Origin of the sequence: Haloarcula vallismortis ATCC 29715 (assembly GCF_000337775.1) — an archaeon.
GTDB lineage: Archaea > Halobacteriota > Halobacteria > Halobacteriales > Haloarculaceae > Haloarcula > Haloarcula vallismortis.
The window spans coordinates 1-222,379 of the sequence record NZ_AOLQ01000004.1; the positions used below are offsets into that span (position 1 = coordinate 1).

A 222,379-nucleotide genomic window follows, 5' to 3' on the forward strand; every position below is an offset into this window, starting at 1 on the left:
CTCCGAGACAAGCCAGCCGCGAACCGAGCAGGCGCTCGCTGTCGTTCAACGAGAAATCGACTGTGTCAAGGCAGAACTGACGGCGTTCAGGCGCTTCCGGACCCAGCTTGTATCTATCGAGCCGACGGCACAATCCACAGGCTCTGTCGACACATCTGCGGGAGGGATGTCGACACTCAGCGCCCGCCAGCCGAAACTCGATACGAGCCTGCGTGCCGTTCGGGAGGCCTACCGAGAGACGGTCATGGCCGTGCCGCATTTCGAAGCCGAGTACGACGACTCGCTGGAAGCGAACATGTCGATGGAGTTCGGCCCGGAACTCGGCACCCAGATCGCCACGGGAACGCGCCTGACTCCACAACTGTACGAGGCTCTGCTAACCGCAAGTAAGGGAGCACGTGACGAGCGCGAGACGCTGCTCCCGGCGCTCGAACGCGAGCAGGAGTCGTTACAGTCAGTGCGAGCAACGCTTGACGACTGTGAACGCCGCGGGGCCGCACTCGGTGCGAACGCACGCCGAACGACTGACCCAGCCCGACTCGACAGTATCGACGAGCGACTCGCAGAGATCGAAGCCGAGTGCGAGGCGGTGGCAGCGACCCGCCAGCAACGGCTTCACAGCCGATCGACCGCTGCTCTTTCCGGTATTGACGGGACTAGCCTTGTCCGGTATCTCTACGACGACTGCCCGGTGACGTGTCCGGCACTCGCTGACACCGTCGCGTGCCTCGATACGATCAGGCGGCATCGTCGTCACTGCATCGTTTCGACAAGCTAAGACTACAGGGTGGCTGCATCTGGTTTATCTCGCCGAGTGGTCAGGACTGTGGCCGCGGCGCGGCCTTCTGGAGGGCGCTCTCGGCGATGTTGCCGCCGTAGTCGGCGGTCCGGGACAGGGAGTCGACGATGAGGCCCAGTACCTGTGCGCTCTGGGGGTCGAACTCGCGGATCTGGCCGTCGACTTCGCGAGCAGTCTCGTCGACGTCAGGGATCTGGCTCCGGGCCTCGTTTGCCAGTTTGACGGCCTCCTCGGAGTCTTCGGTCAGCAGGGCATCCATCGCGGTTTCGGGGACGGCGATAGCCTCGGCTTCCAGCTGGTCGAGGAGGTCGGCGGTTTCGCCAGTTATCCCTCCGATTTCCTGAGAGAGGCTGGCGATCTTGGTCGCGTGGTCGGCGATACGCTCTAGCTGGCGGGCGCTGGACTGGAAATCGAACACTGTCTCACGTGGGAAGCCAATCTCGTTGGCAGCCGTCGGATTGCGGAGGACGGTTCGGAACACGCGTGAAACCATGTACCAGAGCCGGTCCACGTCGTCGTCGCGCTGCATCACGTCTGCCGCGAGGTCGTCGTCGTCCTCGATGAGCGCCTCGACAGCATCGGAGAGCATAGTCAGCGAGACCAACCGCATTCGTGTGATTGCGTTGTGGACCGACAGCTCCGACGAATCAAGCAGGTCCTGCAGCACAACCCGGTCGGTCGTTTCCTCGATCATCTCGAGGCCGACCAGCCCCTGTGTCGCATCGCGGATAATGCGCCGTTGTTCGGCCGTGATCCGGGCCGCTTCGAGTTGGATGATGTCGAAGCCGCTGACGTACATCGTCATTACCGCCCGCGTGAGCTCGTGCCTGTTTTCGAGTCCCTCTACGTCGAGACTCCCCTCTACGCGGCCGTTATCCCGCTGCGGAGCGAGCAACAGCAGGTCCCGTTCAGCGTGGAATTCGACGACGCTGCCAGCGCTCACGTCGTTTTCTGTCGCCCACTCTTTGGGTAGTGAGACAGTGTATGTCGACCCGCCCGTCACCTGGACCTTGCGTGTCTCCATGTGACTGGCACTCGTTCACGGGATGATATAAATCCATTCATATCTATATACTGTATCGGAGGCCACATACTTGAGGATATATTCTCCGGATAGACGCGGATTATTCGACGATATTCGCCGGTATAGGTGATTCAAACGGCTGAAAAAGATATACCCGGATGCTCATTGGAATACGTCGTATTCGGGGTTCTAGAGGAGTGATAGTGGCGTATTCGCTAATACATGTCTTCCAGTTTGTGGGTGCTTGTCATACCATATCTATATAGTAATACCCGCATAGATATAGCTATCTTAGCAGGTTACTTATTACCTGTCCCGCTGGACTCTGATGATGGCGCACGACTCAAACGGGCTGTCAGACCGCGTATCGCGGCGGAAATTCATCGCAACGACAGGTGCGACCGGCATTGCTGCAATCGCCGGGTGTAGCGAGGGCGGTAGCAGTGGCGGCAGTGATGGAGAAAGCGGCGACGGAAGCAGCGGTGACGGCGGCAGCACCGACGGTGGAAGCACCGAGGAAGAATCCACTGAAACAGCGACAGAGCAGAGCCTTTCCGGGGAAATCAACATCACAGGTTCCTCGACGGTATTCCCGCTCGCGACCGCTGTCGCAGAGGAATTCCAGAAGATGCACAGCGGCGTGGATATTAGCGTCCAGTCGACCGGTTCTGGTGGTGGATTCGAGAACTTCTTTTGCCCCGGCGAGTCTGACATCAACAACGCTTCGCGTCCCATCAAGGACAGCGAAACGCAAAACTGCAACAGCAACAATGTCAACCCACATGAAATTAAGGTTGCTACGGACGCCCTAACCGTCATCATCAACAACGAGAACGATTGGGCGACCGAGATGACTGTCGACGAGCTTGCCCAGATTTGGGGTCCCGAAGCAGGCTCCGGCCAGACCTGGGCTGACATCAACTCCGACTGGCCTGACGAGGAAATCGAACGCTTTGGCGCCGCCGAGACGTCCGGTACCTTCGACTACTTCACCGAGGTTATCAACGGTGAGGAAGGCGCCCACACGCAGGACTATGAGCCGACTGAACAGGACCGCACTATCGTTCAGGGCGTGACCGGGAGCCAGTACGCTATCGGATACCTCGGCTTCGCATACTACTCTCAGAACCCCGACCAGGTGACGGCAGTCGCTGTCGATAACGGCAACGGTCCGGTCAAACCGACGCTCGAAACGGCTAAATCTGGCGAGTACGCACCCCTCTCCCGACCGCTGTTCACCTATCCTGCGATGAGTGCGCTTTCGGAGCAACACATTGCCGAATTCTGTCGGTACTTCGTCGAACAGAGTGCCAATACGGAACTCGTCGCCAATCAGGTCGGATATGTTCCGAACAGCCAGGAGGAGATGCAGACGGAACTTGACGAGCTTAACTCCGCCATCGAAGAGGCGAACTCGTAACCTTCCCGGATTCTGTTTTTATACGCCACACAGACAATACATGTCAAATACAATCGATTTGTCCGGGGACCGAGGGTCACAAGACCTCCGTGAAGGGATCTATGGAGTCGTCTTTTTCGTCTGTGCGGCGATCTCGGTCCTCACGACGATAGGTATTATTCTCGCGTTGGTCCTCCCGACGCTCACGTTCCTCGGTGAGGTTCCGATACGGGAGTTCCTGCTCGGGACGCAGTTCAGTCCAGCTATCCAGCCGACCGTTTTCGGCGTTCTTCCACTCGTGTTCGGAACGTTACTCATCACGGTCGGTGCGGCGGCGGTCGCTCTCCCTGTCGGTCTTCTCACCGCGACCTATCTGAGTGAGTACGCGAGCCACCGACGGCGTGCCGTACTCAAGCCGCTGCTGGAAATCCTCGCTGGCGTTCCGACGGTCGTCTACGGGTACTTCGCGCTCGTGTACGTGACACCGCTGTTGGACGCAATCCCGGGACTGGAACTGGGAACGTTCAACGCCCTCTCGGCTTCGCTCGTGATGGGTATCATGATTATCCCGATGGTCTCCTCGATAAGTGAGGATAGTATGAGTGCTGTCCCCGAATCGATACGGAACGCCGCGTACGGGCTTGGTGCGACGAAATACCGGGTGTCGACAAGCGTCGTCATTCCGTCAGCGGTGTCGGGTATCGCGTCGTCGTATATTCTGGCGCTCTCGCGGGCCATCGGCGAGACAATGATTGTGGTGGTTGCAGCGGGCCAGTCGGCCCGGTTCCCCGACAGCATCTCGGGACTGCTGAACAGTTTCTTCCAGTCGACACAGACGATGACCTCGGCTATTGTACAGTTGGGAACTAGCGACCTCGCTGGCGGCACGACTGCCTACCGAGCGCTATTTGCTATCGGACTCACGCTGTTCGTGATGACGTTCGTGCTGAACGTCGTGAGTGACGTGATTACCATGCGATACCAGGAGGACTACGAATAATGGCGACACCAACATCGAGCGAAACCACGTTCGAGTCCGTTAGCCGGACGAAAGGGGCCGTTTTCGAGTACTTGACGCTGGGCGCGTCGCTGTTCGGACTGGTCGCGCTGGGCGTGTTATTGCTGTACGTCTTCTGGGACGCATTCGGACTTGCAACCGCCGAAATCGCGTGGTACGGCGCGCTGGTGATTTGTGTCGTCGCCCCGACGCTTGGCTTCGTCGCGTATGCCCGCCGGAACACCGTCGCCGGCGAAGTGGCGCTGGAACTGGTATCGACGGCTATGGGCGGTCTTCTCGCCGGTTTTGGTGTTATTGCCGTCATTGAGGTTATTGCGGGACCGGCAGTCTGGTTCGCCTACTTCCTGACCGTCGTCGCCCCGCTGGTCGGACTATTCCTTTACAACCGCGCCCGTCCCGAGGTTACCTGGGTTGGTCTGGCCATGCTTGGCGTGTTGATTGCCGGGCCGATCATCGGGACGCTCACCCTCGATACGCTCACACAAATTGAGTCTCTCATCGGCGGGCCGTTCGTCTACCTGCTTTCGCTCGTACTCCCGGCCGCTGTGATAGCGCGGTACGTTATCGATGACTATCTGGAACTCGGGAACGGCAACTTCGCGGCCGGGCTCGTTGTCGCTGTCGCGTTCTTCGCTGTCCCGCTCATCGACACGCTGCCGTTGGTCTCCCGGTCGGTCTGGCTGATATTCCTCTCGACGCTGGTTACCCCACTCGGTATCGTCGCCTGGAAGAACCTCGCGGCCCCCGAGAACCGCGTCGGCTTCGCTGGCCCCGGCATTTTCATCGGAGGTGTGGGTCTGCTCCTGATTGTGACCGATGCGCTCGGGCTGAGTGGCCCGACGCCGTGGTTCGACTGGCAGTACCTCACGTCGAACCCATCCCGGTTCGCCGACCAGGCCGGGTTGTATTCGGCGATTATCGGCTCTGTGTTCATCATCGTGCTGGTGGCACTCATCACGCTGGCGCTGGGCGTCGGTGCGGCGATCTTCCTTGAAGAATACGCCCCCGATAGCGGACCGGGGGCCGCGATTGCACGACTCATCCGTATCAACATCTCGAATCTCGCCGGCGTTCCGTCGGTCGTGTACGGCATCCTCGGCCTGGCCGTCTTCGCGAACCTCGTCGGCCTCGGCTTCGGGACCGTCATCACTGCCGCGCTGACGCTTTCGCTACTTATCCTCCCGATTGTCATCATCTCCGCCCGCGAGGCGATCCGTGCGGTCCCGGATTCGATCCGGAACGCCTCGTACGGTATGGGGGCGACCAAATGGCAGACGACGCGAAACATCGTGTTGCCGCGCGCGATTCCCGGCATTTTGACGGGGACGATTCTGGCGCTCGGCCGGGCTATCGGCGAGACGGCCCCGTTAATCATGATCGGGGTTGCAACGACGAAGTTCAGCCCGCCCTCGGGCCTGTTCAGCAAGACGACGGCGATGCCGATGCAGATCTTCGCGTGGTCGTCGTACCCGTCGGCGGAGTTCCAGCATGGCGTCGTCGCGGCGGGTGTCGTGACGCTGCTCGTCGTTCTACTGACGATGAACTCTATCGCCATTCTACTGCGAAACAAGTTCGAAACGGAGGAGCTATAATGGCAAACGAAAACCAATCCGCGACGGCACAGCAAAGCGACACTGACCAGCTCATCTCGACGGACCCCGGCGGTGGGGGGCTCTCGGAACAATCCGACAACCAAACAGTGGATTCTGAGACTGAGTCGGTAGTTCAATCCCAGAATCTGGATGTATACTACGGCGACACGCAGGCGTTGCAGGATATCACGATAGAGATTCCCTCGAACCGCGTCACCGCGATGATTGGCCCGTCGGGCTGTGGGAAGTCGACGTTCCTCCGGTGTATCAACCGGATGAACGACCTCGTCGACATCGCCCGCGTCGAGGGGGACCTGTACTTCCACGGCCAGAACGTCTACGACGACTACGTCGACCCCGTCGCGCTCCGGCGACGCATCGGGATGGTGTTCCAGCACCCCAACCCCTTCCCGAAGAGCATCTACGACAACGTCGCCTACGGCCTCCGAATCCAGGGTAACACCGAGAACTTGGACGCAAAAGTCGAGCAGTCGCTGAAACGGGCCGCCCTGTGGGACGAAGTCAAGGACCGCCTGGATGACTCCGCGCTGGACCTCTCTGGCGGCCAGCAACAGCGGCTCTGCATTGCTCGCGCTATCGCCGTCGACCCCGAGGTCATCCTAATGGACGAGCCGGCCTCTGCGCTGGACCCCATCGCAACCTCACAGATAGAGGACCTCATCGAGGAGCTGGCCGAGGAGTACACAGTCGTCATCGTCACGCACAACATGCAACAGGCCGCTCGCATCTCGGACCAGACCGCCGTGTTCCTCACCGGCGGCGAGTTGGTCGAGTTCGACGACACGGATAAAATATTCGAGAACCCCGAGAGCCAGCGCGTCGAAGACTACATCACCGGCAAGTTCGGGTAACCCATGTCACGCGAGTCGTACCAGCAACTGCTGGACGAACTCCGGGAGAACGTGGTCGAGATGGGCGACCTCGTCGTCGAGCGACTCGAGGCGGCACTCACTGCCCTCCGGACCGTCGACCCGGAGATGGCGCAGTCCGTCATCGACGGTGACGAGGACATAAACGAGCTGTATCTGGCCCTGGAAGCCGACTGTATCGACCTCTTTGCCCTCCAGCAGCCGGTCGCGACGGACCTCCGCTTTGTCGCCGCCTCGTTCAAGATCATCACCGACCTCGAACGCGTGGGCGACCTCGCGACGAACCTCGCGGCCTACGCACAGTCGGCCGACCGCCGACTGGCCCCCGAAGTCGATGTCGACACCATCGGCCGCGACGCTACCGAGATGGTCGAGCGCAGCATCGACGCGTACCGGCGGGAAGACGTCGAGGAGTGTCGCGCTATCGCGGCTGACGACGACGCGCTCGATGCGCTCTGTCAGCGGGCTAGCGAGACCGTCGCTCGGGACCTCATCGAACGGGAGGCCGACACCGACGACGGCTGGGCGGTCGAGCAACTTCTCGACGACGTGTCCCGGCTCCTGTTGACGGTTCGGGACCTCGAACGGGTCGGTGACCACGCCGTCAACATCGCGGCGCGCACGCTGTATATGGTCGAAACTGATTCGGAACTCATCTACTAAGCATGGAAACCCGAAAGATACAGACCGTCGGCGGCGGGACCTACACCGTTTCACTGCCGAAAGAGTGGGCCGAATCGGAGAACTGTACGGCCGGGACGACGGTGAACCTCCACACGCACATCGACGGGCTTCTGGTGATTCAGACTCCCGAGTCACAGACAACGCCGCGGAACCGCTTCACACTCGAAGTCGGAAACGACGACCCGGCGGAAATCGAGCAGCTGTTGCGGGCGGCCTACGCCGCCGGCGTCGAGTCCGTCGTCCTCGAAGTCCCCGATGGCTACAGCGACGAGCAACACCGAGCCATCGAACGCGTTACCCGGAACCTGACCGGCGTCACCATCGCCGAGGAGACCGACTCAACAGTAACAGTCCAGACGTTGCTCGACGCTGGCGAGGTGTCCGTCAGTCAATCGGTCCGCCAGCTCCAGTTCGTCGCCCTGTCGATGCACCGGGATGCGATGGCCGCGCTGACGACTGAAACGACCAGCGACCGGTGGGCCGACCGGGACGACCAGGCCGACCGGCTGTACGCCATGATCGACCGCTACTTCGAGCGCGGACTGGCCCGACTTGACGAGATAGACGCACTCGGGCTGACCCGCCCCGAACTGTTCACTCTCTGGGGGACTGCGAACGAACTCGAACGCGTGGCCGACCACGCCGAGCGTATCGGCACTGTCGCCGACCGGCTTGACGGCCAACCCGACGAGCGCATTATCACAGCCCTCGACGACATTGCACAGGATGTCCATGCCGTCGTCGAGGACGCCGTCCGAATGATCATTGGCGACGCCTGTGTCGACACCGCTCGACAGGCACTGGCCACGCGCCGGGATGTTCGAGAGCGGATAACCAGTCTCGACCGACAGCTGTTCGAGTCCGGTGACGCCGACTATCGGCTCACGCGCGCCCTCGATAGCCTCGCCAGAACGGCGGAACACGGCGGCAATATCGCCGAATTTGGGCTTCGGATGGCCGTCCGCGACGGCGCGCTCGCCGACGTCAGCACCGGCACCGACGACGCGGATACAGCGGGATCGGCGGCTGAGACGGAGTCATAACGCACAGCATCCAAGACCCGTCGGTTCACAGACCCGCTATGGTCGACTGGGACGTGTACCTCGTCACGCAGGCGTCGCTCTCGGCGGGTCGGACAACCGACGAAATCGTCGCGGACGCGATTGACGGCGGTATCGGCGTCGTCCAACTCCGCGAGAAGGACCAGACAGCGCGCGAACGCTACAAACTCGGGCAGGAACTGCGGGAACTGACCCGTGAGGCCGGCGTCACGTTCGTTGTTAACGACCGTGTCGATATTGCGCAGGCACTCGACGCTGACGGGGTTCACCTCGGCGACGACGACCTTCCAGTTCCCGTTGCGCGAGAGCTTCTGGGTGACGACGCGCTCATCGGGCGCTCGGTTTCGACTGTCGAAGACGCTGAAGCGGCCGCGGCCGCCGGCGCGGACTACCTCGGTGTCGGCGCGGTGTTTGCCACTGGCTCGAAAGACGACATCGACGACGACGAGTACGCCGTCGGCACCGACCGTGTCGCCGCTATCGCCGAGGCAGTGGATATCCCATTCGTCGGTATCGGTGGCATCACGGCCCAAAACGCCACCGAGGTTATCAGCGCCGGGGCCGACGGTGTGGCTGTTATCACCGCTATCACACAGGCTGAGGACCCTGCGGCAGCGGCGGATACGTTACACAGTGCCGTCAAGCAGGGGCGATAGCACTGGCTTGCTCGTGGTAGCCGCCGAGACAGCCTGACTCGCGGCTGATGTCAGGTGCTGAGGAGGTCGGGCGCGATGATGGCTGTCCCGACAAGACAGAGAAAAACGAGAATGGCGACCGAGCGCAAGACGCCGGCCATCTGCCGCCTGTGCTTTGGCAACGCCTCCGCTACGCCCGCTAACCCGGTTCCGACGACCATCGCGAGTAACCAGTTGTGCGGTACGGAACCCTCGGTAACCCAGGCGTACACGTAGAGACTGGAGAAAACAAGCGAGCCAGCGAAGTGGACGAGAGCAATCCGTGGCCCGGACGGTTCGCTGAACACGGCGTTGCTGATACTGGAGGGCATCAGCGGTGAGATCTATCCCAGAATCAATAAATTGCGGTGTTAGCTGCGACGGAGGGGCTATCGAAGCCACAGGCCGCTACGCTAACTGCTGCAGTTTCTCGCGCAACTCCCGCTCGTTGACGTGGTACTTGAACGCCGGCGACTCGTCGACGAAGACGTAGGGAACGCGCTCGCCGTACTCCTCGCGCAGGTCAGTGTCTTCGTCAACGTCGACGAGGTCCAGCGCAATAGCGACTCCCTCGTCGTCGGCGACTTGCTCGATTGTTTCGATGGCCTCCTCGCAGAGATGGCAGTCCTCGCGCGTGTAGACGGTAATCGACACGTCGCTCATGACTGGAACGCGGGGGCGACGGCATAAGACACTCACTCTCTCGTCGTCGATGGGTTTCAGTGCCTCGCGCCCGTAACGATGTCAATGACAGGCTGGACTATCGAAGATATGCCCCCGCTGACGGACCGAACTGTGGTCGTGACCGGCGCAAACAGCGGGCTGGGACTCGAAGGCTCGAAGGCGTTTGCTCGCAGAGGCGCGACAGTGGTGATGGCCTGCCGGAGCGTCGAGCGCGGTGAATCGGCCGCCACGGAGATCCGAGAGGCCGTTCCGAACGCGACGCTCGATGTCCGAGAGTGTGATCTGGCAGACCTATCGAACATCGCGTCGTTCGCCGAGGGGCTCCGGGATGACTACGACGCTATCGACATCCTCTGTAACAACGCCGGGGTTATGGCCATTCCTCGGAGTGAAACGGCTGATGGCTTCGAAACGCAGTTTGGGGTCAACCATCTGGGCCATTTCGCCCTGACAGGACACCTGCTGGACCTGCTCCGGGCCGCCGACGGCGAATCTCGAATCGTCACACAGTCCAGCGGCGCACACGAGATGGGTGAAATCGACTTCGAGGACCTCCAGCGCGAGCGCTCCTACGGGAAGTGGTCCGCCTACGGCCAGAGCAAACTCGCCAACCTCCTCTTCGCCTACGAACTCCAGCGCCGCCTCGGTAACCACGGCTGGAACGACGTGATAAGCGTCGCCTGCCACCCCGGCTACGCCGATACCGACCTCCAGTTCCGCGGCCCCCGAGAGATGGGGTCGACGCTGCGTACCGCGGCCATGGGCGTCGCCAACGCCGTGCTGGCCCAATCTGCCGAACAGGGTGCGCTCCCGATGCTGTACGCCGCCACCGCCGAGGATGTCATCGGCGGCGAGTACGTCGGCCCCGGTGGCCTGCTCGACATGCGCGGCTCGCCCGAGTTCCAGCAGTCGAACGCGGCCTCCCGGGACGAGGCGACCGCCGAACGGCTCTGGGAGGTCTCGACCGACCTCACCGGCGTCGAGTACGACTTCGGGGCTGACTGACAGCACTGTCTCGATACAGACGGGGCTCGTAATCCCCACTTTTTCACCGCCGGAACGTGAACCCCGCCGGCACATGCAACCAGTCGAGATCGCAGCCAGACTGCTTGCAGGGGTCGCCCTGATCCTCGCAAACGGCTTCTTCGTCGCCATCGAGTTCGCGCTGACGAGAGCCAGACAGTACACGGAGTCGGAGTTCGACGAGCCCGGCCTTCGGCGCGCCTGGGAGATGACCGACGACCTCGAGATCTACCTGACGAGCTGTCAGGTCGGCATCACCGCCTCCAGCATCGCAGTCGGTATCATCGCCGAGCCGGCGCTGGCGGCCATCTTCGAGCCGTACTTCCAGTCGTCGGTCCTGGCCGGCGTCGGCCTCGGCGGCGCTATCGCCTTCCTCCTCATCAACCTCGTCCACCTGACCCACGGCGAGCAGACCCCGACGTACCTCGGCGTCGAGCGCGCGAAGTTCGTCTGTCGGTACGGCGCGACACCGCTGTACTACTTCGCGAAGGCCATCTCGCCGATTATCGCCGTCGGCGACGGGGTCGCCAAGTGGACGCTCGGGCTGTTCGGCGTCGAGATGTCCGGCGCGTGGCTCGAAGCAGAGGTCGACAGCATCGAGTCCCGGGCAGAACTCCGCAACGAACTCAGCTCCGTCCTCGACCGCGGCGACGTGCCCGACGAGCGCCGCGAGGAGGTGCTGGCGGCGTTCCGTGTCGGGGACCGCGAGGTCGGCGACGTGATGGTGCCCCGCGAGGACATCGTCGCGCTGTCGCCGACCGCCGACGATGCGACCAACGCCGAGCGAATCGCCGAGACGCCCCACACCCGATACCCGCTCGTCGGCGAGACGCTTGAGGACTTTCACGGCATCGTCTATATCCCTGCGCTCGTCGACGAGCGCGAGGAACAGGCCGGCAGCGGGGGCCTGCTTGACGGTATTGACCTCGAAACCGTCGCCTCGCCGCCGATGACGATATCCCCTGACACGACCGTCAGCGACGCTATCGACCAGTTTCAGGCCGAGCGTCAGGAACTCGCGCTCGTGTTTGAGGACGGCGCAGTCGTCGGGCTGATGACGGTCACGGACCTGCTCGAAGAGGTCGTCGGCGATATCCAGGACCCGATGGACGCTGCGGCCGGCGTCGCCTGACGCTGAAAGCGTCTCATAGTCGCCGACATCGAGGCCTGAGACGGCTAGCGTGGCGGCGTGTAGAAGTTGACTGTCTTCAGGGGCTCGTCCCCGTCGTTCTCGATGCCGTGACGCTCCCCGGCCTCGATGCGGACGAGGTCGCCGGCGTCGACGCGGTGGGTGTCACCATCGACAGTGACGACGCCGGTGCCGCTGACCACGAACAGCCACTGGTCGCTGTCGGCGTGGTAGTTCTCCGGCCCGCCGACGGACCGGCCCGGCTCGACAGTCATTTCGGCGGCCCGTGCCTCCGCAGTCTCCATGACGACCTCGAAGTAGCGGTCGAAACCGAGATGCGTCTGGTCCATACGTATCCATCCGGCCGACTCTCCGAGTCGTTTTCGGGCAGCGCCGCCCACCCCGGACTGCCAGCACTCCGGTTCTCCTACATCGCACTGAGACGCCGTCGCCAATCCCCGTCACGCGACTGACCGACGGTTGTCTGACGAGGATATATTTCTCTGGCCGTTCAACTCCCCGTAATCAATGGACGAAGCGTTTCTTGACCTCGAATCGATTGAGGTCGAACTGGACGAGGAGTTGCTCGACGCGATTGACGACAAGGCGTTCGCCGACCACCGCGACAACCGGGACGCCGCAATCCGCGACTTACTCGACGAGTGGCTGAAACAGCGCGCCGCCGAGGACACGGACGAGAGCGGCTGAAAGTGCCCTCTCGTCGTCTATCAAACCGTAACGGTCGCGCCTAATTCGGGCGCTGCTGCATCGTAGCCGTCCTCGCGGAGCGTGGCTGCAAACGCTTCGCAGCGGTCGCCGTGGTTGACGAGTACCGGCGTATCACGGTAGCTATCGAGGTATTCTAACAGCCCGTCCCGGTCGGCGTGTGCCGAGAAGTCGTACTGTTCGACCCGTGCGCTGACCGGCATAATCCGGCCGTCTATCTCGGCGCGCCCTGTCTCTATGAGGTCTCGTCCCGGCGTTCCCTCGACCTGATACCCGGTCATCGTGATCCTGTTCATCGGATTTCCGCGGATTTCAGGGATATACGTCATCGCCGGGCCGCCTGAGAGCATCCCGCTGGTGGTGACGATAGCCGCCTTTTGATCGGTGATACGCTTGCGCTGGCCGTCCTTGCCCGTAACAAACCGAGCGTGGGATTTCGCCCGCTGAAGCGCGTCCGCGTCGCGGACGAACTCGGGGTACTGCCCGAGCATCTCGGTCACCTGCTTCCCCATTCCGTCGACGTAACACGGGATGTCGTGCGCCTCACAGATGAGGAGCATCTCCTGCGTTCGACCGATGGCGAAGGCGGGCACGACGACGGTGCCGCCCTCCCAGAGCGTCGTTTCGACGCTTTCGACGAACCGTCCCTCGACCGTGTCTCTGGGGTCGTGATCGACATCGGAGTAGGTGCTCTCACAGATGACCGCGTCCGCGTCGGGACGTGCTGTCGTCCCCGAGACGAGACGTTGGTCATCGGTGTGGAAATCACCCGTGTACAGCAGTCGGGTGTCGCCGTCGTCGACGAGAACGTGTGCGCTCCCCGGAATGTGGCCAGCGTTGTAGAACGTAACTTCGTAGCCGGCGGCCTCGAACGACTCGCGGTAGCCATGCGTCTCCGACACCTGCGTCACCCGTCTGACGTTGGTCTCGGTAAACGGACAGTTGACCGTCCCCCCGTGGAGTTTGAGCGTGTCCCGCGCGAGCGTCATTGCCAGTTCGTATGTCGGCGGCGTCCAGTGAATCGGTGGCCGCGCGTCGCCCGACACCAGCGCTGGGATGGTCCCGACGTGATCGAGGTGGCCGTGGGAAACGACGACGGCGTCCGGAGACGGCGTACGAACCGGAAACTGTGGCGGCGAGTCGGTCAGCATCCCGAAATCCAGCAGCAGCGACTCGTCGATGAGGACGGCGCTCCGGCCGATCTCACCCGCCCCGCCGAGAAACTGCACATCCATTATGCAGACAGAGGCGTCGCGTCCGTTTCCGTCCGTCGGTTCTGCGCGAAGCGTGCTGGTGACCGCCGGGCAGGCAGCATATCTACGAACTAGAACAGGACCATATCCGAGTGCTTAGCGGCTATGAACCGTTATGGAACAGCTTTCGAGTATTGTATTGTGTGTGGGTAACACATTTACTGGGCCGTGTTATCACGCTAGCATAAACAATTATTATACTCGGGGCTTATAGTTCACTTGTCATGGCGACACGCCAGCAACCCCCGACGACGTACCACACGTGCAGTTGCGGTGAGGAGTTCGACACGACGGAGGAACTCCTCGAACACGCACGAGAGGCACACGGGCTTAGCGTACACTGACTGGCGTCGCACTGTTTTTCGCGCACAGAAATTTCGACAGCGGCAGGTCAGGATGTTTTGTCGATATCCTGTCGCACGCTGAACCGCGCGTAGCCGCCGTGTGAGAGGTCAAGTGCACCCAGCCACCAGTTCCATCGCTCGGCGAGTTGATAGTCCTCGGGCGCGTCCGCGAGGTTGTCGATGACATCTTCAACGGTCAGTTCAGCCCCGAAGTCGGTCACGAACTGGTCCGACTCCGAGAGGTCCCGCGCCTGTCTGGCGACGACCGTGACGATATCCGGGTCTGCGTCGAAGGCGTCGCGGAGGTCCCGTTCGAGTTCCGTTCGGTCCACACTCGCGTGTAGGATGCGCATCTGACTTGAATGTACGGTTGGGAACATCGCTGTCGTTTCCGGCCGAAAGATAGCCGTCCGGAACGGGCGTCACTGTCTCAGCGACGCTATCACTCTCACATTGCGCCAGAAAAATGTGAATGTAAGCCGTTGTCGCGCCGATTCGAAGCTTCGTGCGCTGCGCTTACTCAGCTTCGCCTGTCCCACGGGTCGCCCTTCAGGCTCCCCGTTCCACTACGAAGCGAACTCCTGCGCTTCGCTTAGTCGTCCGCTTCGCCTTTCTCCGCGGCTCCCATACGGTCGCCGCTTCGATTCGACGCTTCGTGCGCTACGCTTACTCAGCTTCGCCCTTCTCGATAGGCGCACCAACCAGATTGCCCCATTCGGTCCAGGAGCCGTCGTAGTTGATGGTGTCGTCGTAGCCGAGCAGCTCGTGCAGGGCGAACCAGGCGACAGAGGAGCGCTCGCCGATGCGGCAGTAGGCGACTGTCGTGGAGTCGCCGTCGATGCCGTACTCGGCGTAGAGCTCTTCAAGCTCGTCGTAGTCCTTGAACGTCCCGTCGTCGTTGGTGACGGCCGCCCAGGAGATGTTCTGGGCACCGGGCACGTGGCCGCCGCGCTGGGCGGTCTCCTGAAGTCCAGGCGGTGCGAGAATCTCGCCGGAGAACTCTTCGGGCGAGCGAACGTCGACGAGCGGTAGTTCGCGCTCGATAGCGTTCTCGACGTCCTCTCGGTACGCGCGGATGGACTCGCGCGGGCCGGCGGCTTCGTAGTCGACTTCGGAGAACTCGGGCACTTCGTCGGTGAGTTCGTAGTCGTTCTCGACCCAGTACTCGCGGCCGCCGTCGAGCAGCTTCACGTCGTCGTGGCCGTAGTACTTGAACTGCCAATATGTGTAGGCGGCGAACCAGTTGGAGTTGTCACCGTAGAGGACGACTGTCGAGTCCTCGCTGATGCCGTGGGCACCGAGCAGCTCCTCGAAGTCCTCCTTGTCGAGGATGTCACGGGTGGTCTGGTCCTGAAGATCTGTCTCCCAGTTGAACCCGATTGCACCGGGTGCGTGGCTCTCGTCGTACAGTTCCGTGTCGACGTCCACCTCTACCAGTCGGTGGGCAGGGTCGTCGCTCTGGAACTCGTCCAGATGCTCGCTGACCCAGTCGGCCGAAACGAGCACGTCGTTAGCGTATTCAGTCATAATGCATCGAAGCGTAAGTCTACCAGACATATATTACTACGACTTTCGGCATGTTCGGCCACTCGTCCACCGTGTCGGCAGACGTTGCCTCTACTGAGGGGTATCGCTACCCAGTACCTCCGCCGCCCAGTGGACAGGGGCCATGGCGTTCCATGTCCGGCTGTAAGCGCTGCTGTGCGCTCACGAAATGCGGCGGTATTTGCATCCATCTTCGACCGCCCATGATGAGAGTTTTCAAGCGGTCGGAGCGGTTACGCGTGGACGATGACTGATTTCGTTTCTGCGGAGTGGGTATCGAGCCGGGGTGCCGACCTCGGGCTGGTCGACGTGCGGGACGCGTGGGAGTACGACGGCCTCGGACACCTCCCGGGCGCGGTGAACGTCCCCTTCGATTCGTTCCGGGCGGACGAACACGGCGCGGAGTCCGATGCCGGCGAGGGGATGCTACCCGACGAAGACGAGTGGGCGCAGTTGCTTTCGGAGGCCGGCATTTTGCCGGAGAGCGATATCGTCGCGTATGATGACCACCATGGCGTCTTCGCCGCGCGGTTTCTGGTCACCGCGGAACTGTTCGGCCACGACCCCGACCGGCTCCACCTGCTGGACGGCGACTTCTCCAGCTGGCAGCTCGAACGGGAGACGACGAGTGAGACGCCGCCCGTCGAGCCGACCGACTACGAGGTGGCGCGACCTGGTTCGACGCCGCTGGTCGGCCCGGATGCGGTCGCTGACGCCGCGGACGACCCCGATGCGGTGTTGGTCGACACCCGCGAGGACGAGGAGTACGACGCGGGCCACATCCCCGGGGCGGTTCTGCTGGACTGGCGGGACCTCGTTGACGACGAGACTCGGGGCCTGTTGCCCCGGGACGAGGCACTGTCAGTTCTCGAAGACGCGGGCATCGTCCCCGAGAAACGCATCGTGCTCTACTGTAACACCGCTCGGCGAATCAGTCACACGTACGTCGTTCTCCGGCATCTCGGCTTCGAGCGGGTGGACTTCTACGAAGGGAGTCTCACCGAATGGGAGGCACAGGGGCGGCCGCTGGAGACGAACTGAACCGGCGCGATACTCAGGTGAGTTTCTGCTGTTCTCCCTGTCGCTCGCTCGTCAGCAGCGACGACAGTTCGACCAGCAGTGCGATGACGACCGGACCGGCGATAAAGCCGATGACGCCAAGCGTCAACACGCCGCCGGTGAACCCGACGAAGTAGAGACTGGCTGGGAGGCCGGTCGTGTAGCGGGCGAGTTTCGGCCTGATAACCGCATCGGGGAGAAAGCCGACGAAGACGAGGCCGAACACGGTCACCAGTATCGCCCCAGTGATATTGCCGTTGATGATGTCCGCGCCAGCGATGGTAAGGACGACGACGCTGGGGCCGATGACGGGGATGAACTGCAGGATGCCCGCAGCCACCGCCAGTGCGAACGCGCCCTGGTAGCCCAACAGCCAGAACACGACCCACGCCACGACGAAGGTCCCGAACGCCGTCGCCGCCTGAAGAACGTAAATCGCGTATAGTGTTCCACGGAGCCGCTGATGCAGTCGGTTGACGACCTCGTGATACGACGCCGGCACTGTGCGGTAGGCGGCCTTTTTCGGAGCCTGTGGCTGCCAGAGCATCGCGTAGACGAGAATGGTAAACAGCACGGCTTTCAACGCGAGCACGGGCGATTCAGCTGCCAGATCCACCGCAATAGCCGTGAGTGTCTCTCGGGCTGCTGTCAGCGTTGGGTCGATCTCGATTGGGTAGCTGAACCCGCCGACATCGATGGTCACCATCGGTGGGAGTTGCTGGAAGAACGTAAACAGGTCACGGCGACGGAGATACAGCACGGCACCAAGCGGGACGACGATGAGTGTGCCGCTGATAAAGGCGATACCAGTCGTCACCGCCGCTGACAGCCGCTTGGTGAGCCCGTGGCGTCCGAGCCATTCCGAGACGGGAAACAGCACGTATGCAACCGTGATTGCAAAGAAGATAGTCGATAGCACCCGTGCGAGCAGGACTGCGGTCAGGCAGCCGGTGAGAACGAGCAGCCCCGCGAGGACGTAGGTTCGTCGGCGTGTTACCACGCCCGTCCTTTTCCATCGGTCGGTAAAAACGTTATCTGCACACAACAGCGGAGTAACACGTCCGTCAGGACCGGGAGAACAGCGCCGCTAACTGCTCGCGGGAGAACAGCGTCGTCGGCCGGTCCATGTGGACACCGATTTCGCCCTCGAATGCCTTCATGCCCGCTTTCTGTATCGGCTCCGGTGCGGAATAGCCGGCCCGAACCGCATGACCCAGCCGAATTTCCTGCCGGAGGTCATCACGCCACGCTCGCTCGTACTCCCCCAGCGTCGCCGGGTCTACGGGGTCGATCTCTCGGGCCGCGTGGTCGGCCGCGGTCATGCCGTAGCGGATGCCGCCGCCGGTGAAGGGCTTGGTCTGGGCCGCGGCGTCGCCGATGAGGAACGACCGCCGGCCGGTGACCCGCTTCGGCGGGCCAATAGGAATGAGCCCGGAACAACGGTGGTCGGTTTCGACGCCGTAGCCGTCGACGAATGCCTCGAAGCGGCCGCGGGCGTCGTCGCCCGGCGGCACCGCCAGCCCATACTCGACGCCGGCCTCGCCCCGCGGGATGCGCCAGGCGAAAAAGCGCGGGACAGTGAGGTGCACGTCGACGAAATCGCTGTGGTCCACCTCGTCGCTGAACCCGAGCACGCCGTGGAGCAGTTCGTCGGGTTCCGGGAGGTCGAGCTCCCGCCGGACGCGGCTCTTTGGCCCGTCACAGCCCGCGACCATCTTCGCTCGGTGCGTTTCGACGCCGTCGGGGCCGCGAACCTCTACAGTGACGCCGTCTTGGTCCTCGGTGACGCCGACGACGGAGTGCTCCTCGCGAACCTCGGCCCCGGCGTCGCGGGCCAGCCCCGCGAGGTGCTTGTCCAGCCCGACGCGGTCGATGACGTTCGAGATGACCTCGTCCTTGTAGAAGGGGTGGTCCGCGCTTCCGGGACCGCCCGTGTGGAACCGCGCACCGGAAATCTCGTTCTGGAACAGTTCGTCGCGGGCGTCCTCGGTGAACTCCCAGATATCTGTGCTCACATGGCCCGAGCAGGCCAGCGGCTTCCCGATCTCCCCCTGTTCGAACACCACCACGTCGAGTCCCTGACTCGCCGCCTGGCGCGCGTACCGGGACCCAGCCGGACCCGCGCCGACCACCACAACATCGTGCATACACGTTCCCTCGGTGTCACGAACCAAATAGCTTCTCGATTTCGCGCCTGCCGCGACCACTGGGTCAGCTACCCGCCGCGGGGAGTCGCGGGTAGCCCCGTCGCTCGGCCAGCCAGCCGCCGAAGCGACCGGCCAGGGCACCGACAAGTACCGGAAGCGCCAGCAACCACACGCCGACGACCAGTGTCATGATGAGGCCGACAGCTCGGAACCACAGCGGGTTCGGAACCGTCGGCACTGTCATCAACAGCCCTTTCAGCGACCAGAGAGCCGGGAGTCCGCCGATGAGGCCAGCCCTGAGGCCCGCAGCGGTCCCCGTTCCACCGTGGCGCTTGACCAGATACCCCGCGATAGCGCTGCCGAGGAATAGCCCCTGAAACGTGATGTTCGACGACGACTGCAACACCTGCGCGACGGTAAACATCGCGGGGACGAGGCCGCCGATGAGAGCGCATTGCCATGTCTTCGATAGCTCGAACTGGAGGGACATAGCCGGGCTATGGGTCGCCGGTCGCAAATAATGATCCCCTGATGATACAAACAAGCGCCATATCGACGGCCCAATCAGGATTCATATGTCGGTCGCGCCCCTGCCAACGGCTATGGCAGAGTACCAGCCTGGGGTGTGTAACATCGGAGCGAAACAGCGCCGCGCCCGTCGACTGTCGGCCATCGGGTCGTTTGCAGTCGCTGTCGGTATCGCGCTCGCCGTCGCGGTCGGCGCGATACCGACGACATCGCTGTGGGCGACTGTTCCGTTCATCTTCGGCGGGTGGGTCGGCGCGCTGCAGGACTACTTCCGGTTCTGTGTTGCCTTCGGTGCGCTCGCCCGCTACGACCTGTCGGGGTCGGGCGGGGACAGCGGAACCGTTGCTGCAACCGAAGCTGTTCGTGCCGACCGCCGACAGGCTGTGAAAATTCTCCTGCTCGCGGCCGTTGGGACGGCTGCGACGAGCGGCCTCGGATACGCGGCCATCACGGTACTCTGATCAGCTTCTGATAGTCACCGTAACGCGACCGTGAAGGCGACGACAGCGAGCAGCAGGAGGCCGAGTGCCAGCGGCGACGGCGTGCCCGTCACGGAGCGGTAGATGAGATAGCCGACGCCACCGCCCGCCGTCAGAAGCGTGCCGACCGAGATGGTATGGACGAGTTCGACGCGGAGCGTCGGGGCCTCGACACCGATCTGTGTTTCCAGCCGAAGCGCGTGTCTGGCGGTTACCCAGGCCAGTACGACCGGTGCCGTCGCACCGAGGAGCCACTCCGGCGACCCGGCTCCGGTTCCTGCCTGTATGACGGCGATGAAGAGGCCGCTGACACCGGCCGTCAGCGCGAGCTCGGATCGGCGCAACAGACCGGCGACAACTGCCAGCCCGCCGCCGCCGGCGAATGCTAGGGCGACGGGAACAGACGCGACGAGTCCGAGTACAGCGAGGACGGACGCGATGCTGACGCCGGCGCTGAACCGCGGTAGCCCCGCGGGGGATGGCCGCTCACGGTCAGCTATCTGTGGCACGGGCCTGCACCTCCCTGAACGGCGTCTCCGGGTTCCAGTTTCGGACTGGGATATCGTGTTCGCGGAGCGTCGAGAGTCGGTTTTCTCGGTCGAGGTGTGCGCAGGCTCCGGCGACCGTGGACGGGGCCGTACAGTCCGGGCTGACCACCGAAACGCTCTGTCCGGCCTCCGCCAGTCGTCGGATGAGTGTCACACCGTCGTCGTCACAGAGCGGCGAGACGACGATTACCTGTACGTCGGGGCCAAGCCGAGCGGTCAGGTCGTCAGCGGCGTCGGTGGACTCTGTCGACGGTGCCGGCGGCGTCCACGGGACCGCAGCTTCGCCGGCGAGACAGGTTTGAATTGCCACACGGTGGCGCTCACCGGTTGTCGGCAGCACCCATCGGTCACCCCCGCCGACCGTTCCCACGCCGACTGGAACCCCGTCGTCAAGCAACTGGTCGGCAATGGTGTAGGCGGCCGCCGCGCCGTGGCGCGGCGCAGGGATATCTCCGGACGCCGCTGCGACGTACGCCGCCCGTCGGGCATCGACGACCACGGCGACCCGCGGCTGTCGTGGCTCCCGAAACTCGACTGTCGCCAGCTCGCCGATCTTCGCACGGTGGTGCCAGTCGATTCTCGATGCCGGGTCGCCGGGACGGTACGCTCGTATGGAGTCGAACTCGACGCCGCTTCCGGTGACCCCCGCCTCCTGCTGTCCCGGCAGTGGCGTCGCCCGCTGGTGGGGCGCGCTGCCGTCACCGCCGCGCCGTTCGAAGCCACACGTCAGGCTCTCGTGGCCGTCGGTAACCGCGACGGTTCGGACTGTCTCCCGCGCGCCAGCGAAATCACTCAGAACCGCGACAGGCGGCTCGAACGTGTGATTTCCCGGAACCGCTGTCAGCGTGTAGGTGAATGACCGCTCAGTACCGGGCCGCAACGCGGTGGTCGTCCGCGGCGACCCCGAACAGACTGTGAGTCCGGCGGGGACCCCGTCCAGCAGCCGGAGGTCCGGTATCGTCGTCTTGCCGACGTTCCGTACGGTCACGGTGACCTCGACGGTCGTTCCGGGGGTCGGCGTCTGCGGTTCGAGCGTCCGGGTGAGTTCGATGTCGCCCGTGGGTTCCCAGATACGGGCAGCACCGGCCAGTGCGACCCCGAAAGTCGCGGTCAACACCGCGCCGGGAGCCCCCATCACGACGCCGCCAGCGCTGGCGAGCAACACTGCGACAGAGACGCGCTTGGTCCGGCCGGTCGACCGGGTCCGGGGGAGTCCGTCGGTGGGCCAGTACTCTCCGGTAGCATCCTCGGTATCGGTCGTTTCCGCCGGCACGAGCCGGCTGTCCGGGGCGGGCGCGTCAGCACCCCGCTGCTCGGCCAGTTCGACGACGGCGTGACGGGCCCGCGTGACGATGGGAAGCTCGGGCCGAACGAAGGGGAGCGACGCCCGGCGCGGAAGCGGCGGCCGCAGTCCGTCGGCGAAGAAGGCGGCGGCTACCTCGTCGTCGGTCCAGTTGCCGCCCGCGAGCCGGTCGGCGGCCGCGCCCGGCCTGTCACCGTCGGTTCGTCCGAGTACGTCGACGGCAAGCTCATGGAGCGACGCGTGTATACGCTCTCTAGGTGTGCGCTCTCTCGCGCCGTCCCACTCGTCCGTGTCGTCGACAGCGCGGCGGCCGACGATGCTACTCCGGTCCAGTAGCTCGGCGAACGCCGTCCCGGGAACGCGATACCGTGGACGGCGCTCGGGCGTCGGCAGCCGTGTCTCTTGCTCGTCACTGTCGAACAACTGTCCGACCGCGAGCACCACCGCCGCGACCCCGACTCCGACTGTCAGTAGCGTCGCGACCACTCGCGGCAGGAGCCCGCCGCCCAGTTCTGGCAGCGCCAGAAGGAGTCCGCCGGCACTGATAGCCAGGAGACCAACAATCGTCGGGAGGCGTCGCCGGCTCACGACGCTTCACCACCCGCAGGCGCATCTAGCGATAGTGTGGCCGCGGCGGCCCGCGCCTGCCGTTCCCGCTCCGGCGTCGCGGCCGCGTCGCCATACCGAACCACACAGAACAGCTCAGTCAGCGCCGTCACCGGCCGTCGGGGCAGCCCGGATTCGATTGCCTTCTGCCGAACGTCGGCAGGGGTACCCGGCTCGGCGGTGGGCGGTCCGAACGCGCTGTCGGTCGATTCGACGTGGTTCCTGAGTGCTGACCACGCCCGATACACGTCGTTTTCCGGCGGCACGTCCGCTGTGAGCGACACCGAATCGGCCGCGGGTGCTGTCGACGCCGGTGGCGGGTCATCGTCAGTACTGTCGGAGTCGGTCTCCTCGCCGTGAGTCAGTTCGTACAGGAGTACCACCCCGCCCAGCACGACGAGCGTGAGGCCGGCGGCGACCTGCCATCGCGGCGGCCCGCCGTTCGAACTTGCCGCGGCTGTTGTCGTCATCTCTGTATCGGGTGCTCTAGACGCTGACTGGGTCCCCTCCGGAGTCCCGGGTCCGCCGCCGCCGGGTCGGTGTGGCGGCGGCGTGGACTCTTCTGTCGGTACCCCGGTCGTCACGGCCGGTTCTGTCGAGACGGTTTCGACCGACGCAGCAACCATCGCTAGCGCGACGACGGCGAGGACAGCGAGGGCCAGCGAGCCGAGTCGTACCACGATCATACCACCCGGTTGCTGCCGTCGAGACATCGGAGCGACTTCTCGTCGTCCATCCTGCTCACTCCCCGGCCGCCGGTGTCTTGGGGTCAGCCGGCGATACTGTCGGGACCGTGATGCTGTCGAACACGTCCGCAACGACATCCTCAGCTGTCGCCCCGTCAACGGTGGCATCAGTCGTCAGGACCAGTCGGTGGGAGAGGACCGGCGCACCGACAGTCTGGACGTCCACCGGGCGCACGTAGTCCCGGCCCGCGATTACCGCGCGGCTCCGGGCGGCTTCAAGCAGGCGCTGGCTCCCGCGCGGTGAGACGCCGACTTCAGTCCGGGCGTCCCGGCGGGTGCCGCGGACGATGTCGATGAGGTAGCTCAGGATATCGTCGTCAACTGTCACTCCCTCGGGAACGGACTGTAAGCGGCGGACCCCCTCGGGGTCGAGGACGTCGTCGGTCGACGGGGTCTGTGACGCCCGCTCGGTCCGCTGACGGAGCAGTCCCTTCTCGGCACTGGCCGCTGGGTAGCCGATGCTGGTCTTGACGAGGAAGCGGTCGCGCTGGGCCTCCGGCAGGGGGAACACGCCCTCGCTCTCGACTGGGTTCTGGGTTGCGACGACAACGAACGGGTCTGGCAGTGCGTGCGTGTCGCCGTCGACGGTCACCTGCCCCTCGGCCATCGCCTCAAGCAGCGCGGCCTGCGTCTTCGGCGGTGCGCGGTTGATCTCGTCTGCCAGCACGAAGTTTGCGAATATCGGTCCCTCCGAGAACTCGAACTCGCCGTCGCCCTCGCGGTAGAGGTGCGTCCCGGTCACGTCCGCCGGCAACAGGTCGGGCGTGAACTGCACCCGTGCGAAGGTGAGCCCGAGCGCGGTTGCGAAACTCCGGGCGGTCAGGGTCTTGCCCGTCCCCGGCACGTCCTCGATGAGCACGTGGCCACGGGCGAGGACGGCGGTCAGTACCGTTTCGAGGAACTCCCGTTCGGCGACGACGCTCTCGGCGACCGTATCGAGCAGGCGGTCGCACTCGTTACAGGCGTCTGGCACGTCCATTGTACTCCTGGCTGTGACCCGGAATCTGTTAATAATTCGAACTGAGTTTCTGGCCGAGAAAACGGGGTCAGACGATAGCCAGCCCGCTCGGAACCTGCGTGTACTCGGCCGGCCAGCCCTCGTCATCAGGGCCGTTCCAAGTCCACGTTTCCCCACGTTTCGACTGGAACAGGCCGTGGTTCGTCAGCGCGAGAAAGCCGCCGTCCGGGTCGGATGCCAGAATTGGTCGGGCCAGTCCCGCTGGCCCCGGCAGGCTGTCCATCGACCGTGTCCACCGGTCGCTGTCGCACTGATACACGTAGCTCTCGCCGCTGGTGCTGTGCGCAGACCGCGGCCCGCTGGCTGCCGAGACGAGTACACAATCGGGGTCATCGGGATGGACGGCCAGCCCCCACACGTACCGATGCTCCAGGCCCTTCTGCGGATAGGTCCATGTCGCCCCGTGGTCGGTCGACAGCGCGAAGCCGTCGCCGGCAGCGGTGTACACCCGGTCGGGGGCGTCGGGGTGGGTCGCCAGCGTGTGGTTGTCCCGCCGCGCGCCGTCGGGGTGGTCGACCCATGTCTCGCCGCCGTCGGGACTGCGGACGAACGCGCCGGCCTCGATGGCGACGTACACCTGCTCTGGGTCGTCCGGCGCGAGGGCAATCCACCGAACGTGGTTGGTGTGGGGCCGCGGCGGGAACGACCACCGCGACGCCGAGTCGAGCTCGGTCAGTCCGGGACGCTCTGTCCACGTCTCGCCGCCGTCAGCCGAGCGGTAGACCGCGCTCGGCTCCGTCCCGGCCCAGACCACGTCAGCGTCCTGTGGGCTGACCGTGACGCTCGTCACGCGGTCGCCGGCATCGAGGACTTCCGCCCACGTCGCGCCGCTGTCGGTCGTGCGCTGGAGGCCAGTGCCGGCGGTACCCACGAAGGCACGATTCGGTTCGGCGGCCCCCGCGGCGACGCACTCGATATCGTGACCGAGAAGGCAGTTGTCCCAGCCGTTGCCGCCGTCTCCGACGAGGATGCGGTCCCCGAGCGCGGCGTAGACGGTGTCCATAAGCCGACTGTACGACGCCCGAGCGAAGAAAGCTGGTGGTGGTCAGCGACTGACCGAGCGTGTCAGCGCGAAGACGTACAGCGCGACGAAGAACCCGCCGAGGAACGCCTCGGACTGGGCGAGGATGCTCACGGTCGGGTTACTGACCTCTCCGACGCCGCCGAGGAAGAAGGCGATGAACGACCCGAGACTGAGCTGGGCGTACTGACTGACGCTCCCGAACAGCTCTGGCGCGATAGCGAGGTACAGCCCTGCGTAGGCGGCGATGAGCACCGCAGACGCCGCGAGCGTGTACGACGCCCGCTCGCCGTAGCCCGTGGTCACGAACAGAAAGGCGTTCATCCCCCAGCGGGCGAGCGCCCGGCCCCGATCTCGCAGGGACGCGCCGCCGTCGCGGACGCGCTGGGCGTGACAGCGCCGCCGATAGGCCAACTGCGACATGAAGAACTCGGAGGCCGCGGTGTTGTCGGCGATGTCGTTCGCGCCGTTTTTCGCCCGGAGGTACGTCACCTCGCCGGCGGCGGCCTCGATTCGTCCCTCCGTTGCCGTCGAAAGGCGCTCGAAGGTCGCGCTCGCGTCGGGTTCGAGCGTCCGGTCGATGGCCCGTTCGGCTGCAAGCTCGGTCGCTGTCGCCGGGTCGTCAGCTGACGGGTCCGTGCCGTCAGCCCGGGTTTCGACCGCGTCGTCGAGCGCGGCCGGGTACGCCAGTGCGGTCCGCAGTCCGTCCCGTAGCGCGCTATCGAGTTCGTGGAGGCGGTAGTTCGATTCTTCGAGGTCGATATCGTCGTCGTCACGGAAGTCAAAGCCCGCGAACCGCGTCCGGTAGAACGCGACCCTGTCGAGCCCGCTCTCGGTCCCGGTGCCCTCGAACCGGACCGTTCCCAGTGTCGCCCGGTCCAGGTCGTACACGGCGGCGTCCGCGTCCGGCTGCCCGAACACGCCGTCCTCGACTGTCGCCCCCGAGAGCGAGACGACCGCGACCCCGTTCGGTCCGACCGTCTCCGGACGTAGCTCGGCCGTACCGACGGTGCAGTCCTGAAGCCGGACGGTGCCCAGACAAGACACGTCCGCCGCACGTAGCCGGTCGATTGTGCTGTCCTCGAACCGTGGGCTCGCCAGCGTCGCTCCGTCCAGCTGGAGGTCGGTCACGTTTGCGTCGACGAACGACGAGCCGACCAGCGTCGTGTCTGTGGCGTCGAGTCGCTCGATGTCCGCTCCGGCGAAGTCGGCACCCACGAACATCGAGTCGTGGACCACCAGCTTCATCGAGACGGCCGCGTCGGCGAAGGTCGCGTCGGTGAACGTCACCGCCGGAAGGTAGAGCCGCTCGGCCTCGACCCGCTCGAAGACGGCCTCGTCGTAGCTGGTCTCGTTGAAGTAGCCGCCGCTGAACGCCGCGCCGTAGAACCGCGCTGTGCCGAAGTCCGCCCACCGGAAGTCCGCTTCGTCGAAGGTCGCGTGGTAGAAGTCTCCGGTCCCAAACTTCGCCTCGTCGAAGTCGGCCATCTCTAAGGTGGCGTGCTGGAACGACCCGTCCTCGATGGTCGCCCGGTCGAAAGCGGCGTCGGTCACCGACGCCCGGTCGAAGGTTGCGGTCCCGAGAGTCGCGTCACGGGCGTCGATTTCGGCCAGCACCGCGCGCTCGAACCCAGCGGTGTCCAGTCGGGCGTCTCGGAGGTCCACCCGGTCCGCCGACACCCCGTCGAACGCCCCCTCGGCTATCGTTGCCCCTCTCGCGTCGATGTCGTGGTACGTCCCGTCGAACCGCGCGGTCCCGGTGACCGTCGCACCCCGGAGGTCGAGGCGCTGGCCGAACTCGCTGTCGGTACAGTCAAGCCGGCCGATTGTCGCGCCGCGGAGGTCGACCGGATGGTTGTCGGCGGCATCGACAACCGCGTTCGACAGGTCGAGACCGTCGAAGGTGGCTCCGATGAACTGCTTCGACCGCTTGCGGTCCTTACGGCTCTCGTTTGCGTCCCCAGCTATTGCATCCAGAAACGCCTCGGACACGTCCACGCCGTCAGGGACTGCCTCGGGCCGGCAGTGGAATGGACAGCGCTCTCGGTCTTCGAGTGCGCCGTGTGGACAGTGCCACTCCTGTTCGGGCTCACCGTCCCACTCTGCGGGGTCGTACGTGAACCTACAGCGGCTCTCGGCGCGCCCCGACCAGCCCATCGTTATCAGAACTGGTCGACAGGCAGGGTGATAAGCGCTTCTACACCCGTTGCCGTTGTGTTACGTCCTACGGCGTCCACCAGCGCAGCCCGACCATCACGAACACGATGGCCAGTTGCATCAGGCCTTGCAGGCCGCCGAGCTTGGCGTTTCGCATCCCGATGTCGGAAACGAGGTCCACGTCCGGGTTCTCGGAGACGACCTGCCGGTAGATACGGACCTCACCGGGCAAGATGACGCCAAAGCCCTGCACGGACAGCAGCGTCACGATACCGAGCGTGGCGACGATCCACCACGAGGTCATCGCGAAGGCGGGCAGTGCCGTCACGAGATACGCGCCCGAGCCCACGACGGCGACGCCGAGGGCGCCAAGCGTCTTCGGGTCGGTCAGCGCGTCGAACTGGTAGCCGATGAGGAGCATAACTGGGATGAGGGTCGCGGCAGTGAGCAGCGCCAGCCACGGGTCGGCGTTGGGGAACTTTCCGAGCCTCAGCGCCAGCAGGATGCCGCCGGCGATGGTCACCGTCGCCAGTGTCGGCATCAGGAAGGTCATCTTGGGCGTAAACGACGCGAAGAAGTCGGCCCGGACCTCGGGCTCCTGGCCGCCCAGCACCGGTCCCAACACGAGGCCCATGAACAGGTCGATACCGGTCCACAGCACCCCGGCCATCACGTGTACGTAGGTCAGCGCGCGGATGTTTCCGCTGGCGAGTGCCCCCGCGAACGCGATAAGCGGGACAGCAACCGCCCCGACGGCAAAGGCGGGGTTCGCCTGCTTCGCCAACCCACCGATACCCCGTTTTCGTTCGACACGATCCGCTGTCGACTGTGCCATCTCTGCTATATCAGGTTTCGCGACCGTCAAAAGCGTTGGTGGCTCGTATGGGGATTTATACGAAAGTACGGCCCAATCTGGGAGTATGGCCGCACGCTTAATACGATGCAATGCGTTGTATTTCATATGGAGAACGTCACGACTCGAATGAGTGATACGGAACTCGATCTGGTGGCGCGTCTCGCTGAGGCGAAAGGAGAGAGTCGGAGCGATGCCATCCGGCAGGCAATCCGTCAGGGTGCCCGCGAGGAACTCATCCGTGTCGCCCTCCAGCGCTATCAAGAAGGAGACGTGGGAATGCGCGGGGCGGCGGAGTTAGCGGGACTCACCATCGCGGAGATGATGGCCGAAGCGAATGACCGTGGGGTGCTGTCGAACTACGATGAGGCCGACCTCGCAGACGACGTGGATGCGCTACGATGACCTGGAACGGGCGGGTCGTACTTCTTGATGCGAGCGTTATTATTGCATTAGCTGAAACCGGATCGATTGATTTACTCGATTCCGTGCGTGGCGGATTAGTCGTCCCTCGGGCGGTAAAATTCGAGATCTCGAAAGAGCCTGCTAAATCAGCACTCGACACCTGCATAGATGAAGGGAACATCGTTCAAACTAATATTCTCGCCTGGGCCGGAGAGGAAGATCAGGATGAACTCGTGTCCGATTCAGCAACTCGACTCGGGAACGATCCTGGGTCGGTTATCGATACCGAAAGTAAAGTTCCAATGATCGTCAACGGCGATGTTGCACTGCTCACCGGCGCTCAACTTGCGGACGAGTGTGTCGTCATCACCGATGACAAACCGCTCCGGCAGGCTTGTAAGTCGATATCGATACCGGTTTCGGGGACAATCGGTGTACTCGTTCGTGCCGTGGAAACCGGAGATATCGAACCAGACACTGCAAAGGAGACGCTCTATGCGATGGATGAAGTCGGGGCTCGCCTCAGTGCAAGTCTAGTGAAGCGAGCGGAGCGATTGATCGACGACGCGGCCGATTAGTCGTCGTCCGCGGCCGGCTGCTCGGCCGCCGTGTCGCGGTCGGCGCGTGGCCCCTCAAGCTCGACGTTCGGCAGGAGGTCACGGAGATACTGTCCGGTGTAGGACGCTTCGGTTCGGGCCACGCCCTCCGGGGTCCCCTGCGCGACGAGTTCGCCGCCGTTCTCCCCGCCCTCGGGACCGAGGTCGATAATCTGGTCGGCGTTCTTTATCAGGTCGAGTTCGTGCTCGATGACAACCACCGTGTTGCCGTCGTCGGTGAGCCGGTGGAGCACGTCGATGAGCTTGCGCTCGTCTTCGGGGTGGAGTCCGGTCGTCGGTTCGTCCAGCAGGTACAGCGTCTCGCCGGAGTCTTTCTTCCCGAGTTCCTCGGCGAGTTTCACGCGCTGGGCCTCGCCGCCCGACAGCGTCGTCGAGGGCTGGCCCAGTCGCATGTAGCCCAGGCCCACGTCCTTCAGGAGTTCCAGCCGGCGGCGGATGCCGCTGTGGCTCTCGAAGAAGTCGTAGGCCTCCTCGACGGTCATCTCCAGCACGTCGGCGATGGTCGCGCCCTTGTAGGTCACGTCCAGCGTCTCGTCGTTGTAGCGCGCGCCGCCACACTCCTCGCAGGGGACCGTCACGTCCGAGAGGAAGTTCATGTCGATGGTGACCGTCCCCTGGCCGCCACAGCCCTCACAGCGGCCGCCCTTGACGTTGAACGAGAACCGGCCGACCTCGTAACCGCGCTGTTTCGAGAGGCTCGTCTCGGCGAACAGCTCGCGGATGTGGTCGAAGACGTTGGTGTAGGTCGCCGGGTTCGACCGCGGGGTGCGGCCGATGGGTGACTGGTCGATGAGCCGCACCGTCTCGATGTCGTCGAGGCCGTCGATGGCGTCGTGCTCGCCGGGGTTCACGTCGGTGTCGTTCATCCGACGCACCAGCCCCTTGTACAGCACGTCGTGCATCAGCGTCGACTTGCCGGAGCCGGAAACGCCCGTGATGGCGGTGAACGTCCCCAGCGGGATGGATACGTCGAGGTCGGCGAGGTTGTGCTGGCGAGCGCCCCGGATTGTGAGCTCGCCGTCGGCCTCCCGGCGGCTGTCGGGCACCGGAATCGTCCGCTCGCCCGAGAGGTACTCCCCGGTGACCGATTCGTCGGTGTCGATGACCTCGTCCATCGGGCCGTTGACGACGACCTCGCCGCCGCGCTTGCCCGGCCCCGGACCCATGTCGATTATCTGGTCGGCCCGGCGCATCGTCTCGGTGTCGTGTTCGACGACGAGCAGGGTGTTCCCGAGATCCCGGAGCTCTTCGAGCGTGTTGAGCAGGCGGTCGTTGTCCCGCTGGTGGAGGCCGATAGAGGGCTCGTCGAGGACGTACAGGACGCCGACGAGGCCGCTCCCGATTTGCGTTGCGAGTCGAATCCGCTGACTCTCCCCGCCAGAGAGCGTCGAGGCCTCCCGGTCCAGCGTCAGGTAATCCAGACCAACCTCGGTCATGAAGCCGAGGCGGGCTCGGATCTCCTTGAGGATCTCCTCGGCGATCTTCCGGTCCCGGGCCGAGAGGTGCTCTTCCATCCCCTCGAAGAGCTCCAGGGCGTCGCCGATGGACATCTCGTTGACTTCTGTTATTGAGGTCCCGTCCACCAGCACCGCCCGCGATTCGGCTTTCAGCCGTGTCCCCTCACAGGCCGGACACGTCGTCGTCGCCATGAACTCCTCGATGTGCTCGCGGGCGCGGTCGGAGTCCGTCTCCACGTGTCGCCGCTCTAGGTTCGGGATGACGCCCTCGAACCGCTCGGTCTTCTCACGGGTCCCGTTCTTGGTCCGCCACTCGAAGTGAACTCTGCTGTCGGTGCCATAGAGGAACTGCCGCTGGATGGACTCGTCGAGTTCCTCGAACGGCGTCGTGAGGTCGACGCCGAAGTGCTCGGCGACGTTGTCGAGCTGGCGGGAGTAGTACGTCCGGTCGTAGCTCCATGGCTCGAAGACGTGCTTGAGCGGCTTCGTCGGGTCGGTGACGACGAGGTCCTCGCTGACCTCCTTGGTTTCGCCCAGTCCCTCACACTCCGGGCAGGCCCCGTGCGGTGAATTGAACGAGAACGACCGCGTCTCGATTTCGGAGATGTCGATGCCACAGTGCGTGCAGGCGAGATCTTCGGAGAGTTCGACGACGACGCGGTCCGAGGTGGCTCCGTCGTCCGCTTCGTCCCCGTCGGCGAGGTCGCCGGTCGCTCTGGCGTCGGACCCGCCGAGCGTCTCCGCCGCGCCCGCCGCCGGGTCCGGCAGGATGACTTTCAGCGTCCCGTCGGCCTCTTCGAGCGCGGTTTCGACGGAGTCCGTGATACGCGAACGGGCATCCGGCGAGATTTTCACGCGGTCCACGACCACGTCGACGGTGTGGTCGTAGTTCTCGTCCAGTTCGGGCCGGTCCAGCGTGAGGTCGAACTCCTCGCCGTCGACCTCGACGCGGCTGTAGCCGTCGCCCACGAGGTCATCAAACAGGTCCTCGAAGGCCCCCTTCTGGTCGCGGACGACCGGCGCACACAGTTTGGCGCGGGTGCCCTCAGGGAGTTCCAGCAGCCGAGAGACCATGTTCTGTGCGGACTGCTCACCGACCTCGCGGCCACATTCCGGGCAGTGTGGCGTGCCGACGCGAGCGTACAGCAGGCGGAGGTAGTCGTGGAGTTCGGTGACAGTGCCGACCGTCGAGCGGGGGTTGTTGGCGGCGTTCTTCTGGTCGATAGAGATTGCCGGCGACAGCCCTTCGACGTTCTCGACCTGGGGTTTGTCCATCTGCCCCAGGAAGTTCCGTGCGTAGGCCGACAGCGACTCGATGTAGCGCCGCTGGCCTTCGGCGTACACCGTCTCGAATGCGAGCGAGGATTTGCCCGACCCCGACAGCCCCGTCACGACCGTCAGCTCCTCGCGTGGAATCTCCACGTCGACGTCCTTGAGGTTGTGTTCCTCGGCCCCTCGGACCTCGATAATATCCTTGCTCATCTTTGCATCTTTGTTGGCCGGCAGGGGGGAAACCCTGTCGGTTCGGGTGCCGATAGACGACCCATCGAACCTGACTGTTTTTATTTTGAACAGTATAGCAAAAGATTTACCATTGAAATTAAATAGGATATTGGTATGGGAACAAGCGACTACGACATTACGGGGATTGAGCTCTCCGACGACAGCTACACGGTCGAACAGAGCCTGATACGCAACAAGTACAAGGCGATGGACGCCGCCGGGAACGTCGTCCTCCGCGGGAAACAGAAGATGCTGAAGATGAAAGAGCAGTTCCCGTTCGTTGACGCGAACGGCGACGAGGTGTTCGAGGTCAACGCCGGCGGCATCATTGACGTGGCCGGCAACTACGTCCTCACTGACTCCAAGACCGGCGAAGACATCGTTATCCTCGACAACGACTATTCGATTTTTCAGGACACGTGGAAGATTCGCGACGCCAGCACCGAGGCCAAGATCGCTGAAATCAATTCCCAGGGCGCGCTCGTGACCATCGCCCGCAACGTCGTCCCGTTCGGCGGCTGGATACCCCACAAGTACGAAATCACTGACCAGGACGGCAACCACGTCGGCAACATCGACGGGCAGTTCTCGCTGAAGGACCGCTACGAGATCACCATCGACGACGCCAGCACGGTCCCCAAGGAACCGATTATCGCCGCGGCGATGGTCATCGACGCGATTCAGGGGAACTGACTGGCCCGCGGGCACCGGAATCCTTCTTGCCCTGGCTCCCTCAGAGGCGGCTATGCGCCGCCGGACGGTCCTCCGCCGACTCGCCCTCGCAGGAACAGGTGTTGGTCTTGCCACTGGGCCGACCCGCGGTCATCCGACGCCGACGGGCGACGGGACGGCCGAGCCCGCGGCCTCCGACACCCCGACCGGCGGGGACCCGCTGGGCGTGCTGGAGATGGAGACGGTGTACGAGGCCGTCACCAGTCCCGACGGCCACACGGCCTACGTCGCAACGGGTGACGGCATTGCGCTCGTCGACCTCGTCACACCGACCAGTCCGCGGCTGCTCAGCCGACGGACCGACCTGCTGGCCGAGAGCGACAATGGCCCGATACAGCGCGTGCAAGACCTCGCCGTCAGCGACGGCCGACTGCTGACTGCCGGGCCCGCTCACCCCGCTGACGGAGCCCACGGTCTGGTCGTCTTCGACGTGAGCGACCGGCGGGACCCGTCCCAAATCGCGGGCCTCGAACTCGACACGCGTATCCACAACTGTCACTTCGACGGCCGCTATGCCTACTTGACCGCGAACGACCGCGACGGCAACCCACTGATCCTGGTCGACACCGACGCCGAGCAGGAAGTCGGAGAGTGGTCGCTGCTCGACGCTGGAGAGGCCTGGACCAACGTGCCGACGAGCCTCTGGCCGCTACACGACGTGTGGGTCCAGGACGACCGGGCCTACTTAGCCTACTGGGACGGCGGGACGTGGATCGTCGACGTGTCGGACCCGAGTGACATCTCGCTGGTGGCGAAGGTTCGCGGGCGCTCGCCGGAAGACCTGGCCGCCGTCGAAGACCCCGGCACCGAACGGAGCGAACCGCCGGGCAACGACCACTTCGTGACGGTCGACGAGGACGCGTCGCTGCTGGGCGTCGGTGGCGAATCATGGGACCTCGCTGACGACGACAGCGGCGGCCCCAGCGGCATCGAACTGTACGACATAAGCGATCCCACCGATGTCGAACTGCTATCCACGCTTGACCCGCCGCCGACCTCGGACCCGTCGCCGGGGGGCATCCTCACGACGGCGCACAACTTCGAACTGACCGACGACCGCTGTTACTCGGCGTGGTACAACGGTGGAGTCCGGGTCCACGACCTGACCGACCCGACCGCGCCCGACCTCGCCTTCGAGTGGCGCGACACCGAATCGACCTCTTTCTGGACCGCCCAGCGGGCCGCCGGCTGTTTCGTCGCCGGGAGTACGAACGCGAGCCAGGGGACGGAGGTCCAGCCCGGGCTGTACACGTTCCCGGACCCGCAGATACGGACGCCGGCGGCCACAGATAAGGAGGCTGGCAGCGACAACGGCACTGACGGCACCTCTCTGGGCGTCGGCGGCCCCGGCTTCGGTGTCGGGTCGGCGGTCACAGCGGTCGCGCTGGCAGCATGGCGCGCCCGACGCCGACAGGACTGACGCCGAGCAATACGACTATCACCTGCTACTCCAGCGCGCTCTTGACCGCAGCGGCGACGCTCCGGGCGCGCTCGGCCAGCGTCTCGGGGACGTGCCCGCGCTCGACGGCCGCGTCGAGTTCGTCGTCGTCGACCCGCTCGACGGTGCCGTCGGCGTGTTTCACCACGTCGACGTGGAGGTCGACGTAGCGGGCGGTGTCGGGGAATATCTCGACGGGCGTACAGACGTTGACGTAGGTCCCCTTCTTCTCGCCGTCGCTGTCGCGGTACACCGTCGGATACCACCAGCGTCCCTCCTTGACCTTCGTTTCCGCGATATCGCCAGCCTCCTTCGGCACGCCGAGGGCGTCATAGGTACCGCCGGCGGACATCTCCCGTTCGATGGTCACTGTGCCGTCGTCGTCGACTGACTGGACCTCGCCGTCGCCCAGCGTGATGAGGCGGCCGTCGGGCTTGCCGTGGCCCAGCGACACCGACCCGCCGACCTGCGGGCCGAACTGCCGGGCCGTCACGGCGAAGGGAAAGTCCGTCTCGCCAGTCTTGGGGTCGTCACACAGCGCCTCGACGTAGTCGACGGCGGCGCTGGCCGCGCGGTCGCCGGCCTTCACGCGATGGTGGCCCGGCATCGTCGCCGTCACCTCGCGGCGGGCCTCGTCCAGCGCGAACCGGCTCTCGCGGCCAAACCAGAGCCACGTCGTTGCCAGCCCCTCGTCGTAGCGGGTGGGCGCGCAGTCCTCGGGGGTGGCGGCCCCGTCCAGTGACTCATCGATGGCCGCCGCGCGGTCGTTGGCGGCGTCGAGGGCCTCGGCCAGCGCGTCGAAGCTCGCGTCCTCGCTCGCCGACTCCCACGAGACGCCCCAGCCCTCTCGCGGGTCCGCGGCGATGAGGTCCAGCATCGCCGGGCCGCCGGTTCCGGACGAGCTGGCGCTCCTACCACGGACCAGCGTCAGCAGCGATCCGCGGACCGCGACGGTCGTGTCTAGTACGGGCCGGCCGTTCGTCCACGGCGCGCTCGCCTCGACGACCTGCACCCGCAGCGTATCGCCCGTCTCGACGCGCTCGTCCGAGGACGAGTACGGAAGAAACCCTTCGCCGTCGCCGAGGTCGACGACGGCCCCGCTGCCCAGCGTCTCGGTCACAGTGCCGGCGTAGACCGCGCCCTCGGGCGTCGGGTCGTCCCAGCGGAGCGTGTCCCGGCCGAGTTCCGTCAGGCGGTCGCTGATTGGTTCGGCAACATCGCGGTCGCCGACGACGCCGACGCCCTGCTGGTCGTCCGTCGTCGTCACGGTGACCGCCGCCCGCTCGTCGGCGAACTCGCCGCCGAACCGCGATTCGATGGGGCCCGACGCCTGGACGACCTCGTGGCCTGCCTCGCGCAGTAACTGGGTCAGCGCCGTCGCGTAGATGCCCCTGACCCGGACGGTCATAGCGCGTCCTCGTCGGCGGCGAAGCGGACCCGCCCGTGGACCGTCGGCCCCAGCGACAGCTCCACTTTCTCGTCGGTCAGGACCCGCCCGCCCTCAACCGGGGCGCCCCAGGTGTCGAACCGCAGATAGCCGCGGATGTCGTCGGCGTGGGTGAACAGGTCGCAGTACTCGACGGTGTGTTCCTGAATCTCGCTGGAACTGTGGGCGATGTCCATATCCGAGTACACCGTCTCGCGGCCGTCGAAGAAAGATTCGAGCTCTGCGGCTGCATCGTCAGTCGCCGCGACGACCGCCTCGGAGGCCGCTTCGATGGTGTCCTGATCGAGCCCGGCGTCACGGAGCGCCTGCTGTTCGCGTTGCGTGAAGTGCATACCCGCGAGTCAGTGGCGGGGAGAGGAAAACAGTGCGGAATCGCCTACACGATCATCGCGTTCAGCACGAGCATCAACAGCCCGAACATGACGCCGGTCGCGACGATTGTTCGGGGGTCGATACGGATCGTGTTCTGGTCTTCGGCGTCGAAATATCGGACCAGTCCCGCACTGGACATCAGTCCGCCGCCGTCGCTGCCACTCATACTTGAGGGTGGTGTATCACCAACACTAAGCCTTTCGGGTCGACCGCGATTGCATGCGGTGGGTACATATGGATAACCCTTATCAGATACCGCGGGCTAACACGAACAGAGTACTATGACGGTTACACTGAAGGACTTCTACGCGGACTGGTGCGGCCCTTGCAAAACGCAGGACCCAATCCTCGAAGACCTCGAAGAGGAGTGGACAGACGTCGAGTTCGAGAAGGTCAACGTCGACGAGGAGCAGGACGTCGCCAACGAGTATCAGGTACGCTCCCTCCCGACGCTCATCATCGAGAACGACGACGGCATCGTTGAGCGGTTCGTCGGTGTCACGCAGGCGGACGACATCGACGACGCGCTGCAGCAAGCCTCGGCGTAACGCGGCTTTCGCGGTTCGTCACACCGGCCAGTAGGGACCGCTGGCTCACTTGTGTTCGGCCAGCCCCGAATCGTCGATTTCGTCGACGGCGACCACTATTCGTCCGCCTTCGAGCGCCGTCACCATCTTCGACTCGGTGACGGTGGTTTCGTCGGCCCGCAACCCCTTGCTCTGGCCGGTCCATTTCCTACCGCTTCTAACGACCGGACTGACGTGCGTTCTGATGTGCTTGCCCTCGTCGCTCGGGTGGAGTTCCGACCAGTGCGTGCCGACCAACACCTCCGAGTCATAGCCATAATACGAGGCGTAGGTCTCGCCGACTCGCTCGAAGCGGTCGTCCGTGCCAGCGTCCCGTCGCTGGCGTCGGGGAAGGGCAGGGCTGCCGCGGAAGCGGGACCCGTGACAACGGTACTGTCGGCGGTCGGGCGGTCGCAGTATGACTGTCGGCGGTTGGGCGGTCGCGGCAGGCATACCGCTCGCCGTCGGCGAGCGGTTTCACTCCGAGCGCGCTCGCAGAGCGCGACTCGGAGGTCGTTTTTAGCGTAGATTTTTGCGAACCCGCTCCCCACAGCGCGCTCTTCGAGCGCGCGAGGAGAGGGGGTGACGTAAAAAGGTACTATTGGAACCGCACACCGAGGTCGTGCAGGCCGTCGTTGTGGCGGGCGACGTTGATGAGCAGCGGTGTCAACCCCTCGATTTCGGCGGCGTTAGCGAGCGGACCGCCATCAAGGGCGCGAATCCCCTCGATACCTTCGGCGAGTTCACAGACGGTGTCCTTGGCGTCGGTGTCGTCGCCGACGACGATTGTGTCCCAGTCGAGGTCGGCGTCGAGGTTTGCGAGGCGGCCGGCCGCGAGGTTGTGGAACGCACCGACGACGGGCGTATCGTCGGGGGCGGCGTTTGCGGCCAGTTGTGTGACGCTGCCGGCCCCGGGGCGGTTGTAGTGAAAGCCATCTTCGTCGCGTTGCATCCCGACGGCAGGGGCAACAAGCGTGGTGTTGTCGAGTTCGTCGGCGACGGCGTCGATAGTATCGGTAAGGTGGTATGCGGGGACAGCAGCGACGACTACGTCGGCGCGAGCGGCGGCCTCCTCGTTCACTAGGCCGGCGATAGAGGGGTCGTCGTGGCCGCGGCTGGCCAGCTCCGTCTCGTACTCCTCGGCCTTGTTCGCTGCCTTCTGGGCCTTCCGGGAGCCGATGAGAATCGTGTGGTTGGTGTCGTCAGCCCAGCGGAGGGCGAGGCCTTGGCCGATGTCTCCAGTACCGCCAAGCAACGCGATGTCCATACGTACGGCGTAGGCCGACCACTGAATAAACGTTGTGTGACAGGTTCACTCAGGTGTATTCTTCCCACGCCCGGTCGAACCCGCCGGCGAAGGCAACGTACAACGCGCTTCCGAGGCCAACCAGATAGCTGAGCCACTGGGTCGCGACGCCAGCGACTGATGTAGCCCCGAGTGCGAGAGCGAATATCGTCGAGAGCGGGACCATCACAAAAAAGAGGACGATGATGAACATCCCGACGCGACCCGGTCGGTGAACGGAGTCGAGGATATGATCCCGTTCGCGCATCGTCCAGTAGGCCGCAACGAGACCGAATAGCTGGCATATCACGGCATACAGCGGCACCAGATCCACCGACGGCTCGCGGATGACCGCGCCCCCGACGAGCCCGGCCCAGATGCTTACCAGAAACGCCCAGCCGAACGTCGGCAGTCGTCGCATACCCGGGTTCTCTGTTCCGCCGGTGAAACCGTTGCCGTTTGCTGGTCAGTTGGGAGCCAGCGACCGACGCTCGATTACGCCGTGTCGAGAAGCTCGGGGAGGTTGGTGACCGACCCGACGACGGCGCTCGCGCCGTTGTTGGCGAATGTCTGGCGGCCAGTGTCGCCGGTCAGCCCACCGGTCAAGACGCCGATGCCGTAGTACACGCGGTCGTCGTCGGCCGCGTCGGCGTTGACTGCCGTCGCCACGTCGTCGAGGGTGTCCCCGGCGAAGGCGATCCGCTCGGCGTCGAACCGCTCGGCCAGCGTCCGCAGGGCAGCGGGGTGGGGCTTGCCCTCCTCCCAGTCGTCCATGGTGAAGCGGTGTTCCGGCGGCAGGTCGAGGCCGACGCGCTCCAGCGCGATGTCGGCCTCGGCGGCGGGGCGGCCGGTGACGACGCCGACGGCGAAGCGTTCACGCAGGGCCGACAGCGTCTCGTCGTCGACAAGCAGCGGCTCGTCGTGGATATAGCCCGGCGCGTCAAACGGCGGCTCGCCGCCCTCGATATCACGGTAGAGATCAGTACCGAGATACAGCGCCTGGAACACGTCCCGGAGCTGGTCACGGTCCCAGAAATCGAACACCCGTTTTTCCGCCGGGTCATCGAGCAGGTCGCGAACCACTGCTTCGGCCGCGTCGAGGCCGCCGCCACGCTCGGCAATAGCGTCAGTAAACGCCGCTATGTCGGCGACGGCCGACTCGCGGCAGGCGAGAACGAACAGCGCCGCTGCGTATGTCAGCTCCCAGTCGTTGTTGAACCCGCCGGCGTCCTTGAACTGCTGGACCGCTGCCTTCTCGATCGTATCGTCATACACTCGGTCGATGGATTCGATAATCGCCCGGCGATAGGAGTCGGCCACGTCCACCAGCACGCCGTCGATGTCGAGGACGACCGCGTCGACTTGCATAGGCGGGCGAAGGCGGGCCTCACTCAAGCGCTTTGCTATCTTTCACCCGGTACAGCGTCTCCCCGCCCGGGAGCTGTTCCCGGTCGACGCCGACTGTCGGCTGGTCGCCGCCAAGCGTCGTGAACCAGAACGCCGCCTCGACGGCGTTGGCGACGGCCAGTGTTGGCCGGTGCAGTTCAGGCGGGAGATTCCGGGCGAACACGACATCTGCATCCTCATACAGAGACCGGTCAGGGTTGAGGATATCATCCACGACGAACCGGACCTCTTCGGGGACCTCCCGGTCGACGATATCCGTCGCGGTCACATCCACGCCCCGGTCGGCCAAAGCCCCGGCTATGTCAGGGCGGTTTCCGATGCCGACCTCGACGACGGAATCGACGGACGCCAGTCGGTCGACGAGCGGGTCGGTGGTGTCGGTCACGTCGTACAATTTATGAGATGCGGGCGCATATGCGTTCCCATGCACGTCGACATCGTGCCGGTGGGCGAGGTCTCAGCCCAGGTCAAACGCGAGGCCTCGGACGGGCTTCGCTCCGTCTACGACTGTGAGGTCTCGATGCACGAGCCACAGTCTATTCCCGCCGGCGCGTACGATGGGGACCGCGACCAGTACCGCGCAGAGGAGTTTATCGACCTCGCCCGCCGGGTCGGCTCCGGCGGTAAAAACATCGCTATCACGCCGAAAGACCTCTTCTATCGCCGTCGAAACTACGTTTTTGGACTCGCATACCTCGGTGGTTCTGGCAGCGTCATCTCCACGTACCGGCTCCAGACATCCTCCGACGGCGGCTTTTCGAACCGCTCGGCCGGCGAAATCTTCTCACAGCGGGTCCGCAAAGAGGTCGTCCACGAGGTCGGCCACACGCTCGGGCTGGAACACTGTGACAACAAACGCTGTGTGATGAACTTCTCCCCCACCGTTAGACAGGTCGACGTCAAAGAGGTCTCGCTGTGTGGCTCCTGCCAGCGGAACGTTCTGTAGTTTGCGAACAGATACCAAACTGTTTGGGGACGCCGCACATTCTTCTGTGGTACTTGTACACATACGCGATGAGCAAGAGCCAGTCCCCCGAACGCGTCGCGGAACTGCGAGACATCTTCGTGTCGGTCACCGGCGATGAATCGATCACTGAGTCCCAGGCCGACGACCAGACCGACCGCGAACTCGACCCCGACGAGGAGTTCGACCCCGAGGAAGTTGCCGACGGCCTCGACGACGCCGTCGCCGGGTCCGAGACAAGCGGTGGCAGCGACCCTGCGGCCTGACACCGCGGATTGTTCCTACGGCTCGTGATTGCGAGTAGCGGCTGAACCGTCGGGAATAGCGGTTCCACCGGAGTCCCGTTCGCGACTGACCTGTAGGTTTCTCGAAAACGGAACCAGACACAGGCCTGTAGTCGCTACTTCGGCCGATGCGCGGGCTGTCCCAAGCCTCGCTCCCGCTCTGAGCCTACGGCGCGTAGTAGTACTCGCCGGCGTTTTTCTGCTCGCGGTCCAGTTGCGAGTCGGGCTTGTTGATGCGCGGCCGTGAGGTCCGTTCGTCCCGACGGAACGTGATGTCGAGGTTCTGAAGGAACTCGTTCATCCCCTCGCGCATGCCCTGGGGTGGTGCAGCGTGGCCGTTCCGGGCCGGCTCGCCGTCGAAGACGAGCAGGCGGTCGGCCAGCAGGTCGATCATGTAGATGTCGTGGTCGATGACCATCGCCGTCGCGTCGTGATTCTCGGCGTAGCGGCGGATGGCCGACGTCGCCATCACCCGCTGTTCCACGTCTAGGTGGGCCGAGGGCTCGTCCAGCAGGTAGAGGTCGGCGTCTTTCGAGAGGCAGGCCGCGATGGCGACCCGCTGGCGCTCCCCGCCGGAGAGGTCGGTGAGTTGCTGTTCCATCACCGACTCCAGCTGGAGCGGCTGGGCGATTTCGGTGTTCCAGTAGGAGCTGCCAAAGTCGTCCGTGATGGACGCGAGGAAGGCGTCGACCCGCATCGGCTGGTCGATCTCGATGTACTGTGGCTTGTAGGCGATGTCCAGACTGGTGTCGATATCGCCGGCGGTCGGTTCCAGCCGCCCGGCGAGCATCTTGGCGAACGTCGATTTCCCGATACCGTTCGGGCCGACGACGCCCAGCACCTCGCTCTCGCGGATGGTGCCGGCATCGACCGAGAGCGAGAACTCGCCGTCGCCGTAGCTCTTCTGGAGTTCGGGGTACTCGATGACCACGTCGCCGGTGGAGGCGCTCCGTGGTGCGTGTTCCTCGAACTCGATGTCCGTCTGCCGGATACGCATGTTCTCGTTTTCGAGGTAGCCCGAGAGGTATTCGTTGATGCCCTTCTTCGTCGATTTTGGCGGCGTGATGACACCGAACGCGCCGGGGGTCCCGTAGGCGACGTTGATGTTGTCCGCGAGCAGGTCCAGAATGGCGAGGTCGTGCTCGACAACGAGCATCGAGCGGTCCTCCTCCTCGGCGAGTTCGCGGATGAGTCGCGCGGCGGTCATCCGTTGGCCGATGTCGAGATACGGCGTGATCTCGTCGAGGAAATAGAAGTCCGCGTCCCGCGCCAGCGTCGCGACGAGGGCGACCCGCTGGAGTTCCCCACCCGAGAGGTCGTCGATGTGATTGTCCACGACCGGCTCGATACCCGTCTGCTCGATGAGGTAGTCGAGGGCACCGCGTTCGTCGGTCCGGTCAAGCAGTTCGATGGCCTTGCCGTCGAATTGGTTCGGGATCCGGTCGACGTACTGGGGCTTGCGGGCGACATCCACGTCGCCGTCGCGCATCTGTTCGAGGTACTCCTGCAACGCGGTGCCGCGGTACTCGTCTAAGATTTCGTCCCAGCTCGGTTCCTCGCCGTAGCGGCCCAGGTTGGGCTGCATCTCGTCGGCGAGGATGCGAACGGCTGTGGTCTTCCCGATGCCGTTCGGGCCGAGAATCCCGGTGACCTGGCCCTCGGCGGGGCTCGGGAGCCCGTACAGCGCGAAGGCGTTCTCCCCGTAGCGGTGGACCGGCTCGTCGGTCAGCTCCTGTGGGAGATTGATGATCTCGATAGCGTCAAACGGGCACTTGTTCACGCAGATGCCGCAGGACTCGCCCAGACAGATTTCCTCGGAGATGCGGACCTGATCGGGCTGGCCCTCGAAGGGTTCGTCCTCCTCGTACTCGTCTTCCCGCTTGACGATGCACTCTTTCCCGCTGCGGTTGGGCGGGCAGTAGTTCATGCACTCGTAGTTACAGCGGTCGGGCTGACACCGCTCTAGGTCGACGACGGCGATACTATCCTCAGCCATTGTTATGCCCCCGTTGTGAGGAGAATGCCCCACGAGACGAACCACAGCGAGAAAGTCATAAAGCCGACATAGAGCACGTCCTTCGGCGAGAGGTCGTCCGTGTCGATGCCGACCACCCGCAGAATCGGGAACTGTGCTGCGATAGCGACCGCGAGGACAAGCACGCCTTGCGGGTCGTTCGGCGCGGCCGCTAACGCGTTAGAACCGAACGCGGCGGCAATGCCAGCGACGGCCGTCAGCGTCGTGACAGTGAGCCCTCGCATATGGGAGCTCATTCCGTCCGCCGTTTCCGTAGCCATACCACACGTTCCACTACCCGCAACCAAAAGGTGCGCGGTTCAGTACGCCGACGCTCGCGCTGGCGAGACGGACTCCTCAATCTTTATGCGCCCGGCGCTTGTGATTACGGGTAATGACGGACTCTGATGGGGAGGCCATCGCAGACCTTCCGCCGAGCGCAAAGCTCGTGTACAAGGTTCTGGAGTACGACGGCCCGCTGACGCAGAAAGGCATCGTCGAGGAGTCGATGCTTTCCGCCCGGACCGTTCGCTACGCTCTGGAACGACTCGACGAAGTCGGTGTTATCGAAGAAGACGTGTACTTCGCCGACGCGCGGCAGAACCTCTATGAGATTATCGACCAGCCGGCAGAAGCGGACGCCGCGGTTTCGGACTGACTCGCCTTCTTTCGTGGTTGTCTCGCAACGCGGCCGGTAGCCGTCGTCACAGCGATGCCACCACGTCGTCGGTTGTCGCAATCGTCGCGAACTCACCGCTCAGATGCGCCAACGCCGTCCGGTGGACTAGGGAGGCGTCGAACCGCTCGTCGCCGAGCGTTCGGTCGAACGTCGCTGTCGCGTCGCCCGGGACGACGACGTCGAACCCACGGTTTTCGGCCATCCGCGCCGTCGTCGAGACACAGTGGTCGGTTGTCAGGCCACAGACGACGAGCGTTCCGTGGTTCCGTTCGCGGAGCCAGTCTTCTACTCCAGTGTCGACGAACGCGCCGTTGACACACTTTTCGAACGTCGCTTCGCCTGCTTTGGGCTCCAGTTCCGGTTTGAACGCGAAGCCCGGCTTCCCCCGCCGGAGCGGCGAGTCCGGCTCCGTGGAGTCGTGCCTGACATGGACGACCGGGAGCTCGACCTCCCGCCACGCCGCGAGCAGGCGCGCCGCGTTCGCCTCGGCATCGGGGTTGTTACGGGTCCCCCACCGCGACTCGTCGAACCCCTCTTGGAAGTCGACCAGCACGAGTACCGGGTCGGCAGGGAGCGAGAGCGCAGCCATCAGCCGGCCGGCTCCGGCGCGGGCGTCTCGATGAGCCACTCCGATTTCGGGTGCTCGCGCGTCACGGTGATCGGACATTCGTCCGGTGACGCGTCCTCGTCCGACGACAGCATGTACTGGGGCCACTCACGGTCGCCCTCGACGCCCCAGTCGCCCAGATCGGCGTGGGGACAGACGCCGTCGTACTCTTCCAGCCGTCCTTGGATGACATCGCGGGCATGCTGGCCGGCCTCGGTATCGGCCGTGACGTTCAGGTCTTCGAACAGCGCCCGTGGCTGGAAGGTGATCTCCAGCCCGACCGGACAGTAGCGGCTCTTCCGCGTGTCGTAGAACGGCGCGCGACAGGTCGGAAACATCGGCTCGCCGCCGAAACAGAACTCCCAGTGGGGGTCATCCGGGTCTGTCGGGATGTCCTCTGGCCACGGCTCCGGGTCGTGGATGTGGAGGAACTGAAGGATATGCCAGAGTCGGTTGTGGTACTCGGCCTCTGTCAGCGGCCGTTCGGGTGGCCGGAAGAACGTCACCAGCGAGGCCCGGTCACTGTGGTCCTGATAGGTGTCGAGGTATTCCAGTAGCGTCTGGCCGAGACCGAACAGCGCGTCCGCGTCGCTCATCGACGGGACAGCCGTGTACAGCGGCTCGCCGTCCCGAACCGATTCCGCGCCGAAGAAACAGGGGAACGGGGACCCGTCTCGCTCACCGGTCAGCCCCTCGCGGAAGGTCCGCCAGTGGGCCCCGACCCAACCGGGTGCGTCGCCACGCTCCACCCGGTCGGCCAGCGTCTCCTGATCTCGTAGGTTTCCGACGACTGCGTCGGTCATATGCATATAGTGGTACTCCACCGGAATTTAGCTGTCGTTTTCGACGGTTATGCCCGACTCATCGGGCGGTAAGCGTGAGCTGATCCTGCCGTCGAACCCTACGACGGCACGACGGTAATGGTGCTGCCGCGGTCGATGGCCCGCTCCAGTTCCTCGGCAATGCCCGACCCGCGCGAAACCTGAATCTCGCCGCCACGGGAGACGGTCGCGGTAAAGAGGTACTCGCCGTCAGCCTGCAGTTCGACCGTATCACCGGCGTGACCGTCGAGCGGCACGATGACGTGCCGTGAGGTGACCTCCGGCTGGACGATTTCGCCCTGTTTACCGCCGGACTCGGTCTGAGGGCCGCCCGACGGGCCGGCGGGTCGCTCCTCGAAGGTCCGCACGTCGATGTCGATGCCGAGGCGGTTCTCCACGTCGGAGATGCGGCCGCCGCCCTTCCCGATGACCTGCGAGATGTCGTCGTCCTCGACCCAGACGACGGCGGTGTTGGGTCCGCGGAGTTCGACCTCGACGTGGCCCCGAGCGATGGAGCGGATCTCGCGCTCGACCTCCTGCTTGGCGAGGCGGTCGACGCCCGAATCTTCCCCGTCCTCGTCGTCGCCGAGCGGTACCGTGACGACTTGATTGTTGAACGTGTAGATCTCGAACTCCGGCCGCCCGGTCTCGAAGTCTTTGACCATGATGACCGGTCGCGCGAGGTCTTCCTCCATGAGTCCCTGCGGAACCTTGACTTCGGTCGTCACGTCGTAGACCGTGTCGACTTCGCCGGCCTCGATGTAGACGACGGTGTCGACGATCTGGGGGATGAGACCGAGTTCGACGCGGCCGATGAGTCGCTGGAGTGCGTCGATGGCGCGGGTCGCGTGGACGACCCCGACCATCCCGACGCCGGCCAGTCGCATGTCAGCGAACACTTCGAAGTCGTCGGTCTTGCGCACCTCGTCGTAGATGGTGTAGTCCGGCCGGACCATCAGCAGCGAGTCGGCGGTCTTCTCCATCGAACCGCCGAGTTCGGTGTACTGCGTGATGTTCGGGCCGACCTGGAGGTCCCGCGGCTTCTCCATCGTCTTGACCGCGTAGTCGGCGTCGACGAGGAACTCGCCGACGGCCTGAGCGAAGGTGGACTTCCCCGCCCCGGGCGAACCGGAGATGAGGACGCCGCGCTGGTGTTCGGTGAAGCGGTCACGGAGCTGGTCGGCGTACTCGTAGTCGTCCAGTTCGGTCTTGACGATGGGCCGGACGGCCGTGATTTCCAGTGCGTCAGAGAAGGGCGGCCGCGCGATGGCTATCCGGAAGTCCCGGAACTGGGTAATCGTCATCCCGGGCTCGTCGAGTTCGAGGAACCCATCGGGTGAGGCGCGGGCGCTCTCCTCGATGTCGGCGGCATACTCCCGGAGCTCGCTCTCGGTCGCGGGGTCGTCGCGGATCGGTGTGTACTGCATGTCGCCGATAGAACCCTTCTTGGCGTAGGGCTGGACGCCGACCTTGAGGTGGACGCTCATCGTCCCCTCGTCGAAGAAATTCTCTATCTGGAGGCGGTCGACTGTCCGCTTGACTGGCTCGACGAACTCCACTGCGAGCCCTTTCGCACGGGCTACTTCGGCCTGTACGTCGTCGCTGGTCACGAGTGTCGCGTCGCGGTCACCGGCGATGTCCCGGATGAGCGCGTCGATCTGGCCCTCGCCGGCCTCGCGCTTCTCGATAGCGTCGGGTCGCCGCCCGACGTACTCCACGTCGATAGTGCCCTGTTCGGCCAGGTTGACGAGCGTCTGAAGCTCTTCGAGGCCCTCCCAGCCCGTCTCGCGGCCGTCGTTCGCCTGTGCTTCGAGTTCGCCGACGACGGCCTCGGGAACGACGACCGTCGCGCCGGCAAAGCCCATACCGTCGACGTCCGTGTCAGGGTCGGCATCAGCCTTCACTTGGTCGGACACGCGGCCGTCGATGACCACGCTCGTGTCCGGTACGATTTCCATATCTGGCCGTTGGAGACTGCCGTTGATAAGGGTGTGGAGTCTTCGGCTTCAGTACTCGGGCAGCGACAGCATACTCTTGCTCCGCCCCGACGGTGTAGCGACAGAATTGGTGTGTTGTCGGGTAGCATACCACTCACGCCGGGCCTGACGCATGAGTACCGTCAGCTGCTCGCAGGCGAAACAACGACCGTTCCTTGCCGTGGGATTCAATCATAACGTCCGATTGGTCAGTGAGCCAGCCCGGGACAGCGGCAACGTGGTCAGCGTGTGCCTGTGGGCTCGCATCGCTGTCGCGGCGGAGGCGTGCCGGCTCGGAGTAATGCGTGATTGGCCGGACCCCGGCCCACGTGTCTCGTGCTAGGTCGAACCCCTCACGGTACGTGAGCCCGCGGTCGGTGAAGCTGTGATGGTGGTAGTCGAACGTCACAGGGATATCGATTCGACTGGCGATGTCTGTGACGAGTTCCTGTACGCTCCACAGCGATTCGGCATCGTCATTTTCGACAGTCAGCCGGTCGCGAGCACGCGGCGCGAGGTCGCTGACGACGTCACAGAACCGGTCGGCTGTCGCCGCCTTGTCACCGTAATGCGCCCCGATGTGAACGTTGATTGCGTATCGTGGGGACCGGGGGAGCCCCATCATGTCGAGCCAACGGCTGTGATGTTCGACTGATTCGACGGAGCGGGCGACGGTATCGTCGGATTCACTCGCCAGCTTACACCAGTGGCTGGGGTGAAAGGTCAGGCGCATCCCGGCGTCCTGAACGAGCTCGCCACACTCTTGTGCCAGTGACCGAACCCGCTCGTAGTTCGGCAGGGCAGTGATATCGAACTGTGAGTTCCACGGGACGAGTTTGGAGCTACAGCGATAGAAGCCGATGCCGTGTTCGAGGTTCCACGTCAGAATCTCGCGCAGGTCCTCGAAGTTCTGCTCGGCGAGCGTGGCCGCGTACTCGATGCCGTCAGATTCCCATGTCTTCTTCTGCATATCGCGATTGCACCGGCGTGGCGGGTCATGCTCTCGGAGCGTCCGGTTCATCGCGGCGTAGCCCAGCATTACCAGAATGTTACCACTCAAGACGGACAGGTGTTCGGTTCGACAGACGGTGCTGTCCCCGGAAAACTGCTACCGCCACCAGTCTCAGGCCAGACACAGCTTTAGGACCGGGCTGTCGCTCCCCGTTCGGGCTGGGGCCTGCCTGCGCCGGACAGTCGAAGCGGGTGTTCCCCGCCGCGGATTTTTTGCTCTGTCGGCTCCCGACTCACAGATATGGACACGCTGCCGTCATTGACTCGCGACCTCGTTGCGATCCCCAGCCACGACGCCGAAGCGGCTGCCGGAGAGCACATCACAGCGTGGCTCCGGGACCACACCGACGCGCGAGTCACCCGCGACGACCACGGGAACGTCATCGCTCGCAAAGGCGAGGGCGAGGAGTCACTCGCTCTCGTCGGTCACCACGACGTGGTCCCGCCGGACGGGTCGCAACTCGACGCCGACGGCGAGTACGTCGTCGAGGAACGCGACGGCCGCCTCTACGGCCGCGGGACGGCGGACATGAAAGGGTGTGTCGCTGCAGCGATGCTCGCCTTCCGGGACGCCGACCCTGCCGGTGAACTCGTCTTCGCATCCTTCGTCGGCGAGGAACAGGGCGGGGTCGGCTGTCAGGCCGCCATCGAGGACGGCTTTGCGCCCGAGTATGCCGTCGTCGGCGAGGGGTCGACCGGCTACTCCGCGCCCGGAACGACGGACGTGGCCGTCGCTCACAAGGGCCGGCGCGGGTCGACGCTGATTGCTGAGGGCGCGGCGGCCCACGCCAGCGAACCCGGGGCTGGCGCGAACGCCATCTACCGCGCGACCGACGCCGTCGACGTGGTTCGGGAGCTCGATTTCCCCGAGACCACCGTTCTCGGTCACGAACTGAGCGGGAGCGTCGCCGTCACGGAAATCGACGGCGGCTCTGCCTGGAACGTCATCCCAGAGCGATGCGAGGTGACAGTCGATGAGCGGACGGTCCCCGACGAGCGCGCGCCGCTTGACAGGGCCGAAGCCATCGACGGGGTCTCCTGGCGCGTCGACCAGGACCTCCCGCCGATGGCCTGTGGCGACGCCGACTTCGCCGACGCGGTGCTGGACGCGGCGACGGCGGCTCAGGACAGCACTCCGGAGCAGGTCGTCAAGCCCCACGCGACCGACGCCGGCTGGCTCGCTCAGGCTGGCACGGACTGCGTTGTCGTCGGCGCGGCCGAACCCGGCGAGGCACACACCGCCGATGAGAGCGTCTCGCTTGCCGTGCTGGAGCGGTGCCGCGAAGTCTACGAGGGCGTTGCCGAAGCGTGGCCGTCGAGGTGAATGTCCCCGGCGGCATCGGTTCTTTAGGGGTCCCAGCCGTACGGCGGTGTATGGCAACAGCGAGCGAGGACAGCGAGTCCACGTACGAGCAGTTCCTGGATCACGTCCGCCGCCTCCACTACATCGGGGACGCTGGTGGCGTCCTCAACTGGGACCAGCAGGTGATGATGCCCGACGCCGGCACGCCGGCCCGGGCGAAACAGACCTCCGCCATCTCGACGCTTCATCACGAGCTACTGACCGACGACGACCTGGCGGACTGGCTGGACGAACTCGACGACGCCGACCTCGACCCCGAACAGGAAGCCGTCGTTCGCGAGGTCCGGCGGGACCACGAGCGAGCCACCAAGGTTCCCTCGGACCTCGTCGAACGCATTTCCGAGGCCTCTTCGAACGCCCTGCCGGTCTGGAAAGAAGCCAAGGCCGAGGACGACTTCGACGCCTTTGCCGAGACGCTGGAAGAACTGGTCGAACTCCGTCGGGAGTACGCCGAGGCTATCGACCCCGACCGCGACCCCTACGAGGTGCTGTTCGAGGAGTACGAGCCGTATCTCGGCATCGACACCGCTGAGGAAGTGCTTACCGACCTCCGTGATGCGCTCGTGCCGCTCATCGATGCCATCGCCGACAGCGACGTAACGCTTGCCGACCCGTTCGAGGGCACGTACGACGACGACACCCAGCACGCTCTCGTCGAGGACGCGCTCGATGCGCTGGGCTACGACTGGGACCGCGGCCGGCTGGACACCGCCCCGCACCCGTTCTCGATGGGGACGCAGTTCGACGCCCGCGTCACCACCCGCTTCACCCCTGCGGACCCGCTTGACGCCCTCGGGTCGACCATTCACGAGTTCGGCCACGCGACGTACACGCTCGGGCTGCCACAGGCGGAGTACGGCACGCCGCTTGGCGACAACCGCGACCTCTCGGTTCACGAGTCACAGTCCCGTTTCTGGGAGAACCACGTCGGTCGGTCGAAGCCGTTCTGGGACTTCTTCACCGAGACGGCTAACGACCATCTCGGGACCGACGCCACCGCCCGGGAGTTCTACGAAGCGTCCAACGAGGTGTACGACGACAATCTCATTCGGGTCGAAGCGGACGAACTGACCTACCATATGCACATTATCGTTCGCTTCGAAATCGAGCGGGACCTCATCCGCGGGGACCTCGACGTGTCGGAAGTGCCGGCGGTCTGGAACGACAAGATGGAGGAGTATCTCGGTATCCGGCCAGACACCGACGCCGAGGGCTGTCTGCAGGACATCCACTGGACGAACGGAGCCTTCGGCTACTTCCCGACCTACACGCTCGGGTCGGTACTGGCCGCGCAACTGGACCACCACGCTCGCCAGGACATCGACGGCTTCGACGACCACGTCCGGGCCGGCGAGTTCGGCCCGATCCACGACTGGCTCACCGAACACGTCCACCAGCACGGTGCTCGCTACCGAACCGACGACCTCGTCAAAGAAGCGACGGGTGAATCATTCACCGCCGAACACTTCCTCGACTACGCCGACGAGAAGTACCGCGAGCTATACGACTGCTGACACGGCGGTCGACGACCTCCGTTCCAGATATCGACTCTGATACTATCGGGCCATCCGTTTTATATTGCCCATACATTATGACGACTACTATGGCCGAGAGACCGTCGGAAAATGTAACGAACCGAACAGGGTCGGGGATCGACAACGAGATCGACACCGACATCGGGGATGACGTTGCGGCGAATATCGATACGGAGGCCGGCTACAGCCACACCGCAGCGAGCGAGATACAGACGATGGTGTCCGAGCTGGAGGATTCCTCGGTCGGAATCGCGGCGGAAACTGCCGACATCCGCGAACAGGCTGCCGAGCAGTACGAGAGCCTGACAGACATCGCGAACGAGGTGTCGAACCTCTCCGCGTCGGTCGAGCAGATCGCCTCGTCGTCCGAAGAGGTTTCCGCAGCCTCCCGCGAAGCGAAGGAACTCGCCGAGCGCGGGCAGGGGAACGCTGACGATGTCCACGAGGCGATGGAGAACATTCAGCAGGCGGCCGACAGCGTCGCCGAGGACGTCAAGACGATACAGCAGAGCGTTCAGGAGATCGACGAAATCGTCGATGTGATCAACGACATCGCCGACCAGACCAACATGCTGGCACTGAACGCGTCCATCGAGGCTGCTCGCGCCGGCGAGGCGGGCGAAGGGTTCGCCGTCGTCGCAAACGAGGTCAAGAGCCTCGCCGAGGAGTCACAGGAGCAGGCGACGACCATCGAGCAGATGATCGACGGCATTCAGGACGATACCGAGAACGCCGTCGAGAGCCTCGAAGAGAGCAACGACGAGATCGACGAGGGTATCGATACGGTCGAGGAATCGACCGAAATCCTCGAAGAGATCGACGACACCGTCCGTGAGGTCAACAACGGTATCGAAGAGGTCGCCACGGCCACGGACCAGCAGGCCGCTTCGACCGAAGAAGTGGCCAGTATGATCGATCAGTCCACGAGTGCAGCAGAGGACATCGCCGACAGCACGGCCGATATCGCCGAGGAATCCGACGACCAAACAGACCTCCTCAGCGACATCAATCAGGCGATAGACGACCTCGTCGCGGATCTCCAGCGCAACAACTGAGCGGTCTGGCTTTGTCGACCCTACAGCTCGAAACACCTCGAGACGAACCAGTCGCTTATTCGTCCGGGTGGCATACTGCCACTATGCGACCGGATCTGGACCCGGAACAGCTTGACCGCTATTCCCGGCACATCATCATGAACGACGTCGGGCCGGAGGGCCAGGCCGCGCTGCTCGACACCGATGTACTGGTCGTCGGGGCCGGCGGCCTCGGCGCACCGGTCCTCCAGTACCTCGCGGCCGCGGGCATCGGACGACTCGGTATCGTCGACGACGACACCGTCGAACGGTCGAACCTCCAGCGGCAGGTTATCCACGGCGACGACGACGTCGGCCGGCCAAAGGTCGATAGCGCGGCCGAGTTCGTCACCGGCCTCAACCCCGACGTAACCGTTGACCGTCACGACCTCCGGCTGGCACGAGAGAACGCGACCGATCTGGTGGCCGACTACGACATCGTCGTCGACGCCTCTGACAACTTCGCCACGCGGTTCCTCGTCAACGACGCCTGCACCCTCTCGGGCACGCCGTTCTCCCACGGCGCTATCTTCCAGTTCGAAGGGCAAGTAACGACGTTCTCTGGTGACAGCCCGTGTTACCGCTGTCTGTTCCCCGAAGCGCCGCCGGAGGGGACCGTCCCCGATTGCGCGACTGCGGGCGTTCTCGGCGTGTTGCCGGGCACCATCGGCTGCATGCAAGCGACAGAAGTCGTCAAGCTCGCCATGGACTACGGCGAGACGCTGGAGGGACGGCTCATCGCCTACGACGCCGCAGAGATGTCCTTCGAAGAAATCCCCGTCGCTGCCAACCCCGACTGCCCGGTGTGTGGTGACGACCCCGCCATCGCAAGTGTCGCCGACGCCAGCTACGAGGGGCGCTGTTCGCTCGCCGAGGACTGAGCGGGACGCTCAATTTTCACGGCTGATACTGTGGAAGCGAGCTTTATGCACCAACAGCCCCGACTAATGGTATCGCCTCGCATGACCCGCCCTAATACCGCCTTCCATCCCCTCTCAGTTCGCCTCCAGAAGCCCGGCTACGTCGAACTGGTGTTCTCGCTGGTGCTCGTCTGGGGCTTTGGCGACGCGCTGTCGACGCTGTTCGCCGCGCAGTTTGCCGGGCCGGGACTGGAAGCGAACCCCTGGATACGGACCCTTCTTATCCACGAACCCTTGCTCGTGATTGCACTGAAGATGGCGGTCGTTCTCTACGTCGGTATCATCCTGCTTGAGTGTCGTGACGTGGTCGAGCAGGTCCCGCTGTGGCGGGCCTGGCTCCTGTCTATCGTCGCCGCCGGCGCGGCCGTCGTCCTCGGCAACACCTACATCGGCCTGGCCGCGGCCGCCGCCTAGGCCCGGACCGTTCCGAGCTTGACGACGGTGTCGTTTGGCGGTGTCTCGAACAGGTCGGGGTGACACAGCGCCGCCAGAAACTCGAGCGTGTCCACGAGCCGCGGTCCCGACCGGTTCACGTAGTGGTGGCCGTCCATCACGTACGCTCGACCGTCCCGAACCGCAGTCAGGTCTTCGAAACCGTCTCGGTCGGTCAGGTCGGCGAGGTTCTCGCGCGTCTGTGCCACGTCGAAGCCACACGGCGCGGCCACCAGCACCTCGGGGTCGTACTCGCGGACCTCCCCCCACTCGCGCGGCCGGGAGTGTGCGCCCGGCTCTTCCATCCCGTAGGCTCCGCCGGCTGTCCGGACCATTTCCGGGACCCAGTGCCCGGCGACCATCACCGGGTCGAGCCAGTCAAGAACCGCTACGCGGGGCGTCGCCTCGGCCCGCGCCGCCGTCGTCTCCACTGCTGCGACGCGGTCCCGGAGGTCCGCAACGAGTTCGGCGGCGCGCTCGTCGCGCCCGACCGCCGCGCCGACCCGGTGGATGGACTCGAAGAGGTCGTCGAGGCTGTGGACATCGAGCGTCAGTACATCGGCGTCCAGTCCCAGTTCCTCGACGGCCTCGGCGACGATGACGTGGTCGACGGCGCAGACGTCACAGACGCCCTGGGTGACGATGAGGTCGGGGTCTAGTTCCGCGAGTGTCCCGTGGTCGATGGCGTAGACGCCGCCGCTCTCCTCGGCAGCCGCGACTTGCTCGTTAATCTCGCCGCTCGATGCCGTCGGGTCGACGCGCGAGCGATTGACTGACGGCTTCTCGCGGGCCGCTGGCGGATGGTCGCACTCGTGTGAAACACCGACCGGCTCGACGCCGAGCGCGTAAACGATCTCTGTCGCCGAGGGCAGGAGCGTGACGACTCGCATACCCAGACGTTGGCCCGCGCGGACAAAAACCTGCGTCCGCCACCTCGCACGCTTCGTTACGCTTACCCTCTGTCGCCGACGAGACGCGGGTATGGAAGTCAAGTCGCGACACCACCTCCGTTCGGACGAGGTCGACACCATCACGACGGCGCTGGCGGACAACCTCGGTGTCGAACTCGACGCGGACAGCTTCGAAAAGGTCGAGTTCGACGACAGCGACTGGGACGTCGTCCTCGTCGATGGCGACCCGCTCGTGCTCTACCTCGATGGTGAGCCGTTCCTCACAGTACAGGGAGCCAACCAGCACCCGCCGGAGAAACACATCGTCACCGTCGACGCCGGGGCCGTCTCCTTTGTCTCGGATGGCGCGGACATCATGCGGCCGGGCATCACCGAGGCCGACGACGACATCAGCGAGGGCGACCTGATTGTGATCAACGAGGAGTCCCACGGGAAGTTCCTCGCCGTCGGCCGCGCACAGACCGGCGGCGACGACATGGTCGGTGACAGCGGGAAAGTCGTCAAATCACTCCACCACGTCGGCGACGACCTGTTCGAGTTCTCGGTGTAGCGCAGTTCTATACTCGCTCCAGTCACACCAGCGGTCGGAGCCCGAACCGGTCGAAGCCACGGTCTACCGTGATTCTGAGGAGCGCTTCGACCACGCCAGCGCCCACGGCAACGCCGAGCAGCAATGGCCAGACGGTGAGATACGACGACAGCGGGTGGAGATGTGTCCCGTACAGCCACTCGTACACTGTGTCGCCAAGCAGCCAGAGCGTCACAAGCACCGGCGTGACGAGCGAGAAGCGACTACAGAGATACAGTGGGACGGCACCGGTGAGGAACATCCCGACCGCGGCATAGCCGGCCCCGAACGCGAGGGCCGTCGTGCGGTGTGACGAGAAGTGGACGCCGTTCGTGAACAGCCACGACAGCACGCCGATGGCATAGAGGACACCACCGACGGCCGCAACGGTACTGGGCGTCGACCTGATGGCGGGCAGGCGCATCAGTGTCGGTGTTCGTTCCGTCATCTAAATAACGTTTTGTGCAGCCACGCCGTTCTCGGTCGCCACCACGGCCGATCAGGGTGTGCTGTGGCGATACGTTCGATGGACGAAAAGTTGAAACGGGTAGCGCACGCGGTGAGTGACATGGGACTGATGAGCAAGATCCTCGGGGAATCTGGATCCTCTCGGAACACCGAGGATTACGTCGAACTGGACGCGAACGAATTCGAGATGACCGGGACGGAACTCGAACGCCAGGTCCGCATCGCCCGCATCAGCGACAAGCAGGACGTCATCGACATCAAAGACGCCGTCTACGACGGTGACGTGGTCGTCGCGGACATCACGCGCCACTCCACGCAGGACCGCACGATGGAACACATCAGCGATGAACTGAAGCAGGTCGCCAACGAGGTCGGCGGCGATATCGTCCAGAAGGACGACGACCAGCTCATCATCACGCCGGCCGGCGTCGGTATCTCCCGAGAACGGCTCGGTCGGTAGGCTCTCCACACCCCGGTCTGTGGCACCTCGCCGTCTGGTCACTCTTGGTAGCTTGTCTCACTCTAACTGCCGGTTTTCGGGGGCTTCAATGCGTTTTTCGGTGTCGCCGCGCTAAGGGCGGCAATGACTGAACCGGCGATACGCGCCAGTGGGTTAGCGAAGCGTTACGGCGACGTCCAAGCGCTTGACGACCTGGAGTTGACCGTCGAACAGGGCGAGTTCTTCGGGCTGCTCGGGCCAAACGGAGCTGGCAAGACGACATTCATCAACACACTGGTCGGCCTCGTCCACAAGGACCGCGGGACGGCCGAAGTGTTCGGCTTCGATGTCGAAGACGACTACCGGGAGGCTCGTGACCGCATCGGCGTCGCGCCACAGGAGTTCAACGTCGACCGCTTCTTCCCCATCATCGAGGTACTCGAACACAAGGCCGGCTACCACGGTATCGGCCGCAAAGCGGCCCGGGAGCGCGCCGAGGACGCGCTGAAGACGGTTGGCATCTGGGACAAGCGGGACACGCGCTTCGACTGGCTCTCCGGCGGAATGAAACGGCGATTCGTCCTCGCGCGTGCGCTCGTCTCTGACCCCGACCTGCTCATTCTCGACGAGCCGACGGCGGGGGTCGACGTCCAGCTCCGCCACGACCTCTGGGACATCATCAACCGGATGAACGACGCCGGCACGACGATTCTGCTGACCACACACTACATCGAGGAGGCCGAACGCCTCTGTGACCGGGTCGCGATCATGGACGACGGCCAGAAGGTCGAAGTGGCAACCCCCGACGACCTGATGGCCCGCGGGACGGATACTATCGTTCTCGACCTCGCCGAGATGCCGCGGACGGCCCCGCGGCTCGACGTGGAGGGCATCACCGATATCGAACTGACCGACGAGGGACTGGCCGTCACCGCGATGGGCGGCAGCCAGACCGCACCGGCCATCATGCGCGAACTCGAAGCGCAGGGCCACACCGTCACGTCGCTGGATATCCGCCGCGCGTCGCTCGAAGAGGTGTTCGTGGACATGACCCGCGACGACCGAGAGTACGCGGAGGTGTCCGCATGAACCCAAACGCGACGCAGTTCCTGACGCTCGTCCGGCGGGAAATCCTCCGGTTCGTCCGCCGTCCGTACAACACCTTCCTCCCGCCGATTATCACGAACGCGCTGTATTTCTCCGTGTTCGGCGTGATTCTGGGGAGCCGGATTGGTGAAATTGCGGGCGTGAGCTACCTCCAGTTTGTCCTGCCCGGACTGGTCGTGCTCGGAGCTATCTCGGACAGCTTCGAGAACGCCTCCTTCACCATCTTCCACGGGCGCTGGAACGACTACATCCAGGCCGTCCTCACCTCGCCGATGTCGAACCGGAGTATGGTGGCCGCCTACGTCTCTGCAAGCGCACTCCGGGGCATCGTCACGTCGCTGCTTATCGTCGGTGTGGGGCTGATATTCACCTCGGTTCCCGTCGCCAACCCCGTGTATCTCGTCTCGTTCCTGCTGGTAATTACCACACTGTTTGGCGGGCTCGGCGTCATCGGCGGCCTCTGGGCGAGTGACTTCGACTACCTCACGGTGATGAACCAGTTCATCCTCCGGCCGCTGGTGTTTTTCGGCGCGGTGTTCTACTCGCTGGAAGTCCTGCCGGCGTTCTGGCGGAACGTCTCGCTGCTCAATCCTATGGTGTACATGGTTAACGGCGTTCGATACGGCATGATCGGCGTCACTGAAATCGACCCGAACACGTCGCTGGCCGTCCTGACCGGGACGACCGTGGTTGTGCTGTCGGTCGACTACGTGCTGTTCAAACGCGGCTACGGACTCGCGGAGTAGCGCTACGCCGTCTCCCGGGAGCAAACTCTGTGCCGACGCTACGTTAATAAAACAGGGCTGCGGGCTCGAAATCTGACCTGGCCGCGAATGCCGGATTGGGTCCGCTCCGGCAGGCGGACAAACTATGACAGGCTGCCCCGGAATCCGCGTCCGTGGCAACACGAGGGGTATCTCGTTCCCCGGATACTTGTGAGCGCCTCCGGGCGAGGCGTATGTGAATGTATGCCATAACCGTATTTAGATGTGACGCCCGTCTGACGCCGAATGATACTCGCGGTGCTCGACGACGGACTCGAAGAATTTCCGAACGGCTACGCAGACCGTGCTGAACACGATGGCGCAGTACCAGCCTGCCGGCGTTTACGGACTGTGCGCGTCCGATAGCCGTCGTTAGACGTTGTCCGGCGCGTCGGCGTCGTCCTCGACCGAGCGTTTCAGTGAGTCGCGTCGCGCCTTCGCGTCGCGGTCGGTCGCTTCCTCCAGGAAGTCGTTCTTGATGGCGACGGCGTCCTCGGCCGCGTCGACGTTGCCCTCGGCAATGACGTCCTCTGCCGGTCGCTCGTCGATGTGGAGCGCAAGCTTGTCTTTCTTGGAGCCGTACTCGACGCGGCCCGCGACGACCCGGTCGAACACGGGGTTGTCGGGGTCGTCGACGACCAGCAGATCGTTGCCCTCGTAGTCTTCCGTATCCGTTATCTCGCCGAAGTACTCCTCGACGAACGCTTCCATGTCAGGGACGCGGTCTTCGAGATGCTCGCCCCGTCGCATCTTGTACTCTCGCATGGGCGAGTTTTTGCGAGGGGCTGTCTTACCCTTTGCGTTCACTCCTCGTCACGAGTGATAAGTGACCCCTTGTGACACTCCGGACAGAAGTCTCCGGCGCGCAACGACGTCGATTCTACCTCGGTGGTGAATCCACATTCCGGACAGGCGAACTCGCCTTCCGGCACCGTCACGGCGCTGTCGCTGGTCGGCTCGACGCCGGACTCATCGTCCGTTCCGGTATCGACCGGCATCGTCTCCGGCGACCAGTCGTCCCCGTCGTCGCCCGGTTCATCGGGCCACTCGCCGGGCTGGCGGTCGTTGCCGGCCGACTCTGATTCCTCTTCCTCACCGAGAATGAGCCCGTCGTCTTTCTCCGGGTCGGTTTCGTCTTCTGTCACCGGCTCCTCGCTTTCGGCGTCGGGCACATCGACCGTCGTCGTCGGCTCGTCCAGTTCCACGTCGCCGCTTTCTTCTTCGCTCTCGTCGCCGTCGTCGATAATCTCGGCGTCGTCAGCCGACGGATCGACCGGCTCTCCGTCGTCGACACTGTCGTCGCCGATTCCACCGTCCTCCGCTGCTCCGACCGGGTCGTCGACGCTGTCCCAGCCGTCTGACTCCTCCGTGCCCTCGTCAGTGGGCTCGGCTGTGCCAGCAGACGGTTCGTCTTCCGGCGTCGACGCTGTCGCCGCCGTTTCGGACTCGGATTCGGCCTCGTCGTCGACGAGGTCGCTGGCGATGTCCGACGGCGTCTCGATAGCTGTGACCTCCTTGTTCTCCGAGACGATCCGCGTATTTCCACACCGCTCACAGGTCTCCCGTTCCTGGATGGTGATGACGACTTCGCTACCCTGCTCTTCGCGCTCGCGCTCGACGGTGGTCTCACCGTACTTGTGCCCGAGGACGGAACATTTGAGACCCATTGCCAGAACTTCCCACCGTGGCGTACTTAAACCCTGCCCGTTGGCTCGACGATTCGTGACAGAACAGCACCTGTTTCGCAGCGCTTCTGTATTAATTTCAGCATAGCTTGTGAAATTTTATAACTGGGGGCGAGGCTACGTTACGCCAATGCAGCGGATGACGACACTCGTGGTGTCGGTCCTTGCCCTCTCAGCACTTCTCGGTGGCACAGCGATAGCGGCCGAGAACCAGCCACCGCTTGCTGACGCCGGGCTGGATCAGTCCGTCGAGCGGGCGACAACGGTCCAGTTGGACGCCAACGGCTCGCGCGACCCCGATGGCACAGTTGAAGCCTTCGAGTGGACCATCGAAGCGCCGGACGGGACGACACGCACCCCCGACTGCCCGACCTGTGTCCAGACGACGTTTTCACCGGCCGAAACCGGCCAGTACAACGTCACTGTCACCGTCACTGATGACGACGGGGCGTCGCGCTCGGATACCCTCCACGTCGACGTGGTGGCCGCCGGTGGGCCATCCGTCTCGGTGTCGGCCCCGACAGCGCTCCCCACTGACTCCCGACGGAATCTGACTGCCAATGTGACTGCTGGCGATGCCGACCTCCGAACGCTTGCCTGGGTCGTCAACGGCACCCCGCGGAACCAGACGCAACTCACCGGTATAAACGGGACCTCGACTATCACGCACACGTTCAACGAATCCGGTCCTGTATCTGTCCGTGCAATCGCTTACGATGCTGCCGGACGGCGTGGCGTCGCTAACCGGACGATTCAGGTCGCTGGCTCGTCCGGTACCGGTGGCAGGAGCTGCCCCGCCGGTAGCTCCAACTACTACGTCGACGGTTCGCACAAGGGTTGTACGAGTGCCGCTATGGAAATCGGCGATACGCATGTCGATGTGGATGGCAAACCAGGGCTGTGGACACACGTTAACGGCGAGCTCACGCAGATTATCGAACCGGAAGACATGAACCGCATGTCCATAGACGGGAGAGGCGACACGTTCACCCAAGCAACTATCGATGAGGCAATTGAGGAGTACGAAGAATCCCAGGATGACCAGACCGATATCGGCGGCGACGACGACAACGACAGTTACGATAGCGTGGATAGTACTGACAGCAACTCTAATAGTGACGGGAATACCCGCCCCGGCTCCAGCGTTCCAAACAACCTGATGGACCCGGACGATGATACCAGCGATGATGAAGATGGTGGGGGTTATCACTGGGACGATAATGACGACGATGATGACAGTAGTTCCAGTGATAGTAGTAGCGACGACGATGACAGTAGCGACGACAGCAGTAGCGATGACGACAATGGCGACGACGATGACAGTAGCGACGACAGCAGTAGCGATGACGACAATGACGACGACGATGGCGGCTTCCTCGGCGGCCTGATCGGTGGTGACGACGATGACAGTAGCGACGACAGCAGTAGTGATGACGACGATGACGACGACGATGGCGGCGGTTGGTTCGGCGGCGGGGGTGATGATGACGATGATGACAGCAGTAGTGATGACGACGATGACGACGGCGGTGGCGGCGGCTGGAGCTGGTGGTAACGGTTTCTGATTTGATTTTTGAACTCGGAGTTTATAACAGATAGCGGCTAACTTCCTAATAGGATGAACCGCAAGCGCAAGACCGGAAAGGTATTCGCCTACCTGTTTGCGACAGTTGCAGGGACACTCCTGCTTCCAGTCGTTGCTCCGGTTATCATGTGGACGAACGCCCGTGGGTATGCAGACGACTCCTCATGGTTGCCCGGTATCCAGTCCGGCGGCGGGGTCACGAGTGGTCTTGCCGCGTTCGTCTATGTGATCGCCTTCGCCGCCCTTATCGGTGGAATTGCGCTTTTCGCCTCTGGCGGTGGAAGTGTGCTTGATTCACCATCGGCAGGAGCGGACGGTAGTGGGCCGGGTGTCAGTACAACGCCGACCACAACTGAAGCCCCGACGCTTCTGCCTGTTAAAGAAGAAACCAAGGATACAGACCCCAACAACGAAACTCAAGAACCATGATGAAGACTAAGACTCTCTTTAGCACTGTTGCTATCGCCCTCCTGATTATGTCCGCCGGATGTTCGGGCTTCGCGGGAGGGAGTGGACCAACTGAACGGACATCGACGCCAGAGGCCACGCCTACCACAACGGCAACGCCCGAAGCTACGCCCGAGGCCACTGAAACGCCAACGCCCGAACCAGTAGTCACTGAGACTGACAGCGACGAGCTGACCAAGGCAGAGAAGTTTGCGGAGTTCGATGAGAATATCCGAGATTTGTATCGGCTAAGTAATAGAAGCGAGTATCTTAAAGGAACAAGAGCGTTCCCGGAGAACGATACGTATCATCTGACGGTTGAAATGCGGGATACTACGAACCGCACTAAAACCGTTAAGGACCGGAGAGATCCACTCTTCAAGTATACTGCTATCGTAGAGGATTACAATAACAACGATAACCACTTGCCGGAGCGGGACCACACGTACATCCCCGATAGATTCAATATAACGTTTGTTACGGAGGACGGTGAGGTGTTCGAGACGTATTACGTGAAATACACTTGGGCGTGGAACTATTCGACCGGCAGCTGGTCGATGCGAGTCCTACTGGGGAAGTATGGCTCGACCGCCGAGGAAGGGCCGGGCTACCATGACAAGTGGAAGTAGAGAACCGGCTACCTCAGGATTATGAGCCACAGAGCGTTTTCTGGTGACGACCGGGCCGCTCAAGAGTCAGTCAACCCTATTCTCTATCGCTGATAGACCAAAAGGGCGGGTTACAGAATCGAAGAGGAACGGACGAGCGAAACGGCAAACCCTGCCGTCGACACCGTTGTTGTACAATTCGTCGCGCAAGGTGGGCATGTCATAACTCCGAGGGACAAAGATTAGACCCAGCCGGTTCTAGAGGGAGATATGAGAGCGAAGCCGGAGTATCGCGACCGGGACGACACGGAGGTTGCGGTGCTCGATGCGCTCGCTGACCGCCGCGACGAGGGGATGACCGTCTTCGAGCTCCGGTCGCGGACGGAAGAGAATATCGACCGGATTGAGGACGCGCTCGCCGCTCTCAAGGCAGACGGCCTCATTGAGGTTGAGGACAACGGGGAGCGGACCGTCATTCTACCAGGCGAGGGCGTGGTGGGGGAATCGCTGCCGGACGAAGACGAGTCGATTCTCGACCAGATTCGCAAGCGGCTCCCGTTGTAGCTGCTGTCTCGTAGCGGTGTCACACCGCGTCCGACGGCGCGGCCGCGCAGTTATTCGGGCCGAGTTCAAGCTCGAATGCCGTGTCGTCGTCGGCCGCCTCTGTTCCGAGATTGATGGCGATAATCTGCTCGAAGTTGGCGGGCCGCGGCGGCATGTCGTCACAGACGTACTCGACGAAGGCATCGCGGTCCATCTCGAATGCTGGAAGTCGGTCGCGAAGAGTGGCAAGGGTCGCGGTGAACGTGCCATCGGTCGCCGGCGTGGTCGACTCGCTGTAGTGGCCCGGGGCGACGAGTGTCTCGTCGGGGAGTGCAGCCAGTCGGTCGGTCAGCGTGCGGTGGAGGTCCTGCGCGAGATCGCGAGCGCCGTCGGCCCCGGCTTCCAGATCTGGGCGAGCAACGCTGTCGAGAAAGACGCTGTCGCCGGCCAGAAGCACATCGCCGATGGTGAAGCCGGTCATACCGGTGGTGTGGCCGGGCAGCGGGTGGGCTTCCAGTGTGGCCGACCCAACCCGTAGCGTTTCGCCGTCGGCGAGTTCGGTTACGTCGTCGACGCCGCGGGCGACTGCCCGTTCGGAAAGCATCGCTTCGGCGTCGGTCTCGGCGGCGAGGCGGCGAACGCCGCTGACGTGGTCGGCGTGGACGTGCGTATCGATAGCGTACGTGAGCGAGGCGTCGCGGTCGGCGGCATCGGTGACGTACCGGTCGGTAAACGCTCGTAGCGGGTCGACGACGGCGGCCGAACCGTCGCTGACGATCATGTAGCCGAGACAGCCAGACGACCGACGGCGGTACTGGAGGACGGTCGTGGCGTCGCAGGGAACCTCGCGGGCCTCGTAGAGCCGCGCCCACCCCTCCATGCCGTCGCTGAGGTTCTGTGCCTCGAAGCCGTGTTCAGTCAGCAAGCCGGCGACGAAGGCGCTGGCCTCGCCGCGGCCACAGACGACCGTTATCGGGCCGGTGCCGGCGACATCGGCGACAACGTCGTCCACCTCGCCGGTCACCTTTGCCTGGAGGAACTTCGTAAATGGGAGCTGTGTCGTCGTCACCGATTCGCCGCGAATCCGCCACTGCTCGTACTCGTTGCGGTCGCGAACGTCGAGCAACCGGACCGATTCGCCGGTGTCGAGTTTCGACTGCAACGCTGCTGCGGATAGTGACGGCGGGTCCGTCGGTGGGTCAGGGTAGCCATCGGCCATACCGACTGTAGCGCTCCCCGGTGGATAAATCGGGCGGGGATTTCAAGCCACTGCCGCGCCCAGCGGACGTATGGACGCCGAAGCCACCATCGACGCTGTCCGTGACCAGACCGAGACAGAGCGAGACAGACTGGGCTCGGACAAGGTGCTTATTGCAGCAACAGATGCGACACTGGAGACGGAAGCGGTGCTCACAGCAGCCGCGACCCGCGAGTCAGGGCTTGCAGACATACTCAGTCGGTGGGCTGCTGAGACAGACAGTAACGCAGCGACGCAGTTCGAGGGAGCTGCCGAGGCCGCGGCCGAGCGGGCGAACCGAATCGACGTAGATGCCGGTAATCCGGATGGATTTATCGACCATCTCGAAACCGTTAGCGGGACTGCACAGCGCGTCGGGGCCGGTCTCATTGCCGCGCCACTGGTCGCCGACCGGTTCTACCTGCAGGTGGTGAGCTTCTTCATCAACGAGGCGGACGAAGGACGGGCCGACACGTTCCGCGAGATTCGACGGGAGGCATCGGCACTCGACCACGGTGAAACCGCACTCAAACACCTCTCGGAATCCGACCGCGAGACGGCAGCGGCGGCCGCGACCGAAGCCATCGATGCGGCGTACGACGACTACGCGAAAACGCTGGAGGCGATGGGGCTGGACCCGAAGCCTGTCTGCTAATCGAGTCGGTAGGTCGCGACGCGGTTGGCGGCGTACAGGAAGCCGGCGACAGCGCCAGCGACGGCGATCCCGACGGTCGCCACCAGCCCGCCGCCGAGGAGCCACGTTGTGTCGACCGGGAGCGAGAACAGGTCACGGACGGCAAGCAGGTATGTCAGGCTCCCCGGCGCGACGGCCACACCGAAGATGAGGAAGTACAGCCCGAACGCCCAGCCGCTGGGGACCACAACTTCGTGACCCTGCACTGACGAGGACTCGAACTTCGGGAACACGACGCCGGCCCCGACAGCGATAGCCGGTGCGACGAGGGTCGCGACGAGTGTGACCGTGAGTCCGGCAGCGAGCGTAACCGGCGGTGTCCCGGCCGCGACGCCGAGGCCGGCGACCAGTAGCGTCGTGACAACGACGCCGGGGAGCGCGCCCGCGAGGACGAGCCCGGTGACGAACGCCCGGCCGGAGACGTTGGCAGTCAGCGTCAGCGGCAGCACGCCCTCCTCGCCACCGAGCGGATTGAGCGAGAACGCGGCACCGAACGCCGCCGCGCTGGCGAGACCGGCGGTGAGCGGGAGCGTCGGCGGCACCACCCGCTCCAGAATAACGATCTGGAGGTGATACACGAGGAAGAAAAACGGCATGACCGCGAACTGGACGGTGACGGGAGCTCGCTTGGCCCGGAGCCATGATTTCTGTGCGACGACCCGGGTCGCGGTTGGGACCCGTCCCGCCAGCAGACGGTCAGAGAGTGTTCGTTTGTCGGCGTCGAACTCGTGGTCGGGCTGGACCGGGTCGGCATACCAGGTCTGCGCAGCTAGCCACAGACACGCGACTGCGCTGACCGGGAACGCTGCGAGGAGTCCCACCGTGGCGACGGCGGCCGCGACCGGATTGCCGCCATTTCCCAGCACGAGCAGGACCACGTCGGCGGGCCACGAGAGGGGCGACTGCGTCGCCAGCTGGAGCACGCGAAGCTGTATCGTCGGAACGGCCGTCATCGCGACCCAGCCAAGCGGGAGTACGAGCGAGACGGCGGCTCCGACGCTTGCGCGGTGACTCGCAACGAAGGCCGAGCGGTTCGCCACCAGTTTCGTCACCAACCCCAGACCGAAGCCGAGGACCGTCCCGAGCAGGGCAATCGCCACCGACCCGACGAGGGCCACGGCAGCGACGAGTACCCCGGCAGCACCGACTACGAGTCCGCTTACCAGCGCCAGAATCGGGATGGTGAGCACGAACAACACTCGCCCGGCCTCGGCAGCGAGCAGCCCGGCCGCCGCGTCCTCGTAGGGAACCGTCGTCAGCAGTCCGTCGGCGGCGTCCGGCTCGCCGGCCGACTTCACCGTGTGCTGAAGCGTGAAGAAGCCAACAAACCCGAGCAGCCCGACGATTCCCGCCGTCGTCGCAAGCCTGACTGTCTGGGGGTCGCTGTCAGCGATGAAGCCGCCGAAAAAGAACGCCCCTGCGCCGATAGCGAGGCTGTATACGATGATGCCCAGCCCGCTGCCCAGCAGCAGCAGCGTCCCGCGTGTCGTGCCCATGAGCTTGCGCCAAGTGCGCCGCAGTTCCGTCCGGGCTATCAGGCGCGTTCGCCGTCCGTTTGGCCGTCTCATCGTGCGTCCGGCTGCTCGCTGGTCACGTCGAGGAACACGTCTTCGAGCGTGCTGCCCGTCTCGACGCCCTCGGTCAGTTCGGCCGGTGTGCCCTCCGCGACGAGGTCCCCGTCGTACAGGACACCGACGGTATCGGCCAACTCCTCGACGACAGGAAGGATGTGCGTCGAGAGAAAGACCGTCGTCTCTGCGGCCGCAACCTCGCTGATGGTGTCACGCACTGTCCGGGCCGCTCGCGGGTCCAGTCCTGAGGTCGGTTCGTCCAGAAAGAGCACGTCGGGGTCGTGTAACAGCGCCTGGACCAGCCCGAGTTTCTGTTTCATCCCCTTCGAGTACGTCTCGACGCGCCGGTCGGCATCCTCGTCGAGGTCGAACCGGTCGAGCAACGATTCCACGCGGCCCCAGTCCTCGTGCCCGCGCAGGCCGGCGACGTACTCCAACTGCTCGCGCCCGGTAAGTTCGTCGTACAGCGGCGGCTCTTCCGGCAGGAAGCCGATGTGTTCGACCACCGCGGCGCGGTCGGCGACCGACTCGCCCGCGACTCGCGCGGTGCCGCTTGTCGGGGTCGTCAGCGTCGTCAGGATGCGAATCGTCGAGGTCTTTCCTGCGCCGTTGGGGCCGAGAAAGCCGAAGACGCTCCCGCGTGGGACCGTCAGGTCGAGGTCCGCTATCGCTGAGACCCCACTGTAGCGCTTCGTCAACCCCTCGGTGACGATTGCGGGTGCTGGAGGGCACATACTGACACTGCCGTTTCGACTGGGAAAAGGTCTTGCTGTTGTCGAGTGCCGCATCCAAACGCCAGTTTGCCGAGGTTACTCTTCGACGGCTGCGTCGGCGGAATCGGCCTCAGCGTCCTCGTCTTCGTCATCGTCATCGGGATTCTCTACCACCTCAATGCCGCGGTTGTTGACCGCAGACGGGTCCAGACCGACCTCCTGCAGGAAGTTCTTGTACTCCCGTTCGCACTGCTCGGCATCCTTCTGGCGGTCGCTGGCCCGATCACACAGCGCGACGAGGTCCTCGGGCACGTCGTTCGTGTAGACGATCCAGTGGTTGATGAGGTCAGAGAGCCGCCGAATCGGCGAGGTGAAGTGCCCGTAAATCTCGAAGTTCAGGGCGTGGTGGCCGCCGAAGGGGTCGTTCATGTACTTCGCACGGGGCATCACCTTCATCACGGCCCACTGGATTTTATCGAGCTGGCGGCCGGGTGCCTGTTCGAGCGTGGCGTTGACGGCCTTCCGCGGGTCGTCCCAGGCGTCGCCGGGGATGGAGACGCCGTCGAGTTCCTGAATCTCGACCAGCGCCTCGTCCCACTCGTCGGGACTGGGCTGTGGGTGGACCCGATACATCGCCTCGACTCCGCGGTCCCACATCAGCTCGTGCGTGACGGCCTTGTTCGCCTTCAGCATGCACTCCTCGATGATGGTGTGGGCACGGTCACGCGCGGGGTTGAGCACGAGTGACCCCTCCTCCTTGCGTTGTTCGTGCATCGCGTCAGCCAGTTCCCAGACGCGCTCGGTCTTCTCCGCGAGGTCGACGCTCTGGTCTTCTAGCACGTCCTCTGCGGTCTCTGGCTCGTCCAGCAGGCGCTCGGCCTCGGTGTAAGTCAGCCGGGCGTCGCTACGGATGACGGACTTGTAGATGTTGATCTCCTCGTAGCCGAGATTCTCCTTGTCGAGGTGCATCTCGACGGTGTGGGCCAGGCGGTCCTCGTTGGGGACCAGTGAACAGACGGTCTCGGCGAGGACGGGCGGCAGCATATGGACGGTGTAGGCCGGCAGGTAGACCGTGTTTCCGCGCTCAACGGCCTGCTCCCACATCTTCGTGTCGGGGTTGACGTAGTGGGTCACGTCGGCGATGTGGACCCAGAGGACGATCTCGTCCTCGCGCTCCTCGATGGAGATGGCGTCGTCGAAGTCCTGGGCGTCGATGGGGTCAGTCGTCCAGGTCGTCATCTCCCGGAGGTCCCGCCGCTCGTCGACTTCCTCCTCAATTTCAGCCTGCACGTCCTGCGTGCGCTCTCTGGCTTCTTCAAGTACCTCGGGTGGGAACTCGTCGGGGATGCCGAACTTCTCGAACAGTTCCTCGCGTTTGTTCTCCAGATGCCGGGCCATCTCCTCGTCAATCTGAACGGGACCTTGTCCCTCGGCGGTCCCGGCGGCCGCCTGCGCGTCCTCTGTAGTCATGTCACCCGGTACGAACAGGGCGTAGTTAGGGCTGTCGGGGTGGGACTGGACCGTGGCTCCCGCGTCTCATTCCCTGTGCGCGTCGCCCTCGGACAGTTCTCGGAACCGTTTCAGGAACGTCTCTTGGTCGGCCTCGCCGGCCCCAGCGGCGTCGAGCGTCGTTTCGAGGCCGTCCCGTGGTTGTTGGCACAGCTCGGCAAAACAGGTTTTACAGAGGTATTCGAACTCCTTGTTCCGGCGGTCCCATCGGTCGCCGTGTTTGTCGTACTCGCGGGCCTCGGACCGTGGGATGGACTCGCCACACGCGATGCAGGTGACTGACTCCCCCCGGGAACTCCGGGACCCGAACATACCTACGGGTTGCGGGCGACAGCGTTTAGAGGTTTTCGCACAGGCAACAGTCCCCCGTTTTCGGGCCACACGTTTATTCACCCGCCGCTATTACACAGGGTATCGGCTATTCGCAGCCAGGGACACTGAATGAAGCCACCAGAGACACTCGCTCACTCGACGTTGGACACGCTACCCATCAATATCGCTGTCCTCGACGACGAGGGGACGATCCTGTTCACGAACCGCGCTTGGCGGAAGTTCGCGGGCGACGAGGACGGGGAGATGGAGGGGACAAACTACTTCACGACGACTGATGTCGACGCTGACGAATACGCCGGACAGGCAGTCGGGGGCATCGAATCGGTCATCGACGGCGAGCAGGACCTGTTCACGATGGAGTACCCGTGTCACTCTCCGGAGGAGAAACAGTGGTTTCTGATGCGGGTCGCACCGTTACCCGACGACGAGGCCGGGAGCGCAGTCGTTGCACACATCGATATCACCCAGCGGAAGCTCGCCGAACTGGCGGCCGAGCGACGGAGCGAGGAGCTCAAAGCCGAACGCCAGAACCTCAAACAGCTCGTCGACCGGGTCGACGGGCTGTTGAAGGCAGTGATGGGTGATGTACTGACCGTCGATTCACGCGAGGCCATCCAGCAGACCGTCTGTGACCGGCTGGCCGAAGTCGACTCCTACCAGTTCGCATGGGTCTCCGAACTGGACCTGCGCGATGAGACGCTGTCGTCGACGGCGCTCTCCGCGGACCACCCGACAACGCTATCTATCCCGCTTGATGCAGACGATCCGGTCGCGGAGGCGGCTCGAACCGAGGAGATGCAGGTGGTGACCGGTGACATCGACGAGCAACACAGCCGGCTCGCCGACTCCGACGTGGCATCGGTCGCGGCAGTCCCGCTCGTCTCCGGCGAGTCACTGTACGGCGTCCTCACCGTCTACGCCGACAGCGACGACGTGTTCGACCCCCGTGAACAGGCCGTACTGGGGACTATCGGCCGGGCGACTGCGGCGGCCATCGACGCCCGCGAGACCAGCCGGCTGCTGACCGCTGACAACGTCACCGAGCTCGAACTGAAGGTCACCGACCCCGACGTGTTCTACATCGATGTGGCGAGCGAACTCGGCTGCTCGATGGAGTACGGCGGGAGCGTCCCCGACGGCGAGGAGACGGTGATGTTCTTCCTCGTCGAGACGGACGACCCCTCGGCAGTCTGTGCCGTCGCCGCCGACCACCCGCAGGTCTCGGGCGTCTCGCACGTCTCGACGGCGGACTCCTCGGCACTGTTCGAATTCACCGTCTCGGACCCGCCGGTCGTCTCTGTCGTCGCCGACCGCGGGGCCCAGACGGGCGATATCCTCGTTGAACCGGGACAGGCGACGGTCACTGTTGCGCTCCCGGCCTCGATGGAGACCCGGAGCGTGGTCGAGCAGGTCCGCGGCCGGTATCCGGAGACGGAACTGCTCTCCGTGCGGGAACGGGACGAACCGCCCGTCTCCCGGCAGGCCTTTATCGCAAACGTCGAGGACCGGTTGACCAATCGCCAGCTAACGGCGCTCCGGAAAGGGTTTCTCGGCGGCTTCTTCGACTGGCCGCGCGATGTCTCCGGCGAGCAACTGGCCGAGTCGATGGACATCTGCCCGTCGACGTTTCATCAGCACCTCCGTGCTGGTGAGCGAAAGTTATTGGAAGAAGTGTTCGAAAACTGGTAACCAGTGCTTCCGAACCTCGCTCTCGACGGCGGACTCCTGACGCGGTTCCCGAAGCAGTTTGGTAGTCTACTTATGCGGATAACAACCATATATACATGTAGTGATACCGAACCAGTGTCCTATCTGTCGTCAGCGAGTGAACAGGACACACCGCCCCGTGATACCGGTACAACCACGGGCCGACCGGACCAGTACGCACAGCCTCCCGACAAGCGCGCGACGCATCGTCCGCCGAATGACTTCCAGATAGCTTTCAATGCACTCCGATAACATTCAAACCAGCAAATCGATACAGCAGGAAACTGGACGGACGTTCCACCTCGCGACGCGTCTGCTTCCGGAGCGTATCCGCCACCCGACGTACGTCATGTACGCGTTTTTCCGGGTCGCGGACGAGGTTGTCGACCAGCCGGACGGCCCGCCACCGACCGTCCAGCACGAGCAACTGGAGGTAATTCGCGAGGCCGCGCTCGGGAACATCGACCCGGCTGAAACAGACCACGAGGCAGTCATGGCAGCGTTTCAGGACCTTGCAGAGCGTCACGACATCTCCGAGGAGACGATCAACGTCTTCATCGACGCAATGGAGATGGACATCGCACAGGCCCGCTACGAGACCTTCGAGGACCTCCGCGAGTACATGCGCGGCTCCGCCGTCGCCGTCGGGCACATGATGACCGAGGTGATGGACCCGCCACAGAAGGCGGAAGCGCTGCCCCACGCGACGGCGCTTGCCGAGGCGTTTCAACTCTCGAACTTCCTGCGGGATGTCCGCGAGGACATCCACGACTACGGACGGGTGTACCTCCCACAGGAGACGCTCGACCGCCACGGCGTCACCGAGGAGCAACTGGCCGACGCCGAGGTTGACGACGCGTTCCGTGCGGTGATGCAGGAGGAACTGGCCCGAACTGACGAACTCTACCGCGAGGGCGTCGCCGGTATCCGGTATCTCCCCGAGGACTGCCAGTTCGGCGTGCTGCTGGCCGCAGTCCTGTACGCTGACCACCACCGGCTCATTCGCGACCGCGGCTACGACGTGCTGACGGAGACGCCCGATCTCACTCGCCGTCGGCGGCTCTGGCTCCTCGCTCGGACGTGGTGGCACTGGCGGCGCAACGGCGACCCCGAAGCGACGTTTTACACCGTGAGCGCCGTCTCCGAGCGTGGTCCCGGCGAGACGCCGACAGACGCTCACAGCCACGGGCAGCCCACGTGGCGTGGATGACAGCCACGCGTCGGGCGTCGCCGCTGACCCATTGTCGCACCTGAGCTAATGTTGCCCACGCCCACGTATCTCCAGTTCCACGCCCTGTTCGTGGTCCCGGTGGTGGCCGGACTGGTACTGACGGCCACCTACCGCCTCGGGAGCCGCCGGGACGTACTCACAGCAACGGCCATACTCACAGGCTTGGCGCTCGTCTACACGACGCCGTGGGACGGCGCGCTCATCCGGCGCGGCGTCTGGTGGTACGGCGACGGGGCCGTACTCGTGCGATTCTGGTCGATTCCACTCGGCGAGTACCTCTTTTTCGTCCTGCAGACCGCGATGGTGGGGCTGTGGGTGGCCCGGTTTCGGATGGACACGGAGCGCTCGCTGGCGACGCCGCTACGAACGCGGCTCGTCGGGCTTGCCGCCGCACTCGCCGTCATTTTGTTCGGCCTCGTGCTCCTGCGCTCTGACTCAGGGCTGTATCTCGGGTCGCTGCTGGTCTGGAGCGGACCGATCCTCGCCATTCAGTGGCTGTTCGGGTGGCACTACCTCGTCGGCGAGTGGCGCACAGTCGGCCTCGCGACGCTGGTCCCGACGGCCTATCTCTGTGGTATCGACAGCATCGCCATTCGGCTCGGTGTCTGGACCATCTCGAAGCAGTACACGACCGGCTACACGATTCCCCTGCTCGACCTGCCGATTGAGGAGGCAGTCTTCTTCCTGCTGACGACGCTGTTCGTCGTACAGGGGGTCGTGCTCTACATCTGGCTCATCGACAGATGGGAGTGAGCTACCGCACCGCCGTCGAACCGTCGGTTCGCTACCGGGTGGCACTGGCTCCCGGCTGGGTTGCCAGCCTCGCCGTTGTCGTGCCGTTCCTCGCCGGGGTCTCGATACCGCCCGCGCTCCAGTATGTCCCGCTGGTCGTCAGCGCCGTCCTGCTCGGTCTGCCCCACGGCGCGGTCGACCACCTCGCGGTCGCACGCGCCCGCGGCGACCACCCGGACTGGCGAGCTATCGCTCGCGTGTTCGCGCTCTACGGCGGCGTTGGCGGGGCCTACGCAGTTGTCTGGTTCCTCGCGCCCGCCGCGGCCTTTGTCCTGTTCATCGCAGTGACGTGGTTCCACTGGGGGCAAGGTGACCTGTACGCGCTGCGTGCGCTGGCCGACACTGACCACCTCCGGTCGCTTCCGCAGCGAGTCGGCACCGTCCTGATTCGCGGCGGCCTGCCGATGCTGGTCCCGCTGCTCGCGTTCCCTGACTGGTATCGTCGCGTCGCGACGGACCTCGTCTCGCTGTTCGCGCCCGATGCCGTGGCGGCTATCGGCTGGGCGTTCCGGACGGACGTGCGAACCGCCCTTGCAGTCGCCTACGGCGCGCTCGTCGTGGCGACGCTGGCCGTCGGATTCGCTCGCGCCGACGCCCGTCGGCCGTGGCTGCTCGACGCCGGCGAGACGCTGGGCCTGCTCGCGTACTTTGCCCTCGTTCCGCCGGTGCTTGCCATCGGCGTGTACTTCTGTCTGTGGCACTCGCTGCGCCACGTCGCTCGCCTCCTCCTCGTCGACGACGACGCCACCACTGCACTCCAGAACCGCGACCCAGCGGCGGCGCTAGCGCGGTTCGCCCGCGACGCTGCGCCGCTGACTGCCGCCTCACTCGCCCTACTCGGTGGGCTGTACTTCCTCGTCCCGAACCCGCCCGGAACGGTGCCGGAGTGGGTCGCGCTGTATCTGGTGTTCATCGCCGTCGTGACGCTACCACACGTCGTCGTCGTCAGTATCATGGACCGCGAACAGGGCGTCTGGGTGTAGTCTTTCGATAGTCGGTGTTGCCGGTCCTGCCAGACCAACCGCTCTTCGGAACGAGCACCCGGCAAAAAATGTCGGATAGAACTGCTGTGTCGGCGTTACTTGCCCTTGCCGCGGTTGCTGCGCAGCGACGGCCGGGTCTTCTCACTGCCCTTGCCCTTGCCGCCGAGGCCGCGGTTGCGGCGACCGGCACCGGTCAGGCCACGGAAGACGCGGTCGGCCTGGTCGTCGGCACAGATCCACGACAGGTCGTCGTCGTTCTGGATGGCCGGGTGGTTCGGGTCAATGAGGATGACTTCGTGCCACTTCTGGCGGCCGTCCTGACCGACGGAGTAGCTGTTGAGCACGCGCAGGTTCGGGAAGGTCCGGGAGGCGCGTTCCTCGGCGACGCGCTGGATGTCCTTCCGGCGGGTGATGCGCGTGACGCCCTGGCGCTTGGAGCGGCGACCGGCTTTGTGTCGCTGCTTGCGTGCACTGCCCTTGCGGACGGAGACGCGGGCGACGATGACGCCCTGCTTTGCCTTGTAGCCCTGCGAGCGAGCCTTGTCGAGGCGGGTCGGGCGCTCGATGCGCTCGACGGCTCCTTCGTCGCGCCATTCTTGCTGGCGCTGCCACTGTAGTTCTGCGAGCTGTCCGTCACCTGGGTTCTTCCAGGCGTCTCGAATGTACGAATATGCGCTTCGTGCCATATGTATTCACCACGGGCGTTGCGTGGTTCAAGTCGCGGTCTGCGACTCACATCCCGACCTGCACACGCAGGTGCCCGCTGGTGCCCGTCGTCCAGCGAGTTATCCGCAATTTGCCGTTCGGACTCTTAAGCGGTTCGGACCAGACTCACGGGTGTGACCCGGTCACGCAGGAACAGTACCCGCCGAAAACATCGGATGTCTGGGGTATCACAACACAAATCGTTAAGTTGTTCGCAACCAGAGAGTCACGTATTACCATGACAGACCTTGGTGGCTTTCAGGACCACGTGGCGCGAATCGACCTCGGGGATGGGGACGTAGCCTATGAAGGCATCGACGAGGAGGACGCGAAAAAGTACATCGGTGCACGCGGACTCGGCGTGAAGTATGTCTTCGACCAGGGGCCGGATGTGGACCCGCTGGGGCCGGACAACCTGCTGGCGTTCATGAACGGGCCGCTGACGGGCACACAGGTGACGATGAGCGGCCGTATCGCTATCTGTACGAAGTCACCGCTAACGGGGACCGTCACTGATTCCCACCACGGTGGCTGGTCGGGCGCACGGCTGAAGTGGTCGGGCTTCGACGGACTGCTGTTCGAGGGCCAGGCCGACGAGCCGGTGTATGCCCTCGTCGAGGACGGCGAGGTGGAACTGCGAGACGCCTCCCACCTCTGGGGGCAGGGCGTCCACGACACCATCGACGACCTCGAAGGCGAAATCGAGGGCGGGTCGCTGGGTAAGAACCTCTCCGTGATGGCCATCGGTCAGGGCGGCGAGAACGAGGTCAAATACGCCTGCATTGTCAACGAGGACGACCGCGCCTCGGGCCGCGGCGGCACCGGCTGTGTGATGGGCAACAAGAACCTCAAGGCCGTCGTCGTCAAGTCCAGCACCCGGATGCCCAAGCCACAGGACCAGGAGACGTTCCAGGAAGGCCACAAGCAGGCGATGCAAGTCATCCAAGAGTCCGACGTGACTGCGCCCAACGAGGGCGGACTCTCGATGTATGGCACCAACGTCCTGATGAACGTCACCGAAGAACTGGACGGTTTGCCGACGAAAAACGGCCAGTACTCCTCGACGCGGGCGATGTCCGACGCCGAAGGTGATGGCGAGCGGATTATCGATTCAGAGGACGTTTCAGGCGAGAACGTCCGGGAAAACATTCTGGTCGACGAGCCAACCTGTCACTCCTGTCCGGTCGCCTGCAAAAAGGAAGTCGAGGTGCAGGCGATGCACAAGGGCGAGGAGATGAACGTCCGCACGGAGTCCTACGAGTACGAGTCCGCGTGGGCGCTCGGCCCGAACTCCGGCCACGTCGAACGCGACAAAATCGCCGTGATGCTCGAACGGTGTAACGACGTCGGCGTCGACACCATCGACGTTGGCAATACGATGGCGATGGCGATGGAGATGACCGAGGAGGGGAAACTCGACGACCTCGGCGACGGGCTGGACTGGGGCGACGCCGACACGATGATCGACATGATCGATATGATCGCCCACCGCGAGACGGAACTCGCGGACCACCTCGCCGAGGGGCCGGACCACCTCGCCGAGGAGTTCGACGCCCACACCAACTCTCTCGCTGTCAAAGGCCAGACGATGGCCGCCTACGACCCGCGCTGCATGAAGGGGATGGCAATCGGCTACGCGACCTCGAACCGCGGTGCGTGTCACCTGCGTGGCTACACGCCAGCAGCAGAGCTTCTGGGCGTCCCGGAGAAAGTCGACCCGCGAGAGTGGGAGGGCAAAGGCGAGCTGTGTGCCACTTTCCAGGACCTCCACGCCATCAGCGACTCCTTCGACATCTGTAAGTTCAACGCCTTCGCGGAAGGTATCGAGGAGTACGTCCTGCAGTACAACGGCATGACCGGACTGGACGTGAGCGAAGAAGAACTGATGGAAGCCGGCGAGCGCATCTACAACCTCGAACGGTACTACAACAACCTCGCCGGCTTCGATGGAGCCGACGACGACCTGCCCAACCGGTTCGTCGAAGGCGACGAGCACGCGATTCCGGCCCAGGGCGGCTCCGAGGGCGAACTCGCGGAGCTCTCGAAGATGAAAGACGAGTACTACGAGGTGCGCGATTGGGAGGACGGCGTCGTCCCCGACGAGAAACTCGACGAACTTGGTATCGACATCGGCCCCGGAACCGGCGTCAGTTCCGGCGGCGCAGCGGCACCGAGCGACGACTGAGACAGCATCGGCCGCCGAACACATTTCAGTTCTCTAATGCGCAAGGAAGATATCGACGACTTCGAATTCCAGGTAGAGTCTCGACTGACCAGCCACGGCGTCTACGTCACCGAGTTCGACGACGAGGGCGATACGTACCGCCTCACCTACGAATCGATCTCGGCCGACGAGGCGGCTGTGATTCCCCACCGAGAGATCGGTCGCGTCATCAACGTCTTCCGGGACCTGCACGCCGACGATTGGTCCGGGGTCGACATCGAGGCGACCGTGACGGACCTCGAAGACACCGAACTCGGCGAGTGGTCGGTCGACAGCGAGTGGATCGACGCCCTCGAAAACGGCGACCTCTCGGAGACGGACTTCTCTCAGCGCGTGCTGGAGACGATCACGATTCGGCAGTAACCGCCAGCACGTCCCTGATCTCAAGCGTCGTCTCGAACTCCTCGCTTCTGTCCAGCCGCCGGCCATCGCGCTCGAACTGGGCGGCGTGGGCCCGCTGAACTGCGTCCTGTTCGCGGTCGCTCAGGCCGAGTTCCGCCCCGATACTGTCCCAGTGGCCTGACTCGGCACAGACGTAGTCGGCCTCTCTGGGACCGCTGATGCGTTCGTACTCTCTATCGTAAGTCACACGGTGTTCCTGGAGATACGTCTGCACTCGCTCCAGCAGGTCCGGAAGCTGATCGAGTGGGACGCTGGCCTGCGTACCGGCCAGCAGGACGATCTGTCCCTCGATGGGATACGACGGGTCGGCCATCGCGCCCCGGTCAGCCGCCCGCCCGCATCGCTTTCTGTGCGAATTTCTCGATAAGGGGCTCCAGCGTTTCCGGCTCGCCGTCGAACTGGATGGTCACCTCGTTGAGCTGGAGGGTCGGCCCGATAGCGACCTTTTCTTCGGAGAGTGTCGCCGCCCAGCCGTCGCCTTCGACGGTCGCCTCGCCGTGTTGCTCACCGCCCAAGTTCTCCAGATACCCGATAGCAGCCCGCACCGAGATGCCGCGAAAACTCCGTTCACGCTCCATCATGTGGTCGTTACGGGTGCGGTCGTCTAAACCTATCGGCAGCTCTGCGCTGTTCCGCCACATCCGCCTATCACGGACGAGTCCCGCCTCTCCCGGACGGCTACGGTCTACCCTGGAGCGATACCCTCTATCCCGGCCGGATGCCGTCGTCGACGATGCGGGCGTTGCGCTCGCGGTTGATGCGCTCGTCTAGGTCCGCGTGGTCGTAAATCTGGGCGATGACGGCGGCGTGGAGGTCCCGCCAGGCCATCGCATAGATTGGCGATTGCCCCCAGGCCCGGAGTTCGACGACGTACTCGTCGTAGGCCTCCCATCGGCTCTCGAACTGCTCGATGTGGTCGACGACGGCGCTGGCCGGCTCGTCGGAGTTGAGGGCGGCGTTGAGCTCCCGCTCCCAGCCGCCGACGGCCTGCTCCATATCGCGTTTCGTGTCCTCGCTGTCCGGCGGCAGCGAGTCGACAATCCCGGACGGAATCCCGAGTTCGATATCGTCCATATCGCCACACAGAGTTCGCAACAAATAAACCCCGGCGGTAGGCGAACATGTTCGTCTCTACTGACTTGTGTCGGTGGGTCGTAGCGTACGTATGAGCAGTGAGACACTGGAACGGCAGGCGTCGGACCCGGACCTGACCACTGTCGAGGTCAGGTGTACCGGCCACGTTCGTCAGGCCGTCGGCGACCCGTCGCTGTCATACACGTTCGAAGGGGACACGCTACGTGACTTCCTCGATGCGTTCTTCCGGGAGTACGACGTGAGCGATATGCTCATCGCGGAAACCGAAGCTGACGCCACCACCGAGGGCTGGGCACCGGAGATGGCGGACCTGCCGGGCGACGGGAGGAAAAACCCTGAAGGCGAGCAGACCAGATGTTACGCGCGAGTGGCGGTCAACGGTGAATTCAACGAACATCTCGACGGACTGGACACAGAACTGGAAGCCGGCGACCGCGTCGGCCTGATGTTCCCGTTTATTTTCTGTTGTTGACTTGGCGACCGACGCTAACGGGGCTTACCCCCCGGCAACTGGCGGGAACACGCTGAGTTCGTCCCCGTCTTCCAGTGCGGTCTCCAGCCCGTCGAGATGGGTGATATCCGTTCCGTTCCGGAGAATCGTCAGGTACTCCCGGAGTTCGCCGTTCTCGAACAGGTCCATCTCTGTGAACTCCTCGGAGAGCTGTCGGAGCACGTCGCCGGCCTGCAGGTCGCTCTCGTACTCGCGGTGAACCGTTTTCTGTCCGGCGGCTTCCCGGAAGTTGGCAAAAAACCGCAGCTCGATTTGCATGTCCCTGGGTTGGCGGTCGAGTGGCTTAAATCACAGCGCTCGGCCTGCGTGCTTCGAACAAGCAACGGGTTCCCTCGTTGTATTCAATCTATCATGGACCTCGAATTCCTATTCGATGGGAACGGCTTCGACCCGTTTTAGCGTCTCAGTCCCTGACTCCGTATATGGAACGTGTGGTCGCAAGCGATGACCCGATGATAGCTGTCGACCGACTGCGAGCGGAACTCGACGCTGATGTCGTCGTCGCGGAAACCGGCGACGAGGACTCGCTCTGTGATGCCGCCGCCGGGGCGGCGGGGCTCGTCGTGGACGTGAACACGCCGGTCACTGCCGCGGTACTCGACGCGCTAGACGACCTCAAGATCGTCGCGAGAGCGGGCGTCGGTATCGACAACATCGACGTGTCCGCGGCGGCGGACAACGGCGTGACCGTCACGAACGTCCCCGAGTACTGTACAGACGAGGTCGCTACCCACACTGTGACGCTACTACTGGACTGCGTTCGGACGCTTACCGCCTACGACCGCGACGTTCGTGATGGCGGCTGGGGCTGGGAGCGGACCCGCCCGGTGCATCGCGTCCGCGGCGGGACGCTGGGTCTCGTCTCCTTTGGCCCCATCGCGCGGCGGGTGCGCGACCAGCTACGGGGTTTTGACCTCGACGTAATCACTTATGACCCCTATGTCGACGCCGAGGAGATGGCCGAAGCCGATGTCGAGAAGGTCACGCTGGAGACGCTGTACGAGCGGGCCGACTACGTCTCCCTGCACGCGCCGCTGACCGAGGAGACGGCGGAGATGATAGACGCCGACGCGCTCGCGGCGATGCGTGATCAGGCAATCCTCGTCAACACTGGCCGTGGCGGGCTCGTCGACGAGGCGGCGCTCCGGACGGCACTCGATGACGGTGAAATCGCGGCTGCTGGCCTCGACGTGCTGGCCGAGGAACCGCCGACGGCAGACCACCCGCTGGTCGGCCTCGACAACTGTATCGTTACGCCGCATGCAGCCTGGTACTCCGAGGAAGCCCGCGACGACCTGAACGCCGCCGTCGCCGCGAACATCAAGGCCGGGCTGGTCGGTGAGACGCCGCCAAACCGGATCGACCCCGAGACGGACTGGCTGTAGCGCCTCTGCGGGGGTAAGTACTGTCTCGCTGGTTCCCCCAGTCGTATCAACCATACTAGCTTATCTTCTGGGACAGCCTCCTCTCAGACATGACAACGCGTTTACTCACTGTGTTGGTGCTGTCGCTGGTTGTTTTCGCTGGCTGTCTCGGTGGAGGTCCAGCGACGGACAGCAGGAACGACGAGGCTGACGGCGGGGCCGCACCGGCAGACCGGAACGACCTCTCGGTCGAAGCGACGGACCGCCTTCTGCGGGACGCGGGTAGTTTCACCGCGACGTGGTCGTACTCGACGACTGAGGCCGGTGAGACAGCCACGATAACGAACGCCTATCAGGTTGACCTGCGGGCGAATCGCTCGCTGGAGACGTTCACGATGTCCGGGCCGGACGCCAGAACCGATTTCCAGACGTTCGTCGCCGACGGGTCGGCTTACACGCGGTACGAGACGGACGGCGAGGCGTTCTATCAGGTCAGACCCCAGGACGACACTTTGTTCCAGTCCGCCGTCGACCGTGGGACGCTCAGCTATGAGTCAGTTGACGACGCCCGGCTGGTCGGGACAGAGACGTTCGATGGCGTCACCGTGGACCGCTACGAGTACTCTGATCTCTCGACCTGGCGGCAGATCGGCGCTGGCGCGTTCGGGTCCGGCGGGAACGTGACTGTGACCGACTTCACCGTCGTGATACTGGTCGACGAAGAGGGGCTAGCACGCCAGACAGCGTGGACGCTGACCGGCGAAACTGACGACGGCGAAACGGTCTCCGTCGAGTGGCGCTACGAGATCACCGGCGTCGGGTCGACAGACGTTCCAGACCCGGACTGGCTCGATGAGGCGCGGGCCCAGCAGTCGAACGCGAGTACGTGAGCGGCGTGACCTATCTCAACACCGGAGGAATTCCCGGCGCTCGTCGCCGAGTGCGCTCTGACCGGTTCCTGCCGTCTTGATATCCCGAGCGAGGTTCACGAGATACGCGCCAAGCCCGGGATCACAGGTCCCGACTGCTCGGGCCTGCCGGTAATCACACCAGAGCGCGACCGGCAACAGCGGGGCCACAAACAGTCCGGAGAGCGTGACGCCTACCTGGAACGGGTGGCCGGCCGGGACAGCGAGCCACGCAGCGGCCACGACCGCCCAGAAGACCACCCCGTAGATGAGGGTGTGTCGCCAGTTGTGCGTCGGCAGTTCATGTCCACGAATACGTGATGAAGACTCCTCCGACGTGCCGCCAGTACGCGGCTCATCGGATGACTCGCAAGTAGATGGAGAGACAGGACACGACATACCCCTCTCAAAGCCTGCTTCAATAATGACGGCTTGTTTGGCATACGCCGAACGAGACAGTGCGTATAAACGGCTCGGCACGCAACGGGACGTATATGCGAGAGTTCATCTTCACTATCGACTATGAGCGGAACGTCGACCCTGTGATGGACGTGTTCATCGATTACCCGGAAACACACTCCCGGACAATCGCGTGCAATGTAACACGGGACGGGATGTGGCGGCTCGAACGGGTCGCTGGCCCGGAGACGGCCCTCGAACAGCTTGACGACGTATACGACAATCCCGTCCAGTGTACCGAGTGCATCGGGACCCGCAACTGTAAGACCGACTGGACCTACGAGGTTATCGGCTCGGACCCCGGGGTCCGGACGGTGTACAGCTACCGGTCCGAAGCGGGTGACTGTCACTCGATTCCGCGGCTGGCCATCGACCACGTCGGCCGCGGCGTCCTCGTCGAGACCGAACGCCGGGGGAGCCGGTGTGAGTGGCGGCTGCTCCTGTGTAGCGACGCCGGCGTCGATGGGCTGTTCGAGGAGATGAAATCCGAGCTCCGGGAGGGACTGACTGTCGAGTTCCGGCAGCTCAGTTCGCCGTCGTACTGGGTCGACGAGGCCGTGACGCTGGCGGAGCTCCCGCCGGAGCAACAGGCTGCCGTCGAGGCTGCCGTCGAACACGGCTACTACCGGACACCCCGGGACACCTCGCTCACCGACCTTGCAGAGACGCTTGACGTGTCGCGGTCGACGCTCCAGTACCGCCTCCAGCGGGCCGAAGCGTGGATCGTCCGGTCGTTCGTCACGCGGTCGATGGGGCCAGTTCAGGCCGACGAGGAAGTCGCCGAGGGTGGCCGGCTCCGCATCGGTCGCTCCGGCGTGTAGCCACGGTCGTCACGCTCTGTCACCAGCACCGGGCCGGACTGCAGTATTTGTATGCTCTCACGTCGCAGTTCAGCACCGGATGACAGCCGGCGGGGAGTCGCCCGCTGTGGCCCGCTGAACGTAACAGTCAGTTGCCGCTTTTCGGGAGTTCGGCATATGCCAAGCGAGTCGTCATGAGGGATGCACCCCTATAATTGGGTACGACCGCGGGCGTCCCACGCGCTCGCAGAAACACATCATGACGACACGCAGCATCTATTCCCCCGACGAACGCGGTGAGAGTGTGGATGAACAGGCCGAGTCCGAGGCGAGTACCGGCCACGCCTGCCCGGACTGTGGCGGGAGCCTCGTCACCGACGACAGTCGTGGCGAGACCGTCTGCGAGTCGTGTGGCCTCGTCGTCGACGAGGACGAGATCGACCACGGGCCGGAGTGGCGCGCCTTCGATAGCCAAGAGCGCGACAACAAGCGCCGCGTCGGCGCGCCGACGACCGAGATGAAACACGATAAGGGCCTCTCGACCAACATCGGTTGGCAGGACAAGGACGCCTACGGCAACTCCCTGTCTTCGCGCCAGCGCGAGAAGATGCAACGGCTGCGGACCTGGGACGAGCGGTTCCGCACCCGCGACCACGCCGAGCGTAACCTCAAGCAGGCCCTCGGCGAAATCGACCGCATGGGCAGCGCCCTCGGCGTCCCCGAGAGTGCCCGCGAGACAGCCAGCGTCATCTACCGCCGCGCCCTCGACGAAGGAATGTTGCCCGGCCGCTCCATCGAAGGAATGGCGACCGCTGCGCTGTACGCCGCCGTCAGGCAGGCGAACCTCCCGCAGACGCTCGACGACATGGCCGTCGTCAGCCGCGTCGACGAGATGGAGTTCACCCGCGCGTACCGCTACCTCAACCGTGAACTCTCGCTGCAGGTCGGCCCGCCGGACCCCGCGACCTACCTCAGCAAGTTCGTCTCCGAACTCGACGCCGACGACGCGCTGGAACGCCAGGCCCGCGCCCTCATCGAGGCAGGGAAGGAAGCAAATGTCCACAGCGGTAAGAGCCCCGTCGGCCTCGCCGCCGCGGCCATCTACGCTGCCGGCCTGCTACTGGGTGAGGAGATGACACAGGAGACCGTCAGCGAGGCGACCGACATCAGTACGGTGACTATCCGCGAGCGCTACCGCGAACTGCTGGAAGCCGAGGCGGAACTGGACGACAGCGCCGTCGACGCGACGAACGGCGCCGAATCCGGCGCGAGCGCCTAACCACGGCGCGCTGCTGGTGTTTTTAGCCCTGCTACTCCTCGAAATCCTCTAACCATCCACGGACAACGCTCTCTATCGCACCGGTCGTGCTCCCGACGTGCAGTATCTGATACCCTGACTCGGCCTTCTCGTTCACGTCGTCCATCCCGAAGCCGAGGCCGCCGACGGTGACACCCGCTTCGACGGCCGCCGAGCGGACCGTCTCCACTGCGTCCTGTACCTCCGGATGCTCGATTTCGCCGGGGTGGCCAAGCGACACCGACAGATCGAACGGTCCGATGAACACGAAGCCGAGTTCTGGCACGTCAAGGATGGCGTCGATGTTCTCGACCGCCTCCGCGGTCTCGATTGTGGTCCCGACCAGCGTCTCCTCGTCCGAGGCCTCGATGTAGTTCTCGCCCAGTCCCCAGCGGCGCGCTCGGGGCGCGGCCAACCCTCGGTCGCCCGCCTCACCGTCGTACCGGAACCGGCCGGATTTGACAGCTTCCCGCACCTCCGCGGCGGTTTCGACTCGCGGCAGGAAGACGTTCTTCACCCCCAGATCCAGCGCCTTCCGGACCAGCGTCGGCGACGTATCCGGCAGGCGAACCAGTAGCTCCGTTCCGGTGCCGTCGGCCGCCCGCAGGAGGTCTTCGACGGTCGCCGCGTCCCACGGGTCCGGCCCGCCGTGTTCAAAATCCAGCCAGACGAAATCGACGCCGAGGTCGCCGTAGAACTCTACAGGCGGAGCAGGCCGAGTGCCTCGGGGCTTGACCCCGAGGGTGAAGGCCGTAAGCCACGCTAAACGTGTTCCGTTCTCTCGATATACTGCTCAATCGTGTCGGTCGAAACATCTCCCGCCGTCCCAACATAGTATGATTCCTCCCAGAATCCACCGCCCCACAGATATTCCTCCAAGTACGGTTCGTGCTGTTCCCACATCTCCCGCGCCGTGACGCTCTTGACCGTCCGCACAATCTCGCTCGGTGAGTGCTTCGGGTGGGCTGACAGAAATAGGTGTACGTGGTCGGGCGAAATGTGGAGCGACAGTATCTCGTAACAGTACTCGTCGCACACGTCGCGGAAACTCGCTTCCAGCGAATCCTCGATTGGGTCGAGAATCGCGTGGCGGTACTTCGGACACCACACGAAGTGGTAGTTGACGTTGTACATCGTGTGATTCGACCGCTTCTCACCCATATCGAACACACCCCATCAACACAGTTAAGTATATCCAAAGGATATACACAGATATGGCGAACCGCTTTGAAATCGACGGTGAGGAAGTTCTCGACGGCGAGGTCAAGGCGTTTGGGAACAGCGCCCACGTCACCGTCCCCAAACGTTGGCGTGGAGCCGGCGTGAAAGTTGTCCGAACCTCAGAACCCACAGAACAAGACGAAGAATGACCGACTCACAGGCTCTCGTCAAGACGCTGGATTTCCAACTCGACATTCAGAGTGACAACGAGAGTCTGCTCCGTGACGCCTGTCTCGAATCGCGGTCGGTGTACAACGAAACTATCCGCCTCGCCAAACAGGGCGTGGACTGGGACGCGATTCCCGACCGTGTAGCCGACGACGCCAACCTCGTGAAGAATACGACTCAGCGTGTCGTTGCGAAGGCGCTCGGTGCGATGGAGAACCACTACGAGTACGACGACTTCGGCCAACCGAGTCATACCAAGGACGGCGCGTACCCGCTTCGAGCAAACTACGAGGAGGGGTACAACCTGTCGCTCACCGACGACGGCGACGTGGCAGTCCGCATCAGCGCGAAGCCCTACAAGCACGTCAAAGGCGTTCTCCAAGGCGACGACGCTCACCTTGACATTCTCAAGACCGCGTTCGAAAGCGACGAGTGGAACATTGGCACAGCAGAAGCCCTGTTCCACAACGGGAACGCCGAGTTACACGTCAACGTCACCAACACCGAGCAGACCGTTCGAGACAAGCAGGACTCGCGGACAGTTGTCGGCGTGGACGTGAACGAGGACAACGTGGCTCTCACCGCGCTCTCCGAGGATGGCGTCGAAGATACGTTGGTCATTGACTTCCCCGAAATCAAGTTCGAGCGTCACCGCTACTTCACGATGCGGAAGCGTGTGCAGAACGTGGGGAAAGAAAGCATTCACGACACGCTCGAAGGACGTGAGGAACGATTCGTTCGCGACAGACTCCACAAGGTGAGCCGTCACATAGTGGAGTGGTGCCGTCAATTCGAGAAGCCGTGCATCGTCTTTGAAGACCTCAAAGAGATGCGTGATAGTATCGACTACGGCACGCGGATGAATCGACGCTTGCACCACCTCCCGTTCCGCGCTCTCCAATACTACACGTCGTACAAGGCGTCATTCGAGGGTATCCCGACTGCGTGGATTAACCCCGAGTACACCAGTCAGCGGTGTCCGATATGTGGGTATACGGAGCGTGCGAATCGGAACAAGAAGCGGTTCAGGTGTCGGTCGTGCGGTCATCAAGATCACAGCGACTGTGGTGCAAGCGTCAATATCGCTGTGAAAGGCATCGAGAATCACCAGGACTGGAATGTGCCTGCTCTCAACAGCCTTCCTACCGTGCGGAAGGTGCGACGGCAGGCATCGGGGGCCGTGGACGCCCCGACCGTGACCCATCCGACTGTTCGAGGCTATCAGGCCGATGGTCGAGTGGGAGTGTCCGACTAACCCACGGGAAGCCTCGGGGCTTGACCCCGAGGCGGTTCACCAGCGTCGGACTGTACGTGTTGTCGAGGACGCCCAGCGCGACGCCGCCGCTGTCGACCGTTTTGCGAAGCCTGTTTGTTGGCAGTGGTTGGGCCATAGCATGTCAGTGAACTGTGATACCAATAAGCGTGGTGCGGAACCGTTTGGCCGGCACTGCTGTCTCGGCGGCAGCCCCTACTGTCCCGGCAGCGGACAGAGGCTTGCGGTCAACACGGCAACGTCGTCAGTGTGGTTGTGCGCGCCGTGGGCCTGCCCGCGCTCGTTCAGAACAACGCCCGGCGCGGCAATTATTTCCTCGGTGCCGTCTTGCTGGACCGTCACCTCGCCGCGGACGACGTGGAACACGTTTGTCGCGTCGTCGTGTTCGTGCGGGTCGATTGTCGCGTCCGGCCCCAGCGCGAATGCTTTTACCAGCACGTCGTCTGTTACTGCCAGCTCTCCGTCGATGACTTCACCGTCAGCCGGTTCGGCGTCGAACTCAGATAATCGGTCGAGCGTCATATTGGGTCGTCGGGCGGCGCTTCCTTAGCCGTTCGGTTGCTAGGAACAGATGTGTTCGTTGGAGTCTTGTGAGCACGTGTGGCTGTCAAAACACTCGTTCTCATCGCAGTACAGTCCCATATCTCACCTATCTGCTAGCCGGAACGCGAGACTGTACATCGTCCCGGCTCGCTCTGAGCCGATAGCAGAAACAAGGTTATCAGCCATCGTGGCCAGCGGTTCCCCAACTACGTCTGGAAGTTCGTCTGCGTACTCACGCACCACATCGCTATGTGCCTCTATGTGCGCCTCGGTCCAGGGCACCGGGTCCAGCAGCGTCTTTCGGCGTTCAATAGCCCAGCCGTGGTCGGCGAACATCGCGGCCAGCACACCGGCGGGGTAGAACGTCAGCGCTGGCCGACCGTCGACCACCCGCGCGGCGGCGTTCTCCAGTGCAAACAGTCGGGTGACGGCCGCACTGGCTGGTGGCACCGCGTAGTCGTCGACAACGAGGTGGCTGTCAGGCCTCGCGACCCGCGCCAGTTCGGCCGCGACAGCGTTCAGGTCAGCAGGCGGCAGGACGTTACAGAGTCCGTGGGCGGTGACGAGGTCGACGCTGTCGGTCGCAAGCGGCGTCGCCCGGAGGTCGGCCGTAACCACGGCCAGCCGGTCGGCGTTGCCGTCGCCAACGCGGTCCCGCACCGTCGCGGCGTGGTCGGCGTCGTTCGTCACTGCGTACACCCGCTTTGCCCCCGCGGTCAGCAGCCCGGCCGTCGTGTTGCCGACGCCGGCCCCGGCTTCGAGACAGACCTGCCCCGCGACTTGCTGGTCGGCGAGGGCGGCCGTCACCGTCTCCGGAACGTCCCCGGTCACGCTCAGTGGTGCAGTTGCTCGGGCACCGGACTGTCGTCGTGTCGCGCTTCTTCGATGAGCGCGCGCTGGCGGGCCTCGTCCATCCCCTCGGAGCGGCTGGCGGCGTCGAGTACCATTTTGACGAGCTTCGGGTCGCCGGGGCTGACGACGGTATCGAGGCTCTGGGCGGCGGCGAAGTCGAACCGCTCGCGGATGGCTTCGGGCGTGTCAACCGGCTCGTACCAGTTCGCGTACGGGCGGTCGGCCTCGGCCAGTTCGTCGGTCGGCGGCCACGACCCCTTCGCGAACGCCTTGATGCCCAGTGTGCCGATGCCCTCCGATTCACAGCGTTCCAGCACGGCCTCGTAGTCGTACTCGTCGCCGTCCTTCCCGGCGACGACGGGGTTCAGCGGGAACATCACCGTCTCAAGGTCGTCGATGCGGTCGATGGCGTCGATAATCAGTTGGGGGTTGCCGTGGCTGGTCAGCCCGATGTGGTCGATTTTCCCCGCCGCCTTCGCCTCGCGTATCGCGTCCAGCGCGCCGCCGTCAGCGGTGATGGTGTCCAGCTCCGCCTCGTACTCCAGCCCATGGATCTGGTAGAGGTCGATGGTGTCGATACCGAGACGGTTCAGCGACCGGTCGATTTTCTGTGCCGCCCCCTCGTATTCGCGTTCTTGGGTCTTACATCCAAGGAAGACCTCCTCGCGGTACTGCCGGAGCTTCGGCCCCAGCTTCAACTCGGCGTCGCCGTAGGTCGGGGCCACGTCGAAGTGGTTGACCCCGTGGTCCAGCACGAGTTCGACCAGCTGGTTCGCACCCTCCTGTTCGAGCCAGTTGAGTGCGATCGAGCCGAACGTCAGCACCGTACTCTCCTGTCCAGTGTCGCCCAGCGCTCGGGTCTCCATACCGGCGTGACGGCCCGGAGCCCAATAACCGTTGGTCGCTGGCGGCTCAGCCAGTCTGGATGCCGGACTGCGACGTCATTCCCCGGCCGGGGTTTATTATTTCCGCAGTCCGAACGGGATGTATAGATGTTTGGGAGAGAACAATTGTTCTCGGCGATGACGGCGTCGTACGTGATCGCGGTCACGCTCGCACTCGTCATCGCCGCGATTTTCGCGCCGGTCATCTGGAACGGCGTGCCAAGCGGTGGTGACGACGACCCGAGCGTCGCCGTCATCACCCTTCGCGGCGGCACGACCGACGCGAACGTCAACGCCGTCACGCAAGACCTCCGCGAGGCACGGACCAACGAATCAATCGAGGCGGTCGTCCTTCGGGTCGACAGTCCCGGTGGCCCGGTCGATTCCAGCGAGGAGTTCTACCTCGCGGTGAACCGGACGGCCAGCGAGATGCCAGTCGTCGCCTACGTCGAGGGGACCGCTGCTTCGGGGGGCTACTACGGCATCACACCGGCCGACGAGATCGTCGTCAAGCCGAGTTCGAACGTCGGTAGCATCGGCGTCATCGTTCAGGCCCCGCTGAGCCTCATCGAGCAGGTCGAACAGCAGGGCGAGACGTTCGTCCGCTCGGGGCCGGACAAGGCACAGATAAGTAAGGACGGCCTCCGCGAGGACATCGAGGTCCTCCAGCGGTCCTTCGTCGGGACGGTCATGCGCCACCGGGGTGAGGAACTGACGGTCTCCCGCGAAGAAGTCGCCAACGGCGGTACGTATCTGGGCGCAGAAGCGACCCAGAATGGCTTCGCCGACCGAATCGGCGACACCGAACTGGCTATCGAGCGGGCCGCCGCGCTCTCGGACGACATCGATGGCGACCGGTATGACGTGGTGTATCAGGGCAGTGGCGGTGCCGAGTTCAACGTCATCATTGTCCCTGCCGGCGCTGAAACCGTGCAGGGCGCGAACAACGTGACCTATCTCGTCCATCCCGACGACAGCGAGACGACGTTCCGAGAACCGGTGAAGTACTACGCCGTCTGGGGAATCCCTGCCGAAGACAACAATGCAACGGTGATCCGCAATGACTGAGGGCCGTATCGTCAAGCCGCTTGCCGTGTTCATCGTCGTTCTCGTCGTGATACTGGGCGGGACGTTCCTCCTCGCAGTCGTCAATCCCGGGTCGTCGGGACCGCCCGATGGCCAGTCTATCGATGGCCAATCGCCGTCGCAGTACCAGCCTGACGCCGTCAACGCACCCGTCGACCCGGAGGACGGGGAGATATCGATCGACACCGACGGGAGTGACAAGCGGATTCTCGTCGATACGAGCCACGGGAATCAGGTGTCCGAATCCGAACTCGAACCGATTACCGAGGCCGTGTTCGAGGCGGGCCATACCATCGAGTACGGCACGTCCGGCACCGCTTCGTTCGCCGACTCGCTGGGCCAGTACGACGGTGTGCTCATCGTCCAGCCGCTCGGAAGCTACTCCCAAGAAGAGCGCGATGCGCTGCAGGAGTACACCGAGGACGGCGGGCGCGTTGTCATCCTCGCCGAACCGACACAGACCCGCCTGTCGACTGGATTCACTCAGTCGACGACGACCGTGTCGTTCGGAGCCAACAACGCCACCGAACAGTACGGCATCCGGATGGGTGCCGAACAGTTGTACAATGTCGATGACAGGGCCAACGACAACAACTTCAAAGCCATCTACGCGTCGCCAAGCGATGACGGCGAACTGACTGACGGTGTCGAGACGATTACGTTTGACACCGCCGGCTACGCGGTGGTGAACGGCGATGCCGAAACGAAGTTCACCGCTGCCGAGGGCACCCGGACGCTGGAGACGCGGCGCACCGGTACGTACGCAACAGTCGTCCGTAACGACAATATGGTGTTTGTCGCCGACTCGACGCTCGTCGGGAGTTCCGAGATATACGACGCCGACAACGAGGTGTTCATCGGGAACCTGCTCTCGTTCCTGCTCGACGGCGAGGCACCCGATCCGGACGGTGGCGCGACCCCAAGTGCTGGGTTCGGGACTGGTGACAGTGCTTCCACTCCGGCCGAAACACCGTCGGAGCCGACCCCGACTCCCACGCCGACGCCTGCTCCCACCCCGAGCGGGTCCTGACTCGGGCCGCTCAAACTATCGGTCACTGATTCTGATCGTCGTCTCGCTGTACAGGCCACGCTCGGCGGCGTCGGCCACACTCAGCCCCGCACCGATGGTGTACTCCCCGGCCGGCGCGGGCTCCCACTCGTCGTCGCTGACCCGGAACATCCGGTCCCATTGCCGCCTGAACCGCTTTCGCTCGCTGCGGCCGAACCGGAGACTGCTGTCATCGCTGGGCACGCTATCGACGTGGGACGCCTCGGGCACGCCATCGACGTACCACGTCCATGGTCGTAGTGAGTCCGTCGGGAGCGTTATCGGCACCGGAAGCGCGTTCCGCATCGTCACGACGAACGGCACCTTGGTTCCAGCCGGATACGACGTCTCTGGGACCTCGATATCGACCGACACGGCGCGATAGCGGAGCCACGTCGGCACCAGCAGGTCGCTCCAGGCCCCGCCGTCGATGCTGCGTGTGGCCTGTGGCTGCGTCCGGCGTTCGGTGGGGGCCTGTGGCTCCTCGTCGTCGCGGTGGAGCGCTCCCGAGTCGTAGATGCGACGCATTGTCAGCACATGGGTCGGTGTGCGCAAAAGTGTCTCGCCGTGTCAATGCCACTGTTAAGCGGTGTCTGGTCACTCATACCCGTAGAACAGGAGATGAACGTATAGTTCAACTACCTGTCAATACGCCGCGTATATGACAAATAGCCAAACACACTAAGTGGCCTGCCCTCTCAGGTGCCAACAAGCCTCTTGCCCTGATGCTATCGACACGTGACACGGTTCGGCTGTTGATCGTCGACGACGAGCCGGATTTCGCCGAGACAGCTGCTGCGTTCCTTGAGCGCGAGGACGACCGACTCCGCGTGGAGACAGTGTCGAAGGCGGAAGACGCGCTGGAGCGACTCGAAGCCACCACTTTTGACTGTATCGTGTCGGACTACGACATGCCCGGACGCGACGGCATCGAGTTCCTTGAAGCCGTCCGCGAGGAATACCCCGACCTCCCGCTCATTCTGTTCACCGGCAAAGGGAGCGAAGAGGTCGCAAGCGACGCTATCTCGGCCGGTGTCACTGACTACCTGCAGAAGAACGGTGGCACAGACCAGTACACGTTGCTGGCTAACCGCGTCCAGAACGCGGTGGAAGCGAGACAGTCGGTGACCGAGGCGAAGCGCCGGCGACACCGACTCGAACAGATCCTCAAGACCGTCCCGTCGTGTGTCGTGCAACTCGACCGTGATGGCCGGTTCGTGTTCGCCAATCAGCGCGCCGTCGACGTTCTCGGACTGTCACAGTCGGCGGTGAAAGACCGGACCTACAACGACCCGGAGTGGGGTATCCGGGACCTCGACGGGAACCCGATACCGGACGCGGAACTCCCGTTTCGGCAGGTGTTTGAAACCGGCGCCCCCCTCTACGACGCCCGTCACAAGATCCGCTGGCCGAACGGTGCCGAGAAGGTGCTTTCGGTGAACGGCGCGCCGCTGTTCGACGACGACGGCGCTGTCGAAAGCGTCGTGTGCACGCTGACAGATATGACCGGGCAGCGCGAACGGAAACGCGATCTACAAGAAACCCAGCGCCGACTGCAACTGGCTCTAGAGGGCAGCGAAACGGGTATCTGGGAATGGGACTGCGAGACGAACGAGGTCGTGTGGAACGACACGCTCGAACAGCTCATGGGCTTCGAGCCCGGAGAGTTCGACGGCACGCTGTCGGCCGTGCTCGACCTGATCCATCCGGAGGACCGCCCTGAATTCCGCGAGCAGATAGAGCGCGCAGTCGAGACGGACAGCATCTACGACGGGGAGTTCCGGTTCATTGATTGTGACGGCGACGTACAGTGGGGGTCCGTTCGAGGGCAGCCCGTTGAGTACGACGGCAGTGCGCTGATGGTCGGCGTCCACCACGACATTACCGAGCGAAAAGAACGCGAGCGTGAACTGGAGGTCATGCAGCGCCGTCTTGAAGCGATTCTGGAAAACACCACGGCCCCGATGTTCATGAAAGACGACGAGGGGCGGTACATCTTCGTTAACCACGGCTATCGGGAGATGATTGGACTCGCTGACGAGGAGATCGTTGGCCGAACGGATTACGAGTTGTTCCCCGAAGCGATGGCTGACACAGTGTGGGCAAACGACCGTGCAGTCCTCCAGACCGGGCAACCGCTAGAGGTCGAGGAGCGCATCATTGTTGACGGCGAGCCACGCCAGTACCTCTCGACGAAGGTCCCGATATACGATACGGGCGAGCGGTCTGACCCGGACAACCCGGTCGCCGTGTTCGGCGTCGCAAGCAACATCACTGACATCCGCAATCAGGAGCAGGAACTACAGCGCGAGCGCGACCGGCTCGCCGAGTTCGCCAGCGTCGTCAGCCACGACCTTCGCAGCCCCTTGAGCGTCGCACAGGGGCGACTGAAGCTCGCCCGCAAGACCGGTGATGAGAGCCATCTGGCGGGAATCGAGACTGCACTCGACCGGATGGAGCGCATCATCGATGACGTGTTGCTCCTTGCTCGACAGGGGCGCGACATCCAGGAGACCGAACTGGTCTCGCTCCGTAGCGCGGTCACGGATGCGTGGGAGATGGTCTCTCAGGATACAGAGGACGGGACCCTCGTCTTCGCTGCTACTGACGAGCGGGACGTGATGATCACCGCCGACCGGCCACGTCTGCTGCAACTGCTCGAAAACCTGCTCCGAAACAGTGTGGAACACGGTTCCACGAGCCGTCCAGCGGAGGTCGACGACAGTACGGAGCACGGGTCGGCAGAGCCACCGTCACAGGAACGGACGGATGTGGACCACGGCGCTACGAGCAGCCAGACGAAGCCGGAGGACACAGCCGACGGTGAGGGCGTGACAATTTCTATTGGAATCCTCGAAGACGGGTTCTACGTCGCGGACGACGGCCCCGGCGTCTCGGGAGCCGAGCGCGGAGCACTGTTCGAGGCGGGATACTCGACCGATGACGACGGCACCGGGTTCGGACTGGCGATTGTCGACCGCATCGCTGAGGCCCATGGCTGGACGGTCGGCGTGACGGACAGCGCCGATGGCGGGGCACGCTTCGAAATTACCGGCGTCGAGTTTGCATAGCGAGCGGGTCGCGTCCCGTCCCGCACTGGCGGTCTGGCCGGGCTACCCGGTCCGCGTTGGCGTATCCGGATACGCGTCGTCGTACAGCAGGCAGGCGATGCGGTGGTCGTCACCGACGTCGAACAGCGCGGGGTCGGTTCGCTCACAGGGGGACTCGAAGGCGTCGCTCATCACCGTCCGAGCGGCTTCGAAAGCCCCGTCGTGTAGGTGGTCGAGGGCCGTCCCAAACACTTCCTCGGCCTCGCGGTCGCCAATCGGGTCCGGGAGGCCGAACTCGGCGCGGACCCGCGTGTCGAGGGCCGACCGCGAGAGCTGGCCGAGGTCCTCGTTCTCGACGCCCTCCTGCACTGCGGTCACCGCTTTCAGCGAGTCGGCGCTCCGGAGCCGCTGTGTCAGGTCCATCAGTGACCGCCACTCAGACTGTGCCATGTCTGTCCCCTCGGGCTGGATGACCTTCGGACAGCGGGTGTGGAACCGACAGCCCGACGGGGGGTTCAGCGGCGATGGAACGTCGCCGGAGAGAAAAATACGGTCGCCCTCCCAGCCGGGGTCCGGCTCCGGAATGGCGGACAGCAGCGCCTCGGCGTAGGGGTGATACGGCGGCTGAAACACGTCCTCGGTCGGACCGATCTCGGCAAACTCTCCGAGATAGAGGACGCCGACGCGGTCGGCAATGTGTTCGACGACGCTGAGGTCGTGGGCGATGACGATGTAGGAGAGGCCGAACTCCGACTGCAGGTCCGCAAGCAGGTTCAGAATCTGGGCCTGCACGCTCACGTCTAGCGCCGAGACAGGTTCGTCACAGACGATGACTTCGGGGTCAACGGCGAGCGCGCGGGCGATGCCGATACGCTGGCGCTGGCCGCCTGAGAACTCGTGCGGGTAGCGGTGGGCGTGTCGCTGATTGAGCCCCACAGTTTCCAGCAGGTCGCTGACGCGCTCGGCTCGGGCCTCGCCCTCGGCGATGTCGTGGATGTCCAGCGGCTCGCCGACGATGTCGCCGACCGTCAGCCGCGGATTGAGGCTGGCGAAAGGGTCCTGAAAGATGTACTGGATGTCTTTTCGGAGCGCCCGTAGGCGGTCGTCAGAGGCCGCTGTCAGGTCCTCGCCCTCGTAACGGACCGTCCCGGCCGTGGGTTCGATAAGCTGCAGGAGGCTCCGAGCGAGCGTGGTCTTGCCACAGCCGGACTCCCCGACGATACCAAGGGTCTCCCCGGGGTATAGCTCCAGGTCGACGCCGTCCAGTGCCTTCACCTCCTGACTCCGGCCCAGCAGGGTATCGACGAGGCCCCCGCCGGATTCATAGTACTTTGTGAGATCCTCGACCTCCAGAACGGGGCTGTCGGCCGTCCTAGCCATCCTGCTGGCCTCCCGTATCCTCGTCCGGGTCGTCTTGGTCCAGCAGGTCGGTATCGCTTCCGACCGGGTCGGAATCGGCGGGAAGCGGGTCGGAGTCGGCCCGGTGCTGCTCGGCGTCCGGCGCGTGGATACGGGAGTTCGACTGTGGCTCGCTGGGCGGCGCGTCACGGCCTGTCACCTCGACCTCGTAATCCAGTTCGCTGTCGAGGTCGCCAGTGTATGCAAGGCAGGCCGCTGCCCGGTCGGACAGCCCAACGGCGTCGCCGGTGTCGGGATCGACCAGCGCCGGCTGTTTGCGCGTACACACCTCCTCGGCGAAAGGACACCGCGGGTGGAAGCTACAGCCAGAGGGGACCTCGACGAGGTCCGGCATGGTCCCGGGAATTGTCTGGAGGCGGTCCTGCTCGTCGCCGATGCGGGGGATAGCGCTCATCAGCCCGACGGTGTAGGGGTGTTTCGGGTCGTAGTACAGCTCCTCGACGGTCGCCTTCTCGACGGCGCGGCCGGCGTACATCACCATCACCCGGTCACACATCTCTGCGATGACGCCGAGGTCGTGGGTGATGAGCTGAATCGCTGTGTCGTACTCCTCTGCGAGATGTTCGAGGCGGTCCAGAATCTTCGCCTCGATGGTCACGTCGAGCGCCGTCGTCGGCTCGTCGGCGATGAGCAGGTCGGGGTCACAGGACAGCGCCATCGCGATGACGACCCGCTGTTGCATACCCCCGGAGAACTCGTGGGGGTAGTCGTCGTAGCGGGCTGCCGGCTCGGGAATGCCCACGTCATCGAGCAGGCGGATAGCCCGCTTGCGGGCGGCCGTGTCGTCGTAGTCGAGGTGGTGGCGCACCGCCTCGGCGATCTGCTCGCCGACGGTGTAGACTGGGTTGAGCGCAGTTTGTGCGTCCTGAAATATCATCGCGATGTCGTTGCCCCGTACGTCGCGCACGTCGGACTCGGACATCGACAGCAGGTCCTCGCCGTCGAAACGGACGGTCCCGCTCTCGATACGCCCGGGCTCTTCGATGAGTCGCAGTACCGATAGCGCGGTGACGCTCTTGCCCGCGCCGCTCTCGCCGACGACGCCGAACGTCTCGCCGCGTTCGATATGAAAGGAGAGGCCGTCGACGGCGGTGACGACGCCCTCCTCGGTGTAGAACTTGACCGTGAGGTCCTCGACTTCCAGCAGCGCCATCAGACTTCGCCCCCGCGGGCCACGTCCTCGCCCTCTTGGGCGTCAAGCGCGTCGTTGATGCCGTCGCCGATGAGGTTCATCGACATCACGAACAGGAAAATTGCGCCGCCGGGGAAGACGGTGACCCACCAGGGAATCGACCCGCCCGGCCCCTGAACGATGGTCTGGCGGGTCTGGTCGAGCATCGTGCCCCACTCGGCGGAACTGGGCGGGAGGCCCAGCCCGAGGAAGCCAAGTGCTGCCACACCGATGACGACGGTCCCGATGGAAAGGGAAGCCTGAACGACCAGCGGCGCGATGGCGTTGGGGACGACGTGTCTGAAGATGATACGGCGGTCCCGCGCTCCCAGCGCTTTCGCCGCCAGCACGTACTCGTTTTCCTTGACTTTCAGAATCTCGCCGCGTATCAGCCGGGCGTAGCCGGCCCAGCCGATGGCGGTAAAGGCGAGCACCAGCTCCCAGTACCCCTTCCCGAGCACGGCGACGATGATGAGCGCCAGCAGGAGGCCGGGGAACGCGAAGATGAGGTCGAGTATCCGCATCAACGTCTCGTCGACCCAGCCGCCGTAGTAGCCGGCAATCGCGCCGTACACCAGCCCGATTGCGGCGGTGACCAGGACGACGATGAAGCCGATAGAGAGGCTGAACCGGCCGCCGTACAGCACGCGGGAGAACACGTCCCGCGCGGAGCCGTCGGTCCCGAACGGGTGGGCCAGCGACGGGGCCTCGTAGGCGCTCACGTCGAGGCCCTGCGCGTACAGAATCGCGCCCGGGTCATACGGCGCGAGTGAGAACGGCTGGACGGTGACGCCAGCAATCGTGATTGGACGGGCAAACAGCGCCAGCAGCGACATCACGATGACGATGTACAGCCCGAGCATCGCGCTGCGGTTCCGGCGGAACTCGCGCCAGGCGCGCACCCATCGGCCCTCGGTCCCTGTGTCTCTCGTCTCTGTCCAGTCGGATAGCGGTTCGCGGGACTCGACGCGGTCGGCGTCGAACCCCGTTATCCGGATGCGTCCTCGGTCCGTACTCATAGGTCAGTCATAGCGGATTCGTGGGTCCAGCACAGCGTACATGATGTCTGCAAGCAGGTTTGCGAGGATGATTGTCACGCCGGTAAACAGCGTGATTGCCATGATGAGGTCGACCTCGCGGCCGACGATGGCCCCGACGAAGGCCCGACCGAGGCCGGGCCAGGCGAACACCTGCTCGACGACGACGGCCCCGGCGAAGATGCTCGCGGTCAGGAACGCGGCAATGGTGGTCACAGAGATGAGCGAGTTCCGCAGGACGTGTTTCAACACGACTGTTCGCTCGGGAAGCCCCTTTGCCCGCGCCGCCGTGACGTACTCCTTGTTCAGCTCCTCGGCCATCGACGACCGCATCACGCGCATCAGCGTCGCCGACGACGCCGTCCCGATGGTGACACCCGGGAGGACGAGATACCACAGCATATCGGCCGAAAGCAGCGGCTTATCCGGAGCCAGCACCGGCCACAGGTCCAGCCAGAGCGCGAACACGAGAATGAGCATCAGCCCGAGCCAGAAGTTCGGCAGCGAGATGCCCGACAGCGCGAACACCCGCGAGAGGTCATCGCCCAGCGTGTCCTTGTTGACCGCCGCGTAGATGCCGGCCGGGATGGCTATGAGCAGGGCGATGGCCCAGCCGAACAGCCCCAGCGCGATAGTCTCGGGGAGCCGGGCCATGATGTAGGGCAGGACCGGCTGGTCGACGCTGATGACCGTCCCGAGATCGCCCTGCAGGACGTTGCCCATCCACGTGAGATACTGCTGCCAGACGGGGCCGTCGAGCCCGTATCTGGCGCGTATCGCCGCCTCTTCGGCCGCCGAAATCTGTGGGTTCAGTGCGACCATCTGGTCGATGGGGTCCCCCGGCGTCAGGTGGACCAGCGCGAAGGTGAGGACCGAGACGCCGAACAGTATCGGGACTGTCGCGGCCACGCGAACCGCGATGAATCGTCTGAGGCTCATGACTCCCGGTCCAGATACGCGACCTGCTGGTCCGTCGGGTCGTGCAGGCCGTAGGGCAGGATTCCGCCGGAGAACGTGTAGGTGTTGTGCCCGACGTAATCGGTCGACAGCGACGAGACGTTCGTCCCGAAGACGGTGTAGCTGTTGGGGGCCTGCTCGATGAGTCCCCGCCACACCTGATCGTACTGCTCACCGCGGAACCCCGGGTCCTCGACGGCGTCGACCGAAAACCGCGCCTCCGTCGCGATCTCGTCGAGGTCCGGCGTATCGACCCGCTGGAAGTTACAGCATTGCCCGAAGTTGTCGATGGAGTTCACGGCGTCGTAGAAGCTCCCGGGGTTGAACGTCCCTGAGAGGCCGATGAGGACGATGTTGCCCTGCTGGTAGTACTCCGGGCCGAGGATGCGCTGGACGAACGTCGTGAACTCGAAGGTCTCGACGCCGATATCGAAAAACTCCGTGTTGCTCATCACCTGAGCGATGAGCTCGGCCTCCCGCACGCGGTCATCGGAGGTGTTGGTCTCGATAGTCGCTTCGATGGGCGTCTCGACGCCGAGGTCATCGATGGCTTCCCCCAGCAGTTCGGTCGCGGCCTCGGTGTCCTGTTCGGTCTGTGGGCGCAGTTCCTCGACCAGTGCCTCGTAGTCGGCCGACCCCTCTTCGGCGGCCAGTTCGGGCAGCGGCGTGTAGGCCGGGTTCCGGTACCCGTTGTAGATGTTCTCCGCAATCTGGGCGCGGGGAATCAGCTGATTGACGCCCCGGCGAATGCGCGGGTCGTCCCACGGCGAGACGGTGACGGGATACTGGAGGAAGTTGTACGCGCCGGCGTTGGTCACGCTGAGCCGGTAGTCCTCCGCGCTCCGGTACTCGCTGTAGGTGTCGCTCGTGAGCCCGTATGTGAGGTCGATCTCGTTGTTGTTGAGCGCGGCCGCACGGGTCGCGTCGTCGGTGACGATGGAAACCGTGACATCGTCGACGACCGGGCTCGTCGGGAACCCCTCCGGGCCGTCCCACCACTCCAGCGCGTCGAAGCCGAGGTCGTCCAGCCAGTAGTCCTCGAACGTGCTGAACTGGGCGCGCTGTTCGGCCTCGTAGGACTCGAACTCGAAGGGGCCGGTCCCGATGGGTGTGAGGTCGTTGCGCGGGTCCGCGCCGGTATTGGGGTACTCCTCGATGTGCTCCATCGGGTAGACCGTCGTCGGCAGTTGACTGTCGGCCTCGGCGTCGGGCTCCTGGCCGTAGATGTCGACGGTGTAGTCGTCGACCGCTTCAGCGTAGAGGAACGAGTCGAAAGTCTGTGCGGAGATGGCGGAGTTCTCGAGCACTTCGTAGGAGCGGGCGACGTGCTCTGCGGTCATCTCCTCGCCGTTGTGGAACGTGACGCCCTCGTGGAGTTCGGCCCGATACTGAATCCCGTAGGTGCCGTCCGCGACAGCGTCGGGCGCTTCGTTGACTGTCAGCACCTCGCCGGCTTCGGGGTTCCTGATGATTATCTGGTCGTCGGCGACGAGATTCCCCTCGTCGTTTGTCTCCGCCGACACCATGTACGGCTCGTAGGCCCCGTCCTCGACTTCCTGGACGTCCATCCGTTCCCACGTCTTCGCGAGCCACGGGTACACAGTCCCCGCGGCGTCCTGTGTGATGAGACCCTCGTAGATGAGTCCATGGACGTTGCCGGCCGGCGCGCTGGTGCTGTATGACGGGTCGAAGGAATCGATACCCGCACCGAGGCCGAACCTGAGTGTCCCGCCTTCCTGAATCTCGTCGACGGACACCGCTGCCCGCTCCCGGACCGGGTCGAGGCTCTGGCCACCCTCGCTTTCACCGTCCCCGCCGCCGTCACTGCCGGCGCTACAACCGGCGAGCGCCATTACTGTTGCCGCGCCTCCTGTCTTGAGGACACGCCGTCGCGTCACTGTACTCGCGTCTGCAGCTGGGTCATAAGGCATTCCCGTTGACCTCGAAAGTTATGCGTTATGTTGCCTTCCCACACACTTATAGCATAACGGCGTCCGGAGCCAATCAACAACTGGTGTGCGACAGTCTCGGAGCACGCTAAACGGAGCCGATACAGACACGCGGCTGAGACATCCCCGGTCAAACGCCGTCGGTGTCTGGGCTCCGAACGGTGCGACGCCACTCTCTGTGACATCCCGCTGTTCGGGACCACGACTAGAGGAGACGAGACGTGCAGCCGGTGCTTCACGTTGTCCTGACGACGGACTGCCCGGTATGAGTAGAACTGAGCCCCAGTCAACGCTGGGGCCGCCACCTACCGTTGGGATTCAGGTTCGGGGGGCGGTTCAGAACGGAGGGCTGTAATCCTCGTACTCGTCCATCTCCTCCATATCGTCAGTCTTGGATGGCATGACCGCCGCGCGCGGGCCGCCGGACCGGACGACTTCGACGTCTTCGAGTCCGTCGACGCTCTCCGGGAGTCGGCGTTCGATTGCCTTCATCGTCATCGGGGCGATGCCACATCCCGAGCACGCACCACCGATGGCAACGGTCGCCGTGCCTTCGCTCTCGTCGATGTCGCGGACTTCGAAGTTACCGCCGTGTTGCTGGATCTGCGGGACGTTGTTGCTCAAGTAGTTACGCGTCTGTCGTTCGAGTCCTTCAGCGCTCATAACAATCCTACATACGCACCGTCATATCATAAATATGTCTATTTTGGTATGCCTAAAATATCGGTTCACAGGCCTTCAGAGCCAATAATTTTGGCTCGCCAAACAATTAGTATCCCACTTCTATTATTTTTCGTGTGACCTAAAATAGCCTTGTTGCGAAGTCGCTACTCAGGCGGTGTCCTCGTCTGGTGCCGCCGAACCTGTCTCCGAAACGTCCTGTCTCTGTCTCGGCTCGGCGTCGCAGGGCAGTGTGGCGGCCAGTCGCTCCGCCACCATCGGACTGACTAGACCGGCCAGTTCCATCGCTTCCGCCTCATGGTCGTCGAGGTCGAGGACCCCCCGAAAGAACCACGAGACGGTCACGTACGCCTCGTGTAACTCCGCTGCTTCCTCACGCCCCGATGGCGTTAACGTCACCCCATCGTATGGCTCGTAGGTCACGAAACCCTCCTCTGCGAGCCGCTGGCACATCTCCGTTACCGCTGCCGGAGACCGATCAAGCATCTCCCCTAGCTCTCCCGGGGCGACAGGTGGTTCGTCCCGGTGCTGTGCGATGTATATCGCCAGCAGATACTCTGGTGCCGTTCTCATCGCTCCGACGGATCCATCCGATTCCCGCCGCCTGTAGACGTCCCTGTCGTCGACTCCCCAGTCGACTGCTCACCGGTCCCGAAGAGTACCGCGGCGGCCCACGCCCACAGTCGGGCATGCGACCGCTGCGGGCGTTTCCCCCGCCCTACTATTTCGCTATTGCTGTCACCCCTCATCAGGCAGACGCCCCCCAATGGTGTCGGTAGAGCGCGGGTGGCCGAGCGACCGCTCGCCGTTGGAAACTCGGAACGACGCCCGCAATGTGCGTCGGCACCACGCGAACGCTGTCGATAGCGCCCTCGACAGTAGGAAGCGACCCCCCATCGATTTCTGCGTGGGTCTCCCCCCGTTTGTGCCCCGCACTCAGTACCGTCGTCTGCCATATGTTTTAGGCTTGCCTAATAATATAAAACCTCTGCGGTTTTTAGGACGCCCTAATTCAATCGGCGTCGCCGGTAAACGGACCAGTCGAGCCTGCCGTCCAGAGAAGTGCGCCCATCACACGGCACTCCACCTCACTATCGGAAGTGGTCTCCGCCGTCATCGCTGTGCTGAATCGACTCGGTTAGTTTGCCACATTTGATATCGCGTTATATAATTTATCAAGAGAACCGTTGCTCACCGCCGACTCGTCGATAAACAGCCAGATACGGGTAAGTAGCGGCTAAAACGTCCTACTCAGTAAACTCAGTAATAGAATCGAACGCATCGGTCGCCAGCCGTTCGGCGACTGCATCCCTGTCTACATCGCTGATTTCCTGCGGGTACTTTCGTTCGAAATAGCTCACGATGTTCTCGACGTCGCGAGTTAGCAGTTCCCGGGCGTTTTCGTGGTCGGTCGGAACGGCCTGGGGCCAGTCGAAGACCACGACGCCCTCGTTCGTGACGAAGACGTTGTACTCGCTCATGTCCGCGTGGACGTACCCCTCGCGGTAGGCTGTCTGCATCTCTTCGAGCACGAGATCTAAAATCGGCAGTACCTGTTCCGTTTCGAGTTTCGTCCGGGAGAGTTCGACGCCATCTATCTTCTCCATCACAATGGCGTGTCGGTTGGTATCGACCGGCTGCGGGACCGACACCTCGGGATACAGCGTTTCGAGGGCATCATACTCCCGCTCGGCGGCCTTCCGGGCGGTGTAGAGCCAGGAGACGTGGTCGCGGTCGGCGGTGTACTCTCGCTCTTTCATTACTTCGCGGAAATTGGTGTACCCTTCGCGGTGGTACTTCAGGGCTACCGGCTTGTACGACTGGGCCTCGTACACGTCGCTCTCCTTGCCCACGCCCAGCGGCGAACCAACACCTTCGATGGTGTCGCGCTCGGCGAAGGTGTGTAGCGCGAGCGTGTCGTACCCCTCGAAAGTGAGTTTGAACCCCTCGTACTGGATGGTCTTCCGTTCGACCAGCCCGCGGTCCGCACACCGGTCGAGCCGGTAGTCGACGTCTTCCGCCGTCAGCCGGGAGAACTCGGTCAACTTCTCGCGGGCGACGTACTCCGAGAACCGCATCCCCTGCTCGACGCCGGAGAGCAGATGGAAGTCCTCGGGTTCCAGCTCCGCCATCACTGAAGCCACGTTCTGGACCATTAGCGTTCTTTACTCGATGGACTGGTAAAAGGCCGACGCGTTGGCTGGATAGGTTAATAAACCATTTAGCGCTATACAAAATCACTTATATCGGTCTCAGCCCAGCCGTTGTATCGGCGGACGACAAGCGTTTTCACCGGGGTTGGCTGGGTGCAAATGGGTTTAGCGGCACTGTGGTGTTCGGACGGTCCGCCCAAGACAGTCGCGCCAGTATCTATCGTCTGCCCGACCACCCGCTACTGGATTCCGTGTTTTGTGACCGAGACCGTACTGCAGTCGATTGCTCGTGGAACAAGACCGTCTTTTGCAGAATCTCACGTCTTCAGAAGGACATTATGCGACTACTATCGCTACTGTACTGCCGTTTCTGTATCTCAAAATGCAGCTGATGGGGCCGGAAAACGGCGTTAGCTGATCGCAAACTCTCTTCACGATGCAGTTGACAGAAGCGGTAAGCTGGGCATCAACTCGAAAATGCGTTCCTAACCACGGTGCCAGTATATGTAAGGCGAACAATGAATACGTTCGCCGACTGTACGTCCACTAAGTTACTCTCTACTTTTGGTTATCTAAACGCAACTATGCCGTGTGAGCAGACAACACGAAGACCAGCTCAGAGACCGGCTTCGCTCACTTGCGTTCAATCCTCACGACCGTCGGCTCGCGTTTCCGGTGTTGTGTGCCGTCGGTGCCGAACTCTATTTCGTACTGACAATCACACTTGGTTCCGCCCGGCCTCCGATGGCTCCCGATGCTGGTATCTTCCAGCATCTCGGCTGGTATCTGACCCGTGGCGGCCGGCTGTACGTCGACGCCTGGGAGCCGAAGCTCCCGCTATCCTACGAGACGACCGGCGCTCTGGCGATGCTTGCCGGCGGCGACATGTACCGGCTCCACCTCCTCAGCGTAGCGCTGATGAGCGTGGCGGTGTGTGGAATCGTTGGACTCGTCGTGATACTCGTCTACGACATCACCGGCGACGATGTCGCTGCGTCACTGGCCGGCCTCTCGATGTTCCTGCTGCCGGGGTTCGCCGTCCGGCCTGCCTATGGGTTCAAGGCAAAGTACCTCCTCGTCCTCTGTGGACTCCTGGCGATATACCTGTACACGCGTGAATATCCGGCACTGAGCGGTGTGGCCGCGGCGGCCAGCGTCGGGTACTGGCAGGCCGCGGCCATCTTCCCACTCATCGTGGTTGGACTGGCCATCCAGCAACGGGACCTGCGGGCGCTCGAACGTGTCGTCGCCGGCGGCCTCGGTTTCACTGTCGTCATGCTTGCACCGGTGTTTCTCGTCTGGCACTCGGCATCGGAGATGGTCGTTCAGGTGTTGCTCGTGCCGCTACAGACCGAGGAACAGGCGTCGGTGCTCACCCGACTCGTCGCCGGCGTCGTCCACTTCAAGTGGGCGTCGCCGTTCGTGTTGCTCGGCGGCCTCGGCATCGCGCACGCCGCCCGGTGCTGGCTCACGGGCGACGACGGCCTCGTCGGGCGCGCCGACTGGTGGATTCCGATCGGCGCGTCGTGGTTCGCGTTCCTGATATTCTTCGTCGACTTCGAGACCGGCGGCTACACCGACCTCATCACGGGGCTCGTGTTCGTCGCAATCGGCGTCGGGATAGTCGCTACGACGCTACGTGACCGACGATGGCGGCAGGCGCTCGCCGCGGCTCTCGCGCTGGTCCTCGTGGTCAACGTTGCGGTCCTCGGTAGCGTCGGGCTCGTCTTCACACCCGTCGAGACGCCGGGGCCGGTGCCGATGTCAGACCTCGAAACGACCGACATTCCGGAGGCCTACGAGGAGAGCGAGTCGGTGCCCGACGTCCGGTACATCTACTGGCAGCGGCTCGAACCGTCGGCGTGTCACTACCGGCTCTCGGTGATGGAACTGCGATGGCTCGACCGGGTCGACTCGACGACGGACAGCCGCTGTCTCGACTTCGGGACAGCCAGAGCCAGGCTCGCAAGCGGCTAGGACTCCGTGGAGTCGTAGTCGGAGAGGGAGGTCTGGGTCGTTTCGACCGAACCGGTGATGACGTAGGGGGCAATGATGCGCAAGAACTGGGCGATAAGCACCAGCAGAATCGGACCCAGAAAGATGCCATAGAAACCGAAGGCAATAGGGCCGAGGATGTACGCGAACATCAGCAGGCCGACGTGGGTCAGATCGCCGCTGACGTATGGCCGGATCAGGAAATCCGGGATGGTGTCGACGACGACCAGCGTGACCACAAGGAAGAACACAACCCAGGCCAGGGCTGCCGTCTGTCCTGTGACGACCGCAGAGACCGCAAGCAGTGCAGCCACGGGCAGATAGACGATTTTCATCCCGACCACTGGAATGAGGCTGCCGATGCCGGTGAGCGCGCCGACAAGCGGTGCAAACGGGATCTGTACCGAGCCGGGAGCGACTAGATTGTACAGCGAGAACACGAAAATCCCGATGACGCCCGTGACCAGTGCGTTCAAGATGTTCCCGAAGAGGATCGAGGACAGTTCCTCGTCGACCGCCGCCGCATAGTTGCGAAGGACACCAGACCCGTCGAAGGTGTCAAGAAACCAGCCGACAAGCCGCGGTCCGTCGGTAAGCAAGTAGTACGTTCCGGCGAACATGATGAACACGCGCAGCAGTAGCGCCGTAAGCATACTCACGGAGTCGATGAGCGTATCGGAGACACGTCCCAGCCACGACTGGACTGTCGCGTTTCGCAACAGGTCGGTCACCTCATTCGGCCCCATTGCCAGCACCTCTGAGAAGCCGAGGTCGGCGAGCGGTCCCGGCAGCGAACCACCCTGAAGCTCCTGAAACTGCGAGATGTACGCTGTGCCCAGACCGCCTTCGCCGAAGAACGACTGTAGCTCGGGGACAATGAGGACAATCGTGTAGCCGACCAGAAGCACGAACGGTAACAGGAAGAAGAAAATCGTGGCTGCCGCATGGATCTGCTTCTGGTAGGGGACGGTCCGACCGAGGAACGACTCGGGCAGCGGGAGCCACTCGAGCCGTCGATAAATCGGTCGGCTGGCGTAGTACAGAAAGACGGTAAACACGAGCGTCGGAAGGAACTGGGACAGGACGAGCCCAACCACGACAAAGAGTGCTACCCCCGCAATAGCAAGGAGAACGCGCCGTCCAAGGTCGGTCGTATATTCCATATGTTTTCACTACAACATATTGATAAAAAATAAAACCACCGGTCAGTCCGATGGCTGGCAGGGCAAGCGAGACAACACGGATGCCGCCACGCCATCGGCTGTGGCTACAGTCCCTCGAACTGGGTGATCGCCGCCCGCCAGTCTTCGGGAATCGGGCGCGAGGATTCTGTGTCGCGGTCGTATGTAACGACGGTTGTTTCCCCGGTTGCAGCCACACCGTCGTCGGTCCGGACTTCGTACTCGAAGGGGAAGCTCTTCCCGCCGAGACGTGGAACCCGGACGGCGACGGCGACTGAGTCACTGATCTGGACGGGCTGGATGTAATCAACTTCGAGGTTCGCGATGACCATGCCAGTGCCCGACTCGCTGCCCGAGAGCAGCGCTTCGCCACAGTCGACCACGTCGTGCAGGTAGTCGATGCGAGCCTCCTCGAAGTAGGTCGCATACGTCGCGTTGTTGACGTGGCCGTACGTGTCGATGTCAGTGTACCGGACCTCGACTTCCGTCGTGTACTCGAAGCTCACAGTACTGTTATGACCCACCGGCATTTCAGTGTCTCTCTTGACGAAGGATACGGACAAGATCCGATTCGTCTCCCCGGCCTGCACCAGTTCAATACTCGTGGAACACACGCTCGCAGTCGGTGCATTTGATCTTCGCTGAGCGGAACCATGGACTGACCTTGATGACTGGACCGTGACAGTCAGGACAGACTCCCATAGAGTTCCCGTCTGCGACCCGCGTTGAGAGGTCCAGAAGCAAGTCTTCGAGTTCTTCTATCTGCTCTTGCTGCTCATCGATAACCTCCCGCAGTTCCGCTGTCGACTGTGTTGCAGCCGCTGCATCTGCATCAAGAACTGCCTCTGTCTCGGTCTCGGCTTGCGAAGTAGCTGACTCCTCTGCCTCTGCCTCGCTTTCTGTCGCCTCGGCCTCATCCGACATATGGTAATATAGGCCGGACATATGTTTTAAGCTACTGCCAATTCAGCGGGATATCGGCTGATTTCCGCTCGCTCATAACCCAGTGCGCGTGGATACTCTTCGCGCCCGCGTGCGCGCGCTTAAAAAGATACCTAATGACGACGTATTTTCCGTCAGCTATCGCTCATTCTGAGATGACTAGTCACTATGTAAACTATTGCTATGGTGTGCCAGCACTTCCCCACAGACACCAAATATACATTACTGTTCCTGCTTACCCTGAGAACATTGCTCAACTGTCCCGGCAAAAGTGATAGCTATCAATCATACACGTATCAATTTGGGTGTGCTGTTTTTTATATCCAGCCTTTAGTATAGGTGTGATGTTGCCACTCCAGGTGTCAAGTCTCGGTGTAGAGGGCGAAGGAATCTGGCTCGCACTCGGCACAGTCGGGATGTTGCTGGGTATGGTGTACTTCATGGCCAAAGGATGGGACGTTCAGGACCCCGAGCAGGAGGAGTTCTACGTCATCACCATCCTTATCGCAGGTATCGCCGCGTCGTCGTACCTGTCGATGTTCTTCGGGTTCGGCCTGACGGAGGTCGAACTCGTCAACGGACGGGTCATCGACGTGTACTGGGCGCGGTACGCTGATTGGCTGTTCACGACGCCACTGCTGTTGCTTGATATCGGCCTCCTGGCCGGCGCAAGCAACCGCGACATGGCGTCGCTCATCACCATCGACGCCTTCATGATCGTTACCGGCCTCGCCGCGACGCTGATGAAGGTGCCTGTGGCCCGGTACGCCTTCTGGACTATCAGCACCATCGCGATGCTGTTCGTCCTGTACTACCTCGTCGTCGTTGTCGGCGAGGCCGCGAGCGATGCCAGCGAAGAAGCACAGTCGACGTTCAACGTCCTTCGAAACATCATCCTCGTCGCGTGGGCTATCTACCCCGTCGCGTGGCTTGTTGGGACCGAGGGACTCGGACTCGTCGGCCTGTTCGGCGAAACCCTGCTGTTCATGATTCTGGACCTGACCGCGAAGATCGGGTTCGGATTCATCCTGCTGCGCAGTCGCGCAATCGTCGGTGGCGACTCCGCCCCGACGCCGTCCGCTGAAGCCGCTGACTAGCGGACATCCAGCGCTCATCGGCTTTTTTATACGCCGCACCAACGATACGTACGTTTGATACGCACATGAGTGAGGAGCCAACGACGCCGAAGGAACTGAGTGTTCGATCACTAACGGGACTCGTTCTCTCGGCCGGACTCGCAGTCGTGGGATTGTTCATCCTCCCAGTGTTCCGGTCGTTTGGACTGGCGTTCCGGCCGGCGTTCTGGCTGGTGCTCGCAATAGAGGCAGTTGCACTTGCTGGCGTCGTTATCTCCGTGCTGACGCTTCACCGACAGCGGACGCTTGATTAGCTCCGGTGGGTGGTTTCGTCTGTCTGATCCTCCTCGGACGGGTCGACGGATTGCAGGGCCTTTTCGAGGTGTGACTCCCGAAAACTGATCGGCCTGTGTGATCGGTCGCTGTCGTCCTGGGCCCTGAGGTGGTCTTCGATGGCAAGCAGTCCCGCCTCTCTGACGACTGCAGCGATGTCGCTGCCGCTGTATCCGGCCGTGCGTGCGGCGAACGCTTCGAGGTCTACCTGCCCCGTTATCCTGTCACCGATATGCGCGTCGAATATCTCGGCCCGGTCGGCCGCGTCGGGAAGCGGGACCTCGACGATACGGTCGAAACGCCCCGTCCGGAGCAGCGCGTCGTCCAGCCGGTCGCGCCTGTTGGTCGTCGCGATAACCGTCACCCCTTCCCGACCTTCGATTCCGTCCAGTTCCGTGAGCAACTGTGACACCGTTCGGGCGCTCGCGCCGGAGTCGGTGTCGTCGCTTCGTGTCGTCCCCAGCGCGTCGATCTCATCGAAAAACACGATCGAGGGGGCGTTCGACCGCGCCTGGTCGAACACCCGCCTGACTGCTCGCTCGCTCTCGCCGACGTACTTGTTCATCAGTTCCGGCCCGTTGACCGGAATGAAGTTCGCGTCGCTTGTCGATGCGACTGCTCGCGCGAGCATCGTTTTCCCTGTCCCTGGCGGCCCGTACAGCAACACCCCGGCTGGGGGGTCGATGTCCAGCGAGTCAAACAGGTCTGGTTTCGTCAGCGGCCAGTTGACGGCCCGGATGAGTTCGCGCTTTGGCCCGTCGAGACCGCCGATGTCGCTGAAAGACGTTGACGGAATCTCTGGCACTGTCCCACGGATACCGCTCGGTTCGACTGCATCGCGGGCCGCTTCGAGGTCCGCTGCTGAGACGACCACCGGATCGTCGCCAGCGCCCTCCCGGGCAACTGCCGCTTCCACCGCATGCAGCCAGAGCGCGACGATGTCTGCCGCAACGTAGCCAAACGCCTGTTCCCCGGTCGCTTTGAGATCCGCTTCCGCGCTTACCCTCGCTCCAGTGGCGACCGTTGTCAGAATCTCAGCCCGGTCTCGGCGACTCGGCTCCGGCACGGTCACCGTCCGAGACAACCGTGTCGCCTGCACGATATCAACGGGGACATCGTCCTCACTGGTCGCTTCGCCGACAACGGTGACGCCGTCGAGCGTCGAGATGTCGTCGAGCCACTGGCGCAACAGTAGCCGCATTTTATCACCGCCATCAGCCGACACCGTATCGAGCCCATCAATGTGGACGATCCCGCGTTCACTTCCCTGTGCGGCCCGTGCGACATCGTCGAGATACGCTCTTGCTCCGTCCTGGTCCAGTGAGAGCAGGCGCCCAGCGTCGACAGGGTGTATTGTCGCGTCCACGAGCCAAGCCACGTGTTGTAGAAGGTGTGTCTTCCCGACCCCGTGAGCACCGACGAGCAATACGCCAGCGCGGTTTCGAACGCTTCCGGGAACGTCGTCTGACGCCAGCAATGCCGTCGAAACGGCGGTTTCAAGCGTTGCAACTGTGTCGGCATACCCGCCGACAGCTCCCTCCGAAAGCGGGTCGAGGCCACTGTTTGACCGTCTCGGAGCCGGCCCGTCAGTAATCTCGATCACGGTGTCATCCACGAGGGTGACAGGCCCCGCCGGCTGTGTCGATACCACACGCACTGGTACCGTTAGCGACCCGTCGAACAACGAGACGGTAACGGTGTCGCCGCCCAGCAGCGGGCGATCACCGACCGCGTCCCTGACAAGCCCCTCACCGCCCCGGATTGACAGTTGCGGGACCGGGGCGACGCTGATATGCGTCGCGACCGCCGGGTCAGCCGCCTCCACGGTGACACGATCACCGTCTCGAAGCCCGAGCGTCTTGGCGGCCTGTGGACCGATACGGGCCGTCTCCGTCGGAACTGAGTCCGCTTGCCGTACGGTCGCGGCCTGCACTTGCCCGCGCTGCTTCCGGATGAGTACTGCGCCGTTGCCACCCAGTCCGATACGTGTCCCGACCGTTGTCGGCACTGCAATGCCCTCGCTTGCTTCGTCGACGCTGACCGTGAGTTCGAGGTTCTGGACCATCAGCCCGATGACAGCACGTCTGGCACTGCACTGCCGTACAGCACATACCGAACGACCCCGAACACCAGTAGCGCAAGCGGAGTGGCTAAAATCGTCACATACACCGGAAGTGTAAGAGCGAAACCGACGATGTTCGACACTGCAACGACGACGACCGCGGCGGCCATCGGCAGTCGGTCCTGTTTATTGAACCCCATCAGTAGAGACCCCTGTCTGTGTTCGACATATGTTTCAGTTGATTCCTGTATAGTGACTGCGCCCGTTTAGCATTGATGCCGTCACAGTTGGTTAGCCAACCGACTGACCGACCGCCCGAGCAGACCCACCATTACTCCGATAGCAGTCAGCAGCGCGAACTGAATGAGGTCGCCGCTCGCGGCGGCGAGAACGCCAAACCCAACAAGCACGACAGCGACAAGCCCATGTGCACCGAGTACTATCGCCTGGATATTCACGCGGGACACCCCGGTGACTGACCTGTTCTGTCAGAGACAGACGGCGATTTCGGCTCAACAATATCGTCAGTTCTCGGGAACGGTCGCCGGTGTGTGTGCCGGCGACCACCATCCAGCACCAGATGTCTGTGGATGGGCTGTCGTAGGTACGCGACAGCGTCATAAGATATGGATTGGATAAACATATGTTTTGTTCCAACTGATTTAGTCCCGCTAGTCAGCCCGTAGGAGCTCCTCGTGCGTTTCCTCGAGCTTCTTTATTTTCGGCGGGATAGTCAACTGGCAGTAACTCTGATTCGGGTTCTTCTCGAAGTAGTCCTGATGATAGTCCTCGGCGGGATAGAACGTCTCCAGCGGTTCGACTTCGGTGACAATGTCGCTATCGTAGCCCGGCTGGACCTCCTCAATGAAGGCTTCGACAGTCTCGCGCTGGGTTTCGTTGTGGTAGAACACGGCCGAGCGGTACTGCGTCCCAACGTCGTTGCCCTCACGGTCTTTTGTCGTCGGGGTATGTGTCGTGAAGTGGACCGCGAGGAGCTCCTCGTAACTCACCTTCTCGGGGTCGTAGGTGAGCTGTACGCACTCGGCGTGGCCTGTTTCTCCACGGCAGACAGCCTCGTAGCTGGGGTCGGCGACGTGCCCGCCGGCATAGCCCGAAACCACATCAGTCACGCCGTCAATCTGCTTGAACACTGACTCCGTACACCAGAAACAGCCGCCCGCGAACGTCGCTTGTTCAGTCATCACCGGACATACGTGCCCGGCATACAAAACTCACTGGCTACAGTCGGACCGGGCAGCTGCTGGCCTACCGGTCAACCTCCCCCATGATGGTGTCAAGACTGCCTATCGTCGCCACGAGGTCGGGGACATATTCACCGCGAGCCATCTCGGACAGCGCCTGCAGGTGTGAGAAAGAGGGGCCGCGGATTTTGAACCGCGCCGGTGTCTCTGTCCCGTCCGAGCGGATGTAGATGCCGAGTTCTCCTTTCGCGGCCTCGATGGCGCGGTAGATCTCGGCATCGGGGTCGGGCCGAAGTGTGCGGGGGACGTTCGCCTGTATCTCACGGTCGTCCTCCGGCCAGTCCTCCAGCAGGTCGACGCACTGGCCGATGATCTTCGCTGACTCTTCAACCTCGCGCAGGCGCACGAGCAGGCGCGAGAAGTTGTCGCCGCCCTGCTCGGTGACGACCGACCAGTCGAGTTCGTCGTAGTAGCCGTAGGGGTCGTCCCGGCGGAGGTCGTAGTCGACGCCGGAGGCTCGCGCAACCGGGCCAGTACAGCCGTAGGCCTTCGCGGTTTCGGCCGAGAGGTGACCCGTGTCAACCGTCCGGAGCTGGAGGATCTCGTTGCTGGTGAGCATGTCGTGGTACTCCGTGAGCTTGCGGGGCAGGTCGTCGAGGAACGCACGGATCTTCTCGAAGAACGCCTCGCGAGGCTCGGGCAGGTCCCAGGCGACGCCGCCCAGCCGCAGGTAGTTGAACATCAGCCGCTGGCCGGTGAGGTCTTCGAGGACATCCTGAACCAGTTCGCGGTCCCGGACTCCCCACTGGAAGACGGCGGTGAACTCCCCGACCACGTCCAGGGCGTAGGTCGCGAGCGCGAGCATGTGCGAGAGGATACGCGAGAGTTCGCCGCCCATCGTTCGGATGACTTGGGCATACGCCGGCACGTCGATGTCGGCGAGGTCTTCAGCTGCCCGGGCATAGGCCCACTCGTTCAACAGCCCGGCTCCGCCCCAGTCCCAGCGGTCCGGATACGGCATAATCTGGTGGCGGTAGGTGCCCTGCTGGCACATCTGTTCCTCACAGCGATGGATGTAGCCGATATCGGGGTCGACGGCCGCCACCTGCTCGCCGTCGAGCTGGGCGTTCAGGTGAAGGACGCCGTGGGTCGAGGGGTGATGTGGTCCCATATTGAGGTGCATCGTCTCCGGCCCCTCGCGACGGTCTTCGAGCAGACGCTCGTGCTCGCGAAAGGAAACGATCTGTGGCTGGTCCTGATCGTAGTCCCGGCGAAGCGGGTGGCCCTGCCAGGTCTCGGGCAGGAGAATACGCCGGAGGTCAGGATGGTCCTTGTACTCGATGCCGACGAGGTCGTAGGCCTCCCGTTCGTGCCACGCCGCCGTCGGATACACGGGCGCGGCGGACTCGCTGCCTGGCGACTCCGTGGCTGTCGGAACAACGACCGATAGCTCCTGTGTCGGGTCGTCGTAGCGCCGCAGATGATAGACCGTCTCGAACCGGTCGGCGTACTCCTGGGCCGTAACACAGGCACAGTGGTCCAGACCGGCCTCCGTTCGTAGCGTCGAGAAGACGGTCTGTACCTCGTCCGCACGGATGACGACGGCCGGGGCGTTCTCGTGGCGCTCAGTAGAGAGAACATGGTCGGCAACCGGTTCGACAAGCGGGTGGATGTCGTCGGTATGGTGGGCTGTCTGGGCCATTTCAGTAATCGGCTGTTCGACGGCTGCACTCCTCGGCCTATCCCCTCACGCCCGAGGTTATTTTAAATATGGCCGTGGAACCGGCCGGTATGAAATACGTCTCGCTCTCGCTGTGGATGGAGCCCGAGATACGCCACCCGATGCACCAGTTCGTGATGGACCACGACGGCTACGAAGCGAGCTATCTCCTCCGGTGGAACGACATGGGTGCCGCGGTCCAGACCCTGCTCTTTCACGTCGACGGCTGGCCGGTCGAACCGTACCGTGCAGCCCTGAAACACGCCCCGCGGGTTCAGGAGTACGCCATCTCACCCTGCCCCGATGACTCGTTTTACCTGTACGTGCGCGGTCGGCCGACCGACGCCGATACGGACCTCATCAACGCGTTCACGCAGGCCGGTCTGGTCATCGTCTCGCCGGTCGCGTACCGCGCCGACGGCACAACCGAGCTCACGCTGGTCGGTCCCGGCGGGACGGTCCAGCAGGCCGTCGAGACGGTTCCCGACGGCGTCTCCGTCGATGTCCGCGAGGTCGGGGAGTACGACAGCCGACGCCTCGACACCGGGGCGGCGCTCACCGACCGGCAGTTCGAGGCCGTCGCCGCCGCCGTCGACTGTGGGTACTACGGCAACCCTCGGGAGGGGAGCGTCGACGACATCGCCGACGAACTCGGCTGTGCACCTGGAACTGCCGCGGAACACCTCAGGAAGGCCGAGGCCCATGTGATGGCTGACATACTCGAACAACGGCCCGAATCGACGGCGTAGTCCGCGCTGTTCGGGAACCGTTGAGGCGGCCGACTGTCTTCCCGAAAAACTATAAACTCTTGAACAGTGCCTTCTAATGCCGGATTGCGAACACACCACAGGGCCAGCGGTGGCCCAGCTCAGGACGACACTGACAATGGACACAGTAACTATCGACGACGTACCGGTCGAACGGAACCCGATGCAGGTACACGACATCCGTAAGCCAGTCTCCCGGAAACTCGGGACCGAGCATTTCGCGGCGAACTACTTCGAACTCGACCCCGGCGACTCCTTCTCTGGGAGCCTCCACCGCCACCACGATCAGGAAGAGGTGTTCTACATCGAGCAGGGACAGACCACCTTCGAGGTCGGTCTCGACCGCGAGGAGGTCGACGTTTCGGGCGGCGAACTCATTCGCTTCGAACCCGGCGAGTTCCAGGAGGGATACAACTCCGGCGACGAGCGCGTCGTCGGCTGGGCCTTCGGCGCGCCCGGCGCGACCCACGACTGGGACGAGATAGAATCGAGAGCACACTGTCCGGAGTGCGATGCGGAGACGACCCAGAGTGTCGCCCTCGCCGATGGCCGGTTCGAACTTACCTGCACCGACTGCGGGAACGTTCAGGGATAGCAGTCGATTCTGTCTTTTGTGGAACTACAGCTTCAGCCGGTCGCCCCTTTCAGTCCCGCCCAGTATTTCTTGTCCAACCGGCTGTGGGTGGACTGAAAGGGGCCGAGCGGAGGACGAGTCTGGCGACAGTAGCACCGCAGCGAAGCGAGGAGCGCACGGAGTCAGACGAGTCGTCCGCGAGGGGGCTTTCTGGTTCTCTGAACAAATTACGACCACACTACCTCTTTCAATCGTTACTAGCCCGCAATTCATATCGCATCGCGTCACGAAGCCCGAGTATGTCACTGGCCGACCTGGAGTGGCGCGTCATCGGCGAGGAAACACGACCCGGGCCGATGACGATGGCGCTGGAAGCAGCCGCTGCCGAAACCGCCGCCGATGGCGGTCCGGCAACGGTGCGAGTGTACACCTGGCCCGATACGCTCTCGCTCGGCTACGGGCAGGACCCCGACACCATCGACTGGGCGTTCTGCGAGCGCGAGGATATCGGAGTGACGCGCCGACCCACCGGCGGCGGCGCAATTTATCACGACAGCACAGCGGATATCTCCTACGGCATCATCGCGCCGGCCGACGCTGTGCCGGGCGACCTCATGGACTGCTACGAACAGTTCTGTGAGCCCGTCTTGGACGCGTTCGAGCGCATGGGCGTCGACGCGTCGTTTGCCGACGACAAGCGGTCGGCGGTCCACCAGCCGGCCTGTTACCTGCGGCAACTCCATCCGGCCCACGACATCGTCGGTCCCGATGGCCGCAAACTCAGCGGGAACGCCCAGTACCGCCAGAAAGACGCTGTCATCCAGCACGGCTCCCTGTCCGTCTCGCTGCGTCCCGACCGCCACTGTGGCTGCTTCACTGGCGACCCTGACCCAGAACAGTTCACCGAGCGCGTCGGGGCGATAGGCGAATACGCCGATATCGACCGCGCCGAAGCCGTCGAGACGCTCCGGTCGACGCTGGCCGAGTGGGTCGATGCGACGGCAGGGTCGTGGACAGACGACGAACTCGCACGCGCACGTAAGCATGCAGAGGAGAAGTACAGCGCGGACGAGTGGATTCGGCGGTCACCCTGACACCACTCGTCGCTACGTGGCACAAAGTGATGTGTCTCGACCGCTTCGAGCTTGAGTCGGTTCTCTTCGAAGAGTCGTTTCACTCCCTCATTCCGCGGTTAGAGGGTTTCTTCGATAAACTGTGAGACGATGCGGTCCTCGGCAGTCCGGAGCTGATACTGTACGGTCGACCGGGGCTCGTCCAGTATTGATGCGAGATCCTTGACCGAAACCTCTCGCGGTCGCTCGTAGTAGCCGTGGGTCACAGCGGCTTTGAGTACCCGCCACTGCTGGGGCGAGAAGTCCGTCGCGACGCGTTCGGTGGCCCTCCAGTTTCCGGCACTGGTGATATGTGACACTGAGAGTGTGACGCCGTCGCGGAGGCTCGATTCGATTTTGTCGTACACCTCGCCGATTGGGTTTGACCCCGGATAGAGAACGCGCCAGCGGTACTCGTTGCCCGTCCGTCGAGATTCGAAGATCGTCCCCTCACTGACGTGCCGATGCAGGAAACTGGGTAGCGACTGACAGCCGCTGATTTCACGACGTAGCGTGTACACTGTCCGAGATGTTTCCCCGCGGTCCAGCACGTGGTACGTCCGCGCCGTCTCACAGCTCACGACGTCGAAACACTCGTTACAGCGGTCTTCGTCCAGAAAGACCTCGTCGAACGCACGCAGAGCCTCGGGCGTCCCTTTCGCGTGGTCAAGTCGCCACATGTGGTCGTCACCGACGAAGATGGCCGATGACCATACGGAGAGGCTTTGATGCTGCCTGAACACGTCCATCAGGCTATCGGCACCTGCGTCGAACTGCAGGACGAACTCGAACTCGCGTGTGTCATCTACTGCGGCCTGTGTCCCGGTCATTTGGTTATTACTAACTTAGAGAAGTGTGCACAAGTCGGTTGTTACTCCGCCAAATTCACTCAACGGTCTGCAGTTAGTTCCTGATAAACCGACAGTGGTCGATTGGCTGTGTGCCGTACGTCTCGAATGATGGGTCTGTGAAAGTGGACTCTCTCCTCCTCCTGACAACAGAGCTACGTCACCGTTTTGTGGCAATCCGGCCAAGTAGTGGCATGGTCCCGTCCCCCGCTGATGACGACTCTGCTGACACCTCTGCCGGCCCTCAGGCAACTGACGGCCGCGTCGCACAGCTTTCCGATGAAGAACTGTATGCGGTTGTTCGGGTGGCCGCCGAGGACGCAGTGCTTGGCGCGTTCGGCACGCTCATGTTGGTCGGTATCGGCGTCGTACTGGCCTCCTGGGGCGCAGCGTTACTACTGTCAGCAACGCCGCTTCCGGCGGCTATCGGCGTGGTACTTGTCCTGTTCGGTGCCTACCTCGCGCTATCGAGCCTCCGCATGATCCCACCCGTCCGCGAGTGGGTCTGAAGCAATCGGATATCTCTGTTCACCGGCTGTTGCCCCGCTTCGACGAACCCCGGACACGAGCTATGACCGACCGTGACACTCCGGAACCTCTTTTGTCGGGCATCACCGACCGGTGTGCATGGTACAAGTCGGGGCACACACCTCTATCGCCGGCGGCGTCTACAACGCCGTCGAGGAGCAGGTCGAGTACAGTGGCAACTGCGGGCAAATCTTCTCACACTCGCCGCAGGTCTGGCAGGACCCGAACATCGATGATGACGAAGCCGAACAGTTCCGCGACCTCACAGCGGATCACGGCGTCGGCCCGTGGGTCATCCACTCGTCGTACCTGGTCAACCTCTGTACACCCAAAGACGACCTCCGCGAGAAGTCTCTCGATTCGATGCAGAAGGAGGTCGACGCCGCCGCAAAGCTGGGCATCGAGTACGTCAACGTCCACCTCGGGGCCCACACCGGGGCGGGCGTCGACGGCGGGCTGGACAACGCGGCAAGCGTCCTAGACGACCTCGACATCCCCGAGGGCGTCACCGTGCTGGTCGAGTCCGACGCGGGCAGCGGGACGAAGCTCGGCGGCCAGTTCGAGCATCTGGCGACGGTCCGCGAACGAACCGATCAGGACATCGAGTTCTGTCTCGACACGGCCCACATGTTCGCCGCGGGCTATGACCTCTCGACGCCCGAAGCCGTCGACGAGACACTCGCGGCGTTCGATGAGGTCGTCGGGGTCGAGGACCTCGCCTGCGTCCACCTCAACGACTCCAAACACGAATGCGGAACGAACAAAGACGAACACGCTCACATCGGCGAGGGCCACATCGGCGAGGACGGGATGCGCGCGTTCGTCAACCACGACGCCATCCGCGACGTACCGCTGGTACTTGAGACGCCGACTGAAGACGGCAAGAGCTTCGCCTGGAACATCGAGCGCGTCAAGGAACTCCGGGGCGAATAGGGCCGTTCGACCGCGGTACTTTTGAGGCCGACCCGACTCTGCGAAACTGTGCGCAGGTTCTCCGCCGACTACCTCGAAACCACCCGCAGGGGGATGTGGGCCGACTCCCGCGCGGCGCTTTCGGACCTGCGGTTGGGCGAATGTGAGCGGGTCCTCGACGTAGGCTGTGGGACCGGCGAACTGACACGCGTCCTCCGCGAGGAGACCGACGGGACCGTCGTCGGTCTCGACGCTGATACGGACCTGCTTTCCGCCGCCGGCGGTCCGACCGTCTGCGGGGACGCGACGCGACTCCCCTTTGCCGACGACAGCTTCGACCTCGTGGTGTGTCAGGCGTTGCTGATTAACCTCCCAGACCCCGAGATTGCGGTTCGGGAGTTCGCTCGCGTCGCCACCGACCGGGTGGCCGCCATCGAGCCGAACAACGCCGCCGTCACCGTCGAGTCGACTGTCGGCGACGAGCCGGTCCTGGCCCGCCGCGCTCGCCGGTTGTTTCTCGACGGTGTCCGGACGGATGTCACCCTCGGCAGCGACGCCGCCGACGTGTTCCGCGACGCGGGGCTGTCCGTCGTCTCGACGACCCAGTACAATCAGGAACAGCGCATCGAGCCGCCCTACGACGACGCGGCGATGCAGGCCGCCCAGCGGAAAGCGACCGGGACTGGGCTGGCCCACGACCGCGAGACGATTCTCAACGGCGAGGCCACGCCCGCCGAGTACGACGCGCTCCGGGAGCGCTGGCGGTCGATGGGCCGGGACGTGATCGAGCAGATGCAGGACGAATCCTACGAGCGCCGCGAGACGGTCCCGTTTTTCGTCACTGTCGGCGTGGTTCCGTGACGCGCTTGGTCCCGGCCTCGGGGAGCAGATAGCCTGCTAATCTGTAGACCGCAGTGTCCAGCAGACTGGCGACCAGTCCGACGACGCCGCCAACGACAGCGGCGACAGCGCCTCCGATAAGAAGGACCACAAGCACCGTCTGGAGACGGACCCCGCCGCGCTGTATCGTCGGCACGAGCGCCACCGCGAACAGTCCCAGCAGGAACACGACGCCGGTAGCGCACCCGGCCGCAACGCCGTGGAGCACGAGGGTCCGGAATGGGGTGTCCCCGAGTGCGACCCGGCTGTTGACCCACCGGACCGCGAGGACGAACAGCGCCCAGAGATAGCAGAAAGCGGCCACGCCGACGAGGGTGTTCAGCCCGGCGAGCAGGCCGGCGAGCTCCCCGCTCGTGTGGGCGGCGAGGACGCCGAGCAGGACGAACAGGGTGGTGTCGAACGTGGCAAGCGTCCACGTCACGAGGGATACCGGTCGTGTGGAAATCTGTTTGCCGTCGCGTGCTGTCTCAGTCTCTGTTGCTCCTTCCCCCAGATCTTCCCGCTCTCGCTGGTGTTCAACCATGCGCGAGCACCTCCGCGAGGACGACGATGCCCAGAAGGACGACCGCCGTCGCGCCGTAGGCCCGCGAGAGCGTTCGCTGGATGGCCGGGTGCAGGTCGTCGAACGTGTCTTCGCGGTCACTGGCCTGTACGAGGAGGAGCGTGCGGACGACCGACCCGGCAAAGAGAGCGACGACGACGGTGAGTTTCACCAGCAGGGTTCGTCCCCAGTCGGTCCCGGGACCTGGCGGCCCGAGCGTCCCGAGATTCCCGACGCCGGTGAACACGAGCACGCCGACGCCGCCCCAGAACAGCCACTCGAACTGTCGCGCGGGTGCGAGCGAGGTGACAGCGCCGCTCCGATAGCTCTGCCAGAGGACAGTCGTACCGCCGACGAGGGCCGCCATCGCGACCACGTGGAGGGTCCGAATCGGAAGGGCTGCCATAGCTGTCACTTCACCGGCAGGTCGCAAAGAACATGGGGTCAGCCAGACTGATCGATTGTCACCACGTCCTCATCCGTCACCACGTTGTACCGCATCGACGGGTCGACGGTCAGGCTGACGACGCCGCTGTCGAGGGCGTCCGGGCGCTCGAATCTGACGACCGTCGACCGGGCGGTAAAATCACTGGTGTAGATACAGGGCTGCGTGTAACAGCCGAACGCGTGGATGCCGTCCGCCGTCTCCTCAATGCGTTTTAGATGGGGAACGATCGAACCGGAGCCCCAGCCGGTCTGGACGACGAGGACGGCGTGAGTTCCGAAATCGGTGTCGGCGGCGAGGCTGTACGCGTTACTGCTGTCGTTCTCGAACCGCTCGATGTCCTCGGCCTCTGTCAGCAGTGTCGCGTAGAGCTGGTCACCGTCGTCTGGGGGACCTTCCAGCCCTTCGTCAGCAAACAGCGTCCCACGGGTCGTCTCCTGCTCGAACGACAACGATGGCTCGGCCGGCATGTTCACACAGAGATACAGCGGGTCACGGTCGCCCTCGTCGGAGTCATCGAAGTCGCATTCGCTGTTCTCGATCTCGTACGGTGGTGTATCGACCCGCTTCAGGTCGTCGGGCAGCCCGTCCAGCGTGTCCGTCGGCGTTTCGTCGTCGGTGTCGGTGGCTTCGTTCTCCGTTTCGGTAGCAGGGTCAGTTCCCGGCGACGGATGCGTGCGTGTTTCGGTGCCGCCGCCACCACTGCTGTTCCCGTCCGGCGCGAGGCATCCGCTCAGGGCACTAATCGCCACGCTACCGACCAGCCCCACGGTCGCCCGTCGCGTTCGTTTCATACGGCTGCCTTCCGGTCGTCGGGGTGTATCCCTTCTGTTCGCTCAAAACCGCGTTGTAGTTGTCAGGGCGGTGGCCCGACACAGGGCGATGTCCCTCGCCGATAGAGCCTTGCAGGGCGAGCAGCTACGACCGACACGGACCGACTCGCGTCTCCACATGATACCACCACTCGTCCGCCGCTGTCCGGAGTGCCGTCACATGACCTGGAGCCGTCAGTTCGCTGCCGTCGATGACAGCGAGCGCGGCTCGCGGCTCGTCGAATGTCCCGCCTGCGGACACCGGTTCTCGACGGTTGATGCGCCGTGGTTGCAGTAACGGCGTGCCAGAGCCAGCGGTGAGCGCCTACACCACGTCGCCCCGAACTGTCGCCCCGTCTTGCTGTGCCCGGTACTCCTTGACCGCGTCGGCGGCGTTGCCGGCTTCCGTCTCGTCCATCCCGAGCATCGACAGGGACTGGGTCAACGTCGGGAAGACGAACTCGTTGTCCCGGAGCTTCTGGAACGCCTCGGGGGAGCGTTCGCCGTCGAGCCACAGGCAGGCTCCCCGTGGGTCCAGTATCTGCTCGTAGTCGTTTCGCATCTTCGCGCCCTTGAGCCGCTGGGTGACGTTGTCCTCGAAGGAGGCGTTGCACACTTCCAGATGGACCGGCTCGTCGTCGTTCAGGAGGTGGGCAGCGAGGCACTTCTCGGGCGCGGCGTGCCCGCTGGCGTTCGCGCGGATGTACTCGGGATGCTCGTCAGCCCACGCCGCGCGGACGGTCTTGCCGACGCCGTCGACGCCGTGACTGCGCTGGAACTCCTCGGCCCGTCCCGGCGCGTCCTTGAACAGGATGTCCTTGGTGACGTACACGTCCAGCCGTTCGACCGGGTCCAGCCCGAGCGCGGCGTCGCCGTAGACCCACACCTCGCGGACCGGGACCGGCATCGTCTCCTCTTCGACCGTCGCGACGATTTCCTCCACCCGCTCGACTGCCTCCGGACGGTCCATACTCATTGGTGTCTCTACCAGTCGAGCGGCCTAAACGCTGACTCTCCGCGCACGCGATGCAGTGAGTATCACCCTCGGACGTGGTCAGCCGCAATTTTGCTCCCTTTGACACAGGCGACGGTCCCCAGCCCGGGCCACGTGGTGTCGCCGGCGAGGTAGAATCCTTCGACGCCCACGTCCTGTGGCACGGCGCCTTGGTTCGCGTTCGCCGGCGTCTGCTTGTACCCACCGACCGCCCCGCGGGGTCTGTTCGTGAACTGTTCGTAGGTGACTGGCGTCGCCACCTCGGAGACGACCGGGTCGGTCCCGAGGTCGGGGTAGACGGTCCGGCCGCCCGCACGCAACTGCTCGCGGGCGACTGCTTTCTTGTCCTCGTAGGCCGCCCTGTCGAGGCCTTGCCACGGCTCGACCCCGCAGTGGGTGGACAGCATGACCGCCCGGTGCCCTGCCGGTGCGCTCACGTCGTCACCCGGCGCGGAGACGGAGACGAACATGTTGTTCCCGTTGCCGAGTGGTTCGTCGTAGTCCTGCAGAATCTGGTGGTGGGTGCGCTCGTGGCCCTCCACTTCGGTGTCGGGCACGCCGAGAAACAGCACGAGCGCGCTCCCCTCGTGGTCGCGCAGCATCGAACAGTATTCATCGAGCCTGTCACCGATGACCGTCGGTGCAAGGTCCCTGGTAACGGGGACTGGGACGGTACTGACGACCTGTTCGGCGTGGACTGGCCCCGCCGCAGAGTTCACGCGGAAATCCCCCTGGCTGCCGGTCACCTCCGTAACGGTGCGGCCCGTCTCGACTCGTCCGCCGATGTCGGTGTACTGGTCGACAAAGGAGTCCCAGAAGCCGTACATTCCCCCGGTCGCTCGGCCCAGCCCCGTCCGGTGGATTGTCATACCGAGGACGGCGTTCAACAGCGGCGCTTCCTCCAGCGAGGCGTGGACCGTATCCTCGACAAGCATCGAAACGACTGCGCGTAGCGCGCGGTCGTCGTACACGTCGTGGGCGCGCATCGCGTCGGCCATTGTCCAGCGAAGATACCTGACCAGTGGAAGGTCCCGGAGACCGACTGCTCTGGCGTTTCGAACGATATCGTCCACGCCCTGTATCGGCATCTTGATGTCTCTTCTGGTGAGCTTCCAGAGCCGCGTCGAGAGGTCGTCGATGAAGTCGTAGAACGCCAGATGCCGCCTGTCGTCGCCGAGTTTCGCCCGTCGCTCTACGTCCCAGTCTGTGTGGTCGCGGTACAGCGTCACCGTCCGGTCCGGAAGCCAGAGATCGTAGGCGTCCTGTATGGTGATCTCCGGCGGATCGAAGCCGACGGTCGACAGCAACTGGCCGCCGACACCGCCGGGCACGAAATCGACGAGCGTCGTCGCGCCAACGTCGAACCGGAACCCCGCGCGCTCGTAGAAGCCGGCACAGCCGCCGACGCTGTGGTGCTGTTCGAGCACGACCGTCGAGTAGCCGTCCGCCTGCAGGCGTGCAGCTGTGCTCATGCCCGCGACGCCACCGCCGATGACGGCCACGTCTGCGGACTCAGTTTCCATGACTGCCCGCCCACGCGACCGTTCCACCTTCGTCCGACGCGAGAGGACTGGCACATTTGCTTGCGGTTGGTTGGACCAAAACCATTGATTCAGCTACAGGCAGGCCAGACTAAATGGTTCCCCCTCCAGAAGCCGAACGCTGATTTACCAGTGCTGTCTCTGGACCGACATGCCCGACCGTCAGACGCAGTTCTGGGACCTCGCCACGTGGGCCGAAGACACCTCCCCACTGTACGCCTACCTCTGCCGGGAAGCCGCCGCCGATGACGCAGTCCTCGACCTCGCTTCAGCGGTCCCCGAGGGCCGTCAGGCTCCGCACCTCTTGCTCGCCGCGGTCCACTACCTGCTTGACCGGAATCCTGACCACCGGCTGGCCCAGTACTACCCGAGTATCGTCGCAGACTCGCGAGAACCGGACGACGAGTGTTTCCCGGCCTTCCGCGAGTTCTGTCTCGACCACGCCGACGACATCCGGCCGCTTCTACGGACCCGGCGCACGCAGACGAACGCGGTCCGACGCAGCGCGGTCCTCTACCCGGCTATCGCACAGGTGGCTCGCGCCGCCGACGGGCCGCTTGCGCTGGTGGAACTCGGGCCGAGCGCGGGCCTGAACCTCCTCTTTGACCGCTACCGCTACGATTACGACGGCCACGTCGTGGGTAACAGCGACTCACCGGTCACCATCGAGAGCAGTGTCCGACGCGGTGACCCGCCGCTTCCGGAGACACCGCCCGTAATCCGCTCACGGGTCGGCATCGACCGCAATCCACTCGACGTGACCGACGCGGCCGACAGGGACTGGCTCCGCGCGCTCATCTGGCCGGAACACGAGGACCGTCGCGCTGTTCTGGACAGCGCACTGGCGGTCGCACGGGACGACCCGCCCGAACTCATCGAGGGCGATATGCTCGATGACCTGCCGGCAGTGCTCGATGGTCTCCCAACCGATGTCTCGGTCTGTGTCGTCAACACGCTCGTGCTGTATCAGGTTCCCGAGCAACTGAGCGAAGCGCTGTCGACGTTCCTCGAAGATCGGATGACTCAGCGGCCGCTGCACTGGCTCACCGGTCAGCCGGACCTCTCCGGTGGCGAGTCAGTGGGACTGGACTGGAAACGCCGGACCGATGATGGCATCCAGACCACCCACCTCGTCGACTACGAACCCCACGGCGCGTGGCTGTCGTGGCTACCCTGACCGCACGCACTGGCATCCACGTCGACAACACGATGGGTGGCCGTCAGCCGTTCACTCGGGCTTATGTCCCCACCGAAGGAACGTCGAGTATGCAGATTCGCGTGTATGACGAGGGCGCTGCCAGAGATTGCCTCTTCGTCCTCGGCTGGGGGAACCGGTGTCGACACCGGAACGTCCAGTGGCTCATCGATACGCTTGCCACGGCGTACCGCGTTCACGCCGTCGAACTGCCGACACACATCACCGACTACCGGCGGGAGTGGGTCGAGCCAGTCCGGGAATACGCCGCCGACCTCGATGCCTTCGACCTGCTCGGGCACAGCGCCGGCGGGCTGACAGCGGCCCACCTCGACATCGACGGCATCGGCAACCGAGTGTACTTGAGTCCCTGGTGGGACAGTGACTTCCCGGTTCCGGGGCCAGTGCTTGACGCTATCGCATCGCTCCCGATCACGAAACCGTTCATCCCGGTCGATACGCTTGACGACGATGCCATCGGCGACCTGGCGACGGCCCAGCAGCTCGCGGACGCTCCGTCGTCAGTCTCGCCGGCGTTCCTTCGAACGGTGTTGCGGGCCCAGCGGGCGCTTCCGCCGGCTCGCGATACCGCCGCGGCGGTTTGCTCGCTCACCGATAGCGTCGTCGACCCGCGTGCTGTCGGGGCGCGTCTGCCGGCCGACCGTATCCGGTTGTACGACGGCGGCCACGAACTGTTCTCCTCGACCGGTCGCGAGGCCACCGTCGAGACAGTCATCGACACGTTACAGCACGGACCGGACGCGTTGTAAGGTGTGGCTGTGACCGACTCATAGACCTTGCCCGCTGGGGCCGAGACGAAACCCTCTCACCATTGCGGGCACGACTACTCGTCACGATGGAGTGCGACAAATGCGGCGAGAACGCGGTGTTACACGCGGCCTATTCCGGGCTGCACCTCTGTGAATCTCATCTCTGCCGAGCGGTCACGAAACGGGTCCGTCGTCGCATCCGCGAGGACGGCCTCGTCTCCGACGACGCCACTGTCGAGGACCCAGAGACGTGGGTCATCGGTCTCTCTGGCGGGAAAGACAGCGTCGTCCTCACGCAGATTCTGCACGATACGTTCGCAGAAGACCCCCGCATCGAACTGGTAGCACTTTCTATCCACGAGGGTATCGAGGGCTACCGCGACGCGAGTCTGGAGGCCTGTGAGGAACTGACCGACGACCTCGGTATCGAACACGTCACCGTCTCCTACGCCGAGGAGTTTGGCGTCCAGATGGACGACGTCGTCGAGGACGACCCCGAGGGGATGGCCGCCTGTGCCTACTGTGGCGTGTTCCGTCGCGACCTGCTCTCGAAGTATGCCGAGGAACTCGACGCCGACAAACTGCTGACCGGCCACAACCTCGATGACGAGGCCGAGACGGCGCTGATGAACTTCCTCGAAGGCGATATCTCCCAGATCGCCAAGCATTTCGAGGCGTCGCTGGGACCGTTTGACTCGTCTGCCGACGCGCCTACGGAACAGACACGCGAGGCCCAGGACCACCACATCCCGCGGGCCAAGCCGCTCCGCGACATCCCCGAAAAAGAGGTCGCGCTGTACGCCCGCTTCAAGGACCTCCCGGCACACATCACCGAATGTCCCCACGCCGAGGAGGCTTACCGCGGCGAGATACAGGACCTCATGCTCGGCCTCGAGGAGAACCACCCCGGGACCCGGCACTCGATTATGGCCGGCTACGAGAAGCTCGCGGCGCTCGCTGCCGACACCTACGGCGGCGAGGACAGCGATACCGACTACGGTGAGTGTAACAACTGCGGCGCACCGACAGCGCGAGACCTCTGCCGGAAGTGTAATCTGCTGGACGCGCTGGAAGCGGTCTGACGCGTCGTCGCCCTGTCTGACACTGCGACGAATCTGTTCTGACTGCCATCACACCGGACGCGCCGCTCACGGTTTGCGTCGCTCGTGGCTGTAGAAACCGAAAGAAGAATCGCGGACGTCGCTACTTGTTCGTCCGGATGACGTCGAGTCCGTTGTTCTTCTCGCGCTGGTCTTGCCCGCCGTCGGTCTCGCTGTAGCCGGCGTTGCGACCGCCGCTGTTCTGACTCCCGCCGCCGTTCGGGGCGGGGGTGTCGAAGCTTTCGACGTTGTCTGAGGCGTCGAAGGACGTGTCGTCGCTGACTTCCTGAATCGCCTCGCGGGACTTGTTGGCCTGTTTCTGGGTCGTCGGACCGAGCACCTGGGCGGACTGGACGCCGGTCATGATGGCCATGACCCGCACCTTGCCCTTGTACTCTTCCTGAATCCGTGCGCCCCAGATGACGTTGGCGTCGGCCTCAAGTCGCTCGGTGATGTTCTGTGCGATGCCCTCGGCCTCCTTCAGCGTGAGGTCCGGGCCGCCGGTGATGTGGACCAGGCCGCCGCTCGCGCCGCGGTAGTCCACGTCAAGCAGCGGATGGTTCATCGCGTCCTTGACGACCTCTTCGGTCTTGTTCTTGTCCTGAGTCTCGCCGACCAGCATCACCGCGACGCCGCCCTGATTCATGATGGATGTCATGTCGGCGTAGTCGAGGTTGATGAGGCTCGGCTGTGTAATGGTCTCAGAGATGCCCTTGACGGTCTCGGCGATGATCTGGTCCATCACGGAGAATGCCTTGCCGATTGGCAGGTTCGGGACGTAATCGAGCAGGCGGTTGTTGTCAAGCACGATGATGGAGTCCGCCTCGTTGCGGAGCTTCTCCAGCCCTTCCTCGGCCTTGACTGTGCGGGCCCGCTCGACGTTGAACGGCGTCGACACCATGCCGACGACGATTGCGCCCTGTTCCTTGGCGATCTTCGAGACGACGGGGGCGGCACCCGTCCCGGTTCCGCCACCCATGCCAGCGGTGACGAACACGAGGTCAGCGTCGCCCAGCACTTCCTTGATAGTCCCCTGTGCCATCTCAGTGGCGCGCTCGCCCATCGACGGGTCACCGCCGGCACCGAGGCCGTTGGTGAGGGACTTGCCGACCAGAATCTTCGTGTCGGCCTCGATCATCTTGAGGTGCTGTTTGTCCGTGTTGATGGCCACGGTGTCGGCGCCCTCGACGCCGATGTTGTACAGGCGGTTGACCGTGTTGTTGCCGGCACCACCACAGCCGACGATAACGATGCGCGGGTCGCCGAACCCGTCGACATCCTCGTCGGACATCCGCTTCTTTTCTTGCTCGTCGCGTTCGAGGGCCTCGTTAACGATATCCTGCATCGTTACACCTTGGCCCAGGACCGCTTCTTTTCGGAGGCTTGTTCGGAGCCTTCCTCGGCGAGCATTTCCCGAACCGCCGAGCGAATCGCTTCGCTCCGATTGGGGTACTCGCCCGTCTCGACCATCTGTTCGACCTCTTCAATCTGCTGCTTCGGAATCCGTAGTGTCACACGCTCCATGTTTGGTAGTTCCCCTTGGGTAAGACGGCCCGGACGGAGCGTGTTTACGCCCCGCACGAGTGTTTACACAGCGAAACCGCAGTACGGGGGCGGCATCCCCCCGCGTTCGTCGCTGTGTAAGACGACCGTCTTACGCAGAATAAACCACTGACCCTGATGTATTAAAACTTACGGGCAGTGTCATACACTTTCCCGTTTACAGCGTTTGAGGGCTTCTATCTGGCGTAAACGCTGACTTAGGTCTGATCGAGCACATCTGCTGCAGGCGTTCGTCTCCCACAGCCCGGGCAGAATCCCCAGTCTGACCGGAGTTCATCGCCGCAATCACAGAACACTCGACGGGACGACTTCTCACCGCAGTTCGGGCAGTAAACGTGGTCAGAACCCAGATTCTCACCGCATTGCGCGCATGTCTTACGTTCCTCTGTGTCGGACCTGTCCCGCGTTTCCGGCTCTGTCTTACGCCCGCTCCTGTCGGATGCCTGATGTTCACTGTGAGACCGCTCGTCCTCTGCACTCGCACCACGGTCAGCGGTGCGCCGTCGCTCGGTCTCGGCGTTCGCTGCCCCTCCGCTTACGCCGTCTAACGAGATGTTTACGTTGACATCCTGTGGTGGCGAGCGGTGGTGTCGCGTTTGCAGTCGGTCGGCGATGATACTGTCGACACGTTCTTCGATGAGTTCGTCAATTGTCTCGGCGTCGGTCACGGACTCTGACGCCGATGACGGTGGCTCCGACGCTGACGCAGAGGCGTCTCCGAGATACTCCCGGAGCGCTTCGCGCATGACCTCGCTCTTCGAGGCGTCGAACGCCTCGAGTTGGTCGATGAGGTCATCGTCAGCACGGAACGTTATCTTACTCATCGGACTCGGTGAAGGTATTATACAGGATGGTATTTTAATCTTCCCGCGCTGTCTGACGCCCGTCAGCTACCGGCATGACGCGATACCGCTCTTCCCGCTCAGATTCCGCTCGGAGACTACGTTGACCGGTCTATCAGACATCTGTGAGCGGGTCAGACGTGTCTGACACCGATCAGTGTGCCACTCCGCGTCGTGTGACCGTTCGGCGCACCTTCCACGAATAACAACCCTTAAGTCCAGACGGCGGGGTATTTTCGGGTGTCGACCGCCCTTAGCTCAGACTGGTAGAGCAGTCGACTGTAGATCGACTTGTCCCCCGTTCAAATCGGGGAGGGCGGACTTGGTTTTCAGCCGGTGTCGACTGGATGTGAACAGGGGTTAGTCTATCCTGTGGCTTCGAACAACCGGGCTCCGTGAAACAACCCTGTTCAGCAGGTCGGTGAAATGAAACCCCCGAGGCCGGCGCAGTGGAGCGTTAGAACCGCTCGCTCATCGCCGCCAGTCCGGCGTCCACGTCGACGGCCGCGCCCTGTTCGCGCAGCGCGTTACCTAGCGCCGCGAGCAGGTAGCTGACGTTCTGTCGTCGGGCCGAATGACCCATGCAGCCGATGCGCCAGATGTCGCCCTCCAGCGCGCCCAGCCCGCTGGCGATTTCGAGGTCGTACTCCGCAAGCAAGTGCTGGATGACCGCGCCGTCGTCGACGCCGTCGGGCACGCGGACGGTGTTCAGGCTCGGGAGCCAGAAATCGTCGGGGGCATTCATCTCAAGGCCCATCCCCTCGACGCCGGCTTTCAGCGCGCCAGCGACGTGCAGGTGGCGGTCCCAGCGTTCTTCGATGCCTTCCTCGGCGACGAGTCGCAGCGCCTCACGGAGCGCGTAAACGTTCGTGATGGGTGCGGTGTGGTGGTAGGCACGCTCGTCGCCCCAGTACCCCTCCAGCAGCGAGATGTCCAGATACCACGAGCGAGCCTCGGACTCGCGGGTGAGGACCTTGTCCATCGCGTCGTCGTTGAGCGTGAGCGGGCTTGCACCTGGCGGACAGGAGAGGCACTTCTGGGGGCCGGAGTAGGCCACGTCGATGTCCCACTCGTCGACGCGGAGTTCGACGCCACCCAGCGAGGTGACGCTGTCGGCGATGACCAGTGCGTCGTTCGCGTGGGCGATGTCCGTCAGCTCTGGCACGGACGGCTGAAGGACGCCAGTGCTGGTCTCGGCGTGGACGAACCCGAACACGTCCGGGCTGTGCTGGGCGAACGCATCCTCGACCGCCGCTGGGTCGAGCGGCTGGCCCCACGGCGCGTCGACGGTGACGATCTCGCCGCCTGCGCGCTCGGCCATGCTTGCCATCCGGCCGCCGAAATAGCCGTTCGTCGGGACGAGCATCGTATCGCCCGGCTCGACGACGTTGCCGATGGCCGCTTCCATCGCTGCGGAGCCAGTGCCCGAGACCGGAATCGTCCACTTGTTGTCTGTTCGGAACGTGTACCGGAGGAGGTCTTGGACCTCGTCCATGATCTCGATGAACGAGGGGTCGAGGTGACCGACCAGCGGCGTGCTCATCGCGTTGAGTACGCGGGGGTGCACATCGCTCGGGCCGGGACCCATCAGTGTTCGATCCGGTGGCGTCAACTCACCGACAGCAGGTGCCACATCCATATCGTGCGTTACCCGGTGACTGGGCATTAAAATCCGTGGTCACAACTCTCTGGACAGGATAGGGTCAATCTCACGCCTCCGCTGGAAGCGTAACTCGCCCGTCGTATGACTGTAGAACGAACATCACATCTGCGCTGCCGGTCACTGACCGCCACAACCCTACTCCATAATCGCAACCGCCAGACGCCGCTGGTATGAAATGTGTGAACGATCTACCCCGTTTTTACTCTCGTACTGCCAAGGTGGCGTGTGGTCGTCGATGGGATTGTTCGATAACGTTGCGTCCCCTGGGGAGGAACAGAGCCGCCGGTACACCTGTCTGGTGTGCCGGGCGTCGTTCGACGTTCAGTACCACTCCTGTCCGGACTGTGGTGCGTACGATATCCGCCGGACGAAGTGGCTCACGTAGCCTCCGGCGTCCACGTTGGCACGTCCACCGGACTGCCTGCTATCGGGCGACACTGCCCTTTTTTAGCTTGGTGCCGCGTACCACAGACACCAAGTGACCGCCGCCGGTACGGTCGTACGTGAACCGACGACAGTTAGGGACGACAGGGTACGACGTGACAGCTGTCGGGCTCGGAACCTGGAACATCGGTGGTGACTGGGGCGATGTCTCGGCTGAGGAAGGACGAGATACGGTCCGGACCGCGCTTGATGCGGGCGTCGACTTCATCGATACCGCCGACGTGTACGGCGACGGCTTCAGTGAGCAGCGCATCGCCGAAGTGCTCGACGAACGCGAGGTCCGCGACGAAGTGACCGTCGCGACGAAGGCCGGCCGCCGGCTTGACCCGCATACGGCAGAACGCTACAACTACGAGAACCTTGCCGAGCACGTCGACCGCTCGCGGGAGTTCCTCGGGGTTGACACGCTCGAACTCCTGCAACTGCACTGCCCACCGACCGACGCCTACTACCAGCCGGAGACGTTCGACGCCCTGGCGCAGTTGAAAGAGGAAGGGAAGGTCGATCACTGCGGCGTCAGCGTCGAACGCGTCGAGGAAGCGCTGAAAGCCATCGAGTATCCGGAAGTCGAGACGGTCCAGATAATTTTCAATATGTTCCGCCAGCGACCCGCGGAGCTGTTCTTCGAGGAGGCCAAGCGCCGCAGCATCGGCGTCATCGTCCGGGTCCCGCTGGCTTCTGGGCTCCTGACGGGCAAGCTCTCCCGGGATATGGAGTTTCCCGAGAACGACCACCGAAACTTCAACATCGAGGGCGAGGCGTTCGACCGCGGCGAGACTTTCGCGGGCCTCCCGGTTGATGCGGGTTTCGACGCCGTCGACGAACTCAGCGGCTACGTCCCCGAGCGGATGACGATGGCCCAGATGGCGCTGCGCTGGATTCTGGACCACGACGCGGTGTCGACGGTTATCCCAGGCTCGACCAACCCCGAACACGTCCGGGCGAACGCAGCCGTCAGCGAGATGGCCCCGCTCTCGAATCAGGTCCACGGCGCGGTCCGAGACATCTACGAGGAGTACGTCTTCGAGGACGTCCACCACCGCTGGTAGCCGCCACTTCGCAGATATATATGATTACATACATCTTTTCACGCCGGTATAGTACGATTAGAGTCCCAAAACGTGGATCAGGATTCTATTGAAGAGGACGTCGCTGTACGTGTATTAATCTACGAAAACTGACCATTCAACGGACGACATACATATGAATACAGACAGTTTCTGGGTGTCGTTATGTAAGGATTCAATAACGTGTCTGACGTGCTATCGAGTGTGCTGCGCCTCTCAATAGCAACTACCACTCGGCAGTCAGCAGACGATAGGTATGCTCCTGCCACCGTAAGCGTCCGTCCTGAGAAAACTCGGGTGGGACGACATTGAACGGCTCTCTGCTGCAGGCCGATGTCGGCGGGACGATTCCCGAAGACGAGCTCAGTCTCAGCTCGGGCCCGTAAGGAGCCTGCGGTTACTTTACGGACGTGTTGGGGACCGAGGCCGGGTGGCAAACCCGGCGTGGAACCGTCCCGTACAGGGGAGCATGGAACGGTGGGCGTCGGGAGAGTACGAGCACGAAGCGTGCTCGCACATAGTCTTCCATGCTATCCACTGTTTGTTATACAGCTCTTTATCTGCTGACAGCCGACAGGAGGACGCTACCGAACGCCGTTACGCCGGCTGGAAGGACATCGCTGTTGAACGCCGTAACTGGCGCTTCGGCAGGTGTTACAGCCACTGGCTTCGGCTATTACTGGCCGTTTGTGGCGAACTAGTCGCCTGCTACCGGCCGGACTTTAGTTCGCCACCACACTCGCTCCGGTGTGGGACAAGTCGGCCCACTGCGGATGCGACGCAGTGGTTCTTACTCTTCGGCAGTGAGTTTCGGGCCTGGCTTCCAGGTGTTGCCTTCGAGGACAACGAGGTCGTAGCGTTCGAGCACTTGGAGCGTATCGACGACCGCCTGCGCGTCGAAGGAGACGGTCATATCCTCGGGCAGTTGCTGTGCGATTGCACTGCGTGTCCCACCGTCCATCCGGACCACCGTATCAAGCAACTGTTCGAGGTCGTCGAGCAGCGAGACGAGCGATGTCGACCCCTCGTCTTCTGTTGCCAGTTTCGACATGACTTCGTCGTAATTTCCCGATATCTCCATCGATACGGACACGGCTTCGCCTTCGAGGTCTTCTTCGTCTCCCATAGGTCCGGATATGTGCATACTTATAGAAATACGTTTCTGTATACCGAACAACGTGTGTATCTTTCGCTTGTTTCTCTGCAAAACCCCTCTCGCCGCCTATCCGCATATTAGGAATGGTATAGCCATATGTGGGAGTTATAAGAATATATCTCTCCTAGAAAGAACCAAAACGCGAGATACATAGACATAAGTGCCTTTTTGAGAACAGAAATGGATATTTGTGTGCATAAAGCGTGATGGGGCACCACTCATGGTATTTTACAACTGTTTGTTCTGGTCAGCAGGCGTCGCCAACCGCTGACTGTTGCAGTAAACAGAACGGCACCGATGCTTCGCTGTGGTGCCAACAGACACGCGGAATCTAGCCCGACATACAGGACACAGTTCAACGAGATAGCGACTTAGCGCCCCAGTCTGGCCGCTCAATCGGGCTGACTGTCGACCGGACTGCTGGCTACCGGATAACAAAAGTACGGGTATTATCCTCCTCGATCTGATTCTCGCGAAACCGAACGGACAGGCTGTGAACGTCCAAGTGTGGCGCACCACAGCAATTGTTCTAGTATACGGAACTCTACACAGCAGAACGTCGCACTCACAGACGAGAGTTATCAGAAGAGCGACAGTGGAGCCTGTGTGGCGATACCGCTGTGTCACTGCTACTGTTCCAGAGCCGTTCGGTGGTCAGATTCCAGTCCACAGGAAACACCCACCGTGACAGTACACGGCCAAATCTATATGTGGGTAGCTGTCACACATTGTGTATGGCGTTTAGCTTGACCGCCGAGCAGACGGCAGTCCGAGAAGCGGTGCGTGAGTTCGGCGAGAACGAGATCGAGCCGCTCGGAACAGAATGTGACAGGGAGAAGCGCTACCCAGCGGAACTGATGGAGCAGGCGGCACAGTACGACCTTATCGCGCCGGAAGTTCCCGAGAAGTACGGCGGCGCAGGGATGGACAGCCTCACCGGCGTCATCGTCACCGAAGAACTCTGGCGGGCCGACCCAGGCATCGGGAGCGCCATCGGCTCCCGTGGCTTCGGGTCGACTATGATCCATAAGTACGGCGACGAGTGGATGAAAGAGACGTGGCTGCCGCGCATTACGGGCGGCGAGTCGGCGTGTGCCAGCGCCATCAGCGAACCCGCCCACGGGTCGAACGTGGCCGGCATCGAGACCTACGCCGAACGGGACAGTGACGGCTGGGTACTCAACGGGCAAAAGATGTGGATCACGAACGGCACCGTCGCCGACGTGATGGTCGTGATGGCAAAGACCGACCCCGACGCCGGCCACGAGGGTATCAGTGCGTTCCTCGTGCCGACGGACACCGACGGCCTGCAGGCCGAGAAAATCGACAACAAACTCGGCATCCGCGCGTCGGATCTGGCCGAAATCATCATTGACGACGTGCGCGTGCCCGAGGAGAACCTCATCGGTGAGGAAGATGCTGGCTTCTATCAGCTGATGGACTTCTTCGCCAGTGGGCGGGCGAACGTGGCCGCACAGGCCGTCGGCACCGCCCAGGCCGCCATCGACGACTCGATCCAGTACGCGAACGAGCGCGAGCAGTTCGGCCAGCCCATCAGCGAGTTTCAGGCTATCGAGCACAAGCTCGCCGAGATGGCGACCAACGTCGAAGCCGCGCGGTCGCTCACCTACCGTGCCGCGAGCGCCATCGACTCCGATGACCTCGACGAAGCGGCGAAGTGGGCCAGCATGGCCAAGCTGTTCGCCAGCGAGCACGCCGTCGACGTGGCCGACGAGGCGATTCAGGTCCACGGCGGCGCGGGCTACGTCACCGACCACAACGTCGAGCGGTACTACCGCGACGCCCGCATCACCAAGATTTACGAGGGGACCAGCGAGATACAGAAGAACATCATCGCCGACCGCGTGCTGTGACCGCACTGAGGCTGAGAGACCGCGAAGTCTACCGCCGGAGCGTCAGGAACTCGGCCGAAAAGACGGCTTCGTCGGCCTGATTCAGGGCGGTGACCTCGGTCCGGACGACGCCCGTCGCAACCGGGTGGTCCCGACGTTCTTTGTCGACAATTTCGGCCTCGACATGCACTGTCTCTCCCAGAAACACCGGTTTGATGAACCGGAGGCGGTCGATGCCGTAGAACGCGACCATGTGCCGCTTTTCGGCCTCGTCGCGGGCCTGCCACAGTAATCCGGTGACAACCGAAAACACCAGCGCACCGTGTGCGATGCGCTCGCCGTACCCCGAGTCGGCCATCCGCTCGGCGTTCGTGTGGAGGTGATTGAAGTCCCCGCTGACACCGGCGAAGTTGACCACATCGGCCTCGGTGATGGTTCGCCCCGACGTGGTGAAGCAGTCGCCGACTTCGACTGCGTTGAACTCACCGGCCATCGTACCGCCCCTCGCACGTGACTGCGGAACGACGCTTCGGTTTCTGGTCGAGTCGCCACTGCCGCGTCCGCACCCGCTGGTCCCGGGACTGCGGTCTGCTACTGTTGCTGGACATACACGTCGTCACCGTGTCCCGCGCCGGTGTTAATGGTACCGGGGTTCTCCGGTTGCTCTCACCACCGCAACGATACGCAGTACCCACAGCTGACTCTGGCTGTTCAACTATATTCAACGGAACCCGGCAGAGAGCACTCAGGACGTAGCTTTATTGGGGATGCCCGAGATGTCGGAAGCGATGTCAAAGCCACACACGGAGCGGTTTAATCTGGAGGGGCAGCGGGCGATTATCACGGGCGCATCGAGCGGCATCGGCCGGGCAATCGCGGCGGAGTTCGCGGCCGACGGAGCCGACGTAGTTGTCTGCTCGCGCGAACAGGACAACGTCGGCCCCGTCGCCGACGAGATCAACGACAGCGACCGGTCCGGTGACGCGGTCGCCATCGAATGCGACGTAACAGACCGTGAGGCCGTCGAGGCGCTGGTCGAGGCGACCGTCGACGAGTTCGGTGGGCTGGACGTGCTCGTGAACAACGCCGGCGCGAGCTTCATGGCCGGGTTCGACGACATCAGCGAGAACGGCTGGAAGACCATCGTCGATATCAATCTCCACGGGACCTACCACTGCACGCAGGCGGCCGGCGACGCGCTGGCCGACGGCGACGGCGGGACAGTCATCAACCTCTCCAGCGTCGCCGGCGAACAGGGCGCACCGTATATGAGCCACTACGGGGCCGCCAAGGCCGGCGTCAGCAACCTCACGTCGACGCTGTCGGCGGAGTGGGCTGACCGCGACATCCGCATCAACTGCATCGCGCCGGGCTTTGTCGCCACGCCGGGCGTCGAGTCACAGATGGGCGTCAGCGCCGACAACATCGACCGCGACGCCGTCGAGCGCCGTATCGGTCTCTCGGAGGAAATCGCCGACATCGCGCGGTTCCTCGCCAGCCCGGCGTCGTCGTACATCGTCGGCCAGACTATCACCGCCGCCGGCGTCCCACGGCTCGAAGAGACGCCCGACATCTGAGCTTCGGGACCAGTACCGACGGCTGGGACCGCGGTGTCACTCCCCGTCCGAGACCCCGAGCCAGTCCGGTAACTCCCGGAGGTCGTCGAGCGCGATATCCACGGCGGGTCCGCTCTTGGCTCCGTAAGCGACCGTCCACAGCCCGGCCTGTGTCCCGCCGTCCATGTCGTGCTCGTAGCGGTCACCGATCATCACGGCCCGCGCCGGTGTGACCCCGGCCTTTTCGAGCGCCGTTTCGAACATTGCGGGGTCCGGCTTGGTTCGACCGACGGCCTCCGAGGCGGTGTACGAGTCCATCGCGCCCCAGACGCCGAAGGTCCGCAACAGGTGCTCGCCCTCGGTGTCGTCCACGTCGCTGATGACGCCCTGATGGAGCGGTGCAGCAGCCAGCTCCTCGATAGCCGCGACGGCGTCGGGGTTGGGCTCGACCTGTTCGTCGCGGATTCTTTGAAACAGTGCTTCCCACTCGGTTTCGTCGGGGTCGACTGTCAGAATCTCGTCGACTGCCAGCCGGTAGCCCTCGCGGGCCGGCCGGAACTCGGTGCCATCGCGCTCGTCGAAGTACGCTCCGAGAACCGCCCGCCATCGTTCGAGGGCCGCGTCGGAACCGGTGGCCGCCGGGTACTCCGCACACAGGCGTTCGACAAACTCGCGGTGGGCCGCCCGGACGGACGCCATCCGAAGGATGACGCCCCCGATGTCCCAGAAGACGGCCTCGACATCTGGACTCTCGCTCACGGCTGCGGCTTGAACTGGCCCGGGCATGAAACTACCGCCGACGCCCGGTGTCGTGGTGGGTACGCCGCGGTGACGTACCGGCACACGATTCCGGCAAATAAACGACCGACCACGCGTTCGCTGTGCTCCAACACTTATAATGTCGACGTGCGAGAACGAGACTGTGCCATGATATCGTTCACCGATTCCGAGGCCGCGACTGAACTCGCCGAGCGTGCCAGCGACCTGATGGACGAGGTGGTCATCCCGCGGGAGCGCGAACTCGCGGGCGGGACCGCGATCTCGGACGCGACTGTTCGGGACCTCCGCGCTGCTGCGCGGGAGTACGACGTGTACGCCCCGCAAATTCCCGAAGAACACGGCGGCATGGGCTATGACTTCCGGGACGTGTTGCCGACGTTCGAGGAAGCGGGTCGAAGCCTTCTCGGCCCGATTGCGATGCGGGTCGACGCGCCCGACGAGGGCAATATGCACCTGCTGGAGATGCAAGGCACGGACCTCCAGAAATCGGAGTATCTGGACCCACTCGTTGAGGGTGAAATACAGTCGGGCTTCGCGATGACCGAGCCGATGCAGGGCGCGGGCTCCGACCCGAAGATGATACGCACCACGGCGCAGAAGGACGGCGATGAGTGGGTCATCGACGGCCACAAGTGGTGGACGACTGGCGGCGTCGACGCCGATATCCTGCTCGTTTTCGCCCGGACGGACGAGGATGTGCATCCGTACCAGGGGTGTTCGGTGTTTATCGTCCCGGCCGACGCCGACGGCGTGGACATCGTCCGGAACGTCCCGCACATGGGCAGCCAGGGCGACCCGAAGGGCCACGCCGAAATCGAGTTCAATGGCGTCCGCGTCCCCGAAGAGCACCTGCTGGGCGAGGAAGGCAACGGCTTCCAGCACGTCCAGCAACGGCTCGGCCCGGCGCGGCTCACCCATTGTATGCGTTTCTCGGGAATGGCCGAGCGGGCGCTGTCCATCGCCAAAGCCTACACCACCGAACGGCAGGCCTTCGGCGATTCCGTGGCCGACAAACAACACGTCCGGTTTGAAATCGCCGAACAGGAGACACAGATTCAGGCCGCGCGGGCGCTGGTCCGGGCCGCCGCGGACGCCATCGCCGCCGGCAACGAAGCCCGCGTCGAGGTGTCGATGAGCAAAGTGTTCGCCGCCCGGGCGACACAGGACGCCATCGACACCGCGGTCCAGTTCTGTGGCGGCAACGGCATCGGCCGGGACCTCCCGCTGGCGGACTTCTACGAACTGGTCCGGACGTTCCGCATCGTCGACGGCGCTGACGAGGTCCATCTCCGGACCATCGCCCGCGAGGCCTTCGAAGACGTGGACAGCGAGGAGCTGGAGCCGGTCCGCCGCTACCGCGAGTAGGGAGCCGAGCCGCTATCGGAACGGTCGCTACGTCCCTTCGAACTCCGGTTCACGGTCGGCCGCAAACGCCGCCGTTCCTTCTTTCACATCGTCGGTCGTCAACAGGAGCGCAAAGGCCTGGCTTTCCATCTCGAGGCCGGCGTCGAGGCTCTGGTCGGCTCCCTCGTTCATCACGCGCTTGGCCTTCCGGAGGGCAATCGGCGCCCCCGAGACGAGGTCATCGACGAACGCCTCGACAGTAGCGTCGAACTCCTCGGCCTCGACGGCGCGGTTGATGAGCCCCCAGTCGGCCGCCCGCTCGGCGGAGATGTGCTCGCCGCGGAAGACGAGCTCCTTCGCTCGGGCGTCGGTCAGCATTCGAATTGCGCGCTGTGTCCCGCCACCGCCGGGCAACAGGCCGAGTGTGATTTCGGGGAAGCCGAACTCCGAGTCGGTCGTCGCCAGCCGGAGGTCACAGGCAAGAGCGAGTTCCAGCCCCGCACCGAGACAGTAGCCGTCGATGCACGCCAGCGTCGGCCGGGGATACTCTGCGACGGCGGTGAACACCGCTGTCGGCTCCGAGGTCTGGGCGGGGTCGCGGTCCGCGAACCCGGAGATATCGGCCCCGGCGGAGAAGGCGCGGTCCCCGGCACCCGCGAACACAACGGCCCGGACGTCGTCGTCATCGACCGACGAGAGCAGATCCACGACCTCGTCGGCGAGCGTCTCGCTGATGGCGTTCATCCGCGACGGGCGGTCGAGTTCGACCTCCAGCAGGCCATCGTCGTCCAGCGCCCAGTTGATAGTGTGATAGTCGCCCGGGTCGTCACCGGTGTCGTACTCGTGGAAGCCCCGGCCCGCATCTTTTCCGGTGTGGCCTGCTTCGACGAGCTCGACGAGGTAGTCGGCTGGCTCGTAGCGGGCGTCGCCGTACTCCTCGTGGAGCGTCCGAAGCTTTTCGAGGATTGTATCGAGGGCGATGTCGTCGGCCCGACGGCAGGTCCCTTCGGGGAATCCGGCCCCGAGTCGCATCCCCGTATCGATGGCGTCCGGCGTCGCCACGTTGTCGCCGACGAGCTTCGCGGCTTCGTTCGCCATCACCGCCTCGACGCGGAGATGGTCGAAGCCGTCAGCGTCTTCGGGGCCGTAGTCCGGGCCGTCGCCGTCGTCGTAGTCATAGTACCCCTCACCGGTCTTACGGCCGAGAGTCTGGTTTTCGACCTTCTCCGCCATGATGGGTGGAATCGGCGTCCCAGCCTCCTTGCGGACGTGGTAGCCGATGTCGATGCCGGTCAGGTCGCTGAGTTCGAACGGCCCCATCGGATAGCCCCGCTTGTGGACCATTGCGGCGTCGGCCTGGCGGATGGTCGCCTCGCCCGCCGAGACCATCCAGGCCGGCTCGCTCATGAACGGCCCGAGGACGGAGTTGACGACGAACCCGCGCACGTCCTTGCGGACGTAAATCGGCGTCTTCCCGATGGACTCGACGAACTCGTAGCCCTGCTCGGCCGTCTCGTCGGTCGTCTGCTCGCCGTAGATGACCTCGACGAGGTCCATCTTCACCGGCGGATTGAAGAAGTGGAGTCCAAGCACCGAGTCCGGCCGCTCCGTCGCTGTGGCAATCTCTGTGATCGACAGCGAGGAGCTGTTGGTCGCCAGCAGCGCATCATCGGGTGCGGCGGCGTCGACGGACTCGAAGATGTCCTGTTTCACCGAGAGCTGTTCCGGGCCGGCCTCGATGACCAGATCGGCGTCGCTAACCGCCGCCTCCAGATCGGTCGTTGTCACGACCCGCGCCGCCACGTCGTCGGGGGTCTCGTCGAGTCGTCCCTTCTCGGCGAGCTTGTCGAGCGACCACTCGATTTCGCTGTAGGCATTTTCGACGATATCTTCATCGATGTCACGCAACACGACGTCGTAGCCGGCGATTGCCGTGACCTCGGCGATACCGTGGCCCATCGTTCCCGCACCGAGCACTGCCACTGTCGCTATTTCTGGCTGGTCTGCTGCCATACGCCTAGTGTCTATTGCAACACATATCAATCATCCCCTGGTATCGACTGTGGTTCGTGGGATGACGAGTATTGCCACCGGGAAGCCTCGACGGGCTCCGATTCCGCGGCTCGCTACGCTCCTCAGTCGTTGCACTCCCTGCAGTGCTTACGTCGCCGGGGTTCCCGGAGCCGATGGCCCCCCGTCGGCTGTTCTGGATGGTGCAGGCACCGCAGATACAATTTAAACGGCCACTCCTGACGATACAGCTTGTTTCTAGAGCGGCTCGTCGCCCTCGATAATCCGGATCGCGCGGTCAGCCAGCGCCGGGACGCGGTTCTCCATCAACGGATAGAACGGGTCGTCGGCGTTGCCCTCCAGATAGCGGCGGTAGAACATCTCGCCGAGGGCGGCGAGCTTGTACACGGCGAGCGTTCGATAGAACCGCTCGTGTTCGAACGTCAGGCCGGTCTGGGTTTCCCAGCGGTCGACCAGATCTCGACGGGTCGGGTAGCCCGGGGCTTCGATGAACTCCGTCGCGAGGTCGGGAATCTCCGGCTCGGGGTCCTTGGCGTCGCGCCAGTACGAAAGCATCCAGCCGAGGTCGGCCCGTGGGTCGCCCAGCGTCGCCATCTCCCAGTCGAAGACGGCGGCGAGCTCCGGGTCGTCACCGGGCCCGAACAGCACGTTGTCGAGCTTGTAATCGCCATGGACCAGTGTCTCCGGGTGGTCCGCAGGGCACTCCTCCTGTAGCCACGAGCCGACCCGCTCCAGTTCCGGGATGGTTCGGGATTCGGCCGTCCGCTCGAATGCCCAGGCTAGCTGTTTCCCCCAGCGCGTGACCTGCCGCTTCGGATACCCTTTCGCACGGCCGAGGTCAGACAGGCCAACGGCTGTGGGAGCAACCTCGTGGATGGCCGCGAGGGTATCCACCAGTTCCGTTCCGACTGCCTCCCGAGCGTCGTCGTTCGCGAAGCGCGCTGGCTCTGCGTCTCGGATGACGGTCCCTTCGACGCGAGCCATCACGTAGAAATCACTGCCGATGATATCGTGGTCATCACAGGCCAGCACCGTGGGCGGGACCGGGACAGCTGTGTCCTGCAGGGCGTCGATGACGCGATACTCCCGCAACACGTCGTGGGCCGTCTCGGCGGTCTGGCCCGGCGGCGGCCGCCTGACGACCAGTTCTCGGTCGCCCCAGGTGACAAACAGCGTCTCGTTGGAGTGGCCCTGCTCGTGGCGCGCAACGTCAAACGTCTCGGCCGGGCCGATCTCGCTCGTAAGGAATTCTTCGAGCGTACGTTCGTCGACCAGTCGCTGGTAGTAGTCGCTGCTGTGTTCAGTCATGATCGTTGATTGGATTCCGTGTCATGAAAAACTGCGGGTCGCATCACCGGCCGGCGAACTCCGGTCGCCGGTCTGTCAGGAACGCCTCGACACCCTCCCTGTGGTCGGCGGTCTCGAAGACGATGCCCTGCGCGGTCGCCTCGTCGCGCTGGGCGCGGTCGAAGGACTTCTCCAGTCCGTCCTGCAGCAGTCGCTTCGAGTGCCGGAGGGCGACGGTCGGGCCATCGGCGATGCGGCTGACGGTCGCCTCGACTTCGGATTCGAACGCCTCGGCGTCGTAGACGTGATTGAACAGGCCCAGCTCCGCGGCTCGCTCTGCGTCGAGTATCTCGCCGGTGAACACGAGCTCTTTCGCGACGTTCGTCCCGACGATTCGTGGGAGCAGATACGAGGTGCCGGCGTCGACGCCGAGACCGACCTGCCGGAACACGAAGCCGATGCTGGCCGACTCACTCGCCAGCTGGATGTCACAGGCGATAGCGAGGTTCGCGCCGGCCCCGACGGCCGACCCGTCGACCTTTGCGACGGTCGGGACCGGGAGCGCGACGACTCTGGCGATGGTATCGCGGGTCCGTCGAGCGAGTTCGCTGACGGCGTCGTCGGTCGGGTCGTCGTTCGTGAGCCGCTCGCTCATCCCCTCGATGTCGCCGCCGGCAGAGAACGACTCGCCAGTGCCCGCGATGACGACACATCGAACGTCGGACGCTGTCTCGATAGTGTCGAGGTGTCGCTCTAGCGCGTCGTACACCGGTTGTGTGAGTGCGTTCCGCGTCTCTGGTTCGTTCAGCGTCAGCGTGGCGATACCGTCGTCGATGGAGAGCAGGACAGACTCGCTCACCGGATATCACTCCGTCGTAGCTGCATGGGGTCGCTTCACACGGTCCCGGTATAAATTTACCGCTAGTTCACAGTTTCAGCTAGCGCCGGCCACACACTGAGTCTGCCAGGCCACCGCAGTTCGAGGACTAGTTTTAACATATCGGTGTGTGTTGACACGGAGTATGCCAGGTGGTGCACCACTCAACCTCCGGTCATTCCTGTGGCGTGGCGAGAACGTGTTCCCAGACAGCGAAATCGTCTCGCGGACACATCAAGGGATTCACCGGTACACGATAGCGGAGTACGCCCAGCGCGTCCGAAAGCTGGCCTCGGCGCTTGAACAGGCGGGTATCGAACGCGGCGACAGAGTCGGGACGTTCGCCTGGAACAACCACTGGCATCAGGAGGCCTACTACGGGGTCGCCTGTATGGGCGCGCAGGTCCACATGATCAATCTCCTCCTCCCCGACGAGCATATCCGGCACATCGTGGCCGACGCCGAGGACGAGATTCTCATCGTCGACCCCGTCATGCTGGAGAAACTCGAAGCGGCGTACGACGAGGATGCCTTCGCCTCCGTCGAGCAGTACATCGTGATGGGAGACACCGTCCCCGAAACGTCGCTGGAACCGGTCGTCGACTACGAATCGTTCATCGCCGACGGCGACCCCGACTACTCCTTCCCGCAACTGCCCGAGGACCAGCCCGCGGGGATGTGCTACACCTCGGGGACGACAGGCAAGCCGAAAGGCGTCGAGTACACCCAGAAGATGTACTGGACACAGGTCATGTCGCTGATGACCAGTCAGGCCGGTATCAAGACTGACGACGTGGAGTTGACCTACGTCCCGATGTTCCACGTCAGCGGCTGGTGTCGCCCGTTCACGACGATTGCTGCCGGAGCCAAGACAGTCCTTCCCGGGCCGAACCCGTCAGCCGAGGACCTGGCGAAGCTTATCGAGGAAGAGGACGTGACCGTCTCCGCAGCGGTCCCGACCGTCTTCATGGAGCTGCTAGAGTACGCCCGTGACACCGACGTAGACTTCTCGTCGGTCCGGTACTTCACCAGTGGTGGGTCCGCGACGCCGCGGTCGCTGATGGAAGACTACAAGCAGGAGTTCGACGTGGACCTCATCTCCGGCTACGGCATGACCGAAACGTCACCGGTCACACACGCCTACGAGCCCAAGCCCGGAATGACGGACCTGCCGGAAGAGGAACTGTTTGACCTTCGGAGCCACTCTGCGGGCCTGCCGATTGCCGGCCTGGAGTTCAAAGTCGTCAACACCGACGGCGAAGAAGTGCCCTGGGACGGCGAGTCGCTGGGCGAACTCTGGATGCGCGGCCCGTGGGTCACACAGGAGTACTACAACGCTCCCGATGCGACCGAACAGGCCGTCACCGACGACGGCTGGTTCAAGACCGGTGACATCGTCCGGGTGAGTCCGGAGGGGTACGTCGACGTGGTCGACCGGATGGACGATCTCGTCAAGAGCGGCGGCGAGTGGATAGCAAGCGTCGAGGTCGAGAACGCGGTCATGGGCCACGACGAGGTGGTCGAAGCCGCTGTCGTCCCTGTCCCGCACGAACGCTGGGACGAACGCCCCGCCGCGTTCGTCGTCACACGCGATGCTGTGGCCGACGAAGCCGCGTTGCGCCAGGAGATCAAAGACCTCGTCGCCGAGTCGTATCCGTCGTGGTGGGTCCCCGATGCCATCCGTCTTGTCGACGGGATTCCCAAGGGCGCGACCGGGAAGTTCTCCAAGCAGACGCTCCGTGACGAGTACGTCGACGAGTCGGTCATCGAGACTGTCGCCGAAAACGCCCCGGCGACGTAAGACGCAGCCGAAACGTGGCGGCGCTTTCCGGTCGTCAGCCACCGTCCCGACGGCGGTGTTCCGATACTGCACAGCTGTTGCCACTGAGCCAGCCAGAACAAGTCCAGCCGCAGATAGGTATTTATGATAGCTCTGTGACTGTTGTCGTATGCGAGCCGCTGTCATTGAGGAGCACGGCGAACCGCTCACGATTCAGGACGTGCCCTATCCGGAGCCTCAGTCGGATCAGGTCGTCATCGAGACAGAGGCCTGCGGGGTCTGCCGGAGCGACTGGCACGCCTGGCAGGGGGACTGGGAGTGGTTCGGCATCCAGACCGGTCCCGGGCAGATTCTGGGCCACGAACCGGCGGGCGTCGTCGCCGACGTGGGCGCGGATGTCGAACAGTTCTCCGAGGGAGACCGCGTCACGGTCCCGTTCCACCTCGGCGACGGGTCGTGTCAGTACTGCCAGCGCGGGCACGCGAACATCTGCGAGACATCGATGCCGCTTGGCTTCCTCGACGCCGCACCGGGGGCGTTCGCCGAGGCGTTCCCCGTCCGCGAGGCAGATTTCAACTGCGTCAGACTACCGGACACCGTCGACTTCACCGAGATGGCCGGCCTCGGCTGTCGGTTCATGACGGCGTACCACGCGCTGACCGACCGGGCGGACCTCAGGCCGGGCGATGCCGTCGCGATTCACGGCTGTGGCGGCGTCGGGCTGTCGGCGGTCCACATCGCCGATGCGCTGGGGGCCGAACCGATTGCGGTCGACGTACAGGAGGGCAAACTCGACCGGGCGCGGGACCTCGGCGCGGCGACGACAATCAACGCCGCCGAGACGGACAACGTCCCCGCCGAGGTCCATGCTGTCACGGACGGCGGGGCCGACGTGGCAATCGACGCGCTGGGCATCGCCGAGACGTGTCGCAACGCCGTGCAGTCGCTGGGCAAGCAGGGGACCCACGTCCAGGTCGGCCTCACCACCGACGAGGAGGCCGGAGAGATTTCGCTGCCGGTGGACACGATGACGCTTCAGGAGATTGATTTCCACGGCTCCTACGGGATGCCGCCGATCCGCTACGACGAACTGTTTCGGCTCGTCGACGCCGGGACGCTCGACCCCTCGAAGATTGTCGGGGAGACGCTCGCCCTCGATGCCGTGCCGGACACGCTTGCCTCGATGGGCGAGTACGAGACCGTCGGCATCCCCGTCATCGACGAGTTCTGAGACACGCCGGCACTGTTCTGCGGGTCGCCGGCACCTACGAACGCTTCGCTGTCAACCACTCGACGGCGAAGTCTACCATTGGCTGTTGTGCGAGGAGTTTCGACTCGCCGACGCCGACAGTGCCTGCCTCGACGGCGCTGGGGTGTGCACACTCGAACGCATCGCCACAGGCTTGGAAGTCCTCATCGTTGAGTTCGATATCCTCCCAGTGGCGCCATTCGCGCTCACCGTCGGCGAGGACGGCACTGGCATGTGTGACGGTATCGGTGTCGATGTCGGCGCGGTACTCGGCGAGGTGGAGCGACGTGTTTGTCGTATGTGACGTCCCGAGAAACATGACTGTCCCATCACGGTCGTAGACCTCGGACAGCGGTGATGTCTCCCCGAGCGAGTAATTGTAGGCGTGACCGCCAACAATGGCCTCGGCATCGGTACCCCACGCGGCGAACGAATGCTGTGGGTGGGCACTCCGATGGACATCTGGATACGTGCGAAAGCATTCGGCGATTGCACCCATCCCTCGAGTTGGCGTCACTGCCGGTCGGTACGGGGGGAACTGCTCGCGAATCGTGTCATCCCACGAGTCCGGGACTGGTGGATTCTCCATATTGTCGGGGTCCCTGTTGCCTGGCGAGTGCGTTGGCATCACCACCGCCCCGCTCTCGGTGACGACACGCTGCAAGGCGTCTACAACCGCTGGTGCGCCACCACAGACCCATCCCAGTTCGGACAGCGACCCGTGGACCAGTACTGTTTCCCCGCTTTTGAGACCCAGTGTACGGAGGTCGTGTGCTATCGAATCTACGGTGACCGGTTCCGCTGAACGGTCGACCGGGCGCGGTGTGTCCATGAGGGATGATAGCCGAAAGTGGGCATAAGTTTCGTGTTCGCCTAGCCTACAGAGCCGTTATCCTGAGCCACCTGCTGTGGCCCTATAGTTGACAGCTCAGAGCAGCTGGTAGTCGCGCTCTTCGTGCTGGACGGATATCCACTTGGTCTCGGTCAGTTCGTCCATGATCCACTCGCCGTTGTACCGGCCGAGGCCGGAGTTTTTCATCCCGCCGAACGGGGCGTTGGGTTCGTCCTGAATCGGGTGGTCGTTGACATGGACCATCCCGGCGTCGATCTGGTCGGCGATGGTCCGGCCGTGTTCGATATCACCGCTGTACACGCCCGCGGCGAGACCGTACTCGGTGTCGTTGGCGAGTTCGACGGCTTCCTCGTCGGACTCGAACGGGATGACCGGAGCGACGGGGCCGAAGTGTTCGTTGCACGCCGCGGACATATCGTTGGTACACTCCGAGAGGACGGTCGGTTCGAGGAACAGGTCCTCGGCCTCGCCGCCCGTTTCCAGCGTCGCGCCGGCGTCGACGGTCTGCTCGATGAACGAGGTGAGTTGCTCGACCTGACTCTCGTTGATGATCGGGCCGAACTCCACATCATCGTCAAGCGGGTTCCCGATGGTCAGCGACTCCGCGTGTTCGACGAGCGTCTCGACGTACTTGTCGTAGACGTCCTCGTGGACGAGATGGCGATTAATCGAGATGCACACCTGTCCCTGATGGCCGAACGCGCCGACGGAGCCGGCCTTTGCGGCCGCTTCGATATCGGCGTCCTCGGTGACGACGAACGGTCCGTTCCCGCCGAGTTCAAGCGCCGGCAGGGCGAGTGCGTTTCCGGCCTGACTGGCCACGGACCTGCCGACTGCCGTCGACCCGGTGAACGACATCACGCGAGCGATTGGGTGGCCGGCCATCCGGTCGCCGATGTCGGAGCCGTGGCCCGTGACGACGTTGACGACGCCGTCCGGGAGGCCAGCCTCCTCGGCGATGTCGGCCAGCAGGAGCCCGCCGGTAATCGGCGTGTCCGTCGCGGGCTTGATGACGACAGTGTTGCCGAGCGCGAGCGCGGGCCCGAGCGCTCGCGTCGTGAGGTGCAGCGGGAAGTTCCACGGCGAGATAATCCCGACGACGCCGGCGGGCTCGCGGACGATGTGATGGTCCTTGTCTTCGTGATACATCGAGTCACGGACTTCCTCTTCCGGCGGAACCATCTCCAGTGCGCTCTGGAAGTCCGCCATCGCGAAGTTGGCCTCGGCAGTTGCCTTGGCCTGTACGCTGCCGGACTCCGTTGCAAGCAGTTCGACGATTTCGTCGAGTCGGTCCTGCATTACCGCAATCATCGACTGGACGTACTCGTTGCGCTCTTCGCGCGGTAGCGCCGCCCAGTCAGACTGGGCCGCTTCGGCGGCCTGATAGGCATCGTTGACATCCCCCTCCGTCCCAGCGGGGACCGCTGCGATTTCCTCGCCTGTCGCAGGGTTCGTCACTGGGATTGTAGCAGGCGTTCCGGCGTCGCGCCACTCACCGTCGATGTACAGTCGGCTCCACGCCGTCTGGCTATCTAGTTGCGACATTCTATGCTAGCGACAGCGCCACGGACTTTTATCCCTTTGGCACCGGGCAAACGCTTAATTGAACCCCGGCCACAGATCCTGTATGATCGATTACCTCGGTCTCGAAAGCGACCTCGGCGAGGAAGAGCGGATGGTCCGGGACACAGCCCGGGACTTCGTCGAGAACGAAGTCAAGCCCGATGTCGGACAGCACTGGATCGATGGGACGTTCCCGACAGACCTCATCACCGAGATGGGCGAACTCGGGTTCTACGCGCCGAACCTCGACGGGTACGGACTGCCGGGGCTCAGTGAGACAGCCTACGGCCTCCTGTTGCAGGAACTGGAGGCCGGTGACAGCGGCCTGCGCTCGATGGCCAGCGTACAGGGCGCACTCGTCATGTACCCGATTCACGCCTACGGTAGCGACGCCCAGAAAGAGGAGTGGCTGCCGGCGCTGGGCAGCGGCGAGCGGGTTGGCTGTTTCGGCCTGACCGAGCCCGAACACGGGTCGAACCCGTCGGCGATGGAGACGACGGCCGAGCGCGACGCCGACGGCTACGTCCTGAACGGCTCGAAAACGTGGATCACAAACGCGCCCATCAGCGACCTCGCGGTGGTCTGGGCGAAAGTCACGTCCGCCGATGGCGACCCGGTTCGAGGCTTCCTGGTCGAGACTGACCGCGACGGCGTGACGACGAACAAGATAGACGAGAAGCTCTCGCTGCGCGCGTCGATCACGGGCGAGATCAGCGTGCAGAACGCCCGCGTCCCCGAAGAGAACGTCCTGCCGGGCGTCGAGGGGATGAAGGGGCCGCTGTCCTGTCTCACGCAGGCCCGCTACGGCATCGCCTGGGGGACGGTCGGGGCCGCCATGGACTGTTTCGAGACCGCCCACGAGTACGCCACTGACCGCGAGCAGTTCGGGAAGCCCATCGCCGGATACCAGCTCCAGCAGGAGAAACTCGCGGAGATGGCGACCCAGATATCGCTGGGCCAGTTGCTCGCCCACCGGCTTGCTGACCTGAAGGAACGCGGGGACCTCCGCCCGGAGCAGGTCTCGATGGCCAAGCGCAACAACGCGCGGATGGCCCGCGAGCAGTCACGAGTGGCCCGCGAGATGCTCGGCGGCAACGGCATTACGGCCGATTACTCCCCGATGCGGCACCTGACAAACCTCGAAACCGTCTATACCTACGAGGGCACGCACGACATCCACTCGCTCATCATCGGGCACGACCTGACCGGTATCCCGGCCTTCGAGTAGGACGGCCGTTCGACGTAGCCCGATATACGGAACGACCTCGCCGACGCACAACTGCGCTTCTCAATCGTACGTGAGGTCGATTTTCAGCTCGCTGGCTTTCCGTTCCAGCAGATCGGGGTACGTCGATTCGATGTCGTCCCGGCTCACCCGGCCGTTCGGCCCGAAGACGCTCAACGCGCCGATGAGGTCGTCCTCGTGGTTGTACACCGGCACGCCCGCCGCGCGCAGGCCGTCCATGTGTTCGGACATATTGGTCGCATACCCCTGCTCGCGGACCTGTTCCAGTTCTTCGAACAGCACGTTCCGGTCGGTAATCGTGCTCGCCGTCAGCTCTTCGAGGGCCGTGGCTTCGACGAACGCCTCGATGCGTTCGTCAGACCACTCCGCGAGGATGGCTTTCCCCGAAGCGAGCGCGTGCAGCGGCCGGCGTTTGCCGATCATCGTGTCGCTTTGCAGTGGATTCCGGCCGCCGGCCCGATGGAGATACACGCCTTCGAAGCCCTCCTCGACCAGAAACAGCGCCCGCTCGTCGGTCTCTATCGCCAGTTCGATGACTTTCTGCTTGGCGACGAGATAGCCCGGCCGCCGTATCCGCGGCGGTTCGCTGAGTTGCAAAAACCGGAGTGAAAGCCGGTACTCCCCATTCTCCTCGACGAGATAGTCCATGTCGTGCAGCGTCTTGAGGTGCCGATACACCGTGCTCTTTGCCAGATCCATCTCCGCCCGGATGTCCGCGATTGTCGCGCCGCCCGCGTCCCGAACCAGCGCCAGAATCTCGAACGACGTCCGGGTCGTCGACACTTCGGACGTTCCGTTCTCGTTTTCGAGCATACGGAGTTGTGACCGCTTAGTGACATCAGCGTTTCGCATAATCGACCATGATGGTCCGGCAGCTCGAATGCAAGCAGTAGCTATCTGCTGGTCGGTCCCACCGCCGAACCGAACCTAACTTGTAGTATGCGACCGGATTCAACACAGACCATGCCACAGCTTAGCGCAGGCGATGTCGAACAGCTCCGGGCCCAGTTTGAGCGACAACTCGATGTCGGGCTGCACCACGGCGCACAGCTGGCGGTGTACGTCGACGGCCATCTGGTCGTCGATTTCGCCGGCGGCTCCACGGGTCCCGACGGCGACGAAACGACGCCCGAGACGCGCCACGTGCTATTTTCCTGTACGAAGCCGTTCGCCGGCGTCGGCCTGCACCAGCTCGTCGAGCAGGGCGAACTCGACTATGACGACCGGGTTATCGAACACTGGCCGGAGTTTGCCGACGACGGCACACAGAAAGCATCGATCACAGTCCGGCAGGTCCTCAGCCACACTGCCGGAATTCCGTTCGGTGAGTTCGACGAACAGTACGAACGCTGGGGCGACTGGGACGCCGTCGTCGCGGCGATGGAAGACATCGACCCCGTGTTCGAGCCCGGAACGACACCGGCGTATCACGCCATCAACTACGGCTGGCTGGTCGGTGAACTCATCCGACGGTGTAGCGGCCAGCCGGTCGAGGAGTACGTCTCGGAGAACGTGTTCGAGCCGCTCGGGATGGACGATACCGGTATCGGTCTGCGGGACGACGAACCAGACACCGTGGCGACCCTGGCCGGCTACGAGGCGTTCGAGCGGTGTCACGATATCGACGAGGGACTCGATGATCCTGCTGGGTCCGCTGCGGCGTTCAATCAGGAAGCGATGCGCCGGACGGTGATTCCCGCGGCCAACGGTATCGGCACTGCCCGGGATATGGCCCGGTTCTACGCCTGTCTCGCAAACGGCGGGTCGCTGGACGGGACAGAACTACTGACCGAAGCGACCGTAGACGAAGCGACCACGACCCACGCCGAAACCGAGTCCGACGGCACGCTGTCGCGCCCGGCCCGCTACGGCCTCGGCGTCTGGACCGGCGGCCTGGCCGCTGATATGTTCGGGGCCGCCAGCAAAGAGCGAATGTTCGGCCACGCCGGCCTCGGGAGTTCGTTCGGCTGGGCCGACCCCGAGCTGAACGTCGGGTTCGCGCTCGTCACGAACGGTATCCGCGACGAGTCCTTCGAACACGCCGCTCGCGTCGGCCAGCTTTCCGACGCCGTCCGGCTGCTGTTACAGGACTGACGGCGTCGCCTTGCGGCGCATCGTCGCAGGCGTTTCCGCCCCTCTGGAACGAGATTCAGGCACCCAGCCGCGGTAGCGCCGTGTGGCCCCGGTTTTTGTATGGCTCGGCTCTAACGCTCCGATATGAACTTCCCCAACCGAGGCGACGTGGACCACCTCATTGACCCACAGCCGCTGCCGGAGTTCGCTCGTGTCCAGTACGAGCCGGAGACGGCCGCCGTCGACGACCCGTCGGCCGCGGTGCGTTCCGAAGTCGACCGATTCGACTTCGATGGGCTGGAGCCGGGTGCGAGCGTCGCCGTCGCCGTCGGTAGCCGCGGCATCCACGGTATCGACGACATCGCCGAGGCCGTCGTTGAGGGTGTTCGCGAGCGGGGCTTCGAGCCCGTCGTCGTCCCGGCGATGGGGAGCCACGGCGGGGCGACACCGGCGGGCCAGCGCGAGGTGCTGGAGAGTCTGGGCATCACCGAATCGCGCCTCGGTGTCCCCATCGACGCCCGGATGGACACCGACCAGATCGACACCGTCACTGTCGGTAGTACCGAATTTCCGGTCCACGTCTCGACGGCGGCACAGGAGTCGGATGCCGTTGTCGTCGTGAACCGAGTGAAACCCCACACGAATTACAGCGGTCGCATCGAGAGCGGTCTGACGAAGATGACTGTGGTCGGGCTGGGCAAGCAACACGGCGCGAAGGCGTTCCACTCAACAGCCATCAAAGAGGGGTACGTCGAGACACTCGAAACCGCGCTACCGGCCGTCGAAGCGGCGCTACCGCTCGTCGGTGGCGTAGCGCTTGTCGAGAACTTCCACGAGGAGACGGCCCACGTCGAAGCGATTCCCGCGGGCTCGTTCACCGACCGCGAGCCAGCGTTGCTAGAGCAGGCCTACGACGAGATGGCGACGCTTCCGGTCGACGACATCGACCTGCTGGTCGTCGACGAACTCGGGAAGGACGTTTCCGGCGCGGGAATGGACACGAACGTCATCGGCCGCTACCGCGTCCTCAACGCGCCAGACCCCGATGAGCCGTCGATTAAGCTGCTGTACGCCCGTGGACTCACCAAGGCGACGAAGGGCAACGGCAACGGAATCGGACTGGCCGACATCACCCGCCGTGCCGCTGTCGACCAGCTGGACCTGCAGAAGACGTACGCGAACGCACTCACCAGCGGGTCGACAGCGAAGGCAAAGCTCCCACTCGTCGCGCCGGACGACGAGTTCGCCATCCAGACGGCGCTGTCTGCGCTTGGCGGCTACGACCCCGACACCGCCCGCATCGTCTGGATACAGACCACACAGGACCTCTCGACGCTCCACGTTTCCGAGCCGCTTATCGAGGACCTGCCGCCCGCCGCCGACGTCACCGGCCGCGAGTCGCTTGCGTTCACTGACGGCACCGCGTCGTTTACCCGGGACTAACTCCTGGGTTGCGACGGTTCCGCCGTGCCTCTGGAACAATTTCTAACAACTGTACATTCGTTTCTCTGGCCACAGAGTGTCAGTAAGCTGATTGTATCAGAACAGGGGACGGTCCGAGCCGACGCAGGAACTAGATGCGAGCAGAACCACGAGCAGTAATTTCCAGTTAGGGGAAATCGATTCCTCACTGCGAAAGTATATACATATGCGCCGAATATATAGCTATAAACGGGCAAGATACAACCATATTAACCAAGTATCGATAGAAAATCTCAGTTATAATATACTCTAGTCAAATATAGGGGCAAAAATCGACAAAATTGGAATCTATCGTGTCAGGACCAACTCAATTATCGTCAGACACATGAGTGGCTGGGACATCCCAGACACTGTCCAGCGGGACTCTCTCTAGAGGGTGCGAACGGTTGCCGACCCTGTCACACTGACCGTCCGACCGTCGTCGTGTCCGGTAGTCGCTCGGCGACGACTTCGATAGGATGTGGCGGAATCTCGTCGACGCCGTCGCGGTCGCCCAGCTGCGAGCGGCAGGACCCACCCGGGGCAACGACGCGGTCACCGTCGCTCTCGTCGACCTTGTCGAACAGCAGCCGCCCGATAGTCTTCGAGAGGTCGTAGTGCTCGTCGTGGTAGCCGAAGCTCCCGGCCATACCACAGCACGTCGAGTCCAGCGGGTCGACCTCGTAGCCGACGCGGCGCATGACGCCGACAGCGTGGTGGTCTTTGTTGGTCCCTTTCTGGTTGCAGTGGCCGTGGTAGCTGACTGACCCGGCGACCCCGAGTGACCGGTCATCGACCGGTAGCGCGTCATCGAGCCGGAAGGTGTCGAGGTATTCCAGCACGCCGTAGGCGCTGTCAGCCACCCGCGAGACCTCGGGACTGTCGAGGAGGTCACGGTACTCGTCCTGGAACATCACGGCGTCGGAGGGTTCGACGAACACGATGTCCCACCCCTCCGCGACGCGGTCCGAGAGCAGGGTCACGTTCGTCTCGGCCCGTTCGCGGGCCAGGTCCAGCATGCCGGTGGAGTACGCCGCCCGCCCGGACGGCGCGGTGTCGTCTGGAATCCACACGTGGATACCCGCGGCTTCGAGTGTCTCGATGGCGGCCTTGCCGGCCGCCGGGTACGAGTAGTTCGTATACGTGTCGGGGAACAGCAGGACTTTGCGGTTGGCCTCGGCCCGCGAGACGGCCGAGCCGCCGCGGTCGTCAAACCAGTCCCGCAGCGTTTCCCGGCGGAAGATGGGGAGTTCGCGCTCCGGCGCGATGCCGAACAGTTTCTGCATGACGACACGCGCGCCCGGGACCGCTGTCGCCCAGTTCGAGACTGGGGCCAGCGCCGACCCAATCTTCGAGGCCGTATCGATGTTGGCGAACAGGCGCTCCCGGAGGCTGGCTCTCTCCGCCTCGTGGTGCTGATGTTTCAGTTCGGTCTTGAGCTTCGCCATGTCGACGCCGGTCGGGCAGTCGCTCTTGCAGCCCTTGCAGCCGACACAGAGGTCGAGCACTTCCTCCTGGAAGCGGTCGGAGTGAATCTCCTCTTCGTCGAGGTCGCCGCTGATGGCCGATCGGAGCAGGTTCGCACGGCCCCGCGTCGTCTGGACTTCTTCTTCCGAAGCGCGATAGGTCGGACACATAACGTCCCCGTCCGTCTGTCGACAGGTCCCACAGCCGTTACATAATTCGACGAGCTCCGAGAAGCCGCCCTCATCCTCGAAGTCGAGGGTCGTCTGTGGCTCCAGAGACTGGTAGTCGGGACCGTACCGGAGGTTCTCGCGCATGTCCGCGCCGACGCCGCGGTCGGCATCGGGGCCGATATCCTCCGCGCCCTCGCGGTAGACGACGTTGCCCGGGTGCATCCACCACTGTGGGTCGAAGGCAGTCTTTACTTCCTTGAACGCGTCCCAGAGCGTCTCGCCGTACATCTTGGGAGTGAACTCCGTCCGGGCCATCCCGTCGCCGTGCTCGCCGGAGAACGACCCGTTGTGTTCGAGCACGAGGTCGGTCACGTCGTCCGTGATCGAGTGCATATCCTCGATGCCCGACATCTCTTTCAGATTGAGAATCGGACGGATATGCAGCGTCCCGGAACCGGCGTGAGCGAAGTACGCGGCGGACGTGTCGTGGTCGGCCAGCACTTCTTCAAACTTCTCGACATATTCGGCGAGTTCTGCCGGCGGGACCGTCGCGTCCTCGATGAACGGGTACGGCTTGGGGTCGCCGTCCATGGACATCAGGAGCGGGATGGCCGCCTTCCGGAGCTTCCAGAGGTCGTCCTGGTCGGCCTGTGTATAGGCCTCGACCACGTCGAAGGCTTCCCCCTCGTCGACGAACCGCTCGTTGGTGCGAGCGATGGCCGCCTCGAAGTCGTCGTGCAGTTCCGAGTCGTATTCCAGCATCAGCGCGGCCGCTGCGCGGTCGGGAATCGGGTCGACGTACTCGGCGTAGCCGTCGGAGCCGGCCGCAAGCCTGAACACCTCGTCGTCCATCAGCTCGACCGCGCTGACGCCGTAATCAAGCGCCACCGGGACCGCTTTCATCGCGTCCGTGAGGTTATCGAAGCAGTACAGCGCCAGCGCGGTCTCTTCGGGGACGGTCACGAGCGAAAGCTCAGCTTCCACGATAACCCCGAGGGTTCCCTCACTCCCAACGAACAGCTTCGCGAGGTTCAGCACCCGCTCGCCGTCGCCGTTCTCGTAGATGACGCGGTCGAGGTTGTAGCCCGACACTCGGCGCTTGAGGTCCGGGTAGCGTGTCTCGATTTCCTCGGCGTTCTCCTCGACGATTTGGCGGACCGTCCGGTAGATATCGGCCTCGCGGTCGTCCTTGTCCACGATGTCGTCCCACTCCGGCGAGTCGATGACGACCTCGCGGGCGTGGATGAGTGAGCCGTCAGAGAGAACAGCCGTCACCGCGTCGGTGTACGCGTCGGTGATACCGTACCTGACGGAGTGCGCGCCGGTGGAGTTATTCCCGATGCCGCCGCCGACCGAGGCACGGTTCGACGACGCCGGGTCAGGGGCGAATTTCAGGCCGTACTCGGCCAGCGCGTCGTCAAGGTCGTCCTGCACCACGCCGGGCTGGATGTGCGCCGTCTGCTCGTCCGGCCGAATATCGAGTATGTCGTCCATGTGCCGGGACATATCCAGCACGACACAGCCCGGCCCGACAGTCTGTCCAGCGAGCGACGACCCGGTTCCACGGGGCAGTATCGGAACGCCGTGGCCCGTCGCCACTTCGACGGCCGCTCGCACGTCGTCGATATCGGTCGGATACACGACGCCTGCCGGTTCGGCGCGGTAGATACTCCCGTCTGTCGCGTACAGAATCCGGGCGTATTCGTCGAACTCAACCCCACCCGAGACCTGCGAACGGAGCGCTTCCGCCAGATCTCGATACGCGTCGACATCCGGTCGATTCAGGTCCAGTTCCTGTGCTGACCAGGTGTCCTCGACGTTTTCAATCGCCATACCAGCATTCAGGAGTAATAATCATTAAAGTCTGTGGCATGCGGTCACAATTCGCTCTGGGTCGCCCGCCAGCTATTTGCCGGAGGGAACTGGAAGCGATGTATGGGCAACGCAAGCATACTCCACATGTGCCTGAACGTGGCCGACGCCACAGAATCGATCGCGTTCTACGAGCAGTTCGGCTTCGAGGAGTCCTGGCAGTTCACCACGCCGGACGGTGAAACGACAAACTACTACGTGGCCGACGACAGCGGCATCGAACTGCAACTCTCGGAGACAGAGGGGGAGACGAGCTTCGAGATGGGGACCGGCTGGGACCACCTCGCACTCGGTGTAGACGACGTTGACGCAACGGTCGACCGCATTGACCACCACGGCGTCGTCAAGGAGCCAGGCCCCCAGCCGGAGGCCGGCGCGTACACGGCCTTTGTCGCGGACCCTGACGGCCATCACGTCGAACTCATCGAACCGCTCGAAGACTGACCAGTTCGAGGGCTGAGGGGTCACAGACCGAAGCGTTCGAAAACAGAAGCGCTCGAAAACCGAATGCGCCCACGGCGTTTCGAATGGCGAAACGCGGTAGCTAGTTTCCGACAGCCGTGGCGCGTTCGACGATGTCAGCGCCGTACATCTCCTCCAGTTCCTCGTGCTGGTCCGGCCGGTGCTCGTAGACGTCCTGGAACAGCGTGATGGGCGTCTGGGCGGCCTGATAGGTGGCTTCGTCCCACATCCGGTCCTTGCTGACCTCGACTTCGACGCCGTCGATGACCAGCGTCGCAGCCTGTGTCATTGCGATGGCACCCTTGCCGGCTTCCTTTGCGGCCTCGAACTCCTCCATCGAGTCGACGATGTCGTTCATGCTGGGGATGTACGCGGTGCGGTCGAGCAGTTCCTCGGTGAGTTCGTCCTCGTCGAGTTCCAGTCGCTCGCCGCCCGCCTGCAGGACGTAGCCGCCGTCACCGTCCGCTTCCAGCGAGAGGTCGTCGCCGTCGTACACCTGTGTGCCGTCCTGTGCTTCGAGTTCGACCTCCTGACCGCCGACGTCAAGCAGCCAGCTCCCGGTCTTCGGTGGGAGCGGGGCCGTGTTCGCCTCCACGACCTGGCCCGGCGTCAGCGACCAGATGCCGGTCATCCCCTTCGCGCGGTTGTCCTTCATCCGCTCGCGGTAGCCCTCGACGTCGCGGATGTCGTCGTAGGGGCCGTCGACGGCGATGAGGCCCGCGGCGCTGGCCCCGCGGGAGGTGTTGTGCCGCAGTTCGGGCCACGGCGGAAGCTCGCCGGTGGGCGTCATCGCGCGCATGTCCTTCGTGTAGTCGACCTCGCCGTCGACGAGCAGGAACATGCGTTCGAGGTTGTTCGAGGGTTTGCCCATCTCGTCTCGCAGATCGCCCATCGCCAGTTCGGCCTCGCCGCTCTCGACGATGACCGACATGGAGAGGCTCCCTTCCGCAAGTCCGTGCTCATTCTCGATGATGGTGAAGAACTCGTCGGCCTTCTTCCAGTCGTCGATGTCGCCGACTTCCGGGATGACGAAGCCGTCGATGTGTTCGACCGCGCCGTTCTCGGGGTCGGTGATCTCCAGCATCTGCTGGAATCCCTGATAGCGGGTCGCCGGAGACTCGCGGTGCCAGACGACGCGTGGGTGGATCTCTCCGGGGAACTCGGCGCCCTGGTTGGCGACGACATCGATGATGTTCTCGACGCCCTCCTCACGCATGTTCGGTGCCGTCGCGTCCTCGTTGTCCGGGACCCAGACGTCCGGGGCCTGCAGGCCGCGGAGCTGGCCGGCGCTTCGCAGCATCTTCGCGGAATCCTCCTCCCCGTCGACGGCTGTCGGCGAGGTAAAGAACGTTCTGACGAACTCGCGGTCGTAGTGTCGCGTCACACTCATAACTCGTCTCAAAAAACCAAACGAACTGTGTTAAATCTACCGTCCACCGTCGACCGGAACATCAAGCAGAGCAGTCCTTCCACCGTCTCCCGGCATATTCGAAATAACGAAATACATCGGAATGAAATCATTTGAGGCCTGTCTACCCAGATGAGACAACAGCCGGCGGCGTATACTGATCTGTCGGTATCTCGTGGCCGTTCGGTCGTCACGTTACAGAATTCCGATGGCTTCGGTTGCTGGTCTCGCGCTATCGAACCCGATTTTCCGTTTCGTATTTTCGAATGCCCATGTCGGTGGACACACGAAGTGACAGCCATCTCGCCGAACGTGTCGTCCCGGAAGCCAGCGAAGAGCGGTTGTCACAGCCGATACGGCAATTTTATTCGAGCGGCACCAGTACTGGTGTCTAATGACACGGGCAAAAACGGACTCGGTCCGGGCGACGCAGACCTCGCTGTCTGTACTCTCGGGTATCAAAGACCTCGGTGGGGGTGCCACGCTGGTTGAGCTCGCCGACTCGCTGGAGCCGGCCAAGAGCACGATATACAAACATCTGGTGACGCTGGAAGACGAGGGGCTGGTCGTGGAACGGGACGGCGAGTACCGGATCGGGCTTCGGTGGCTGGAGTTCGGCGGCATGGCACAGCGCTACGACGGCATCTACGAGGTCGCAAAGCCAGAGGTCAGGCAGATGGCCGTCGAGACCGGCGAACTGGCGAACCTGATGATCGAGGAGCAGGGCTACGGCAGCTACATCCATACGTCCAGTGGCGACCAGGCGGTCGCTCTCGATACGCGACTCGGGAAGCGCATCCACCTGCACAAGACCGCTATCGGCAAGGCGCTCCTATCGAGTTTCGATGACGACCGGGTCGCGGAAATCATCGAGACCCGCGGGCTGCCAGCCGAGACGGACAACACCATCACAGACCGCGAGACGCTGTTCGCGGAGCTAGAGACGATCCGAGAACGCGGTGTTGCCGACGATACCGAGGAACGGGTCGACGGGACCGGCTGTGTCGGGGTTCCCATCGATACCGGCGACCGCCGCGAGGCCGCCATCAGCATCACCGCACCGATCAACCGACTCCAGTCGCCGGGCCGCAAGGCGCAGCTCATCGACACGGTACAACAGGCCGCCAACGTCATTGAGGTCAATCTGGCCCACGAGTAACTGCCCTGGTTGTGTTATCAGCAGTCCAGTCTCTCGCTATCGGCGACGGTCGCCTGATATCGGGCCCACTCTAATACCAGTACAGTTGTTATTCCACAGCCGAGTGCCGCACTCGTGGTGACTGAGCCGAACCGGGTCAGGGAGATTCACGGGACACTCGATACCTCCGTGTGCCCCCACTGCTGGGTTGATATACTCGCTTGTGGTCTTCTATTCTCTAGTTTATAAAGACATTTTCGAAATATGGTCATAAAGCCGGAATAAAGATATGTGAAATCGAATTATGGCGATATTAGCGTATATTTGGTTGTATATGGGCACTATAAACTCCCGTATGGGGTTAGATAATCAAATTGAGAACAATATCTGCCAGATATACGTCTATATTGGTCCGCCGATGGCACCTGTGGTTATCTGGAGTCCCAGAAACAGTGTCAAAAGACCACCAGCTGGGTGTCGACAAGGCTGTTCCTTCAAAGAGCGAACGCACACCGGCCTCACAGACTTATCACGAGGAGAGCGAAGTACGTCACGAGTCCCCAGCACGCCGTCGCGACGACGACCGGCCCCACGAAAGCGGCGAGACCGCCAGCACACGCCAGGAGCGCGACTGCCGAACCGGTCCGCACACCGCGGCGCTCCCACAGCGACGCCACGGGCGTATCGAGTACGAACAGCGCTTCGACACCCAGTGCACTGGCGACGCCGACAGCGACGGCGGATTCGGTCCAGAGCGTACTGAGTGCGCCGGCCCGGCGCAGATACGCGACGAGTACCAGTCCACAGAGCAGCGCAAACCCGGCATCGCGTCGGTAGCTGGGCACAGAGACGGTACACGCCGTAGCCAGAAAGCGATGCCGCTGGTGGCGGGACGCTCGCGGCTACCCCAAGTACAAAGACACTGTCAATCGCAGTGAACCTATGCACCATCCTGGACCGCCGCGATTCGTGGCGACGGGTGACGAGGTCGAACTCGCGCCCCGCGACCCGGACCCGACGGCGACATACAGTTGGCACATCGCGCGTGCACCAGTACAGTCTACTGCCACGCTCGGTGACGACCCGGTCGAACAGTTCGTCCCCGATACGCCGGGCAGATACACTATCCGGCTTAATGCGCCGGACGGCAAGCACGACCTCACCGTCCGCGCGTTCCCGGGGCAACTCGAATCGAGCGGCGCACACACCTCTGGCCGTTCCGGTCGCTCAGGCGGCCAAAGCGGTGGCGTCTCCGGCGGGCAACGCGGCTCCGGCCGTAGCGGCAGCGGCGAGTACACCCAGACAGGGGACGACAGTGACGGCGACGGTGGCGGCGGCCGGCCCCGCCTGACGTTGCGGCCGGAGATCAAGGGCGACGAGGCCGTAGTTCGGGCGGACTGCAGTCCCCACCCCGAAGGAACCGAGATAGCCGCCGACCTCGCCGTCGAGTTCCTGCTGGACGACCGCGACGACATCGACACCGACGCGGTGACCCGGGACGGGACGGACCTCCGGATTCCGCTGGATGCGCTCCCGGAGCGCGCTCGCATCCATGCCGTTGCAGTCGGGGACCACGGCTACAGCGTACCTGACGCCGTCGAGTTCACGCGCGATGGGGGCGGCGTCGAGACAGTGACGAGCGGCGGGGGCGTCGCCGCTGAACGGCCCTACGATGCGCCGGCCTGGGCCGAGGACTCGGTCATCTACGAGATATACGTCCGCACGTTCGCCGGCGAGAGCGATGACTCGCCGTTCGATGCCATCGTCGACCGTCTCGATTATCTCGACTCGCTCGGCGTCGACGTCATCTGGCTCACGCCGGTGTTACAGAACGACCACGCACCGCACGGCTACAACATCACTGATTTCTTCGAGATTGCGTCGGACCTCGGCACCCGCGCGGACTACGAGCGGTTCATCGAGGCGGCCCACGACCGCGGGTTCAAGGTGCTGTTCGACCTCGTCTGCAACCACTCGGCGCGGACCCACCCCTACTTCGAGGCCGCCCGCGACGACCCGGACAGCGAGTACCGCGACTGGTACGAGTGGCGAAGCGATACCGAGCCCGAAACCTACTTCGAATGGGAGCACATCGCGAACTTCAACTTCGATCACCTCCCGGTCCGCCGGCACCTGCTCGATGCGGTCGCGCAGTGGGCCGAACTGGTCGACGGGTTCCGCTGTGATATGGCCTGGGCCGTCCCGAACAGCTTCTGGCGCGAGATTCACGACTACTGCAAGGACCGCGACAACGAGTTCCTCCTACTAGACGAGACCATCCCGTACATTCCCGACTTCCAGGCCGGGCTGTTCGATATGCACTTCGACTCGACGACCTACGCCGCGCTCCGGCAGGTCGGTGGCGGTGCCGACGCCGAGGCCGTCCTCGGTGCCATCGAGGGCCGGGCGGAGATTGGCTTCCCGGACCACGCCTCGTTCATGCTGTACGCGGAGAACCACGACGAGACGCGCTACATCGTCGACTACGGTCGGGACGCCGCCGAGGCCGCCGCGGGCGCGCTGTTCACGCTCCCGGGCGCGCCGCTGCTGTATGCCGGCCAGGAGTTCGGCCAGCGCGGCCGGCGCGATGACCTCGCGTGGGACCACGCCGACGAGACGCTCCAGTCGTTCGTCAGCGACCTCTCGGCGGTCAGACACGACCAGCCGGCGCTGTCGGCGGATGCAGACCTCGTCCGAATCCCGTACGAAGTCCGGGACGGACCGTCCGACCGCGTCGTCGCGTACGCACGGGCAACTGCAGACGATGCGGCTGTCGTGGTACTCAACTTCAGCAACGAGGCGACGACGGTTGCGCTACCGGCCGGGACCGACGACACCGACCTCGTTTCCGGGGAGCCCCGCGGCGGTGCTGGTGACGGGAACGCGACCGTTACAGTCGAGAGTGTGGGCGTGTTCTCGGCTTCTGAGAGCGATCTGCGCCAGTAATACGCGCGGACGGGTCCGTTCAACAGTAGCGGCTCTGTCCGCCCGGGGACGCAGTCGTGGCCTCGAAGTATCACTAATTTGTCCGAACCACAGGAGTTTATAGAGATTGGTCTGCTTTGATGTGTATGCGGCTTTCGACAGCGCTCAACGAATACAAGCGAACTCGTCACGAGCGCTTTCCAGAGGAGTGCAGGACTGTTTCAGGCTCTTTCTCGGGGCACGGTGATCGGCTCGTACACGTCGGCGAAGACGGGACACTGCAGGACTACTCCGATTCGCTCTCCGGGCTCTCCGGTATCGACCGCTCCCGGCTCGGGGTGATGCTTGGAGACGAGACACGGTGGTTCAGTGACTTAGAGACCATCAGACAGCACTACTACCGTGAGACGCGGCTCGTCGAGACTGAATACGACGCGGGGTCGTTCACGGTCCACCAGTACGATCTGACGCTGGGCCGGGCACACGTCACACATGTCGCAATGCGTGGGGCCGTGCCACAGGACGCCAAGCTCGTGGCGTTCGTCACGCTGGCTCCCGATGGCAGCGACAGCGGCGTCGGCTCGCTGATTCACGAGGACGCCGGACCCGATAACTCGCGCGTGCTCGAAGTGTACCACCGTCGAGAGCACGATTACCTCGCCTCGTCGACCGGGTTAGACGCCGTCGCCGGACAGCGACCGGAACGCCTCGGCGAAATACTCGAAGACAGCCCGATAGAGTTCCCGCGGTCGGAGCCGGTCGAGCGACGCGATCAGACGCGGCTCACCGGTGATTTCCTCGTAACTGCGCCGCTTGACCGGGCCGGGCGCAGCAAGGACACGACGCTCGTCAGCCAGCTGTCGAACCACGACGAGGTCGACCGGGAGACAGCGCTGCTGGACCTCGCCGACTGTGTGCGAGAGCACACGACCTCCGACGACCTCCGGGAGGCCGGGCGGGAGCGAACGCGTATCGACGTGGCCGAGTCCATGACACGCTCGGACTCGATACGGATGGACCTGCGGGTGCTCGACCTGCTGTCCTCGCCGACCGGCGGTCGCATCGCTGCCCCGGAGTTCGACCCCTTCTACTCGAACTCCGGCGGCTACGGTTACGTCTGGTTCCGCGACGACGCCTCGGTCTCCCGGCATCTGCTCGAAGCCGGCGACCGCCTCGACATAGACACCGGCGAGATGTTACTTGAGAGTGCGGCGTTCCTCTGTGACAGCCAGCTCTCGGACGGGCGGTGGCCCCACCGCGTCTGGGCCGACACCGGGGATATCGCCCCGGGCTGGGCCAACGCCCGGGTCGAACACAACGCCGAATCGCCGGAGTATCAGGCCGACCAGACCGCAACCGTCACTGCCTTCCTCGCGACGTTGCTGCGAACGCACCGTAGCAAGATGGACGCCGAACTGACGGCGATGGTTCGAGGGACTATCGAGGCGGCCGTCGACACGCTCACCGAAGATATTGCGGCCAACGACCTCCCCGAGCCGTGTCAGAACGTCTGGGAGGACTCTATCGGCCAGTTCACGCATACTACTGCGACGTTCATCGAGGCCTTTGCCGCTGTGGGCCGTGCTCCGATGCCCGAATCGGTCTGTGAGCGGAGTCTGGCGGCGGCCGACCGGTTGCTCGACGGACTCGATACGCTCTGGGACGAAGACCTGAGCGTGTACGTGATCGGGCTGACAAACGGGACGCCGGACCACCGTATCGACGCTGCGGGGCTTCACCTCGCGGACGCGCTGCAGGAATACGACAGCGTCGAGTCGACGACGCTCTCTGACCAGCACCTCACCCGTCTGGCGGACCACGTGAGCACGACGCTGGACACGCTCTTCCGGAACCCGACCGAAAGCCGTGTCGCGGGACTGGCCCGCTACGAGGGCGACCGCTGGCGGACCGGCCACCAGGATAACGAGAAGATATGGACCGTCACGACGGCGATGGGGGCACTCGCCGCCGCCCGTGTCGGCGACATGCTGAACGAGCGCGACGAGAGCGGCGACGCGTACCTCGACCGCGCGAGTGACCTGTACGAACTGCTTGAGGGGGATGGACCGCTCACGACCGACGCCGGCTACCTCGCCGAACAGGCCTTCGACGACGGCGACCTCGACAGTGCGACGCCGCTTGGCTGGTCCCACGCGTTGCGGCTCCACGCGACTGCGCGTCTGGGCGAACTGAACGCGCTCCCGACGACATCGGCCGGAACTGAGGGACCGAGCGAGCGCCCGACCTGGACGACCGGGGAGAAGTACGGCGTCGGCACCGTCGCCGACCACGACGAACCGGACTCCTCGCGCGTCTGGTTCACGCTCACTGAGGGCGCGTTGACGGAGGCCCGCTACCCGCAGGTCGACCTGATGAACCTGCGGACGCTCGACTTTCTGGTCCGGTGTACCGACGAGACGGACTACGCCGTCCGGACCCACCGTGAGAACCGCCGGACTGACGACAGCGTCAGGCGACGCGTCGAACCCGTCGACGACGAGGCGCTCCTCTATCGCCACGTCTTTACCGAGACCGGCGACGGACAGGGCCACGAGTGGACGCTCACCGTCGACTACGCGACCGACCCCGAACACGATGCCATCGTCGCCGACGTGTCCTTCAGCGCCGACGACGGCAAGAGCTACGACGTGTTCTCGGTCGCCGACATCGCGCTCACGAGCACGGTCACCGAGGACCGCGCAATCAGATACGGTCAGCCCGGGAGCTATCACCTTGTCGGCCGGAATCCCCGCGCCTACACCGACCAGACTGACAACGACCTGCTCGTCGACGAGAACGGCGACGCCTACTCTATCGCCGTGGCGATGGCCGCGGTGGGACGCTTCGACTGGGCCACCGTCGGTGCGGCCGGTAGCGACCGTCTCGACGGGCTGTACTCCGACGGGGACCTCCCCGACCCAGTCGAGTCCATCGACGGGACGAACCTCGTCCTCATCGGCCGGCTGGACTCGGGAACCAGAGTTAGCGACACAGTCGCACTTGGCTTCGCGCGACAGGCTGATACCGCTGCCGCGCTGGGCGAAGCCGACGGCGCGCTCGACCGCGGCTACGAGACGGTCCGCGCCGAGTACGCCGACAGCTGGGCCGAGTTCCTCGCGGACAAGCAACTCCCGGCGTCGGTCGCCGACGACAAAGCGCTGGCAAACCAGTACCGAACCGCGCTGATGACGCTCTTGGCTGTGGAGGACAAGACCTACCACGGGGCGTCCATCGCCTCGCCGTCCGTGCCGTGGGGCGAAGCCGTCCACGCCGAGGAGCCCAAGGGCTATGGCTACAACTTCGTGTGGTCACGAGACCTGTATCAGGTGTTCAGCGTGTTCGACGCCATCGGGTCGCTGGACATCGCGACGGACCAGCTGGAGTACATCTACGAGTACCAGCAGGACGACGCCGGCTTCATCCCGCAGAACACCTACGTCAACGGGACGACCCGCTGGGGCGGCGAGCAGATGGACAACATCTCGTTCCCGCAGGTGATGGCCTACCGCCTCGCCGAGAGCGGCGTCGACTTCGAGGACGTCGAGTACAGCTACGAGAACGTCCGTCGGTCGGCAGAGTACGTCGTCCGTCACGGCCCCGAGACCGCTCAGGAGCGCTGGGAGGAGGAAGCCGGCTTCTCGCCGTCCTCGATTGCGGCCGAGATCGCGGGGCTCGCGTGTGCGGCGAAGCTCGCACTCGACACCGGTCACGAGGCCGACGCGCTCGTCTGGCTGGCGCTGGCCGACCAGTGGGCGAACAACGTCGAGGCCTGGACTGCAACTGAGACCGGGACCGAGCGCCACACCAACACGCCCTACTACACGCGGATAACGCTCGACGGCAACGCCGAGATGGGCCACCTCCGGACGCTCGCCAACGACGGCCCGACGCTGGACGAACGGAACATCATCGACGGCGGCTTCCTCGAACTCGTCCGGCTGGGTATCAAGCCCGACGACGACGAAGCCATTCGGAACTCCCTCGTCGAGGTCGACGACACCATCAGCGTCGACACGGAGTATGCGCCCGGGTTCTACCGGTACAACGGCGACGGCTACGGTGAACGTGGCCGGGACGATCAGGGTGCGCCGTGGACGGTCGAACACAAGGGGAAGGGTCGCCTCTGGCCGCTGCTGACCGGCGAGCGCGCCGAGTACGAACTCCACCGCGACGACCCGGATATCCCGCCCGAGAACTGCCTGCGGATGATGCAGGACGTGGCGAACTCGGGGCGGATGATCGCCGAGCAGATCTGGGATCGCGGCCACGCGACCGAGTACGACTGGGAGTTCGCCGAAGGGACCGGCTCGGCGACGCCGCTGGCGTGGTCGATGGCCCAGTACGTCCGGCTTGCCCACGGTATCAGTGCCGGCGAACCGGTCGAGACGCCGGCCTTCGTCGACGACCGCTACCGAGAGCGGCGGGCGCACACCCCTGATCGCAGCCCCGCGCTCCGCGTCGATACGCAGTTCCGCGGGAACGAACTGGTCGTCTCCGGCGAGACCACCGGCGTCTGTGTCGTCGTCAAGACGCCTGCCGACATCAGGTACATCTCTATCGATGACCGTGAATTCGAGGTCGCAGTCGATGTCGACCCCGGTGAGAATCAGGTGATTGTCGCCGCCGCAGACGACGAAGACCTGGTCACCGCCGGGACAACTGTCTGGCAGCTCAACCTGTAGACTCTCTCATAAGTGAGAACCACTTTATAATTCGGCTCTGACTGTAGGGTATGGACGCGATAGTTCTAGCTGGCGGCTACGCGACGCGGCTGTGGCCAATTACGCGGCGTCGACCGAAGATGTTGCTCCCGGTCGGTGAAACGACTGTCATTGACGGTGTCCTGCAGTCACTGGAAGCCGACGACCGGGTCGACACGACCTACCTGAGCACGAACGAGGCCTTCGCCGACGAGTTCGAGGCCCACATCGACGAGATGGGCTACGAGAAGGTCCAGCTCTCCGTCGAGAGCACGGAAGACGAAGACGAGAAGTTCGGCGTCGTCGGCGCGCTCGCGCAACTGATCGAGCGCGAGGGCATCGACGACGACCTGTTTATCATCGGTGGGGACAATCTCATCGGCTTCGACCCCTCGGAGTTCCTCGACTTCTTCGAGGAGCGCGACGGCCCGGCGCTCGCAGCCTACGACGTTGGCTCACGGGAGAAAGCCAAGTCCTACGGACTTGTCGAACTCGACGGCGAACGTGTCGTCGACTTCCAGGAGAAGCCCGACCATCCCAACAGTACGCTCGTTTCTATCGCCTGCTACGCCTTCCCGGCCGACTCGCTTCGCTTCGAGGAGTACCTCTCGGGCGACAACAACCCCGACGAACCGGGCTGGTACATCGACTGGCTGCAACAGCAGGAACCGGTGTCCGCCTTTACCTTCGACGACGTCTGGTTCGACATCGGGACGCCCGAGTCGTATTTCGAAACCGTCGAGTGGAAACTCGACGGCGGGTCGCTCATCCACCCCGACGCGACCGTCGAGAACTCCGAGATCGGGAACACTGTCCACGTGATGGCCGGAGCGGAAGTGACCGACAGCAGCCTCGACCGGACCATCGTCTTCCCGGACGCTGAGGTCAACGACTGCGACCTCGACGAAACGATTCTGGGCGAGGACGTGGCCGTCGAGGGGTACAACATGTCGGGGTCGCTCATCATCAACCGCTGATGGCTCGCGGCGATGGAGCCAGCGTTCGAGTGCAAGATGTGATACGATTCGCCACCAGCCACGAGACCGCTGGCGAAGGACTAAGTGACAGAGCGTCGTTGACTCGCTGTAGGCAAGCTATCTGACAACATGGCACAATCAGAAACGGAGCAAATATCGTTCGAGATGACAATCGACGAGGGCCGGACCAGGATTGACGTCTCGGGCGACCGCGATACGGCCGTCGTCGTGCGTTCGGCGTCGGGCGAGAAGATATATCTGCCGCCGGAGGATTTCGACCGCCCGCCGGAGGACAGACAGACACCGTACGACAGTCCCTATCAGTCGGCCGACGGGACCGCCGACAGCCCGTATCGGACGCAAACGGACACGACGTCCGTAACAGGGCTAGAGCCGACCGCCGACGGCTACCTTATCGTTCATCCGGAACCGGTCACGGACGTTCGCTTCCTCCGGTAAGTGGGCGGTCAGGCTTCGTCCAGAACCTCGTGGTAGAATTCGACGTGTTCGTCAGCGACTTCGCCCCAGGTTCGAACGTCGTACTCGATAGGCGTCGACAGCGATAGCGCGTGTTCGATCCCCTCGGCGATGGAGTCCGAATCGGGCTCGACCTCGATGACGCAGTCCTCGTTGAGCAGTTCCGCGGCTCCGCTCTCACAGGCGACGACGCGCGTCCCGACCGACAGCGCTTCGACGATTGTGATACCGAAGGGCTCCGCCAGCGACGGCGAGACGAACAGGTCCGCGCTGTTGTAGTAATCCCCGAGTTCCGACTGTGGGAGATACCCCGGAAAGTAGACCCGGTCCTCGACGCCCAGTAGCTCCGCGAACCGTTCGAGCTGTTCAGTGAGATGCCCTGAGCCGCCGAGTACGAGGCTCACGTCGTCCCGACCAAGCTTCGAGAGCGCGTACAGCAGGTACGACAGGCCCTTCTGGTCGGTGTGTCGGCCGACGAAAAACAGCATCTTTCCGTCGATACCCAGTTCCGATTTGATGTCCCGGCCCGTCGGCTCCACCGACGAGAACCCGTTGTAGATGACCGTCGAGTCGGCATCGTACTGCTCGCGGATCCGTCGCTGCGTGAACTTGCTCACCGCGACGATGTGGTCTGAGCGGTTGGCGACCCGCTGTTCGGTTTCGACTTCCCGCTGTGGCGGGTTCACGTTCCGGTCCGCCGACAGCGAGTGGAACGTCGAGATCCATTCGACATCGTGGGCCGATTTGGCCCGCGAACCGGGATTGTAACCGAACCAGTCGTTCGTATGGATGATGTCCGCGTCGGCCGCTTCGTCGGCGAACTCCCCAGCTAATCGGCCGATACGGGTGATGATGTCGCCACTGCCCGTCGAGACGCCGTGAATGCCATCACGGTCCGGCGGCGCGTACTCAGCGGGCAACACCAGCTCGAACTCGACGTCGTCTCTCGGTTCGAGCTGTTCGAACAGCTCCCCGATAGCGGTATCAAGCCCGCCGGTGATGTTGGGTGGGAACCCCCAGCCAAGCATCAGAACGTTCGGTGGCATCTCTGTTACTGGCTCACTCATCGTAGCATCAAATGGATACAATATATATGTTTGCGTGCGCCCCTCTCTGGCCCCACAGGCAGCCACGACAGCAACCAACAACCCCGCCCATTGAAATGCCTGTCAGGGCAACAGGTGCGTATGCAATTCGAACGGCAGAGTGGCGTATTTCTCCACCTGACGTCGCTCCCGGGGCCACATGGCATCGGTGACCTCGGGTCCGGCGCACGGGCGTTCGTCGATTTCCTGGACCGGGCGGATCAGTCGCTGTGGCAGTTCTGTCCGCTCGGTCCCACGGCGAGTATCCATGGGAACTCCCCATATCAGTCGTCGTCTGCCTTCGCCGGAAACCCACTGCTCATCGACCTCCGCGATCTCGTCGACCGCGGCTATCTCACCACGGACGAGGTCGAACCGCCGGGCGCCCTCTCACAACAGCACGTCAACTACGACCGCGTGACCGAGTTCAACACGGGTCGGCTCCGGGACGCGTACGCCACCTTCGACGAGAGCGCAAGCGACGCGGACCAGCAGTCATTTACCGAGTTCTGTGAGCGCGAGGCCGGCTGGCTCGACGACTACGCGCTGTTTACGGCGCTGAAAGCCGAGTTCGACGATGCCGGCTGGATGGACTGGCCGGACGATATCAGAACGCGCGAGTCGGCGGCCATGGAGCGATACCGGGACGAACTGGCCGACGATATCCGCTACCATAAGTTCGTCCAGTGGTGTTTCGATAGCCAGTGGCAGGCACTGGCCGAGTACGCGGCCGAGCGGGATATCGGTCTCGTGGGTGACCTACCCATCTACGTCGGCCTCGACTCGGCAGACGTCTGGGCGTACCCCGAGGTGTTCCGACTCGACGACGACCACCACCCCGCGGAGGTGGCCGGCGTTCCGCCCAATCCCGGCGACGACGGCCAGCGGTGGGGCAACCCGGTGTACGACTGGGAGACGCTACGAGAGAACGATTACGGCTGGTGGGTCGACCGATTCGAGCGGCTGTTCGACCTCGTCGACATCGCCCGCATCGACCACTTCAAGGGCTTCGACGAGTTCTGGTCGATTCCGGCCGAGGCCGAGGACCCGGCCGCCGGACAGTGGCGCGACGGCCCCGGCGCGCACTTCTTCGAGACGGTCGAAGGCCGGCTCGGCGACCTGCCGTTTTTCGTCGAGGACCTGGGCTTTCTCGACGAGAGCATCGTCGCGCTGCGGGACCGGTTCGGCTTCCCCGGCATGCGCGTGCCGCAGTACGCCGACTGGTGCGAGGAGGGGCATATGTACCAGCCGATGCACTACCCCGAGTCGGCCGTCGGCTACACCTCGACGCACGACACGGACACCATCGTCGGCTACTACCGCGACCTCGCGGACCGGCAACGGGACTGCCTCCACTACAACCTCGGCACCGACGGGGACGAAATCAACTGGGACCTCATCGAGGCGGTGTGGAACTCGAACGCGGTCGTCGCGATGACGACCATGCAGGACCTGCTCGGCCTCGATAGTGACGCCCGGTTCAACGTCCCCGGCACGGCGACCGGAAACTGGGAGTGGCGAGCGACCGAAGCGGCGCTGGACGACGAGGTCGCCGAACGGCTCCGCCAGGTCACCGATAGAACGATCCGCTGAGGGCTTCAGAACTGCAGGATGCCGTCTTCCGTGACGACCGTATCGAGTAGCCGGGTCGGCGTCGCGTCGTAGCCCGGGTTCCCGATGTCGAACCCCTCTGGCGGTTCGAGCATCACGTCGGCCCCTTGCCGGAACGTGTTTCGAAACGTGAAGCCGCTGCCGATGAACTTCGACGAGGTCCCGACGACGGTCACTGGCACGTCCATCTCGTTGGCCGTCGCGGCCAGTGGCAACGTCCCGATACGGTTGTACACCACGTCGTCGATGAGGCAGTTCATGCCGACGAAGACGCGGTCGGCCTCCGAGAGGTAGTGGCCCGCCGCGCCATCGACGATAAGTGTCACGTCGGCCCCGTCTCGGTCGGCCAGCTGGCGGGCGGTTCGACGGCCCAGGAAATGTGGCCGGGACTCTCTTGCGTACAGGTGGAACTCCTTGCCGTCGTCCAGCGCCCTCATGAGCGTCGCCATCACCGTCGAGGAGTTCTCGTGTGTCACCAGCACGTCGCCGTCGTCGATGAGCGTCGTCGCCCGCTCGGCCGCGCGGTCTTTGCTGGTCTCGATCTCCGTGACAACCTCGTCGATTGTGTCGAGCAGTCGCTCTTTGGCCGCCGAGACGGAGTCGAGGTCGGCGTCTTTCAGGTCCGTGACGATACGCTGCTGTGTCGTGTACAGCGGTGCGTGCGAGCGGTTCGCTCGCTGGAGTGCGCTGCTGTTGCGTTCGACGACCCGCAGGAAGTCCTCGACCGTGTGGCACTCGCGATCTGTCAGTTCCCGAAGCGCCTTCGCGGCTTTCACGGCGGCAATCGAGGAACTCTGTGTCTCCATCTCCTCGATCTGGCGCACGGTCTCGTTTATCATGAGAGCATGTGCGGCTGCCATCCTTATAACGGTACAGTCAGCTGATAGCCCTTTCCCGCGGGTTGCATCAGGCTACGATGTGGCCGGCTACGCGGACTCGACCACGTCTTGGTCGGTCGGCCCCTGACCGTCGAACTCGGCCACGAGCGCGTCCAGTTGCTCCGGGTCGTCGACGCTCGGGAGCCTTCGCTCCGCGGTCCGGCAGTCGGCGTCGACGCCGAGGCTGTCACAGACGAGGTCGGCTGTCGCCTCGGCCATCTGCCGGTAGGTGGTCAGCTTGCCGCCGACGATGCTCGCCATGTTGTCGACCCCGTCGTTGGCGTGGTCAAGCAGGAAGAAGCCCCGCGAGATGCCGCGGCCGCGCTCCGCCTCGTCTGGCGCGTACAGCGGCCGGACGCCCCACCAGGTCCGAACTTCTGGGGCGTCCGCGACCGGGGGTAGCATCGCCGCACACTCCGCGATGCTCTCCTCGATTTCCCACTGCTCTGTCTCGTACTCGTCCGGGTCCCGGACGGGCACGCTCGTCGTCCCGAGAACGACCTCGCGCCCGTGTGGCACGACGATGTCGCCGTCGTCGGGGTCCCGACACCGATTGAGCACTGGCCCGAGGCCGTCGTACTCGACAGAGACCATCACGCCCCGCGTCGGTTGCATCTCGACGTCGAGGCCGGCCATCGCGGCGAGCTCGCCCGCCCAGGCACCGGTCGCATTGATGACGTGGCCGGCCTCGATAGTGTCCCCGACTGACCCGCCGACCTGCACGCCAGCCACCTGTCCGTCCTCGACGAGCACGCCCTCGACGGGCGCATGTGGGTGAATGTCGGCCCCGTGGTCACGGGCGTCGGCGGCGTTTGCGGCGACGAGCCGCGACGGGTAGATGACGGCGTCGGGAACTTCGAACGCGCGCTCCGTGTCAGCGGCGAGTTCGGGTACTCGTTCGCGCGCCTCGTCGGCGTCCAGCGTCTCGACGGGGATGCCGACTTCCTCACAGGCAGCCCGCTTGGTCTCGAAGTAGTCGGGGTCGTCCTCGGCGAGCTGGACGAACAGCCCGCCGGTGTCGCGGATACAGGCCCCGGCGATGTCCTTGAGAATCCGGTTTTCGGTGATGCACTCCTCGGCACCGACCCTATCCGCCTCGGCGTAGCGGGCCCCGCTGTGTAACAGCCCGTGCGAGCGCCCGGAGGTGCCGCTTGTCAGCCCGTTCCGCTCGACAAGCGTCACGTCGACGCCACGGAGTGCGAGGTCACGAGCGACGCCAGCGCCGGTCGCGCCACCACCGACGACGAGGACATCCGTCTCAATTGCCATGTATCTGGTTAGGGCGGCCGACGTAAGGCTCCTCCGACGCCGGGCGTTTTGGCGACTGTGCGTCCAATTTCACTGTCGGGAAACTGACCGTGGCCGACGAGCGCGAACCCAGCAAATCCTGCCGTATCGAAGGGGTGGGAGGTGGTTCCAGTAGCTATTGTTGTCGGTGCTGTAACCGCGTAAAACAGTAGCAACTTCCGCCCTGTCTCACTGCACTCCTCCCCTCGGAACGAACGGGATTCTCGATCAGATATCCTGCCCGGTCGGTCTGATCAGGAGTTCGTTTACGTCCACGCGGGCGGGCTGGCTCGTCGCGTACACGATGCCACGAGCGATATCGTCTGGGTGGAGCATCGGGAGGTCCATCTCCGCGAACCGCTCAAGCACCTGCTCGTCCGGAACGTGTGTCGCGAGCTCCGTATCGACGGCACCCGGTTCGATAACTGTCGTCCGGATGCCCTGTGTCGTCACTTCCTGCCGGACCGCTTCAGTGAACGCGTTCACCCCGAACTTTGTCGCGTTGTAGCCGCTCGAATCGGCCGAGGCTCGGCGTCCCGCGACGGAGGAGACGTTGACGATGTGGCCGCTCTCCTGTTCTTGCATGACCGGAAGCACCGCATGAGTGAGGTTCATCAGCCCGAGCAGGTTCACCTCGACCATCTGCCGGAGGTTCGAGCGATCTGCCCGTTCCAGCGGTTCGAGGAGCATGACGCCGGCGTTGTTGACGAGGATATCGATACGACCGTACTCGTCGGTCGTCGCGTCGACCAGCGAGTCGATGTCGTCTTCGTCGGTCACGTCGGTCGGCACAACCAGCGCATCCCCGCCGGCCGATTCGATGCGGTCCGCAAGCGCTTCCAGTTCGTCAGCGCGGCGGGCTGCGAGTACAACACTCGCTCCCGCGTCGGCGAGGGCCTCGGCGGTCGCCTCACCGATTCCCGATGACGCGCCGGTGACAATCGCAACGTCGCCTGCAAGTCGCTGTGCGTCGTGGTCGTCTGCCGCAGATTCGTCTGACATCATCGTTCCGTAGACGCGACAGCCACGAGCCTGCTTCGCTTACTGATAAGCCCATTTATACGGTGGCAGAGACGATGCGGTCGAACAGGGTGGCGGCTACTGCGCGAGTGCGTTCCGGAACTGGTCCGGGCCGACCGTCGAACTGATGAGCTGTTTTTCGGCTCGACGCAGGAGGTCGGACGCCGCGGCGGCCGACACATCGAGCTTCTCGGCGAGCTCCGCCGTCGAACACCGACGCGGTGAGTCGTAGTATCCCGACGAGAGAGCGACAGACATCGCCCGATACTGCCTATCCGTGAGCCCGAACTGGTCGCGCTCGCCGGGGTTCTCGGGGTCCGAAGCGATGTTCAGTAGTTCGAGTGGGATGTCGTTGACCGCACACCGGTCCTGCAGCGCGCTGAAAGCGTCGTAATCCGAGAACACCTTCTGCTCCCGTATCCCGTCGCCGGTGACCGTCGCGTCCATCGCAACCCCCTCGAACTCTTCCGGGTCGTGTGACGCGATGAGACTCGACGCGTTGTTGACGACGACCTTGTAGAACCAGCCGTCAGCCGTCTGTCCGATCTCCGCTGCATCAGTGATCTGTGACCGTGCGTCCAACTCTCGTTCAAAGGCATCACGGGAGTCACTGTCGACGCTAACTGTAAGCAGTAGCTTTCCGTCTTCGAGACCGACGGCGTTCGAAATCGAGAGCTCGCCGCTCGGAATCGAGTCCGCCACGCCGACCAGCGGCAGCGTCTCGTCCGCGAGGAGGATTTCAGCAACGATGGCCATGGCGTGTCATCGGATTCGACGTATATAGTCGCCAGCATCGCGCTTAGGGGAGCCACACCCTGACAGCACCGCGCCGGACTCGCTGCTACTCAGTCAGCACCGGTCCCTGTCTCCCCGCCCAGCAATCGTTGCAGCTGTTCGATCAGGGAGCGGCCTGCGGGCTGCCCACGATACACCCGCACGGAATCAAAGCCGGCGTAGCCGTGGGCCCCGGATTCGTCCCGCTCCCAGTACAGCCATCCTGTCTCCTCCCCACCATCGAGCCCCATCTCATCGACTGGGAACGTGAGAACGAGCGACGCCTTGCCGTCTTCAGCACCGTCGTCTGGGTCCCTTATTTCGCCATCATCGACAGGCCGAGCGCCCTCGCCGTTTTCGAGTGCGAGACGCGAACCGAACCGATAGCGGACGGCCCGCTCAGTGGGGTCGAAGGTCTCGCTGTCCCCGTCGCTGTTGACGAACGCTGACTGCTCGACTGCGACGGTGACAGTGTCGTGTTCCGAGAGGTCGATGAAGTTCTTCGCGTTCTCGGGCTGGATGTCGATTGCAATCTCGACCGGGAAATGAGCCGCCGCAACGCCGCTCAGGCTTGGCACCGCTGCTGCGGTCGCCGCTGCACCGAGTGAGCCTTTGAGGAGTCGTCGCCGTGTCGTGGTCGTCACCGCTGTGCCAGCATCCATTGTCGCCGACTGCGTTTCTTTCATCCAGTTGAACTGATGCGTAGGCGCAGACATGGTAATTCTGGTGCATATGCCGAAAATCTGAGTTCTGGGGGACGACAAGCGGATAAAAGTATGTTGACCCCGTTTCTTAGCGGTTCCTCGACAGTATCTGAAAGCTATTGTACTGGGATACCCTCACGTTGTTAAGCTGACTCTATGGCATGGATGTCTATCCCCACTTTCTGTCTCTCGCCTCAGTTATATTTTGGGTAAATTTCGCAAAAACAAGTCTACAACTTTAAGTACTACGGTCGGTTTAAAACCGCGTATGACCGCACAGGCCGCCACGGAGACCGCACCGGTGGTCCCCGCACCAACGCCACCGGACGCCGCCGACGCCTGGTACGCCCCGGACGTTCGTGAGCAAGACGAGGTGTATCCGGGCGTCGTCGTAACCGTCCGACAGGAACGAAGCGAATTCCGGTACGATGTTCGTGATCCGGTACTTTCAGCATCAGAAGCCGACGCCCTGTCGACTGTCGAAGCACACTTCGCAGGTGCGAACATCGAGCGACCGCGGACACGCGAGGGTGCCGTCGAACGAATGAACGGGGGGTTCGACGCGAAACACCGCCGGGTCATCGACCGACTGATCGATGCGTCGCCAGCGAGCCGTCGCCGGATAGAGTACCATGCGCTCTCCTCACTGGCGTGTTTCGACGACCTCACCCCGTACGCGCTTGACTCCCGCATCGACGTTGCCGACGTGACCGACGACGGCGTGGTCGTCCACACCGACGACTACGCCCCGGCCGAGACCGACCTCGGACCGGAGCCGGCGTTTCTCAATCGCTTTGCGAGCGAGCGCGTCGAGCGCCACACCGTCCGGTTTCAGGGGTTCGAGATACCGGTCATTGTCTACCGCGAGCATCTCCTCGGTGCGGACCCGTTCACGACAAAGTATGCGGTCCGAGAGCCGGATCTGCTGCCCGGCGACGAGCAACTCATCGAGGTGTGCAAGGAGCGCGTCTGGGAGACCGGCGTCGACGGCGTCGTTCAGGACCGCGTCGAGTTTGTTCGGGAGCGTGCCCGCTCGCTCCTGGCCCGCCAGCTAACCGTCCGCAATACGACCGAGTGGGTCGACGCCGCCCGCTATCGGCTCCGGTCGGCGCTGGCCGAACTCGACCTCGCCGTGCCGCCGGTCGACCACCGCTTCGCCGACGACCGCCTCGACGACCTGCTGTACTACGTGCTCCGGGACCTGGTCGGCTACGGCAAGCTCACTGTTCCAATCCGGGACCACACGCTGGAGGACATCGAGGCGAACCGGGTCGACGAACGCGTGAAGGTCCTCCCGCGTGCCGACCTCGGTCACGACGGCCGTGTACCGACCAATCTCGCCTTCGATTCGGAGGCCGCATTCGTCAATGTCGTCACGCAGTTGGCTGCCGACGACGGCGTCGAACTCAACGCGTCGAACCCGAGTGCGAAAGTCAACATCGACCCAGACGGGGACGGTCTCCACGACGCCGACGACACTATCCGCTGTGCTGTTGCTCTGCCGACTATCAGCGAAGGCGGTCCTCACATCTCTATTCGGAAACAGTCGGGCGATGCGATGACACCGGTGGACCTAGTCCAGCGGGATTCACTGCCGACGGAACTGGTCGCCCTGCTGTGGCTCCTGTACGAGTCTCACGGCGTCGTCCTCTTCTCGGGACCAACCGGAGCCGGCAAAACGACCCTTATGAATGCACATATGCCCTTTGTTCCGTATCGGGACCGCCCCATCAGTATCGACGAAGGGTCACGCGAAGTCCGAATTCCCCACGAGACGGGTGTTTCGCTCACAACCCGGGACCACGAGCGGGACCACCGTCGCGTGACGATGGCCGATCTGATGACACAGTGCAATTATCTGAACCCAGATGTCGAGGTCATTGCGGAGATCAACACAGCCGCATCGTTCGAAACCTTCGCTGAAACGCTCAACACAGGTCACGGCGTTATCGGGACGACCCACGCCGATGACATCGAATCGCTGGTCAACCGCGTTATCGAGAAGGGCGTACCGACCTACCTGCTCAAAGAGATCGACCTCGTCGTGTTCCCCCGACACGTCGATGGGGAGCGCTACGTCGGCGACGTAGTCGAGTTCGTCGACGACCCGTCTGTCGCCGAAGGTGGGAACGGCCGGAGCGGGACGATACACAAGGATGGGACGACTATTCACTGGAACTCCGTCTGCTGGCGGCGGCCCGACGGAAGCTTCGAATTCGCCTACGACCACCCGCAGTTCGGCGACGACCAGCGGCAAGTCGACACTGGTATTTTCGACCGACTCTCGGACCTCCGTGATGAACCAGTCCCGGCCGTCGAGGACGCGTTCCACCGTCGCCACCGGTACGTCCAGTACCTCGTTCAGGAGGGACTGACTGATTTCGACGACCTGTTTGGCGTGCTGGCCGACCTGGAGACGAACGAGGCAGCGACCGTCGAGCGACTGCGACGACAGGCCGGTACCCCCGACAACCCGCAACTGGAGGTCGGGACGGGTGACGACTGAGGGCAGCGGCACGCTCGGCTTGCTCGACCGGGGCCTGTATGCTCTATTCGCCCATCACGCCGAGGACGACCACCACGCAAGCACGCGCGACCGCTACCGAGCCGCCTATCCAAGCGCCGGCTTCGGCGTCTACATCGCCAGGGTGTACGGACTCTCGTGGGTAGCGCTCTGTGTCGGTGTTGTCGGCACTGCCACGATAGCGATGCTCGTGCCGCCGCGGACCTTCGACTCGTTCGTCGCGGTGCTCCAACAGAGTCTTCCAGTGGTTAACAGACTGACACTACCAGAAGTCCCTCGGCTTCTCGTGGCCACTGTCCTCGGAACGGTCGCTGGACTCACGCTCAAACAGAGCGTGTTCGTCGCCGGCAACCGATACCTCTCGTGGGTCGCAAACGCGCGGCGCGCGGACATCGCAGCCACGCTCCCCGGCGCAGTCCGATACCTCAGAGTGCTCGCCTCCGGCACCCACGACCGGCGCGAGATGCTACGCGCCGTTGCCGAACAGGACGCCTACGGTGAGACGGCAGTCGCCTTCCGGCGCGCGCTTAATCAGGGCATTCTCACCGGCAGTCTCGACACTGGTATCGAACGAGTCGCCAGCGAAACACCTTCACGAGACCTGCTTGCACCGTTTCTGCTCAAGTTCCGCGAACACGCAAATCAGAGCGCAGAGGCGCTGGAGGGATATCTGGAGATGGAAGGACGCCTGCTCTCACACGAGCAGAGCCGACAACACGAGCGCGCGACCGGCTATCTCGAACTGCTCGCGGAGTTGTTCGTCGTGTTGCTGGTGTTGCCTGCCCTCGTGGTGCTCATCGTCACCGTCATGGGAATCCTCGCTCCCGGTCTCTCCGAGCCTGTTGCGACGCCACTGGGCGAGACAACTGTCCGCGCCATCGTCGTCTATGGGAGTGCGGCGTTCGTGATGGCCACCGGCCTGCTGGCTGCGTTTGTCGTCGCCACACTCCGGCCACGGAACACAGCCGCTCCGAGTTACAGCCTGCCGGATGGCCCCGTCGCACTACTTACAGCTATCCCTTCGAATCCAGCAAGCGCGCTCGTTGCCTGCGTCCCAGTGGGTGCTGTCGTCGCGGCGGGCCTCTGGTCACTGGGATACCGTCCGGTCAACGTCGCGCTCCTGTCCTACGCGACCGTCGGCGTCCCCGTCGGTGTGGTAACGGTCCGCCGGGCCAGAGCAGACGACGCGAAAGACCGAGAGATTCAGGACTTCGTTCACGCTGTCGCTGGCCACGTTGCGCTGGGCCGCCCGTTTCCCGAAGCGGTTCAACGCGTCGCCGACGACGTGGAACTCGGTGCGCTTGCCAGCGATGTCCAGTCGCTCGCGTTTACGCTCTCACTTGGTGACAGTCCCGGCGACGCCGCGGCTGATAGACGGGCCGCGGCGCTGGACCAGTTTGTCGACCGCGTCGGCACACCGATGGCTGAACAGACTATCGGACTCGTCGTCGGGGCACTGGATACGGGGAGTGATGCCGAAGATGTGTTCGAAACATTACAGACCGAGATTGGCCAACTTTACCATCTTCGGAAATCTATCCGCTCAGCGCTGCTCGTCTACGTCGCGGTCGGCTGGACGACGGCGCTGCTTGTTATCGGCATTACGGTCGCCGTTAACGTCTACGTCCTCGACAGCTTCGCGCAGCTATCGTCGGTTTCGGGTGGCGCGAACATCGCTTTCGACCCGACTGCAATCAAGCCCGCCCGGGAGCAATACCGGTTTTACGTCGTCACACAGGCGACGATGCTGGCCTGTGGCTGGTTCGCTGGCACGGCGAGTCGCGGCGTCTACGAGGCGCTGTTGCACTCCTCCGGACTGGTACTCATCGCTTACGTTGTCTTTGCGGGGGCTGGTCTGATTTGATTGGCGACACCGACGCGCAGTCACACGTCGTCGGCGTGGTGTTGCTGCTGGGACTGACTGTCGTCGCGCTCGGCGGACTGACAGCTGTCGTCGGAACTGTCGTCGATGGGCACACTGCAACCGCTGACGAGGCCCGCGTCGCCAACACGTTCGAGACGGCGTTCCGGCCGGTCGAGCAGACAGGCCATCAGACTGTTCGCGTCCGGTTTACCGAGGGGCGGCTGACCACAGCAGAGCGAGAGCTCCGGGTCCTCAACGAGTCTGGCGTCCAGCGGACGGTCTCCATCGATGCGATAGTGTACGACTCCGGCGACAACCGCGTTCGGTTTCTCGGCGGGAGCGTCGTCCGCGGGACAGCGGGCAACGCCTGGCTCGAAACGGACCCGCCAGTGACGGCGACCCGGGACGACACGGCAGTCATCGTCGGTGCGCCGCTCGTCAACGCCAGTGGCGGAACGGTATCCGGGACAGGCGGCGTCTCTGCAGGCATTCGACAGAACGTCAGCCACGAACGCGAGCGGCTCCCGGCCGCCAACTACAGCGTGGCTATCGAGACGGAGACGCCCCGTCCGCTCACCGAGTACTTCCAGCGGGTCGGTGCAACCACGCGAGTCAGGGACATCGATGGCGACGGCGTCCAGAGCGTCGTGGCGACGTTCCCGGGCCGACGAACGCTATATCTGGTCCGTCACGACATGCGGACGGAGGTAAGACATGGATAACCGCGCGCTCAGTACCGTCGTCGAGAAACTACTGAGCATGGGGCTGGTACTGCTGTACATCGGATTAGTGACGACGACCTTGTACGGCGGCACCGTCCCGGCGTATCAGTCTGCCGTTGGAGCGGAACTCGGTGACCGAACGCTCGCCGAAGCGACGGCCCGCGTCGAACAGGCCGTCCCGCCCGACGCCCGGGTCGTCTCGGCGACCGTTCGGGTGTCGCTGCCGGAGACTATCGACGGGGCGGGATACAGCATCCGGACTGACGGGGATGCTCTCGTCCTCGACCACCCCAGCCCCGAAATCGGCGGTCGAACACAGCCGCTGTTGCCCGACAGAGTCGATACCTTCGAAGGCGAGTGGCAGAGTGGCAGTCCGACTGTCGTCGCTGTCTCCGGAACACAGGGGAGCGTGACAGTGACACTGGAGGCGGAGCGATGACCCTGTCCAACCATCGCTCTGACGACACCGTGCGCGCCCAGACATCGCTACCAGCGCTGGGCGTCGCACTCGTGTTGCTGACCGTTGTCACCGGTCTGGGGGTCGCGATGGCTGACACCGCGATTGCCGGCGCTGACCGGAGTCCCGACGAGCGACGGGTCGCCGCCGCGATTGCAGACCGACTCGTCGCGGCGGACGGACCGCTGGCCGCCCGGAGCAACGTGTTCAACCAATCCAATGTGGACGGCTTCGACCAGACGGCGCTGGAGCGGAGCGCACCGTCGGCCAGTGAGCATGCGGTCAGCGTCGAGTTGGCTGACGAGGAGATAGCACGCAGCGGCACGGTTCACAGCGGGACGCGAATCAGTCGCCTCGTTGTGGTCGAGTCTCGGGAGTCACGAACACTCACGCCTGCCCTGACAACGACCGACGCGGTGACGCTCCCCCGCCGGAGCGCGCAAGCCACGGTCACTATCGATCCACCAGCCGGTACGACCGTCTGGACGGTCCGCGCTAACGACCGGGTTGTCCTTCACAATCGGAGTGGATTGAGTGGCAGCCACACGGTCTCGCTAGTGCCCTACGAGACGACAGAGCTACGATTCCAGCGCGCTGGGCGACTCGAATCCGGGAACGTGACCATCAGCTATGACGCCCCGCGGTCGACGAAAGAAACCCTGGTGGTGACCGTCGATGCGTAGAGCACAGTTGCCGCTGTCGCTCGTGGAGGTCGCCCTCGGGACAGTGCTGATTCTCGGCGTCGCGCTCGGGTTTGCTCTGGGGACGCCAGCGCCCGACAGGCAGGGACCACAGCTCGATGCGTACGCTTCGGACACGGCGGCACTTCTGGCCAACGACCCGCCGCGACACGACGGTGCAACGCGACTGCAGGAAGTCGTCGCGAGCCCGGCAGCCTTCGACCGCGAACAAGACGCGCTTTCGAACCGGGTCGCTCGCATCCTCCCCGACAACGTCCTGTTCCGGGTGGAAACACCGTACGGGGCAGTCGGAACACCGACGCCACAGGGCGTTAGCACCGGAACCGCAACTGTCCCGACGGGACACGGCAGTGTCAGGATTATCGTGTGGTACGCATGACTCGGCGCGGCCAACTCGTCCTCGTTGCGGCCACGGTCGTGGCTGTTGCACTTGTCCCAATCCTCTTTGCGTCCCTGCAACTGGGCTATCACGACGATGTTCGGGCGACAGCCGACTACCACGATGACCCTTCAGTTGACGCGCTTCGGGTCCTCGAACGTGCCGTCGCAACCGAGAGCGCGTCGATTCCGAGCCAGTACGCCTGGGCCGAGAACGATTCGGCAGTGGCAACCGTTCGCACTGGGCTGGGGCCTCGGCTTGACCGCCTCCAAACATCCCGAATTGAGGACGGTGTCCATTACAATATAACCTACAATGAGACTGCAGCACAGCAGTGGGAGGACGCGAACTGTCCGTCAGGACCAGCCCGCCAGTTCGGGGACTGCGCCACCGACCGTGGCGTCGTTGTTCAGAACCGTGTGGACCGAACGCACGTGCTTGCCGTCGGTTTCGATGTGACCACGACGACCGAACGCGGTGCAACCACTGTCACCGTGGTTCTGGAACCCAGCGGTCGGTCGTCGCGGTAAGCGGACCAAATCAAAAACTGGCCCTTGCACCACAAATCAGCAGACGGCGTGTGCGTTACTCCGTTGTGCCCGGCGTCTCGGTTCGGGCCTGGGACCTGATTTGTTCGAACGTAGCTTGCGGAAAGAGGCCGGTGACACTGTCGAGAGAAAGCGTGTCGATAAGGCCGGCTGGCGGGCCGGTGACCAGCAGTGCACCGGCTTCGGAGACGGAGTCGTCGATGGTGAGACCGAGATCGGATGTCGCACGCTCGTTAAAGGAGCTGATTGCCTCTTCGATCAGGCTCTCCTGTGCGGTGCGGTATTCCGACTGTGCCTCGCTTTGGGTGAGGTTTCCGCTCTGGAGTTCGGACTGGATCTCCTGTTGTCGTTCCTGTAACTGCGCCTGGTCCGGTTCGACGCCGACCGTCACCGTCGCGGGCTCCGCGTCCGCGGTCTGGCTTTGGGGTCCTGTTCCCGATTCCGTGCCGTCGCTGTTACCGCTCTGGAGGGCGTTACAGCCGGCCAGCGATACTGTCGCGGTCGTTCCGGCGAGTTGCATGAAGCGGCGGCGCGTGGACTCGAATTCCATTATCGGCTAGCACGGGTCCCGCGGGGTAACCTTTCTGGTAGCGAAATGGGCCCACTGTGCCGGTCACTGAGACCACTACCTCGAACTACCTGGTTTCAGGAGCCGAAAGACAGTGGTGTCTGCGGTCCAACGATGATTCGATTGGTGCATATGCCGGGACTGGGGTCGGACGACACGCTCATACCACAGGGAGACGCAATTCCGACGCTTGCCGACGACGAGGCCGGCACAGTCGTCTGGCATCGCGAACACCTGCGGATTCGCGACCAGGCCGCGGTAGCGAGGGCTGCGTCGTCCGAGTATATGCTTCCGCTGTTCGTGTTCGACCCGGCGTTCTACGGCGCGGAGGGCCTGGCCTGTGACAGCCGCGTCCGGTTCCTGCATGACTGCCTGACCGACCTCTCGGACCAGTACCACACAGCGACCGGTCGTGGGCTCACCTACGCCCACGGGGACCCCGTGGACGTGCTGGGGCGGTTCCGCGAGGCAGGCTGGGACATCGTGACGATGGCCGTTCCCACAGGGCGCTACGGCCGGCAGCGGGACCGCCGTGTGCGGGACCAGTGTGACGTGACATTCATCGACGGCGACGGACTGGTGCGGGACCGAGTAGAAACTCGCGAGGGGTGGCAGGACGACGTGTCGGCGTGGTTCGCTGCCGACCAGTACGACTGGGACCCAGGCACGGTCAGCTCACGGAGCTTCGACACAGGCGTTGACATCGGCACTATCGAGGACCACTACGATATCACGCCGTCGAAATCCGCTGTCCCTCGCGGCGGGACCGGTCCTGCGCACGAGCGGCTGTCGGCGTTCGCCGAGCGGCTCGACGACTATCCCGGTAACATCTCCGCGCCGACAGACGCCCGAGATGGGACCAGCGGGCTCTCGCCGTATCTCGCCTTCGGCTGTCTCTCCGTGCGGCAGGTCATCCAGTACATCAATGAGTACGCACCCGACGGTCGCGGAAAAGAGATGTTCATCTCGCGGCTGTTCTGGAACAAACACTACGAGCAGAAACTCGAAGACTGGGCTGGCTGGCTCGATACGGCAGTTAATCCGGTGTTCGAGGGATTCAACGCGGAACAGTACGACCCTGACCTGGTGGCCGCTTGGAAGCACGGCCGGACCGGGTTTCCGATGGTCGATGCGTCGATGCGCTGTCTCAAAGAGATGGGCTGGCTCAACTTCCGGATGCGGGCGATGTGTGCCTCGGTGTACTACCACCTCCTCCAGCAGCCCTGGCGAATCGGCGCGGATTGGTTCTACCACCACCTCATCGACGCTTCGGCAGCGATCAACTACACCCAGTGGCAGTCACAGTGTGGACTGATCGGCAAGCCGGCCCTTCGGCTGTATAATCCCCGTAAGCAGGTCCGCGATCAGGACCCGGACGGCGAGTTCATCCGCCGATGGGTGCCCGAACTCGAAGCGCTTCCCGACGAGTACCTCGACCGTCCCGAAGGGACGCCGGTTCACGTACAGGCGTCCTGTGGTGTCGACATCGGCGAGGACTATCCGCGGCCGGTCGTCGACTACGACGTGGCCCGGCAGGCCTTCCGCCGGCGTTACGAGGCGGTTCGTGCCGATGCGGCCGACGCTCTGAGCGATTCGACTATCGCGCGCCGGGCCTCTTTCTCCGGTGGCCGCGAAGCCGCTGCACGTATCGCTGCAGAACATGGGACGGATGCGTCGACCGGCGCGGAAGACGGTGGGACCCAGACAAGCCTCGGTTCGTTCAGTGACGAATAGGCGTACAGACATGTCCAGTGTTGCCAAACGCCAAAGAGGCTAAGATGGTTGCCCACGCAGACATGGCCAATGGCCGACGGTCCGGGCGACATTGTTTTCGAGGATTGCAAGTACCTTACCGGGTCACCACAGCGGTTCGCGGTGCTGGCCCAGCTCCGGGAGCGTCCGGCACGGCCAACCGAGCTGTGTGATTCGGTAGATGCGACCCGAACCACGATCCAGCGGATTCTCGCAGGGTTCTCCGAGCGCCAGTGGGTCGTCAAGCGGGACGGTGAGTACCGACTCACGGTGACTGGACAGCGGGTGTTCGACCGGTACAGGGCGCTCGTCAGCGAGGTCGAGCAAGCCCGGGCAGCCGGTCCGCTGGCTGCCCACCTCGGGCCCATCGCGGCAGACCTGCCTGCGGACCTGCTTGACCCTGACTGTCTCACGACGAGTTCCGAGCAGAATCCGCTGGCAGCGGTCAATCGGTTCACCGACTGGATACACGAAGCCGAGGGAGACGTTCGAGCTATCTCACCGATCGTAACGTCGGTGTTCAACGACGCCGCAGTGAAACTCCTCGAAACAGGGACGCACATCGAGTTCATCATCGACCACAGCGTGCTCGAACGGTCCGCGTCCGATTTCTCGGATGCACTGGAGCGAGGCCTCGAACACGAGAACATCGACACGTACGTCCACGACACCACGCTCGATATCGGCCTCGCGCTGGACCGCTCGCGAGTCTGTCTGGCAGCCTACGACGACCGGAACAACCTCCGGGCGATAGCGGAATCCGACGCCACAGCGGCGTATCGCTGGGCCGAGACGGTGTTCGATCGACATACAGAGCGGTCAGAACCGCTTGCAGCAGTCCTGCCTGTACAGGAAAACAATCCGTGACGGGCCGGTGTGAGGGCCGAAGGGAGTACTGGTCAGCGCTCCAGCACTCGCTGGAGGGCGGGATAGCGTATCCCCGGACAGTGGTATAGCCGGTAGGGGCCTATACTTATTCGCTGTAACTGTTTCGGACGACAACACATGTTACAGGGGTTGTAACATCCGAGAAAGATCATTCCGTTTTACCACGGGGTGAGAGGTCATCTGGCGACAACAGTAGCTAGCGTTTCTATACTGTCACCGAGGCTGAAATAATCGCCGACAGTATAAGTATGTGGCAATCGTTGACAGAAGTATGTCTCCGCCTGGACGAGAGATCCAGTACACCGAATCGGACGTTATCGAGGTGTTCAAACACCGGAACGATTACGCGGAGCCACTCACGGCGTCGGAGGTAGCAGACAGACTCGGTTGTTCGCGCCGGACAGCACTGAACAAACTCCACGACCTCGAATCAGAGACGGATATCACGAGCAAGAAAGTCGGGGGACGGTCGCGGGTGTGGTGGATTCCAGTCCGGGCAGACTGAGCCGTCACGGCGGGTCGCCTTCGGAGTGAAACCGGGGGCGTGTCGCGACGTACACACTGATGGCTCCGAGCAAGACTCCAAAGACGACGTCGGTCGCCCAGTGGATACCAAGCACCATCGTCGAGAGGATGACACTGCCGGCCAGGAACGTCGCGACCGGGAGCCAGCGGGGATATTCCGCCCGGAGGCGGTAAGCCATGAGCGCGACTGTCACCGACAGCGACGTGTGCAACGACGGGAAGACGTTCGTATTGGCGTTGACCTGCGCCGTTACCAGCTGGAAGCGCGGTATCGTATCGAACAGGAGCGGTTCGACCATGTCCGGGGCGAAGTTTCGCGGGCCGTACGCGACGAACAGTATGTAACAGAGCAAGCCGATGCCGTAGTTGACCGCGTAGGCAAAGGCGGTTTCCCTGAGATAGCGCGTCGTCCCCAGCAGTAGCGTCAGCACCAGCGGAAACACCAGCAGGAACACGTAGCCGTATATGTACACGAACCCCAGATACAGCGTGAGCCACGCCGGTGCGAGCGACTGGAGCGAGGCGACAAACGCTCCCTCGACCGCGTAGATCGTTTTTGTGATATTACTCCCGATGAGCCAGGACAGTCCGACGCCGACATCACGGACGACACTGTTGACCGCCAGTACAGCCACCAGCAAAAGGAGTGGACGGGCATTCTGCCGAAGCCGTGTCCGTAGCACGGGTAGTTCCGCCCGAATGCGGTCCGGGCCGACGACTGTGACGGCACCGACAGTGAGCAACAGCGAGACGACGACGGCGACTTCGGAGAAGACGGAGACGACGTTCATACGCTACGATTGGAGAAGCGTCCCCGAGTCGTACCGATAGCCGGCCTCCCGGAATGCCGACCGGACCTGCCCCGTGTCGAGTTCGCCGTTGGACCCGAGGAACGGGGTAACTGTGCCACCTGGCACCCACTGCACTGTCTCCGGCACCAGCCCCGTCCCCGACAGCGGGCTGACGGCCGGCGTCGCGTAGCCGTCGAAGACGGTGTCGACGAGATGCTGGCGGTCGACGAGATGCGACAGGAGGTTGCGGAACCGGGAGTTCGACAGCGGCGCGGACCGGACGTTGAACCCGAGGAAGTAAAACGAGCCACTCTGGTCCAGCAACAGCGTGAGGTCGTCGGCCCGCCCGATACTCCGAACGAGGTCCGAGCCGACGCCGACGGCGGTCGCATCGGCATCGCCGCTCTCGACGAGTTCGACGGCAGTGGCATCCGAGCCGACAAACCCGATCTCGACGGCGTCAAACGGCGGGTCGAGCGTGCTCGCTGCGACGCTGTCTGCGGGGTCCATTGCCGTACTGAAGTGGTCATCGAACACCGTCAGCCGTAGCGACTCGCGGTCGCTCGCGGTGTCGAACTGCAGCGGGCCGCTCCCGACAGGTGGGATGGCATCAGTCACGAGCGCTTCCGTCGTCGCGGCTCCGATACCGACCCCGCCGATGTCGGCCTCGTTCGCCCGCTCGCGCCAGACGTGCTCGGCCAACAGCGGCACGGTGAGCGCCCGCTCAGCGACGGCACGACTGCAGTCCGGACAGGCGAGTTCGACCGTCCGCTCGTCGACGACAGTGGCCTCGGTCACCACCGAGGCACGGCCCCGATAGCGCGTCGGCGGCACCGCCTGCTCGAAGGCTCCGAGCGACGTGTCGGCCAACATCCGATAGGTGAACGCCACGTCAGCCGCGGTCAGCGCCTCGCCGTCGTGCCACTGGAGGTCGTCACGCAGTGTGACCCGCAGCACCGCCCCGCCGCGGCCGGTCGTATCCCACTCCCAATCGACTCCTGCCAAAGGGACTACTCCCCTGTGATACTGGCGGGCGAGCGAGTCGTACACGAGGCTCGTAATCCGGCCACGTCGGCGGAACGGGGCCATCAGCGGATTGAGGTTCCGCGTCACGCGGCTGTCCGTCGTCACGAGCCTGAGCGTCGTCGCCGCCGGGTCGACCCGGCCGAGAGTCAGCAGTCGGAGCGGTGACTCCCCGAACGCGCCGGTCCACCCGCTGAAGCGTGTCGTGTTCGCCGCGCGGATGCTGTCCGGCGTGCCGATGACGAGAAACGGGCAGACGTTCGCCAGTTGCTCCTGCAGCGACGCCAGCGTCTCGGCTCGGCGATCGCCGGACTGGCGGCGCTGTGCCGTCAGTAGCTCGTCGACTTCGAGGTCGGCGAATCCGAAGGGGTTCTGCCAGCCGCGCTCGGCGGCGAACGACGAGTGGACCAGCGAGTACAGCGAGTCTGCCGTGGTCTGCCGGTAGGGGTAGCGGCCCACGAAGGCGTCGAACTCGTGGCTGAGGAGGGTCTGGCGGTACAGTTCCGCCGCCGTCACCGGCTGGACGGTGGTGTCGACGCCGGCGGTGTCGAACCACGACTCCAGTTCACGCGCGATACGCATCGCGCCCGGATCTTCGTCCGCTGGCCGCGTTTTGATGGAAAGCGAGACGGCGGAGGCTTCCTTGTTGCCCGCAAGCGTCCGCATCCGCTGCATACAGCCGCTCGTCGCTGCCAGTCCAGCAGCCGCGCTCCCCAGCACCGCTCGTCTGGAGAGGGTCCGTGGTGACTGGCTGCCTCCGTACATATGTTTAGGGGTCAACACGTCCTCCTATATAACACTCTGTACTTCGACAGCTCTCGGGTGCCGCTGTCACGGGATAGAACCACATACAAGCGGGGCCGTCCAGCCCTCAGAACTCCCACTGCTGTGCGCGTTCGTGGGCTTCCGAGCGCGCCTGCTGTTTGATGGCCTCGATCTTCTCCGCGTCGTCGAGGAACGCTTCGACGGCGCTCTGTTCAGTAGCCCCACCCTCGGCGCTGCTTTCGTCGCTGTCCGTTGTCCTTAGCCGTTCGTCGGAGGCTGCCCGTCTGGTGCTGTCGGCCAGCGCCGGGTCGCCGCCCAGCCGTTCGGCGGGCATCCCGGGTGGGACTCGGAGGTCGGCCGCCTCGTGGGCCGATTCGAGGTTGGCGGCGTCGAGTGCGTATATCGAGACGTGGTATGGCCCGGGGATAGCGAGGTCGGCAAGCGCTGGCGGGCCACCGCGGTCCGTCCCGGTGTGGTAGACCAGTACGGGGACACCGTCGGTAAACGTGATGAGGCCCCGGCCCTCGCCGTCAAGCAAGAGCGTCTCCTGGGACTCGAAGACGGCGTAGCCGGTCAGCTCGCGGTCGAGCACGTCGGCGAGTGTGTCCCGCGGGTCCGTGACGACGCGGGACTTGTCGAGTCGGCCGCGAGGCACCTTCATAGTGACTCGGGGATGACAGCGCTCCGGAATCGGTCGGCGGCATCGTCGGCTGCCCCGTTCTGGACTGTGAGTGCCTCGGCGGCCGCTCGATAGGCCGTTGCTGCCTCGCATTCGGGGGCGTGAGCAAGGAGCGGTCGGCCGGCACGCCGTGCCTCGCGGGCTCGCTCGCTCTCGGGAACCGACGCGAGCGTCGGCCCGTCGAAGTACCGCTCGGTCTTCTCCGAGACCCTCTCGATAGACTCGGACGCACGAACCTTGTTGAACAGGAGCCCCGCCACGTCCGTGTCGTAGGTCGTCGCGTACTCCTGGACCTTTAGCCCATCCGAGATAGCGGGAATCGTCGGCTGGAGGACGACCACGATGCGGTCTGCCAGCACGATTGGAAGGACGGCGGTCCGGCTGTCAAGTGCCGGCGGCGAATCGAGGAGGATGATATCCGTCTCTTCTGCAAGTGTCGCAACCACGTCTCGAAGCCGGTCCGGATTGGCGTCCCTGAAGCCGTCGAGGCTCGTTCCACAGGGAACGACCGTCAGTCCGAACCGGTCGTAGGTGGCTGCTTCGACTGGCGCGTCGTCGGCCAGCACGTCATGCAGCGTCGTCTCGGCGTCGGAGAGCCCGGCGTGAAAGAGGAGGTTCGCCATGCCGGTGTCGGCGTCGACGACTGTCACGTCGTAGCGGTCGGCCAGCGCCATCCCGAGGGCGACGGTGCTCGTCGTCTTGCCAGTCCCGCCCTTCCCACTGGCGACCGCGAACACTTCGACCATTAGGAGAATATTGCGACCTGACTGTATATAAATTTCCGGAATTTATTGAAGTATCAAACGGTCACTGGTCGGGTAGCCCAAGCGGGCTGAGGTCGACGTGCTCGGCGACGAAGCCGGCCGCTCGGTCGTACGGGTCGCCACCCTCTCGCCCCTCTTCCGCTGGCGGGTCGATTCCGGCTGCCTCGAAGGTATTTCGTACGAAGGCATCTCTAGCAGTGTCGTTAACGAAGAGGTCATGCAGGTAGGTTCCAAGAACGGTGTCGGTCGCCGCTCCGTCGCCGTCGAACGGGCGGGCTGCCGTATCCGTCAGCGTCGAGTCCCCCATATGGATTTCGTAGCCCCCGACGGTCCCGCTCGCGCCGGAGAGCGGTCCGACGCCGTCAAGAGTCCGTTCGACGTGTTCGACCGTCTTCGATTCGCTGAACGCCGTCGTCACCGGGAGCAGACCCAGCCCCTCGATGTGGTCTGCGTCGCCGGTCCCCTCGATGTCGGCGTTCGTGATTTCCTCGCCGAGCATCTGGTAGCCACCACAGAGACCGACGACGGGGCCGTCGAACGACTGGAGGCGGTCCCTGAACCCGGCATCGGTCAGTGCCAGCAAGTCGTCGACGGTGTTCTTGCTCCCCGGCAGGACCACCGCATCGGCGTCGTCAAGTGCGGCCTCGGGCGGGACGTACGCCACCCTGACGCCGTGTTCACGGGCGAGCGGCTGGAGGTCGGTGAAATTCGAGATGCGCGGGAGCCGGGGGACCGCGACGGTGACGCTCTCGTCGTCGGGCGCGCTGTCGTCAGCGCCGACGACGGACCGCTCGCCGACCGGCGGCAGCGCGACGCTGTCCTCCTCGGGGAGGCCCGGGTCGTCGTAGGGAAGCACGCCGAGGACGGGGACGCCGGTCCGGTCCTCGAACGCCTCGATGCCGGGGGCAAGCAGCGAGCGGTCGCCGCGGAACTTCGTGATGACCGCGCCGGCCACCTGCTCCCGGATGTCGTCGGGGACGAGTTCGAGCGTTCCGACGAGCGACGCGAACACGCCGCCACGCTCGATATCGGCGACGAGCAGGATGTCGGCGTCGGCAAAGCGGGCCGTCTCGACGTTCGCCAGGTCGCGGTCGTGGAGATTGATTTCGGCGATGGAGCCGGCTCCCTCGGCGATAATCACGTCGTGTGCCTGTGAGAGTCGGTCGTGGGCTACGCGGGCCGCATCAAGTGCGTCCGCCCAGTGTTCGTCGTAGTACCCGCGGGCCTCGAAATGCCCGACAGCCTCGCCGTCCAGTACGAGCTGTGACTCGCCGTCACCCCGCGGTTTCAACAGCACTGGATTGTGGTCGGTCGACGGCGTGACACCGGCCGCACGGGCTTGAACGTACTGCGAGACGCCGACTTCGCCGCCCGGCGTCGCCCGGGCGTTGTTGCTCATGTTCTGGGCCTTGAACGGCGCGACCGAAACATCACGGTCGGCCAGATAGCGGCAGAGCCCGGCCGCGACGGTCGACTTGCCGACGTGGCTCGCGGTGCCCGCGACGAGCAGGGTTTCGGCCATTACGACGGTCTGGGACCGCTGGCATCATGAGTGATTCGACGGGGTTCTTTGGGCTGGCCCGCCGAGGTCGGTTCGTGACCGACGAACGATTGCAGGCCCTCCACGAACACCTCGTAGAAACCGGAAATCGTCCGGTCGAACGCACGGCCAGCCGCTGGCTCGGGGAGGCCGAGGCCGTCGCCGCTGACATCGCTACGGGGAAACTCTCTGAGGACGTGTTAGCCGAGCGACTGGCGATCGTCGACCACATTCTCTCGAACGTCGACGGCACCGACGATGCCGTCGCCGACGACCACGCCGAGGCGGCCCGTGAAATCGTTGATGACCTGCTGGACGAACTGTAACTCCGTTCGAGGATACCGGACTCAGAACTCCGTCCCTTTCCGCGCGCCCTGCCCAGCATCGATTGGGTGCTTCTCCTTGCTGACTTCGGTAATGAGGTCCGCGTGATCGTTCAGGAACTCCGGTCGCTCGTGGCCGCCCGTGAGGACGAGTTCGAGGTTATCAGGCTTGGATTCGATGAGTCCAAGCACGTCTGCAGGGTCGACGAGGCCGCGGTTCGCAGCGTAGAGAACTTCGTCGAGGACGAGCATGTTGACCCCATCTTCTGGCGGGCCGTCGGCATCCTGTGGCGTCGAGAGGTCAGCGTCGGCGCTGGCCTGAATTATCTCTCGTGCGCGGTCGAGCGCCCCCTTCGCGCGGGCCTCGTGTTCGTCGTCCTCGCTCCCGTCGAGGAACCCGTGCCAGCCGTAGTGGCCCGCGTTTTCGTAGGAAAAGCCCGGCAGTGCGGCGATGGCGTTGTACTCGCCGCGCACGTCCTCGACGGTGCTGGTCCCGCCTTTCATGAACTGCAGGAGGTGGACGCGGTAGCCGTGGCCGACGGCGCGGGTTGCCATTCCCAGCGCCGCCGTCGTCTTCCCTTTCCCGTCGCCCCACCAGACCTGCACCAGCCCGAACTCCTCGGGCGCGCTCGGCTCGATGGGTTCGGCGGTCGGGCCGGCCGTGTTATCGGTCATGCCAGTCTGTTCGACCGGATTCTGTTTAGCCGTTTGGTCTCCGAGACTGTCCCGCGATAGCCGCTCGTCTCACGGCTCGAACACCTCCGTCTCGCGCCCTGTAATCACGCCGTATGCCGCATCCTCGACAGTCGGCAGGCCGTCACCGTCGTACCGGGCGGCCAGACTCGCCCTGATAGCGTCACGGACGCATGCCCGAGTGGCCGCGCCGACTTCGGTCGCACTCCCGGCGAAAGACGCAGGCTCAGCGCTCGGGACACAGCCGACGATGGCCGCGTCCGAGGTTGTTCCGGGCACGCCCGCCGCGTCCAGCAGCGTCGCGGCCTTCGCTTCGACGGCGCTGGCAAGCAGCGTTGCCAGTGCGCCATCGTCCAGCTCGCGGTCGGCCCCGACGATGACGTTGACCGTCCCTGGTCGCCAGTCGGGGCTATCCGCCGGATTCGACGCGGTTCCATCGGCGTCGACTGCTTCATCGCCTGCCGACATCGGCAGCGCCGCGGGGTTCGAGAGGCCCGCGGTCGCCAGCACCGACACCGGCCTGCTCTGGGCACAGCGGGCGTGTTCCATATGGACGCCGGTGAGCAACGCCGGGCCGACATCGAAGCCGGCCCCGGACAGCCGCTCAGCGCGGTAGGCGTCGAGGTCGGTCCGCTCGAACCCCTCGGGCACGGTGACGTTGTAGACGGCATCCGCGGCCCGGTACCCACCATCCCACGCTGTCGAGAGCCAGCGGGCACCCTCGCGACGAATCTGACAGACGCCGTCACGAACGGTCGTCTCAAACATCCAGCGCGCCCAGCAGCCGGTCGTTTTCTTCGGGCGCTCTAACAGCGACGCGGATGTGTGAGTCCAGCCCGCGAAACGTCCGGGCGTCCCGGAGGGCAATGCCAGCCTCGCGGGCCGAGGCAAGGATACCGTCGACAGACGTGTCGGCGTCGCTGACCGACAGCAGGAGGAACGGTGCAGCAGAACGGAACACGTCGAACCGTGCGTTCAGCCGCTCCCGCATCCGCGCTCGTTCAGCGGTAACGCGGGCTTTCGTCTCCGCGACGAACTCAGTTTGCTGGTAACAGTGTGCGCCGACAGCGGCCGCGGGGGCGCTCATCGACCAGGCGCGCCGGGCCGTCGCGAGGCGGTCGCGCTCGTCCCCGGTCCCGATGGCATAGCCCATCCGGATGCCGGGAAGGCCGAACAGCTTCGTCAGCGACCGCGCGACGATGACGCCCTCACGACCGGCCAGCGACGGCTCGTCGGTGAACCCGAGGAATGCCTCGTCGACCAGCAGCGTCGTCCCGGCCGCACGGCAGCGGTCGGCGAAGGCCCGGAGCGCCCCGCGCTCGGCGACCTCGCCCGTCGGATTGTTCGGATTGCAGACGACGGCGAGTGCGTGGCCGGCCGGGTCGGCGTCGAGCAGTTCGCCGTGGGAGGCGAACTTCGGGGTCGCGCCTTGTAGTCGCACTTCTCTGGCGTATTCGCCGAAGCTTGGATACGGGAGCAAGACGCTGTCTCCCGCCCGGACCGTCGTCTGTATCGCGAGGCGTATCGCTTCGAGGCCGCCGGCTGTGGGTAGCACCTGCGCCGGCTCGCAGTCGACGAACGCCGCCGCGGCCTCACGGAATTCGGGGTAGTCGTCGGCCGGGTACGAGCGGGCCGTCTCGAACGCCGCCCGATACGTCGCTTCGGCCTCCGGCGGGACGTGCGGGTTGGTGTTCGCGCTGAAATCCAGCACCTCCGGGTCGTCGCTGCTGCCGTGTGGCACGCGGCCGTCGGGGCCGATGGCGTCCGTGGGCCCGTCGCCGCCACTTGCCCGCACGCCCTCGACCGAGTCAGGGTCCATGGACAGACCTACGGCGGGCGGTGTGGAGAAAGTTTCGCGGTGCCGCCAGTCAGTCCGGGCCGTCGACGCCGCGGAACTCGAACCGTGCGCCGCCACTCGCGCTTTCGGTCACGGTGACCGCCCAGCCGTGTGCCTCGGCGATTTCCCGGACAATAGCGAGGCCGAACCCGGTCCCGCTCTCGGCGGTTGAATAGCCGCTCCGGAACACCGTCTCTCGCTCGTCGTCGGGAATGCCGGACCCGTCGTCCGCGACGTAGAACCCCGTCCCGTCGTCGAGCGTCCCGACCGTCACAGTGATTCCACTCGCGCCGGCCCGGGCGCCGCTGGAGGGTGCCGACCCGTTGGAATGTGGCGTTACGTCGCCGTCCTGTGGCTCCCGCGGCGAGGCCGTCGACCCGTGTTCGACGCTGTGGTCGGACGCCGACCGACTGCTCGCGGAACCGTGTTCCGCGCTGTCGTCGGAGCCTGTCCGACTGCTCGTGACGCCATGCTCCACGCTGTTCCGGACGAGGTTCTCGAACAGTTGCTGGAGGCGGGTCGGGTCCGCTATGACCGCTCCCTCGATGTCGGTTTCGAGCGTCGCCGCGCCGGTCCGGACGCTCCGCCAGGCCTGCTCGACCGCGTTCTCGACGGCGACCGGCTGGATGTCAGTGACCGCCTCGCCCTGCCGTGCCAGCGCCAGAAGGTCGTCGATAAGTTCCTGCATGCGGTCAAGCGACCGCTCGATGGCTGTCAGGTGTTCCGCCGACGGGTCCGCCTCCGCGAGCCGCAGCCGCCCCCGCGCCACGTCGAGCGGGTTCCGGAGGTCGTGGGAGACGATGCTGGCGAACTCGTCGAGGCGCTCCTTCTGGCGCTCGACGTGGGCCTTGTACTCGGCGCGTTCGGTGATGTCGGTGGCGACGCCACAGATTCCGGTGACGTTCCCCTCGGCGTCGTATATCGGGTTTTTGAGCGTGAGGAAAGTCCGCGACCCGTGGGGCGTGGGGACTTCCTCCTCCCGCTCGATGGAGTTGCCGGTCTCGATTATCTCCCGGTCGTCAGCGCGTATCTGCTGGGCGATTTCGTCAGGAAACAGTTCTGCATCGGTCTTCCCGACCACGTCCATCGCCCCGTCGACGAGCACCTCCCGGAACCGCTCGTTTATCCGCTGGTACCGCCCGTCGCTGTCTTTCAGGAACACAAGCGCGGTCGTGGTTTCGAGAATCGTCTGGAGCTGTCGGTTCGTCCTGGCAAGCGCTTCCTCGCGCTCCTTGCGGGCCGAGATGTCCCGGCCGATGGCGACGGTCCGCCGCTCCCCCTCGGGCGTCTCGACCCGGTCAAAGACGAACTCGTAGGGAACGGGGTTGCCCCTGTCGTCTACCAGCGGAAGCTCTATCGTAGTGTCGCCGGCCTGGCTCGCCTCCGCGACGGTCCCGCGGTCCGCCGGCCGGAAGAACGCGACCCCATCCATCGAGGCCAGGGCCTCGCCGTCGTAGCCGGTCACGCGTTCGAGCGACTCGTTCCAGCGCCGGACCCGGCCGCGCTCGTCCAACAGGAAGAAGACGTCGTCGACGGCGTCGAAGATGTCGTCGGTGAACTCCTTGTACTGACTGAGCGTCCGCTCGCGCTCCCTGAGCGCCTGCGTCGTCTGTTTCTGTTCGGTGATGTCCAGCGTCGCCCCGCGGATGATGTCCGCCCGGTCGTCGGGCCGTTCCGAGATGACGCGGAGCCAGCGGTCCTCGCCCTCCCCGGAGACGATGCGGTACTCCTGTGTGAGTCCCTCGCCCTCCTCGATGAGCCGTTCCGTCTCGGCGGCCACGCGGTCGTGGTCATCCGGGTGGACGAAACCAAGCACCTCGTCCGGCGTCATCGTGTCCCGGGGCGGTATCCCGAATATTTCGAAGAGCTGGTCAGTCCACGTCGCCTCGTACGGCGGCTCGGCGATGTCGAGTTCCCACCCGCCCACGTCTGCAATCTGTTGGGCGTGCCGGAGCAGGTCTGTCTTCCGTTCGAGCTCCGCTTCCTGTCGTTTCTGGTCAGTGATGTCGACCATCGCGCCGCGACACGTGTCGAACTCACCGTCCTCCTCGACGGGGACGCCGATGGACCGAATCCACCGCGTCTCACCGTCTGGCGTCACGATTCTGGCTTCGAGGTCGAACGGCTCTCCCTCGGTCAACAGCGTCGACAGGGCGTTCTCTACCCGCTCGCGGTCGTCCGGGTGGAGCAGTTCGCCCGTCTGCTCGACGGGAATCTGCTCGTCAGGACCGAGGCCGTGCAGGCGGTAGAACCCCGCAGTCGGGCTCCCCTCGTAGGGCGGGCCGTCGGAGACATCGATCTCCCAGCCGCCGACAGACGCGAGTTGTTCGGTCTGTGAGAGCAGGTCGCGCGTCCGTTCGAGAGTCTCGGCACGCTCCCGTTTCGCCGTCACGTCGTGGCCCGACGCCACGAGCGAGACGATGTCACCATCGTCGTCCCTGACCGGCCGGATATACCCGTGGTAGCTGAACTCCGCCGGCCTGTCGGTGGTGTGGTCGATGTCGACCTCGACGTACTCGCCGCCCGCGGCGCGTTCGACCCACTCCTTGACCTCGGCCGAGTGGCCCTCGGGCCACCACGACAGTTCCCAGAAGGGCTGTCCGACGACCGCCTCGCGCGGTGCGTCGACCGCCTCCAGCGCAGTTCGGTTCGCCTTGCGGACCGTCCCGTCGGGATTGAGGACGCCGACCAGCGTCTGTGGGTCCTCGAAGACCGCCTCGAACCGCCGTTCGCTTCGCTCGCGCTCTCGGCGGGCGCGCCGGCGCTCGACCGCGTTCCGGACCCGGTTCGCCAGAATCGTGTACTGGTCCGTGCTCCCGTCTTTCTGCAGGTAGTCCGTGACGCCAGCTGTGATGGCCTCGCTGGCGACGGCCTCGTTCCCCTTCCCGGTGAAGAGGACAAACGGAAGGTCGGGATAGCGGTCCCGGACGGCGTCGAAGAGCTCCAGGCCGTTCCGTCCGGGCATCTCGTAATCGCTGACGACGCAGTCGATGCTCTCGTCGAGACGGGCCAGACCGTCGTCGGGGCTCGTCGCCGTCACGACCGTCAGGTCGTCGGCGACCCGCTCGAGATACTCGGCCGTCATCTCGGCGAACCCCTGTGCGTCGTCAACGTGGAGCACACAAATGTTGTCGGCCATCACCACACACAACGTTCCGGGTGGTCATATTTGCTTTCCAACACGATGTTGCGGTGACCGCACTACCGGCGGGCTGTCCCGTACCTGCCGGCGGTCACAGCCACTGTTCCGCGACGCGGGCGTCAGCGAGCGTGTTGACGTTGACCGCGACGCGCCGGTCCCGCATGAGCCGGGCGTCATCGGGACCGTCGCCGACGACGTTGACGCCCGTCGGTGCGACTTCTCGGCCGCCGTCTTCGAACGTCGTGTCATCGCTCACGCCGAGCGCGCGTTTCAGCGAGGCCGGGACCAGAACCGTCAGCGAGCCACCCTCGTGGGTGTCGAGCACGCGGTCGACTACTTCGCCCTCAAGTAGCGGCAGGTCAGCGGCGACGGTCAGGGCCGGCCGCGAGAGTCGGTCGTCGGCCAGCGCCGTGTCGAGGTCCGCGACGTACCCCTCGCCCGGCGTCTCGATGCAGGGCACGTTCAGATGTGACCGCGTCTCCGGCGCGTTTGGGGACGTTACGGCGATAACCCGCTCGACAGCGCTATCCTGCAGTGCGCCGACGACCCGGTCGACCATCGGGACGCCGCCGACCCGGAACAGCGGTTTCTCGGCGTCGGTGTCCAATCGTGTCCCGCGTCCGCCACACATCACGAGAGCGTCCATGCGAGCACCCCCCAGTCCCCGAGCGGCATGTCAAATAACGACCACGTGGCGACGCCGACGTGGAGCGCGGCGACGCGCGCGAGCTCGTTGGCCGCGCCGAAGGCGTCGCCGCCGATGCCACCCAGTCGGCGGTTTGCCCAGCCCGAGATTGCAAGTGCGACCAAGGGGCCGGTGAGAACCGCGGCCGCAGTCGCCGGAACGGCGACGACGGCGGCTGGGACCGCGACGGCGAGCGAGGCGAGAAGCTGTCTCGGGCCGCTCCCGTCGACGACCGTCGACCCGAACCCCTCGTGGCTCGGGCGGCCGATACAGGCCAACGTCGCCATCGCGAGCTTCGCGCCGACTTCGGCCGAGACCACGAGCGCGATAGCGACCAATGGCGGGAGCTCGGCAGCGGCCAGCGCGGCCAGCGCCAGCGCGAGGAGGACGGTCCCCAGCGCGAGGACCGCACCGACGCCGACGGTCGTGTCTCGCATCACATCGCGGCGCTCCGCCGGGTCGCCGTGAACGACGGCGGCGTCCCCGAGGTCAGCAAGGCCGTCGGCGTGGTTGACGCCGGTGACGAGGACGACGCTTCCGAGATACGCCGCGGTGACGACCGGGGCCGGGAGCAGGCCCGCGGCGAGGAACGGGAGTGCGACGAGGCCGCCGACGACGTAGCCCGCCAGCGGGAACGCCGCCGGTGTCCCGACGAAGGCGTCCCATGCTTGTTCGGTGTGACCCACTGGAAGCCGCGAGAGGAAGCCAAGCGCGCCCCGCATCGCGGTCAGAACCACGCGAACACCCCCAGCCCGGCCAGCAGGTACGCCGCCGCTCCGGCGACGCCGACCCGGGTCACGCTGCTGCGGGCCGTCGCCGCGTCGGGGAGCTGCCCGCCGGGATTCAACACGTAGACGCCGGGGTTCTCCAGCCGAACGTCTAGCGCCGCGGCGGCCGTCCCCATCGGCCACCCGGAGTTCGGCGAGGGCACGCCGTCCAGCCAGGCCCGCGCGCGGGCCACCGACCGGGGCGACCCGCAGGCGAGCGCGAGCAGGAGGGCGCCCAGTCGGGCCGGGAGCCACATCACGGCGTCGTCGAGCCGTGCCGCGGGCGTCCCGACGCGCTTCGAGCGGTAGCCAAGCATCGAGTCCATCGTGTTGACGGCCTTGACCCACGCCGCCACGCCGGCGGCGACGGGAAGCGGCGAGAGGCCGATGCCCGAGGCGACGAGCCCGCCAAGAACGAATGCGGCCAGCGACGCGACGAGGCCGTCGGCGAGGTTCTCCGATGCGCTCTCGACAGCCGCGCTTCGGACTTCACCCGCCGAGAGCGCGCTGGCGTCGCGGCCGGCGAGTGCGAGCAGTCCGTCCCGAGCGGCCGGGAGGTCGCTCTCGGTGTCGGCGATGACGCCGCGGGCGGTCGAGAGAAGACTGCGAAGGCTCGTGGTCAGAAACAGCGTGAGGCCGGCGAGCGCGACGGCGGCCAGCGGTGCGAGGCTCGCGGCGAGTGCGACCCCCGCGCCGACCGCTGCGGCGGCTCCGAGCGGCAACACCACTACCGCGACCATTCCGACCGCGAGCGGCTGGTCCCACGCGCGGTCGACCGCCCCGACGAGCCGTCCGAACCACGCGACCGGATGAAAGCGGGTCGGTGGTTCGCCGACGGCGAGTTCCAGCCCGCCGGCGACGGCGACGGCCAGCGCGCTCAGCACAGTTCTCCCTCCCGGAGCTTTTCGGCTATCGCCGGCAGCGAGTGGTCCTCCAGCAGTATCGACTGTGCGCCCACGCGGCCCGCACCGCCGTCCGTCCGGGCGTCGTCGCCGACGTGGACGAGGTCGACGAGCGGCACGTCGAGTGTGTCGGCGGTCGTCTCGAAGATATTTGGATGGGGCTTTCGCCAACCGCAGCCGACGCTTGTGATGACAGCGTCGAACGAATGGCCGCTCTGTGATTCAATCCCTGCACGTTCGAGTGTCCGCTCGACCAGTCCCGGGACGCTGCAGTTCGAACAGACGGCGACCGGCCCCTGCCGTGCCGCGACGTCGAGTGCCTCGATTGCTCCGTCGCGGACGGTCACCGGACTATCGAACGCGTCGAGGACGGCCTCGGCCGCCGTCGCCTCAGTTACTTCGACGCCGCGGCTGGCAAGCGCCAGCCGGACGTGCTCGTCCAGCGGCGCTTCCCGGCCGCGCTCGTAGTCGCGGTGGGCCGAGCGATAGGCGTCCTCCCAGTCGTCAGGCACCCGAACCGACCGGGCCGCGAGTGCCGCTGCGACGGCGTCCCACGGCTCTTCTGGCCGGTCTGCCCCGACGAGCGTCCCGAACAGATCGAACGAGAGTGCCACACCTGTGTGGTTAGTGCAAGCTCACTTGAACTGTGGGGATGCCTATGGGTCGTGTTTTCGAGGCCATTACTCAAACGGGTTATCGGCCGTCGTGAGACGGGTAATATCGGGAACGCCGTCGAAGCCGTCGTCGAAACTGTAGAGGTGTTCGATGCCGTCCCGCTGCATCGCTGCCACGATGATCGCGTCCGTCAGCGAGAGTGATTCGTACCGACGGAACAGCGAGCGGCCGGCATCGAAGTCAGACTTCGGCGTCTGTGTCATTTCGAACCCACTGCTTTCGATGAGCGCATCCAGCGTTTCGGTCGCCACGTCGTGACCGGCTCTCGCCTGGAGATAATTAATTATCTCCGCAAGCACATCGCTCAGGACGTACGCTGTTGGGAGTGTGCCGTCGTCGATTGCATGCGAGATTGCTTCGCCACGCTGGTGATTCCGGTCTCTGGAGAGACGAGCCGCAATGACCACGTTCGCGTCCACGACGACTGCGGCCATCAGTAGTCTCCAGCGATGAGGTCGTGATCTTCGGCGGCGTCAGTCGGTTCACCGGTGTCGACCGGGTCGAGCTTCGAGAACGCGCCGTACTGTTGCTTGACGAGTTTGACCGAGAGTGCCCCGTCGTCGTCAACGTGCCAGCGTAGTTTGTCGCCCGCCTCGACCCCAGCCGCTCGACGGACCGCTGCCGGAACCGTGACCGAGTAGCTCTCGTTCACCGTTGTTTCGTCCTCGACCTCGTGAGACATACCTGAAAGTTTGCCGCGCCAATAAAAATAATTTGCCATCAAATTAGCACGACGATAGGCAGATTCCACACAGCGGGACATCGGCAACGCCGTACACGTTCTGAGACACTCGGCCCGTTTCAATTTTCACGCCATCGACAGCCACGAACTAGGCGGACTGGATACTGGTAGCTGCGGCTTGCGGCATTCCAAACCGTTTATACCCAAACAGGGGTAATCCGGCGGTATGGCAAGAGAGCAGACCGAAGTTCGAGAGCTCGACGAAGGTAGCTACGTCATGATCGAAGACACGCCGTGTAAGATCAACTCCTACAGCACGGCCAAGCCGGGCAAGCACGGCAGCGCCAAGGCCCGAATCGACGCCAAGGGCGTCTTCGACGGCAAGAAGCGCTCGCTGTCCCAGCCGGTCGACGCGAAGGTCTGGGTCCCGATCGTCAACCGGAAGCAGGGGCAGGTCGTCTCCACCGACGGTAACGACGCCCAGGTCATGGACCTCGACACCTACGACACGTTCACGATGCGCGTCCCCGAGGACATCGACCTCCAGCCTGACGACGAGATTGAGTACCTCCAGTACGAAGAGCAGCGCAAGATCACACGCTCGTAACGATGTTGCCCGGTGCGGGGGCCGACCGCGGGGCGGCCGACTACGCGCTTGTGGGCGCACCACTCGACGCGTCGACGTCGTTTCGCCCCGGGGCCCGCTTTGGACCGCGTCGTGTCCGGCAGTTCGGCCAACAGTTCGACGATTTCGACCACCGCACCGGCCAGCACTTCACTGACTGTTCCGTCTACGACCACGGCGATATCGGCCCCACGGCCGACGTCGCCGAGTACCTCACCTTCCTCCAGGGCACCCTCTCGGATTTCGAGAGCGAGGGGGCTGTCCCCATTGTCGTCGGCGGCGAACACACCGTCTCCGTCGCCGGCGTGCGCGCCGTAGAGCCCGATGTGTTCGTCTGTCTGGACGCCCATCTGGACCTGCGGGAGTCCTACGCCGGCGACGAGTACTCCCACGCGACGGTGACCCACCACGCGCTCTCAGTGGCTGACGAAGCGATTGTCCTGGGCGCACGCACCGGCTCGGAGGCCGAATGGGACCGAGCGAGCGAAGCCGACGTGACCGTGGTCCCCCCCGAAGACGTGGGCGACTGGACACCCGGGTTCGAAGATGAGCGAGTATACCTCTCCGTCGACATCGATGCCGCGGACCCCGGGTTTGCGCCGGGCACCGGAACGCCGGAGCCGTTCGGTCTCGAACCGCGTGAGATGCACACCGTGGTCCGAGCCGTCGCACCGCAGGCCGTGGGCTTCGACGTGGTCGAGGTCAACGACTGTGACGACGGCCAGGCGGCGACGCTAGCCGCGAAACTACTCCGGGCGTTCGTGTTCGCCCACGCGGCCCGGCGCTAATCCGAAACGTATCGGGAACTATTCTCGCCGTTCTCTTCAGCAGACAACTCGTTCGATATCCAGCGGCGACGCTCGCCGAACAACCGCATCGACTGGGTCGGCCACGGCCGAGAGGTTGTCCGAGTCGCCGTCAAGGACCAGCAGTGCGGCCCGGCAGCCGGGTTCGATGACGCCACAGTCGAGGCCGACTGCGTCGGCCCCAGCGGTCGTCGCCATCCGCAGGACTGTCCGGGACGGGAGGTCAAACGTCTTCGCGGTGTACTCCATCTCACGGAACATCGACGGTGCGTTCAACATTACGTTATCAGTCCCGAGCGCGACGTCAGTGTACTCCAGAAGGGTCTCAATCGGCGGTCGGCCGACGTCGAGGACGCGGTTCGCGCGCGGACAGACCGCGATGGGGACGTCCTGCTCGGCCACTCGTTCGAGGTGCTCCGCCTCGGCGTGGACCATGTGGACCAACAGGTCTGGCTCCAGATCCAGCGCCGGGTGGATATCGGTGGCGTCCGGTTCACCGGCGTGGATAGCAAACGGGACCGCACGCTTCCTGGCGGCGGCTCGCCGGGCGGTGAAATCGTCGTCGTTCGCGCCACTGGCACCGAACCCGTCGGCCACGTCCAGCACTGCGGGGTCATCGCTACCGAAGATGAAGTCCTCGATATCGAGTCCCTCGGCGGCTTCGCGTAGCGCGTTCGCACCGTCGACGCCGAACTCCCGGAAGTCGAGGAACGCCCCGGAGCCGGTTCGCTGCATAAACCGGAGCGTGCGGTGCATCTCGTCGATCAGCGTCTCGTCGTCTGCCGCTGCGATCTGCTGATGCTTCAGGCTGTCCGGCGGCACCACCGCCTTTTCGAGACCAAGTCCGACGGCCGCCTCCTTTGCAACTGAATCCCCAACGTGGGTGTGGGCGTTCACGAACGCTGGCAGGACGATACGGTCCTGGTCGTGCTCACGCTCAGGTGTCTCCTCGACGGCCGTTATGTGACCATCCTCGACGACGACCCGGCCCTGAACCGGCTCGAACGACCGTCCGGCGAGAATCGTCCCCTCGACTGTCTCCATATCGGAGCGAGGGAACGGAAGTATATGTGTCCCATGGAGAGACACTCCGTTCTCGTGCGTGCTGACTCGGGGTATACTGATACGTCCGGGGCTGGAGTGTTCGCGTATGAGTTCCGGCACCACAGTCCCCGTGGATCGTGCGCTATCGCCCGATGACTGGCCCCATCCAGCGGAGCGAGACTACGCGGATGCCCAGGCCCGTCTCGCTGACCACTACGATGTCGCCGCCGAATCCAGAGTGACTGAGACAGACGCTGTGGGCCGGGTTCATTATCTCGTGGGCGGGGACCCAGACAGTGACCCCGTGGTCCTTCTTCACGGAGTGGGCACACCGGCCGCGACGTGGCTCCCCCTGTTCCCAGCGCTCACCCACGAGTACCGCGTGTACGCTCCCGACCGACCCGGCCTCGGCCTTTCGGCCGCTCCGAGCTACCGGAATCGGGACCTTCGGTCGTTTCTAGTCGCGTACCTGCTGGATCTCCTCGATGACCTCGCTGTCGAGCGGCCACATGTGGTCGGCAACTCACACGGCGGTCTCCAGTCGTTCCTGCTCGCAATCGACCACGACCGGGTGGACCGACTGCAACTGGTCGGTGCGCCGGGCGGCGTTTCGCGGGACCTCCCGCTCCTGTTTCGCCTGCTGACGGTCCGCGGCCTCAACCGCGTCCTCCTGTGGCTGCTCAACCGTGGCGACCCGGTCGAGAACGCGCGGCAGTCGATGCAGCGAGTCAACGTCGTCGAGGCCTCGGCCATCCCCGAGGTATTCTACGAACTGCTCGCCGCCGGCCAGGGTCTGCCCGGCCGGGGGGAAAGCCAGCGGTCGCTGGCGACCGCACAGGGGTCGTACGGTCGCGCCCATCCGCTGTTTGATATTCGGAACGAAATCACGCAGATCCACCGCCCGACGCAGTTCGTCTGGGGGACGGATGACGCCTTCTGGTCGCCCGGCGTTGGTCGTCCCGTCGCCGAAACGATGCCCGACGCGCAGTTCCACGAACTCCCCGGCCACGGCCACACGCCGTGGCTGGAACCGGACGATGCTGCTGCCGAACTCGTCCGGGAATTCCTCGACTGAGTGTATGCGAGTGATTACAGAGTATACGCAGGGTTGGTGGACGGATCTTGCCATGGGCACCGGTGGACAACCGGACGGCTACTCAACCGTCTGCCCCACTGACGCTGACGGCCCGCTCAGTGACGAGTACCCATCCCAGCGTGTCTAACCGCACCTCACCGTCGTCTAGCGTCACCAAGTCGTTCTCGATGAGCTCTTCGAGAAGAGCCGGCGGGTCTGCCGATTCGCGTGCCAGTACGCTTCTGGAATCCGTGCGCCCCCCGTGTGCATAGAGCCGCGTCAGCGTCCGGACGACGGGGTCTGGGGGATCGAGCTCCCGCAACTCGCGCCGCTGACGAGCGTATCTGCGCCGGAGGTACCGCCCGAGCAGATTGAGCTTCCGTGGCGGGTTCAGCGACAGGTCGACCCCCACGACGACGCCCTGTCTGACGTATCGGAGGTCGACAGTCGGTTCCTGACGGCCCAGAAGTTCTTTTTCAGCGCGGCTGACGCCCACTATGGTTTCGAGGTCGACATTAAGCGGTTGCCTGATACCGGTACACCCGACTCTGCCGGGGGTGACTCGGAGCTCGCCGATCTCGAAGCGTCGCTCTGTCACCCGCCCTCCGATTGTCGCGGGGTGGCACACGGCCACCTCGGTCCCGTCGAGCAACCGACGGAACAGTAACCCGCTGACCCGATCTAACGTCGATTCTTCCCCGTCTATGAACAGAACGACGCGCTGGCCACCGCGCTCGAACCCGACTGTGAGAACTGTCCCCGAGAGAGCTCCTGCCGCGGCCTGTGGAGGCCGTCCTAGCCGAATATCAAAGATCTCGTCCAGCCCGGCCTCCTCCGCGAGCTGGCCACCCTCGACAGCGATCCCTGTGTTGTCGAGCCGAAACTGCGCCTGGCTCGGCTCCGCGGAGACGGACGGGCACAGCACAGTCGTCGAGAGTTCGATTGTCCGGGTCACGGTCGGTCTCCTCTCAGACCATACGTCGTGGTTACATGGACGGGGAACGGCCTGACTTGGGAGTATTCAGGTCGCCGTGCTATCGTTCGCAGTGACAGCACACCAGACGAGATGGCCACGGTCAGTGTAGCAACTATACCGGTATAAGCATTTTAGTGAGCAGCATCTCCACGTAGTGAGCATGGACCAGCTATCGTCGTGTTACTTCTGTGCCGGCGCCCTTGATGTCTCACTCTCCGAGTATCCGATTATCCCGAAATCACTGGACCCGGAAGCCGAAAAGCAGGGAACCGTCGTACTCTGTTCGACGTGTCGAGAGAAGCTTGCGACCATTGTCGAGCCGGCCGTCAAGGCGGCGAAGGCGGACGCCCGTGACGCAGCGAAGGCGGCTACCGACACTGGGACTGCGGGGCCGACGGGCCTGTCTGACGATGCAAAGACGACGACGAGCGCGGACCCGACGGCAACTGACAGCGTGGTCGAGCCGGCCGACGACGGCTCGCTACTGGGCGACGACAGCGCAACCGCAGACGACCAGAAGAGATCGGTGCAGTCGGCAGAGACAGCGGCCGCAGCCCCGGAACAGGATGTGGCGAAGCCGGCGAACTCGACGGCGGAATCGGATGCAACGGGAACGGCCGAGGCAGACACCCCAGACGAGCGAACGGCGGACCCGACCGAAACAAATGACACAGGAGCGGCCGCAGCCGAGACGGAAAGCGGAGACACCGACAGCAGCGACACCAGCGACACCAGCGATAGCAGCGCCGACGGCCCCTCGCTGACGAAACTGGAGTACAACAAGGTGATGCGGCTGCTCCAGAACCGCGAGATGCCCGTCGACCGCACGGAGATACGAGAGGTCGCGGTCAACGCCTACGACATCGACGGTGAGCAGTTCGATGCTATCATCGACGCCGCCGTGGACCGGGACCTCATCGGGCAAGAAAACGGCCAGTTGGTCGAATCGGACGGGTAGCCCGACGCCAGTAGAGAAAAGCATACCACCGGCCCTCTCGAAGCCCGCGCTATGAACGCAGGCAACATCGCGACGCGTCTCGACGACCGACTCGACACAGAGGCCTACGCCGACATCGACGCCAGTCCGAACGGCCTGCAGGTCGGGCCGGCGAGCCAACCGGTCGAGCACGTCGCCTTCGCGGTTGATGCGGCCGTCGAGACTGTCGACCGTGCCGCCGAGGCGGGCGCTGACCTGCTCGTGACCCATCATGGCATCGTCTGGGGCGGGATGGAGCGCGTGACCGGAACCAACTACCGCCGGGTCGCACCGCTGATCGACAACGACCTCGCGCTGTACGTTGCCCATCTCCCGCTGGACGGCCACCAGTCGCTCGGTAACGCTGCCGGCGTCGCGGACCTGCTGGGCCTCGACAACCGTGCGCCGTTCGGGTCGATGGGCGGCGAACACATCGGCCAACGCGGGGTCCTTACAGAACCTCAGACGGTCTCTGAATTGGCTGATACCCTCGAAGGAAAGGTAGACACCGACGGACAGCCAGTTCAGGTGCTCGATTTCGGCCCATCGACTGTCGAAGATGTCGCAATCGTCACCGGCAGCGGCGTCGACTGGCTGCAGGAGGCAGTCGAGAAAGACGCCGACGTGCTCATCACTGGCGAGGGGAAACAGAAGGCATTCCACGAGGCACGTGAGCAGGGAATCCACGTCATTCTCGCCGGCCACTACGCGACGGAGACGCTCGGCGTCCAGTCGCTCCAGACTGTCGCACAGGACTGGGGGCTGGAGACGACCTACATCGACTGTCCAACCGGTCTCTGAGGCGATGGACGATAGCGTTTCGTACGAAGGTATTCGCTCGGATGCGGCCCTCATCGACTGGTCGCAGCAATACTGCCGACAGGTCCGCCGCGAGCGGGGCGTCTCGGTTCGGTTCGACCTCGTCGACTGGGCGGTGTCCCATCGCGCCAAGCGCCGAGCCGCAGCAGTCAAGCGACCGAAACTGGACGCCGCCACCATCGGCGAGCGATACGACTGGGGCAGTATCGACGGGAGCGACGGCCGCCCGCTTCCCTGCACAGTGTCGCTGACGTGGGACGCGTTTTCGGCCTTCGACCGAGCGGAGTGGGAGTCAACGCTGCGGCACGAACTGGTCCACGTCGAACAGTACCAGCGCGATGGAACGACTGACCACGGGACCGCGTTCCGAGAGCGGGCCGCTCAGCTCGACACTGCTGTCCACTGTCCGGCCTTCGCCGAGCCGAAGCACGTCCTCACCTGCGGGGCCTGTGGCGAGCTCGTTGCTCGTCGCTATCGGGACTGCAAACTCGTCGAACAGCGCGAGCAGTACCGGTCTGACTGCTGTGGGGCGTCGCTAGAACTGGCCTGAAGCGGCAGTCTGGAGCTCGGTGATAGCGCCGTCACCCCGGACTCACATCGTCCTTCGGGCTGTCTTGGAGCGCACACAAGGCATTTACTCACAGCCCTGGGGATGTGCGTATGAAACGCCGCCGTGCCCTCCAGATAGTCGGTGCTACACTTCCCGTGACGGGCTGTGTAACGACACCCGACACTGACAGCGGACCCGCCCAGTCGGCGGCCGACACCCCAGCAGAAAACAGTGCGTACGAACTCGGTGACGAGGCCAGCGTTGACGGCCTCGGGCCAGTCACCGTCGAATCGGTCACCCTGCAGCGGTCCCTCATCCACCACCACCTCCACCGCGAACTGTACGAGCCAGCCGACGCACAGCTGCTTGTACTCCTCGGGGAGATCCCAGAGGATGTCGACCCCGAGTTCGATATCCAGTTTGCGGCCCGACTCGACGGCGACATAGTCAATTCTGCGGCACAGACCTGGCTCAACACCAAAACCCGGATTTACGCGCTTTCCGTGCCAGTCGACGCCGTGGATGACGCGGCCGTACAGCTGCAACGCGGCGAACGGCCGACGTGGTCACTCCCTGAAACCGTTACCGAGAGGATCTCTGTGGCCCCGGAGTTTGCGCTTCGAGGTGCGGAGATATCTGACCGAGCGGACCGGACCGTGCTCAGGCTCACTGTCGAGAACCACGGTTCCCGCGACGGCGTATTTCGCGGGGTAGCCGAACACTCCAGCGCCGCCGACGCGGACGCCGCAATCCGATTTCCAGTTCCGGCCGGCGACACCGTCACGGAGACTCTCGGCTCAGCGATAATTGATAGCTGGTCTGCCGGCGCGGAGTTCGCCCACGAGATTTCGGAGCGAACGCGTGTCTTCGCCGTCGCGTAGGCCCAGCCCCGGAGTTGCTGCAACCGGCGATACAATCGTATGCTGGATGTATCATCGTCCAGAGCCAGGTCACCTGACCCTGTCGACGCTTCCACCCGGCGCAGTACTGCATACACCGGTGAATGCGGGGCGCTCGCCGCTGCGTCTGGTCACTTCCGAAATTCATGATAACATCTAACAAACTCTGGGCCGATGGTACAGGTAGCGCTCCCGATGGCAGAGACTCCTGCCGGGAGCGCCGGAGGCGAGGAACGACGATGTCAACAACCGAAACCTCGAACGCGGACACTGTCAGGCAGTACCTGCACGCGTTCAACGAGCGAGACTTGGAGACGCTGGACGAGTTGCTCGCCGACGACGTGGTTGAGCATGGTATTCACGAAACATTACACGGCCCCGAGGAAGTCATCGAGTTTCTGGAGTCGCACTTCGAGCGGTTCCCGGACTACGCCGGCACGACAAACGCGATAGTCGCAGAGGGGGATACAGTCGCTGTTCGCTACTCCGCGATGGGGACCCACAAAGGGGAGTTCCTTGACGTCGAGCCGACCGGACACGAAGCCGAGTGGACCGGGATGGCGATGTACCGGCTCGAAGACGGCGAGATCGCGGAGGTGTGGGTCGAAGAGAACCGGCTCGGGCTGCTAGAACAGTTAGAAGCCGTCGACCCGCCGGCACACCTGCGAATCTGACGTGCGGGGCCAGGCGGGGCCCCTCTTCACCGTCGTTGCGCCGACCGCTCGGTCAAACGCCGACCGGGAGCAGAAACCGGACCACCCAGAGGACGCCCATCCCAGTCACCATCGTGGCGAACACGTCCTCGGTCTTCCAGGCGACGCCTGCCGCGAGCGCGCCGGCGATGAACTTGTCTGCGGCGAAACCACTGGCGTCGAGGGTCACGAACGACGGGAGGACAAGCGCGGCGAGGACGGCAGCGGGGACGAACCGCAACACCTGTTCGACGACCGGCGGAATCTCGTCGAGCCGACCGAACAGCGCGATAAAGGAGAGGCGACAGGCGTACGTTAACACGCCGATGACGGCGATGACGCCGGCTATCTCAACTGGGCCGTAATTAGTCGCCATCGGTCCCTCCCGTGGCGGACTCCGTGAGAACGCCAGCAGTGATACCGACACCGGCCGCGACGAGCAACCCGAGATTGAGCGGGAGACCAGCGCCGACGACGGCAACGGTGCCACCGACGACAGCGGCGACGCCGGTCGCCGCGTCTTCGATTGCCGGCACCAGAATCGCGAGGAAGACAAGCGGGATCGCGAATTCGAGGCCCCAGGCGTCGGGGACGCCAGTGCCGAGCAGCGCCCCGGCGATTGTTGTGACCTGCCAGACTCCCCAGAGCGTCAGGGCGACACCGAGGTAGTACCACTTCCGGTCCGTCTCACGGTCCGACCGGTAACTAGCGACAGAGAGCGCGTACGCTTGGTCGGTCAACACGTAAGCGAGCACCGCTTTCCACCGGCCGGTGAACTCCCGAAAGTACGGCGCGATCGATGCCGAGTACATCAGCAGTCGGAGGTTGATGACGACGGCTGTCGCGACGACAACTGTCAGTGGTGCGTTCTGTCCGAGCAGCTCCAGCGCTGCGAGCTGTGATGCGCCGGCGAAGACGACCACCGAGAGACCGACTGCGGTCGGTAGCCCCAGTCCGGCATTGACGGTAGCGATGCCGGCAACGAGGCCAAACGGAATAATTCCCAGCAGTAGCGGCGCAACATCGCGAACGCCGCGCCTGAACGCAGCAGTATCCATAGCTCCCAGTCCAACGCAGGGGCGTCTAAGCCCTCCGTTTCAGTGACAGTGTGTGATGACATGACGACACATAGCCTGTAACCGTCACGGCGAACCACGACGTTGAAACCCACCCGCGCTCGACTGCACAGCAATGAGCGACCACACCGACGAGCGAGAGACGTTCCATCACGACCCCATCGGCCACGCGGAAGCCCGGGCCGGAATGACGGTCGGCGAACTGGCTGACAGCTACGGCGAGGCCGGCATCGGCGCGAGCGATATCCACGAGGCCGTCGACATCTACAGCGAGATGCTCGACGACGACGTGACGACCTTCTTTGGGCTGGCCGGCGCGATGGTCCCGACCGGGATGCGGGCCATCGTCAGCGAACTCATCCGCGACGGCCACATCGACGTACTCGTGACGACAGGCGCGAACTGCACCCACGACAGCATCGAGGCCATCGGTGGTAAGCACCACCACGGCGAGGTCACGCCCGAGGGGCAAACGGAGCGCGAACACGACGAGACGCTCCGTGACGAGGGCGTCGACCGCATCTACAACGTCTACCTGCCCCAGGAGCATTTCGCCCTGTTCGAGAACCACCTCCGCGACGAGGTGTTCTCGACGCTGGAAGAGGAGGGCGCGGTCTCGATCCAGCGCATGACCGAGGAACTCGGCCGCGCCAACAGCGCGGTCAACGAGCGCGAGGACGTGCCCGAAGACGCCGGCGTGCTGGCGGCGGCCTACGAAAACGACGTACCGGTGTACTGTCCGGCATTCCAGGACTCGGTGCTGGGCCTGCAGGCGTGGATGTACTCCCAGACCAGCGAGTTCACCGTGGACGCGCTCGCCGATATGACCTCGATTACGGACATCGCCTACGAGGCCGACAGCGCCGGCGCGATGGTCGTCGGCGGCGGTGTCCCGAAGAACTACGTCCTCCAGACGATGCTGGTCTCGCCCGACGCCTACGACTATGCCGTTCAGTTGACGATGGACCCGTCGAACACCGGCGGCCTCTCCGGTGCGACGCTCGATGAGGCCCGCTCGTGGGGGAAACTTGAAAAGGACGCCCGGAATGTCTCGGTGTATGCCGATGCGACGATTACTCTCCCACTGGTCGTGGCCGCGGCCCGTGAGCGCCACAGTACGGACGCGTGACCCGTTCGACGTAGACGGCTACAGACCCGGCGGTTGTGGGTCACGTCTACTGAGAGACATATATCCCTCATATAAACGGTCTTTCACGACCGGTTGCCAGCCGTATCTATCATGTCACAGTATCTCGGCCGGCGGACATTTGTTGCAGGCTCAGCGGCGGCACTGGCAGGTGCGGGGCTCGTGGGGAGTACACTGCAGGAATCGGACGGCAGCGAAACGACCAACAATGACACAGACGACAGCGAGCACGAAACGATGACCGACGACACAACTCTCATCGCCCATCGCGGGTTCGCTGGCGCGTACCCGGAGAACACGGAACTGGCCGTCGAGGCGGCCTCGTTCGGCGGCCCGGGGTCACAGACAATCCACCGGCGCGCCGACATGATTGAGGTCGATATCGTGCCAACGGCCGACGGCACGCTGGTCACCTTTCACGACAACGGGCTAGCCGAACGCGACGGCGGCGAACGCGGCCTGACTGACACTGAGGGACTGATCTTCGAGACCGACACCGAAACCGTGACGAGCGCGACCGTCCTCGGGACCGAGGAGACGGTTCCGACGCTCGAAACGGTCATGGACTCGATTCCGCCGAGCGTCACCGTCAATCTGGAGTTCAAAAACCCCGGCAGTCAGGACCTCCGATTCGCCGAGTCGGTGCCGGATAAGACGCTGTCAACGCAACGAGAGCTGTGGCGACCATACACCGAGCGCGCGCTCGACCTCGTCAGCGAGTACGACAACGACATTCTCGTCTCGTCGTTCTACGAGGCCGCGCTCGCGACTGCCCGGGACCACGACGACTCGATTCCCATTGCCTGTCTCTTCTGGGACGACATCGAGGCGGGACTGGAGATCACCCGCCGCTACGACTGCGAGGCGATGAACGTCCCACGGAACATGGTTCAGGGAACGCCCTTCTTCAACGACAGCGGCTACATCGACTCCGACCTGAGCGACGTCAACCTCGCCGAAATCGCCGCTGACGAAGGCCGGGAACTGAACGTCTGGACGGTCAGTACGTGGTATCAGGCCCGCGAACTTGTCCGGGCCGGCGTCGACGGAGTCATCTCCGACTACCCGACCGTGCTCTCGTTCCAGGACTGACGCATATCGAGGCCGAATGTTGAAGGGGCGACCGGCCGACAACGACAGTATGGACGCACCGACCGGGGATGCAGGAATCTACGCGCGTGAGTCGTCGTATCTCGACCGATACGTCCAGCTCGGTGAGGCCGGCGACCGGATCATCTCGCTGTCGTTCCCGTCACAGCCAGCGGCCGACGCCGGCGATGACCACGCCCTGCTCGACCGTATCGACGACTATCTTCAGGGAGTCGAGGACGATTTCACGGACATCACTGTCGGTCTCACGGTCCCGACGGACCAGCGCACAGTGCTAGAAGCCGTCCGAGAGATTCCCTACGGCGAGGACGCGTCCGTTACACAGGTCGCGCGGATGACGCCCGACCTAGACGATGACGACGAGGACGACATAGCGCAGGTCCGGGAGGCGCTGGCCGCGAACCCTGTGCCGCTGCTGATTCCGGACCACCGGGTTCGCGACGGACCGAGTGCCGCGCCCCCGCCCGTCGAGCAGAAACTCCGCGCTATCGAGGGCCTCTAGGCCCAGAGCCGGTCGACACCCAGCCCCTCGTGGACAATCAGTTCGAGGGCGTTGACGAGGTAGTGGGCGACGACGACGGCCAGCAGGCTGTTTGTCGCAATGAACAGGCCCGCGAGCGCAAGTCCCAGCGTGCCGGTGACGATAATTCCCACTCGGCCCTGTGCGCCGTGGCCCAGCGCAAAGGCAACAGAGGCGATGATGGCCATCGCCCACGCCGGCGCGTTGAGCCCGGCTACGGGGACACCGATAGCCCCCGCCCGGAACAGGAGTTCCTCTACGATTGCAATAACCGGCAGAACACCGCCAAGCAGGACGACCCAACCGCCGGCCGAGTCCGGGGCGAGCAGTTCCCGCAACGACTCGTCGAAGGTGACGCCGAAGCCGTCGGCCACAGCGGCGGCGAGTTCGTTGCCCAGCCAGAACCCGACCCCCGCGCCGATACCGACAGCTAGCGCTGGAAGTCCCGTTGAGAGTGCATCATTCGCAATGCCGAACGCACCAGCCGGGATTTCGAAGTAGAACGCGCCGGCGACGAGCAGGACACCGAACAGCCCCTGCGTGAACGCGACGTTGGCAAGCAACGCTCCGGTCGAGAGGTCACTCGGCGCGAGCGTGTCGCGCATCTGCCGCCGCTGGGCCGCTGCCCGCTGGGTCTCGAAACGCGGGATGGTCGGGTCTCCCTCGGGTATCGAGACGCCGTCGACTGTGGACGACACACCGCCGTCGGGCCGTACAGCTCCCTGTGAGAGTCGTGCGAGACCGAGAAGCGCGGTTAAAAGAAACCCCGTTAGGCCGACGAACGCGGCCCACTCGGGCATTTATTGGGGACTTGGACTGCCACCCTGCCGGCCGACCTCGTGGTCGAGTGCCTTGCCCGTGATGGACTTGAGGCGGTCGACCAGCGAGTCTTTTTCCGCTTCGCCGGCGAGGGCGACTTCGAGGACCTCGGAGATGTGCGAGACGGGGATGATCTCGATCATGTCCTCGTACTCGTCTTCGATCATCACGTCCTGCGTGTTCGCTTCGGGGATGATGACCGTATCGAGGCCGGACTTTGCGGCCGCCTCGATCTTGTGCGTGACGCCGCCGACCGGGAGCACGTCACCTCGGACCGACAGCGAACCGGTCATGGCGAGGTTCTGCTTGATCGGCACGTCCTCTATCGCGGAGATAACCGCGGTGGCGACGGTGATGGAGGCGGAGTCGCCGTCGACGCCGCCTTCACCGGCCTGGACGAACTGGATGTGGACGTCCTTCTCGGAGATGTCCTCGTCGGAGAACTTCTTGATGATCGCCGAGACGTTCTGGACGGCCTCTTCGGCCATTTCCTTGAGCTGTCCGGTGGCGATGACCTGGCCAGGACCCTGTGACGGGCTGACCTCGGCCATGACGGGGAGAACGATACCGCTGTCCTCACCCATGACGGCGAGCCCGTTGACGCGCCCGACAACGTCGCCCTGGTTGACGGTGAGCTCGTAGTCTTTGCGGCGCTCGATGTAGTTGTCCGCAAGCTGTTGCTCGATGGACCGGGAGCGGCGTTTGGCCTGCAGCACGTCCGCTCGCTCAGTGCGCTCGCGGTCCTCGGCGCGGGCGATGTCGCCGGCGACGCGGACCAGCCCACCGAGGTCACGGAACTTCAGGCTGAGGTGGCCTTTGCGGCCGGCGCGACGCCGGGCCTCAAGGATGACCTCCTGAACAGCCTCCTCAGTGAAGTGCGGGAGTCGACCGTCGTTTTCGACCTCCTGCGCGACGAAGCGTGCGTACTTGCGTCGCATCTCGGGGTCGTCCTCGATGGTGTCGTCCATGTACACCTCGTACCCGTACCCCTTGATACGGGAGCGCAGCGCAGGGTGCATGTTCTCCATCGCGTCGAGGTTCCCCGCCGCGATCATGATGAAGTCACAGGGGACGGGCTCGGTCTGGACCATCGCGCCCGAGGAGCGCTCGGACTGGCCCGTAATGGAGAACTCGCCCTCCTGGATGGCCGTCATCAGCTTCTGCTGGCTGCGGATGTCGAGCGTGTTGATCTCGTCGACGAACAGCACGCCCTTGTTGGCCTGATGGATGGCGCCGGGCTCGACGCGGTCGTGGCTCGGCGTCTCCATCCCACCGGACTGGAACGGGTCGTGGCGAACGTCGCCCAGCAGCGCACCGGCGTGGGCGCCCGTGGCGTCCTCGAACGGCGCGGTCTTCTGGTTGGCGTTGTTGACCAGCAGGTTCGGAATCATCGCGTCGCTGCCACGCGAGCCGTAGCGGAAGGCGAGATAGATGACACCGGCCGCGAGAATCCCCAGCAGGACTTGCTGGACGAGGATCAGGGCGTAGCCGATGACGATGGCGATGATGATCCACATGAGGAAGGTCCGCATCTGGTTGCGCTTGCGGGCCTCCTCCTTGTGGGCCTCGACAATCTGTTCCCCTTTGCCGCCGGGGACAGTGCGTACTTTCGGTTCATTGCCGTCGTCGGGATTGTGGTAGACGAGAACGTCTTGCAGTTCCTCTCGTGGGAGCAACTGGGACATCGCCTTCGCCAGCATCGACTTCCCCGTTCCGGGGGAGCCGATCATCATCACGTGGCGGCGCTGTTTGGCCGCCTTCTTGATCACGTCACGGGCGTGGTCCTGCCCGATGACTTGGTCGACGAGTCGGTCCGGGACCTCGATGTCGGCGGTCGATTCGATTTCGAGGCCGCCGAGGAGGTTCTCCTCGTCTCCCTCCAGTTCGGACTCGCCGTCAACTTGGACATCGCTTCCGAGTGTCGTTTCGGACGTTTCTCCCTCGCCGCCCCATCGGTCCTCAGGCGGGTCGGATGGCTCGTCGGCCGAGGGCTCAGAGGCAGGTTCGTCGGGGTCCTGTTTGGCCCCGTTGGTCGACGCCTCTTCCTCCCCAGCGTCGGATGCCTCCCGGTCGGGGTCGGGAGTCGCGTCGGTGTCGGTGTTGTCGCTCATACAAACGTTGCTAACATACTCATGGAAGGCCTGTCGACTGATATACTTTCTCCCCGTGTCGGTTGTTGCAACATCCCGAAAACCGCAGTACAGCGGCCGAATTAGGCGGGGATATATACCGGCAGTACCGCGTCGTCGGGTTTATCAAACCACCACACCCACTGGGGAATATGCGTGGGTTCTACATCGGCCGCTTCCAGCCCTACCACAACGGCCATCACTCGATGGTCGAGCGCATCGCCGAGGAAGTCGATGAGCTCGTGCTGGGCATCGGAAGCGCCGACGATTCACACACCACACATGACCCCTTTACCGCCGGTGAGCGGATCATGATGATCACGAAAGCCGTCGCGGAGTACGACCTGACGACCTACGTCGTACCCCTTGAGGACATCAACCGCAACGCCGTCTGGGTGAGTCACGTCGAGAGTATGTGTCCGGATTTCGACGTGGCCTACTCGAACAACCCGCTCGTCGTCCGCCTGTTCGAGGAGGCCGGCATCGAAGTCCGCCAGTCGCCGATGTTCGACCGCGACCGACTAGAAGGCAGCGAGATCCGCCAGCGGATGATCGACGACGAGTCTTGGCGCGACCGCGTCCCGTCGTCTGTCGTGGAGGTCATCGAAGAGATCCACGGTATCAAGCGGCTCCAGCATGTCTCCGACAGCGACTCGCTCGAACGGTACACAGCCGCCGACGAGTCGGTCGAGAAGTCCATCGAAGACCTTGACGACTGATGATTACGCTGAGTTCCGACTTCGGCTCACCGTATCCCGCAGCAATGAAAGGGGTCATCTGCCGGGCGACAGACGCCCGCATCGAGGACATCGCCCACGACTTCCCGCGCCAGGACGTGCGAGCGGCGGCCTTCTGGCTCACGCAAACGCTCCCGTACTTCCCGCCGGCAGTCCACTGCGTCGTTGTCGACCCGGGCGTCGGGACCGACCGGGACGCGCTTGTGGTCCGGGCGGGCGAACACGCGCTCGTGGGTCCGGACAACGGCGTCCTGCTGCCGGTCGCCCGGGAACTGGCCGAAACCGAGAGCGACGGGGCGGACGCCTTCGAGGTGTTCACCTGGGCGTACGACGACCCCGCAAGTACGACCTTCCACGGGCGGGACGTGTTCGCGCCCGCCGCCGCAGCGGTCCACGACACCGGCGTCGCGGACATCGAAACGCGGCCCGAAATCGATCCGACCGACGACTATGCCGACCTCCGGTTCCCGGCGGCCACAGTCGAGGGCGACAGAGCGTCCGGCGAGGTGCTCGTCGTTGATGACTTCGGGAACGCCGTGACGAACATTCCCGGCGACGTGCTTGCCGACCGGTTCGGCGAGGCGGTCAGCGTTGGCGGTGTCGAGGCTTCGGTCGGCCGAGCCTACGCTGCCGTCGACCGGGGACAACGACTCGTCACTGTCGGGAGCCACGGGAACGTCGAACTCGCCGTCAACCGCGGCCGTGGGGACGAAGCGTTCGGTGTCAGTACCGGGGACATCGTGGACCTATCGCTGTGATACCGCGTTACCGTCCAGTGGTTTAGGGGCACCAAAACATCGGTGGGCTTAAGTCTTTTAGGTCGCCCTAATCAGTTGTATGCCACAGAGACGTGACTTGCTGAAGACAGTGGGGATCGCTGCGACGGGACTGCTTGCCGGGTGTCCCAGCCAGGGGTCGTCAGAATCGAACACAGCATCAGCAGACACCGAAACGACAGAACAGGACGCAACTGCAGGCACAGACGACAGCGGCGAAAGCGGCGCTTCGGTCGGGCCGATGACCGCTGTCGCGACAGAGTGGAACGCCTACCGAGCACGGCTGTACGATGCCGTCGCGCTGGGCCGGGCCGGTGCACCCGGTGCCGGGGCGACCGTCGCACAGAACATCTTTGCTCGCTTCGAGGGCGCGTCCGGCGAGTACGGTGCGCACGAACAGCTCGAATCGACGTCCGAGTCAGCATACGAGGGGTTCGAGGATGCGCTCGGCACAGTCCAGTCGTCGCTGTCCGAGGGCGACGTGTCCGGAGCCGCTTCGGCCGCAGACGAGGCGTCGGGCCATCTACAGACGGCCCAGCAGGCCGCTGCCGGACAGCAGGCCACCAGAGTGCTGGACCTGCTCGTGCTGGGGAGTCGGGCGAGCAATGCCGCCGTGGCCGGGACGCTGGGCGCTTTCGAGGGGGCCGCCACTATCGCGGAGGAGACGATGACCGCGTTCGAGGACGCGCTGGTGTACAGCCAGATCGAGGATGCGGACGCGGAGTCGTACGAAGCCTTCGAGAACGCACTGGCCGGTATCGGCTCCGCCGCGGGCAACGAGGACGCGAGCGGCGTCACCGAACAGGCCCGTGCCGCGCTCGATGCGACCGTTTCGGGCGCGTATGCGCTGGTCCAGCAGGAGGCAGTCGCCGGCGCGGGCCACCTCGCAACGATGCAGGCCCGCGGCTGGGACGCAGACGCGCTCGCCTCCGCCGGCGGTCCCGGACACGCATACGCCCACACGGTCACGCTGAACAGCTATCGCGCCCGTGTCGCCGACGCTGATTGGCTTGCGGCAAACGACGCGGCGGATGCGGCGTCGACGGCCGTCGAGAACGTCTTCGCCCACTTCGAAGGGGCGGACGCACACGACGCGCTGGAGGAGGCCGACGACGAGGCATACGAGACCTTCGAGGGCGGGCTGGAGGACCTCTCCAGTGCCATCGAGAACGGCAATGCTGACGGTATCGACAGCGCCACCGAAACGGTCGATACGAACCTCGTGACCGGTATCGAAGCGCTGGTCGGCGGCGAGGACACGCGGGCGGCACTCGAATCCGGATTCTTCCGCGCCCGCATCGCGGACGCCCGCGAACTGTATCGCCTCGGCGACGCTGACAGCGCGGCGACTATCGTCTCGGACGTGTTCGCCCGCTTCGAGAGGGATGAACTCGGCTTCCACGAGACGATGGAACACGAGAGCGAAGACCTCTACCATCGCTTCGAGGAGGAGCACCTCACGTCGCTGCAGTCGGCCTACGAGGACGACGACAGTGAGGCCGTGGCGACCCACCACGACGGGGTCCAGCAGGCCTTGATCGACTTCGAAGCGGCCCTGTCGACACCTGTCGCCAGCGGGGCGGAGACGGACTACATGATCGGTCGGGCCTTCGACGCGGCGGGACTCGCGGCGCTGTCAGAGACTGACCGCGCGGCGACTGTCATTCAGGACACCTTCGCCCACTTCGAGCGCGGTGCGGCGGGCTTCCACGAGGCGCTGGAGGAAGCCGACGAGGAAATCTACGAAAGCTTCGAAGCGACGCTCACGGACGTTCGCACTGCGGCCGAGGACGGTGGGGATGTCACCGCCGCGGCGACGGCGTTCAACGACGAGGCCGTCGCGGCGGCGTACGCCATCGCCGGAAGCGCCGGCGGCAACGGGGAGGCCGCAGCGGCCATCATCCAGGATGTCTTCGCGACGTTCGAGGAGGCGCGGGTCCACGAGATGCTGGAGGACGCGGACCACGACGCCTACGAGAACTTCGAGGCCGCGCTGACCGACTACTCGCAGGGACTCACGGGCGGAGACGCAGATCCGGCGGTGCTCGCGGACGCGACGCGAACCGCGCAGTTCGCCGTCGTCGGGGCTGTCGACAGCGCCCCGAGCGGCTCCGGCGGCCACGGCGGCGAGGAGTCCGAGGAAACCGAGTCATCACTGTCCGGCGGCCCGAACGTTGTTGAGGGCGTCCCCGACGACGCCGACCACGTCGTCGATATGGAGACAGTGGCGTTCAACCCGGAGGAACTCACCGTTAGCGTCGGCGACACGGTCGCCTGGAAACACGTCGGCGGCGAGGCACACAACGTCGTCGCATACGAAGAGGAACTCCCGGAAGACGCGACCTACTGGGCCTCCGGCGGGTTCGAAAGCGAGTCGGCCGCACGCGAGGGCTGGGAGAACGGGGAGGGGGCTGTTCAGTCCGGCCAGAGCTACGTTCACACGTTCGAAACGGCCGGCGAGCACGGATACTTCTGTGTGCCACACGAGGCCGCGGGGATGGCTGGCACCGTCATCGTCGAGGAATAACTGGCAATCTATTTTTTTGGCCTGCCTAGAAACCGATGCCTTTTTGTGTTTTAGGGTAGCCTAAACAATTGTATGCCGGACGAACAGGCCACATCGAGGCGGGATATCTGTCGCCGTAGCGAGTCGGGTACTGCCGTCCCTGTCGTCCGCGCAAACGCCGCCCGACAGGAGGTGAGAGCCAGGACGTGACCGGGCACTGACCTGTCAGTCTCGACCATCTTTCGCGGCGACGACCACCGTGGGCATAGCCCGTCGCCGCACGCCACGAGCTTTTCGTGTCTGTCCCGTGGGCGTCTCGCCCCAAGGACGCCCCATTTCAGGTCCTTCGCCGTGGACCACGCTGGAACCACTGATTCTCGGTAGCCGCCGGTAGGCGCTGCGTCCGCACTGGTGTCATCTTCTCGGACAGACATTTTGGTTCCACCAGCCCTAGCACCGGGTATGCGCGACGAGGAACCAGCGGAGAACATCAGCGGCGGGACCGCTGGCGGTGGTCAGTCGGCACCGTTCGACCCGGAAACGGCAGGAACGCGAGCTGAAACTATCGTCGACCGTCTCGGTGAACTGTACTGGACGAAGACCTACGGCGGCCGGGACGCCTTCGAGTGTCTCGTCCGGACGGTTCTCAGTCAGAACACCACTGACAAGGTGAGCCAGCCGGCCCACGACGAACTGATGGCGCGGTACGGGAGCGACGGCGGGCCTGCGAGCGGTGGCGACACCGATGCAGATCTCGCCCGCGCGCTGGCCGACGCCGACCAGCCTGAACTCGCCGAGACCATCTCCTCGGCCGGGCTGTACAACCAGAAATCCAAGCGCATTATCACACTGGCACAGCGTATCTGCGAGGAGTACGGCGGCGAGGATGGCTTCGACGAGTTCGTCAGGGAGGGCGACCCCGATGAGGTTCGGTCGACGCTACTCGACATGAACGGCGTCGGCCCGAAGACCGCCGACTGCGTCCTGCTGTTCGCAGGCGGCCGTGGCGGCGTGTTTCCCGTGGACACGCACGTCCATCGCATCACCCGCCGGATGGGGCTGGCCCCGGCAGAGGCCGACCACGAGACCGTCCGTGAGTATCTGGAACGCGACGTGCCCGCAGCGAAGTGCGGCTTCGGCCACACCGCGATGATTCAGTTCGGCCGCGAGTACTGCTCGGCCAGAAAGCCGGCCTGTCTGGACGACCCCGACGCCTGTCCGCTCGCGGGCCACTGCGACCAGGTCGGCGTGTATCCGGCCTCCGGTGACGTTGTCGACCCATCGGAAACGGTCTGATACCATATTGTACGCTGTCAGTACTACTGCTGTGTGCTGGCG

General features: G+C 64.0%; 225 protein-coding genes, 1 tRNA gene and 1 pseudogene. 109 read left to right on the forward strand and 118 right to left on the reverse strand.

What is annotated here, in order from left to right:
- Window positions 1-778, forward strand: a 778-nt coding sequence (locus C437_RS00265; protein WP_004514871.1) for a DUF7260 family protein, incomplete at its 5' end; no start/stop codon positions are given.
- A 40-nt stretch (window positions 779-818) separates the two neighbouring features.
- On the opposite strand, the gene C437_RS00270 is transcribed toward C437_RS00265, so the two are convergent.
- Window positions 819-1,823, reverse strand: coding sequence for a phosphate uptake regulator PhoU (locus C437_RS00270; RefSeq protein ID WP_004514872.1), 1,005 nt, complete (start codon window positions 1,821-1,823; stop codon window positions 819-821).
- Between the two features lie 331 nt (window positions 1,824-2,154).
- Here C437_RS00270 and C437_RS00275 point away from each other — a divergent pair, with 331 nt between their 5' ends.
- The 7 genes from C437_RS00275 to thiE are packed head-to-tail and all read left to right on the forward strand — an operon-like array spanning window position 2,155 to window position 9,123.
- Complete coding sequence (locus C437_RS00275; RefSeq protein WP_004514873.1) at window positions 2,155-3,243, forward strand: PstS family phosphate ABC transporter substrate-binding protein; 1,089 nt, start codon at window positions 2,155-2,157, stop codon at window positions 3,241-3,243.
- Window positions 3,244-3,283: 40 nt separating this feature from the next.
- Window positions 3,284-4,222 (forward strand): phosphate ABC transporter permease subunit PstC, encoded by a 939-nt coding sequence (pstC, locus tag C437_RS00280; protein WP_004514874.1) that lies wholly within the window; start codon window positions 3,284-3,286, stop codon window positions 4,220-4,222.
- Window positions 4,222-5,832 carry a phosphate ABC transporter permease PstA gene (gene pstA / locus C437_RS00285; RefSeq protein WP_004514875.1) on the forward strand — a complete coding sequence of 537 codons (1,611 nt, stop codon included), beginning with the start codon at window positions 4,222-4,224 and terminating at the stop codon, window positions 5,830-5,832. Before pstC ends, pstA begins: the two co-directional genes overlap by 1 nt.
- Window positions 5,832-6,704 carry a phosphate ABC transporter ATP-binding protein PstB gene (pstB, locus tag C437_RS00290; protein WP_004514876.1) on the forward strand — a complete coding sequence of 291 codons (873 nt, stop codon included), beginning with the start codon at window positions 5,832-5,834 and terminating at the stop codon, window positions 6,702-6,704. Before pstA ends, pstB begins: the two co-directional genes overlap by 1 nt.
- Window positions 6,705-6,707: 3 nt before the next feature.
- Window positions 6,708-7,385, forward strand: a complete 678-nt coding sequence (phoU, locus tag C437_RS00295; RefSeq protein WP_004514877.1) for a phosphate signaling complex protein PhoU — start codon at window positions 6,708-6,710, stop codon at window positions 7,383-7,385.
- A gap of 2 nt (window positions 7,386-7,387) precedes the next feature.
- On the forward strand, window positions 7,388-8,449 hold the full coding sequence (locus tag C437_RS00300; protein ID WP_004514878.1) for a phosphate signaling complex PhoU family protein: 1,062 nt from the start codon (window positions 7,388-7,390) through the stop codon (window positions 8,447-8,449).
- 38 nt (window positions 8,450-8,487) lie between these two features.
- A complete protein-coding gene (thiE, locus tag C437_RS00305; RefSeq protein ID WP_004514879.1) occupies window positions 8,488-9,123 on the forward strand; it encodes a thiamine phosphate synthase in 636 nt (211 codons plus the stop codon).
- Between the two features lie 50 nt (window positions 9,124-9,173).
- Here thiE and C437_RS00310 read toward each other — a convergent pair whose 3' ends face one another.
- Both C437_RS00310 and C437_RS00315 read right to left on the reverse strand, forming a co-directional pair.
- The gene (locus C437_RS00310) at window positions 9,174-9,473 is read right to left on the reverse strand and encodes a hypothetical protein (protein WP_004514880.1); all 300 of its coding nucleotides are present in this window, start codon (window positions 9,471-9,473) and stop codon (window positions 9,174-9,176) included.
- Window positions 9,474-9,549: 76 nt separating this feature from the next.
- Complete coding sequence (locus tag C437_RS00315; protein ID WP_004514881.1) at window positions 9,550-9,804, reverse strand: glutaredoxin family protein; 255 nt, start codon at window positions 9,802-9,804, stop codon at window positions 9,550-9,552.
- An 84-nt stretch (window positions 9,805-9,888) separates the two neighbouring features.
- On the opposite strand from C437_RS00315, the gene C437_RS00320 reads away from it, so the two are divergent.
- Both C437_RS00320 and C437_RS00325 read left to right on the forward strand, forming a co-directional pair.
- Entirely contained in the window at window positions 9,889-10,830 is a 942-nt protein-coding gene (locus C437_RS00320) for an oxidoreductase (protein WP_049919538.1), read from the forward strand.
- A 73-nt stretch (window positions 10,831-10,903) separates the two neighbouring features.
- Entirely contained in the window at window positions 10,904-11,980 is a 1,077-nt protein-coding gene (locus tag C437_RS00325) for a hemolysin family protein (RefSeq protein ID WP_004514883.1), read from the forward strand.
- 44 nt (window positions 11,981-12,024) lie between these two features.
- Here the strand turns inward: C437_RS00325 and C437_RS00330 are convergent, their stop codons facing one another.
- Entirely contained in the window at window positions 12,025-12,327 is a 303-nt protein-coding gene (locus C437_RS00330) for a cupin domain-containing protein (RefSeq protein ID WP_004514884.1), read from the reverse strand.
- A gap of 178 nt (window positions 12,328-12,505) precedes the next feature.
- On the opposite strand from C437_RS00330, the gene C437_RS00335 reads away from it, so the two are divergent.
- Window positions 12,506-12,685, forward strand: coding sequence for a ribbon-helix-helix protein, CopG family (locus C437_RS00335; RefSeq protein ID WP_004514885.1), 180 nt, complete (start codon window positions 12,506-12,508; stop codon window positions 12,683-12,685).
- 20 nt (window positions 12,686-12,705) lie between these two features.
- Here C437_RS00335 and C437_RS00340 read toward each other — a convergent pair whose 3' ends face one another.
- The 3 genes from C437_RS00340 to C437_RS00350 all read right to left on the reverse strand — a co-directional run bounded on the left by C437_RS00340 (window position 12,706) and on the right by C437_RS00350 (window position 15,827).
- Complete coding sequence (locus tag C437_RS00340) at window positions 12,706-13,938, reverse strand: MBL fold metallo-hydrolase (protein ID WP_004514886.1); 1,233 nt, start codon at window positions 13,936-13,938, stop codon at window positions 12,706-12,708.
- A 409-nt stretch (window positions 13,939-14,347) separates the two neighbouring features.
- Window positions 14,348-14,653 carry a hypothetical protein gene (locus C437_RS00345; protein WP_004514887.1) on the reverse strand — a complete coding sequence of 102 codons (306 nt, stop codon included), beginning with the start codon at window positions 14,651-14,653 and terminating at the stop codon, window positions 14,348-14,350.
- Between the two features lie 313 nt (window positions 14,654-14,966).
- Window positions 14,967-15,827, reverse strand: coding sequence for a sulfurtransferase (locus C437_RS00350; RefSeq protein ID WP_004514888.1), 861 nt, complete (start codon window positions 15,825-15,827; stop codon window positions 14,967-14,969).
- 264 nt (window positions 15,828-16,091) lie between these two features.
- Here C437_RS00350 and C437_RS00355 point away from each other — a divergent pair, with 264 nt between their 5' ends.
- Window positions 16,092-16,886 (forward strand): sulfurtransferase, encoded by a 795-nt coding sequence (locus tag C437_RS00355; protein ID WP_004514889.1) that lies wholly within the window; start codon window positions 16,092-16,094, stop codon window positions 16,884-16,886.
- A 13-nt stretch (window positions 16,887-16,899) separates the two neighbouring features.
- Here the strand turns inward: C437_RS00355 and C437_RS00360 are convergent, their stop codons facing one another.
- From C437_RS00360 to C437_RS00370, 3 genes are all read right to left on the reverse strand, one after another.
- Window positions 16,900-17,904, reverse strand: coding sequence for an AI-2E family transporter (locus C437_RS00360; protein ID WP_004514890.1), 1,005 nt, complete (start codon window positions 17,902-17,904; stop codon window positions 16,900-16,902).
- A 64-nt stretch (window positions 17,905-17,968) separates the two neighbouring features.
- Window positions 17,969-19,051, reverse strand: coding sequence for a geranylgeranyl reductase family protein (locus tag C437_RS00365; protein ID WP_004514891.1), 1,083 nt, complete (start codon window positions 19,049-19,051; stop codon window positions 17,969-17,971).
- A 64-nt stretch (window positions 19,052-19,115) separates the two neighbouring features.
- On the reverse strand, window positions 19,116-19,541 hold the full coding sequence (locus C437_RS00370; protein ID WP_004514892.1) for a DUF5518 domain-containing protein: 426 nt from the start codon (window positions 19,539-19,541) through the stop codon (window positions 19,116-19,118).
- Window positions 19,542-19,653: 112 nt separating this feature from the next.
- On the opposite strand from C437_RS00370, the gene C437_RS00375 reads away from it, so the two are divergent.
- On the forward strand, window positions 19,654-20,040 hold the full coding sequence (locus C437_RS00375; RefSeq protein ID WP_004514893.1) for a hypothetical protein: 387 nt from the start codon (window positions 19,654-19,656) through the stop codon (window positions 20,038-20,040).
- 14 nt (window positions 20,041-20,054) lie between these two features.
- Here the strand turns inward: C437_RS00375 and C437_RS00380 are convergent, their stop codons facing one another.
- The 7 genes from C437_RS00380 to C437_RS00410 all read right to left on the reverse strand — a co-directional run bounded on the left by C437_RS00380 (window position 20,055) and on the right by C437_RS00410 (window position 28,292).
- Window positions 20,055-20,567 (reverse strand): DUF7519 family protein, encoded by a 513-nt coding sequence (locus C437_RS00380; protein ID WP_004514894.1) that lies wholly within the window; start codon window positions 20,565-20,567, stop codon window positions 20,055-20,057.
- On the reverse strand, window positions 20,551-22,497 hold the full coding sequence (locus C437_RS00385) for a DUF7269 family protein (RefSeq protein ID WP_004514895.1): 1,947 nt from the start codon (window positions 22,495-22,497) through the stop codon (window positions 20,551-20,553). The genes C437_RS00380 and C437_RS00385 overlap by 17 nt, the downstream gene beginning before the upstream one ends.
- Window positions 22,494-23,201 carry a DUF4129 domain-containing protein gene (locus C437_RS00390; protein ID WP_004514896.1) on the reverse strand — a complete coding sequence of 236 codons (708 nt, stop codon included), beginning with the start codon at window positions 23,199-23,201 and terminating at the stop codon, window positions 22,494-22,496. Before C437_RS00390 ends, C437_RS00385 begins: the two co-directional genes overlap by 4 nt.
- A 55-nt stretch (window positions 23,202-23,256) precedes the next feature.
- Complete coding sequence (locus C437_RS00395) at window positions 23,257-24,240, reverse strand: AAA family ATPase (RefSeq protein WP_004514897.1); 984 nt, start codon at window positions 24,238-24,240, stop codon at window positions 23,257-23,259.
- Window positions 24,241-24,307: 67 nt separating this feature from the next.
- Window positions 24,308-25,282 (reverse strand): beta propeller repeat protein, encoded by a 975-nt coding sequence (locus C437_RS00400; protein ID WP_004514898.1) that lies wholly within the window; start codon window positions 25,280-25,282, stop codon window positions 24,308-24,310.
- A gap of 42 nt (window positions 25,283-25,324) precedes the next feature.
- A complete protein-coding gene (locus tag C437_RS00405) occupies window positions 25,325-27,457 on the reverse strand; it encodes a pentapeptide repeat-containing protein (RefSeq protein WP_004514899.1) in 2,133 nt (710 codons plus the stop codon).
- Between the two features lie 67 nt (window positions 27,458-27,524).
- Window positions 27,525-28,292: a hypothetical protein gene (locus C437_RS00410; RefSeq protein ID WP_004514900.1), complete on the reverse strand. Its 768-nt coding sequence runs from the start codon at window positions 28,290-28,292 to the stop codon at window positions 27,525-27,527.
- 126 nt (window positions 28,293-28,418) lie between these two features.
- Here C437_RS00410 and C437_RS00415 point away from each other — a divergent pair, with 126 nt between their 5' ends.
- Window positions 28,419-28,715: a UPF0175 family protein gene (locus C437_RS00415; protein WP_004514901.1), complete on the forward strand. Its 297-nt coding sequence runs from the start codon at window positions 28,419-28,421 to the stop codon at window positions 28,713-28,715.
- Window positions 28,712-29,293 (forward strand): DUF3368 domain-containing protein, encoded by a 582-nt coding sequence (locus C437_RS00420; protein WP_004514902.1) that lies wholly within the window; start codon window positions 28,712-28,714, stop codon window positions 29,291-29,293. The genes C437_RS00415 and C437_RS00420 overlap by 4 nt, the downstream gene beginning before the upstream one ends.
- Here the strand turns inward: C437_RS00420 and uvrA are convergent.
- Complete coding sequence (gene uvrA / locus C437_RS00425; RefSeq protein ID WP_004514903.1) at window positions 29,290-32,271, reverse strand: excinuclease ABC subunit UvrA; 2,982 nt, start codon at window positions 32,269-32,271, stop codon at window positions 29,290-29,292. The genes C437_RS00420 and uvrA overlap by 4 nt on opposite strands.
- 135 nt (window positions 32,272-32,406) lie before the next feature.
- Between uvrA and C437_RS00430 the strand changes: the two genes are divergently transcribed.
- Together C437_RS00430 and C437_RS00435 are read left to right on the forward strand one after the other, a co-directional pair.
- Window positions 32,407-32,985, forward strand: a complete 579-nt coding sequence (locus C437_RS00430) for an LURP-one-related/scramblase family protein (RefSeq protein ID WP_004514904.1) — start codon at window positions 32,407-32,409, stop codon at window positions 32,983-32,985.
- Between the two features lie 52 nt (window positions 32,986-33,037).
- Window positions 33,038-34,444: an LVIVD repeat-containing protein gene (locus C437_RS00435; protein WP_004514905.1), complete on the forward strand. Its 1,407-nt coding sequence runs from the start codon at window positions 33,038-33,040 to the stop codon at window positions 34,442-34,444.
- Between the two features lie 25 nt (window positions 34,445-34,469).
- Here C437_RS00435 and C437_RS00440 read toward each other — a convergent pair whose 3' ends face one another.
- The 3 genes from C437_RS00440 to C437_RS00450 are packed head-to-tail and all read right to left on the reverse strand — an operon-like array spanning window position 34,470 to window position 36,447.
- Window positions 34,470-35,870: a DUF402 domain-containing protein gene (locus C437_RS00440; RefSeq protein WP_004514906.1), complete on the reverse strand. Its 1,401-nt coding sequence runs from the start codon at window positions 35,868-35,870 to the stop codon at window positions 34,470-34,472.
- A complete protein-coding gene (locus tag C437_RS00445) occupies window positions 35,867-36,241 on the reverse strand; it encodes a DUF7532 family protein (protein ID WP_004514907.1) in 375 nt (124 codons plus the stop codon). Before C437_RS00445 ends, C437_RS00440 begins: the two co-directional genes overlap by 4 nt.
- Window positions 36,242-36,285: 44 nt before the next feature.
- Complete coding sequence (locus C437_RS00450; protein ID WP_004514908.1) at window positions 36,286-36,447, reverse strand: preprotein translocase subunit Sec61beta; 162 nt, start codon at window positions 36,445-36,447, stop codon at window positions 36,286-36,288.
- 115 nt (window positions 36,448-36,562) lie between these two features.
- Between C437_RS00450 and C437_RS00455 the strand changes: the two genes are divergently transcribed.
- Window positions 36,563-36,829, forward strand: coding sequence for a thioredoxin domain-containing protein (locus C437_RS00455; RefSeq protein WP_004514909.1), 267 nt, complete (start codon window positions 36,563-36,565; stop codon window positions 36,827-36,829).
- Between the two features lie 45 nt (window positions 36,830-36,874).
- Here C437_RS00455 and C437_RS00460 read toward each other — a convergent pair whose 3' ends face one another.
- The 5 genes from C437_RS00460 to C437_RS00480 all read right to left on the reverse strand — a co-directional run bounded on the left by C437_RS00460 (window position 36,875) and on the right by C437_RS00480 (window position 39,933).
- Window positions 36,875-37,300, reverse strand: coding sequence for a PAS domain-containing protein (locus tag C437_RS00460; RefSeq protein ID WP_004514910.1), 426 nt, complete (start codon window positions 37,298-37,300; stop codon window positions 36,875-36,877).
- A 145-nt stretch (window positions 37,301-37,445) separates the two neighbouring features.
- Window positions 37,446-38,114: an NADPH-dependent F420 reductase gene (gene npdG / locus C437_RS00465; protein ID WP_004514911.1), complete on the reverse strand. Its 669-nt coding sequence runs from the start codon at window positions 38,112-38,114 to the stop codon at window positions 37,446-37,448.
- 49 nt (window positions 38,115-38,163) lie between these two features.
- Entirely contained in the window at window positions 38,164-38,553 is a 390-nt protein-coding gene (locus C437_RS00470; protein WP_004514912.1) for a hypothetical protein, read from the reverse strand.
- Window positions 38,554-38,627: 74 nt separating this feature from the next.
- Window positions 38,628-39,500, reverse strand: coding sequence for a TIGR01548 family HAD-type hydrolase (locus C437_RS00475; protein WP_004514913.1), 873 nt, complete (start codon window positions 39,498-39,500; stop codon window positions 38,628-38,630).
- Between the two features lie 19 nt (window positions 39,501-39,519).
- Complete coding sequence (locus tag C437_RS00480; RefSeq protein ID WP_004514914.1) at window positions 39,520-39,933, reverse strand: UPF0146 family protein; 414 nt, start codon at window positions 39,931-39,933, stop codon at window positions 39,520-39,522.
- 30 nt (window positions 39,934-39,963) lie between these two features.
- Here C437_RS00480 and C437_RS00485 point away from each other — a divergent pair, with 30 nt between their 5' ends.
- Both C437_RS00485 and C437_RS00490 read left to right on the forward strand, forming a co-directional pair.
- The gene (locus tag C437_RS00485) at window positions 39,964-40,485 is read left to right on the forward strand and encodes an archaemetzincin family Zn-dependent metalloprotease (protein WP_004514915.1); all 522 of its coding nucleotides are present in this window, start codon (window positions 39,964-39,966) and stop codon (window positions 40,483-40,485) included.
- A 68-nt stretch (window positions 40,486-40,553) separates the two neighbouring features.
- Window positions 40,554-40,769: a hypothetical protein gene (locus tag C437_RS00490; protein WP_004514916.1), complete on the forward strand. Its 216-nt coding sequence runs from the start codon at window positions 40,554-40,556 to the stop codon at window positions 40,767-40,769.
- 184 nt (window positions 40,770-40,953) lie between these two features.
- Here the strand turns inward: C437_RS00490 and C437_RS00495 are convergent, their stop codons facing one another.
- On the reverse strand, window positions 40,954-42,783 hold the full coding sequence (locus C437_RS00495; protein WP_004514917.1) for a ribosome biogenesis/translation initiation ATPase RLI: 1,830 nt from the start codon (window positions 42,781-42,783) through the stop codon (window positions 40,954-40,956).
- A gap of 2 nt (window positions 42,784-42,785) precedes the next feature.
- Entirely contained in the window at window positions 42,786-43,082 is a 297-nt protein-coding gene (locus C437_RS00500; RefSeq protein ID WP_049919540.1) for an EMC6-like membrane protein, read from the reverse strand.
- 113 nt (window positions 43,083-43,195) lie between these two features.
- On the opposite strand from C437_RS00500, the gene C437_RS00505 reads away from it, so the two are divergent.
- Window positions 43,196-43,459: a winged helix-turn-helix domain-containing protein gene (locus C437_RS00505; protein ID WP_004514919.1), complete on the forward strand. Its 264-nt coding sequence runs from the start codon at window positions 43,196-43,198 to the stop codon at window positions 43,457-43,459.
- A gap of 46 nt (window positions 43,460-43,505) precedes the next feature.
- Here the strand turns inward: C437_RS00505 and C437_RS00510 are convergent, their stop codons facing one another.
- The 4 genes from C437_RS00510 to uvsE all read right to left on the reverse strand — a co-directional run bounded on the left by C437_RS00510 (window position 43,506) and on the right by uvsE (window position 47,923).
- Window positions 43,506-44,069 (reverse strand): cysteine hydrolase family protein, encoded by a 564-nt coding sequence (locus C437_RS00510; RefSeq protein WP_004514920.1) that lies wholly within the window; start codon window positions 44,067-44,069, stop codon window positions 43,506-43,508.
- The gene (locus tag C437_RS00515) at window positions 44,069-44,890 is read right to left on the reverse strand and encodes a YqcI/YcgG family protein (protein ID WP_004514921.1); all 822 of its coding nucleotides are present in this window, start codon (window positions 44,888-44,890) and stop codon (window positions 44,069-44,071) included. Before C437_RS00515 ends, C437_RS00510 begins: the two co-directional genes overlap by 1 nt.
- Window positions 44,891-44,988: 98 nt before the next feature.
- A complete protein-coding gene (locus C437_RS00520) occupies window positions 44,989-46,866 on the reverse strand; it encodes a PINc/VapC family ATPase (RefSeq protein WP_004514922.1) in 1,878 nt (625 codons plus the stop codon).
- A gap of 133 nt (window positions 46,867-46,999) precedes the next feature.
- Window positions 47,000-47,923 carry a UV DNA damage repair endonuclease UvsE gene (uvsE, locus tag C437_RS00525; RefSeq protein WP_004514923.1) on the reverse strand — a complete coding sequence of 308 codons (924 nt, stop codon included), beginning with the start codon at window positions 47,921-47,923 and terminating at the stop codon, window positions 47,000-47,002.
- A 213-nt stretch (window positions 47,924-48,136) separates the two neighbouring features.
- On the opposite strand from uvsE, the gene C437_RS00530 reads away from it, so the two are divergent.
- The 5 genes from C437_RS00530 (at window position 48,137) to C437_RS00550 (ending at window position 53,200) form a co-directional block, all read left to right on the forward strand.
- Window positions 48,137-49,219 (forward strand): M20 family metallopeptidase, encoded by a 1,083-nt coding sequence (locus C437_RS00530; RefSeq protein ID WP_004514924.1) that lies wholly within the window; start codon window positions 48,137-48,139, stop codon window positions 49,217-49,219.
- Between the two features lie 50 nt (window positions 49,220-49,269).
- On the forward strand, window positions 49,270-50,772 hold the full coding sequence (locus tag C437_RS00535) for a carboxypeptidase M32 (protein ID WP_004514925.1): 1,503 nt from the start codon (window positions 49,270-49,272) through the stop codon (window positions 50,770-50,772).
- Between the two features lie 89 nt (window positions 50,773-50,861).
- Window positions 50,862-51,848, forward strand: coding sequence for a methyl-accepting chemotaxis protein (locus C437_RS00540; protein ID WP_004514926.1), 987 nt, complete (start codon window positions 50,862-50,864; stop codon window positions 51,846-51,848).
- Window positions 51,849-51,931: 83 nt separating this feature from the next.
- Window positions 51,932-52,747, forward strand: a complete 816-nt coding sequence (gene ubaA / locus C437_RS00545; RefSeq protein WP_004514927.1) for an SAMP-activating enzyme E1 — start codon at window positions 51,932-51,934, stop codon at window positions 52,745-52,747.
- An 81-nt stretch (window positions 52,748-52,828) separates the two neighbouring features.
- Window positions 52,829-53,200 (forward strand): DUF5658 family protein, encoded by a 372-nt coding sequence (locus C437_RS00550; RefSeq protein WP_004514928.1) that lies wholly within the window; start codon window positions 52,829-52,831, stop codon window positions 53,198-53,200.
- Here the strand turns inward: C437_RS00550 and C437_RS00555 are convergent.
- On the reverse strand, window positions 53,197-54,108 hold the full coding sequence (locus C437_RS00555) for a cobalamin-binding protein (RefSeq protein ID WP_004514929.1): 912 nt from the start codon (window positions 54,106-54,108) through the stop codon (window positions 53,197-53,199). The two genes, C437_RS00550 and C437_RS00555, sit on opposite strands and share 4 nt — an antisense overlap.
- Window positions 54,109-54,199: 91 nt before the next feature.
- Here C437_RS00555 and C437_RS00560 point away from each other — a divergent pair, with 91 nt between their 5' ends.
- Entirely contained in the window at window positions 54,200-54,679 is a 480-nt protein-coding gene (locus C437_RS00560; RefSeq protein WP_004514930.1) for an RNA-binding protein, read from the forward strand.
- 22 nt (window positions 54,680-54,701) lie between these two features.
- Here the strand turns inward: C437_RS00560 and C437_RS00565 are convergent, their stop codons facing one another.
- Window positions 54,702-55,121 (reverse strand): hypothetical protein, encoded by a 420-nt coding sequence (locus C437_RS00565; protein ID WP_049919558.1) that lies wholly within the window; start codon window positions 55,119-55,121, stop codon window positions 54,702-54,704.
- A 144-nt stretch (window positions 55,122-55,265) separates the two neighbouring features.
- Here C437_RS00565 and C437_RS00570 point away from each other — a divergent pair, with 144 nt between their 5' ends.
- From C437_RS00570 to C437_RS00580, 3 genes are all read left to right on the forward strand, one after another.
- Complete coding sequence (locus tag C437_RS00570; protein WP_004514932.1) at window positions 55,266-55,625, forward strand: cell division protein SepF; 360 nt, start codon at window positions 55,266-55,268, stop codon at window positions 55,623-55,625.
- Between the two features lie 123 nt (window positions 55,626-55,748).
- A complete protein-coding gene (locus C437_RS00575; RefSeq protein WP_004514933.1) occupies window positions 55,749-56,693 on the forward strand; it encodes an ABC transporter ATP-binding protein in 945 nt (314 codons plus the stop codon).
- Complete coding sequence (locus tag C437_RS00580; protein ID WP_004514934.1) at window positions 56,690-57,457, forward strand: ABC transporter permease; 768 nt, start codon at window positions 56,690-56,692, stop codon at window positions 57,455-57,457. Before C437_RS00575 ends, C437_RS00580 begins: the two co-directional genes overlap by 4 nt.
- Window positions 57,458-57,847: 390 nt before the next feature.
- Here the strand turns inward: C437_RS00580 and C437_RS00585 are convergent, their stop codons facing one another.
- On the reverse strand, window positions 57,848-58,240 hold the full coding sequence (locus C437_RS00585; RefSeq protein ID WP_004514935.1) for a DUF5611 family protein: 393 nt from the start codon (window positions 58,238-58,240) through the stop codon (window positions 57,848-57,850).
- Between the two features lie 38 nt (window positions 58,241-58,278).
- The gene (locus C437_RS00590; RefSeq protein ID WP_004514936.1) at window positions 58,279-59,142 is read right to left on the reverse strand and encodes a DUF7093 family protein; all 864 of its coding nucleotides are present in this window, start codon (window positions 59,140-59,142) and stop codon (window positions 58,279-58,281) included.
- 148 nt (window positions 59,143-59,290) lie between these two features.
- Here C437_RS00590 and C437_RS00595 point away from each other — a divergent pair, with 148 nt between their 5' ends.
- The 4 genes from C437_RS00595 to C437_RS00610 all read left to right on the forward strand — a co-directional run bounded on the left by C437_RS00595 (window position 59,291) and on the right by C437_RS00610 (window position 62,364).
- Window positions 59,291-60,715 (forward strand): PKD domain-containing protein, encoded by a 1,425-nt coding sequence (locus C437_RS00595; RefSeq protein ID WP_004514937.1) that lies wholly within the window; start codon window positions 59,291-59,293, stop codon window positions 60,713-60,715.
- A 63-nt stretch (window positions 60,716-60,778) separates the two neighbouring features.
- Complete coding sequence (locus C437_RS00600) at window positions 60,779-61,174, forward strand: hypothetical protein (protein ID WP_004514938.1); 396 nt, start codon at window positions 60,779-60,781, stop codon at window positions 61,172-61,174.
- Window positions 61,171-61,821, forward strand: a complete 651-nt coding sequence (locus C437_RS00605; RefSeq protein ID WP_004514939.1) for a hypothetical protein — start codon at window positions 61,171-61,173, stop codon at window positions 61,819-61,821. The genes C437_RS00600 and C437_RS00605 overlap by 4 nt, the downstream gene beginning before the upstream one ends.
- A gap of 249 nt (window positions 61,822-62,070) precedes the next feature.
- Window positions 62,071-62,364 (forward strand): DUF6432 family protein, encoded by a 294-nt coding sequence (locus C437_RS00610; RefSeq protein WP_004514940.1) that lies wholly within the window; start codon window positions 62,071-62,073, stop codon window positions 62,362-62,364.
- A gap of 19 nt (window positions 62,365-62,383) precedes the next feature.
- Here C437_RS00610 and C437_RS00615 read toward each other — a convergent pair whose 3' ends face one another.
- Window positions 62,384-63,562 carry an MBL fold metallo-hydrolase gene (locus tag C437_RS00615; protein WP_004514941.1) on the reverse strand — a complete coding sequence of 393 codons (1,179 nt, stop codon included), beginning with the start codon at window positions 63,560-63,562 and terminating at the stop codon, window positions 62,384-62,386.
- A gap of 70 nt (window positions 63,563-63,632) precedes the next feature.
- Here C437_RS00615 and C437_RS00620 point away from each other — a divergent pair, with 70 nt between their 5' ends.
- A complete protein-coding gene (locus C437_RS00620) occupies window positions 63,633-64,235 on the forward strand; it encodes a hypothetical protein (RefSeq protein ID WP_004514942.1) in 603 nt (200 codons plus the stop codon).
- Here C437_RS00620 and C437_RS00625 read toward each other — a convergent pair.
- The 4 genes from C437_RS00625 to C437_RS00640 form a co-directional block, all read right to left on the reverse strand.
- Entirely contained in the window at window positions 64,232-65,842 is a 1,611-nt protein-coding gene (locus C437_RS00625; protein ID WP_170832128.1) for a hypothetical protein, read from the reverse strand. The two genes, C437_RS00620 and C437_RS00625, sit on opposite strands and share 4 nt — an antisense overlap.
- Window positions 65,839-66,579, reverse strand: coding sequence for an ABC transporter ATP-binding protein (locus C437_RS00630; RefSeq protein ID WP_004514944.1), 741 nt, complete (start codon window positions 66,577-66,579; stop codon window positions 65,839-65,841). Before C437_RS00630 ends, C437_RS00625 begins: the two co-directional genes overlap by 4 nt.
- Before the next feature lie 75 nt (window positions 66,580-66,654).
- The gene (locus tag C437_RS00635) at window positions 66,655-68,028 is read right to left on the reverse strand and encodes an RNB domain-containing ribonuclease (protein WP_004514945.1); all 1,374 of its coding nucleotides are present in this window, start codon (window positions 68,026-68,028) and stop codon (window positions 66,655-66,657) included.
- A 66-nt stretch (window positions 68,029-68,094) separates the two neighbouring features.
- Entirely contained in the window at window positions 68,095-68,379 is a 285-nt protein-coding gene (locus tag C437_RS00640; protein ID WP_004514946.1) for a DUF7562 family protein, read from the reverse strand.
- Between the two features lie 129 nt (window positions 68,380-68,508).
- Here C437_RS00640 and C437_RS00645 point away from each other — a divergent pair, with 129 nt between their 5' ends.
- From C437_RS00645 to C437_RS00660, 4 genes are all read left to right on the forward strand, one after another.
- On the forward strand, window positions 68,509-70,089 hold the full coding sequence (locus C437_RS00645; protein WP_004514947.1) for a bacterio-opsin activator domain-containing protein: 1,581 nt from the start codon (window positions 68,509-68,511) through the stop codon (window positions 70,087-70,089).
- Window positions 70,090-70,345: 256 nt separating this feature from the next.
- Window positions 70,346-71,317, forward strand: a complete 972-nt coding sequence (locus C437_RS00650; RefSeq protein ID WP_004514948.1) for a phytoene/squalene synthase family protein — start codon at window positions 70,346-70,348, stop codon at window positions 71,315-71,317.
- A 48-nt stretch (window positions 71,318-71,365) separates the two neighbouring features.
- The gene (locus C437_RS00655) at window positions 71,366-72,091 is read left to right on the forward strand and encodes a lycopene cyclase domain-containing protein (RefSeq protein WP_004514949.1); all 726 of its coding nucleotides are present in this window, start codon (window positions 71,366-71,368) and stop codon (window positions 72,089-72,091) included.
- Entirely contained in the window at window positions 72,088-73,113 is a 1,026-nt protein-coding gene (locus tag C437_RS00660; protein ID WP_004514950.1) for a Brp/Blh family beta-carotene 15,15'-dioxygenase, read from the forward strand. The genes C437_RS00655 and C437_RS00660 overlap by 4 nt, the downstream gene beginning before the upstream one ends.
- A gap of 95 nt (window positions 73,114-73,208) precedes the next feature.
- Here C437_RS00660 and C437_RS00665 read toward each other — a convergent pair whose 3' ends face one another.
- Entirely contained in the window at window positions 73,209-73,799 is a 591-nt protein-coding gene (locus C437_RS00665; protein WP_004514951.1) for a 50S ribosomal protein L15e, read from the reverse strand.
- Between the two features lie 257 nt (window positions 73,800-74,056).
- Here C437_RS00665 and C437_RS00670 point away from each other — a divergent pair, with 257 nt between their 5' ends.
- Together C437_RS00670 and C437_RS00675 are read left to right on the forward strand one after the other, a co-directional pair.
- Window positions 74,057-76,003, forward strand: coding sequence for an aldehyde ferredoxin oxidoreductase family protein (locus C437_RS00670; RefSeq protein ID WP_004514952.1), 1,947 nt, complete (start codon window positions 74,057-74,059; stop codon window positions 76,001-76,003).
- 36 nt (window positions 76,004-76,039) lie between these two features.
- Window positions 76,040-76,405 carry a hypothetical protein gene (locus C437_RS00675; protein WP_004514953.1) on the forward strand — a complete coding sequence of 122 codons (366 nt, stop codon included), beginning with the start codon at window positions 76,040-76,042 and terminating at the stop codon, window positions 76,403-76,405.
- Here C437_RS00675 and C437_RS00680 read toward each other — a convergent pair.
- The 3 genes from C437_RS00680 to C437_RS00690 form a co-directional block, all read right to left on the reverse strand.
- Window positions 76,389-76,757, reverse strand: coding sequence for a hypothetical protein (locus tag C437_RS00680; RefSeq protein ID WP_004514954.1), 369 nt, complete (start codon window positions 76,755-76,757; stop codon window positions 76,389-76,391). The two genes, C437_RS00675 and C437_RS00680, sit on opposite strands and share 17 nt — an antisense overlap.
- Window positions 76,758-76,767: 10 nt before the next feature.
- Window positions 76,768-77,022, reverse strand: coding sequence for a hypothetical protein (locus tag C437_RS00685; protein ID WP_079992060.1), 255 nt, complete (start codon window positions 77,020-77,022; stop codon window positions 76,768-76,770).
- A gap of 127 nt (window positions 77,023-77,149) precedes the next feature.
- Window positions 77,150-77,518, reverse strand: coding sequence for a hypothetical protein (locus tag C437_RS00690; protein WP_004514956.1), 369 nt, complete (start codon window positions 77,516-77,518; stop codon window positions 77,150-77,152).
- A gap of 91 nt (window positions 77,519-77,609) precedes the next feature.
- Here C437_RS00690 and C437_RS00695 point away from each other — a divergent pair, with 91 nt between their 5' ends.
- Entirely contained in the window at window positions 77,610-78,011 is a 402-nt protein-coding gene (locus C437_RS00695; protein WP_004514957.1) for a MoaD/ThiS family protein, read from the forward strand.
- Window positions 78,012-78,035: 24 nt separating this feature from the next.
- On the opposite strand, the gene C437_RS00700 is transcribed toward C437_RS00695, so the two are convergent.
- On the reverse strand, window positions 78,036-78,308 hold the full coding sequence (locus tag C437_RS00700; RefSeq protein ID WP_004514958.1) for a ubiquitin-like small modifier protein 1: 273 nt from the start codon (window positions 78,306-78,308) through the stop codon (window positions 78,036-78,038).
- Window positions 78,309-78,472: 164 nt separating this feature from the next.
- Between C437_RS00700 and C437_RS00705 the strand changes: the two genes are divergently transcribed.
- A complete protein-coding gene (locus C437_RS00705) occupies window positions 78,473-79,435 on the forward strand; it encodes a C-terminal binding protein (protein WP_004514959.1) in 963 nt (320 codons plus the stop codon).
- 89 nt (window positions 79,436-79,524) lie between these two features.
- Entirely contained in the window at window positions 79,525-80,304 is a 780-nt protein-coding gene (locus C437_RS00710; RefSeq protein ID WP_004514960.1) for a DUF7537 family lipoprotein, read from the forward strand.
- Between the two features lie 15 nt (window positions 80,305-80,319).
- On the opposite strand, the gene C437_RS00715 is transcribed toward C437_RS00710, so the two are convergent.
- Complete coding sequence (locus tag C437_RS00715; RefSeq protein ID WP_004514961.1) at window positions 80,320-80,583, reverse strand: hypothetical protein; 264 nt, start codon at window positions 80,581-80,583, stop codon at window positions 80,320-80,322.
- Window positions 80,584-80,816: 233 nt separating this feature from the next.
- Here C437_RS00715 and C437_RS00720 point away from each other — a divergent pair, with 233 nt between their 5' ends.
- The gene (locus tag C437_RS00720; RefSeq protein WP_004514962.1) at window positions 80,817-81,602 is read left to right on the forward strand and encodes a helix-turn-helix domain-containing protein; all 786 of its coding nucleotides are present in this window, start codon (window positions 80,817-80,819) and stop codon (window positions 81,600-81,602) included.
- Between the two features lie 238 nt (window positions 81,603-81,840).
- Entirely contained in the window at window positions 81,841-82,860 is a 1,020-nt protein-coding gene (locus tag C437_RS00725; RefSeq protein WP_004514963.1) for a transcription initiation factor IIB, read from the forward strand.
- A 31-nt stretch (window positions 82,861-82,891) separates the two neighbouring features.
- Here the strand turns inward: C437_RS00725 and C437_RS00730 are convergent.
- Together C437_RS00730 and tnpA are read right to left on the reverse strand one after the other, a co-directional pair.
- Window positions 82,892-83,581 (reverse strand): annotated as a pseudogene (locus C437_RS00730) (HpcH/HpaI aldolase family protein); the annotation flags it as partial.
- Between the two features lie 59 nt (window positions 83,582-83,640).
- Window positions 83,641-84,039 (reverse strand): IS200/IS605 family transposase, encoded by a 399-nt coding sequence (gene tnpA, locus C437_RS00735; RefSeq protein WP_004514965.1) that lies wholly within the window; start codon window positions 84,037-84,039, stop codon window positions 83,641-83,643.
- A gap of 53 nt (window positions 84,040-84,092) precedes the next feature.
- On the opposite strand from tnpA, the gene C437_RS20005 reads away from it, so the two are divergent.
- Both C437_RS20005 and C437_RS00740 read left to right on the forward strand, forming a co-directional pair.
- Complete coding sequence (locus C437_RS20005) at window positions 84,093-84,248, forward strand: DUF2080 family transposase-associated protein (RefSeq protein ID WP_004514966.1); 156 nt, start codon at window positions 84,093-84,095, stop codon at window positions 84,246-84,248.
- Window positions 84,245-85,522 (forward strand): RNA-guided endonuclease InsQ/TnpB family protein, encoded by a 1,278-nt coding sequence (locus C437_RS00740; RefSeq protein WP_004514967.1) that lies wholly within the window; start codon window positions 84,245-84,247, stop codon window positions 85,520-85,522. Before C437_RS20005 ends, C437_RS00740 begins: the two co-directional genes overlap by 4 nt.
- A 213-nt stretch (window positions 85,523-85,735) precedes the next feature.
- Here the strand turns inward: C437_RS00740 and C437_RS00745 are convergent, their stop codons facing one another.
- The 3 genes from C437_RS00745 to C437_RS00755 form a co-directional block, all read right to left on the reverse strand.
- Window positions 85,736-86,062, reverse strand: coding sequence for a cupin domain-containing protein (locus C437_RS00745; RefSeq protein WP_004514968.1), 327 nt, complete (start codon window positions 86,060-86,062; stop codon window positions 85,736-85,738).
- 123 nt (window positions 86,063-86,185) lie between these two features.
- Window positions 86,186-86,920 (reverse strand): class I SAM-dependent methyltransferase, encoded by a 735-nt coding sequence (locus C437_RS00750; protein ID WP_049919544.1) that lies wholly within the window; start codon window positions 86,918-86,920, stop codon window positions 86,186-86,188.
- On the reverse strand, window positions 86,917-87,801 hold the full coding sequence (locus tag C437_RS00755; protein ID WP_004514970.1) for an aldo/keto reductase: 885 nt from the start codon (window positions 87,799-87,801) through the stop codon (window positions 86,917-86,919). The genes C437_RS00750 and C437_RS00755 overlap by 4 nt, the downstream gene beginning before the upstream one ends.
- A gap of 126 nt (window positions 87,802-87,927) precedes the next feature.
- Here C437_RS00755 and C437_RS00760 point away from each other — a divergent pair, with 126 nt between their 5' ends.
- The gene (locus tag C437_RS00760) at window positions 87,928-88,887 is read left to right on the forward strand and encodes a S49 family peptidase (protein WP_170832129.1); all 960 of its coding nucleotides are present in this window, start codon (window positions 87,928-87,930) and stop codon (window positions 88,885-88,887) included.
- Window positions 88,880-89,935: a DUF4350 domain-containing protein gene (locus tag C437_RS00765; protein ID WP_004514972.1), complete on the forward strand. Its 1,056-nt coding sequence runs from the start codon at window positions 88,880-88,882 to the stop codon at window positions 89,933-89,935. The genes C437_RS00760 and C437_RS00765 overlap by 8 nt, the downstream gene beginning before the upstream one ends.
- Before the next feature lie 15 nt (window positions 89,936-89,950).
- On the opposite strand, the gene C437_RS00770 is transcribed toward C437_RS00765, so the two are convergent.
- The gene (locus C437_RS00770) at window positions 89,951-90,481 is read right to left on the reverse strand and encodes a hypothetical protein (RefSeq protein ID WP_004514973.1); all 531 of its coding nucleotides are present in this window, start codon (window positions 90,479-90,481) and stop codon (window positions 89,951-89,953) included.
- Between the two features lie 197 nt (window positions 90,482-90,678).
- Between C437_RS00770 and C437_RS00775 the strand changes: the two genes are divergently transcribed.
- Window positions 90,679-93,024: a PAS domain S-box protein gene (locus C437_RS00775; protein WP_004514974.1), complete on the forward strand. Its 2,346-nt coding sequence runs from the start codon at window positions 90,679-90,681 to the stop codon at window positions 93,022-93,024.
- Between the two features lie 42 nt (window positions 93,025-93,066).
- Here C437_RS00775 and C437_RS00780 read toward each other — a convergent pair whose 3' ends face one another.
- From C437_RS00780 to C437_RS00815, 8 genes are all read right to left on the reverse strand, one after another.
- A complete protein-coding gene (locus C437_RS00780; protein WP_004514975.1) occupies window positions 93,067-94,383 on the reverse strand; it encodes an ABC transporter ATP-binding protein in 1,317 nt (438 codons plus the stop codon).
- The gene (locus C437_RS00785; RefSeq protein WP_004514976.1) at window positions 94,376-95,575 is read right to left on the reverse strand and encodes an ABC transporter ATP-binding protein; all 1,200 of its coding nucleotides are present in this window, start codon (window positions 95,573-95,575) and stop codon (window positions 94,376-94,378) included. Before C437_RS00785 ends, C437_RS00780 begins: the two co-directional genes overlap by 8 nt.
- Window positions 95,575-96,612 (reverse strand): ABC transporter permease, encoded by a 1,038-nt coding sequence (locus C437_RS00790; RefSeq protein ID WP_004514977.1) that lies wholly within the window; start codon window positions 96,610-96,612, stop codon window positions 95,575-95,577. The genes C437_RS00785 and C437_RS00790 overlap by 1 nt, the downstream gene beginning before the upstream one ends.
- Window positions 96,613-96,615: 3 nt before the next feature.
- Window positions 96,616-97,569, reverse strand: coding sequence for an ABC transporter permease (locus C437_RS00795; RefSeq protein ID WP_004514978.1), 954 nt, complete (start codon window positions 97,567-97,569; stop codon window positions 96,616-96,618).
- Window positions 97,566-99,440 (reverse strand): ABC transporter substrate-binding protein, encoded by a 1,875-nt coding sequence (locus tag C437_RS00800; RefSeq protein WP_004514979.1) that lies wholly within the window; start codon window positions 99,438-99,440, stop codon window positions 97,566-97,568. The genes C437_RS00795 and C437_RS00800 overlap by 4 nt, the downstream gene beginning before the upstream one ends.
- A gap of 432 nt (window positions 99,441-99,872) precedes the next feature.
- Complete coding sequence (locus tag C437_RS00805) at window positions 99,873-100,199, reverse strand: NifU family protein (RefSeq protein ID WP_004514980.1); 327 nt, start codon at window positions 100,197-100,199, stop codon at window positions 99,873-99,875.
- Window positions 100,200-100,367: 168 nt separating this feature from the next.
- The gene (locus tag C437_RS00810; RefSeq protein WP_004514981.1) at window positions 100,368-100,790 is read right to left on the reverse strand and encodes a metal-dependent transcriptional regulator; all 423 of its coding nucleotides are present in this window, start codon (window positions 100,788-100,790) and stop codon (window positions 100,368-100,370) included.
- Window positions 100,791-101,464: 674 nt separating this feature from the next.
- The gene (locus C437_RS00815; RefSeq protein ID WP_004514982.1) at window positions 101,465-102,373 is read right to left on the reverse strand and encodes a serine/threonine-protein kinase RIO2; all 909 of its coding nucleotides are present in this window, start codon (window positions 102,371-102,373) and stop codon (window positions 101,465-101,467) included.
- A gap of 741 nt (window positions 102,374-103,114) precedes the next feature.
- Here C437_RS00815 and C437_RS00820 point away from each other — a divergent pair.
- On the forward strand, window positions 103,115-104,347 hold the full coding sequence (locus C437_RS00820) for a DolP-mannose mannosyltransferase (RefSeq protein WP_049919559.1): 1,233 nt from the start codon (window positions 103,115-103,117) through the stop codon (window positions 104,345-104,347).
- On the opposite strand, the gene C437_RS00825 is transcribed toward C437_RS00820, so the two are convergent.
- The 3 genes from C437_RS00825 to C437_RS00835 form a co-directional block, all read right to left on the reverse strand.
- Window positions 104,344-105,528 (reverse strand): AI-2E family transporter, encoded by a 1,185-nt coding sequence (locus C437_RS00825; protein ID WP_004514984.1) that lies wholly within the window; start codon window positions 105,526-105,528, stop codon window positions 104,344-104,346. The genes C437_RS00820 and C437_RS00825 overlap by 4 nt on opposite strands.
- Window positions 105,529-105,632: 104 nt before the next feature.
- Window positions 105,633-106,052, reverse strand: coding sequence for an acyl-CoA thioesterase (locus C437_RS00830; protein ID WP_004514985.1), 420 nt, complete (start codon window positions 106,050-106,052; stop codon window positions 105,633-105,635).
- An 88-nt stretch (window positions 106,053-106,140) separates the two neighbouring features.
- Window positions 106,141-106,470, reverse strand: coding sequence for a hypothetical protein (locus tag C437_RS00835; RefSeq protein WP_004514986.1), 330 nt, complete (start codon window positions 106,468-106,470; stop codon window positions 106,141-106,143).
- A 362-nt stretch (window positions 106,471-106,832) separates the two neighbouring features.
- Between C437_RS00835 and C437_RS00840 the strand changes: the two genes are divergently transcribed.
- Both C437_RS00840 and C437_RS00845 read left to right on the forward strand, forming a co-directional pair.
- Complete coding sequence (locus C437_RS00840) at window positions 106,833-107,585, forward strand: bacteriorhodopsin (RefSeq protein ID WP_004514987.1); 753 nt, start codon at window positions 106,833-106,835, stop codon at window positions 107,583-107,585.
- Window positions 107,586-107,650: 65 nt separating this feature from the next.
- Window positions 107,651-107,878, forward strand: coding sequence for a hypothetical protein (locus C437_RS00845; RefSeq protein WP_004514988.1), 228 nt, complete (start codon window positions 107,651-107,653; stop codon window positions 107,876-107,878).
- Here the strand turns inward: C437_RS00845 and C437_RS00850 are convergent.
- Together C437_RS00850 and C437_RS00855 are read right to left on the reverse strand one after the other, a co-directional pair.
- Window positions 107,875-109,962, reverse strand: coding sequence for an AAA family ATPase (locus C437_RS00850; protein WP_004514989.1), 2,088 nt, complete (start codon window positions 109,960-109,962; stop codon window positions 107,875-107,877). The two genes, C437_RS00845 and C437_RS00850, sit on opposite strands and share 4 nt — an antisense overlap.
- Window positions 109,962-110,159 (reverse strand): hypothetical protein, encoded by a 198-nt coding sequence (locus tag C437_RS00855; protein WP_004514990.1) that lies wholly within the window; start codon window positions 110,157-110,159, stop codon window positions 109,962-109,964. The genes C437_RS00850 and C437_RS00855 overlap by 1 nt, the downstream gene beginning before the upstream one ends.
- Before the next feature lie 75 nt (window positions 110,160-110,234).
- Between C437_RS00855 and C437_RS00860 the strand changes: the two genes are divergently transcribed.
- The gene (locus C437_RS00860) at window positions 110,235-110,438 is read left to right on the forward strand and encodes a hypothetical protein (protein ID WP_049919546.1); all 204 of its coding nucleotides are present in this window, start codon (window positions 110,235-110,237) and stop codon (window positions 110,436-110,438) included.
- Between the two features lie 192 nt (window positions 110,439-110,630).
- Here the strand turns inward: C437_RS00860 and msrA are convergent, their stop codons facing one another.
- Window positions 110,631-111,161, reverse strand: a complete 531-nt coding sequence (gene msrA / locus C437_RS00865; protein WP_004514992.1) for a peptide-methionine (S)-S-oxide reductase MsrA — start codon at window positions 111,159-111,161, stop codon at window positions 110,631-110,633.
- A 64-nt stretch (window positions 111,162-111,225) separates the two neighbouring features.
- Window positions 111,226-112,863, reverse strand: coding sequence for an NADH-quinone oxidoreductase subunit D (locus C437_RS00870; RefSeq protein ID WP_004514993.1), 1,638 nt, complete (start codon window positions 112,861-112,863; stop codon window positions 111,226-111,228).
- An 89-nt stretch (window positions 112,864-112,952) separates the two neighbouring features.
- Between C437_RS00870 and C437_RS00875 the strand changes: the two genes are divergently transcribed.
- The 3 genes from C437_RS00875 (at window position 112,953) to C437_RS00885 (ending at window position 115,316) form a co-directional block, all read left to right on the forward strand.
- A complete protein-coding gene (locus C437_RS00875) occupies window positions 112,953-113,630 on the forward strand; it encodes a helix-turn-helix domain-containing protein (protein WP_049919561.1) in 678 nt (225 codons plus the stop codon).
- 136 nt (window positions 113,631-113,766) lie between these two features.
- Window positions 113,767-114,243: a cupin domain-containing protein gene (locus C437_RS00880; RefSeq protein ID WP_004514995.1), complete on the forward strand. Its 477-nt coding sequence runs from the start codon at window positions 113,767-113,769 to the stop codon at window positions 114,241-114,243.
- Between the two features lie 278 nt (window positions 114,244-114,521).
- Window positions 114,522-115,316, forward strand: coding sequence for a lipoate--protein ligase family protein (locus tag C437_RS00885; RefSeq protein WP_004514996.1), 795 nt, complete (start codon window positions 114,522-114,524; stop codon window positions 115,314-115,316).
- Window positions 115,317-115,414: 98 nt separating this feature from the next.
- Here C437_RS00885 and C437_RS00890 read toward each other — a convergent pair whose 3' ends face one another.
- The gene (locus C437_RS00890) at window positions 115,415-116,164 is read right to left on the reverse strand and encodes a helix-turn-helix domain-containing protein (RefSeq protein WP_004514997.1); all 750 of its coding nucleotides are present in this window, start codon (window positions 116,162-116,164) and stop codon (window positions 115,415-115,417) included.
- A gap of 212 nt (window positions 116,165-116,376) precedes the next feature.
- Between C437_RS00890 and C437_RS00895 the strand changes: the two genes are divergently transcribed.
- The 3 genes from C437_RS00895 (at window position 116,377) to C437_RS00905 (ending at window position 118,483) form a co-directional block, all read left to right on the forward strand.
- On the forward strand, window positions 116,377-116,691 hold the full coding sequence (locus C437_RS00895; protein ID WP_004514998.1) for a hypothetical protein: 315 nt from the start codon (window positions 116,377-116,379) through the stop codon (window positions 116,689-116,691).
- Window positions 116,692-116,809: 118 nt separating this feature from the next.
- On the forward strand, window positions 116,810-117,643 hold the full coding sequence (locus tag C437_RS00900) for a deoxyribonuclease IV (RefSeq protein ID WP_004514999.1): 834 nt from the start codon (window positions 116,810-116,812) through the stop codon (window positions 117,641-117,643).
- 93 nt (window positions 117,644-117,736) lie between these two features.
- Window positions 117,737-118,483 carry a class I SAM-dependent methyltransferase gene (locus tag C437_RS00905; RefSeq protein WP_004515000.1) on the forward strand — a complete coding sequence of 249 codons (747 nt, stop codon included), beginning with the start codon at window positions 117,737-117,739 and terminating at the stop codon, window positions 118,481-118,483.
- Here C437_RS00905 and C437_RS00910 read toward each other — a convergent pair.
- The 3 genes from C437_RS00910 to C437_RS00920 are packed head-to-tail and all read right to left on the reverse strand — an operon-like array spanning window position 118,461 to window position 120,302.
- Window positions 118,461-119,045 carry a hypothetical protein gene (locus C437_RS00910; RefSeq protein ID WP_004515001.1) on the reverse strand — a complete coding sequence of 195 codons (585 nt, stop codon included), beginning with the start codon at window positions 119,043-119,045 and terminating at the stop codon, window positions 118,461-118,463. The genes C437_RS00905 and C437_RS00910 overlap by 23 nt on opposite strands.
- Entirely contained in the window at window positions 119,038-119,469 is a 432-nt protein-coding gene (locus C437_RS00915) for a CopD family protein (protein WP_004515002.1), read from the reverse strand. The genes C437_RS00910 and C437_RS00915 overlap by 8 nt, the downstream gene beginning before the upstream one ends.
- A gap of 38 nt (window positions 119,470-119,507) precedes the next feature.
- A complete protein-coding gene (locus C437_RS00920) occupies window positions 119,508-120,302 on the reverse strand; it encodes a hypothetical protein (protein WP_004515003.1) in 795 nt (264 codons plus the stop codon).
- Between the two features lie 88 nt (window positions 120,303-120,390).
- On the opposite strand from C437_RS00920, the gene C437_RS19705 reads away from it, so the two are divergent.
- A complete protein-coding gene (locus tag C437_RS19705; protein ID WP_074654860.1) occupies window positions 120,391-120,618 on the forward strand; it encodes a hypothetical protein in 228 nt (75 codons plus the stop codon).
- Window positions 120,619-120,645: 27 nt separating this feature from the next.
- Here C437_RS19705 and C437_RS00925 read toward each other — a convergent pair whose 3' ends face one another.
- Window positions 120,646-121,290 carry a DUF7095 family protein gene (locus C437_RS00925; protein WP_004515004.1) on the reverse strand — a complete coding sequence of 215 codons (645 nt, stop codon included), beginning with the start codon at window positions 121,288-121,290 and terminating at the stop codon, window positions 120,646-120,648.
- A gap of 68 nt (window positions 121,291-121,358) precedes the next feature.
- Window positions 121,359-122,837: a phytoene desaturase family protein gene (locus C437_RS00930; protein ID WP_004515005.1), complete on the reverse strand. Its 1,479-nt coding sequence runs from the start codon at window positions 122,835-122,837 to the stop codon at window positions 121,359-121,361.
- Between the two features lie 169 nt (window positions 122,838-123,006).
- On the opposite strand from C437_RS00930, the gene C437_RS00935 reads away from it, so the two are divergent.
- The 3 genes from C437_RS00935 to ncsA all read left to right on the forward strand — a co-directional run bounded on the left by C437_RS00935 (window position 123,007) and on the right by ncsA (window position 125,902).
- A complete protein-coding gene (locus C437_RS00935) occupies window positions 123,007-124,032 on the forward strand; it encodes a DUF2332 domain-containing protein (protein WP_004515006.1) in 1,026 nt (341 codons plus the stop codon).
- 89 nt (window positions 124,033-124,121) lie between these two features.
- Window positions 124,122-124,820: an alpha/beta fold hydrolase gene (locus tag C437_RS00940; RefSeq protein WP_004515007.1), complete on the forward strand. Its 699-nt coding sequence runs from the start codon at window positions 124,122-124,124 to the stop codon at window positions 124,818-124,820.
- An 86-nt stretch (window positions 124,821-124,906) separates the two neighbouring features.
- On the forward strand, window positions 124,907-125,902 hold the full coding sequence (gene ncsA, locus C437_RS00945) for a tRNA 2-thiolation protein NcsA (RefSeq protein ID WP_004515008.1): 996 nt from the start codon (window positions 124,907-124,909) through the stop codon (window positions 125,900-125,902).
- Window positions 125,903-126,023: 121 nt separating this feature from the next.
- Here the strand turns inward: ncsA and ftsZ are convergent, their stop codons facing one another.
- The 3 genes from ftsZ to C437_RS00960 form a co-directional block, all read right to left on the reverse strand.
- Window positions 126,024-127,265, reverse strand: coding sequence for a cell division protein FtsZ (gene ftsZ / locus C437_RS00950; protein ID WP_004515009.1), 1,242 nt, complete (start codon window positions 127,263-127,265; stop codon window positions 126,024-126,026).
- A 2-nt stretch (window positions 127,266-127,267) separates the two neighbouring features.
- A complete protein-coding gene (locus tag C437_RS00955; protein WP_004515010.1) occupies window positions 127,268-127,444 on the reverse strand; it encodes a ribbon-helix-helix domain-containing protein in 177 nt (58 codons plus the stop codon).
- Window positions 127,445-127,680: 236 nt separating this feature from the next.
- The gene (locus tag C437_RS00960; protein ID WP_004515011.1) at window positions 127,681-128,307 is read right to left on the reverse strand and encodes a zinc ribbon domain-containing protein; all 627 of its coding nucleotides are present in this window, start codon (window positions 128,305-128,307) and stop codon (window positions 127,681-127,683) included.
- Window positions 128,308-128,572: 265 nt separating this feature from the next.
- Between C437_RS00960 and C437_RS00965 the strand changes: the two genes are divergently transcribed.
- Window positions 128,573-128,646 (forward strand) — tRNA-Tyr (locus tag C437_RS00965).
- A gap of 136 nt (window positions 128,647-128,782) precedes the next feature.
- On the opposite strand, the gene C437_RS00970 is transcribed toward C437_RS00965, so the two are convergent.
- Complete coding sequence (locus tag C437_RS00970) at window positions 128,783-129,964, reverse strand: pyridoxal-phosphate-dependent aminotransferase family protein (RefSeq protein ID WP_004515012.1); 1,182 nt, start codon at window positions 129,962-129,964, stop codon at window positions 128,783-128,785.
- Window positions 129,965-130,223: 259 nt separating this feature from the next.
- Between C437_RS00970 and C437_RS20425 the strand changes: the two genes are divergently transcribed.
- Window positions 130,224-130,373, forward strand: coding sequence for a hypothetical protein (locus C437_RS20425; protein WP_004515013.1), 150 nt, complete (start codon window positions 130,224-130,226; stop codon window positions 130,371-130,373).
- 118 nt (window positions 130,374-130,491) lie between these two features.
- Entirely contained in the window at window positions 130,492-131,481 is a 990-nt protein-coding gene (locus C437_RS00975) for an aldo/keto reductase (RefSeq protein ID WP_004515014.1), read from the forward strand.
- Between the two features lie 808 nt (window positions 131,482-132,289).
- On the opposite strand, the gene C437_RS00980 is transcribed toward C437_RS00975, so the two are convergent.
- Window positions 132,290-132,625, reverse strand: a complete 336-nt coding sequence (locus C437_RS00980) for a hypothetical protein (RefSeq protein WP_004515015.1) — start codon at window positions 132,623-132,625, stop codon at window positions 132,290-132,292.
- Window positions 132,626-133,389: 764 nt separating this feature from the next.
- Here C437_RS00980 and C437_RS00985 point away from each other — a divergent pair.
- Window positions 133,390-134,529: an acyl-CoA dehydrogenase family protein gene (locus C437_RS00985; protein WP_004515016.1), complete on the forward strand. Its 1,140-nt coding sequence runs from the start codon at window positions 133,390-133,392 to the stop codon at window positions 134,527-134,529.
- A gap of 28 nt (window positions 134,530-134,557) precedes the next feature.
- Here the strand turns inward: C437_RS00985 and C437_RS00990 are convergent, their stop codons facing one another.
- Window positions 134,558-135,001, reverse strand: coding sequence for a MaoC family dehydratase (locus C437_RS00990; protein ID WP_004515017.1), 444 nt, complete (start codon window positions 134,999-135,001; stop codon window positions 134,558-134,560).
- Between the two features lie 274 nt (window positions 135,002-135,275).
- Between C437_RS00990 and C437_RS00995 the strand changes: the two genes are divergently transcribed.
- The gene (locus C437_RS00995) at window positions 135,276-136,085 is read left to right on the forward strand and encodes an SDR family NAD(P)-dependent oxidoreductase (protein ID WP_004515018.1); all 810 of its coding nucleotides are present in this window, start codon (window positions 135,276-135,278) and stop codon (window positions 136,083-136,085) included.
- A 36-nt stretch (window positions 136,086-136,121) separates the two neighbouring features.
- Here C437_RS00995 and C437_RS01000 read toward each other — a convergent pair whose 3' ends face one another.
- Entirely contained in the window at window positions 136,122-136,823 is a 702-nt protein-coding gene (locus C437_RS01000) for an HAD family hydrolase (protein WP_079992057.1), read from the reverse strand.
- 168 nt (window positions 136,824-136,991) lie between these two features.
- Here C437_RS01000 and C437_RS01005 point away from each other — a divergent pair, with 168 nt between their 5' ends.
- On the forward strand, window positions 136,992-138,209 hold the full coding sequence (locus C437_RS01005) for an acyl-CoA dehydrogenase family protein (RefSeq protein ID WP_004515020.1): 1,218 nt from the start codon (window positions 136,992-136,994) through the stop codon (window positions 138,207-138,209).
- A gap of 27 nt (window positions 138,210-138,236) precedes the next feature.
- Here C437_RS01005 and C437_RS01010 read toward each other — a convergent pair whose 3' ends face one another.
- The 3 genes from C437_RS01010 to C437_RS01020 all read right to left on the reverse strand — a co-directional run bounded on the left by C437_RS01010 (window position 138,237) and on the right by C437_RS01020 (window position 142,365).
- Window positions 138,237-140,201: a 3-hydroxyacyl-CoA dehydrogenase/enoyl-CoA hydratase family protein gene (locus C437_RS01010; protein WP_004515021.1), complete on the reverse strand. Its 1,965-nt coding sequence runs from the start codon at window positions 140,199-140,201 to the stop codon at window positions 138,237-138,239.
- A 255-nt stretch (window positions 140,202-140,456) separates the two neighbouring features.
- Window positions 140,457-141,527: a phosphotransferase family protein gene (locus C437_RS01015; protein WP_004515022.1), complete on the reverse strand. Its 1,071-nt coding sequence runs from the start codon at window positions 141,525-141,527 to the stop codon at window positions 140,457-140,459.
- Window positions 141,528-141,570: 43 nt separating this feature from the next.
- Entirely contained in the window at window positions 141,571-142,365 is a 795-nt protein-coding gene (locus C437_RS01020; RefSeq protein WP_004515023.1) for an enoyl-CoA hydratase/isomerase family protein, read from the reverse strand.
- 163 nt (window positions 142,366-142,528) lie between these two features.
- Between C437_RS01020 and C437_RS01025 the strand changes: the two genes are divergently transcribed.
- Window positions 142,529-144,184 (forward strand): long-chain-fatty-acid--CoA ligase, encoded by a 1,656-nt coding sequence (locus C437_RS01025; protein WP_004515024.1) that lies wholly within the window; start codon window positions 142,529-142,531, stop codon window positions 144,182-144,184.
- 148 nt (window positions 144,185-144,332) lie between these two features.
- Window positions 144,333-145,394, forward strand: coding sequence for a zinc-dependent alcohol dehydrogenase family protein (locus C437_RS01030; RefSeq protein WP_004515025.1), 1,062 nt, complete (start codon window positions 144,333-144,335; stop codon window positions 145,392-145,394).
- A 34-nt stretch (window positions 145,395-145,428) separates the two neighbouring features.
- Here the strand turns inward: C437_RS01030 and C437_RS01035 are convergent, their stop codons facing one another.
- Both C437_RS01035 and C437_RS01040 read right to left on the reverse strand, forming a co-directional pair.
- Window positions 145,429-146,244 (reverse strand): aminoglycoside N(3)-acetyltransferase, encoded by an 816-nt coding sequence (locus tag C437_RS01035; RefSeq protein WP_004515026.1) that lies wholly within the window; start codon window positions 146,242-146,244, stop codon window positions 145,429-145,431.
- Between the two features lie 96 nt (window positions 146,245-146,340).
- Window positions 146,341-147,810, reverse strand: a complete 1,470-nt coding sequence (locus C437_RS01040) for an aldehyde dehydrogenase family protein (RefSeq protein WP_004515027.1) — start codon at window positions 147,808-147,810, stop codon at window positions 146,341-146,343.
- 82 nt (window positions 147,811-147,892) lie between these two features.
- Here C437_RS01040 and C437_RS01045 point away from each other — a divergent pair, with 82 nt between their 5' ends.
- Window positions 147,893-149,056, forward strand: a complete 1,164-nt coding sequence (locus C437_RS01045; protein ID WP_004515028.1) for an acyl-CoA dehydrogenase family protein — start codon at window positions 147,893-147,895, stop codon at window positions 149,054-149,056.
- A gap of 60 nt (window positions 149,057-149,116) precedes the next feature.
- On the opposite strand, the gene C437_RS01050 is transcribed toward C437_RS01045, so the two are convergent.
- Window positions 149,117-149,887, reverse strand: coding sequence for an IclR family transcriptional regulator (locus tag C437_RS01050; protein WP_004515029.1), 771 nt, complete (start codon window positions 149,885-149,887; stop codon window positions 149,117-149,119).
- 150 nt (window positions 149,888-150,037) lie between these two features.
- Between C437_RS01050 and C437_RS01055 the strand changes: the two genes are divergently transcribed.
- Both C437_RS01055 and C437_RS01060 read left to right on the forward strand, forming a co-directional pair.
- The gene (locus C437_RS01055; protein WP_004515030.1) at window positions 150,038-151,168 is read left to right on the forward strand and encodes a serine hydrolase domain-containing protein; all 1,131 of its coding nucleotides are present in this window, start codon (window positions 150,038-150,040) and stop codon (window positions 151,166-151,168) included.
- A gap of 123 nt (window positions 151,169-151,291) precedes the next feature.
- Window positions 151,292-152,590, forward strand: a complete 1,299-nt coding sequence (locus C437_RS01060) for a nickel pincer cofactor-dependent isomerase, group 22 (RefSeq protein ID WP_004515031.1) — start codon at window positions 151,292-151,294, stop codon at window positions 152,588-152,590.
- Between the two features lie 437 nt (window positions 152,591-153,027).
- Here the strand turns inward: C437_RS01060 and C437_RS01065 are convergent, their stop codons facing one another.
- On the reverse strand, window positions 153,028-156,078 hold the full coding sequence (locus C437_RS01065) for an FAD-binding and (Fe-S)-binding domain-containing protein (protein ID WP_004515032.1): 3,051 nt from the start codon (window positions 156,076-156,078) through the stop codon (window positions 153,028-153,030).
- Between the two features lie 102 nt (window positions 156,079-156,180).
- Between C437_RS01065 and C437_RS01070 the strand changes: the two genes are divergently transcribed.
- Window positions 156,181-156,561 carry a VOC family protein gene (locus tag C437_RS01070; RefSeq protein WP_004515033.1) on the forward strand — a complete coding sequence of 127 codons (381 nt, stop codon included), beginning with the start codon at window positions 156,181-156,183 and terminating at the stop codon, window positions 156,559-156,561.
- A gap of 100 nt (window positions 156,562-156,661) precedes the next feature.
- On the opposite strand, the gene aceB is transcribed toward C437_RS01070, so the two are convergent.
- Window positions 156,662-157,969: a malate synthase AceB gene (gene aceB / locus C437_RS01075; RefSeq protein ID WP_004515034.1), complete on the reverse strand. Its 1,308-nt coding sequence runs from the start codon at window positions 157,967-157,969 to the stop codon at window positions 156,662-156,664.
- A gap of 412 nt (window positions 157,970-158,381) precedes the next feature.
- On the opposite strand from aceB, the gene C437_RS01080 reads away from it, so the two are divergent.
- The gene (locus tag C437_RS01080) at window positions 158,382-159,146 is read left to right on the forward strand and encodes an IclR family transcriptional regulator (RefSeq protein ID WP_004515035.1); all 765 of its coding nucleotides are present in this window, start codon (window positions 158,382-158,384) and stop codon (window positions 159,144-159,146) included.
- Window positions 159,147-159,643: 497 nt separating this feature from the next.
- Here C437_RS01080 and C437_RS01085 read toward each other — a convergent pair whose 3' ends face one another.
- Entirely contained in the window at window positions 159,644-159,970 is a 327-nt protein-coding gene (locus C437_RS01085) for a hypothetical protein (RefSeq protein WP_004515036.1), read from the reverse strand.
- A 97-nt stretch (window positions 159,971-160,067) separates the two neighbouring features.
- Here C437_RS01085 and malA point away from each other — a divergent pair, with 97 nt between their 5' ends.
- From malA to C437_RS01105, 4 genes are all read left to right on the forward strand, one after another.
- Window positions 160,068-162,071: an alpha-amylase MalA gene (malA, locus tag C437_RS01090; RefSeq protein ID WP_004515037.1), complete on the forward strand. Its 2,004-nt coding sequence runs from the start codon at window positions 160,068-160,070 to the stop codon at window positions 162,069-162,071.
- A 125-nt stretch (window positions 162,072-162,196) separates the two neighbouring features.
- Window positions 162,197-166,732 carry a glycoside hydrolase family 15 protein gene (locus C437_RS01095; protein WP_004515038.1) on the forward strand — a complete coding sequence of 1,512 codons (4,536 nt, stop codon included), beginning with the start codon at window positions 162,197-162,199 and terminating at the stop codon, window positions 166,730-166,732.
- Window positions 166,733-166,782: 50 nt separating this feature from the next.
- A complete protein-coding gene (locus tag C437_RS01100) occupies window positions 166,783-167,727 on the forward strand; it encodes a sugar phosphate nucleotidyltransferase (protein WP_004515039.1) in 945 nt (314 codons plus the stop codon).
- Between the two features lie 129 nt (window positions 167,728-167,856).
- On the forward strand, window positions 167,857-168,186 hold the full coding sequence (locus C437_RS01105; RefSeq protein WP_004515040.1) for a DUF7510 family protein: 330 nt from the start codon (window positions 167,857-167,859) through the stop codon (window positions 168,184-168,186).
- 8 nt (window positions 168,187-168,194) lie between these two features.
- On the opposite strand, the gene C437_RS01110 is transcribed toward C437_RS01105, so the two are convergent.
- Window positions 168,195-169,250 (reverse strand): glycosyltransferase family 4 protein, encoded by a 1,056-nt coding sequence (locus tag C437_RS01110; protein WP_004515041.1) that lies wholly within the window; start codon window positions 169,248-169,250, stop codon window positions 168,195-168,197.
- A 141-nt stretch (window positions 169,251-169,391) separates the two neighbouring features.
- On the opposite strand from C437_RS01110, the gene malQ reads away from it, so the two are divergent.
- Window positions 169,392-170,882, forward strand: a complete 1,491-nt coding sequence (gene malQ / locus C437_RS01115) for a 4-alpha-glucanotransferase (RefSeq protein WP_004515042.1) — start codon at window positions 169,392-169,394, stop codon at window positions 170,880-170,882.
- A 5-nt stretch (window positions 170,883-170,887) separates the two neighbouring features.
- Here the strand turns inward: malQ and C437_RS01120 are convergent, their stop codons facing one another.
- The 5 genes from C437_RS01120 to C437_RS01140 form a co-directional block, all read right to left on the reverse strand.
- The gene (locus C437_RS01120; protein ID WP_049919547.1) at window positions 170,888-171,739 is read right to left on the reverse strand and encodes a translation initiation factor eIF-2B; all 852 of its coding nucleotides are present in this window, start codon (window positions 171,737-171,739) and stop codon (window positions 170,888-170,890) included.
- 87 nt (window positions 171,740-171,826) lie between these two features.
- Complete coding sequence (locus C437_RS01125; protein ID WP_004515044.1) at window positions 171,827-173,047, reverse strand: FAD-dependent oxidoreductase; 1,221 nt, start codon at window positions 173,045-173,047, stop codon at window positions 171,827-171,829.
- Window positions 173,048-173,293: 246 nt separating this feature from the next.
- Window positions 173,294-174,067, reverse strand: coding sequence for an SDR family oxidoreductase (locus tag C437_RS01130; RefSeq protein WP_049919562.1), 774 nt, complete (start codon window positions 174,065-174,067; stop codon window positions 173,294-173,296).
- A gap of 96 nt (window positions 174,068-174,163) precedes the next feature.
- The gene (locus C437_RS01135; RefSeq protein ID WP_004515046.1) at window positions 174,164-174,841 is read right to left on the reverse strand and encodes a helix-turn-helix domain-containing protein; all 678 of its coding nucleotides are present in this window, start codon (window positions 174,839-174,841) and stop codon (window positions 174,164-174,166) included.
- Window positions 174,842-174,930: 89 nt separating this feature from the next.
- Window positions 174,931-175,545 carry a hypothetical protein gene (locus tag C437_RS01140; protein WP_004515047.1) on the reverse strand — a complete coding sequence of 205 codons (615 nt, stop codon included), beginning with the start codon at window positions 175,543-175,545 and terminating at the stop codon, window positions 174,931-174,933.
- Window positions 175,546-175,831: 286 nt separating this feature from the next.
- Between C437_RS01140 and C437_RS01145 the strand changes: the two genes are divergently transcribed.
- The 7 genes from C437_RS01145 to C437_RS01175 are packed head-to-tail and all read left to right on the forward strand — an operon-like array spanning window position 175,832 to window position 182,740.
- Window positions 175,832-178,069 carry a type II/IV secretion system ATPase subunit gene (locus C437_RS01145; protein ID WP_004515048.1) on the forward strand — a complete coding sequence of 746 codons (2,238 nt, stop codon included), beginning with the start codon at window positions 175,832-175,834 and terminating at the stop codon, window positions 178,067-178,069.
- The gene (locus C437_RS01150; protein ID WP_004515049.1) at window positions 178,059-179,951 is read left to right on the forward strand and encodes a type II secretion system F family protein; all 1,893 of its coding nucleotides are present in this window, start codon (window positions 178,059-178,061) and stop codon (window positions 179,949-179,951) included. Before C437_RS01145 ends, C437_RS01150 begins: the two co-directional genes overlap by 11 nt.
- Complete coding sequence (locus C437_RS01155; protein ID WP_004515050.1) at window positions 179,948-180,673, forward strand: DUF7289 family protein; 726 nt, start codon at window positions 179,948-179,950, stop codon at window positions 180,671-180,673. The genes C437_RS01150 and C437_RS01155 overlap by 4 nt, the downstream gene beginning before the upstream one ends.
- Entirely contained in the window at window positions 180,666-181,112 is a 447-nt protein-coding gene (locus tag C437_RS01160) for a DUF7266 family protein (RefSeq protein WP_004515051.1), read from the forward strand. The genes C437_RS01155 and C437_RS01160 overlap by 8 nt, the downstream gene beginning before the upstream one ends.
- Window positions 181,109-181,813 carry a DUF7263 family protein gene (locus C437_RS01165; protein WP_004515052.1) on the forward strand — a complete coding sequence of 235 codons (705 nt, stop codon included), beginning with the start codon at window positions 181,109-181,111 and terminating at the stop codon, window positions 181,811-181,813. Before C437_RS01160 ends, C437_RS01165 begins: the two co-directional genes overlap by 4 nt.
- Window positions 181,806-182,210 (forward strand): DUF7262 family protein, encoded by a 405-nt coding sequence (locus C437_RS01170; protein WP_004515053.1) that lies wholly within the window; start codon window positions 181,806-181,808, stop codon window positions 182,208-182,210. The genes C437_RS01165 and C437_RS01170 overlap by 8 nt, the downstream gene beginning before the upstream one ends.
- Complete coding sequence (locus C437_RS01175; protein ID WP_004515054.1) at window positions 182,207-182,740, forward strand: DUF7261 family protein; 534 nt, start codon at window positions 182,207-182,209, stop codon at window positions 182,738-182,740. Before C437_RS01170 ends, C437_RS01175 begins: the two co-directional genes overlap by 4 nt.
- Window positions 182,741-182,795: 55 nt before the next feature.
- Here the strand turns inward: C437_RS01175 and C437_RS01180 are convergent, their stop codons facing one another.
- The gene (locus C437_RS01180) at window positions 182,796-183,308 is read right to left on the reverse strand and encodes a hypothetical protein (RefSeq protein WP_004515055.1); all 513 of its coding nucleotides are present in this window, start codon (window positions 183,306-183,308) and stop codon (window positions 182,796-182,798) included.
- A gap of 150 nt (window positions 183,309-183,458) precedes the next feature.
- Between C437_RS01180 and C437_RS01185 the strand changes: the two genes are divergently transcribed.
- The 3 genes from C437_RS01185 (at window position 183,459) to C437_RS01195 (ending at window position 186,471) form a co-directional block, all read left to right on the forward strand.
- Window positions 183,459-185,060 carry a cryptochrome/deoxyribodipyrimidine photo-lyase family protein gene (locus C437_RS01185; protein WP_049919548.1) on the forward strand — a complete coding sequence of 534 codons (1,602 nt, stop codon included), beginning with the start codon at window positions 183,459-183,461 and terminating at the stop codon, window positions 185,058-185,060.
- Between the two features lie 69 nt (window positions 185,061-185,129).
- Window positions 185,130-185,945, forward strand: coding sequence for a helix-turn-helix transcriptional regulator (locus tag C437_RS01190; protein ID WP_004515057.1), 816 nt, complete (start codon window positions 185,130-185,132; stop codon window positions 185,943-185,945).
- A 292-nt stretch (window positions 185,946-186,237) separates the two neighbouring features.
- A complete protein-coding gene (locus C437_RS01195) occupies window positions 186,238-186,471 on the forward strand; it encodes an HTH domain-containing protein (RefSeq protein ID WP_004515058.1) in 234 nt (77 codons plus the stop codon).
- Window positions 186,472-186,475: 4 nt separating this feature from the next.
- Here C437_RS01195 and C437_RS01200 read toward each other — a convergent pair whose 3' ends face one another.
- From C437_RS01200 to C437_RS01220, 5 genes are all read right to left on the reverse strand, one after another.
- Window positions 186,476-187,282 (reverse strand): phosphatase PAP2 family protein, encoded by an 807-nt coding sequence (locus C437_RS01200; RefSeq protein WP_004515059.1) that lies wholly within the window; start codon window positions 187,280-187,282, stop codon window positions 186,476-186,478.
- A gap of 3 nt (window positions 187,283-187,285) precedes the next feature.
- Window positions 187,286-189,070, reverse strand: a complete 1,785-nt coding sequence (locus C437_RS01205; protein WP_074654863.1) for an ABC transporter substrate-binding protein — start codon at window positions 189,068-189,070, stop codon at window positions 187,286-187,288.
- A gap of 106 nt (window positions 189,071-189,176) precedes the next feature.
- Window positions 189,177-189,731: a hypothetical protein gene (locus C437_RS01210; protein ID WP_004515061.1), complete on the reverse strand. Its 555-nt coding sequence runs from the start codon at window positions 189,729-189,731 to the stop codon at window positions 189,177-189,179.
- The gene (locus tag C437_RS01215; protein WP_004515062.1) at window positions 189,728-190,495 is read right to left on the reverse strand and encodes a nucleotide-binding protein; all 768 of its coding nucleotides are present in this window, start codon (window positions 190,493-190,495) and stop codon (window positions 189,728-189,730) included. Before C437_RS01215 ends, C437_RS01210 begins: the two co-directional genes overlap by 4 nt.
- 61 nt (window positions 190,496-190,556) lie before the next feature.
- On the reverse strand, window positions 190,557-192,035 hold the full coding sequence (locus tag C437_RS01220) for a cobyric acid synthase (RefSeq protein ID WP_004515063.1): 1,479 nt from the start codon (window positions 192,033-192,035) through the stop codon (window positions 190,557-190,559).
- A gap of 26 nt (window positions 192,036-192,061) precedes the next feature.
- Here C437_RS01220 and C437_RS01225 point away from each other — a divergent pair, with 26 nt between their 5' ends.
- Window positions 192,062-192,379: a hypothetical protein gene (locus C437_RS01225; protein WP_004515064.1), complete on the forward strand. Its 318-nt coding sequence runs from the start codon at window positions 192,062-192,064 to the stop codon at window positions 192,377-192,379.
- A 21-nt stretch (window positions 192,380-192,400) separates the two neighbouring features.
- Here C437_RS01225 and C437_RS01230 read toward each other — a convergent pair whose 3' ends face one another.
- From C437_RS01230 to C437_RS01275, 10 genes are all read right to left on the reverse strand, one after another.
- Window positions 192,401-193,051, reverse strand: a complete 651-nt coding sequence (locus C437_RS01230; protein ID WP_004515065.1) for a cob(I)yrinic acid a,c-diamide adenosyltransferase — start codon at window positions 193,049-193,051, stop codon at window positions 192,401-192,403.
- Between the two features lie 69 nt (window positions 193,052-193,120).
- Window positions 193,121-193,837, reverse strand: a complete 717-nt coding sequence (locus C437_RS01235; RefSeq protein WP_004515066.1) for an adenosylcobinamide amidohydrolase — start codon at window positions 193,835-193,837, stop codon at window positions 193,121-193,123.
- On the reverse strand, window positions 193,830-194,888 hold the full coding sequence (gene cobD, locus C437_RS01240) for a threonine-phosphate decarboxylase CobD (RefSeq protein WP_004515067.1): 1,059 nt from the start codon (window positions 194,886-194,888) through the stop codon (window positions 193,830-193,832). The genes C437_RS01235 and cobD overlap by 8 nt, the downstream gene beginning before the upstream one ends.
- Window positions 194,889-194,937: 49 nt before the next feature.
- Window positions 194,938-198,045, reverse strand: a complete 3,108-nt coding sequence (locus C437_RS01245) for a PAS domain-containing protein (protein WP_004515068.1) — start codon at window positions 198,043-198,045, stop codon at window positions 194,938-194,940.
- Window positions 198,046-198,139: 94 nt separating this feature from the next.
- A complete protein-coding gene (locus C437_RS01250; protein ID WP_170832131.1) occupies window positions 198,140-198,679 on the reverse strand; it encodes an NTP transferase domain-containing protein in 540 nt (179 codons plus the stop codon).
- A complete protein-coding gene (gene cobS / locus C437_RS01255) occupies window positions 198,679-199,470 on the reverse strand; it encodes an adenosylcobinamide-GDP ribazoletransferase (protein WP_049919549.1) in 792 nt (263 codons plus the stop codon). The genes C437_RS01250 and cobS overlap by 1 nt, the downstream gene beginning before the upstream one ends.
- On the reverse strand, window positions 199,461-200,384 hold the full coding sequence (locus C437_RS01260) for a CobD/CbiB family cobalamin biosynthesis protein (RefSeq protein WP_004515071.1): 924 nt from the start codon (window positions 200,382-200,384) through the stop codon (window positions 199,461-199,463). The genes cobS and C437_RS01260 overlap by 10 nt, the downstream gene beginning before the upstream one ends.
- Entirely contained in the window at window positions 200,378-201,016 is a 639-nt protein-coding gene (locus tag C437_RS01265) for an HAD family hydrolase (protein WP_004515072.1), read from the reverse strand. The genes C437_RS01260 and C437_RS01265 overlap by 7 nt, the downstream gene beginning before the upstream one ends.
- Window positions 201,017-201,082: 66 nt before the next feature.
- The gene (locus C437_RS01270; protein ID WP_004515073.1) at window positions 201,083-201,511 is read right to left on the reverse strand and encodes a type II toxin-antitoxin system VapC family toxin; all 429 of its coding nucleotides are present in this window, start codon (window positions 201,509-201,511) and stop codon (window positions 201,083-201,085) included.
- Window positions 201,511-201,759, reverse strand: coding sequence for an AbrB/MazE/SpoVT family DNA-binding domain-containing protein (locus C437_RS01275; protein WP_004515074.1), 249 nt, complete (start codon window positions 201,757-201,759; stop codon window positions 201,511-201,513). Before C437_RS01275 ends, C437_RS01270 begins: the two co-directional genes overlap by 1 nt.
- A 226-nt stretch (window positions 201,760-201,985) precedes the next feature.
- Here C437_RS01275 and C437_RS01280 point away from each other — a divergent pair, with 226 nt between their 5' ends.
- Together C437_RS01280 and speB are read left to right on the forward strand one after the other, a co-directional pair.
- Complete coding sequence (locus C437_RS01280) at window positions 201,986-202,366, forward strand: translation initiation factor IF-5A (RefSeq protein ID WP_004515075.1); 381 nt, start codon at window positions 201,986-201,988, stop codon at window positions 202,364-202,366.
- A 2-nt stretch (window positions 202,367-202,368) separates the two neighbouring features.
- The gene (gene speB, locus C437_RS01285; RefSeq protein ID WP_004515076.1) at window positions 202,369-203,172 is read left to right on the forward strand and encodes an agmatinase; all 804 of its coding nucleotides are present in this window, start codon (window positions 202,369-202,371) and stop codon (window positions 203,170-203,172) included.
- Between the two features lie 36 nt (window positions 203,173-203,208).
- Here the strand turns inward: speB and C437_RS01290 are convergent, their stop codons facing one another.
- Window positions 203,209-204,234, reverse strand: a complete 1,026-nt coding sequence (locus tag C437_RS01290; RefSeq protein WP_004515077.1) for an amidohydrolase family protein — start codon at window positions 204,232-204,234, stop codon at window positions 203,209-203,211.
- Between the two features lie 106 nt (window positions 204,235-204,340).
- Here C437_RS01290 and C437_RS01295 point away from each other — a divergent pair, with 106 nt between their 5' ends.
- On the forward strand, window positions 204,341-205,309 hold the full coding sequence (locus C437_RS01295) for an alpha/beta fold hydrolase (RefSeq protein ID WP_004515078.1): 969 nt from the start codon (window positions 204,341-204,343) through the stop codon (window positions 205,307-205,309).
- An 82-nt stretch (window positions 205,310-205,391) separates the two neighbouring features.
- On the opposite strand, the gene C437_RS01300 is transcribed toward C437_RS01295, so the two are convergent.
- A complete protein-coding gene (locus C437_RS01300; RefSeq protein WP_004515079.1) occupies window positions 205,392-206,264 on the reverse strand; it encodes a CheF family chemotaxis protein in 873 nt (290 codons plus the stop codon).
- A gap of 181 nt (window positions 206,265-206,445) precedes the next feature.
- Here C437_RS01300 and C437_RS01305 point away from each other — a divergent pair, with 181 nt between their 5' ends.
- From C437_RS01305 to C437_RS01325, 5 genes are all read left to right on the forward strand, one after another.
- Window positions 206,446-207,243 carry a prolipoprotein diacylglyceryl transferase gene (locus C437_RS01305; protein ID WP_004515080.1) on the forward strand — a complete coding sequence of 266 codons (798 nt, stop codon included), beginning with the start codon at window positions 206,446-206,448 and terminating at the stop codon, window positions 207,241-207,243.
- Window positions 207,244-207,294: 51 nt separating this feature from the next.
- On the forward strand, window positions 207,295-208,062 hold the full coding sequence (locus C437_RS01310; RefSeq protein WP_004515081.1) for a Nif3-like dinuclear metal center hexameric protein: 768 nt from the start codon (window positions 207,295-207,297) through the stop codon (window positions 208,060-208,062).
- 4 nt (window positions 208,063-208,066) lie between these two features.
- Window positions 208,067-208,630, forward strand: coding sequence for a hypothetical protein (locus C437_RS01315; RefSeq protein WP_004515082.1), 564 nt, complete (start codon window positions 208,067-208,069; stop codon window positions 208,628-208,630).
- Window positions 208,631-208,740: 110 nt separating this feature from the next.
- Window positions 208,741-209,511, forward strand: coding sequence for a hypothetical protein (locus tag C437_RS01320; protein ID WP_004515083.1), 771 nt, complete (start codon window positions 208,741-208,743; stop codon window positions 209,509-209,511).
- A 257-nt stretch (window positions 209,512-209,768) separates the two neighbouring features.
- The gene (locus C437_RS01325; RefSeq protein WP_004515084.1) at window positions 209,769-210,203 is read left to right on the forward strand and encodes an ester cyclase; all 435 of its coding nucleotides are present in this window, start codon (window positions 209,769-209,771) and stop codon (window positions 210,201-210,203) included.
- Between the two features lie 52 nt (window positions 210,204-210,255).
- Here C437_RS01325 and C437_RS01330 read toward each other — a convergent pair whose 3' ends face one another.
- Together C437_RS01330 and C437_RS01335 are read right to left on the reverse strand one after the other, a co-directional pair.
- Entirely contained in the window at window positions 210,256-210,597 is a 342-nt protein-coding gene (locus C437_RS01330) for an AzlD domain-containing protein (protein WP_004515085.1), read from the reverse strand.
- Window positions 210,587-211,279, reverse strand: a complete 693-nt coding sequence (locus tag C437_RS01335; protein WP_004515086.1) for an AzlC family ABC transporter permease — start codon at window positions 211,277-211,279, stop codon at window positions 210,587-210,589. Before C437_RS01335 ends, C437_RS01330 begins: the two co-directional genes overlap by 11 nt.
- 133 nt (window positions 211,280-211,412) lie before the next feature.
- On the opposite strand from C437_RS01335, the gene C437_RS01340 reads away from it, so the two are divergent.
- The 3 genes from C437_RS01340 (at window position 211,413) to C437_RS01350 (ending at window position 214,056) form a co-directional block, all read left to right on the forward strand.
- Entirely contained in the window at window positions 211,413-212,426 is a 1,014-nt protein-coding gene (locus C437_RS01340; RefSeq protein WP_004515087.1) for a deoxyhypusine synthase, read from the forward strand.
- A gap of 111 nt (window positions 212,427-212,537) precedes the next feature.
- Complete coding sequence (locus C437_RS01345; protein ID WP_004515088.1) at window positions 212,538-213,536, forward strand: glycerophosphodiester phosphodiesterase; 999 nt, start codon at window positions 212,538-212,540, stop codon at window positions 213,534-213,536.
- Window positions 213,537-213,552: 16 nt separating this feature from the next.
- A complete protein-coding gene (locus tag C437_RS01350) occupies window positions 213,553-214,056 on the forward strand; it encodes an MGMT family protein (protein ID WP_004515089.1) in 504 nt (167 codons plus the stop codon).
- Here C437_RS01350 and C437_RS01355 read toward each other — a convergent pair.
- Both C437_RS01355 and lonB read right to left on the reverse strand, forming a co-directional pair.
- Window positions 214,053-214,874, reverse strand: coding sequence for a CPBP family intramembrane glutamic endopeptidase (locus tag C437_RS01355; RefSeq protein ID WP_004515090.1), 822 nt, complete (start codon window positions 214,872-214,874; stop codon window positions 214,053-214,055). The two genes, C437_RS01350 and C437_RS01355, sit on opposite strands and share 4 nt — an antisense overlap.
- Complete coding sequence (gene lonB / locus C437_RS01360) at window positions 214,875-217,004, reverse strand: ATP-dependent protease LonB (RefSeq protein WP_004515091.1); 2,130 nt, start codon at window positions 217,002-217,004, stop codon at window positions 214,875-214,877.
- Window positions 217,005-217,174: 170 nt separating this feature from the next.
- Between lonB and C437_RS01365 the strand changes: the two genes are divergently transcribed.
- The 4 genes from C437_RS01365 (at window position 217,175) to C437_RS01380 (ending at window position 222,337) form a co-directional block, all read left to right on the forward strand.
- Window positions 217,175-217,741, forward strand: a complete 567-nt coding sequence (locus C437_RS01365; protein WP_004515092.1) for a nicotinamide-nucleotide adenylyltransferase — start codon at window positions 217,175-217,177, stop codon at window positions 217,739-217,741.
- Window positions 217,741-218,517 carry an SAM hydrolase/SAM-dependent halogenase family protein gene (locus C437_RS01370; RefSeq protein ID WP_004515093.1) on the forward strand — a complete coding sequence of 259 codons (777 nt, stop codon included), beginning with the start codon at window positions 217,741-217,743 and terminating at the stop codon, window positions 218,515-218,517. The genes C437_RS01365 and C437_RS01370 overlap by 1 nt, the downstream gene beginning before the upstream one ends.
- 79 nt (window positions 218,518-218,596) lie before the next feature.
- Window positions 218,597-221,062: a DUF5059 domain-containing protein gene (locus C437_RS01375; protein ID WP_049919550.1), complete on the forward strand. Its 2,466-nt coding sequence runs from the start codon at window positions 218,597-218,599 to the stop codon at window positions 221,060-221,062.
- A gap of 441 nt (window positions 221,063-221,503) precedes the next feature.
- Window positions 221,504-222,337: an endonuclease III domain-containing protein gene (locus tag C437_RS01380; RefSeq protein ID WP_004515095.1), complete on the forward strand. Its 834-nt coding sequence runs from the start codon at window positions 221,504-221,506 to the stop codon at window positions 222,335-222,337.
- Window positions 222,338-222,379: the final 42 nt, after the last annotated feature.

Excerpts from the sequence above, each read along its gene's own strand:
- C437_RS00270 (WP_004514872.1), bottom strand. The coding sequence starts at position 1,823 with ATGGAGACACGCAAGGTCCAGGTGACGGGCGGGTCGACATACACTGTC.
- C437_RS00275 (WP_004514873.1), top strand. The coding sequence starts at position 2,155 with ATGGCGCACGACTCAAACGGGCTGTCAGACCGCGTATCGCGGCGGAAA.
- pstC (WP_004514874.1), top strand. The coding sequence starts at position 3,284 with ATGTCAAATACAATCGATTTGTCCGGGGACCGAGGGTCACAAGACCTC.
- pstA (WP_004514875.1), top strand. The coding sequence starts at position 4,222 with ATGGCGACACCAACATCGAGCGAAACCACGTTCGAGTCCGTTAGCCGG.
- pstB (WP_004514876.1), top strand. The coding sequence starts at position 5,832 with ATGGCAAACGAAAACCAATCCGCGACGGCACAGCAAAGCGACACTGAC.
- phoU (WP_004514877.1), top strand. The coding sequence starts at position 6,708 with ATGTCACGCGAGTCGTACCAGCAACTGCTGGACGAACTCCGGGAGAAC.
- C437_RS00300 (WP_004514878.1), top strand. The coding sequence starts at position 7,388 with ATGGAAACCCGAAAGATACAGACCGTCGGCGGCGGGACCTACACCGTT.
- thiE (WP_004514879.1), top strand. The coding sequence starts at position 8,488 with ATGGTCGACTGGGACGTGTACCTCGTCACGCAGGCGTCGCTCTCGGCG.
- C437_RS00310 (WP_004514880.1), bottom strand. The coding sequence starts at position 9,473 with ATGCCCTCCAGTATCAGCAACGCCGTGTTCAGCGAACCGTCCGGGCCA.
- C437_RS00315 (WP_004514881.1), bottom strand. The coding sequence starts at position 9,804 with ATGAGCGACGTGTCGATTACCGTCTACACGCGCGAGGACTGCCATCTC.
- C437_RS00320 (WP_049919538.1), top strand. The coding sequence starts at position 9,889 with ATGACAGGCTGGACTATCGAAGATATGCCCCCGCTGACGGACCGAACT.
- C437_RS00325 (WP_004514883.1), top strand. The coding sequence starts at position 10,904 with ATGCAACCAGTCGAGATCGCAGCCAGACTGCTTGCAGGGGTCGCCCTG.
- C437_RS00330 (WP_004514884.1), bottom strand. The coding sequence starts at position 12,327 with ATGGACCAGACGCATCTCGGTTTCGACCGCTACTTCGAGGTCGTCATG.
- C437_RS00335 (WP_004514885.1), top strand. The coding sequence starts at position 12,506 with ATGGACGAAGCGTTTCTTGACCTCGAATCGATTGAGGTCGAACTGGAC.
- C437_RS00340 (WP_004514886.1), bottom strand. The coding sequence starts at position 13,938 with ATGGATGTGCAGTTTCTCGGCGGGGCGGGTGAGATCGGCCGGAGCGCC.
- C437_RS00345 (WP_004514887.1), bottom strand. The coding sequence starts at position 14,653 with ATGCGCATCCTACACGCGAGTGTGGACCGAACGGAACTCGAACGGGAC.
- C437_RS00350 (WP_004514888.1), bottom strand. The coding sequence starts at position 15,827 with ATGACTGAATACGCTAACGACGTGCTCGTTTCGGCCGACTGGGTCAGC.
- C437_RS00355 (WP_004514889.1), top strand. The coding sequence starts at position 16,092 with ATGACTGATTTCGTTTCTGCGGAGTGGGTATCGAGCCGGGGTGCCGAC.
- C437_RS00365 (WP_004514891.1), bottom strand. The coding sequence starts at position 19,051 with ATGCACGATGTTGTGGTGGTCGGCGCGGGTCCGGCTGGGTCCCGGTAC.
- C437_RS00370 (WP_004514892.1), bottom strand. The coding sequence starts at position 19,541 with ATGTCCCTCCAGTTCGAGCTATCGAAGACATGGCAATGCGCTCTCATC.
- C437_RS00375 (WP_004514893.1), top strand. The coding sequence starts at position 19,654 with ATGGCAGAGTACCAGCCTGGGGTGTGTAACATCGGAGCGAAACAGCGC.
- C437_RS00390 (WP_004514896.1), bottom strand. The coding sequence starts at position 23,201 with ATGATCGTGGTACGACTCGGCTCGCTGGCCCTCGCTGTCCTCGCCGTC.
- C437_RS00395 (WP_004514897.1), bottom strand. The coding sequence starts at position 24,240 with ATGGACGTGCCAGACGCCTGTAACGAGTGCGACCGCCTGCTCGATACG.
- C437_RS00400 (WP_004514898.1), bottom strand. The coding sequence starts at position 25,282 with ATGGACACCGTCTACGCCGCGCTCGGGGACCGCATCCTCGTCGGAGAC.
- C437_RS00405 (WP_004514899.1), bottom strand. The coding sequence starts at position 27,457 with ATGGGCTGGTCGGGGCGCGCCGAGAGCCGCTGTAGGTTCACGTACGAC.
- C437_RS00410 (WP_004514900.1), bottom strand. The coding sequence starts at position 28,292 with ATGGCACAGTCGACAGCGGATCGTGTCGAACGAAAACGGGGTATCGGT.
- C437_RS00415 (WP_004514901.1), top strand. The coding sequence starts at position 28,419 with ATGGAGAACGTCACGACTCGAATGAGTGATACGGAACTCGATCTGGTG.
- C437_RS00420 (WP_004514902.1), top strand. The coding sequence starts at position 28,712 with ATGACCTGGAACGGGCGGGTCGTACTTCTTGATGCGAGCGTTATTATT.
- uvrA (WP_004514903.1), bottom strand. The coding sequence starts at position 32,271 with ATGAGCAAGGATATTATCGAGGTCCGAGGGGCCGAGGAACACAACCTC.
- C437_RS00430 (WP_004514904.1), top strand. The coding sequence starts at position 32,407 with ATGGGAACAAGCGACTACGACATTACGGGGATTGAGCTCTCCGACGAC.
- C437_RS00435 (WP_004514905.1), top strand. The coding sequence starts at position 33,038 with ATGCGCCGCCGGACGGTCCTCCGCCGACTCGCCCTCGCAGGAACAGGT.
- C437_RS00440 (WP_004514906.1), bottom strand. The coding sequence starts at position 35,870 with ATGACCGTCCGGGTCAGGGGCATCTACGCGACGGCGCTGACCCAGTTA.
- C437_RS00445 (WP_004514907.1), bottom strand. The coding sequence starts at position 36,241 with ATGCACTTCACGCAACGCGAACAGCAGGCGCTCCGTGACGCCGGGCTC.
- C437_RS00450 (WP_004514908.1), bottom strand. The coding sequence starts at position 36,447 with ATGAGTGGCAGCGACGGCGGCGGACTGATGTCCAGTGCGGGACTGGTC.
- C437_RS00455 (WP_004514909.1), top strand. The coding sequence starts at position 36,563 with ATGACGGTTACACTGAAGGACTTCTACGCGGACTGGTGCGGCCCTTGC.
- C437_RS00460 (WP_004514910.1), bottom strand. The coding sequence starts at position 37,300 with ATGCCTGCCGCGACCGCCCAACCGCCGACAGTCATACTGCGACCGCCC.
- npdG (WP_004514911.1), bottom strand. The coding sequence starts at position 38,114 with ATGGACATCGCGTTGCTTGGCGGTACTGGAGACATCGGCCAAGGCCTC.
- C437_RS00470 (WP_004514912.1), bottom strand. The coding sequence starts at position 38,553 with ATGCGACGACTGCCGACGTTCGGCTGGGCGTTTCTGGTAAGCATCTGG.
- C437_RS00475 (WP_004514913.1), bottom strand. The coding sequence starts at position 39,500 with ATGCAAGTCGACGCGGTCGTCCTCGACATCGACGGCGTGCTGGTGGAC.
- C437_RS00485 (WP_004514915.1), top strand. The coding sequence starts at position 39,964 with ATGCACGTCGACATCGTGCCGGTGGGCGAGGTCTCAGCCCAGGTCAAA.
- C437_RS00490 (WP_004514916.1), top strand. The coding sequence starts at position 40,554 with ATGAGCAAGAGCCAGTCCCCCGAACGCGTCGCGGAACTGCGAGACATC.
- C437_RS00495 (WP_004514917.1), bottom strand. The coding sequence starts at position 42,783 with ATGGCTGAGGATAGTATCGCCGTCGTCGACCTAGAGCGGTGTCAGCCC.
- C437_RS00500 (WP_049919540.1), bottom strand. The coding sequence starts at position 43,082 with ATGGCTACGGAAACGGCGGACGGAATGAGCTCCCATATGCGAGGGCTC.
- C437_RS00505 (WP_004514919.1), top strand. The coding sequence starts at position 43,196 with ATGACGGACTCTGATGGGGAGGCCATCGCAGACCTTCCGCCGAGCGCA.
- C437_RS00510 (WP_004514920.1), bottom strand. The coding sequence starts at position 44,069 with ATGGCTGCGCTCTCGCTCCCTGCCGACCCGGTACTCGTGCTGGTCGAC.
- C437_RS00515 (WP_004514921.1), bottom strand. The coding sequence starts at position 44,890 with ATGACCGACGCAGTCGTCGGAAACCTACGAGATCAGGAGACGCTGGCC.
- C437_RS00520 (WP_004514922.1), bottom strand. The coding sequence starts at position 46,866 with ATGGAAATCGTACCGGACACGAGCGTGGTCATCGACGGCCGCGTGTCC.
- uvsE (WP_004514923.1), bottom strand. The coding sequence starts at position 47,923 with ATGCTGGGCTACGCCGCGATGAACCGGACGCTCCGAGAGCATGACCCG.
- C437_RS00530 (WP_004514924.1), top strand. The coding sequence starts at position 48,137 with ATGGACACGCTGCCGTCATTGACTCGCGACCTCGTTGCGATCCCCAGC.
- C437_RS00535 (WP_004514925.1), top strand. The coding sequence starts at position 49,270 with ATGGCAACAGCGAGCGAGGACAGCGAGTCCACGTACGAGCAGTTCCTG.
- C437_RS00540 (WP_004514926.1), top strand. The coding sequence starts at position 50,862 with ATGGCCGAGAGACCGTCGGAAAATGTAACGAACCGAACAGGGTCGGGG.
- ubaA (WP_004514927.1), top strand. The coding sequence starts at position 51,932 with ATGCGACCGGATCTGGACCCGGAACAGCTTGACCGCTATTCCCGGCAC.
- C437_RS00550 (WP_004514928.1), top strand. The coding sequence starts at position 52,829 with ATGACCCGCCCTAATACCGCCTTCCATCCCCTCTCAGTTCGCCTCCAG.
- C437_RS00555 (WP_004514929.1), bottom strand. The coding sequence starts at position 54,108 with ATGCGAGTCGTCACGCTCCTGCCCTCGGCGACAGAGATCGTTTACGCG.
- C437_RS00560 (WP_004514930.1), top strand. The coding sequence starts at position 54,200 with ATGGAAGTCAAGTCGCGACACCACCTCCGTTCGGACGAGGTCGACACC.
- C437_RS00565 (WP_049919558.1), bottom strand. The coding sequence starts at position 55,121 with ATGCGCCTGCCCGCCATCAGGTCGACGCCCAGTACCGTTGCGGCCGTC.
- C437_RS00570 (WP_004514932.1), top strand. The coding sequence starts at position 55,266 with ATGGGACTGATGAGCAAGATCCTCGGGGAATCTGGATCCTCTCGGAAC.
- C437_RS00575 (WP_004514933.1), top strand. The coding sequence starts at position 55,749 with ATGACTGAACCGGCGATACGCGCCAGTGGGTTAGCGAAGCGTTACGGC.
- C437_RS00580 (WP_004514934.1), top strand. The coding sequence starts at position 56,690 with ATGAACCCAAACGCGACGCAGTTCCTGACGCTCGTCCGGCGGGAAATC.
- C437_RS00585 (WP_004514935.1), bottom strand. The coding sequence starts at position 58,240 with ATGCGAGAGTACAAGATGCGACGGGGCGAGCATCTCGAAGACCGCGTC.
- C437_RS00590 (WP_004514936.1), bottom strand. The coding sequence starts at position 59,142 with ATGGGTCTCAAATGTTCCGTCCTCGGGCACAAGTACGGTGAGACCACC.
- C437_RS00595 (WP_004514937.1), top strand. The coding sequence starts at position 59,291 with ATGCAGCGGATGACGACACTCGTGGTGTCGGTCCTTGCCCTCTCAGCA.
- C437_RS00600 (WP_004514938.1), top strand. The coding sequence starts at position 60,779 with ATGAACCGCAAGCGCAAGACCGGAAAGGTATTCGCCTACCTGTTTGCG.
- C437_RS00605 (WP_004514939.1), top strand. The coding sequence starts at position 61,171 with ATGATGAAGACTAAGACTCTCTTTAGCACTGTTGCTATCGCCCTCCTG.
- C437_RS00610 (WP_004514940.1), top strand. The coding sequence starts at position 62,071 with ATGAGAGCGAAGCCGGAGTATCGCGACCGGGACGACACGGAGGTTGCG.
- C437_RS00615 (WP_004514941.1), bottom strand. The coding sequence starts at position 63,562 with ATGGCCGATGGCTACCCTGACCCACCGACGGACCCGCCGTCACTATCC.
- C437_RS00620 (WP_004514942.1), top strand. The coding sequence starts at position 63,633 with ATGGACGCCGAAGCCACCATCGACGCTGTCCGTGACCAGACCGAGACA.
- C437_RS00625 (WP_170832128.1), bottom strand. The coding sequence starts at position 65,842 with ATGAGACGGCCAAACGGACGGCGAACGCGCCTGATAGCCCGGACGGAA.
- C437_RS00630 (WP_004514944.1), bottom strand. The coding sequence starts at position 66,579 with ATGTGCCCTCCAGCACCCGCAATCGTCACCGAGGGGTTGACGAAGCGC.
- C437_RS00635 (WP_004514945.1), bottom strand. The coding sequence starts at position 68,028 with ATGACTACAGAGGACGCGCAGGCGGCCGCCGGGACCGCCGAGGGACAA.
- C437_RS00640 (WP_004514946.1), bottom strand. The coding sequence starts at position 68,379 with ATGTTCGGGTCCCGGAGTTCCCGGGGGGAGTCAGTCACCTGCATCGCG.
- C437_RS00645 (WP_004514947.1), top strand. The coding sequence starts at position 68,509 with ATGAAGCCACCAGAGACACTCGCTCACTCGACGTTGGACACGCTACCC.
- C437_RS00650 (WP_004514948.1), top strand. The coding sequence starts at position 70,346 with ATGCACTCCGATAACATTCAAACCAGCAAATCGATACAGCAGGAAACT.
- C437_RS00655 (WP_004514949.1), top strand. The coding sequence starts at position 71,366 with ATGTTGCCCACGCCCACGTATCTCCAGTTCCACGCCCTGTTCGTGGTC.
- C437_RS00665 (WP_004514951.1), bottom strand. The coding sequence starts at position 73,799 with ATGGCACGAAGCGCATATTCGTACATTCGAGACGCCTGGAAGAACCCA.
- C437_RS00670 (WP_004514952.1), top strand. The coding sequence starts at position 74,057 with ATGACAGACCTTGGTGGCTTTCAGGACCACGTGGCGCGAATCGACCTC.
- C437_RS00675 (WP_004514953.1), top strand. The coding sequence starts at position 76,040 with ATGCGCAAGGAAGATATCGACGACTTCGAATTCCAGGTAGAGTCTCGA.
- C437_RS00680 (WP_004514954.1), bottom strand. The coding sequence starts at position 76,757 with ATGGCCGACCCGTCGTATCCCATCGAGGGACAGATCGTCCTGCTGGCC.
- C437_RS00685 (WP_079992060.1), bottom strand. The coding sequence starts at position 77,022 with ATGGAGCGTGAACGGAGTTTTCGCGGCATCTCGGTGCGGGCTGCTATC.
- C437_RS00690 (WP_004514956.1), bottom strand. The coding sequence starts at position 77,518 with ATGGACGATATCGAACTCGGGATTCCGTCCGGGATTGTCGACTCGCTG.
- C437_RS00695 (WP_004514957.1), top strand. The coding sequence starts at position 77,610 with ATGAGCAGTGAGACACTGGAACGGCAGGCGTCGGACCCGGACCTGACC.
- C437_RS00700 (WP_004514958.1), bottom strand. The coding sequence starts at position 78,308 with ATGCAAATCGAGCTGCGGTTTTTTGCCAACTTCCGGGAAGCCGCCGGA.
- C437_RS00705 (WP_004514959.1), top strand. The coding sequence starts at position 78,473 with ATGGAACGTGTGGTCGCAAGCGATGACCCGATGATAGCTGTCGACCGA.
- C437_RS00710 (WP_004514960.1), top strand. The coding sequence starts at position 79,525 with ATGACAACGCGTTTACTCACTGTGTTGGTGCTGTCGCTGGTTGTTTTC.
- C437_RS00720 (WP_004514962.1), top strand. The coding sequence starts at position 80,817 with ATGCGAGAGTTCATCTTCACTATCGACTATGAGCGGAACGTCGACCCT.
- C437_RS00725 (WP_004514963.1), top strand. The coding sequence starts at position 81,841 with ATGACGACACGCAGCATCTATTCCCCCGACGAACGCGGTGAGAGTGTG.
- tnpA (WP_004514965.1), bottom strand. The coding sequence starts at position 84,039 with ATGGGTGAGAAGCGGTCGAATCACACGATGTACAACGTCAACTACCAC.
- C437_RS20005 (WP_004514966.1), top strand. The coding sequence starts at position 84,093 with ATGGCGAACCGCTTTGAAATCGACGGTGAGGAAGTTCTCGACGGCGAG.
- C437_RS00740 (WP_004514967.1), top strand. The coding sequence starts at position 84,245 with ATGACCGACTCACAGGCTCTCGTCAAGACGCTGGATTTCCAACTCGAC.
- C437_RS00745 (WP_004514968.1), bottom strand. The coding sequence starts at position 86,062 with ATGACGCTCGACCGATTATCTGAGTTCGACGCCGAACCGGCTGACGGT.
- C437_RS00755 (WP_004514970.1), bottom strand. The coding sequence starts at position 87,801 with ATGGAGACCCGAGCGCTGGGCGACACTGGACAGGAGAGTACGGTGCTG.
- C437_RS00760 (WP_170832129.1), top strand. The coding sequence starts at position 87,928 with ATGTTTGGGAGAGAACAATTGTTCTCGGCGATGACGGCGTCGTACGTG.
- C437_RS00765 (WP_004514972.1), top strand. The coding sequence starts at position 88,880 with ATGACTGAGGGCCGTATCGTCAAGCCGCTTGCCGTGTTCATCGTCGTT.
- C437_RS00770 (WP_004514973.1), bottom strand. The coding sequence starts at position 90,481 with ATGCGTCGCATCTACGACTCGGGAGCGCTCCACCGCGACGACGAGGAG.
- C437_RS00775 (WP_004514974.1), top strand. The coding sequence starts at position 90,679 with ATGCTATCGACACGTGACACGGTTCGGCTGTTGATCGTCGACGACGAG.
- C437_RS00780 (WP_004514975.1), bottom strand. The coding sequence starts at position 94,383 with ATGGCTAGGACGGCCGACAGCCCCGTTCTGGAGGTCGAGGATCTCACA.
- C437_RS00785 (WP_004514976.1), bottom strand. The coding sequence starts at position 95,575 with ATGGCGCTGCTGGAAGTCGAGGACCTCACGGTCAAGTTCTACACCGAG.
- C437_RS00790 (WP_004514977.1), bottom strand. The coding sequence starts at position 96,612 with ATGAGTACGGACCGAGGACGCATCCGGATAACGGGGTTCGACGCCGAC.
- C437_RS00795 (WP_004514978.1), bottom strand. The coding sequence starts at position 97,569 with ATGAGCCTCAGACGATTCATCGCGGTTCGCGTGGCCGCGACAGTCCCG.
- C437_RS00800 (WP_004514979.1), bottom strand. The coding sequence starts at position 99,440 with ATGGCGCTCGCCGGTTGTAGCGCCGGCAGTGACGGCGGCGGGGACGGT.
- C437_RS00805 (WP_004514980.1), bottom strand. The coding sequence starts at position 100,199 with ATGAGCGCTGAAGGACTCGAACGACAGACGCGTAACTACTTGAGCAAC.
- C437_RS00810 (WP_004514981.1), bottom strand. The coding sequence starts at position 100,790 with ATGAGAACGGCACCAGAGTATCTGCTGGCGATATACATCGCACAGCAC.
- C437_RS00815 (WP_004514982.1), bottom strand. The coding sequence starts at position 102,373 with ATGGTCCAGAACGTGGCTTCAGTGATGGCGGAGCTGGAACCCGAGGAC.
- C437_RS00820 (WP_049919559.1), top strand. The coding sequence starts at position 103,115 with ATGGCTCCCGATGCTGGTATCTTCCAGCATCTCGGCTGGTATCTGACC.
- C437_RS00825 (WP_004514984.1), bottom strand. The coding sequence starts at position 105,528 with ATGGAATATACGACCGACCTTGGACGGCGCGTTCTCCTTGCTATTGCG.
- C437_RS00835 (WP_004514986.1), bottom strand. The coding sequence starts at position 106,470 with ATGTCGGATGAGGCCGAGGCGACAGAAAGCGAGGCAGAGGCAGAGGAG.
- C437_RS00840 (WP_004514987.1), top strand. The coding sequence starts at position 106,833 with ATGTTGCCACTCCAGGTGTCAAGTCTCGGTGTAGAGGGCGAAGGAATC.
- C437_RS00845 (WP_004514988.1), top strand. The coding sequence starts at position 107,651 with ATGAGTGAGGAGCCAACGACGCCGAAGGAACTGAGTGTTCGATCACTA.
- C437_RS00850 (WP_004514989.1), bottom strand. The coding sequence starts at position 109,962 with ATGGTCCAGAACCTCGAACTCACGGTCAGCGTCGACGAAGCAAGCGAG.
- C437_RS00855 (WP_004514990.1), bottom strand. The coding sequence starts at position 110,159 with ATGGGGTTCAATAAACAGGACCGACTGCCGATGGCCGCCGCGGTCGTC.
- C437_RS00860 (WP_049919546.1), top strand. The coding sequence starts at position 110,235 with ATGCCGTCACAGTTGGTTAGCCAACCGACTGACCGACCGCCCGAGCAG.
- msrA (WP_004514992.1), bottom strand. The coding sequence starts at position 111,161 with ATGACTGAACAAGCGACGTTCGCGGGCGGCTGTTTCTGGTGTACGGAG.
- C437_RS00870 (WP_004514993.1), bottom strand. The coding sequence starts at position 112,863 with ATGGCCCAGACAGCCCACCATACCGACGACATCCACCCGCTTGTCGAA.
- C437_RS00875 (WP_049919561.1), top strand. The coding sequence starts at position 112,953 with ATGAAATACGTCTCGCTCTCGCTGTGGATGGAGCCCGAGATACGCCAC.
- C437_RS00880 (WP_004514995.1), top strand. The coding sequence starts at position 113,767 with ATGGACACAGTAACTATCGACGACGTACCGGTCGAACGGAACCCGATG.
- C437_RS00885 (WP_004514996.1), top strand. The coding sequence starts at position 114,522 with ATGTCACTGGCCGACCTGGAGTGGCGCGTCATCGGCGAGGAAACACGA.
- C437_RS00890 (WP_004514997.1), bottom strand. The coding sequence starts at position 116,164 with ATGACCGGGACACAGGCCGCAGTAGATGACACACGCGAGTTCGAGTTC.
- C437_RS00895 (WP_004514998.1), top strand. The coding sequence starts at position 116,377 with ATGGTCCCGTCCCCCGCTGATGACGACTCTGCTGACACCTCTGCCGGC.
- C437_RS00900 (WP_004514999.1), top strand. The coding sequence starts at position 116,810 with ATGGTACAAGTCGGGGCACACACCTCTATCGCCGGCGGCGTCTACAAC.
- C437_RS00905 (WP_004515000.1), top strand. The coding sequence starts at position 117,737 with ATGTGGGCCGACTCCCGCGCGGCGCTTTCGGACCTGCGGTTGGGCGAA.
- C437_RS00910 (WP_004515001.1), bottom strand. The coding sequence starts at position 119,045 with ATGGTTGAACACCAGCGAGAGCGGGAAGATCTGGGGGAAGGAGCAACA.
- C437_RS00915 (WP_004515002.1), bottom strand. The coding sequence starts at position 119,469 with ATGGCAGCCCTTCCGATTCGGACCCTCCACGTGGTCGCGATGGCGGCC.
- C437_RS00920 (WP_004515003.1), bottom strand. The coding sequence starts at position 120,302 with ATGAAACGAACGCGACGGGCGACCGTGGGGCTGGTCGGTAGCGTGGCG.
- C437_RS19705 (WP_074654860.1), top strand. The coding sequence starts at position 120,391 with ATGTCCCTCGCCGATAGAGCCTTGCAGGGCGAGCAGCTACGACCGACA.
- C437_RS00925 (WP_004515004.1), bottom strand. The coding sequence starts at position 121,290 with ATGGACCGTCCGGAGGCAGTCGAGCGGGTGGAGGAAATCGTCGCGACG.
- C437_RS00930 (WP_004515005.1), bottom strand. The coding sequence starts at position 122,837 with ATGGAAACTGAGTCCGCAGACGTGGCCGTCATCGGCGGTGGCGTCGCG.
- C437_RS00935 (WP_004515006.1), top strand. The coding sequence starts at position 123,007 with ATGCCCGACCGTCAGACGCAGTTCTGGGACCTCGCCACGTGGGCCGAA.
- C437_RS00940 (WP_004515007.1), top strand. The coding sequence starts at position 124,122 with ATGCAGATTCGCGTGTATGACGAGGGCGCTGCCAGAGATTGCCTCTTC.
- ncsA (WP_004515008.1), top strand. The coding sequence starts at position 124,907 with ATGGAGTGCGACAAATGCGGCGAGAACGCGGTGTTACACGCGGCCTAT.
- ftsZ (WP_004515009.1), bottom strand. The coding sequence starts at position 127,265 with ATGCAGGATATCGTTAACGAGGCCCTCGAACGCGACGAGCAAGAAAAG.
- C437_RS00955 (WP_004515010.1), bottom strand. The coding sequence starts at position 127,444 with ATGGAGCGTGTGACACTACGGATTCCGAAGCAGCAGATTGAAGAGGTC.
- C437_RS00960 (WP_004515011.1), bottom strand. The coding sequence starts at position 128,307 with ATGAGTAAGATAACGTTCCGTGCTGACGATGACCTCATCGACCAACTC.
- C437_RS00970 (WP_004515012.1), bottom strand. The coding sequence starts at position 129,964 with ATGGATGTGGCACCTGCTGTCGGTGAGTTGACGCCACCGGATCGAACA.
- C437_RS20425 (WP_004515013.1), top strand. The coding sequence starts at position 130,224 with ATGGGATTGTTCGATAACGTTGCGTCCCCTGGGGAGGAACAGAGCCGC.
- C437_RS00980 (WP_004515015.1), bottom strand. The coding sequence starts at position 132,625 with ATGGGAGACGAAGAAGACCTCGAAGGCGAAGCCGTGTCCGTATCGATG.
- C437_RS00985 (WP_004515016.1), top strand. The coding sequence starts at position 133,390 with ATGGCGTTTAGCTTGACCGCCGAGCAGACGGCAGTCCGAGAAGCGGTG.
- C437_RS00990 (WP_004515017.1), bottom strand. The coding sequence starts at position 135,001 with ATGGCCGGTGAGTTCAACGCAGTCGAAGTCGGCGACTGCTTCACCACG.
- C437_RS00995 (WP_004515018.1), top strand. The coding sequence starts at position 135,276 with ATGCCCGAGATGTCGGAAGCGATGTCAAAGCCACACACGGAGCGGTTT.
- C437_RS01005 (WP_004515020.1), top strand. The coding sequence starts at position 136,992 with ATGATATCGTTCACCGATTCCGAGGCCGCGACTGAACTCGCCGAGCGT.
- C437_RS01010 (WP_004515021.1), bottom strand. The coding sequence starts at position 140,201 with ATGGCAGCAGACCAGCCAGAAATAGCGACAGTGGCAGTGCTCGGTGCG.
- C437_RS01015 (WP_004515022.1), bottom strand. The coding sequence starts at position 141,527 with ATGACTGAACACAGCAGCGACTACTACCAGCGACTGGTCGACGAACGT.
- C437_RS01025 (WP_004515024.1), top strand. The coding sequence starts at position 142,529 with ATGCCAGGTGGTGCACCACTCAACCTCCGGTCATTCCTGTGGCGTGGC.
- C437_RS01030 (WP_004515025.1), top strand. The coding sequence starts at position 144,333 with ATGCGAGCCGCTGTCATTGAGGAGCACGGCGAACCGCTCACGATTCAG.
- C437_RS01035 (WP_004515026.1), bottom strand. The coding sequence starts at position 146,244 with ATGGACACACCGCGCCCGGTCGACCGTTCAGCGGAACCGGTCACCGTA.
- C437_RS01040 (WP_004515027.1), bottom strand. The coding sequence starts at position 147,810 with ATGTCGCAACTAGATAGCCAGACGGCGTGGAGCCGACTGTACATCGAC.
- C437_RS01045 (WP_004515028.1), top strand. The coding sequence starts at position 147,893 with ATGATCGATTACCTCGGTCTCGAAAGCGACCTCGGCGAGGAAGAGCGG.
- C437_RS01050 (WP_004515029.1), bottom strand. The coding sequence starts at position 149,887 with ATGCTCGAAAACGAGAACGGAACGTCCGAAGTGTCGACGACCCGGACG.
- C437_RS01055 (WP_004515030.1), top strand. The coding sequence starts at position 150,038 with ATGCCACAGCTTAGCGCAGGCGATGTCGAACAGCTCCGGGCCCAGTTT.
- C437_RS01060 (WP_004515031.1), top strand. The coding sequence starts at position 151,292 with ATGAACTTCCCCAACCGAGGCGACGTGGACCACCTCATTGACCCACAG.
- C437_RS01065 (WP_004515032.1), bottom strand. The coding sequence starts at position 156,078 with ATGGCGATTGAAAACGTCGAGGACACCTGGTCAGCACAGGAACTGGAC.
- C437_RS01070 (WP_004515033.1), top strand. The coding sequence starts at position 156,181 with ATGGGCAACGCAAGCATACTCCACATGTGCCTGAACGTGGCCGACGCC.
- aceB (WP_004515034.1), bottom strand. The coding sequence starts at position 157,969 with ATGAGTGTGACGCGACACTACGACCGCGAGTTCGTCAGAACGTTCTTT.
- C437_RS01080 (WP_004515035.1), top strand. The coding sequence starts at position 158,382 with ATGACACGGGCAAAAACGGACTCGGTCCGGGCGACGCAGACCTCGCTG.
- malA (WP_004515037.1), top strand. The coding sequence starts at position 160,068 with ATGCACCATCCTGGACCGCCGCGATTCGTGGCGACGGGTGACGAGGTC.
- C437_RS01095 (WP_004515038.1), top strand. The coding sequence starts at position 162,197 with ATGCGGCTTTCGACAGCGCTCAACGAATACAAGCGAACTCGTCACGAG.
- C437_RS01100 (WP_004515039.1), top strand. The coding sequence starts at position 166,783 with ATGGACGCGATAGTTCTAGCTGGCGGCTACGCGACGCGGCTGTGGCCA.
- C437_RS01105 (WP_004515040.1), top strand. The coding sequence starts at position 167,857 with ATGGCACAATCAGAAACGGAGCAAATATCGTTCGAGATGACAATCGAC.
- C437_RS01110 (WP_004515041.1), bottom strand. The coding sequence starts at position 169,250 with ATGCCACCGAACGTTCTGATGCTTGGCTGGGGGTTCCCACCCAACATC.
- malQ (WP_004515042.1), top strand. The coding sequence starts at position 169,392 with ATGCAATTCGAACGGCAGAGTGGCGTATTTCTCCACCTGACGTCGCTC.
- C437_RS01120 (WP_049919547.1), bottom strand. The coding sequence starts at position 171,739 with ATGATAAACGAGACCGTGCGCCAGATCGAGGAGATGGAGACACAGAGT.
- C437_RS01125 (WP_004515044.1), bottom strand. The coding sequence starts at position 173,047 with ATGGCAATTGAGACGGATGTCCTCGTCGTCGGTGGTGGCGCGACCGGC.
- C437_RS01130 (WP_049919562.1), bottom strand. The coding sequence starts at position 174,067 with ATGTCAGACGAATCTGCGGCAGACGACCACGACGCACAGCGACTTGCA.
- C437_RS01135 (WP_004515046.1), bottom strand. The coding sequence starts at position 174,841 with ATGGCCATCGTTGCTGAAATCCTCCTCGCGGACGAGACGCTGCCGCTG.
- C437_RS01140 (WP_004515047.1), bottom strand. The coding sequence starts at position 175,545 with ATGAAAGAAACGCAGTCGGCGACAATGGATGCTGGCACAGCGGTGACG.
- C437_RS01145 (WP_004515048.1), top strand. The coding sequence starts at position 175,832 with ATGACCGCACAGGCCGCCACGGAGACCGCACCGGTGGTCCCCGCACCA.
- C437_RS01160 (WP_004515051.1), top strand. The coding sequence starts at position 180,666 with ATGGATAACCGCGCGCTCAGTACCGTCGTCGAGAAACTACTGAGCATG.
- C437_RS01165 (WP_004515052.1), top strand. The coding sequence starts at position 181,109 with ATGACCCTGTCCAACCATCGCTCTGACGACACCGTGCGCGCCCAGACA.
- C437_RS01170 (WP_004515053.1), top strand. The coding sequence starts at position 181,806 with ATGCGTAGAGCACAGTTGCCGCTGTCGCTCGTGGAGGTCGCCCTCGGG.
- C437_RS01175 (WP_004515054.1), top strand. The coding sequence starts at position 182,207 with ATGACTCGGCGCGGCCAACTCGTCCTCGTTGCGGCCACGGTCGTGGCT.
- C437_RS01180 (WP_004515055.1), bottom strand. The coding sequence starts at position 183,308 with ATGGAATTCGAGTCCACGCGCCGCCGCTTCATGCAACTCGCCGGAACG.
- C437_RS01185 (WP_049919548.1), top strand. The coding sequence starts at position 183,459 with ATGCCGGGACTGGGGTCGGACGACACGCTCATACCACAGGGAGACGCA.
- C437_RS01190 (WP_004515057.1), top strand. The coding sequence starts at position 185,130 with ATGGCCGACGGTCCGGGCGACATTGTTTTCGAGGATTGCAAGTACCTT.
- C437_RS01195 (WP_004515058.1), top strand. The coding sequence starts at position 186,238 with ATGTCTCCGCCTGGACGAGAGATCCAGTACACCGAATCGGACGTTATC.
- C437_RS01200 (WP_004515059.1), bottom strand. The coding sequence starts at position 187,282 with ATGAACGTCGTCTCCGTCTTCTCCGAAGTCGCCGTCGTCGTCTCGCTG.
- C437_RS01205 (WP_074654863.1), bottom strand. The coding sequence starts at position 189,070 with ATGTACGGAGGCAGCCAGTCACCACGGACCCTCTCCAGACGAGCGGTG.
- C437_RS01210 (WP_004515061.1), bottom strand. The coding sequence starts at position 189,731 with ATGAAGGTGCCTCGCGGCCGACTCGACAAGTCCCGCGTCGTCACGGAC.
- C437_RS01215 (WP_004515062.1), bottom strand. The coding sequence starts at position 190,495 with ATGGTCGAAGTGTTCGCGGTCGCCAGTGGGAAGGGCGGGACTGGCAAG.
- C437_RS01220 (WP_004515063.1), bottom strand. The coding sequence starts at position 192,035 with ATGGCCGAAACCCTGCTCGTCGCGGGCACCGCGAGCCACGTCGGCAAG.
- C437_RS01225 (WP_004515064.1), top strand. The coding sequence starts at position 192,062 with ATGAGTGATTCGACGGGGTTCTTTGGGCTGGCCCGCCGAGGTCGGTTC.
- C437_RS01230 (WP_004515065.1), bottom strand. The coding sequence starts at position 193,051 with ATGACCGATAACACGGCCGGCCCGACCGCCGAACCCATCGAGCCGAGC.
- C437_RS01235 (WP_004515066.1), bottom strand. The coding sequence starts at position 193,837 with ATGTTTGAGACGACCGTTCGTGACGGCGTCTGTCAGATTCGTCGCGAG.
- cobD (WP_004515067.1), bottom strand. The coding sequence starts at position 194,888 with ATGGACCCTGACTCGGTCGAGGGCGTGCGGGCAAGTGGCGGCGACGGG.
- C437_RS01245 (WP_004515068.1), bottom strand. The coding sequence starts at position 198,045 with ATGGCCGACAACATTTGTGTGCTCCACGTTGACGACGCACAGGGGTTC.
- C437_RS01250 (WP_170832131.1), bottom strand. The coding sequence starts at position 198,679 with ATGTGTGGCGGACGCGGGACACGATTGGACACCGACGCCGAGAAACCG.
- C437_RS01270 (WP_004515073.1), bottom strand. The coding sequence starts at position 201,511 with ATGGCCGCAGTCGTCGTGGACGCGAACGTGGTCATTGCGGCTCGTCTC.
- C437_RS01275 (WP_004515074.1), bottom strand. The coding sequence starts at position 201,759 with ATGTCTCACGAGGTCGAGGACGAAACAACGGTGAACGAGAGCTACTCG.
- C437_RS01280 (WP_004515075.1), top strand. The coding sequence starts at position 201,986 with ATGGCAAGAGAGCAGACCGAAGTTCGAGAGCTCGACGAAGGTAGCTAC.
- speB (WP_004515076.1), top strand. The coding sequence starts at position 202,369 with ATGTTGCCCGGTGCGGGGGCCGACCGCGGGGCGGCCGACTACGCGCTT.
- C437_RS01290 (WP_004515077.1), bottom strand. The coding sequence starts at position 204,234 with ATGGAGACAGTCGAGGGGACGATTCTCGCCGGACGGTCGTTCGAGCCG.
- C437_RS01295 (WP_004515078.1), top strand. The coding sequence starts at position 204,341 with ATGAGTTCCGGCACCACAGTCCCCGTGGATCGTGCGCTATCGCCCGAT.
- C437_RS01305 (WP_004515080.1), top strand. The coding sequence starts at position 206,446 with ATGGACCAGCTATCGTCGTGTTACTTCTGTGCCGGCGCCCTTGATGTC.
- C437_RS01310 (WP_004515081.1), top strand. The coding sequence starts at position 207,295 with ATGAACGCAGGCAACATCGCGACGCGTCTCGACGACCGACTCGACACA.
- C437_RS01315 (WP_004515082.1), top strand. The coding sequence starts at position 208,067 with ATGGACGATAGCGTTTCGTACGAAGGTATTCGCTCGGATGCGGCCCTC.
- C437_RS01320 (WP_004515083.1), top strand. The coding sequence starts at position 208,741 with ATGAAACGCCGCCGTGCCCTCCAGATAGTCGGTGCTACACTTCCCGTG.
- C437_RS01325 (WP_004515084.1), top strand. The coding sequence starts at position 209,769 with ATGTCAACAACCGAAACCTCGAACGCGGACACTGTCAGGCAGTACCTG.
- C437_RS01330 (WP_004515085.1), bottom strand. The coding sequence starts at position 210,597 with ATGGCGACTAATTACGGCCCAGTTGAGATAGCCGGCGTCATCGCCGTC.
- C437_RS01335 (WP_004515086.1), bottom strand. The coding sequence starts at position 211,279 with ATGGATACTGCTGCGTTCAGGCGCGGCGTTCGCGATGTTGCGCCGCTA.
- C437_RS01340 (WP_004515087.1), top strand. The coding sequence starts at position 211,413 with ATGAGCGACCACACCGACGAGCGAGAGACGTTCCATCACGACCCCATC.
- C437_RS01345 (WP_004515088.1), top strand. The coding sequence starts at position 212,538 with ATGTCACAGTATCTCGGCCGGCGGACATTTGTTGCAGGCTCAGCGGCG.
- C437_RS01350 (WP_004515089.1), top strand. The coding sequence starts at position 213,553 with ATGTTGAAGGGGCGACCGGCCGACAACGACAGTATGGACGCACCGACC.
- C437_RS01355 (WP_004515090.1), bottom strand. The coding sequence starts at position 214,874 with ATGCCCGAGTGGGCCGCGTTCGTCGGCCTAACGGGGTTTCTTTTAACC.
- lonB (WP_004515091.1), bottom strand. The coding sequence starts at position 217,004 with ATGAGCGACAACACCGACACCGACGCGACTCCCGACCCCGACCGGGAG.
- C437_RS01365 (WP_004515092.1), top strand. The coding sequence starts at position 217,175 with ATGCGTGGGTTCTACATCGGCCGCTTCCAGCCCTACCACAACGGCCAT.
- C437_RS01370 (WP_004515093.1), top strand. The coding sequence starts at position 217,741 with ATGATTACGCTGAGTTCCGACTTCGGCTCACCGTATCCCGCAGCAATG.
- C437_RS01375 (WP_049919550.1), top strand. The coding sequence starts at position 218,597 with ATGCCACAGAGACGTGACTTGCTGAAGACAGTGGGGATCGCTGCGACG.
- C437_RS01380 (WP_004515095.1), top strand. The coding sequence starts at position 221,504 with ATGCGCGACGAGGAACCAGCGGAGAACATCAGCGGCGGGACCGCTGGC.